This is a genomic window from Dactylosporangium sp. NPDC049525 (assembly GCF_040676755.1).
Classification (GTDB): Bacteria; Actinomycetota; Actinomycetes; order Mycobacteriales; family Micromonosporaceae; genus Dactylosporangium.
The window spans coordinates 1-164,360 of sequence record NZ_JBFAPO010000021.1 but is presented as its reverse complement, the minus strand read 5'-3'; the positions used below and the strand labels follow the sequence as shown (position 1 = coordinate 164,360).

Here is a 164,360-nt window from a genome sequence, read left to right as displayed (position 1 = left end):
CGGCGGCCGGCCGCGAGGACCCCCGCCGAGTGGATCGTCATCGGCGGCCCGCCGGAGACGTACGACCGCAGCGCACCGCGGACCAACGTGTCGTCCATCGCTACTCCTCCATCGACGGCGTCGACTGCAACGGCTGCGTCGACGCTGGCGTGCCGAGCGCCCGGCGCAGCGCGTCCACACCCCGGGCCGTCTGGCTCTTGACCGTGCCCTCGGCCATGCCGAGCAGCTCGGCGACCTCGGCGATCGACATGTCCTCGAGGTGCCGGAGTACCACCGCGGCCCGCTGGCGGGCGGGCAGGCGTTGCAGCGCCCGGCCGAGCTCCTGGTCACCGCCCGGTTCGGCGGCGGTGGCGGCCGCGTCCGGCGGGTCGGCGACCAGGGTCTCCCGCCGCCGGTCCCGCCGGTGCGACAGGAAGGTGTTGACCAGGATCCGACGCGTATACGCGTCCAGCGACTCCGGCTGCGTGCGGCGCCAGTGCTGGTACAGCTTGACGAACGTCGCCTGCACCAGATCGTCGGCGGTGTGCCAGTCCCCGCACAGCGCGAACGCGAAGCGGCGCAACGGCACCGCCCGCGCGGCGAAGTACTCCGTGAAGTCGGCGTCGGTCCGGACCACCATCCACCTCCTGGGTCGACCCAGTTACTCCCGGCGGCCGGGAAAGGTTCAAGCGGGCCGGACTCAAAAATCGCGTGCCGGGCCGGTGCCGGCTCGGTTACGGTGCTGCGATGACCACGACCATGACGCATGCCCTCCTCGCGCGGGCGGCGATGCCGGCCGCGCGCCTGCGCACCCGGCGTCGCGCCCTGGTCCGCTAGGTCCTAGGTCCGACGCACGCCCGTCCCGCCGTGAGCGGGCGGGCCCGTCACCACCCGAGCCGCGCCAGGGCCCTCCGAGTCCATCTTCGGAAACGGACGGGCCGCGATGCCGCCTGTCCGTGTTTCGCCGCCGCACCGCGGCGGCAGACGGGACCACGGTCATGGCGCCATCCGCTCGCAGCCACCACAACACCCCAGCCCGAAGCCGCCGCGTGTACGGGCAGAACCTGCTCACCGCACCCGACGCCGTCCGGCGGCTCGTCGACGCCGCCGCCCTCGACCCCGGCGACGTCGTCGTCGAGGTCGGCGCGGGCCGCGGACACCTCACCGCCGCGCTCGCCCAGCGGTGCCGGCGGGTCATCGCCTACGAGGTCGACCCGGCGCTTGCCGCCGCGGTGCCCGCCCACGCCGGCGTCACCGTCCGGGTCGCGGACTTCCTCGCCGCGGCACCCCCGGCGGAGCCGTTCACGGTCGTCGGCAACATCCCGTACGCCCTCACGTCCGCCGTCGTCGACTGGTGCCTGCACGCACCCGGGCTGACCGCGGCGACGCTGCTCACCCAGCTCGAGTACGCGCGGAAACGCACCGGCGACTACGGCCGCTGGAGCCGGCTCACGATCGCCACCTGGCCGTGGTGGCAGTGGCGGCTCGCCGGGCGGGTACCGCGGCAGGCGTTCCGGCCGGTGCCCCGCGTCGACGGCGGCATCCTGCGGCTGACCCGCCGGCCGGTGCCGCTCGCCCCGGGCCGCGGCTACGAGGCGTTCGTGGACCTCGGGTTCAGCGGCGTCGGCGGGTCGTTGCACGCGTCACTGTGCCGCCGGTTCGACCCGCGGCGCGTCACCGCGGCGTTCCGGGCGATGCGGCTCGCCCCGGACACCCCGGTGGGGCTGGTCTGGCCGGAGCAGTGGCTGACCCTGTTCCGGCTGCTCCACGCCAGAGCCCGGTAGGAGATGGCTCCTACCCGTCAGAGCCCGGTAGGAGGTGAGCGGCGGCGAACCCGCCCGCGGCGGCGGCGAGGCCCAGCAGCAGGCTCGCCGCCACGTAGAGCACCGCCCTGCGGCCCCGGCCCTCCTCGACCAGGCGCAGCGTCTCCAGGCTGAACGTGCTGTACGTCGTCAGCGCACCGCAGAACCCGGTCCCCACCAGGGTCTTCACGGCGGCGGGCAGGGCGTCGTCGGCGCCGATCAGCACGCCCAGCAGCGCGCTGCCGAAGACGTTGACCGCCAGCGTCCCCAGCGGCGACCGGTCCCGCAGCACCCGGTCGGTGAGATACCTGGCCGGCGCGCCGACCGCCCCGCCGAGCAGCACCAGCAGCAGCGTCACACCGTCGGCCTCTCGTCAGCGGCGGCGCGGACGTCGCCGAGGGCCGGCCGCGGGGTCCGCACCGCGGGGCTCACCGTGCGACCCGGCGCCACCAGGCGCCGGGTCCCGAACACCCCGAGGGACACGGCCGCGAGGGCGGCGACCAGGGTGCCGGCGACATAGGCGGCCGCGGTCCACGCCGCGCCCCGGTCGGCGAGCACGACGGCGTCGACGGCATAGGTGGAGAACGTCGTGAACCCGCCCAGCACCCCGACCCCGAGCAGCGGCCGCAGCAACGGGTGCCGCCCCTCGACCAGGACCACGAGGACCCCGATGAGCAGGCACCCGAGCGCGTTCACGGCAAGGGTCGCCCACGGCACCCCGGCTCCCGCGTCGTGCGGCAGGAGCAGCGCCACCCCGTATCGGGCGGCGCTGCCCGCCGACCCGCCCACCGCGACAGCGGCGAGGACAACGCCCGGGCGGACGGGTTGATCAGGCACCGGCCAAGGGTAGCGGGTTCCCCCGATACCCCTGCCGGGACTTTCGTCAGCCGACCTCCGGCATCCTCGTGACGATGGTGAACCCACCGGCCGGCACCAGCGCCCGGATACGGCCGGCCGACGTCGTGTAATGCTCCAGCTCCTCGCCGGCGGGGTCGTTGACCGTCACCGTGGCGGTGCCCTCACCGGGGCCGGCGTTGGCCAGGTCGACGTCGCAGATCCGGGTGCTCGTCGCGACGCTGCGCAGCAGGGTCGCCTGCGCCCCGGTGCGCGGGTCCCGCAGCGTCAGGCAGCGCACCTCACCGTCCTTGCGGCAGTCGCTGGTGTCGGTGTTGCCGTCGGGTTCGGCGATCCGCGCGACCGCCGCCGCGTGCGGGTCCCCGTCCAGGGCGAGCATGGCGAGCAGGCCGTGGATCGTGGACTCCGCGCCCGCGTCACGGTGCACGACCCCCCGCGGGCCCAGCTGCTGCGGCGGCGCGTCGGGAATGTCGACGCCGTCGTAGGTGCGGCCGGTCGCCGGGTCGTACATCGGCGCTCCGGCCGGGTTGTTGCCGAAGAACCACGAACCGGCGATCCCCGCCAAGGTCGACAGCGCCGGCCGTCCCGTCACCCTCGCCGCGGTCAGCAGCGACTCGACCCGCGACTGGGCACCGTAGGACAGCTGCACCCCGTCGATCGTCAGCGCCTCCCGCGCGCCCGGCACCGCGACCCGCAAATTGTCCGGTCCGCCCTCGACCAGCAGGTGCGGGGTGAACGACGCGGCGTCGGCCAGCGCCGCGTCCCGGGCCGCCAGGTCACCGGCCACCTCGTAGACGCGGGCCAGCGCGGCCGGTGCCAGCCCGGCCCATGCGTGCCAGGCGCTGCGCGACAGGGCGCACGGCAGCACCGCGCCGAACGGCCACGTCCACGGCGTGCCCGTCCGCATGGCGGTCACGCCCTCGGCGAGTTGCTCGAGGAGCTTCCGCGCGTCGTCGTCGCCGCTGCATCCGGTGTACGCACACAGCCCCAGCAGGGCCTCGCCGGTCAGGTCGGCACCGTCACCGATCAGCCACGCGGGGGTGGCGGACTCCTCGACGACGCGCCACTGGCCGTACCGTGGCAGCACCTGCCGACGGATCGCGCTCATCGCGAGGCGCAGCCGGCGCCGCAGGAACGCGGCGAAGTCCGGATCGCCCTGAAACGCCGCGTAGCCCTCGCCGAGCGCCCACACGGTGCGGGCCAGCCACGCCGACTCGCCGCTGTCGGACGGGTCGGGGTTCTCCGCGGGGATGCCGCTGCGGTTGAGGGTGCCGTCCGGCTGCTGCCACAGCACCACGTTGCCGTGGGCGGGGTCGTCGGGGTCGTCGTCGTGCACGGTCTGCAGGTAGCACAGCCCGCGCAGCAGCTGCCGCGCCGCGAGCCGGCTCGTGTCCGCGCCCGTGGCTCGCCAGTGCCGCAGGTAGACCACCGCGGCCCGGGCGATGTCGTCGGCGTTGAACGCCCCCTGGGTGTAGTGACCGGTGTCAGGGTCGACGGGCCCGCCGCCGACCGGGAGGTAACTGCCGTCCGGGAGCCGCGCCGCATAGGTCCACACGACCTCGACCGAGGGCTCCTCCAGCAGCCGGAACGTGGTGTGCCCCGGCTGCGGCGGCGGGGTGACACGGACCCGCAACGAGTCCAGATGCGCAAGGTTCGTCAGCACGGCGCCCGACCTACCCGACAAATCCGCCCTTAAGCTCCCAATGTCAGGCGGGCCCGGCGGCTCGGCTCCAGCACCATCACCTTGTACGGGCAGACCCGGTCCGTGATCGCCGCATACGCGTCGATGGCGCGGCGGGCGGCGTCCCACGCCTGCTCCGCCGGGGTGACACCCTTGCCCTTGTTGCGGAACAACGCGCCGTAGAACGCCGAGCAGAACACGGTGCTCTCATGCCAGCCGACCAGGGCGGACGCGCCGATGTAGACGATCTCGCCGTGCAGGCAGTTGCGCAGCGCCCGCTGCCAGGCGCCGATGCCCGTCTTGCACCCGTCGGCGAGCACGGTGCTCGCGTTGAGGCCGTGCCCGCGGTCGCTGGAGTAGTCGCCGATCTCCTCCAGCGTGATGGCGGTCTTGCCGTCGGTGCTGCTGAACATGGGGGTCTCGCCGTGGTCGCCGTGCGCCATCACGTGCAGGACGTCACACTGCGCGGTGAACGCGGCCAGGACCGTGTCGAGGTCGCGGGAGCGCACGAAGTCGATGTCCACGATCGGCTCCGGCAGGCCGGCGTTGATGCTCTGCAACGTCGACTGCACGAACGCCATCGACGCGTCGAACGACTGGTCCAACCCGATGTCGAGCAGGCTCACCCGCCGGTTGCGCATCTCGCAGCCCCCTATCCGCCGAAACGCTGCGCTGATCCTTCCCGGCGGCGTCCCCAGGGTCAAACGGGTTGATCAGTCCGGCAGGAGCGGCTTCTCCCACACCGACACGTGCTGGGCGCTGTCGCTGGTGAACGGCTCCCGCTGCCAGCCGGACCAGCGGTGCTGCAGGTGCAGGCCGGCCATCTGCGCCATCAGGTCCAGCTCGGCCGGCCACACGTAGCGGAACGGGATGGAACGGAAGCCGCCGCGGCCGCCCGAGACCTCGACGTAGTTGGAGCTCATCGACTGGGTGGCGACGTCGTACAGGTCGTAGGCCCAGCGGGTCGCGCTCACGTGGAACGGCACCACGTCCTGCCCCGGCGGCAGCCGCCGCAGGTCCGGCATCATCACCTCGACGACGAACCGCCCGCCCGGCTGCAGGTGCGCCGCGACGTTGCGGAAACAGGCGACCTGCGCCGCCTGGGTCGTCAGGTTCATGATCGTGTTGAAGACCAGGTACGCCACCGAGAACGCCGCGTCGACCCGGGCCGTGGCGAAGTCGCCGATCGTGACGCCGATCGCGTCGCCGCCGGGCTTCTCCCGCAGCCGGGCCACCATCGCCCGGGACAGGTCGATGCCATGCACGGGCACGCCACGGGCGGCAAGCGGCAGCGCGATGCGCCCCGTGCCGATGCCCAGCTCCAGCGCCTTGCCCCCGTCGGCGAGCTCGACCAGCGTGTCGACGGCCGGCGTCACCACCGTGGGGTCCGCCATCTCCCTCGACGACTCGTCGTAGCGGGCGGCGACCCGCTCCCCGAAATAGCCGTCCTCATCGATCATCGCCGGACCCTATCGTGGCCGTCCGTTTTCGGTCCTTGCGGGGCGCGTTTCCGGTTCCTGCCACGTTCGGCGGGGCCGGCCGCACCGGTGTGGTGGACGCCGGGCGAGCGGGGCGTCGATAGGCTGCGGCGGTGACGTCCATCGCTCCCGGTCTCGCCCTCGACTTCGGTACGTCGCACACGGTGGCGGTCCTCGCGCGGAACGACGGCCGGGTCGAGCCGCTGCTGTTCGACGCCTCGCCGCTGCTGTCCTCCGCGGTGTTCGCCGGCGCCGACGGCAGGCTGCTGGTCGGCCGGGACGCGGACCGCTCCGCGAGAGCCGACCCCGCCAGGTACGAACCCAACCCGAAACGCCGCTTCGACGACGGCACCCTGCTGCTCGGCGACGTCGAGGTCGGCGTGGTCGACGCGTGCGCGGCCGTGCTCCGCCGGGTCCGCGAGGAGGCCGCCCGCACCCTCGGCGGGACCGCACCCGAGCGGACCGTGCTCACCTGCCCCGCCGGCTGGGGAGCGCACCGGCGTGGCCTGCTGTCCGCAGCCGCGGACGCGGCCGGCCTCACCGGCGTCGAACTGGTCAGCGAACCCGTCGCCGCGGCGGCCTACTTCACCACCGTCCTCGGCCACCAGGTGCGCCACGGCGACGCGATCGTCGTGTACGACTTCGGCGGCGGCACGTTCGACGTCAGCGTGGTCCGCCGCACCGGCGAGGACACCTGGGAGGTCGCCGCCGCCGACGGCCTCGACGACGTCGGGGGGATCGACCTCGACGCAGCCGTCGTCGACTGGGCGCAACGCACCGTCCAGCCCGACGACCCCGCGTGGCAGCGGCTGCGGGCACCGCAGAGCCCGGCCGACCGCCGCCACCGCCGCCACCTGTGGGACGACGCCCGGGCCGCGAAGGAGCAGCTGTCGCGCGGCACCACGGCGGACCTCGCGGTGCCGGTCCTCGACGTCGACGCGCATCTCACCCGCGACGAGTACGAGACGATCGCCCGGCCGTGGCTGGACCGCACCGTGCGCCTGACCCGCGACACGATCGCCGCCAGCAAGGTCCCCGCCGACCGGCTCACCGGCGTGTTCCTGGTCGGCGGCGCGAGCAGGACCCCGCTGGTGGCCACCATGCTGCACCGGGCGCTGCGGGTGGCACCGGTCGTGATCGAGCAGCCTGAGCTGGTGGTCGCGCACGGCGGCCTGGTCACCCTCGCCGGCCCACCGACCCCCGCCCCGCCACTCACCGCACCCTCGACCCCGCCGCCTGCCTCCCCGCTCACCTCCCCGCTCACCTCGCCACTGACCGCGCCCTTGACCCCGCCGCTTGCCTCGCCGCCTTCCTCGCCGGCGGATGCGCCGACGACTCGGACGCCGACTGCACCGTCGACCCCGCCGTCGACCTCGACGCCGACCTCGACTGCGCCGTCGACCTCGGCCGCGCCGTCGGCCCGGACGCCGACCCCGCCGCCTACCGCACCGCCAACCGCGCCGCCGGCCCGGGCGACCGCCGCACCGCCGGACTCGCCGGCCGCGGCGTCGGAGCCGACGGCCGCGTCTGGGTCGGCGCCTGGACCGTCGGAGCCGGCGGCGCCGGAGGCGTTCGGGGCGGGCGGGTTCGCGGACCTCCTCGAGACGTTCTTCAAACCCGGGCCGAGCGAGCCCCCGCGCCGCCCGGGCCGCAACCACGAGACCGACGTCGTGCTCACCAAGGCCCAGGCCCGCGACGGCGTCGTCGTGCTGAACATGAACTGGCCCACCCTCTGCGCCCCCTGCAAGGGCACCGGCGTCGCCGCCGGCGCGGCCCGCGGCGCCACCTGCGCCGCCTGCGGGGGCTCAGGGCTGACCGGCGAGCTGGGCAAGCGGTCCCTGAAGGTGCGCCTGCCGGCCGGGATCAGCGACGGCCAGCGCGTCAAACTGTCCGGCCGGGCACACCCGAGCCCCGATCCCGGCGGCCCGGGCGGCGACCTGTTCGTCCGCGTCCTCATCGACCCGCACGAACGCTTCGAACGCCGGGGCGACGACTTCCTGTACACCCTCGACGTCACCAAGGAACAGGCCCGCTCCGGCGCCGTCGTCACCGTCCCGACCACCACCGGCACGGTCGAGGTCCGCCTGCCGCAGAACATGCCCGACGGCCGGACGATGCGCATCCCCGGCCGCGGCGCCCGCCCCACCGGCGCCCTCCTCGTCACCATCCGGATCCGCTGACCGCCCCACCCCCAAACACCTGGCGCAGGTCCGGCCCCTGCCTCGACGCAGTGCACGAACGTGCCCGCCCGAGCCTCCGCGACGCCCCGCACCGGGCCCGCGATCTGATCCAGCGCGAGCCGCGCGTCGCGGACATTCCGCGCCCTACGCTCGTTGCCGGATGACGGCGGAGGCGCGGGCCTGGTGGCCCGCGCCTCCGGTGTGCTGCTGCCCTGGTCAGCGGCGGTCGAGGAGGACCTCGGCCGCGCCGCCGTCGACGCGCAGGGTGTAGCGGTCGGCGGCCTGCTGCCAGCCCGGCAGGGCGAGGACCGCGCCACCGGACAGGTTCTGCTTCGCGGAAGCGTCCAGGGTGGCCTTGCCGACGGTGCTGCCCGCGCCGAGGGTCAGCTGGGCCGGCGGGCCGGCGGGGGCGTGCACGAGCAGCTTGCCGACGCCGCCGACCCGGATCGGCAGCTCGCCCTCCGGTTTCGGCACGGTGACGTCGAGCTCCTGCACGCCGGCGACCACGTCGACGCCGGCGAGGCGGCCGGAGGCGAAGTCGACGACCTGCCGCAGGCCGCCGCCGGCGAGCTTGAGCTGCCAGCGGACGGTCGAGTTCAGGTACACGTGGATGGTGGCCTGGCCGGCGACCTCGGTGCCGTTGAGGCTGAGCCGGACCACGTCGCCGTCCACTGCGGCGGCCGGTTCGACCCGGCTGCCGGGCAGCGTCGAGGCGCGGTACAGGTAGCCGTCCATCGGCTCGCTGTGGATGATCACCGACTCGGCGCCGCTGACCACCTCGAGCGTGGCCGCCTGCCGCCCGTCGAGGGTGCCGGTGACGGTGTGCACCGGCTCCTTCTCGGCGGGTGCCTCCGGCTTGCCCGTCCGGGTGGTGGCGATGACGAGGCCTACGAGTACCAACGCCACCGCCGCCACACCGGTCAGCAGTCGGAGCAACGGGGACTTGATCATGGGCTGGTGCAGCTCAGCGTCGGAGCGGTCGCCGGGGCGGTGCCGGTTGCGTTGAACCCGAACGATGTCGTGGCACCGGCGGCCAGGACCCTGTTCCAGTCGACGTTGCTCACGGCGGCGTTCGGGGGTTGCCCGACCAGGGTGCCGTTCCACGGCGATCCTTCGAAGCCCTGCCCGTTCTGGTACTGCCACCGCACCGTCCACCCGTTGAGGCTGCCGGATCCGCTGTTGCGGACGGTGACCTCCGCCTGGAAGTGCCCGGCCCACGAGCTGGGGACGGTTCTCCAGGTCGCGGTGCACGCGGACGCGCCGCCGGACGGGGCCGGCGAGGAGGACGCGGACCGGGACGGGGAGCGCGACACGGACGCCGACGCCGACGGCGAGGTGGACCGCGACGGCGACGTGGACACCGGCGGTGACGCGGACGGTGACGTGGGCGTGCCGCCGATGCCGGTGACCTCGCCGTTGCCGCCGTCGAAGACGATGTCGGAGCAGCTGAAGAAGTTCTCCTGGCTGTCGGAGCGCACCCATTGGATGAACAGCATGTGCCGGCCGCTCTTGCCCGACGGCAGGGTGGTGTTGAACGAGTAGTAGTTCAGCGAGCCGGGCGGGCCGGACTGCGGCGGGTCGGTCGCGCTCCAGAACGGTTCGAGGTCACCCCAGGCGAGCGGGGTGGTGGGGCTCCAGCCGTTGCGGGTGATGTACAGGTGGAACGTGCCGGGGTGGGCGGCCCAGTTGCTGTAGCGCAGCTGGATCGTCGACCCGGCGGTCAGGTGGGTGAGCGGCCAGTCGGTGCGGGCGGCGTTGTACGCGGCGTACTTCGTCGTGCCCGCCCCGCAGATCTGGCCGTCGGGGATGTAGCCGGTGGTGCGGCCACCGGCGTCGGAGCGCAGCACGCCGAACCAGTCGTACAGCGGCTGCTGCCCGCCCTGCGCGACGGCGTCGGCGCAGGCGGGGTTGGTCGGGACGATCTGGCCGGTGGACCGCAGACCGTCCACATAGCACAGATAGGTGCGGCTGCCGGGGACCATCGCGACACCGTGGGCTTCCGCCGGGGCGGGCACCACGAGGACCGCGACGGCGCCGACGGCAATGGCCGCGACGACGCTCCATACAGGGCGCAATGTGCTCCTCCTCACATGAGGTGAGCGCAGTGTTCCCACGGGTTTCGCGCATTGGCAAGCATCGACGTCACCGGTACGGCGGGACAAGCCAGGGACCGTGAAAGTTCCACGTCATGCCGCTCCGGCCGCCCGGGCCGCGGCGACCGCGTCGGCCGGGGCGCCGTCGAACGGCGCGCCGTGTCCGGGCAGCACGAGGGTCGCGTCGAGGCCGGCGAGGGCGTCCAGGGAGCGCAGCGCCGCGGCGGAGTCGGCGGTGAACGCCCGGCACACGATCCGCGGGCCGCGCCGGCCGATGATCGAGTCGTCGGTGACGAGTGCGTCGCCGGTGCACAGCACCCCGTGTTCCGGGAAGTGGAACGCGACGCTGCCGGCGGTGTGCCCGGGGACGGCCACGGCGGTGGGGCGGCCCGGGACGCTCAGCGTCCCGTTTGCGGTGATGGGGACGGGTGCCGGCACCGGCGGGGTGCGCCAGAACGCGCCGTGCGTGGCCAGGTGCAGCGGCGCGCGCAGCGCGGCCGGGCGGCGCAGCGCATAGGGCAGCAGCGACCGCTCCGCCTTCCAGCGGCCGTTGGCGGCGACGGGCCGGGCGAGCATCGCCGCGTCGCCGGCGTGGACGTGCACGGCGGCACCGACCTCGCGGTGCAGGCGCCCGGCGAGGCCGATGTGGTCGATGTGGGCGTGGGTGAGCAGGACCGCGCGGATGTCGGCGATCCTCGGCCCGAGCAGCGCGGTGAGCTGCTTGTAGTGCGCCGGCAGGCCGGCGTCGACGAGCGTCAGCCCGTCCTTGCCGTCGATCAGGCCTTCGAGCAGGAAGAAGTTGACGGCGTCGTCGCCCAGGCGGTGCACACCGGTCGCGATCTCGGGCATGGTCCCTCCAAGTTTCAGTACAGTCGACTGTATCGAAAGACGGGGGAGAATGGCACCCGTGACCGGCAGGACCTACGACACAGCGGGGCGGCGCGCCGCGGCCGCGGGCAACCGCCGCGCCGTGCTGGACGCGGGGCTTGAGCTCGTGCTGCGCGACGGCTATCAGGCGACCACCATCCGGGCCGTCGCCGAGCGCGCGGGGGTGTCGCCGGAGCTGATCTACAAGACCTTCCGGAACAAGCAGGGGCTCATGAAGGCGGTGTACGACCGCAGCATCGCCGGCGACGACCTGCAGGTGCCGCTCGGCGCGCGGCCCGAGGTCGCGGCGATCCTGGCACTGCGCGATCCGCGGGAGAAGCTGCTGGCGTATGCCGCGTTCGTCGCCGGGATCATGCACCGGCTGGGCGGCCTGCTCGCGGTGCTGACCGAGGCGGACCCGGAGATCGCCGAGCTGCGGGCGACCACCGATGCGGAGCGGCTCACCGGGGTCGGCGCGTTCGTGGCGCACCTGGCCGAGCAGGGCATCCTGCGTGCGGGGCTGCCGGTGCAACGGGCGGCCGACGCGTGCTGGGCGTTGACCTCGCCGCAGGTGTACGCCCAGCTGACCGGCGCCCGCGGCTGGCCGCAGGACGTCTACGTCGCCTGGCTGGCCGGCGTGCTCGGGAGCAGCCTGTTGGAGGGGTAGCGCTGGTCGTACACCGGCGGAAACGACTATCCGGCCAGCGACAGCCGGGCCGTGGTGCCCGCTCCACTTGAGCTGAGCGTCACGTTGCCGCCGTGTGCGGACGCGGCCTGCCGGGCGATGTGCAGGCCCAGGCCGACGCCGGGCACGGCCTGCTGGCGGGCGTGCCGGCCGCGGTAGAAGCGCTGGAAGACGTAGGGCAGCTCGTCGGCGGGCACGCCCACGCCGGTGTCGGCGACCTCGACGGTCGGCACCGGGCCCGCCACGACGGACACGGTGACGTCGCCGCCGGGCGGGGTGAACAGCACCGCGTTGCGCACCAGCTGCTGGACCGCGTGGGTCAACTGGGTCACGTCGGCCCGCACCACGACCTGGACCGGCGCGGGCACCACCGTCAGCGCCACCGCGCGCTGCTCGGCGAGGGTGCGGCAGGCCCGCCAGGCGGCCTCGACGACCATCGCCAGGTCGACCTGGGTGCGGTGCAGTTCACTCGGCGCGTGCGCCGGCCGGGTGCCGGTGAGCAGGTGGTCGACCATGCGGATGAGCCGCTCGCCGTTGCGCTGGATCGGTTCCACGAGCCGGGTGTACGCGGTGAGCTGCTCCTCCTCGGCCAGGAGTTCCAGGTAGCCCTGGATCGCGGCGACCGGGGTGCGCAGCTCGTGCGAGACGGTCGCGATGAGGTCCTCCTCGCGCTGGGTGGCGCGGGCCAGCTCGTCGCCGAGCTCGGTGAGCAGGATCCGGTTGCGCAGCAGGGAGAGGTGGCCCACGGCCTGCGCGGCGAGGGTGTCCAGGGCCTCGCGCTGGCGCGGGCCGAGGTCGCCGGGGCGGTCGTCGATGACGCACAGGGCGCCGAGGGCGTGGCCGTCCTCGTCGATGAGCGGGGAGCCGGCGTAGAAGCGGATGTGCGGTTCGCCGGTGACGTTGCGGTACGAGTGGAAGTGCGGGTCGGTGCGGGCATCGGGCACGACGAGCTGCCGCCGGTCGGTGACGGTGCGCGCGCAGAAGGAGACGTCCAGCGGGGTCTCGGCGTCGCCGAGGCCGGTGTTGCCGGCGAACCACTGCCGGTCCCGGTCGACGAGGGAGACCGCCGCCATGGGGGCGTCGAAGATCGAGCTCGCCAGCCGGGTCAGCTCGTCTAGGGCTGAGGGGCGGGGGCCGTCGAGGACGCCGTAACTGTGCAGCGCGGCGAGGCGGGCGTCCTCGTCGTGAGCATGTGTCGTCATCTCGTCCCCCCGGCTCGGCTGTGCTCCATCAGGTTGGGGATACCCAGGTGCCTGCCGCGATCACGGTCGGTTGCCGTGTGGTAGCGGACGGCCGGAAGTGTCGGTGGGTGTGCTTAGGGTGTGGTTCTCGTCTCTTTGGAAATTCACTTGTACGAGTGAGTGCTCGCTCATTAAGGTGGCCTTCGTGAACCAGCAGCCCGTGCAGACCCGCCGCCGGCGCGTGCCCGCGCTGTCGCCGGACGAGCGGCGGGCGGCGATCATCGCCGCGACCATCCCGTTGTTGTGCACGCACGGCGCGGCGGTCACCACGAAGCAGATCGCCGAGGCCGCGGGTGTCGCCGAGGGCACCATCTTCGGCGTCTTCCCCGACAAGGCTTCGCTGATCCTCGCCGCCCTCGGCACCGCCTTCGACCAGGAGTCGGTGCAGCGCCAGCTGAGCGCCATCGACCCGCAGGCACCCCTGCGGGAGCGCATGCGTGACGCCGCGGCGATCCTGATGCGCCGCTTCGAAGCCAATGCCCAGCTGATGATGGTCGCCCGCACGCTGCCGATGGAGGTCGGCAGGCGGCAGGTCGAGCAGCTGATGGAGGGCCGGCGACGGCTGACCGAGACGGTCGCGGCCATCATCGAGCCGGACCGGGCGCTGCTGCGGCGCAGCCCCGGCAGCACCGCCGGCCTGCTCGTGCTGCTTTCCATCGCGTCGGTCCGGGCCGAGCTGGCCGAGCCCGAAGTCCTCGACGCCGACGGCGTGGTCGCCGTCCTGCTCGACGGCCTGCTGGTCCACCCGACCGACACCACCGGGGGAGACGCCTGACGATGCTCATCCAACTGCTCAAAACCTACCTAGGGCCCTACAAACGGCCGATCGCGCTGGTGGTGCTGCTGCAACTGGTGCAGACCCTCGCGACGCTGTATCTGCCGACCCTCAACGCCGACATCATCGACGGCGGCGTCATCACCGGCGACACCGGCTACATCATGCGCATCGGCGGCTGGATGCTCGCCGTCACGGCCGTGCAGATCGTGTGCTCCGCCGCCGCGGTCTACTTCGGCGCCCGCACCGCGATGGCGCTCGGCCGTGACGTGCGCGCGGGCATCTTCGACAAGGTGCAGGAGCTCTCGGCGCGGGAGGTCGGGCAGTTCGGCGCGCCGTCGCTGATCACCCGCACCACCAACGACATCCAGCAGGTCCAGATGCTGGTGCTGATGACCTTCACGCTGATGGTGTCCGCGCCGATCATGTGCGTCGGCGGCATCATCCTCGCGCTGGTGCAGGACGTGCCGCTCTCGGCGCTGCTGCTGGTCGTCGTGCCGATCCTGATCGGCGTCATCTCCCTCATCGTGGTGCGGATGCGGCCGCTGTTCCGCACCATGCAGGTGCGTATCGACCTCGTCAACCGCGTCATCCGCGAGCAGATCACCGGCATCCGGGTCATCCGCGCCTTCGTCCGCGACGAGCACGAGCGGGTCCGCTTCGCCAAGACCAACGGCGACCTGCGCGACGTGTCCCTCGCCGTCGGCCGGCTGATGTCGCTGATGTTCCCGACGGTGATGCTGGTCGTCAACGCCTCCAGCATTCTCGTGCTCTGGTTCGGCGCGCACCGCATCGACAGCGGCGGCATGCAGGTCGGGGCGCTGACCGCGTTCCTGAGCTACCTCATGCAGATCCTGATGTCGGTCATGATGGCGACGTTCATGTTCGTCATGATCCCCCGGGCCGAGGTGTGCGCCGAGCGCATCCAGGAGGTCCTCACCACCAAGTCCAGCGTCGTGCCGCCGGCGAAGGCGGTCACGACCCTCCCCCGCCGCGGCGACCTGGAGCTGCGCGGCGTCGAGTTCCGCTATCCGGGCGCGGAGTCGCCCGTCATCAGCGGCATCGACCTCACCGCCCGCCCCGGCGAGACGACCGCGATCATCGGCAGCACCGGCGCCGGCAAGACCACCCTGCTCAACCTGGTCCCCCGGCTGATGGACGCGACCGGCGGCGCCATCCTGGTCGACGGCGTCGACGTGCGGGACATCGACCCGGCGCTGCTGGCGGCGACGGTGAGCATGGTGCCGCAGAAGCCCTACCTGTTCTCCGGCACCGTCGCGTCCAACCTGCGCTACGGCCGGCCCGACGCGACCGACGCCGAGCTGTGGCGGGCCCTGGAGGTCGCGCAGGCCGCCGACTTCGTGCGGGCCATGCCCGAGGCCCTCGACGCGCCGATCGCGCAGGGCGGCACCAACGTCTCCGGCGGGCAGCGGCAGCGCCTGGCGATCGCCCGGACGCTCGTCGCCCGGCCGGAGGTCTTCCTCTTCGACGACTCGTTCTCCGCCCTGGACTATGCGACCGACGCCGCGCTGCGCGACGCGCTGCGCACCGAGATCGGCGACGCGACGGTCGTCATCGTCGCGCAGCGGGTCAGCACGATCCGCGACGCGCAGACCATCGTCGTGCTCGACGAGGGCCGCGTGGTCGGCACCGGCACCCACACCGAGCTGATGGACGACAACGCGACCTACCGCGAGATCGTCCTGTCCCAGCTGACCGAGCAGGAGGCAGCGGCATGACGGGTCCTGGACGTCCCGGCGGGCCCGGCGGCGGATCGCGGCCCTCGCCGCCCGCGTTCGGCCCCGGCCGGATGATGATGGGAGCCGGCGGGCCGCCGGTGAAGCTCGAGGACTTCAAGGGGTCCTCCAAGCGGCTGCTGCGGATGCTCGCCCCTGACCGGCTGCTGATCGCCGCGGTGCTGGTGTTCGGCATCGGCAGCGTCGTGCTGTCCGTCATCGGGCCGCGGCTGCTCGGCAAGGCCACCGACGTCATCTTCGAGGGCATCGTCGGCCGGGACCTGCCGGCCGGCATCACCAAGGCCGAGGCGGTCGCCGCGGCCCGGTCACGTGGCCAGGACCGCTACGCCGACATGCTCGCCGCGATGGACCACGTCGTGCCCGGCCGCGGCATCGACTTCGCCCGGCTCGAGCGGGTCCTGCTGTGGGTCGCCGTCATCTACCTCGGCGCCTGGATTCTCGGCCTGCTCCAGGCCCGCCTCACGACGGTCGTCGTGCAGCGCACCGTGTACCGGCTCCGCGAGCAGGTCTCGGCCAAGCTGTCCCGGCTGCCGCTGAGCTACTTCGACCAGCAGCCCCGCGGCGAGGTGCTCAGCCGCGCCACCAACGACACCGACAACATCGCGATGACCCTGCAGCAGTCGCTGAGCATGCTGCTCACGTCGCTGCTGACCATCATCGGTGTCCTCGGCATGATGTTCTGGATCTCGCCGCTGCTCGCGACCATCGCCCTGGTCACGGTGCCGGTGTCGGTGCTGGTCACGATGCGCATCGGCAAGCGGTCCCAGCCACAGTTCGTGAAGCAGTGGGCCAGCACCGGCAAGCTCAACGGCCACATCGAGGAGATGTTCACCGGGCACGCCGTGGTGAAGATCTTCGGCCGGCAGGCCGAGGCGGCGAAGACGTTCGAGGAGCACAACGAGGCGCTGTACACCGCGGCGTTCCGGGCCCAGTTCATCTCCGGGCTCATCCAGCCGGCGATGATGTTCATCGGCAACCTCAACTACGTCCTCGTCGCCGTGGTCGGCGGGCTGCGGGTCGCGTCGGGGTCGCTGTCCCTCGGTGACGTGCAGGCGTTCATCCAGTACTCCCGCCAGTTCAGCCAGCCCCTGACCCAGGTCGCGAGCATGGCCAACCTGGTGCAGTCCGGGGTCGCCTCCGCGGAGCGGGTGTTCCAGCTCCTCGACGCGGCCGAGCAGTCTCCGGACCCGGCCAAGCCGTCCCGGCCCACCCAGGTGCGGGGCAAGGTCACGTTCGAGGGCGTGTCGTTCCGGTACAAGCCGGACGAGCCCCTCATCGAGGACCTCACCCTCACCGTCGAGCCCGGCCAGACGGTCGCGATCGTCGGCCCCACCGGCGCCGGCAAGACCACCCTCGTCAACCTCGTCATGCGCTTCTACGACCTGACCGCCGGGCGCATCCTCCTCGACGACGTCGACATCGCCACGATGACCCGCGACGACCTGCGCGAACAGATCGGCATGGTCCTGCAGGACACGTGGCTCTTCCAGGGCACCATCGCGGAGAACCTCGCCTACGGCGCCGACCACCCGACCCAGGACAAGATCGTCGCCGCGGCCGAGACGGCCCACGCCGACCGGTTCGTCCGCACCCTCCCCGACGGCTACGACACCGTCATCGACGAGGAGGGCGCCGGCGTCTCGGCGGGCGAGAAGCAGCTCATCACGATCGCCCGGGCCTTCCTCGCCGAGCCGACGATCCTCATCCTCGACGAGGCGACCAGCTCCGTCGACACCCGCACCGAGGTCCTCATCCAGCGCGCGATGAGCACCCTGCGCGCGGGCCGGACGAGCTTCGTCATCGCCCACCGCCTGTCCACCATCCGCGACGCCGACCTGATCCTCGTCATGGAGCACGGCACGATCGTCGAGCAGGGCACCCACGAGTCACTGCTCGCCTCGGCCGGCGCCTACGCGAGGCTGTACTCCGCCCAGTTCGCCGCCGCGGCCGTCGAGGTCGACTGACCCACCCGCGATCCACCCCCAGTTCGAGCTCACCCTGGGGGTGGATCGCCCGTGTGTCCGGGCGGTCGGATTCTGCCGGTGCGCTCGTTGCCGACGTTGCGGCCCGCAGGCATGGGCGGCACATGAAGGCACTGTGTGATCTCCCCGGACTTTGCAGGTCCGCGGCTTGCGCACTTCACGCTCGGCGCGCGACCCGGTGTTGGCGTCCGCGGGCGGTTCGTCCCGGCCGGCGTTCGGTGGTCGCGTGTTTGACGTGTAGAAGTGCGAGCGCGGTGCCGTCGAGGTTGACGTGGGAGTGTCCAGCCAGCTTCGCCGCCAGCAGCACCGAGTGCAGCGAGGGTTGACGGGCGGCGAGGGCCTCGATGCCCTCGTGGAGATATCGGTATGGACCACCTTCATGCCGGGTTCTGCGTCTTCTTGTTGCAACACAAGACCTTCGGCGTGTCGCTGTCGGCCGACAGGCGCGTGCACAAGCGCGTAGCGGCGAACGTGCCCTGAGTGAATCCGAACGGTGAGGCTCGGCGGTCCAGCCGCTTCGCTGCGCGCAGCTCGGCTCAGCCCGCCAAGCCGCATGGTGAACCCCCTCTTGTGTCAAATACGGTGGCGGCCGGGGTGGCCTGCCCGTGAGGATCGACCCGTGATCGACCGGATTCAGCGCCTGACGCTCGACGAGCTCCCTGACTGCCTCGCTCTGGCCCAGGACCGCGAGTGGCTGCCCGAGGAGCACAAGTGGCGTCTGCTGTTCGACGTCGGTGCCGTGTACGGCCTTCGCAACGATGCCGGCGACCTGGTCGGCACCGCGATCCTCACCCGGTACGGCGCCCAGCTCGCGGCGATCAGCATGGTGCTCGTCGCGGCCCGCTACGGCGGCCGGGGTCTCGGTCGACAGCTGATGCAACATGCGCTGGCCGAAGCGGGAGACGCGACGGTGTTCCTCAACGCGACCGAGCACGGCCGCCCGCTCTACGAGAAGCTCGGCTTCATCTCGGTCGGCACGACCTACACGCATGTGGGTCGGTTTGAGCCGTCGGCGGATCCAGCCGGGTCGCGACCGGCGGTTCCGGGCGACCTCCCCGCAATCCTCAAGCTCGACGCAGAGGTCAACGGTGCCGACCGCAGCCACCTTGTGGAGCGGCTGCCGAGCTTCGCCGAGCAGCTACGCGTTGTCGAGCGGGGAGAGGTGGTCAGCGGATACGCCGGCGCGTGGCGAAACATCGACAACGTCCTCATCGGTCCCGTCCTCGCAGAGACCGTCAACGACGCGAAGACGTTGATCGCCGATCTCGCCGCGACGATCAGCGGACAGGTGCGACTCGACCTCGACGACCGGCATCCGCAGCTGCGCGAATGGGCGACGCAGCATGCAGTCCCGGTACGGAACTCCACCACCGTGATGGTGCACGGCGCCCGACCGTTACCAGGTGATCGCGGCCGCTGGTTCATCCCGGTGATGCAGGCGCTCGGCTGAACACGAGTTCGCACCAGGCGCCCTTCGGCACGTCGTGGATGCCGCGATGCCCACAGCGCCGACGGCCTGTTCAGTCGTGGCCATGAACGATGTCAACGAATCCGGCCTGTTCGACCACCTATCCGCAGCGTTGACTACGGAGGAGCCGACGCCATATCACCACCAAACGGCGCTGTCCTCACCGTCCACGCCCGCGACCAGGCCCTGGACAACCCGGCGATGCCGGGCTTCTCCACCCGCCGGGTCGACACCCCCAGCAGATACGCCGTCGCGACCACGCTGATCAGGGCCTGATCAGCGCGACGGCGGTGCTGCAGCAACCAGTCCGGGAAGGAGGAGCCCTGCCGCAACTTCGGGATCGCCGGTTCCACCGTGCCCGCGCGGATGTCCCCGTCACGAATGTCCTGCGTGCGGTGCCCGGATACGTGAGCGGAGATCGGCGGAAAAACTTCTTCGGGGGAGCTGTCGATCGGCGGCTGCGCCGTTCGACCTTGGGGTGAGAGGGTCGAGGGGCGACCCCGAAAAGGCAAGGAGCAACGACGATGACGAAGTACATGCTGATCATGCGCGGCACCGATGAGTCCATGGCGAAGATGATGGAGACGCCGTTCGAGGAGATGCTCGAGACGATGGGTCGCTTCAACGAGGAGCTGATCCGCGCCGGCGTGCTCGTCGCCGCCGAGGGCCTCGACGACCCGTCGGCCGGGGTGGTGGTGCACTTCGACGGCGAGACGCCGGTGGTCACCGACGGGCCGTACGGGGAGACGAAGGAGCTGTTCGGCGGCTTCTACCTGCTCGACGTGGCGACCAAGGAAGAGGCCGTCGAGTGGGCCAAGCGGCTCCCGGCGGGCGCGGGCTCGAAGTGTGAGATCCGGCGGGTGCCGAGCATCGAGGAGTTCCCGCAGGACAACGAGTGGATCGTCAAGGAGCGGGCGTGGCGCGAGCGGACCGGCCAGCTCTGATGTCGACCGGCACCGGCGGGCCGCCCAGCGGCGGCCCGCCCGCGGGCCCGGAAACCGGCGCAGCAGCCGTCCCGGAGACCGGCGTAGCAGCCGTCCCGGAGACCGGCGCGGAGGCCGGCCCGGACACCGGCGCGGAGGCCGGTCTGGACGCGCCGCCGATCAGCGAGCCGGCGCGGCGGGCGGTGGAGGCGGTCTGGCGGATCGAGTCGGCGCGGATCGTGGGGGCGCTCGCCCGGTACACCGGCGACTTCGAGCTGGCCGAGGACGTCGCGCAGGAAGCGCTCGCCGAGGCCCTCGTGAGCTGGTCCAGGGACGGCGCGCCGGACAACCCGGTGGGGTGGCTGCTGGCAACCGCTCGGCGGCGGGCCATCGACAGCTTCCGGCGCAGGTCGGCGCGCGACGACCGGTACGCCAGCCTCGCCGGGCAACTCACCGAGGGTGAGGCTGCCACGGGCGCGGTGACACCGGCGGGGCGCGCGGATGACCTGCCGTGGGACCCGGACCGCATCGACGACGACATCCTCGCCCTCATGTTCGTGGCGTGCCACCCGGTGCTGGCGCCCGAGGCCAGGGTCGCCCTGACGCTGCGCACCGTCGGCGGGCTGACCAGCGAGGAGATCGCCCGGGCGTTCCTGGTGCCGGTGCCGACCGTGCAGGCGCGGATCACCCGGGCGAAGAAGACGATCGCCGCGGCGAAGGTGCCGTTCGAGCTGCCGCCGGCGGGGGAGCGGCGGGAGCGGCTCGGCGGGGTGCTCAGCGTGCTCTACGTGATCTTCACGGAGGGTTCGACCGCGACGGCCGGCGACAACCTGCTGCGGCCCGACCTCGCGTACGAGGCGATCCGCCTGGCCCGGATGCTGGCCGCGGTGCTGCCCGGCGAGCCGGAGGTGTACGGGCTGCAGGCCCTGTTCGAGCTCACGGCGGCCCGTTTCCCGGCGCGTACGGGGCCCGACGGGGAGGCGGTGCTCCTGGAGGACCAGGACCGGCGGCTGTGGGACCGCTCGGCGATCCGACGGGGGATCGCCGCGCTCGGCACGGCGTCGGACCTCGGGCGGGGTCTCGGCCCGTACGGGCTGCAGGCCGGCATCGCCGCCTGCCACGCGACGGCGGCGTCGGTGGGGGAGACCGACTGGGATCACGTCGTGCTGCTGTACGAGGCGCTCGGGCGGATCGCGCCCTCGCCCGTCGTCGAACTCAACCGGGCCGTCGCCGTCGCCATGGCGAGCGGGCCGCAGCGGGCGCTGTCGATCGTGGACGAGCTCGTGGCCACCGACCGGCTGCCAGGGTCGCACCTGCTGCCCGGCGTCCGCGGTGAGCTGCTCATCCGGCTCGGCCGCACCGCCGAGGCCCGCAAAGAGCTGGAACTGGCCGCCCGGCTGTGCCACAACGCCCGGGAACGCGCGGTGCTGCTGCGCAAAGCGGCCGCGCTGCCGTGACGGCCGCGCGGCCGCTAGGGCAGCGCTGCCCTAGCGGCCGCGCGATCGGCATCGTCACAGCGGTCGCCGGGAATACCCTTGCCAGGTGGCCATTCCCGGTCGGCGGCGCGGCGTTCGTCACGCTGCGGCCGGTGCCCGCTCAGTCCTACGGTCGGGCGTATGAAGATCGTATTGACTGGTGGGACCGGGTACATCGGGTCCGTGGTGCTGCAGCAGCTCGTCGCCGCCGGGCACGCCGTCACGGCGCTGGTGCGCAGCGACGAGGCCGCGGCGAAGGTCCGCAAGGCGGGGGCCGAGCCGGCCGTCGGCGACCTGTACGACATCGCCTGGACGGCCAGGCTGTTCTCGGCCGCCGACGGTGTGGTGCACGCCGCGGCCCCCGGCGACGGGACCAGCGAGCAGTTCGACCGCGCGGTCGTGGCGGCGGCGGTGGAGGCACTGTCCGGGACCGGCAAGCCGTATGTGCACACCAGCGGGATCTGGGTGTACGGCGACAACGCCGACATCACCGAGGACGCGCCGTTCGCGCCGCCGGCGTTGACCGCGTGGCGGCAGGCGGTCGAGCGGTCGGTGCTCGACGCGGACCTGGTGGCCACGATCGTGACGCCCGGGATCGTCTACGGCCACGGCGGCGGCATCCCTGCCGGGGTCCTCGCACCGGGGCGGGACGAGCAGGGCCGGGTCCGGCTCGTCGGCGACGGCAGCCAGCACTGGACCACCATCCACGTCGAGGACGTGGCCGCCCTGTACGTCACCGTGGTCGAGCGGCGGGAGCGCCTCGGCTACGTGGTCGCCGCGTCCGGGGTGAACCCGACGGTCCGCGAGGTCGCCGAGGCCGCGGCCGGCGGCGCCGGAGTGGCGCCGGAGAGCGTCGCGGCGTCCCGGGAGCGTTTCGGTGCCCCGTTCGCCGACGCGCTGCTGCTGGACCAGCAGGCCACCGGCGCGAAGGCGCGCTCGCTCGGCTGGGCGCCGACCCGGGCGACCCTGGTGGAAGAGCTGCGCGCCGGCTGAACGCTCAAGCGACACAGAACTCGTTGCCCTCCGGGTCGAGCATGATGATGTTGCCGAGCTGGTCGTCGTAGGACACCTCGCGCACGAGCGTGGCACCCGCGGCGACCAGCTCAGCGGCCCGCGACCGGATCAGCCGGGCCCGCTCGGCCAGGTCCCACGGCGGTTCGCCGGCCACCCGGATGTCGATGTGCATCTTGTTCTTGGCGGTCTTTCCCTCCGGTACGCGCAGGAAGCCGATCGCCGGGCCGGAGCCGTCCGGGTCGACGATCGAGGCGCCGTCCGGTTCGTCGTAGCCCGGCTCGGCCACGTAGCCGAGCGCGGCCGCCCAGAACGCGGCGAGCGCGTGCGGCTCGTGCGCGTCGCAGCCGAGGGTCCAGTGGGTCGCCATACCGGCACCGTAGCTAACGACGACAGCTAACGACGGCGGCGGCGGGGTGGCACGCCGAACAGCGGCATGCGCCGCAGCGGCAGGTCGATGACCGTCTGGCCGGCCAGGGTCAGCAGGCGGCGCATGCTGAGGCGGATCAGGGCGTGCGCGGTGTAGAACAGCCAGCCGGCCAGCGGCAGCTCGATCAGCAGCGCGGTGCCGAGGCTGACCCAGCGGTCCGGGCCCGCCGCGGTCATGATGTCGAACCACGCGTCACTGGCCAGGAGGGTGGCGCTGACGATCGCGGTCAGCACGACGATCTGGCGGCGGCGCACCGCCGCCCACGCGGTGAGGGCGAGGGCGGCGGCGAGGACCAGGTCGAAGCCCACCCAGGTGGCCCGCCAGTGCCCGGCGAGGTACCGCGGCGGCAGCGTCCACGCCAGGGCCGCCACCCACGGGATCATGAGCAGGCTGGCGGTGGCGACCACGACGACGAACCGGCGTCGGGCGCGCTCGGCGTCGGCCCCCGACGGGATCGGCGGCGGCGCCAGGCGGGTGAGGCGCCGGGCTAGGTCGGCCCGCTCGGATGGGGACATCCGAGCGAGCTCGTCGTCGGTGAACGGCACTCAGCGGCCGCGTTGCGCCCGGTAGCGGGCGACCAGGGCCGCGGTCGAGGAGTCCAGCGCGGACAGGTCTGCGCCGGCGCCGGTGAGGGCGGGTTCGATCCGCTTGGCGAGGACCTTGCCCAGTTCGACGCCCCACTGGTCGAACGAGTCGATGTCCCAGATGGCACCCTGGACGAAGACTTTGTGCTCGTACAGGGCGATGAGCTGCCCCAGCACCCCCGGGGTGAGCTGGTCGGCGAGGATCGTGGTGGTCGGCCGGTCACCGCGGAACGTGCGGTGCGGGACCTCCTCGGCGGCCACACCCTCCGCCGCGACCTCCTCGGACGTCTTGCCGAAGGCGAGCGCCTGGCCCTGCGCGAACAGGTTGGCCATCAGCAGGTCGTGCTGGTCGGCGAAGCGGCCGAGGCCGGGCGCCGGTTGCGTGAAGCCGATGAGGTCCGCCGGGATGAGCATCGTGCCCTGGTGGATCAGTTGGTAGTAGGCGTGCTGGCCGTTGGTGCCGGGGGTGCCCCACACGACCGGGCCCGTCTGCCACTCGACCGGGTGACCGTCGTGGTCGACGGACTTGCCGTTGGACTCCATGTCCAGCTGCTGCAGGTACGCGGTGAACCGGGACAGGTAGTGGCTGTAGGGCAGCACGGCGTGGGTCTGCGCGTCGTGGAAGTTGCGGTACCAGATGCCGAGCAGCCCCAGCAGCAGCGGCGCGTTGCGCTCCGGCGGGGCGGTGCGGAAGTGCTCGTCCATCGCGTGGAACCCGTCGAGCATCTGCCGGAAGCCGTCCGGGCCCAGCGCGATCATCAGCGACAGGCCGATCGCGCTGTCGTAGGAATACCGGCCGCCGACCCAGTCCCAGAACTCGAACATGTTGGTCGTGTCGATGCCGAACTTCGCGACCTCACCCGCGTTGGTCGACACGGCGACGAAGTGCTTCGCGACCGCGGCGTCGTCGCCGAACGCGTCGAGGATCCACTGCCGGGCGGCGGTCGCGTTGGTGATCGTCTCGATCGTGGTGAACGTCTTCGACGACACGATGAACAGGGTCTTGGCCGGGTCCGCGGCGCGGACCGCCTCGTAGAGGTCGGCACCGTCGACGTTGGAGACGAAGTGCATCTCCAGGTTGCGGTCGGTGTACGCGCGCAGCGCCTCATACGCCATCGCGGGGCCCAGGTCGGAGCCGCCGATGCCGATGTTGACGATCGTGGTGATCCGCTCGCCGGTGAACCCGGTCCACTCGCCGGAGCGGATCCGCTCGGCGAAGGCCGCCATCCGGTCCAGCACGGCGTGCACCTTCGGCACCACGTTCTCGCCGTCGACCTCGACGACCGCGTCGCGGGGCGCGCGCAGCGCGGTGTGCAGCACCGCCCGGTGCTCGGTGAAGTTGATCCGGTCGCCGTGGAACATGGCGTCGCGCAGCTGCGCGACCCCGCGCGCCGCCGCCAGGTCACGCAGCAGGCCGAGGGTCTCGTCGGTGACCAGGTGCTTGCCGTAGTCGAGGTACAGGTCGCCGACCTGCAGGGAGTACTTCTCGCCGCGCTGTGGGTCGTCGGCGAACAGGTCCCGCAGGTGCACCTCACCCAGCTCGGCGCGGTGTTTCGCCAGCGCAGCCCATTCGGGCAGTTGGTTGAGTCGGCCGTGAGACATCAAGCACTCCTTCAGCGAGGTCACACTCTCACTGGGATTGTGCCCCTTTCGCGTCCGTCTCGTCCTCCGTGCGCCGATCTTGCGGTTGGTCCCACCCCGCGATGGCGAGCGCGTCGACCGGTTCGGCCGGCGCTGCCGGTACCCCCGCCGAAAACGCCGGACGTCGGCGCGTCGCGATCACGATCGCCGCGACCGTGGTGACCGCGACCACGACGCCGACCGCGGCTGTGGGCACCTCGAACAGCTTCAGCGCGCTGGCGATCAGCACGATGACCAGCGCGGCGCGGACCACGCCGGCCGGCGCCCGCGAGGACAGCCGGGCGCCGATGAGCACACCGGGCACGGAACCCACCAGGACCGCGGCGGCGAGGTCGAGCTGCAGGTCGCCGAAGATGGCATGGCCCAGGGCCGCGGCGGCGACCAGGGGGATGGCCTGGACGAGGTCGGTGCCGACGAGGTCGTTCGGGCGCAGCATGGGGTACAGCGCGAGCAGGATCACAATGATGAGCGAGCCCGACCCGACGGAGGTCATCCCGACCACCACCCCGCCGAGGGCGCCGAGCAGCACGGTGGGGACGGGGCGCACTGTCAGCGCTTTGTCGGACTTTTCACCTTTTCCGCTTTTGTACGCCTTGAGCAGTAGCCCGGCGACGGCGAGCAGGAGCGCGACGCCGAGCGCCAGGCGGACGATGTCCTGCACCGACTCGCCGTCGCCGAGCGCCCGCATGAGCAGCACGCCGAGGAACGCCGACGGGACGCTGCCCAGGCACAGCCACCGCACCAGCGCCCAGTTGACCGTGCCGCGGCGGGCGTGCACCCAGCCGCCGAAGGGCTTCATCACCGCGCTCGCCGCCAGGTCGCTGGAGACCGCCGCGAGGGGAGGGATCCCGAAGAACAGCACCAGGATCGGTGTCATCAGGGCGCCGCCGCCCATGCCGGTGAGGCCGACGACGACGCCGACACCGAGCCCGGCCAGGGCCATCACAGGATCCACCGCAGAATTGTGCACTATGCCGGTCGTCTTGGTCGGCTCGAAACCGGGCTGCGGGGGTGGACACCACCCCGATAGCGTGTGGCGATGCAGGTTGGTACCCAGGTCCGGGTGGTGTTCTGGTCCGTCGCGGCGACCGCCGCGCTGCTCGCCCTCGACGCCGGCGTGACGGCTGTCGTGCAGCGCGACCTGGCGGCGATGGACAGCGTGCTCATGTCACCGCGGCAGCTGCAGCAGGTCGAGGCCGACTACCACAACAACCTGCTCGTCGCCTCCGTCGGTGCCGTCATCATGCTGGTGCTGGTGCTGGTCGTCCGCCGGCACAACCCCAAGATCAGGGCGGCGGTCTGGGTCATCGGCCCGCTGCTCGCCCTCGCCCTGCTGTGCGGGCTCGTCGGCGGGCCCGAGTGGGCGGTCGCGCCGACCGGCGAGGAGCCGGAGCTGCTGCGGCAGGAGTATGCGCGGGCGGTGCCGGAGTGGTATCTGTGGGTGCACGGCACCGCCGGGCTTTTCGCGGCGGGCTTGCTGTTCTTCCTCGCCGGGTTCATGACCCGCAGCGACCTGCGTGAGTACTACCTGGAGTCGCACGGCACCGGGGGCGACTACCGTTCGTGGATCGACCGCACGAGCGCCTGACCGTATCCTGCTCGCGTGACCGCACCGAGGCCGCCGTCCTGGCGTGGCGCGCCGCCGGCGCCCCAGAAACGGATTCCTGACGACCTGCCCTTCGTTGTGCGGCGCAGCGCCGCCCGGGTGGCGGTGTTCCTCGGCGCCGTCTTCCTGGCCGTCTGGGCGCCGCTGACCGGCCTGCTGGCGTTCGGCCTGCTCGCCGGCGAGTCCCCGGACCGCACCGGCGGCGACGCCGTCGCGGTCGTGGCGTTCGGGTGCTGCGCGCTGCTGATGTTCGCCGCGGCGGTGGCCGTCGGGGTCCGCCTGATCGTCGCGGCCGGCCCGGTGCTCGCCCTCGACCACGCCGGTCTCTGGGTCAGGAACTCGCGGGCGCTGTGGGCCCGCGCGGTGTGGGTCCCGTGGGAGTCCGTCGAGCGGGCCGGCCCGCGCCGGGTCCTGCTCGCCCGCACGCTCGTCGTCGGCGTGGGCGGTCGGGTGCGTTATCTGGTACCGCTGCGGCTCAACGACCGCACCGAGGCGGAGATCATCGCGGCGGTCGCGAGCTTCCGCGGCTCGATCAGTACCTGAACCGTGACACCAGGCCGCGCAGCTCGTCGGACAGCGACGCCAGCTCCGCGGCGGCCTGCCGGCTCTCCCCGGTGCTCTGCGCCGTGGCCTGCGCGGCCGTCGCGACCCCGCTGATGTGCGCGGCGATCTCCGCGCCGAGGTTGGCGGCCTCACCGACGTTGCGGTTCATCTCGTTCGTCGTCGCGGTCTGCTCCTCCACGGCGCTGGCGATCGTCGTCTGATAATCGTTGATCCGGGCGATGATGTCGCCGATCTCGCTGATCGCCTCGACCGCGCGGCCGGTGTCGGCCTGGATCGCCTCCACCCGGCGGGAGATGTCCTCGGTCGCCTTCGCCGTCTCCTGCGCCAGGTCCTTCACCTCGCCGGCGACGACGGCGAAGCCCTTGCCGGACTCGCCGGCCCGGGCGGCCTCGATGGTGGCGTTGAGGGCGAGCAGGTTCGTCTGCTCGGCGATCGACGTGATCGCCTTGATGACCGAGCTGATCTGCGCCGAGGACTCGCCGAGGTTCGCGATCGTCGCGTTCGTCGACTGTGCCACCGCCACGGCCTGCGCGGCCACCCGGGCGCCCTCGTTGGCGCTGGCGGAGATCTCGCGGATCGACGAGCCCATCTCGTCGGCGCCGGTGGAGACCGTCTGCATGTTGCGCGACACCTGGTCCGCGCTGTGCGCGGCGGAGCTGGCCTGGGTGCTGGCCGAGTCGGCGTTCACCGCGATGCGGTCGCTGAGCGACGTGAGCTGCGAGGAGTTGGACGAGAGCGTGTCGGCGCTGGTACGCAATGCCCGCACCGTCTCCCGCACCGACTCGGTCGCCTGGTTGAGCGACGCCGCCATCTGCCCGACCTCGTCGCGGGACGTGACGGGGACGGTGTGGGTGAGGTCGCCGGACGCCACCTTCGCCAGGGACTCCGACACCTCCCGCAGCGGCCGCACGATCCGCCGGGTGATGGCCGTGGCCAGCAGCACCGCCAGCAGCAGCCCCACGACGATCACGGCGACGATCAGGCGTACCGCCGCGTGAAATGTGTCCGCGGTCGCCTTGACCTGCGCGTTGGCGTCGGCGACCTCGGCGTCGACCAGCGCCTGCAACGCGTCGTCCATCCGCGTCTGACCGTCGTCGAACGCCTTGATCAGCGCCTGGAGCTCCGTCGGGATCGTCATCCCGGCCGGCGGCGGCTGCTGGAACGCCACTGTGTCGCGCAGGCCGCGGTACTGTGTGGATGCCTTCTCGAACGCCTGGACTGCGCTCTCGTTCTTGCCGTGCTTCACTGAACGGTAGTCCGCGATCGCATTGTCGACGATCTTGTCGTCGGCGTGGGTCATCTGCACGAACTCCGCGAGGCTGGGGCCCTGCCCGCCACCGCCCGTGGTGGCGAAGAAGAACGCCAGGTCCGAGTACATCTTCTCGATGCCGCCGCGGGCCGCGTCCACGTGGCGCAGACCGTCGACGTTCTGCTCCTTGATCGTGGTGAGCCGGTCGTTGAGCGTGTTCATCCGCGCGATCGACAGGCCGCCGACCCCGATCGCCACGAGGATGACGATGACGACGGCCAGGTAGATCTTGCCGCCGACCCGCATGTCGTGGAAGGCGCGCAGCGGACCGGAGCGCGACGGAGCGTCGGAAGCGGTCACGGAGGTGCACCTCATTCGGGCGTACGGCATGGAAACAGCGTCTGACCGGGACATCGGCGTGACCTGACCGCACCTGAGAAGCAACCTGTCAGTTGGTTTTCCGGGTCCGGGGCTGCTGTTCCTGGCGTGCCGGGTTTGGTTTTCCCGACGCGTCGGGCACCACATCCGGCGAGGGTGCCACGGAAATGTCAGACCCTGCGGCTACGCTCGCGGGCAGCAGCGCACCAGGATCATTGGAGAGCATCGAGTTGACCGCACAACCCGAGACCATGTACGGGGCTGACGACCTCACGCTCCTCGAAGGGCTGGACGCTGTCCGCAAGCGGCCCGGCATGTACATCGGCTCGACCGACAGCCGCGGCGTCGCTCACCTGTTCAACGAGATCGTCGACAACTCCACCGACGAGGGCATCGCGGGGCACGCGACCCGCGTCGAGGTGACCCTGCACGCCGACGGTTCCGTCCAGGTCGACGACGACGGCCGCGGTATTCCCGTCGACGTGCACGCGAAGTCGGGCATGTCCGGGGTCGAGCTGGTGCTGACCCGGCTGCACGCCGGCGGCAAGTTCGGCGGCTCCGGCTACAAGACCTCCGGCGGCCTGCACGGCGTCGGCGCGTCCGCGGTCAACGCGCTGTCGCACCGCTTCGACGTGACCGTGCGCCACAGCGGCAAGGTCCACCACATGGCCTTCCAGCACGGCGTCCCCGGCGACTTCGACGGCCCAGGCCCGGCCGCGCCGTTCACCCGCCGCTCGGGCCTCAGCGTCACCGGCCGGATGAAGCGGGGCCAGTCCACCGGCACCTCGATCCGTTACTGGCATGACGCCCGCTATTTCGAGACCGGCGCCACGCTCGACATCGAGACGGTCCGCACCAAGCTGCGCAACACCGCGTTCCTCGTGCCCGGCGTCGTCTATGTGCTCAAGGACGCGACCGGCGGGCAGATCGCCACCGAGACATTCCAGTATCCCAACGGCCTCGCCGACATGGTGGAGTTCCTGGCGCCGTCCGGCGACCGGGCCGTCTGCGGCATGCTGCACATCACCGGCGAGGGCACCTACAAGGAGAATGCCGCCGACGAGAACGGCGTCATGAAGGCCAATGTCGAACGCCGCGCCGAGATCGAGATCGCGCTGCGCTGGGGCACCGGCTATGAGCGGATCGTGGAGTCGTTCACCAACACGATCCGCAACGTGCACGGCGGCACGCACCGGCGCGGCTTCGAGCGCGGCGCGCTGCGGGCACTCGCCGACGCGATCCGCAACACCCGCGGCCTGCTGCGGCCGAAGGAGGACCTGCCGACCCTCGACGACGTGCTCGAGGGCATGACGGCGGTCATCCACGTGCGCATCCCGGAGCCGCAGTTCACCTCGCAGACCAAGGACGAGCTGTCCACGGCGCCGGTCACCCGGGTCGTGCAGGCGATCGTCGAGCAGCAGGTGAAGGCGTGGGTCGAGGCCCGCAAGACCAAGGTCGAGGCCCGCACCGTCCTGCAGAAGATCGTCGACGCGGCGCGGGTGCGCCTCACCCAGAAGCAGCAGAAGGACGCCGCCCGGCGCAAGACCGCCCTGGAGGGCGCGTCGATGCCGGCGAAGCTCGTCGACTGCCGCTCCACCGGCGTGCAGCGCAGCGAGCTGTTCATCGTCGAGGGCGACAGCGCCCTCGGCACCGCCCGGATGGCCCGCTCCTCGGAATATCAGGCGCTGCTGCCGATCCGCGGCAAGATCCTCAACGTGCAGAAGGCCAACATCCAGCAGGTCCTGGACAACGCCGAGTGTTCCGCGATCGTGCAGGTGCTCGGCTCCGGCTCGGGCCGCACGTTCGACCTCGAGGCGATGCGCTACGGGCGGATTCTGATCATGGCCGACGCCGACGTCGACGGCTCGCACATCCGCACGCTGCTCATCACGCTGTTCGCCAAGTACATGCGCCCGGCGATCGCCGACGGCCGGCTCTATGCCGCCGTCCCGCCCCTGCACAAGATCGTCACCAAGGGCCGCAACCCGGAGACGATCTACACGTACACGCAGGCGGAGATGGTCAGCACCGTCACCCGGCTGGAGAAGGCCGGCAAGCAGGTCGTCACGCCGATCCCGCGGTTCAAGGGTCTCGGCGAGATGGACGCCGACGAGCTGTGGGACACCACGATGAATCCGGCGACCCGGGCCGTGCGACGGATCACCCTCGACGACGTCGAGAAGGCCGAGGAGGTCCTCGAGCTGCTCATGGGTGAGCGGGTCGAGCCCCGGCGCAACTGGCTCATCGACGCCGCGCCGCGGGTCGACCAAGAGAACATCGACGCCTGAGTCAGGAAGGGTAGTTCGCCGACATGGCACGCAAGGCCACACCAGTGAAGGCCGACCTGTCCGCTTTCGATCAGGCGGGTGCGCGGGTCCTCAACAACCCGCTCATCACCGAGGTCGAGGACTCCTACCTGGAGTATGCGTATTCGGTCATCCACTCCCGCGCGCTGCCCGACGCGCGGGACGGCCTCAAGCCGGTGCACCGCCGGATCCTGTTCTCGATGAGCGAGCAGGGGCACCGCCCCGACCGCGGTCACGTCAAGTCCTCCCGCGTCGTCGGTGACGTCATGGGTAAGTACCACCCCCACGGCGACAGCGCGATCTATGACGCCATGGTCCGCATGGCGCAGGACTTCTCGCTCAACGTGCCGCTCATCGACGGCCACGGCAACTTCGGCTCCCCGGACGACGGCCCGGCCGCCTCCCGGTATACCGAGGCAAGGATGTCGCGGGAGGCGATGCTGCTCGTCGGCGAGCTCGACGAGGGCACCGTGGACTTCCGGCCCAACTACGACGGCTCCCTCGAAGAGCCGTCGGTGCTGCCGGCCGCGTTCCCCAACCTGCTGGTCAACGGCTCCTCGGGCATCGCCGTCGGCATGGCCACCAACATGATCCCGCACAACCTCGGCGAGGTCGTCGCCGCGGCCCGGTGGCTCATCAACCACCCGGCGGCGACCCTGGACAAGCTCATGGAGTTCGTCCCCGGCCCCGACCTGCCGACCGGCGGGCTGCTGCTCGGCCTCGACGAGGTCCGCCGCGCCTACGAGACCGGCCGCGGCGTCGTGCGGATGCGCGGCCGGATCGAGATCGGCCTGCTCGAAGGCAGCCGCGGCCGCCAGGCGATCACCGTCACCGAGCTGCCCTATGGCATCGGCGCCGAGAAGGTCATCGAGAAGATCACCGACGAGGTCAACAAGACGAAGCGCCTGCAGGGCATCGCCGACGTCAAGGACCTCACCGACCGGGAGAACGGCACCCGCCTCGTCATCGAGTGCAAGGTCGGCGTCAACCCGCAGGCGCTGCTCGCCGACCTGTATCGGCTGACCCCGCTGGAGCAGTCCTTCGGCGTCAACAACCTCGTCCTCGTCGACGGCCAGCCGCAGACCCTCGGCCTCAAGCCGCTGCTCGAGGTCTTCCTGGCGCACCGCTATGAGGTCGTGACCCGGCGCACCGAGTTCCGCCGCAAGAAGCGCCAGGATCGGCTGCACCTCGTCGACGGCCTGCTCGTCGCGCTGCTGGACATCGACCGGGTCGTCGCCCTCATCCGCGCCAGCGAGAACGCGGCCGCCGCCAAGGCGTCGCTCATGAGCGAGTTCGGCCTCAGCGACATCCAAGCCACCTACATCCTCGACACCCCGCTGCGCCGCCTCACCCGCTACGACCGCATCGAGCTGGAGGCCGAGCAGGCCCGCCTCAACGAGGAGATCGCCGCGCTCAGCCAGATCCTCGACGACGAGAAGATCCTCAAGAAGGTCGTCTCCGACGAGCTCGCCGCCGTCGTCAAGGAGTTCGCCCAGCCGCGCCGCACCACCCTCATCGACGGCGACCTCAAGGAGGTCCTCGCCGCGTCCGTCCCCGCCGGCCCGCTCGAGGTGTCCGACGACCCGTGCCAGGTCCTGCTGTCCACGACCGGCCTTGTCGCCCGCACCGCCGCCGAGTCCGAGGAGGCGCCCGAGGGCAGCCGCAAGGCCGGCCGCGACAAGCACGACACCGTCCGCGGCGTCGTGCACACCACGGCCCGCGGCCAGGTCCTGCTCGTCACCAGCCTCGGCCGGGCGTTCAAGGTCGACGTCCTGCCGCTGCCGGTCCTGCCCGAGCAGACCGGCACCGTCTCCCTGCGCGGCGGCATGTCCACCGCCGAGCTGGTCCCGCTCCAGGCCGGCGAGACCGTCGTCGCCCTGGCCCCGCTCGCCGGCCCGGGCGCCGAAGGCTCACCCGGCCTCGCCCTCGGCACCCGCAACGGCATGGTGAAGATCTGCGCCCCCGAGTGGCCCGTCCGCGCCGACGAGTTCGAGGTCATCGGCCTCCGCGACGGCGACGAGGTCATCGGCGCCACCTGGCTCGTCGACGGCGCCGAGACCCTCGCGTTCGTCACCTCCGACGCGTCGCTGCTGCGCTTCCCCGCCAAGCTCGTGCGCCCGCAAGGCCTCAAGGGCGGCGGCATGGCCGGCATCGCCCTCCCCGAAGGCTCCCAGGTCCTCTTCTTCGGCGCCGTCAACACCCACGACCCGCAGCACGGCGAGCCCATGGTCGTCACCGCCACCATCGGCAACGCCAAGATGACCCCGCTGCGCCTCTACCCGGCGAAGGGCCGAGCCACCGGCGGCGTGCGAGCCCAGCGCTTCCTCAAGGGCGAGACCCGCCTGGTCCTCGCCTGGGTCGGCCCCCGCCCAGCCGCCTCCACCACGAAGGGCGAGCCCCGCGACCTGCCCGCCCCCGACCAGCGCCGCGACGGCTCAGGCGCCCAGCTGCGCGCCCCCGAGATCGTCGGCCACCTCGTCGAGCGCGGCTGACCCCGACACAACCAGCGCGGCTGACCCCGCACCACCAGCGCGGATGACCCTGCATCATCAGCGTGGCGGGCCGCCGACTGACGATCCGCGGCGGCTCGCGAGGACGCACCGGTCCGCCCGCACTGCACGGCACCCGCCGTGGTGCGGGCGAGGCGCCTGCCCGGCGGCCCGGACCGCCATGGCAGCGCGCTGGCACCACCGAGCCGCTCCGCTAGCTCGAGCCATCAGCCGCACGGATGCTGCGGGTGCTCGAATCGGCCCGGGACAAGTGCCCCAGCCAGATGCGGCACCGCAACCGCGGATCGGGCTCTGACACCGTTCCAGTCCGCGACGCCGTCGAGCTCACCTGCCGGGGTCACCGGACCGCCCATCCGTCCTGCCGAGCGACAGGACGCCCCCGCGACCGCTGCTGCTCGGCCGCGGGATGCGACGTCGACAGACCCCGCTCGCCATCGGCAGGGCATCGGTGCCACCCGGGCTGATCGACGAGGCGTTCGCCCCGGTATGTGATGGGCGCCGGTGCCGTTTCCACCACCGCGGGCAGCGTGCTCGCCGCCCGGTCGCAGCGGCGTGGCGGGGTGAGCCGGTCGCGTTCTGCGCAGCGGGCCGACGCCGGATCGGAATGAGGCCCGACCGGGTTTGAGGTAGCGCACAGTGTCGGCTGAGACGGACCGTTCTGTCGGTTTGGCAACGCTCCCACGGCGGTGTGGTCGTTACGGTCGCCGCATGTCGACGCCGTCCCTCGCCGAGGACATCATGATGCTCGCCCTGCATCCGGTCGAGCCGCGCAACGTCCTTGTCCATCCCGGGATCCGGTTTGCGCTGCGTACGTCGGAGATTCTCGACGGCATCCTGGCCGGTGCGCCGGTGCCGGCCGGGAAGGAGCTGCGCAAGGGTATCCGCGCCTCGTTCAAGACGCTGCAGCCGTGGCTCGATCGGCTGGTGGCCGAGGGGCGGTCGGCGCCGCAGTACCGTGGGTTCGTTCCGCGGGAGCGCCGGGAGTTGCTGCTTGACCACGCCGGTCGGGAGGCCGCCCAGCGTCGCCTCTATGAGGGGCTGCCGCAGTCGCCCGCCAGCACCCCGCCGGCCCGCAACGCGATGCTCGGCGCGCTGGTCGAGGTCGGTTGCCTCATGTCGTGGGCGGTGCCGCCGGGGCAGGCGAGCGGGCCCTGGACCGCCGCGGCGACGGCCGTCGTCCGTGGGCAGGTCGGGGTCGACGGCCTCCCGCCGGACCTGCTGCCGCCGATCATGCGGGTGATGCACGACGAGATCCAGCGCGACTGGGACTAACGGCTCCGCTGCGGCGGGTGGAACAGCTCGTAGGTTCGCTGGGCCGCGGGGAACATGGCCGCGAGCCGTGGCAGCTGCCTCGGCGGGGGCGGCTGTTGCGGCGACGGGTCGTCCCCTATCGCGGCCGCGACCCGGTCCGCGTGGTCGTGGAGGCCGTCCTCGTCGCCGGTGACCTGGCCGTACGCGTCGGTGGTCGCGTACTGGAAGGTCTCCATCCGCAGGACGTGCTGGTCCACGTCGCCCGTGACGATGCCGCGCACCGCGGGGTGCTCGGCGAGGTTGTCCGGGTCGCGCAGCACGAGGTCGTACCAGTGCCGGCCCAGTCCGACGACACCGGCGCGGAAGTCGCTGAAGCCGTCGTCGCCGCAGCCGTGCGTCATCAGGAACGCGGCGTGGTAGACGTCGTCCCGGTTGAGGTGTCCGCGCAGCGACGACGCCCGCACGTCGAACCCGGCGATCTCGTCGGCGCTCAGCCGGGTGAGGCGCTCGATCAACGCGGTCGCCAGGGCGATGTCGAGGTCGTGTTCGCCCAGACCCTTCCAGTCGACGGCGGCGTCGGCCCGGGCCGCCTCGATGATGTCCCAGCAGCGGTCCATGTCCACGGCTCGCATACTCGCACGCGCCCGCGTCAGGGCGTGTCCAGCACCGCGAGGTGACCCTGGGGGTCGTCACTGTCCTCGAGGGACTCGGCGAGGTCGGCGAAGGCCTCCTCGACCGGCTCCAGCCGGGCGAGCAGGTCCGCGAGGGGGCGCCTGCCGACGAACCGGGCGTGCCCTTTGCCGACGGCCAGCAGCGACAGCAGGGCGTCCTCGTTGCGGGTCGGGAGCGCGCCGGCGGCGTCCTCCCAGAACAGGACGTGATCCTCGGTGTCGTCGTCCTTGAAGGCGGCCGCGCCGGCCAGCATCAGCAGCAGCCGCCGGGCCGGAGCCTCCCAGGCGCCGGAGTAGCCGACCGTCCACAGGTACGCCTCCAGGGCGCCGTCCTGGTACCGCAGGACCGTGAGCGCCTCGGTGTCGTTGACCCGTGCGGTGAGCACGTCGCGGGGCGTCACGCCGGTTGCGACGTCGCTCCAGTCGGCGGGGGAGACGCGGTCCGACCAGTACCAGCCGGAGAACATCGCGGCCGGATTCGAGATGGACGCACCGATGGCGGTGTCGAGCCACGCGTCGAAACCCTTGCGGGGCATGGCGATCCGGGCGGCCGTGATGAACGTGAAGGACATGGGTGCGAAGCGTAGCAGGGCAGCTATTCCCACCGGGTATACCCGCCGGGTATAGTCGGCCGGCATGACGGTGTCGTACGCGTTGCTCGGGTTGCTGCAGGAGGCCGACCGGCACGGCTATGACCTCAAGCAGTCCTACGACCGGCGGTTCGGCGCCGTCCGGCCGGTGCGGTTCGGCCAGGTGTACCGGACGCTTGCGCAACTGCAGCGCGACGGGCTCGTCACGATCGCCGGCGTCGAGTCCGGTGCCGGTCCGGACCGCAAGCGCTACTCGATCACCGCGGAAGGGGTGACGGACTTGGAGCGCTGGTTGTCCGAACCCGAGGAGCCGCAGCCGCAGCTCCAGACGGTGCTGTTCCAGAAGGTCCTGCTGGCGTTGATGGCGGGGCGGCCCGCACTGGACTATCTCGACACGCAACGCGAGGCGCATCTCAAGGTGATGCGCGAGCTCACCTCGGCGCGCCGCACCGCTTCGCTGCGAGCCGGGCTGCTCATCGACTTCCAGCTGTTCCACATCGAGGCGGACCTGCGGTGGATCGACCACGCGTCCGGCCGCCTGGACCATTTCGCCGACGAGATGGAGATCGGGCCATGAGCGTGCTGGTCGGACAGGGGCTGCACAAGACGTTCGGGGTGACGCCGGCCCTGCGCGGCGTGGACATCGCGGTCGCCGCGGGTGAGGTGCTCGCCGTGATGGGGCCGAGCGGCGCGGGGAAGTCCACGCTGCTGCACTGCCTGGCCGGCATTCTCCAGCCGGACTCCGGCGAGGTGATCTTCGAGGGCCGGCCGGTCAACCGGATGCCGGACCGGGAGCGGAGCCGGTTGCGCAGGAGCGTGTTCGGCTACGTGTTCCAGTTCGGCCAGCTGGTGCCGGAGCTGCGGGTGCTGGAGAACATCGCGCTGCCGCTGCTGCTGGCCGGCAAGGGGCGGCGGGCCGCTCTGGCGGCCGCGGAGCAGTGGCTGCCGCGGCTGGGACTGCAGGACGTCGGGCAGCGGCTGGCCGGGGAGGTCTCCGGTGGGCAGGGCCAGCGGGCGGCGATCGCCCGCGCCCTGATCGCCGGGCCGCGCGTGGTGTTCGCCGACGAGCCCACCGGTTCGCTCGACTCGGTCGCCGCCGACGAGGTGATGGAGCTGCTCGTGACGGCGGCGAAGACCGAAGGCGCAGGCGTCGTGGTGGTCACGCACGAGGCACGGGTCGCGGCGTACGCCGACCGCCAGGTCACCGTCCGGGACGGGCGGATCGTGCTGCCGGCGTCCATGTCGAGGGCGTCATGAACCTCATGCTGGGCATCAGGATGGCGTTCGGCGGCGGGCGGGAGGCGGTCGCTCGGATGGCGCTGATGACGATCGGCGTCGCGGTCGGCGTGATGCTGCTCCTGCTGAGCCTGACCGGGCTGCCCATCAGCCAGCGGCACGTGGACCGCCTGGCCTGGCACCGCACCGACTCGGCCAGCCCGGCGACCGCACCCGACCCGGCGCTGTGGCTCGCCGTCACCGACCGGTACGCGGGCAAGGACGTCATCCGGGTGCACGTCGCGGCGCTGGGGGAGCGGCCGCCGGTGCCGCCCGGCGTCGGCCGGCTGCCGGGCCCGGGCGAGGTGCTGGTGTCGCCGGCGCTCGCCGAGCTGCTCCGGTCCGTGCCCGACGACCAGCTGCGCGACCGGTTCCCCGGGAGGATCGTCGGCACGATCGGCGACGCCGGCCTGATCATGCCCGACGAACTGGTCGGCATCGTGGGGCGGACGCCGGAGCAGATGCGCGCCACCGCCGGCACGATCGAGATCCACGGCATCGAGCAGCCGGGGGAGCGCCTCGACCTGTACGCCATCCTCGGCGTCCTCCTCGGGCTGCTCGCCGCGCTCATCATCGGCCCGGTCGCGGTCTTCGTCTCCATGGCCGCCAGGGTCGGCGGGGTGCGGCGCGAGCAGCGCTTCGCCGCGCTCCGGCTGGCCGGCGCGACCCGGCTGCAGACCGCGACGCTCGCCGCGACCGAGACCGCCGGCGCGGCGCTCGTCGGGATCGCGGTCGGCTGCGGGGCTTTCGCCGCGCTGCGGCCGGTCTTCGCGCAGGGCATCACGCTGGGCCACGGCATGCCGATCTTCCCGCAGGACATCCGGGTACCGGTGGTGCCGGCGGTGGTGGCGCTCACCGCGGTGTTCGTCCTCGCCGTCGGCACTGCACTGGTGACGCTCGCCGCGGTGCAGGCGATGCCGCTCGGCGTGTTCCGGCGCGGGCGTCGCCGGGCACCGCGGGCCTGGCGGCTGCTGCCCCTCGCCTTCGGGATCCTCGGTTCGTGGTACGCCGCCGACCTGAGCAACGACCCCGACCAGGAGCCGCCCGTGTACGTGGCGCTGCTCGCCGCCGTCGCTTCGCTGGCCACGCTGGTGGGCTTCTTCCTGGTCGGGGCCTGGGTGTGTCACTGGGCCGCCCGTGGCCTGGCCCGGCTCGGCGCCGGCCCGACCACGCTGATGGTGGCGCGCCGGATCGCCGCCGACCCGTACAGCGCGTTCCGGTCCATCAGCGGCGCCGCCCTTGCCATGTACGTGGCGACCTCCATCGCCCTCGTCGCGGCGCAGGGCAAGCCAGCGGCGGCGGACACCCCGTCGGTGCTGGACGGCGGGGTCGTCGCCGTCCACGTGCAGGGCGTGCCCGAGGAAGTCCTTGCCCCGCTCATGACCGGTGACGTGACGATCGCTCGGCGCGACCCGTCCCGCCAGGTCGTGATCTCCTGCGCCGACCTGGCCAAGGTGACGGACCTGGGCTGCCCGCTGCCGCGGTACGTCGAGGGTCCGACGGGCAACGAGGACTATCTCGCCCTGGAGGACCTGTTCGAGCTGCCGTACCCCGGGGCGAGCGGCGCCGACGGGATCTTCGTCGCCGACGGTTTCGCCGAGCCGGGCCCGGACGCCGGTCAGCTGGCGATCCAGACGCTGTTCATCCGGACCGACGGGACCGTCGCGGCGCAGGAGCGCATCCGCACCGTCGCCGCCGTCGCGGTGCCGCTGTCGCGCAGCAAGACCAGCCAGGACCTGCCGCGCCGCAACGCCGCCGGATCGGTCACCGGCCTGGCGAACGTGCTGCCCTACGCCATGGTGTTCGTCCTGCTGGTCGCCGCGTGCAGCCTGACCGTCTCGGTGATCAACGGCGTGCTGGAGCGCCGGCGCCCGTTCGCGGTGCTGCGCGCGTCCGGCATGCGCCTGGGCCAGCTGCGCGGGGTCGTCATGCTCGAGATCGGGCTGCCGCTGGCGCTCAGCGTGCTCGGCGGCGTCGGGCTGGCGATGCTGGGCACGTCCGTGTCGATACCGTCAGGGCAGTGGAACTGGCCGGACGCCGGCTTCTTCGCCGGGCTCGGCGCCGCGACCCTCGCGGCGTTCGCGGTGTCGCTCATCGCGCTGCCGTTCATGGACATCGCGACCAGGCACGACACGGTCCGCTTCGAGTGACCGTCAGCCGCCGACGTGGATCCCTGGGCGCCGGGCCGGGTCCGGCTCGGCGGAGCGGATGATCTCGCGCACGACCGGGGCGGTGTCGCCGCGGCCGAGGATCAGGTACCGGAAGAGATGGCCGAGCGGGTTGCCCTCGGCCCACGCGAAGTAGGCGTGCGGGCGGACCCCCGTCGCGTTGCGCAGGGCAAGCAGGATGGCGGCCATCGCGTTCGGGGCGGCGGGACTCTCCGTGCGCAGGATGCGGTGGTTGCCGACCTGCACGCCCCGGACGTGCAGGGTGCCGCTGAACGTGGACGGGTCGACGACGGTGACCTCGAGGAAGAGGACGTCGGCGCGGCCGGGCACCGGGTTGACGCCGCGCTGCTCGCGTTCCTTGTCCGCGTACTCCGCCTCGTCGCCGGACTCGCGGTGGGCGATGAGGTTGAGCTCGCCGTCGTAGTCGATGGAGTCGGTGACGAAGCGGCGGGCGGCATCGTCGAACTCGATGGCGTCGGCGCGCAGCTCGGTGGTGCGGGTGACCCGCGAGACGAGTGACACGACGACGATGCCGGCGATGAAGATGCCGGAGATCGTGATGCCGTCGGGTTTCTCGATGACGTTGGCGACCAGGGCGTACAGCAGGATCAGGGTCAGCACGGTGAACATGACCGTGGCGGCGCGCTGGCCGGCGCGGGCGGCGGAGATGGTCACGGCGACCGCACCGGAGACCATCATGGCCAGGATGCCGGTGGCGTAGGCGCCGGCCTGCGCGTTGACGTCGGCGCCGAAGGCGATGGTGATGCCGACGCTGATCGCGGTGTAGACCAGCACGATCGGCCGCACGGCGCGGCCCCACTCGGGCGCCATGCCGTAGGACGGCAGGTAGCGGGGGATGATGTTGATCAGTCCGGCCATCGCCGAGGCGCCCGCGAACCACAGGATGAGGACGCTGGAGACGTCGTAGGCGGTGCCGAACATGTTGCCGAGCTTCTCGTGCGCGAGGTAGGCCAGAGCCCGGCCGTTCGCGGCGCCGCCCGGCTGGAACTCTTTCGCGGGGATGAGGACCGTCGTGATGAAGCTGGTCGCCACGAGGTACACCGACATGATGACGGCGGCCGTGGTCAGCAGCAGCTTCGTGTTGCGCAGCCGGGACGCGCGCCGCTCCTCGTCGGTCGTGCCGTCGGCGGCGATGAGGGGCATCATGCTGACCCCGGTCTCGAAGCCGGACAGGCCGAGGACCAGGGACGGGAACGCGACCAGCGCCGGCAGGACCAGGCCGCCGAAGCCGCTGCCGTGTTCGGTGGTCAGCGCGTGCCGCCAGTCGGCGAGCGCGCCGGCGGTGGTGAAGACGTCGATCGTGCCGACGACCACGATGACGGCGTTGAGCAGCAGGAACACGGCGACGAGGGGGATGGCCACGGCGACGGCCTCGCTGAAGCCGAGCAGGAACACGCCGCCGAGGATGAGCAGCAGCACGACCGTGATGATGACCTCGTGGCCGTGGATGAAGTCCGGGAAGACCGGGTTCTCGCTCATGTGCACCGAGGCGTCGGCGGCTGACAGGGTGATCGTGATGATCCAGGAGGTCGCGACGAAGCCGAGCAGCACCAGGACGAACAGCTTCCCGCGCCAGAACGGCAGCAGGTGCTCCAGCATCGCCACCGAGCCCTGGCCGTGCGGGCTTTCCCGGGCGACCCGCCGGTACATCGGCAGCATCCCCAGCAGGGTCAGCGCGACGATCAGGAGAGTGGCCAGCGGCGACAGGGCACCGGCGGCGAGCGCGGCGATCGCCGGCAGGTAGGACAGCGTGGAGAAGTAGTCGACGCCGGTCAGCGACATGACCTTCCACCAGGCCTGTGGCTCGGCGTGATCCTCCTGCGCCTCCGGGCCGATCGGGGCCACGCGGTGCGCCAGCAGCCAGCGGCTGACCGGGTTGCCCGGCGGGCTCGGCGGCGCCGGGCTGTCGACCTTCGCGGGCAGGAGGTATTCAGGTGCGGTCATCTACAGCCAACCAGATCGTCGGAACAAACGGTGCAGGACCACCGAACCGGCGGCCATGATCAGAATTGTCAGGTAGAAGCCGTACTGCCACTGCAGTCCCGGGATGCGTTCGAAGTTCATGCCGTAGATCCCGGCGATGGCGGTCTGCAGCGCGGCGATCGCGGCCCACGAGGCGATCTTACGCATGTCGTTGTTCTGGTCCAGGCCGACCTGGGCGAGGCGGGCCTGCAGGATCGAGTCGAGCAGCTCGTTGTCCCCGGAGACCCGGTCGACGACCTGGGTGAGCCGGCCGAGCAGGTCGGCGAAGTACTGCCGCAGCTGCGGTGGCATCTCCACGACGGCCGGGTCGTTCATCCGCCGCAGCGGCGCCTGCAGCGGCAGTACCGCCCGCTTGAACTCCACCAGCTCCCGTTTCAGCTGGTAGATCTGCTGGACGTCGCAGCCGCCCACGCGCAGGAACGCGGTCTGCTCCAGCTGCTCGACGTCCTGCTCCACGTCCTGCGCGACCTCGTGGTAGACCTCGACCATCCGGTCGCACACCGCGTACGCGACCGCCCACGGGCCGTGGCCGAGCATCGCCGGGCGCTGCTCGAGGTGGTGGCGCACGTCGGCGAGCGCGCCGGCCCCGCCGTGCCGGACGGACACGACGAAGTGCGCGCCGATGAGCAGCGTCACCGCGCCCGTGTCGACGACCTCGGAGGTGGCGGTGAGCTGGGCGTGCTCGACATACCGGGCGGTGCGGACCACCAGCATCGTCACGTCGCCGCGGCGCTCGACCGCGGGCCGGCGCTCGGCCGCGAGGGCCTTCTCGGTGGTGAGGTCGTCCAGGCCGATCTCCTCGGCGACGGCCGCGAACTGCGCCCACGTCGGCTCGAACAGGCCCAGCCAGACGAACCCGTTGCGCCGCCGGCGGGCCGCCGCGTACGCCTCGTGGAACGTCTGCCCACCGGGCTGGCGGACGCCACGCACGTAGAGCGCGCAGTCGACGACCGCGTCGTCCTGCGAGGCGTCGGCGAGCAGGTGGGGCAGCGGCGCCTCCGGCTGGAGGTGGCGCATCATCCGGCCGATCATCCGGCCGACCGTCCGGCCAACCTTGACCTGCTGCACTGCTGAGCCCCTTTCGCGTCGCGCTCCGCGACACGCTACCGCGTTGATCGTGGCGGGGCCTGGTGTGCCGCGGTCACTCCCGGACAGCGGCCGGGCGCGGCGACGGGCTGCAGTGGGTCAGCTGCCGGGCAGTGCCCGGGAGCGGCGGCGGGGTGCAGTGGGTCAGCTGCCGGGCAGCGCCCTGGCCGGCTCGTCGCTCTCGTCGAGCACGACATAGAAGAGCGTGCCCAGCACGAGCAGCGTGACGGCGAAGACCTGCCAGCCGAGCGCGACCCCGGCGATCGTGACGACCACGCACTGCACGACCAGCGCCACGATCGTCCAGCGCCGGGCCGCGCGCTGCCGCAGCGCCGCGACGAGCAGCCGTCCGCTCAAGGCGACCAGCAGCAGCCCGAGCACGACGGCGGCGACGCGGATCGCGACCTGCGCGTGGCTGGGGTCAGCGCCGTTGAGCGACATCGAATACGCGCCGATCACCCCGCCGACCACGAACAGGGCGGCGCCGACGACCACGCCTTCGACGAGGATCCCGACCGCCGCGATGACCTGTGCCACCATTCGCATCCGGTCAAGTTACTCCCGGGTAGCCCAGGCTTCAAGACCTGTCGATGGGCGGATTCAGCACTCCGGACAGTGCCTCCCGCGGTGCGGCGGAGATCGTGGAGAGAGCGCTCTCTGGAGTGTCGAGATCCTTGATTGAGTTGCGGCAGGGATTCTTCGGGAGTTGATAAAAGTCGCTTTGAGCTGGGATGACTGCTGCAGGAATGGCCTCTGGTGTTGACAGTGATAGCTCTTAACTGTATTAACAATTATCAACGCCTGAGAGCGCTCTCAGCATCACCGGACCGGTTCGCCGATAGCTTGCCCCGCCGGAACGGCGAACCGACACCGGCTCAGTCGTCCGTTGACATCTGCACCCTTCGGAGGGAAGCGATGACAGCACAATCAGACTCGGGCGCCGCCATGCCCGAGACACGGCACCGAACCAGGATCAGAATCCTCGCCGCGGCGGCGGTCGCGGCGGCGGTGGTGGCCGTCCCGGTCGCCACGGCGTTCCACGCGGAGGCGGCCGCACCGCCCACCCCCACCGGTTGGACCCCGAACTTCCTGGACGACTTCACCGGCAACAGCCTCAACGGTGGCAACTGGCAGGTCGATGCGGGCACGTCGTACCCGGGTGGCCCGGCGAACTTCGGCACCGGCGAGGTCGAGACCTCCTCGGCCAGTGCGGTGTCGGTGGCCAACGGAAACCTGCGCATCACCGCCACCGGCGGCGGACTGGGTCCGTGGACGGCAGCCCGGATCGAGACCAACCGGGCCGACTTCCAACCGCCCGCCGGCGGCAAGCTGCGGGTCGAGGCCCGGCTGCAGCTTCCCGAGGCGCCCAACGGAAACTCCGCCGGGTACTGGCCGGCCTTCTGGATGCTGGGCGGCCCATACCGGGGGAACTGGTGGAACTGGCCGGGTGTCGGCGAGTTCGACATCATGGAGTCGGTCAATGGAGCCAACCGGACCTGGCAGACCATGCACTGCGGCACCTCTCCGGGGGGTGTGTGCAACGAGAAGTCCGGCGTCGGCAACGGCGGCCCGTCCGGCTGTACGCCGATGGCGTGCACCAAGGGCATGCACCGCTACACCCTGGACTGGTCCCGGGCCGACAACTCGGCCACCTGGTATGTCGACGGCCGCCAGGTGTGGCGCACGCAGCGCGGGGGCAACATCGACCCGGCCGCGTGGGACGCAGCCACCAACCACGGCTTCATCATCATCCTGAACCTCGCCATGGGCGGTGAGATGCCGTGCAACACCCTCGGTTGTCTCAGCAGCGGCACCGGTGGCGGCGGGCACCTGGACGTCGACTACGTCGCGGCCTACACCGGCCCGGCCAACGCGCCGCCCCCGGCGCTGGGACCCGGCGACGGAACCGGGACATCACCAACCCCCGGGCCGTCGACCTGTGGCCCGCTGATCTCGCAGGGCAGGCCCACCACCTCCTCCGGCAACGAGAACGCGACGCTGGCGCCGCAGTACGCGGTGGACGGCAACCTCGCCACCCGTTGGTCCTCGCTGTTCTCCGACCCGCAGTGGATGCAGGTCGACCTCGGCGGCGCCGTTCCCATCAGCCGCGTCAAGCTCACCTGGGAGGCAGCGTACGCGTCGGCCTACCAGATACAGGTGTCCAACGCGGCGGGCGGCCCATGGACCGTCGCGGTCAACAACCTGTACGGCGCCGGCGGAGTGGAGGACCTGGCCGTCAACGCCACCGCCAGATACGTGCGGATGTACGGCACCGCCCGCGCCACCGGGTACGGGTACTCGCTGTTCGAGTTCCAGGTGTACGGCGCCTGCGGGACCAGTCCTTCGCCTCCGGCTGGCACCTCCAGCCCGCCCGGTGGCACGTCCAGCCCGCCGGGCAGCACCACGCCGCCTCCCGGTCAGTACCCGGCCTGGGCGCCCAGCACCGCCTACCACGTGGGTGACCGGGTCTCGTACTCCGGCCTCAACTACCAGTGCCGGCAGGCACACACGTCGATCGTGACCTGGGAGCCGTCGAACACTCCGGCGCTCTGGTTGCAGATCTAGGGGGAACAATGACGACAACAATGCGGTCACCGCACGCTCTTCCTGGCCAACGGTCCCGAGCCAGGCTCCGGCTGATCGCCACCGGCCTGGCCGTCCTGGGGCTGCTCGTCTCGTGGGCGATCACCCAGGCCACTGCGAACGCGGCTGTCGACTACACCCAGAACGTCACGACGCTCAACGCCACCCAGGCGAAGTTCTCGTTCCACCCGAGCACGCAGTCCGCGCTGGTGGACGTGCACTATCTGGTCAACGGGGTGAACCAGCAGAACTTCCGGATGGCCAACAACGGGGGCACCTGGGAGCAGACGGTCAGCAACCTGAGCAGCGGAACGGTCCTGGAGTACTGGTTCACGTACGAGAAGAACGGGCCGCTCTACGACACCCCGCACTCCACGTACACCCATGGTGGTACGGGCAACGGCGGTACTGTCGCAACGCCGGTGCTGAGCCCGCCCGGCGGCACGTACACCGGCTCGGTGGCGGTCTCGATGAGCTCCGCGACCGCAGGCGCGACCATCCGGTACACGACCAACGGCAGCAACCCGACGGCCACCTCGGCGCAGTACACCGGTCCGATCACGCTGACCGCCAACACCACGCTCAAGGCGATCGCCACCAAGTCGGGCCTGACCGGCTCCGCCACGGCCACCGCGGCGTACACCATCACCCCCGGCTGCACGGGCGGCTGCGGCGGGACGGGGACCTTCCCGATCACGTTCCAGAACAACACCAGGGGCACCTGGTCCAACAGTCAGGTCTACATCACCATGCTGTTCGTCGACGCCGGCGGACAGTGGAACTACCTCAAGCCGAACGGCACCGGCGCGCGCCTCGACCACACCATGGCCGACGCGCCCGGACGCCTGACCAAGAACGGCGTGAACTACCCGAACATGTCCTTCACGATCGCCCAGGCGCCCACCACGTTCAGCCCGACGTACGTCCGGGGCGGCCGGATCTACATCTCGGTCGGCTCGCCGGTCTACATCCCGGTGTCCCCGGACAACATGGGCTGGGGCGGGCCCGACCTGAACAATCCGAACGACCCGAACAAGGACGTCTACTACGACTGGTACGAATACACCTACGTCTACAACCAGGTCTCCTACGGCGGCAACACCACGGCCGTCGACCAGTTCGGCTTCCCGATCACCTCACGCCTGGTGCAGACGTCGAGCGGGTACGACCGGACGCTCGGCATCAGCAAGACCCGGGATCAGGTCATGGCCGGGTACCAGGCGACCGTCGGCGCCGCGTACTCGCCGCTGGCGGGCCAGTACCGGATCGTGGCGCCCCGGTCGGCGACACAGTTCAAGCCGGGCGGAGCCCAGGCCGGCTACCTGCAGTCCTACATCGACCAGGTCTGGAACTACTACACCGCGAACCAGTGGACCGAGGTGCACAACGGAGTCACCTTCACCGGCCGGGTCGTGAACGGCGTGCTGACCGGGACGAAGCAGGACGGCAGCCCGTTCAGCGTGCGCAAGCCGACCACCACCGAGGTGTTCGAGTGCTCCGGCGCACTGGCGCTCGGCAACGATCAGGGCGGCACCGACACGACCCGGGAGGTGGGCCGGGACTTCTGCGCCGCGTTCCACCGGGGAGTCGCGCTGAACACGGCCTACTGGTACGACCCGACGAAGTACTACCTCACCAACCCGAAGGACGACTACTCCGCCTACTTCCACACGATCGGGATCGACCACAAGGCGTACGCGTTCGCCTACGACGACGTGAACGATCAGAGCTCGGTGCAGATCCTCAGCAACCCGAACCCGCCGACCTCGCTGACCCTCGGCATCGGCTGGTAGCACCGCCCACCCCCGGACACGAAGTCGCAGGCCGGTCCATACCATCGGCGCCCCAACGGGTGACGGCGCCGATGGTATGGACCAAATGGTATGTAAGGGGGCTGAAAGCCCATTGCTATATGTACATGTGTGACTACCGTCGCGGAACGTTCCACTGCCAGGGAGGCCGAGTGAAACGATCGATCGCCGCCGCCAGCGTACTGCTGCTCACCGGTGGCATGCTGGCCGCCGTTGCGTCACCAGCGAGCGCGTCGCCCAGCACACCCACCCCGTCGACGTTGCAGGCACACCGCGCCGACATCCGCGCCGCCGACAGTGAGGCCTACGCGGTCCGCAGCAGCAAGAAGGACGCCAACGGCGCCTCGCACACCCGCTACACGCGCACGTATCACGGCCTGCGGGTCTACGGCGGTGACTTCATCGTGCACGCCGCGCCGGACGGCACGTTCGCCGGCACGTCCGTCGGGCTGGACGCCCCGCTCTCCATCGGGACCACCGCCGCGGTGTCCAAGACGGCCGGAGCGGCCAAGGCGAAGTCGGCGTTCTCCGGCACGATCACCGCAGTCGGCAGCCCCGAGCTGTTCGTCGACGCCAGCGGTGGTACCGGCGTCCTTGCCTACGAGACCGTGATCAGCGGCTGGCAGGCCGACGGGCAGACCCCGTCGAGGCTGCATGTCGTCACAGACGCGAACACCAACGCGGTCCGGGGCGCCTTCGACGAGATCGAGACCGTCAACGGGACCGGCAACAGCATCTACTCGGGCGCGGTGACGGTCGACACGACCCTGTCCGGCTCGACCTACTCGATGATCGACCCGTCCCACGGCAACGGCCGGACCTGCGACATGAACAACGGCACCAGCACCTGCACCACGTTCACCGACGCGGACAACGTGTGGGGCACCGGCGCCAACTCCAACCGGCAGTCGGCCGGCGTCGACGCGCACTTCGGCGCGGCGAAGACGTTCGACTACTACAAGAACGTGCACGGCCGTAACGGCATCTTCGGCAACGGCGCCGGCGTGCCTTCGCGCGTGCACTACGGCAACGCGTACGTCAACGCGTTCTGGGACGGCGCGCAGATGACCTACGGCGACGGTTCCGGCAACAGCCGGCCGCTCGTCGCGCTCGACGTCGCCGGCCACGAGATGAGCCACGGCGTCACCGAGGCCCTGGCCGGCCTGGTCTACTCCGGTGAGTCCGGCGGCCTGAACGAGGCCACCAGCGACATCTTCGGCAGCATGGTCGAGTTCTACGCCAACACCGCCAGTGACCCGGGCGACTACCAGATCGGCGAGAAGATCAACATCAACGGCAACAACACGCCGTTGCGCTACATGTACAACCCGACCCTGGACGGCTCGTCGCACGGCTGCTGGTCCACGACCACGAAGAACGTCGACGTGCACTACTCGTCCGGCCCGGCCAACCACTTCTTCTTCAACCTCGCCGAGGGCACCGGCGCCACCAGCTTCGGCACCTCGCCGGTCTGCGGCTCCGCGCCGGCGGTCGTCGGCATCGGCCGGGCCAAGGCCGAGAAGATCTGGTACCGCGCGCTCGACGTGTACTTCACGTCCAACACGACCTACGTGAACACCAGCAACCCGGCCAACACCGCGCGGGCGTACTCGCTGCGCGCCGCGACCGACCTCTACGGCACCTGCTCCGTGGAGTACAAGGCCGTCCAGGCCGCGTGGACCGCGGTGAACGTGGCCGGCAACGACGCCGTCTGCCCGACCGGCAACGACTTCTCCCTCGCCGCCTCGCCGGCGAGCGGCTCGGTCAACCCGGGCAGCTCGGTGACCAGCACGGTCACCGCGACGCTCACCAACGGCTCGGCGCAGACCGTGGCGCTGACCGCGTCCGGCCTGCCGTCGGGTGCGACCGCCAGCTTCAGCCCGGCCTCGATCAACTCGGCCGGCGGCACGTCCACGCTGACGATCGCGACCTCCGCGTCGACCCCGTCCGGCACGTACGCGGTGACCATCACGGGCACGGGCGCCAGCTCGACCCGGACCACCACGTTCAGCCTGACCGTCAACGGCGCGCCCGGCTGCACCGGCACCAACGGCAACGACGTGGCGATCCCGGACAACACCACGGTCACCAGCACGATCGCGATCAACGGCTGCAACCGCAACGCCTCGGCCACCAGCTCGGTGAACGTGACGATCATCCACACCTACAAGGGTGACCTGGTGGTCGACGTGGTCGCGCCGGACGGCTCGGTCTACAACCTGCACAACCGCAGCGGAGGCAGCACCGACAACATCATCCAGACCTACACGGTGAACCTGTCCACCGAAGCCGCCAACGGCACCTGGACCCTGCGGGTCCGCGACGCCGCCAGCCTCGACACCGGCCGTATCGACACTTGGACGCTCACCCTGTGACCGTCGCATAAGACCCACAGCGGCGCAGGCAGGCACCGACCGGTCTGCCTGCGCCAATGTGAGATCTCGCCGTGATGGATTCGATATGACGGCGGGACAGCGCTAACGCTCCGTGGCCTGTAAAAACTTCCGCATGGCATCCCCCTCCACCCCCGTGAGTGCTGGTCGCTCCAAGGTGCTCCGTCTGGTTCTTTCGCTCGTCGTGATCGCGGCCATCGGCGGCGTCGCCTGGTTCCTCAACCGTGACTCGGCTGAGAACGCCAACGTCGGTGACTGTCTGCACGAGGTCAAGGCGAACGACCTGAAGATCGTCAAGTGTGACGCCGCGGACGCCGACGCCAAGGTCGTCGGCAAGGTCGGCGGCAAGACCCAGTCGGAAGCGACGACCGACGGCGAAACCGTGTGCCAGGCGTTCCCCGACGCGACGAGCATCCTGTGGTGGGGCAAGTCGGGCCAGAAGGGCGACGTGCTCTGCCTGCAGGACCTCAAGGCCTCCTGACGCTCACCTGACAGGTTCGCGGTGGCGGTGCTCCGGCACGACGCTGTCAGCGCGAACCTTCGTGCACCATCACCCGGAACCCGAGCCCGCGACGCGTCGGCAGGCGCGTCGCGGGCTCATTGTCCGGCGCAATGCCCCGGCGCAATTCCCCAGCGCAATTCCCCGGCTCAGTAGCCGGGGAAGACCGCGCGGAGGTCGTCGAGGCTGATCGGGCCGGTGATCTTCACGTCCGCCGGGGTGTACGCCGGTCCCAGCCGCCCCGCGGCCAGCCGCAGGAACGACTCCAGGGTCAGGCTCAGCTCGCCGTCCGGCGAGGACGGCGCCTCGGTCAGGGTCACCGGGTCGGCCAGGCGCAGGCCGCGCTGCTCGCCGCGGTCGGTGAGCGTGACGAGCAGGTCGGCGGTGCGGCCGTCGAGGTAGGCCGGCTTCGCGATCCAGCCGAACAGCCCCTCGACCCGGTCGTCGATCAGGACGGCCGCCTCCGGGGCGAGCGTCGCCGACGGGTCGAGGGCGACCCGGACGTCCCAGTCGTGGTAGGCGAACTCGGTCAGCCGCAGCAGCGCCGACGTCGCCACGTCGACGGGCTCGGGCATCCAGCCGACGTCGATGCGGTGCTCGGCCCGCTGGGTGGCGTCGAACGCCTCGTACGTCTCGACGAGCCGCTGGTTGGCGATCGGAAACTCGACAGCCCGCTCGGCCGGCGTCATGCCGTCCCACCGGGCCCAGACACCCTTGTTGAACTCGAACTCCGGGGCGGGCCGCCCCTCCAGGGAGGCGCGCACCGCCTCCAGGTTGATCTCGGCGCCGCTGCCCAGGTGGCTGATCACCTGGGAGAGGTCCCACTCACTGGCCGCTGAAGGGCCGGTGAGCTGCTCAGATGTGAGCCCGCGGACGACAGCGGTGAGGTCCTCGTGCCCCTTGCGCAGGGCGGCGATCGCCTGGTCGGCTCGGCTGGTCATCGTGCTCCCTCAACCCTTGAACATCGACTATTTCCTTGAAGCATAAACAAGTTTGTGACGCAGGACATGGTGGGTCCTGCCCGTTCAGCAATATTGCCGGGTTGGCAACATCAGGTACGTTGTCGATCGTGAACAGGGGACCGGGGTTGCGTGAACGGTATGACGCCGCCACGCAAACCACGTCCCAGAAGCGGGCGCGGGTGCGCCCCCGCGCGTGGGCCGAGCTGCTGCTGGTGGTCGGGCTGTTCCTGGCGTACAAGATGGGGCGGTTGCTCGTCGACGGCCGCGTCGGGCAGGCATACGAGAACGCGAAGCTCGTGTGGCACGCCGAGCGGGCCGTGTGGCTGCCCAACGAGGTGGACCTGCAGCACCTGCTGCTCGCCTCCGAGGTCGTCATCCGCTCCGCCAACGTCTACTACGCGGTCGTGCACTTCCCGGCGACGGTGGCCTTCCTGCTGTTCATGTACATCTTCCGCCCCGCACACTACCTCCGGTTCCGGCGCATCCTCGCGTGGCTGACCGCGGCGGGGCTCGCGATGCACTTCGCGTTCCCCCTCGCACCGCCCAGGATGCTGGCCGGGATCGGGATGATCGACACCGCCGCGAAGTTCGGGCCGTCGGTGTACGGGCCGCCGCAGACCGACACGCTGAGCAACCAGTACGCGGCGATGCCGTCGCTGCACGTCGGCTGGGCACTCGTGGTCGCCTGCGGGCTGATCGTCGCGACCAGCAGCCGGTGGCGCTGGCTGTGGCTGGCCCACCCGATCATCACGACGCTCGTCGTCGTCGGCACCGCCAACCACTACTGGCTCGACGGCATCATCGGCGCCGTCCTGGTCGGCGCGCTCATGCTGGCCGTCGGGCGGACACCGCGGCCCGCCGAGACGCCGCCGCTGACGATCCCGGTGCAGCTGCGGCGCAACCTGGAGTATCTCGCCATCGGTGAGGCGGCCTACCTGGCCACGCTCGGGGACACCATCTCCGACAGCGGCGGACAGCCGCAGAGGGTTGGAAAGCCGACCTGACCGACGCGGCGCTGGCGTGTCTGATGTACCAATAGCGCGTGGACTGGAACCTACGCACCTGCGCACGGCGCGGCCATGTCACCTACGCGCCCGACGAGGCCCCCTTCCGGGAACGGCTGCACGCCACCACCCCCGTCGGCGCCGCGTGGCGCTGCCTGCGCTGCGGTGACTTCGTCATCGGCGAGCCGCAGTCGGCCGGCCCGGCCGAGAACGCCCCGATCGTGCTGCGCGGCAGGGCGCTGCGCGACGCCCTCGTGCTGCGGCTGCTGTCGATCGAGCGGTTCGTCAAGGGCATCGTCGTGCTGCTCGCCGGTTACGGAGTGTTCCGCTTCCGCACCCACCGCGACGGCGTCGAGCGCGCGTTCAACGAGGACCTGCCGCTGCTGCGGCCGTTCGCGGACCGGATCGGCTGGAAGTTCGAGGACTCCGCGATGATCCACACGATCCGGACGGTCATCGAGGCGGAGTCCAAGACCCTGCTGTGGGTCGCCGCCGGCCTGGTCTTCTACGGCGTCCTGCAGATCATCGAGGGCGTCGGCCTGTGGATGCTGAAGCGCTGGGGCGAGTACTTCGCCGTCGTCGCCACGTCCCTCGGCCTGCCGGTGGAGATCTTCGAGCTGTCGGAGAAGGTCACCTGGCTGCGGATCGGCGCGCTCCTGGTCAACATCGTCGCCGTGCTCTACATCCTGCTGTCGAAGCGGCTCTTCGGGCTGCGGGGCGGGCACGCCGCCTACGCCGCCGAGCGGCACGAGACCAGCCTCATCGAGGTCGAGATCGCCGCCAGCGAGCCGACCCTGCCGCACGGGCTGCGCAACCCGAAGGCACCGGCCGGATCGCGGGAGGAGCCTTCCGCCGAAGTGCCCACTGGCGGGAAACGTGTGGGCGTCGTATAGTTGAACGCGAGACCGGCATCTTCCCCCGTGGATGCCGGTCTTCTTAATGTCCGGGCACGTTCACATCCCGGCCAGGTTCCTCCGTGGCCCGGCCGCCTATCCCGCGGCGCCGGCCGACCGGATCGCGCGGATCGTGTTCAGGTTGTGCTCCCGGGCGCACGACTCCAGCCGTGCGGCGTCGTCCTCGCCCCGCTCCAGCAGGTCCAGCAGCGCGTCGTGCTCGTCGACCGCGGCCCGCACCCGCAGCCGCGGATACAGCGACGCCAGGACCCGCGACGCGTCGATGCGGTCCCAGATCCACTCCAGGGCCTCGATCACGTGCCGGTTGCCGCAGCAGCCGTAGATCGTGCGGTGGAACTCCCGGTGCAGCGCCATGACCCGGTCCTGGGTCTGCTCGAGCCGCAACTGCGCGTTGAGCCCCCTGGCGGTCCCGATCCGCTCCGCGGTCATGTGCGGCGCCGCGGCCGCGAACGCGTAACCATCCATCAGCGCCAGCATCTCCACGAGCTGTACCCAGTCGTCGTCGCCGAGCGTGGCCACCCGGGCGCCCACGTTGCGCTCGAAACTGACGAGCCCTTCGGCCTCGAGGCGGCGGATCGCCTCCCGCACCGGCACGGGGCTGACGTCGAGCTCCCGAGCCAGGGCGCTGAGCACCAGCCGGTGCCCGGGCTGATATCGGCCGTCGAGGATGCACTGCCGAATCCGGCGATACGCGAACTCATGCTTCGAGGGCCCGGACGGCCCGTTGCTGCTGTGCTCAGGCTGCACGTGCGAGTTCCAGTCTTGACAGGGGGCGGCGCCCACACAATCATATACGATCGGATGGAGGGCACGGTCATCCTCACATTCCCGCAGCTGGTTCGCCATCGGCGGTGCGGCTGATGCGAACGGGGGCGGCCGCGCCACCGGTGGCGCACTGGGCACCGCCGCAGGGCGCGCCCACTCAGCGTCGCGGCAAACCCGCCGCACTGCGTACGCTGGTCGGGTGGGTGAAGCGGCCTGGTCGATGACCGACGATTCCGAGGTGGGTCGTGACCTCGGCGCGGTCGACTGGGCGGCGACTCCCCTTGGCCCGCCCACGGACTGGCCACAGAGCCTGCGCTCGGTCGTGCGCATCCTGCTCGGCTCGCGGTTCTCGATGTGGCTGGCATGGGGCCCCGACCTGACGTTCTTCTGCAACGACGCCTACCGGCGCGACACCCTCGGCAAGAAGTACCCGTGGGCGCTGGGCAAGCCGGCCCGCGACGTGTGGGCCGAGATCTGGCCCGAGATCGGCCCCCGGATCGACGCGGTCATGGCGACCGGCACCGCCACCTGGGACGTGGCGCTGCGCCTGTTCCTCAGCCGCAGCGGCTACACCGAGGAGACCTACCACACGTTCTCCTACAGCCCGCTCACCGACGACGACGGCGTCATCGCCGGCATGCTCTGCGTGGTCAGCGAGGACACCGACCGGGTCATCGGCGAGCGGCGCATGGCGACCCTGCGCGACCTCGGCGCCGACGCCGAGGGCGGCGACCGGGATGGCGTCACCGAGGACAGCGTCTTCGCCACCGCCGCCCGGCACCTCGCCGGCCGCACCGACGACCTGCCGTTCACCCTCACCTACCTCTTCGACGACGACGGCGACACGGCCCATCTCGCCTGCCGGACCGGCGTGCCGGCCGGGGCCCAGGTGGCGCCCGACGTCCTCGACCCGGACGCCGAGCCGTTCTGGCCCGTCACCGAGCTGGCCCGAGGCGTGCCGCTCACCCTCGGCGGCTACACCGACCTTCCCACCGGCGCGTGGGAGGAGCCACCCACCGAGGTGCGGCTCGTCCCGCTGCCGGCGCCCGGCGGTGGCCGGCCGTATGGGTTCCTCGCCGTCGGCCTCAACCGCTACCGGCCCTTCGACGCCGCGTACGCCGGCTTCGTCGACCTGATCGCCGGGCAGCTCGCGGCGCGGATCGGCACGGCCCGCGCCTACGCGGCCGAGCGCCGCCGCGCGGAGTCCCTCGCCGAGCTCGACCGGGCGAAGACGGCGTTCTTCACCAACGTCAGCCACGAGTTCCGCACGCCGCTCACCCTGCTGCTGGGCCCGGCCGAGGACGCGCTGGCCGACCAGGCCGCGCCGCTGCCGCCGGCGCAGCGCGAACGCGTCGAGGTCGTGCACCGCAACGCCGAGCGGCTGCTGAAGCTGGTCAACACGCTGCTGGACTTCTCGCAGCTGGAGTCCGGCAAGGTCGAGCCCCGGTTCGAGCCGCTCGACCTGGCCGCGGTCACGGCCGAGCTGGCCGACATGTTCGGTGCCGCCGTCCAGCGGGCGGGACTGCAGTTCGTCGTGGACTGCCCGCCGCTGCCCCGGCCCGTCCTCGCCGACCGCGAGATGTGGGCGAAGATCACGCTGAACCTGCTGTCCAACGCGTTGAAGTTCACCTTCGACGGGTCGATCACGGTCCGGGTCGCGGCCGTCGACGGCACCGCCGAGCTCAGCGTCACCGACACCGGCGCCGGGATCGACCCGGCCGACCAGGCCAATCTCTTCGACCGGTTCCACCGCATCATGGGCACCCGGTCCCGCACCCACGAGGGCTCCGGCATCGGCCTGGCGCTCGTCGCCGAGCTGACCGCGCTGCACGGCGGCTCGGTCGGCGTCCGCAGCGCGCCGGGCGTCGGCAGCACGTTCACGGTCCGGCTGCCGTTCGGCAACCAGCAGCAGGCGGCAGGGCACCCGAACGGCGGCGCCGAGCGCGCGGCGGGCGACCCCGACGACCGGCCCGCCGCCGCGGACCGGATCGTGCCCGGCTTCCTGGCCGAGGTCGAGCGGTGGAGCACCCCGACGCCGGCGGCCGTCACGCCGGTGCGGTCCACCGCGCCGACGGTCCTGGTCGTCGACGACAACTCCGACATGCGCGACCACATCCGCACCATCCTGGAGGCCGACTACCAGGTGGTGGAGGCCACCGACGGCGTCACCGCGCTGCGGCTGCTGCACGACACCCAGCCCGACCTCGTCCTCACCGACGTGATGATGCCGGAGCTCGACGGCTTCGGCCTGGTCGCCGCGCTGCGCGCGGACAGCACCGCCGCGCACCTGCCGATCATCATGCTGTCGGCCCGGGCCGGCGACGAGGCGACCGTCGAAGGGCTCGACGCCGGCGCCGACGACTACCTCATCAAGCCGTTCTCACCGCGGGAGCTGCGCGCGAGGGTCCGGGCCAACCTCGAGTTCGACCGGGTCCGTCGCACCCGCGACGAGCTGCAGCGCAGCCGCGAGCTGCTGGACCAGGCGCAGCGCCTCGCCTCCGTCGGCAGCTGGGAGCTGGACCTCGCCACCGGCGACGTGCACGGCTCCGAGGAGTTCCTGCGCCAGATGGGCATGACCGCGGCGGACCTGCTCGACCCGGCCGCCCGCGCCGCCGGCGACGCCCGGCTCCACCCCGACGACCGCGGGCTCGTGGACGCGGCGATGGCCGCCGCGATCGCCGGCGAGCCGCTGGACTACGAGGTCCGGGTGTATCACCCCGACGGGACCCTGCGGGTCTTCCACACCATCGGCGAGCTCGAACGCGACGCCACCGGCGCCCCGGTCCGGCTGCGCGGCTCCAACCAGGACGTCACCGAGCAGCGCCGCGCCGAGCAGGCCCTCGCCGCCGCCAGCGGCCTGCAGGAGGCCGCCGCCCGCGAGCACCGCATCGCCGACGAGCTGCAGCGCAGCCTCATGCCGCCGCTCACGTTCGACCCCGAGCACCTGGAGGTCGCCACCTACTACCGGCCCGGCGTCGCCGGCACCCAGGTCGGCGGCGACTGGTATGACGTCATCGAGCTCGGCGCCGACCGCACCGCCCTCGTCATGGGCGACGTCATGGGCCGCGGTGTCCCCGCCGCCGCCGTCATGGGCCAGCTGCGCGCCGCGGTCCGTGCCTACGCGCGGCTGGACCTGCCGCCCGCCGACGTCCTGGAGTTCCTCGACGGTGTCGTGCGGGACCTGCGCGAGGACCAGATCGTCACCGTGGTCTACGCCGTCTACGACCCGGGCGAGCGCAGCCTCACCTACGCCAACGCCGGGCACCTCCCGCCGCTGCTGCTGCTCCCCGGCGGCACCGTGCGGCACCTCGCCGTCTCCGGCCCGCCGTTGGGCACCGGCCCGCTGACCCTCACCGAGGAGCGCGTCGAGCTGCCCGTGGGGGCGCTGCTCACCCTGTACACCGACGGACTCGTCGAACACCGCGACCGGGACCTCGACACCGGCATCGACGCGCTCGCCGCCCACGTCAGCACCATCACCGGCCCGATCGCCGGGGGCTCGGCCGGTGAGCTCGCCGGCCCGCTCGCGGACGTGCCCGACCGGCTCGTCGCCGCGCTGCTGCCCGACGGCCCCGACGACGACATCACCGTCCTGCTCGCCCGGGTCGTCGCCGAGCCCGGCGAGGAGCAGTCCGTCATCCACGACATCCCCGCCGAGGAGCGGGCCGTGCGGACCGCCCGCCAGCTCGTCAGCACCACGCTGCGCCGGTGGAACGTCCCGTCCCGGGTCATCGACGACCTGGTCCTCGTGGTGAGCGAGCTGGCCGCCAACGCCGTCCTGCACGGCCGCCCGCCGATCCAGCTGCGGCTGCGCAACGGCGGCACCCACGTCGTGCTGGAGCTGCACGACACCGCGACGTACCTGCCCCGCAAGCAGCGCCCGACCCCCGACGACGAGCACGGCCGCGGGCTGCAGCTGGTGTCCTCGCTGTGCGACCGGTGGGGCACCCGCCCCACGGTCGACGGCAAGGCCGTGTGGTGCATGCGCTCGATCTGAGCTACCGCCGCGTCAGGTGCAGGGCGAGCCGCGGACAGTGCTGGACGGCCCGCCGGGCATGGGGGAGCAGGCCGGGCGGAACCTCGGGCTCCTTGCTGCCGTCGGTGCTGCGGGGGTACCCCCACTCGTCCGGCGTGAGCAGCTCGGGCAGGAGTTCGGTGCAGTGCCCCCGCCCGTCGCAGGCGGTCCAGTCGACGTGCAGCGCGGTCATCGCCGACTTCCTTCCGGGCGGGTGCCGTGCAGGCCGGTCATCGCTGGGCTCCTTCCAGGCAGGTGCCGTGCGGGGCGGTCATCGCCGGGCTCCTTCCAGGCAGGTGCCGTGCAGGTGGGCGGTCACGTCGTCGGCGAACACCGTCATCGCGGACCGGATGAGGCGGACCGTGCCGTCGGGGTGGCCGCAGGCACCGCGGCCGTGCACCAGCGCCGCCAGCCGGGCCACGCCCGCCGGCAGGTCCCGGTCGCCCGCCATCCTCGCCAGGGCCGCCATGCTCGCCGCCAGCCGCGGGAGGCCGTTCAGGCACGGCCCGCACTGCTGCGCGCCCGCCCCGGCGAGGTACCCGACGATCCGCGCGGTCCTGGCGATGCCGCATTGGCCGGCGGCTAAGGGGATGACGGCCCCGGCGCCGGGCGATGCCCCGTACGGTGCCAGCCCTTCCCGGCTCATCGGCACGCCGGCGAGGGGAGCGGGCACCCAGGCGCCGTGGAAGCCACCGACGAGCACCGCCCGCAGCGGCGCGACCGGCCCGCCGGCTGCCGCGAGCAGCTCCCCGAGGGCAACCCCGTGCGGCACCTCGTGGACGCCGGGCGCCGCCACCGGGCCCGACACCGTCGCCAGGAACGTCCCCGGCTCCCGCGCCGTGCCCACGTGCCGGAACCATCCCGCGCCGTGCCGGGCGACGAGGGCCAGGTGCGCCAGGGTCTCCACGTTCTGCACCAGCGTCGGCGCACCGCCCACCCCGGACTCCGTGACCCGGCGCAGCTTGTCCCGAGGCACCGCCCGCCCGCCGCTCAGGGCCGACACCACCGCCGACTCCTCACCGGACAGGAATGCCTCCTGCGCATGGTGTACGACCACCGCCGCCCGATCCCATCCCGCCGCCCGCCGCTCCTGGACGGCCCGCACCAGCTGCCCGGCCGTCGCCTGCCGCACATACAGGTATGCCTTCGCCGCCCCGACCGCCGCCGCGGCCAGTTGCAGCCCGTCCAGCACCAGGTGCGGTGCGCGCTCCAGCAGCGTGCGGTCCTTGGCGCTGGCCGGTTCGCCCTCGGCACCGTTGCCGACGACCACCGGCGTCCGCCGCCCGCCGGCGTGCCCGCGCACCGCGGCCAGCTTCAGGTGCGTCGGGAACCCCGCGCCGCCGTGCCCGGTGAGCCCGGCGTCCCGGACGGCGCCGATCAGCACCTCGGGCGGCAGCCCCGGCAGCGGGCCGTGCGCGCCGGCGTGCGCCCGCAGGCCGGCGTGGCCGGCGCCGAGCAGCCGCCCGGCGGCCAGGACCGTGGTCATCGGGAACCTCCACTGAGGACGGTACGGCGCTCGCTTGTGGACAGTCGCCAGGCGACAGCGGCGAGGACCGCGGCCAGGCAGGCGCCGGCGACGCTCCGCAGCCACCACGTGCCGACGTCCGAGCCGGCGCCGAGGGCGTGCGCGAACGCGACCGGCCAGCACGCATAGGCCAGCCAATGCGTCACCCGCCACGCCCGCAGCCCCAGCCGGTGCCGCAGGAGGCTCGTCCCGACCAGCGCGATCAGCAGGTCCACGGCGACGGTCCCGAGTCCCGTCCACATCGGACTGTAGGTCGCGCCGAACGGCACGATCAGGTCGAAGAGCTCCAGCTGCGCGTACACGTCGAAGAACAGGCTGACCACGTGCACCAGGACGAACCCGACCGCCAGCAGCGCGGCGTCGCGGTGTACGAGCGCGACACCGAAACGCGGCAGCCCGAACGCCGGCCGGCCGACCCGGTTCGCGATCCCCAACGCGACCACCACCGTCAGCAGCACCAGCGACGTGACGCCGGTGCCGCGCGCGAGGTACCACAGGGCGTCGTTCACGCCGGCCACCCCGCAGTGGCGTACACCTGGCGCCGTTGCGACACGAGTCGCGCCGGCGCTCCCTGCCGGGCCAGCCACCCGTGCGCCGCCCGCCCCCGCACGATCGCGGCGGTGCTGAGGGTGTTGGCGTGCACGCAGCTGCGGGCGGCGACGGACACGGTCCGCCACTCCCGTGACGCCGGCATCCCGGTCCGTGGGTCCAGGATGTGGTGCAGCAACCCGTCCGGGCCGGGCCACTGCCGGCTGATCGTGCTCGACGTGGCGAGGGCGGCGCCGCCCGGCAGGCGCACCGTGCACCCGGGCTCGCCCGGCCGGTCCTGGACGAGGACCCGCCACCCGCCGGCGGGAGCCGGTCCGGCGGTCGCGATGTCGCCGCCGAGCGAGACCAGCACGCCGACGCCTGTGTCTGTGATTTTCCTTGTGGCCGCGCTGTTCCTTGTGGCCGCCGCGGCGAGCCGCGCGCACCGGTCCGCGGTCCACGCCTTCGCGGTCGCGCCGAGGTCGAGGGTCACGCCGGGTGGCACGGTGAGCCGCCGCTGCCGAAGCTTCACGTGGCGCCAGTCTGCGGTCGGGTACACGATGAGCCGCGCCGGTCCGACGTGGACCTCCGGCCCGATCGCGGCGAAGTCCCGGTCGTAGCCGAGCCCGGACATCGCCGCGCCGACGGTCGGGTCGACGTCCCCGCCGGTGTCCCGCGCGGCCCGCAGCGCGACCGCGACGAGCTCGGCGAGCAGCTCGCTGACCTCGACGGGCCGGCCTTCCGCGCGATGGACCTGGTGCAGCTCGGCGTCGGCACGGAACCGGCTGCACGCCAGGTCGACGGCGGCGAGCTCGGCGCGTACCACATCCTCGGCCTCCGGCAGCGCCGCAGGATCGGTGACGACGATGCGGGCGGTGGTGCCCCAGGTTTCCCATTGGGCGGCACCGTCGACGAGGGGGAGATGCTCGACGGCGGGCATGTCAGGATCCGCCGGACGTGGCGTCGCCACCGCCACCGCTGGCGCCGGTGCCGCTGTCGCTGCCCCCGTCGTCGCTGCCCAGCTGCGGCCACGCCGAGCCGTTGTCGCTGCTGCTGCTTGCGCCGCCGTCGATGGTGGTTGTCGTGTCGCCGCCGGTGCTCTGGTCGTTGTTGCGGGCGGCGTACGCGACCGTCGCCACCGCGAGCGACCCCGCCACCCCGAACGCGGCGAGCAGGCCGGTGAGCCCTGTCGCACGTCGTAGCCCCTGTGCCCGATCCACGGTGTGCTCCCTCCACTGGCGACGTTCTTGCTGTCCCGAGTGTTGAAGCGCCGCCTGGGTTCCACGTGGCAGGTGGCTGTGTTCTACCTGTGCAGGCCCACCCGCGCGTGCTCGAGCCCCTGCTCGTTCTCCGCGGCGCCGGCGATGCCCGTCAGGTCGTTGGTCGCGAGCCGCCGCGCGAAGTAGTCCGCCTGCACCGCGAAGCGGAACCGCAGCAGCACCGGCAGTGCGCTGCGCAGCTCCTCTTCGGCGACGATGCCGGCTTCCAGATACGTGGCGAGGAACGTCTCCCCGTCGCCGCCGAGGTACATGAGGGTGGAGGCGACGTCGTACAAGAGCGGCCCCCGCATGGCAACGCCCCAGTCGATGAGCCCGCCGCCGATGAACGCCTCCGGTGCCGGGTCGGCGTGCAGGAGGCCGCTGGTGAGCGGTCCGGCCTCCGCGAGGTCGCGCACTGCTGTGGTGACCGCGCCGCGCAGCCAGGGCCGCAGCCCGAGGTGCGCGGCGTCGGGGTCGACCCAGTCCATCGCGACCTCGCCCTCGACGGTGACGTCGCGCAGCAAGCGGTGGACCTCGGCGAGGGTGACGCCGATCGCGTGCTGGTCGGCCGCGGTCAACGGCTCCCCGGCAACGAAGGTGAGCAGCGCGAGGTGTTCGTCCCCGTCGATCTGGACCGTCAGCCGCCCGTCCGTGGTGCGCACCGGCGCGCCGCTGGGGAACCCGCACCGGGCCAGGGCGTCGGCAACGGCGATGCCGCCGGGGAACCAGCCGCTGGCCGCCTTCGCGACGTACCGTCGCCGGTCAGCACTGACGAACCAGGTCGCGGAGTTCATCCCGCCGTGGTGCGGGCGCACGTCAGCGCCTTGCAACCCCCAGTGCTCGGCGAGAGCGTCATCGGGGAACGCCACTAGCGCTGGATCGGCCGGCGCAGGGAGTAGGTGATGGCATGCAACCGGTGCGGCTGCCCGATGACCAACGCGGCGCGGTCGTATGCCTGCCAGCCCTCAGCACCGGCGCGGTTGAGATGCCGCAGGTCGTTGAACCGCTCATCGGTGCCCCACCGCTGCACCCCACCCGGGTAGTGGAACACCGCGTCCCAGTCCTCGAACTTGTCCGTGCCCAGCGTCCCGGCGGCCCGGTACTCCAGTCGTGCATACTCCCATTGCGTCACGCCGTACATCATGCCGGACATCGAACAGGAACAGTGGGCCTGGTACTACGTTGGAGACGTGGAACGGGACCGCGACACCACTGGCAGGGCACGCAACGCCCGCCCGCGCGACGGCTTGGGCCGCCCACTGCCGTACGGCGCCCCCGGCGTACCGACAATGCCCGACGACCTGGAGGTCACCCCGTCCTCTGCCCTCACCCAGGCGCAGTCACTGCTCGACGAGGGCCGCCCCTTCCACGCTCACGAGGTCCTGGAGGCGGCGTGGAAGAGTGCCCCACCTGAGGAGCGCGAGCTTTGGCGGGGTCTGGCGCAGCTCGCCGTCGGTCTGACCCACCTGCACCGCGGCAACGCCACCGGAGCGCAACGCCTCCTGGAGCGCGCCGCCGACCGCATCGCGGCCCAGCACCCGGTCCCGCACGGGATCGATGCCGATGGTCTGGTCACCTGGGCCCGCACCGCCGCAACCCAACCTCATCCCCCAGTCCCGCGCCTCCGCCGGCCGCAGGCGGACTGACGTAACGCAATCAGCCGTACCTCAGCTGGGCCCGCCGCCATATCGGTGTTTTTCATTGATAGGCGTTGCTGAATTTTCGGTTTTTGTTCACATATCTGATGCTTGGCGACTTCGCATCCAAGGTGCCTTACCGCAGATTGCACATGGCGATCTAGCGATATTGCCGCCGATACTCCGAGTGACGGCAGGAGCCGTGCCGCCGTTCAAATCCAGCATCGCCCGGTGCCGCCTGGGGGGAGTCCGATGCCGACCTTCTATCGCAGCAATACCGTGTGTATCACCCACCGATCATTTCAGGTGCTGAGTCCGGACCCGGTCATTCACGAGCTGGGCGATCTCACGTCGGTGTGGGTGGTGATACCCGGTGCTTCCCGCGGCCGCGTTCCGGTGCGAATCTTCGGCTGTGGCGCGCCGGCCGCTTTGGCCGCCCTGCTCGCGGCCAGCCCGGATCGCGCAGTCGATTGGGCCTTTCCGCTGCTGGTCGTCGGTGTCACCGCTACGCTGATGGTGCGGTCCAAGATCGGACCATCATTGCCGCTATATGGCCTTATGGCGATGTGCTCCGGGGCAGAGATCTGTTTGTACTTCACGTCCGACCCCGTTGAGTTCGGACAGGTCAGGCGTGCCTTGCAACGCGCGATCGAATGGTATGAGGACACAGCGAGATAGCGGCTCTTGCAAGAGCGTCGTTTCGGTGCCACGCTCAACTGCGGTACGGCAGTTTGCGGTACCGCTGGAGCACCGACATCCGGGGGCGACCCGATCAGATGACGACAGGTGACTCACCGGCCGGAGCGCGGCGACGCCTCCGGCTGGCCATCCGGAGAATCCGGGAGGCGACCGGCCGCACCCAGGGCCAGGTCGCCGAGGAGCTGTCGTGGTCGATCTCGAAGGTCAACCGTATCGAGACCGGCGAAGTCACGATCTCCAGGACAGACCTTCAGGCGCTGCTGCGGTTGCTCGATTTCCGCGACGAGCGCGAGGCTGCCCGCCTGCTTGAAGACGCCCGGCTGTCACGAGTCCGGGGCTGGTGGGACCGGCCCGAGTTTCGTCCGTACCTGGACAGCACGCTGCGGCAACTGGTCCAGCTCGAGAGCGAGGCGACCGCGATCCGGTCGTTCCAGTTCGCTGCGTTTCCCGGCCTACTGCAGATCCGTGAGTACGCGGCGGCCGTCATCGACGCTGCGTTCGCGAGTTCGTCGGCAGAGTCACGGGCGGCAAGGGTCGACCTTCGAATGCTCCGTCAGGAGAATCTGGACAAGCGTTCCTCCCGCCCGATGCACATCGTCATCTTGGATGAATTCCTGTTGCAGCGGATCATCGGCGGTGCCGACGTCACGGCCCGGCAACTCAAGGCGTTGACAGAATCGGCGCGCCGGCCCGATGTGTGCGTGCGGTTGCTGCCGAAGGAAGAATCGGTGTCCCTTTTCTACGGCGCGTTCGTCCTGTATGACGTCGTCGGCGAGACCTCGTTTCTCTACCGCGAGGGTCTCTCCGAGGGCGTCGTCGAGCGTTCCGAGACGGTACAGCAGCACCGGGCGAAGTTCGACCAGATGTGGAAACGCTGCCTGACGGAAGATGCCACACTGAGCGCGGTCGAGGCGCAGCATGCGGCAATCCGCGCGAATTTGGAACGTTACTCATAGGCACACTATGGCCTGGGGACATGAACCTCGCGCCAAATCGGAGCGCGGAAAAGGAAGGAACAGATAGTGCACGAACCCCAGAAGGCGAACTGGCGGAAGAGCTGCCTGTGCGATTCGGTCAATTGTGTCGAGGTTGCAGAAGCCGGTTCGGAGGTATTCATTCGCAACTCACGGAAGCCCGGCGAGGTGCTTCGTGTGTCGCGCGAGGATTGGGATGTCTTTGCCGCGGGGGTTGCGGCGGGAGATTTCCAGTTCACATAAAGGGGTAACGGAGGGTGGCGGCCGCAGCCGGCTCGCCACCCTTCACTGTGCAAGTCGAATTGCTCGCGGTGTCCGGCGATTCATGCGTCCAGCTCCGGAGCTGACAGGTGGAGGACCTCGTAGCGTTCGTCAACTGGTTCGTCGGTCGGCACCTCGGTGCGCCAGAGCGTGAAGCGCACCAGGTGCCAGTCTCTCGGGTCGAAGGCCAGCGCCGCCGTGTGCACCTCGGGGTGGTCGGCGAGGGCGGCCAGATCCGCGAGGGCGTCGTCGATCGACACCGCTGCGTCGCCCTGGGATGGCTGTGGCAGGGCGGTGATCTGTCGCGACGCGGCCATCGGGGGACCACTCGCGCCGCCGCGGACGACCCCGATACCCGTCCACTGGGAGACCGGCGGGCGGCCGAAGTCGCGGACGATGTTCTGGAAGCCGCCGCCGCCGATCAGGAAATGCGTCATCGCGGCGGGGGAGTTCCACAGGTAGAACGGGGCGTACTGGTTGGTCTGGGAGCCGGCCACGCCGCGTTCGCGGATCAGGTATGCCTTCAGGGCCAGGCCGGCGCGGTCGTCGAGGGCGTGGCCGTTGCGGCGGACGCGGGCGCGGATGATGTGCATGTCGTAGTCGGCGGGCAGGGTCAGCGAGTACTGCATCGCGAGCATCAGGCGGCCGCCGTTCGGAGCAGGCCGAGGGCGCCGCGGATCGCGCGGTCGAACGGCTCTCTGGACCCTGCCGCGCGGGCCAGGACGTAGCCGCCCTGCAGGGTGGCGACGATCGTGGCGGCGGTGTCGTCCGGGTCGATGGTTTCCGGCAGTTCGCCGGTGGCTCGGCCTTCGGACAGGACCGCAGACAGGTGGTCGCAGAGCCAGGCGAACGTCTCCGTGACCGGGGTGTGCAGCGTGGGGTCGGCGAGGACGTCGGGGTCCTGGGTGAGGCGGCCGACGGGGCAGCCGCGCAGGACGTCGCGGTCGCGGGTCAGGTACGCGGTGATCCGCTCGACCGCGCTGCCCGGGGCGTCCAGCAGTGTGCCGGCGCGGGTGCGCAGGTCGTCGGCGGTGCGTTGGATGGCGGTCGCGGCGAGGTCCGGCTTGCCGCGGAAGTGGTGATACATGCTTCCCTGGCCCGCGCCGGCGCGTTCCTGGATGGCGCGGGGGCTGGTGCCGGTGTACCCGCGTTCCCACAGCAGCTCGCGGGTGCTCTCGACGAGGCGTTCGGCGGTGTCCATGCTGTACATACTAGTAGGTACAGCATGGACCTAAATGCGAGGGGGAGCGGACTCCCCCTCGTTCAGGGCGTGCATTAGGTCTGGTCGACCCGCAGGGCTTGGAAGGTCGACCGCTCGGAGGCGGCTTGGGAGCGCAGGATCTCGTCGATCACGCGGGTCTCCTCGGCGGTGTGCCGGCCGAGGATCAGGTCGAGCTCCAGGCGCTCGGCCGGCGTCCGGTATGCGGCGATCTCCCGCGCGAGGGTACGCCGTGCGCGACGTGCCTCGACGCGGCTGGTCACAGCGTTGCGAACCCGGCTCGCGGTGGTCTGGGTGGCCATCGGTTGACTCCTTCATCTGGTGTGGTCCTGCGTCTACTGTATCGATTCAGAAAGATCACCGCAGCTGAATGAGTGGTGAGCCTCGACACGCGTCGGATGCCGGTCAACGGTGGGATGCGGCAGGATGCGGGAGTGCGCGACATCGACGTCGACCCCGCCGCCCTCGATCCGGTCGAGACTGCCTCCCGGGACGAGCTGACCAGCCTGCAACTCGGACGCCTGCGCGAGACACTGCGCACGGTGTACGAGCGGGTGCCGCACTACCGTTCCGCGTTCGACGCGGCCGGAGTCCACCCGGACGACCTGCACACGCTGACCGATCTCGCCGCGTTTCCGTGCACCACCAAGGAGGACCTGCGGCGGCAGTACCCGTTCGGCATGTTCGCCGTGCCGCGGGAGCGGGTGGTGCGGGTCCACGCCTCCTCCGGCACCACCGGGCGCCCCACCGTCGCGGGGTACACGGCCCGCGACATCGACACCTGGTCCACGCTCATGGCCCGCTCGATCCGCGCCGCCGGTGGCCGCCCCGGCGACGTGGTGCACGTCGCGTACGGCTACGGCCTCTTCACCGGCGGCCTCGGCGCCCACTACGGCGCCGAGCGGCTCGGCTGCACCGTGGTGCCCGTCTCCGGCGGCATGACCGAACGGCAGGTCATGCTCATCCAGGATTTCCGCCCGGACGTCATCATGGTGACCCCGTCGTACCTGCTCGCGATCGTCGACGAGATGCACCGGCAGGGGATCGACCCGGCCGCGACGTCACTGTCCGTCGGCATCCTCGGCGCCGAGCCGTGGACCGGCGACATGCGCACCGAGATCGAGTCGCGCCTCGACATGCACGCCGTCGACATCTACGGCCTGTCCGAGGTGATGGGTCCCGGCGTCGCCGTGGAGTGCGCCGAGACCAAGGACGGACTGCACCTGTGGGAGGACCACTTCTATCCCGAGATCATCGATCCGGTGACCGGCGCGGTCCTGCCCGACGGTGAGGTCGGCGAGCTGGTGCTCACGTCGCTGACGAAGGAGGCGATGCCGGTCATCCGGTACCGGACCCGCGACCTCACCCGGCTGCTGCCCGGCACCGCCCGCACGATGCGCCGCATGCAGCGGATCACCGGACGCACCGACGACATGATGATCGTCCGTGGTGTGAACGTGTTCCCCACCCAGATCGAGGAGCTGCTCCTGCGCGTGCCGGCCCTGTCCCCGCACTTCCAGTGCGTGCTGACCCGGCCCGACCGCCTCGACACGCTCACGGTGCGGGTCGAACGCCGGCCGGACACCCACGCCGACGACGCCCCGGCGGCCGGGGCGCGCCTGGAGTCCCTGGTGAAGGACGTCGTCGGGGTGACGGTGACGGCCCTCGTGCTGGACCCGGGCGGCGTGGAACGCTCCGCCGGCAAGATGCGCCGCGTGCTCGACGAACGCCCGCACTAGCAGGCTCAGGCGGCGTCCCGGTCCGTGATGCGGGCGGTCGCCTGACCCGGAACGAGCCGCAGCCGCCCCCGCGGGGAAGCACCGCCGTCGCCGCCACCGATGCCGTCACCGCGGGAAGACGGAGACGAAGGCAGGCGCGACGGCGGGCGGCCCGGGTCGAGGGCCGGGCGGGTGAGAGCGACGACGATCGCGTACCCCGCCAGGACGAACCCATGACTGAGCAGCCGCGCCGTCTCGACCCGGCCGGCGAGGACGTCGTTGACGCTGAGCAGGGCGAGCAGGGCGACGAACGCCGTCAGCATGGGCAGCGCGCCGGCCGGGCGGCCGCGGCGGCTGGCGATCCAGCCGAAACCGGCGCCGATGGCGACGTTCCAGGCGGCGGACTCGTGCCACAGGTGTCCCGAGCCGTTGCCGTGCAGCTCGGTGGCGGTGGCGGCGTTGGTGACCTGGGCGATCCCGAGGACGAACTGGGCCGCGCCGAACCCGCCGAGCAGCACCCGCAACCCCACCACCAGCGCCCGCCGCCCCGCGACGCCGGCGAACCACCGGCGCACTGTGCCGGCGAACCGCCGTTGCGCTGGCGGTACCACTGCGGCGGGAAGGACACCGTGGGCGTCGAGTGCGGCGAGGAGGTCGTCCGAGCCGGCCGGCTGGGCGGGCACCTGGCGGACCCGGAACAGCCGGGTGGCCGACGCCGCGTCGGCATGCCACGTGCGGCACCCGGCGCAGCGCAGCAGGTGCGCGTCGGTCAGGGCGGCGTCGATCGGCTCGGCCTCGCCGTCGAGGCGCGCCGACAGCGCCTCGCGGAAGGCCTCGCAACCGGCGGCAGGTGAACGCTCCACCCCCCGATCGTGCCAGACCGAAGCCGTCAGGTCAGCGCGGTGGCCGCGTCGGGGACGGTGTCGTACAGCGTGAAGACGTTGTCCAGGCCGGTGATCCGGAACACCCGGCGGATCTTGTCGTCCGGGCAGACCAGGCCGAGGGCCCCGCCGGTCTCGCGGACCCGGTTGTGGGCGCCGATGAGCACGCCGAGGGTCGTGGAGTCCATGAACGTGACCGCGGTCAGGTCGACGATCAGCTTGCCGCCGCTCTCGTCGAGCGCGGTGGTGATCGTCTGGCGCAGCTGCGGCGCGGTGCTGACGTCGAGTTCGCCGTCCGCCCGGACCACGCTGTGCCCATTGAACGTCGAGATCGAGAACGCCATCCGACTGTCTCCACTTCGTGGGTAGCGGTATGACCGTAGCCGGTCTTGCGCCAGGCGCTATCGTTGGGCCGGGACATGCTGGTGGGAGGATCCTCGATGAGCACCGTGGACGATGCGCCCCATGGCGTGCCGATCGAGATCCTGCTGGTCGAGGACGACCCGGGAGACGTGCTCATCACCCGCGAGGCGTTCGCCGACCACAAGGTGTCCAACCGGCTGTCCGTCTGCACCGACGGCGCCGAGGCGCTGCGGTTCCTGCGCCAGGAGGGCGAGCACGCGGGCGCGCCGCGGCCCGACATCGTGCTGCTGGACCTCAACCTGCCCGGCGTCGACGGTCGCGCGGTCCTCGAGGTGATCCACGCCGACCCGGCGCTCAACGACATCCCGGTGGTCGTGCTCACCAGCTCCAGGGCCGAGGAGGATTTCCTGCGCAGCCACGAGCTGCGGGTCGACACGTACATTGCGAAACCCGTCGACTTCGCCAGCCTGATGCACGTCGTGCGCCGGATCGAGACGTTCTTCGTCAGCGTGCGGCGCCGCGCCACCGCCTGACGGGCGCGCCACCGCCTGACGCGGTGGTGCTGGCACGACGGTGCCGCCTGGTGGCGCCACCCTTCAAGATCCTCCCACCGGCTGGTGAGGTAGGTGCCATGACGACGGTGCGCACGCTGCTGACCCGGTTCCTACGCCCGACGGAGCGCGGCGACCCGGCAGCCCCCGCGGCCCGCGCAGACCCCGCGACGCGGCTGCTGCGGCAGTACCTGTCGCCCGACGTCGCCGCCTCGCTGCTGGAGGACCCGGCCCGCGCCGCGCTAGGCGGCCAGATCGTGCAGGTCACGGCGTTGTTCGCGGACCTGCGTGGCTTCACCGGCTTCGCCGAGGACAGCTCACCGTCGGACCTGGTGGAGATGCTCAACTCCTACCACGCCGTCGCCGTGCCCTGCGTCCTGGACAATGGCGGGACGATCGTGCAGTTCGTCGGCGACGCGCTGCTCGCGCTCTTCAACGCCCCCGTCCGCCAGAGCGACCACGCCACCCGGGCGGTCCGCGCCGCACTGGACATGCGCGACGCGGTCACCGCGGTCGCCGCGCGGGAGCCGCACTGGCCCAGGTTCCGCATCGGCCTCAACACCGGCCACGCCCTCGTCGGCAACATCGGCAGCGAGCTGCTGCGCGGGTTCAACGCCATGGGTGACGCCGTGAACGTCGCCGCCCGGCTGCAGACCGTCGCCGAGCCGGGCCAGGTCGTCATCGGCGCCACCACGCGGGACACCGTCGGCGCCGACCTGGTCGTCTCCCCGCTGGGCGACCTGACGGTCAAAGGTCGCCGGCAGCCCGTCCGCGCCTACGTTGCCGAGGCATTCGTTTCCGCCATGGTACGAAAAGCAGCCTCGGGTTGCTCACGGACAGCGGCACCGACGAGCCACGCGCAAGCACTCACTCGTCCACTCGCGCTGGCCGCCTGAACCCTTACGGAGCGTCGATGGCGTTGCGGGTGATCGCCTCGGCGAGCCAGTGGCCGGAGGACTTCACGGTGCGGGCGAGGGTGTCGTAGTCGACGTGGATGAGGCCGAAGCGGCGGCTGAAGCCGAAGGCCCACTCGAAGTTGTCGAGCAGGGACCAGGCGAAGTAGCCGCGCAGGTCGACGCCGGCGGCGATGGCCTCGTGCACCGCGGCCAGGTGCCCGCGCAGGTATTCGATCCGCTCCGGGTCGTGGATCGAGCCGTCGGGGGTGGGGCGGTCGTCGTAGGCGGCGCCGTTCTCCGTGACGTAGATCGGGCGGTCGCCGTAGTCGCGGCGGATGCGCAGCAGCAGGTCGCGCAGGCCGGTCGGGTCGACGGACCAGCCCATGTGCGTGACGGGCCCCGGGGTCGGGTGGAAGCGGACGTGCTGCGCGGTGGGGTAGGGGGTGCCCTCGTCGAGCGTGCCGTCGGTGGCGGCGCTGACCAGATCCGGCTGGTAGTAGTTCACGCACACCGCGTCGATCGGCTGCGACACGATCTCCAGGTCGCCGGCACGCACATACGACATATCCGTTATGTCGGCAATATCGGCCACCGTGTCAGCGGGGTACGAGCCGCGCAGGATCGGCTCGAAGAAGATCCGGTTCAGCAGGCCGTCGATCCGTCGTGCCGCGTCAAGGTCGCCCGGGGCGTCGGTGAAGGGGCGCACGGCACCGGCGTTCAACGCGACCGACACCTGCCCGGACACCCCCGCGGACCGCAGCGCCGCGACGCCGAGGCCATGGGCGAGCAGCAGGTGGTGGGTGGCGACGAGGGCGTTGAGGTGGCCGCGCCGGCCGGGCGCGTGCCCGCCGCTGCCGTAGCCGAGGAACGCCGAGCACCACGGCTCGTTCAGCGTGTTCCACAACGCGACCCGGTCGCCGAGCCGGGCGGCGACGGCCGCCGCGTACTCCCCGAACCGCAGCGCCGTGTCCCGGTTGGTCCACCCGCCGGCGTCCTCGAGCTCCTGCGGCAGGTCCCAGTGGTACAGCGTCGCGGTGGGCCGTACCCCCGCGGCCAGCAGCTCGTCGACGAGGCGGTCGTAGAAGCCGAGGCCGGCCTCGTTGACCCCGGATCCGCCGGCGGGGCGGACCCGCGGCCACGCGATCGAGAACCGGTATGAGGACAGCCCCAGCTCCCGCATCAGCGCGACGTCGTCGCGGTAGCGCTGGTAGTGCCCGGTGGTGCGGGCGCCGGTGTCGCCGTTGTCGATGCGGCCCGGCTGGGCGGCGAAGGTGTCCCAGATCGACGGGGTGCGGCCGTCGACGTCCACGGAGCCCTCGATCTGGTAGGCCGCGGTCGCCGCGCCCCACCAGAAGTCCGAGGGAAACGTCAGGACGCCTTTCGCGGTCTGCACCGCTGTCGTGCTCACACCCACCACCACTTCCCCGTACGTCAACAGATAGGTGGCTTGGAGAGCGCTCTCCAAGCCGTGTGACCAGACTGCGACGTCGCGTGTCCGAGTGTCAAGGTGCGAGGAAGCACGCTTCTGCGCGTACCGGACAAAATGCCACCAAAGAAATCGAGGACTCTTGACACACGGGAAACCGCGGGGCAACACTGCGACCTATCGGAGAGCGCTCTCCAAAGAGATCCCCCCGCCCGCGCCTCCTCACCCCTCAGCAAGGAGCTCACGTGCATCCGGCACATGCTTCCGCCCCCGCCTGGCGGAGACTGCTCAGTTCGCGATGGCGCATCGCCCTGGTCGTTGCCGTCGTCGCCGCCATTGCTGTCGTGGTCGCGCCGTTCGCGCGCGCCGCCGACAGCCTGATCTCGCAGGGCAAGCCCGTCACGTCGTCGTCGGACCAGGCGCCGGACGTGGCCGCCAGCTTCGTCAACGACGGCAACGCCGGCACCCGCTGGAGCAGCCAGTGGAGCGACCCGCAGTGGATCCGCATCGACCTGGGTGGTCCCGCCACCATCAGCCAGGTCGTGCTGCAGTGGGAAGGCGCCTACGGCAAGTCCTTCAAGATCCAGACGTCGAGCAATGACACGACCTGGACCGACATCTACACCACCACGACGGGCGCCGGCGGCACGCAGACGCTCAACGTCTCCGGCACCGGCCGCTACGTGCGGCTGAGCGGCACCGAGCGCGGCACCGGCTACGGCTACTCGCTGTACGAGTTCAAGGTGTACGGCTCCCTGGACGGCACCACGAACCCGGGCACGTGCAACACCGGGACCAACGCCGCGCAGGGCAAGACCGCCACCGCCTCGAGCGCCGAGGGCGCGGGCACCGCGGCCTCGTTCGCGGTCGACGGCGACGCCGGCACCCGCTGGAGCAGCCAGTTCAGCGACCCGCAGTGGCTGCAGGTCGACCTCGGCAGCAAGCAGAACATCTGCCAGGTCGTGCTGCAGTGGGAGGGCGCCTACGGCAAGGCCTTCCAGATCCAGGTCTCCGACAACGCCACCAGCTGGACCGACGTCTACTCGACCAGCACCGGCACGGGCGGCACGCAGACCATCCCGGTGACGGGCGCCGGCCGGTACATCCGGATGTACGGCACCGCCCGCCCCGGCGGCTACGGCTACTCGCTGTGGGAGTTCAAGGTCGCCCTCGGCAGCGGTGGCACCACGACCACCCCGCCGACCAGCACCAGCCCGTCGGCCAGCGCCTCGCCGTCGCAGGACCCCAACTGGACCCAGGTCTGGACCGACTCGTTCGACGGGCCGGCCAACACCTCCCCGTCGGCGGCCAACTGGCTGCTGCGCACCGGCACCCAGTACCCGGGTGGTGCCGCGAACTGGGGCACCGGCTCGGTCGAGACCGCCAGCGCGTCGACCGCCAACGTCTACCTCGACGGCGCCGGCAAGCTCAACATCAAGGCCATCCGTGACGGCGGCGGCGCGTGGACGTCGGGCCGCATCGAGACCCAGCGGACCGACTTCCAGGCCGCCGCGGGCGAGCAGGTCAAGTTCACCGCCGTGCTCAAGCAGCCGGACGTCGCCAACGGCGATGGCTACTGGCCGGGCTTCCGGGCCACCGGCGCCGCCTACCGCGGCAACTACAACAACTGGCCGGGTGTCGGCGAGACCGACATCATGACCGACGCCAACGGCCGCAGCCAGCTGTCGCAGACCCTGCACTGCGGCACCGCCCCCGACGGGCCGTGCGGCGAGTACAACGGCCGCACCTCCGGCCTGGCCAGCTGCACCGGCTGCCAGACCGGCTACCACGAGTACACCCAGGTGATCGACCGCACGAAGACCGACGAGGAGATCCGCTTCTACCTCGACGGCAAGCAGTCCTGGGTCGTGCGCAAGAGCCAGGTCGGCGTCACCGCGTGGAACGCGGCCGTCCAGCACGGCTTCTACCTGCGCCTCGACCTCGCCATCGGCGGTGCGTGGCCGAACGCGATCGCCGGCTACACCGTCCCGACCCCGGACACCACGTCCGGCGGCGTGCTGTCCGTCGACTCGGTCACGGTGTCCAAGCAGACCGGCACCACGCCGGCCGCGATGACCGACCCGGCGACGCCGGGCGGCCCGAGCGTCGTCAAGGTCACCGGCTCGCAGGGCAACTGGCAGCTGCAGGTCGGCGGCCAGCCCTACGAGATCAAGGGCCTCACCTACGGCCCGCCGCAGGCCGCCGCCGACGGCTACATGCGTGACCTGAAGAATATGGGCGTCAACACGATCCGCACCTGGGGCGTGGACGACGCGAACACCCCGACGCTGCTCAACCGGGCCGCGCAGCAGGGCATCAAGGTGATCGTCGGGCACTGGCTCAACCAGGGCGCCGACTACGTGAACGACACCGCGTACAAGAACGCCACGAAGACCGAGATCGTGAACCGGGTCAACACGCTCAAGAACAACCCGGGCGTGCTGATGTGGGACGTCGGCAACGAGGTCATCCTGACGATGCAGGACCACGGCCTGGACGCCGCGACGGTCGAGGCCCGCCGGGTGGCGTACGCCAAGTTCGTCAACGAGCTGGCGATCGCGATCCACGCCGCCGACCCGAACCACCCAGTCACTTCGACCGACGCGTACACCGGCGCCTGGCCCTACTACAAGAACAACTCCCCGGCGCTGGACCTGCTCGCGGTGAACTCCTACGGCGCGATCAACAACATCAAGCCGGACTGGATCGCCGGCGGTTACACCAAGCCGTACGTGGTCACCGAGGCCGGCCCGTCCGGTGAGTGGGAGGTCCCGAACGACGTCAACGGTGTGCCCACCGAGCCGACCGACCTGCAGAAGCGGGCGGGCTACACGGCCAGCTGGAACGCCATCAAGGCGCACCCCGGCGTGGCGCTCGGCGCGACCGAGTTCCACTACGGCCTGGAGAACGACTTCGGCGGCGTCTGGCTCAACACCTACGGCGGCGGCTGGCGCCGGCTCGGGTACGGCGCGCTGAAGCAGGCCTACACCGGCACGCCCCTGGCGAACACGGCGCCGGAGATCACCAGCATGACGGTCGGCAACCAGACCGCCGTGCCGGCCGGTGGCACCTTTACCGTCAACGTCGCCGCGAACGACCCGAACAACGACACCATCCGGTACAACGTGATGATCAGCGACAAGCACATCACCGGGAACACCGGGTTCCGCAACGTCAAGTTCACCCAGAACGGCTCCACCTTCACGGTGACCGCTCCGGAGACCCTCGGCGTGTGGAAGGTCTACGTCTACGCCTTCGACGGCCAGGGCAACGTCGGCATCGAGACGAAGTCGTTCAAGGTGGTGCCGCCGGTCATCGCCGGCACCAACATCGCCCAGGGCAAGACCGTGACCGCGTCGACCTACCAGCCGACCGGCACCAACGGCCCGCAGCTGCCGTCCTACGCGGTCGACAACAACTACGGCACCCGCTGGGCGTCGGAGTGGGTCGCCACCGCGTGGTGCACGGTCGACCTGGGCAGCAAGCAGACCTTCAACAAGGTCTTCCTGGCCTGGGAGGCGGCGTACGCGACCGGCTACCAGATCCAGACGTCCGACGACAACAACAACTGGACGACGATCTACTCGACGACCACCGGTAACGGCGGCTTCGACGAGCTCAACGTCAACGGCAACGCCCGGTACGTGCGCATGAACGGCACGGGGAAGGCCACGGCCTACGGCTACTCACTCTGGGAGTTCGGTGTGTACCGGTAGGTAAGGCGAGTCGGGCGGGCGGCCTCGGCCGCCCGCCCTTTCGTCTGTATTTTTCAGCGAATTTCGTGCTATGTAGTGGAGAGCGCTCTCCATGCTCCGTGCTATAAAACCGGCCATGAGCGATCCACGTTCGGCCCGCAAACCGACCCTTGAAGACGTCGCGGAAGCCGCCGGCGTCTCCCGGGCCACGGTGTCGCGCGTCATCAACGGTGTTCGCAACGTCGACCCGAAGCTGCACGCCATCGTGTGGCAGGCCGTCGACGCCACCGGCTACGTGCCCAACCGCGCGGCCCGCTCGCTCGTCACCCGCCGCAGCGGGACCGTGGCCCTCGTCGTCTCCGACGCGGTCAGCCACGACGACGACCCGTTCATGCGCCGCTTCTTCGCCGACCCGTTCTTCGGCCGGATCGTCGGCGGCGTCATGTCGGTCCTGCGCCCCAAGGGCATCCAGCTCGCGCTGCAGATCGTCGGCACCGACGAGGCCCGCGGCCGGCTCGTCGGCGACCTCGGCCAGGGCCAGGCCGACGGCGCGGTCGTGCTGTCGCTGCACCCCGACGACACGCTACCCCGCCAGCTGTACGAGGCCGGCATCGCCGCGGCCCTCGTCGGCCGGCCGGCCCAGCCGGTGCCGATCAGCTACGTGGACCTCGCCAACGACGCCGGCGGCGTCCTGGCCGCCGAGCACCTCATCGGCCGCGGCTGCACCCGCTTGGGCATGATCACCGGCCCCGCGCACGTCCCCGCCAGCCAGGACCGGCTCACCGGGTTCCGGCAGGCCCTCGCCCGGCACGGGCACGCCTGGTTCCCGACCGTCGAGGGCGGCTTCACCTACGAGTCGGGGGAGACCGCGCTGCTGGAGCTCCTCGAACGGCAGCCGGAGCTCGACGGCGTCTTCGTCGCCAACGACGTCATGGCCCAGGCCGCCGTGATGGCGCTGCGCGGCCGCGAACTGCGGGTCCCGGACGACGTGGCGGTGGTCGGCTTCGACGACAGCAGCGCCGCGCTGGACGCCCGCCCGCAGCTCACCACCGTCCGGCATCCCCTGGAGGACATGGCGGCGGAGAGCGCCCGCCTGGTCCTGGCCCGCATCGACGACCCGTCGCTGCGGGTCGAGTCGGTCATCTTCGACCCGAAACTCGTAGTCCGTCAGTCCGCGTGACATGAGCGGTACCCCGGCCGCCGAGATCGCGGTCCCTGAGTCGCTGGTTGCATCGCTGGTACGCACGCAGCACCCGTCGTACGTCGCGCCGCTGCGCCTGGTCGCCAACGGCTGGGACAACGCCGTGTTCCGGCTGGGCGAGTCCTGGTCGGTGCGCCTGCCCCGGCGCGCGGTCGCGGTGCCGCTCCTGGTCAACGAGCAGCGCTGGCTGCCCGAACTCGCGGAGCTGCTCCCGGTGCCCGTGCCGGTCCCGCTCGCCGTGGGCGCGCCGGCCGGGGATTACCCGTGGCCGTGGAGCATCAACCCATGGCTGCCCGGCCGCCCCGCGACCGCGGTGCCCGTCGCCGACCGGGTGGCCTTCGCCGAGGACCTGGCCCGCTGCTTCGCCGCCCTGCACGTCCCGGCGCCGCCGGAGGCACCGCCGAACGCGTTCCGTGGGGTACCGCTGACCGACCGGGCCGTGGCGGTGCGCGACCGGCTCACCGCCGGCGGGTTCCCGGCGCCCGGCTTCGGGGCGCTGCTGCGGGTCTGGTCCGAGGTGCTCGCCGCGCCCCCGTGGACGGGCCCGCCGGTGTGGCTGCACGCCGACCCGCACCCGGCGAACCTCCTGATCGGCGCCGACGGCCGGTTGGCGGCGCTCATCGACTTCGGCGACCTGACCTCCGGCGACCCCGCCACCGACCTGGCGGCCGCCTGGACGGTCTTCGACGCGCCGGGCCGGGCCGTGTTCCGCGCGGCCCTGGCGGCGCTGACCCCGGTGCCGGACGCGACCTGGCAACGGGCCCGGGGCTGGGCGCTGAGCATCGGCTCAGCGGTCGCGGCGAGCTCGGCGGACAACCCGGAGATGGCCGCGATCGGCGCGCACACCCTGGCCCAGGTCCTGCTGCCCGCATGACCACCCGGGCCGGCGAACCGGCGCGCGCCGCGACCTGGAGTCAGTGACGCACGCCGGCAGTCTCGCGAAACCGCGCTGGCTGAGGACGCGGGTGAGGTGGTCGACATCTCGGAGAGCGCTCTCCGAGATGCTCAGAGTCTGCCGGTCCGGATGGGGTTCGTCAACCCGCGGGGACGCGGCTGCCTCCTGTTCCGGTAAAGATCAGGATTCGGTCAGGACTGCCTGCGCAGGTGTTGACACCTGCCCGGACCAGGCGGGAAACTTCCTTTACGGAGAGCGCTCTCCAGCCGGGTCGGGTGCCGGCGGGGAGCAGCGCCGAAGGTGGCCGGCCACACGATTCGAACGGATCGACGGGGGTTGGCTGGGTCACCTGACCGACGCCGCAGGACTGGCAGTTCGGGTTGGTCGTCCAGGCGGGGGCTGCTCGAAACGATCGTCCGACGGGTGCCGGGGCTGCTGAGGCCGTATCCACGGCCCGCGGACCGCGCCCACGGTGTCGGCCAGGTGCGGCGTCCGGGCATTTCCGGGGGTCCCATCAGCGTCACGACGGCGACCGGGTTGGGGTCGCCGCCGGCGGGACGGCCGCGCGAGCGAGCGTCCCGTGCACCGATGCCGCAGTTGCGGCGGTCGTTCCGGGCTCTGGGCGCCCTGACCGCCGCAACTGCGGGACCGCGGCAGGCCCTCGGAAGGAGCAGCCGTGCTACCCAGATCCCGCCCCGCCAGGCGGTGCCACCTCGCGACCGCGGCCCTCGCCGCCGCCCTGGCCCTCGGTGCCTGCGCCGGGGAGCCGCCGGCCGCCGATCCGCAGGCCGCCGGTGGGCCCGCCGCGGGTGCCGTCGCGGCGACCGAGTTCGGCGGCACCGACATCGCCTGGGTCCAGCTGATGATCCCGATGGACGAGCAGCTGCTGCCCGTGCTCGACCTGGTGTCGCAGCGCTCCGCCGACCCCGCGATGACCCGGCTCGCCGCCGACCTGCGCGTCCGGTACACCACGGAGCTCCAGCAGCTCAGAGCGCTACGCGTGAAGGCAGGGCTGGACGACAGCAACCCGCACGCGGGGCACCGGATGCCAGGGCTGGTGGACGCCGACACCCTCGCCGCGATCGGCGGGACGGGCGGCGCCGAGTTCGACCGGAAGGTCGCGGAGTGCCTGCGGGGGCACCTGGACCAGCTGGCGAGCCTGGCCCGGTCGGAGCTCGCCAACGGCACCAGCTCGTCCGTGAAGGACCTCGCCCGGCAGGTCGCCGAGTCCAGGTCCGCGGGCCTGGCCACCCTGCCCAGCACCGCCGCTGCTGCCAGCACCGCCGCTGCTGCCAGCACCGCCGCGGCCGCCGGCACCGCAGCAGCCGGCGGCTGACAGCGCCACGGCCGCCAGCGGCTGACGGCGCCGCGGTGGCTAGCGGCGTAGCAGGCGGCGGCTGACGGCGCCGATCACGAGCACGATGGCGGTGGCGAAGCCGAGCAGCGCCACCCTCGCCGGCAGGAACTGTGTCGCCACCCCGAGACCGAGGACGGGGACCGCGAGCCCGAGGTAGCCGCCGAGGAACACCCCGGCCAGGGCCTCACCGCGCGTCGCCGGCGGGGCCAGGTCGACGACCGTGGACACCGCACCCTTGAGCAGCGCGCCCGCGCCGCCGCCGGCCACCACGCCGCCGAGCAGGAACACCGGCAGGCTCGCCGCCCACACGCCCGCGGTCACGGTGAACAGCCCCGCGGTCATGAGGACCAGGCCGCCGGCCACCTGGCGGCGGACCGGCTCGCGGCGCAGCAGGACCTGCGCGGCGGCGCCGCTGGCGAACACCATCGACGCGACCAGCCCGGCGAGGACGCGGGACGGGTGGTGCAGCGTGCCGGCGACGAAGGCCGGCGCCAGCGACGTGAACAGCCCCAGCACCGACAGCGCCGCGAACGCGCCACCGCCGGCGGCGAAGTAGCGGGGCCGGGCGGCGACCGGGACGGCGACCCGCTGCGGCCGGTACCGCTGCCGCACCGAGGGGCGCGCGACGGTCTCGGGCGCCAGGGCGACGGCACCGGCGGCGAGCAGCAGGAGCACCAGGAACACGGCGTACGGCGTGCGCAGCGGCGCCGTCACGTACTGCGCGAGAACCCCGGCGACGAGCGGGCCGAACGCGAACCCGCCGAGGTTCGCCACCGTCGCCACCAGGTCGGCGCGGGCCCGGCCGGCGGTGGGGCGGGCGGTGGCGTGCAGCTCCGACAGGTGCGCCGTCGCGGTCGCGGTGATCATGCCGATGCCGAGGCCGGACAGGACCCGGGCGACGACCACCACGCCGAGCGACGTCGAGGACAGGAACAGCGCCGCGGCGGCCGCCTCCAGCAGGATCGCCGGCAGCAGCACCCGCCGCCGCCCCCAGCGGTCCGACAGATGCCCGGCGAGGAAGAGGCTGACGATGACGCCCACCGCGTACGCGGCGAACGCGACCGTCACCGCGATCGTCGAGTAGCCGTCGTGGCTCTGGTAGATCGCCCACAGCGGGGTCGGCACGACGGTGAACGCCAGCGACACCGCGAACGCGACCGCGATCGCCCAGAACCCCCGCTCGTGCCGCCTGGAGCGGGCAGGGGACATCGAAGGCCGGGTCAGCACGCTGGTCATGCAGCCACTGTGCCGCGGGACATCAGCACCTGCGACGAAGGTTCGTGCTGGACACCATCACGAAATGCGATAGTGCAGCGATGGAGCTGCGGCATCTCGTGTACTTCGTGACCGTCGCCGAGGAGCGCAACTTCTCCCGTGCCGCCGAGCGCCTGCGGGTCGTGCAGTCCGGCGTCTCCGCCGCGATCCGGTCGCTGGAGCGGGAGCTGGGCGCGCAGCTGTTCGACCGCAGCTCGCAGCGCGTCGCGCTGACCGACGCCGGCGCGGCGCTGCTGCCCGCGGCCCGGGCCACGATCGACGCCGCCCAGGCCGCCCGGGACGCCGTCGACGAGGTCCGCGGCGGCCTGCGCGGCACGCTGCGCATCGGCACCCTGATCTCGGTCGGGTTCGTCGACCTGCCGGGCCTGCTCGGCCAGTTCCGTGCCGAGCACCCCGCCGTCGACCTGCGGCTGCGCGCGGCCCCGACCGGATCGGCCGGCCTGGCCCGGTCGCTGCTGGACGGTGAGCTCGATGTGGCGTTCCTGTCCCTGGCGGGCCGGACACCGGCGGGGTTGTCGGTCCGGGTTCTGGTGGCGGAGCCGATCGTCGCGGTCCTGCCGCCCGCGCACCGGCTCGCGGACCGGGCCGCGGTGACGCTCGCCGACCTGGCCGACGAGCCGTTCGTCGACTCGCCACCCGGCTACGGCAACCGCACCGAGGTCGACCGGGGGTTCGCCGCGGCCGGGCTGCGCCGCCGGGTGGCCCTGGAGGTCGCCGACATCGCCACCGTCGCCCAGTACGTGCGCAACGGGCTCGGCGTCGCGCTGCTGCCGCGCTTCTCCATCGGGGCGGGGGACGGCCTGCGGACGCTGCCGGTGACCGGGACGAGGCTGCGTTGGACGTTCGGGGTGGCCACCGGCTCGGCGCGCCGGCCGAGCGCGGCGGTCCGGGCGCTGCTCGACCTGGTCGACACCCACCGGGTGCAGGTCACCGGTTAGCCCGCAGGCCGCACGCGGTCCAGACCCCGTGGCCGGCTTCCGCGCGCAGGTGAGGTCCGGCACATCCATTTGCGTCACCACGGTCCAATGTTTTTAGACTGACTGGTCAGTACAAGTCAGGGGGCTGTTGTGACCACCGTTGTGGAAGCGCGCGGGCTCGGTGCCCGCACCCGGCGCGGCTGGGTGTTCCGGGACGTCGACCTCGACGTCGAGGCGGGGGAGCGGCTCACCGTCACCGGCCCGGCCGGCAGCGGACGCACCTCGCTGCTGCTCGCCCTCGCCGGCTACTTCGCGACCAGCGCCGGCAGCGTCCACCGGCGGGGCGTCATCGCGCTCGGGCACGTCCCCGGCGTCCACGAGCCGGAGCCCGCGCTGACCGTCGCCGAGCACATCGAGGAGCGGCGCATCCTGCTCGGCCGGCGCCGCAAGGGCCGCGTCGACGACCTGCCACTGGAGCCCGGCACGCTCGGCCGCGACCTCGACGCCCTGGACCGGCACCTGCTCGGCCTCACCCTCGCCCGCATCGCCGGCCCGGCCGCGGTCGTCGTCGACGACGTCGACAGTGGACTGTCCACGGTGGAGCGCGCCCGCCTCGACGAGGCCCTCGACGCGCTCACCGACGACGGGATCGCCGTCATCGCCGCCGCCCGGGAGAGCGGGACGGGCCGCGCCTTCGTCCTGGAGGGACACCGATGAGACTCGCGCTGTTCGAGCTGCGGCGCTTCACCCGGGCGCCGATCACCGTGGCCGCGCTCGCCGTGCTGGCGCTGATCCCGCTGCTGTACGGGGCGCTGTACCTGTGGGCGTTCTGGGATCCGTACGGCAACATGCGCCACATCCCGGTCGCCGTGGTCAACGCGGACCGGCCCGCGACCGCCACCGACGGCAGCACCGTGCACGCCGGCGCCGACCTCACCGCGAAGCTCCTGCGCCGCGACGTGTTCGGCTGGCAGCAGACCACCGACGCGGCCGCCCGCAAGGGACTCGCCGACGGGCGGTACCAGCTGATCTTCGAGATTCCGGCGGACTTCTCGGCCGCCCTGGTCACCCCGCCGGACCCGGACCGCGACCCGACCGGCGGGCGGCTGCTCGTCGTCAACGACGACGCCACCAACTACCTCACCGGCCAGCTGTCGCGCAGCGTCTTCACCGAGGTCCGGGCCAGCGCGGCGGCGTCCGTCGCCGGCGGCTACTTCGACCGGATGCTGATCGGCTTCACCGACCTCAAGTCGCAGACCGCGCAGGCCGCCGACGCCGCCGGCCGGCTCTCCGACGGCGCGTCCCAGGCCGGCGCCGGTGCCGGCGACCTCGTCAACGGCCTCGACCGGGCCGGCGGCGGCGCCGGGGACCTCGCCGCCGGGCTCGACGAGGCCACGAAGGGCTCCCGGCAGCTATACGACGGGCTCGTCGCCCTCGACCAGGGCGCCGGGCAGCTCGCCGACGGCACCGCGCAGGCCGCCGCCGGCGGGCGGCTGCTCGCCGGCAAGGTCGACGCCGCCGCCGACACCATCGAGCCGGTGCTGCGCGACAACGCCGCGCTCATCGAGGCCGCCGCGACCAGCATCGCCGACGGCGCCGACCTGCTGCGCGAACACCTCGACGCGCTGCCCGCCCTGGCCACGACCGCCACCCAGCGGGCGACCGCCACCAGGGCGTCGCTGGAGCAGCTCGGCAAGCGGTACCCGCAGATCACCGACAGCGCCGAGTACCGCGCGGCCGTCGCCGCCGCGGATGCCGCCGTCACCGCGGCGCGGGCGGTCCAGACCCGCCTGGAGACCGGCGACCTCGCCGCCGTCCGCGCCGACCTGGACCGCGCGTCGAAGATCGCCCGGCAGGTCGCGGCCGCCGCACCGCACCTCGCCGACGACGTCGTCGCCGCCCGCGCGCAGGTCGACCAGCTCGCCGACGGGCTCAACCGGCTCGCCGACGGCGCCGCCCAGCTGCACGCCGGCACCGGCGACGCCCGTGACGGCGCCCGCGACCTGTCCGGCGGGCTGTTCCGGCTGTCCACCGGTGCCCGGCAGCTCGACGACGGCCTCGGCGCCCTCGCCGACGGCGGGCACCGCCTCGCCGGCGGCCTCGGCGAGCTGTCCGACGGCGCCAGCCGGCTGGCCCGCGGCCTGTCCGACGGCGCGGCGAAGATCCCCGGCTACGACCCCGACACCCGCGCCGAGCGAGCCGGCGTCCTCGGCGACCCGGTCGCCCTCGACCGCGACACCGAACACCCCGCCGCCACCTACGGGGCCGGGTTCGCGCCGTACTTCCTCGGCCTCGCCCTCTGGGTCGGCGCGATGATCAGCTACATGGTGCTGCGCCCGCTGACCCGCCGGCACCTGGTGTCCGGCGCGCCCGCCCACCGCGCGGCGCTCGCCGGGTGGCTGCCGGGCCTTATGGTCGGCGTGGTCCAGGCGACGGCGCTGTTCCTCGTGGTGCGGTTCGCGCTCGGCCTGCACCCGGCGCATCCGCTCGCCATGTACGGGTTCCTGTGCCTGACCGCCGTCGCGTTCACCGCGATCGTGCAGTGGTTCGGCGCCCGCCTCGGCGCGGCCGGCCGGCTCGTCGCCCTCGCGGTGCTGATGCTGCAGCTCACGTCCTCCGGCGGCACGTATCCGATCGAGACCACGCCCGGCTTCCTGCAGGCGGTCCACCCGTTCCTGCCGATGACCTACGTCGTGTCCGGGGTCCGGCACCTCGTCAACGGCGGGCCGGGCGGTACCGTCGTCACCGGGGCACTGGTCCTGGCCGGGTTCGCCGCGCTCGCGTTCGCGCTGACGACCGTGGCCGCGTGGCGGGGGCGCCGGCTGACGCCGTCGAAGCTGCACCCGGACCTGGTGATGTAGGGGGTTGGCACGTGGCGGAGGACGGCCGGACCCGGCGGCGCACCGACACCCGGCAGCGGCTGTATGAGGCGGCGATGGAGCTCATCGCCGAGCACGGGTTCTCCGCCACGACCGTCGAGGACATCGCCCTGCGCGCAGGCGTCGCCAAGGGCACCGTCTACTACAACTTCCCGTCGAAGAACGCGCTGTTCGAGGAGCTGCTGCGGCACGGCGTCGGGCTGCTCACCGCCGACTTCCGGGCCGCGGTCGACGGCGTCGCGCCGCCGGAGGCGGTCCTGGCACTGATCCGGGCGGAGCTGGCGTACATCGAGCGGCATCGCTCATTCGCACAGCTGCTGCTGTCGGAGATGTGGCGCACCAACCGCGAGTGGCACCAGACCCTGCAGCTGCTGCGCAGCGAGGCCGTCGACGTCATCGCCGCGGTGCTGCGCCAGGGCGTCGAGGAGGGCCAGTTCGACGCCGCCCTGGACGTGCGCATGGCCGCGGCGGCCCTGTTCGGGGTGTGCCTGGTCGTCGCCGTCGACTGGCTCGTCTTCGAGCCGGACCGCTCCCTCGCGGACGTCCAGGAGGCCCTCATCACCGTCATCCGCGCCCGCGTCGGCGTCTGAGTCCGCAAGGGGCCCGGGAAGCCTTCGCTTCCCGGGCCCCTTCCCCACCCGACCCCTAGGAGCAGGTCGTGCCGTTGAGCTTGACGGCGCTCGGCGGCGGGGTTGACGGGCCGTTGGCGGTGAAGCCGACCGTCACCGACGCTCCCGCGGCGAGCGACGGTGCCCAGGTCGGCCCGGCCGCGGTGAACGTGGTGCCCGACTGGGTGACGGTGGCGTTCCAGCCGCTGCTCAGGGTCACCCCGGACGGCACGGTCCACGTGATGGAGAACGGGTTCACGGCCGACGAGCCGGTGTTCTTCACCGTGACCGCGGCCTGGTAGCCACCCTGCCACGCGTTGTCGATGCGGACGGTCGCGGTGCAGGAGCCCGTGCCGGGGTTCCCCGACGGCGATGCCGATGCCGACGGCGACGCCGACGTGGACGTGGACCTCGACGGCGACGGCGACGCCGAACCGGTCGGGCCGGTCCCACTGACGGGCGGGATCAGGTACGGCTGAAGGATCGACTGCTTCTGCTGGTTGACCGTCTTCCAGTCGTCGCCGACGATGCCGCCCGTGTCACCGGAGTTCGGGTTCCACGACCAGTAGGTGAAGTCCATGCCGGTGACGCCGGTGCCCATGTACTCCATGAGCTTCTTCAGCCACAGCACGTCCTGCGGGCTCTGCAACGTCGAGCCGAACTCGCCGACGAGCACCGGCGCGATGTTCTGCTTCTCCAGGTATCCCCAGAACTGGTCCCAGATCGCCGGGAGGTTGTTCGGGAACGCCGGGTCGTCGAACCACGCCTGGTGGAACACGGAGTTGCCGTATTCGTGCGCGGAGTAGACGAGCTTGTTGGGCTTGTTGAGCCGGACCGGGAACTGGCCGGCCTTCGACAGGTTCCCACCCCACCAGCCGCACGGCTCGTCCGGGATGTTGTCCCAGGCGTTGGCGTTGCCGCCGCTGGTGCAGCTGACGCCCTCCACGACGATGAGCCAGTTGGGGTTCACCTCGAGGATGGCGTTGCCGGCCCGCTCGGCGGCCAGGCGCCAGTCCCGGTTCACGTCGCCGCAGCCCCAACAGGAGCCGGTGCCGTTGGGATCGGTACCGTCGGCGTGCGGCTCGTTGTGCAGGTCCGCGCCGATGACGGTCGGGTTGTTCGCGTAGTGCTGGGCCAGCGACCGCCAGTTGCTGATCCAGGTGGACTCGGGCGTCGCGGAGACGTACCAGAGGGCGCTCTGCCCGGCACTGGTCGGGCGGTGCCGGTCCAGCAGGATGCGCATGCCCTTGGTGCCGGCGTAGGCGACGACCTTGTCGAGGATCTGCAGCGGCGTCAGGCCCTGCAGGTCGGGGTTGGTGTAGCTGTCGACGCTGTTGGCGGTCGCGCCGGGCTTCAGGGCGTCCTCGGAGAACGGCACCCGCAGCGTGTTGTAGCCGAGGCTGGCCATCTGGTCGATGTGGTCGCGCCACGCCCGGGCCCACAGGCCGTGGAACGTCTTGTTGTCGGTCTCCATGCCGAACCAGTTGAGCCCGGTCAGCCGCACCGGGTTGCCGCCCGCGTCGATGATCTGGTTGCCGCGGGTGCTCAGGTAGCCGGTGCCGGTGCCGCCGACGGCCGCCTCCGCCGTGCTGTTGAGCCCGATCACGGCGACCGCGCCGACGACGGCCATACTGCTGGCCGCGACGGCGGCCCAGAGTCTTCTCACCACACCCTCCTCAGTGGACACTGCCACCGCCGGTGATTTCCCTGGTACCGGCGGCGGGTGCGTGCCGACGCTAGGAGCCGCCCGCTCGGCGGGCCATCGCCGTGGGTGGTGTGGCGCGTTTGCGCAGGTGAACCGTGTTTCGGACGCGAAAGTTACATCGCCGGGAGCTGCCCGAGGAGCTTGCTGTGCGCGGCGAGGACCTGTTCGGCGGCGGCCTTCGTGGCGGGGTCCGCGCCGTTCTTCGCCTCCGAGCCGCACAGCGCCGTCGTGCCGGTCAGGTGCTCGCGGAGCACTTCGAGGGCCTTCGCGGGCTGCTGCGCGGCGGGCAGGGCCCGGATCGCGGCCATGTCCGCCTCGACGACCATCCCCGGCAGGTCGTGCCCGGCGTGGATGCTGGAGTCCTCGATCGCCCCGCCGTCGGTCAGCGCCTTGCGCAGCGCCGCCAGCTCGGCCCGGTGCCCGTCGGCGGCGGACCGGGCGATCGGCACGAGGGCCGGGTCGCCGCCGGCGACGATGAGGTCGAACAGCTGCCCCGCGCTGGTGTCAAGGGAGATCATCAGCTGCAGGTAGGCGATGTCGGTCGGGTTGAGCACCGTGACGGCCGGCGGCGCCGAGCTGCGCTGCGCGACGGGCGGCGCCGGCTCGTGCGCGGGCCGGGCCCAGAGCACGACGACGGCGAACGCGGCGACGATCACGATCACGACCGCCCCGACCCGCCGCCACACGTCGCTGCCACCGGCCTCGCCGGCATCGGCGACCGGCGCGGCGGGCTTCGGCGTCTTCGCGGCCGCCGCCCGGGACGTCTTCGTGGCGCCACCGGACGCCTTCGCGGTGGTCTTCGCGGTGATCCGCGCCGTCTTCGCGGTGGCCTCAGGCGTCTTCGTAGTGGCCTCAGGCGTCTTCGCGGTGGGCTCGGGTGTCTTCGCGGTGGGCTGCGGCGTTTCCGCGGTGGCACCGGTGGGTGCCGGGCTGGTGGCGGTCCGCTGCTTGACGTTGCGGTGCTGCTTGCCGGCCGGTTGCCCGGCGCGCGCCGCCTCCGTGGCGTCCGGGACTTCGGGCTCGGCCGAGTCAGCCGGCCGCGTGTCCCCAGTCTCCCCAGTCTCCCCGGGCTCTCCGGTCTCCGCGGCGACGCCGGCCACCTCGGTGGCCTCAGCCGTCGCTGCGGTCGCGTCCGTCGCGGGCTCCGCGGGCGCGGTGGCCGGCTTGTCGTCGGTCATCGTGACCCACTCCCTCGGGCCGTCGATGCCGCCGCGGTCGGGGTGGCGGCCCCGGCCGACGGCGCCGCGGCGCTGGACACAGCCGCGGGGCGGCTCCCATGGGGCGGTTGACCCCCAGGGGAACCCGTGAACACGGCGCCCCCGCCGCGGCACCCGTGGGCGAGCGGCAGCATGGTGACGGGTGGCGGTCCCGCAACCGTCGGGGCGGTGGTCACGCATCGACGGTAAGCGCCCGGACCTGCGGAGAGCATTAGACGAACTTTAAGATTCGCGCAGGTGGCCCCGACGTTTTCCGGCCCCGCCGATAACAATTTTTCCGCAGACTGGTCTTTGTGGCCCGGCTCGTCCGCATCCCGCTCGTCCTCGCGTTCGCCGTCGCGTGGACGGCCGGGTCCTACGCACTGGGCTTCGCGGTCCTCGCCGACCGGTGGGACGTCGCGGTCGGTGCGGCGTTCATCGGCGGGATCCTCGCCGCGGCCGGGCTGGGCACGCTCACCAGCCGCGGCCTGCCGATCCTGCTCGGTATCCCGCTGGCCATCGGCGCGATGACGACGTCGGTGTACCTGGCCGGCGCCCACCACGTCGAGGACCGGCCCAGGCTGCGGGTGGTGGTGACCACCGCGGGCACGCTGCAGGACCCGTCCGGGCGGCCGCTGCCCTACCGCCTGGACGAGCCGGGGCAGGCACGCGGCCCCGCCGACGTCTACGTCCGCGACCCGGGCAGCGCCGCGCTCTGGCCGGCCGCCGTCCTCGGACCCCGGCACCGGATCGAAGCGGCTGCGACCGTGCTCGTGCCGGCGTTCGCGGGATACGTGGTGCTGCTGGGAGTCGCCGGGGCCGCGTCGAGTCTGGCGTACCGGCGCCGCTTCGAACGGCACATGAGCACCTGAGGCGGGTCAGGTGCCGATGCGGGTCACCGTGCCGTGCGGGGCGTTCTGCCACCACATCGCGTCGACGAGGTAGGCCGCGCTGCCGCCGGCGGAGATGAACTGCACGACGAGCCGGGTCGGCTCCGTCTGCGCCCGCGACACGGAGTAGCCGTCGTTGGGCGTGGCGGTGACGACGGAGACGACGCCGTCGCGGATGCGGATGACCGCGTCGCCGCCCTCGGAGCGGAACGAGCGCAGATACGTGTCGACGCCGTCGCTGCCGGTCGTCACGGTCCAGCCGTCCACGACGCGGGCCGGCGCGCCGGTGGTGACCTTCGCGGTCGGGCTCGTCGCGGCCGCCGAGGTGCGTGGCGCGGCCGGGGTCGGGCTCGCGGCGGGCGAGGACCCGACCGGCGAGGATGGTGGGGGCAGGCCGGGCTGCGGGATGAGGTCGCCCGGGCCGCGGGCCTCGGCGGCCGGCACCGGCAGCCAGTCCGACGGCACGGCGGTGTGCAGCACGGGGCGCAGCGCCAGCGACGCCACGGCGATGCTCGCCGCGGTCGCCAGGCACCACAGCAGCACCGGCACCGCCGTACGTCTGACCCGCACCGGCAGATCTTCTCACCCGCATTGCCTTACGTGGCAAACCCGGCGTTACGGTGTTGCCATGCCGCTGATCCTGCTCGTCGAGGACGACGTCGCCGTCTCCGGCGCCCTTTCCCGGGCGTTGACCGACGCCGGGCACGTCGTGCGTCCCGTCGGCAACGCCGGATCCGCGCTGCGCGTCATCGCCACCGACCCGCCGGACCTGGTCATCCTCGACCTCGGGCTGCCGGACATGGACGGCCTGGACGTGCTGCGGATGCTGCGCGGCATCTCCAACGCGCCCGTCATCGTCGCCACCGCGCGGCGCTCGGAGCGCGACATCATCCGGCTGCTGGACGCCGGCGCCGACGACTACGTGACGAAGCCGTTCTCCAGCGCGCAGATGTCGGCGCGGATCAATGCGGTCCTGCGCCGCGGGCAGGGCACGCCGGGGCCGGCCACGGTGCCGGCCGGCGTGACGATCGGTGCGCTGCACGTCAACCCGCAGCAACGCTTCGCGTCCATCGGCGGGCAGCCGCTGCAGCTGACGAAGAAGGAGTTCGACCTGCTGGCGTATCTGGCGCAACGGGCCGGGCGGGTGGTGAGCCGGCGGGAGCTGCTGACCGAGGTGTGGCAGCGGCCGGACAGCTCCGGCGAGGACCAGACCATCGACGTGCACGTGTCGTGGCTGCGCCGCAAGCTCGGGGAGAGCGCGACGGCCCCACGGTATCTGCGCACGTTCCGCGGTGTCGGGGTCATGCTCGTCGACCCGGAACAGCCCCCCGCGCAGCCATGAGGAACGCGCTGATGCGCCTGTCGTTCGCGATCACGTCGATGATCGCGCTGGCGTTCCTGGTGCCGCTCGCCTACGTCACCAAGGAGATCGCCCACGACCGGGCCCTGGCCGAGGCGCGATACCAGGCCGACGCGATCGTGGCCGCCCTCGCGTCCGCCTCCGGCAACGGATCCGGCGCCCTGGACCGGGCGGTGGCCACGGTGCCCGCCGGGCAGAGCGGGCGGCTGGCCGTGCACCTGCTCGGCGAGTCGACCGTCGGCACCAGCCACGCGCCGGTCGTGGAGGTCGACCGGGCCGCGGCGCAGGGCCGCTCCCTGACCGTCGACGCGCCCGGCGGCGTCGCATACCTGCAGACGGTGGTCCTGGACGGCGACCGGACCGCGGTCGTGGAGGTGTACGTCTCCGACGCCGACCTCAGCCGGGGCGTCGGCGCGGCGTGGCTGGCCCTGGTCGGGCTGGCCGTCGTGCTCATCGGCGGCTCGACGCTGGTCGCGGACCGGCTCGGCGCGCAGATCGTGCAGTCCACGCAGCGCCTCGCCGAGGGCGCGCGGGCGTTCGGCGACGGCGACCTGCACGCGCGGGTCGAGCCGGACGGGCCGCCGGAGCTGCGGGACGCGGCGCGCAGCTTCAACCGGATGGCGGACCAGATGGTCGCCTTCGCCGACGCCGAACGCGAGCTCGCCGCGGACCTGTCGCACCGGCTGCGCACCCCGCTGACCGCGCTGCGCCTCGACGCCGACGCGATGCCGCCGGGCCCGATCGGGGAGCGGATGCGGCAGGCGTTCGACGCCCTCGACGACGAGATCGAGCAGATCATCACGACCGCGCGGCGGTCCGCGGCGGACCGGGTGCCGGAGAGCACCGACCTGGTGGAGGTGGTCGCCGACCGGCTCGCGTTCTGGTCGGTGCTCGCCGAGGACCAGCAGCGCCCGTGGCGGGTCGTCGGCGGGCAGGAGCCGGTGTGGCTGCCGGTCGCCGAGTCCGACCTGGTGTCCGCGGTGGACTGCATGCTCGGCAACGTCTTCCAGCACACGCCGGAGGGCACCGGCTTCGAGGTGCACGTCTCCCCGCGCGGGCTCACCGTCGACGACGCGGGACCCGGCATCGCCGACCCGGCGAAGGCGCTGCGTCGCGGCTCCAGCGGCGCCGGCTCCACCGGTCTCGGGCTGGACATCGTCCGCCGGGTCGCGGAGGCGGCCGGTGGCCAGCTCGTCGTGGAGCGCAGCCCGCTGCGTGGTGCCCGCGTCGCGATCGTCCTCGAGCCGGTCGCGCTCGTTGCCCCGCCGGCCCGCCCGCAGCGCCGCGTGGTGCGGTAAGGCTGGCCGTTCGGCCCTGCCACCGGGGCATCGATGGTGCTTACACTCCCCGCTGATCATCTTCGGGGGAGGAACCTTGTCGTTCAGGCTCACGCGTCGCTCAGCCATGCTCGGCGCCATCGCCGCCGCAACGGCCACCGCCGCCGTGTCGGGGTCGCAGCGCCCCGCCCGCGCGACGCCGCCCGGCGAGCTCGGGAAAATCACGTTCCTGCACCCGTCGGTCGGCGGGATCTGGATCGCCAACGCCGACGGCACCGACGCCCACCCGTTCGACATCCCCAACAGCAGCGCCAACGGCAGCTGGTCGCCGGACGGCAGCCGCTTCGTCTACAGCGGCAACCACACCCCGCTGTCGGTCCGGGCGGACGGCAGCGACTACTTCAAGCTGATCCCGAACACCGCCGACGCCGGCGGCGAGGATCCGGTGTACGCCTACGGCGGCCGGTACGTGATCTACCGGATGTTCGACAACGGCGACAACACGCTGTTCATCACCAGCGCCGGCGGCAACTGGGAGTTCAGCGTGCCGTTCCTCGGCATCCCGAACGACGGCAGGTACGCCCTGGGCACCGCGGTCGCCGCCGACGGCACGATCGTCTTCGAACGGCGCCCGTGGAACGTCTACGAGGGCTCGGAGATCTACCGGTTCGAGAGCTACGGCGTCGTCACCAAGATCATCGACAACGGCTGGGGCGCCGACTTCTCCCCGGACAGCAGCCGGATCGCGTTCGCGCGGGCCGAGCCGGGCGGCGGCAGCCAGATCTGGCTCGCCGACGCCGACGGCGGCAACCAGGTCCAGCTGACCTTCAAGGCGACCGAGGGCAGCTCCATCAACCGCGAGCCCGCCTGGTCCCCGAAGGGCGACGCCATCCTCTTCACCAGCGCGGACGGCAACTCGAAGATCAGGCGTATCGACCTGACCACCCAGCAGTACGTCACGATCGCCCCGAGCGGCAGCCGGCCCAAGTGGCAGCCGGTCACCACCAACGTCGTCGAGCGGGTCTGGGGCCAGACCGCGCTGGACACCGCGGTGGCCACGTCCCGGTACAACTGGGCCGACCACAGCGTCGACGACGGCATCCGCGGCCAGGCGCAGGCCGTCGTGCTGTCCCGCGACGACGTGTACCTCGACGCGCTGGGCGGCTCGGCCCTCGCCGTGCGCCGGCAGGCGCCGCTGCTCATCACCCCGCCCAGCGGCCTGCACGCCTCCACCAAGGCGGAGATGCAGCGCATCCTCGCGCCCGGCGGGAAGGTGTACCTCCTCGGCGGTACCACCGCGCTGTCGGCGAAGGTCGAGAGCCAGGTGAAGGGCCTCGGCTACACGGTCGTGCGGCTGTGGGGGGCCACCGAGTACGACACCGCGATCGCGATCGCGAAGGAGATCGAGCCGAACCCGTCGGCGGTCATCATCGCCACGTCGCTGAAGTACTACGACGCCCTCGCCGCGGGCGCCGCGGCCGGCGCGAACCCGGGCACCGTCATCGTGCTCACCGCCGGCGACACCATGCCGGCCGCGACCGCCGCCTACCTCAACACGCTCCAGCCCGGATACGACTCCGGCACGCGGATGGTCGGCGTCGGCGGCCCCGGCGTGCGGGCTCTGCTCAACGCCGCCCAGAGCGGCAAGCTGCCGTCGTGGCCGAAGAACTTCTCCTACTGGCCCGTCTACGGCGCGACCGAGTTCGAGACCGCGATCGCCGTCGCCGACTTCTTCTTCGACGGCCCCCGGGTCGCGGCCGTGGCCACCGCGACGACCTGGTTCGACGCGCTCACTGGCGGCGCGATGGTCGGCGCCAACTTCGGCCCGCTGCTGCTGTCCGCGCCGGGCGAGCTCAGCCCGCAGACCCGCGACTACTTCACCCGCAACGCCGCGTCGCTGAAGTACGCGACCCTGCTCGGCGGGGTGCTCGCCCTGAAGGACGCGCTCATCGAGCCGCTGGGCGACGCGATCTCGGTGCCCGGCCAGTTCCAGTACATCCAGTACACCGAGAACTCCACGCTGGCGAGCAAGGCCAAGTCGCTGGCCGCCGCTCCCGCCCGGGCGCAGGGCGAGGCGACGCCGACCCCTGGCCTGCGCTACCGCAAGCCCGCTCAGGCCTGACCGGCCCCGCCGCCGCTCAGCCCTGAGCGGCGGCCGGGCCGGCGAGGCCGATCAGGTTGCCCTCCGGGTCGGTGAACTGCGCGACGACGAGGTCCCGGCCCGGTGCCCGCTCGGGACCCATCCGGCGGGTCCCGCCGAGCCGCTCCGCGTCCTGGAGCGCGGCCTCGACGTCGGGCACCCCGACGTAGAACACGACGTGCGGGGCGAAGCCCGGGCCGCCGCCCACGCCGCCCGGGATGCCGTCGGTGGTCGCGAACCCGTAATCACCGGCGGCGGAGACCGACGGCGCGACGGGGCCGCTGGTGTCGAACTGCCAGCCGAACAGCTGTCCGTAGTAGTCCCGCAGCCCGGCGGGGGCGGTCCCGATGATCTCGAAGTGCACCACTGGCTGTGCCATGCTCGCTCCTTCGTTGTAAAAAACAACTACTGAGTTGTACGATACCACCATGCCGACCACTCGCAGCTACGGCGACGCGTGCACGATCGCCAGGGCCCTGGACGTGGTGGGGGAGCGCTGGGCGCTGCTGGTCGTGCGGGAGCTGCTGTTCGGCCCGCGGCGCTTCTCCGACATCCGCCGCGGCCTGCCCGGCGCCAGCTCCAACCTGGTTGCCGACCGGCTGCGCGAGCTGGAGGCCCGCGAGGTCATCCACCGCCGCAGGCTGCCACCGCCCGCGGCGTCCTGGGTCTACGAGCTGACGCCGCGGGGGCGCCGCCTGGAGCCGGTCCTGGACGCGTTGGGGGAGTGGGGCGGCGAGCTGCCCCGGCCGCCGGAGCCGTTCGCCCTGAGTGCGGCATCGGTGCTGCTGTACCTGCGCGGCGCCGCCCGGCCCGACCCTGCCGAGCCGCCGGCCACCTTCCGCGTCGAGCTGCGCACCGGGGGTGACGTTGCCGAGGTCTGGACCGTGCGGACCGGTGACGGGCGGGTCCAGGTCGAGCCGGGCGAGCCGCCCCGGGCCGACGCCGGCATCAGCACCGATCCGCACGGCCTCAACGACCTGCTCGCCGAGCCGTCCACATTGGACGACCACGACGTGACCGGTGACCGTGCGGCGCTGCGGCGGCTGGTGCGCTCCGTTCAGGCGGCGTAGCCGACGACCGCGGGTCAACTACAGTCGGGGAGTGCGGATTCGGCTGGAGGGCAGTGACCTGCCGGGGCGGCGGCCCGGTGCGGCCGCCGACCGCCTGCGGCTGCACAACGTGCACGTCGGGGTGCAGCGCAAGGCCGAGGTGGTCGACCGGATCCCGGCCGACACGGCCGAGGCGCGGTGGACCTTCGAGGTGACCAGCCGCGAGGTGGACGGCCTGCTCGACGTCGGTGGGCCGTGGGTGCACGGCCGGCCCGGGGCGAGGTTTCTCTATCTCAGCTGGGGCGCAGTGGACGGCGACGCGTTTGCCATGTTCCGCCGGGCGAAGCTGATGTTCGGTGACATCCCGACCGACGTGCTGCGGGCCGCGCACGACGGCGCCGGCACCCTGGTCGGCCGGCTCGGGCTGACCGACGCCGCCGGCGAGCCGGCCTGCGCCCGGGTCCGTCCTGTCTGGACGGTGGAGGCGTGAGGCCGGCCCCGGCGAGCCGTCAGACGCGGTAGCGGGCGACCAGGTCGTCCATCACCTTGTCGAGGCGCTCGTCGACGATCTGGCGGGACGGGTCCTCGTCGAACCAGGCGACGATCTCCCGCGCCCCGACGTGGAAGGGGATCGTCGCGACGTAGTCGGGGACGAGGGCACGCAGCTTGCTGTTGTCGAAGACCATCGAGTGGGCCTTGTCGCCGAGGAGCCCCGCGCCCCATTCGGGGTCGGCGGCGGCGATCGCGTCGGAGGGGACGTGCACGAGCTTCGCCTGTACCCCCAACGCCGCCGCCATGTGTTCGGCGATCTGGTTCCAGGTCAGGACGTCGTCGCTGGTGATCTGGAAGACGTCACCGACCGCGCGCGGATGACCGAGCAGCGGCACGAAGCCCTTGGCGAAGTCCTCGTGGTGGGTCAGGGTCCACAGGGACGTGCCGTCGCCGTGGATGACCACCTCGCGGCCCTGGCGCATGCGGGCCATGGCCGTCCAGCCGCCGTCGAACGGCACCAGCGTGCGGTCGTAGGTGTGGGAGGGGCGCACGATCGTGGCGGGGAAACCCTTGTCCCGGTACACCTGGACGAGCAGATCCTCACAGGCGATCTTGTCGCGGCTGTATTGCCAGAACGGGTTGCGCAGCGGTGAGGACTCCACCACGGGCAGCCGGGCCGGCGGGGTCTGGTAGGCCGATGCGGAGCTGATGAACACATACTGACCCGTGCGCCCGCGGAACAGCTCGAAGTCCGTGTGCACGTGCTCGGGCGTGAAGGCGACCCAGTCGACCACCGCGTCGAACGTGTGCCCGGCCAGCGCGGAACGGGCCGACTCGGGATCGCGGATGTCGCCGCGCAGGACGGTGACGCCGTCGGGCAGCGGCCGGGTGGTGCTGGACCCCCGGTTGAGCACGTGCAGGTCGATGCCGCGCTGCACGGCCAGGCTGGTGCAGGCGGAGCTGATGATGCCGCTGCCGCCGATGAACAGGACCTTCAACTCAGCTCTCCACCCATCCGTGCGTGCGCGCGAAGCTCACCAGGTGCTGCCGGGCCTGCGCGATCTGGCTGCCGGTCAGCGACGGGACGTGCTGGATCAGCAGCTCGGTCACCTCTGCGGAGAACTCGCGGCTGCTCAGCACGTCGCAGAGGCCGTCGTCGTCACCCGGCTCGGCCTCGTCGGCGTCGGTGTGCACCGGCCGGGCGGGTCGGGTGTGCTCGCGCCGGGCCGGCGCGTCCAGGATGCGCACGGTGGCGACCTTCAGCCCCCGCTCGCCCTCCTCGACCTCATACTCCACGCGCATGCCGGGATGCACGAGATGCCGCTGCTCACCGAAGTCGTTGGCGTGGACGAACACGTCCTCGCCTCCCGCGTTGGGCGCGATGAACCCGTAACCACGCACCTCGTCGAACCGCAGGATCCTACCTGTCTCCACCACTACCACCACCAGCCATCGAACCGGCCCGCGTCCGCTGGGGTCGGCACTCAGAGCATAGGACTCCCAAGGCGCTTCTTCTGCACCTTGCCCATGGCGTTGCGTGGCAGGGCGTCGACCAGGTGAACGACGCGAGGTCGTTTGTGGATCGACAGGTGGCGGGCGACGAAGTCCTCGAGCTCGCGCTCGGCGACGCCGGCGGACACGACGACATATGCGGTGACGGCCTCGCCGAGGTCCGCGTGCGGGGTGCCGATCACCGCCGCCTCCCGGACCGCCGGGTGGGCCAGGAGCGCGTCCTCGACCTCACCGGCGCCGATGCGGTAGCCGCCGGACTTGATGAGGTCGGTGGACGCCCGCCCGACGATGCGGTGCCAGCCGTCGGGGTCCTTGCGGGCGATGTCGCCGGTGCGGAACCAGCCGTCGGCGAGGTCGGCGGGCTGGTGCACGTATCCCCGCAGCAGCATCGGGCCCTGCACCCACAGCTCACCGATCGTGGTGCCGTCGGCGGGGACCTCCGAGCCGTCGTCGGCGGTGAGCCGGGTCCGCACGCCCTGGACGGGGACGCCGACATGGCCGGCGCGGCGCGGGCCGTCGGCGCGGCTACTGATCGTGATCAGCGTTTCGGTCATCCCGTAGCGCTCGACCGGCCGGTGCCCGGTCAGTGCGTGGAGCCGCTCGAACACGGGCACGGGCAGGGCGGCGCTGCCGGAGACGAGCAGCCGGGCGCGGGCGAGCGCGCGGGCGGCGGCGGGCTGGGCGCAGATCCGCGACCACACGGTCGGCACCCCGAAGTAGAGGGTCCCACCGGCGGCCGCATAACGCTCCGGTTGCGGTTTTCCCGTGTGTACCAGCGGCGAGCCGGCCCGGAGTGCACCGAGCACGCCGAGGACCAGGCCGTGGACGTGGAACAGCGGCAGCCCGTGCACCAGGCGGTCGTCCGGGGTCCAGTCCCAGGCCTCGGCGACCGCGTCGACCCCGGCCTCGACGGACGCGTGCGTGTGCACGACACCCTTGGGCGCGCCGGTGGTGCCGGAGGTGTACATGATGAGCGCCGCGTCGCCCGGTGCCGGTGCGGGATGGCCCGCGGACGAGCGGCGGGTGACGTCGACCGGGGTCCCGCCCGGGCCCAGCACGATCTGGGCGCCCGAGTCGCGCAGGATGTGCTCGCGCTCGGCGGGGCCGGCGTCGGCGGGCACAGGGACCACGGCGGCGCCGGCGAGCAGCCCGCCGAGCACCGCCACGACCGTCTCCAAGGACGGGGTCGCGTCCACGGCAACGGCGGTCGCGCCGCGGACGTCGCCGGCGACGGCGAGCGCGGCGCCGAGCAGGGCCTCGGAGGACAGTGCCCGTCCCGCGACGGACACCGCGTCGGGCCGGTCGATGGATCCCGGGCCGGTGGTGCCGGCGATCAGGCGCATGGCCACCATCGTGCCATTTCGTGATGCGACATCGTCTTGACACCTCCATTTGTGAGCGTTAACACTGTCCCGAGCAACACCCCCGCCACCGGCTTGAAACGTTTCCCTGCGTTCAAGTCGACACATGACCAAGACACCCACAGATTTCTGCCAGTGCCGTTGATACCGCTCACACGAGCAGTCACGGTCGCTGCACCCTGCGCTACAGGTGGAGGACACCCCCATGAAGTTCCCCAGAGCACTGGCCGTCGGCCTCGGCCTCGCCGTGGCGTTGAGCGTCACCGCGTGCGGGTCGGCCGAGAAGACCGCCGACAAGGAGGCCGGAGCGTCCGCGGGCGCCGGCAGCCTCATCGGCGTGACCATGCCGACGAAGTCCTCCGAGCGGTGGATCGCCGACGGCAACAACGTCAAGGCGGCCCTCGAGAAGCTCGGCTACAAGGTCGACTTGCAGTACGCGGAGAACGACATCCCGACGCAGGTGAACCAGATCGAGAACCAGATCACCAAGGGCGCGAAGGTGCTCATCGTCGCCTCGATCGACGGCACCGCGATCACCACGCAGCTGCAGCAGGCGGCGGACAAGAAGATCCCGGTCATCGCCTACGACCGGCTGATCCGCAACTCGCCGAACGTGGACTACTACGCGACCTTCGACAACTACAAGGTCGGCGTGCAGCAGGCCACGTCGCTGCTGGTCGGCCTCGGCCTGAAGAAGGAGGACGGCACCGACGGCACCGCCACCGGCCCGTTCAACATCGAGCTGTTCGCCGGGTCACCGGACGACAACAACGCCACCTTCTTCTTCAACGGCGCGATGGACACGCTCAAGCCGTACATCGACAAGGGCACGCTGGTCGTGAAGTCCACCCAGACCGACTTCAAGACGGTCGCGATCCTGCGGTGGGACCCCGCCACGGCGCAGAAGCGCATGGAGGACATCATCACCAAGACGTACGTCGGCGGCACCAAGGTCCAGGGTGTCCTGTCGCCCTACGACGGCCTGTCGATCGGCATCCTGTCCGCGCTGAAGAGCAGCGGCTACGGCACGGCGGGCCAGCCGTACCCGATCGTCACCGGGCAGGACGCGGAGAAGGCGTCGGTCAAGTCGATCATCGCCGGTGAGCAGTACGCGACGATCTACAAGGACACCCGCAAGCTCGCCGACGTCACCGTCAAGATGGCCGACGCGGTGCTCAAGGGCGGCAAGCCGGAGACCAACAACACCAAGGACTACAACAACGGCGTGAAGGTCGTCCCGTCGTACCTGCTCGACCCGGTGATCGTCTACAAGTCCAACTACAAGACGGTCCTCATCGACTCGGGCTACTACACCGAGAGCGACCTCAAGTAATCATGAACGACGTAATTCTGCGGATGCGCGGCATCACCAAGACCTTTCCCGGCGTTGCCGCGCTGCAGGATGTGAACCTCGAGGTCCGCCGCGGGGAGATCCACGCGATCTGCGGGGAGAACGGCGCCGGGAAGTCGACCCTCATGAAGGTGCTGTCCGGGGTCTACCCGCACGGCTCCTACACCGGTGAGATCGAGTTCGACGGGGAGCCCTGCCACTTCGGCGGGATCCGCGACAGCGAGCGGCGCGGCATCGTCATCATCCACCAGGAGCTGGCGCTCATCCCGCACCTGTCGATCGCGGAGAACATCTTCCTCGGCAACGAGCGGGTCCACCGCGGCCTGATCGACTGGAACCGCACCAACGCCGACGCCGGCGCGCTCCTGCGCCGGGTCGGCCTGCGGGACAACCCGGTCACCCCCGCGATGGACCTCGGCGTCGGCAAGCAGCAGCTGGTCGAGATCGCCAAGGCGCTGTCGAAGGAGGTGTCGCTGCTGATCCTCGACGAGCCGACCGCGGCGCTCAACGAGTCGGACTCCCGGCACCTGCTCGACCTGCTGCTGGAGTTCCGGTCGCGGGGCATCACCTGCGTGATCATCTCGCACAAGCTCAACGAGATCGAGGCGGTCGCCGACACCACCACGATCCTGCGCGACGGGCGCACCATCGAGACCCTCGACATGCGGGGCAAGGACGTGTCCGAGGACCGGATCATCTCCGGGATGGTGGGCCGGGACCTCGAGCACCGGTTCCCGCCGCACGAGTCCTCGATCGGCGCTGAGGCGCTGCGGATCGAGGACTGGACCGTGCGCAGCCCCACCCAGCACGGCCGGGTCGTCGTCGACCGGGCGAACCTGTCCGTGCGCCGCGGCGAGATCGTCGGGCTGGCCGGGCTCATGGGCGCCGGGCGCACCGAGCTGGCGATGAGCGTCTTCGGCCGCAGCTACGGCATCGACATCACCGGCCAGGTGTACAAGGACGGCGTCCCGGTGGAGCTGCGCACCGTCGGCGACGCGATCCGCCACGGCATCGCGTACGCCACCGAGGACCGCAAACGCTACGGCCTGAACCTCATCGAGGACATCCAGCGCAACGTCTCCGGCGCCGCGCTGTCGCGGATCGCCCGGGGCGGCTGGGTCGACGACAACCGCGAGTTCCAGGTCGCCGAGGAGTACCGGCACAGCCTGAACATCAAGGCACCCGGCGTCGGCTCGGTCACCGGCACGCTCAGCGGCGGCAACCAGCAGAAGGTCGTCCTCGCCAAATGGATCTTCACGAACCCTGACGTGCTGATCCTCGACGAGCCCACCCGCGGCATCGACATCGGCGCCAAGTACGAGATCTACACGATCATCAACCGGCTCGCCGACGAGGGCAAGGCGATCCTCGTCATCTCCTCCGAGCTGCCGGAACTGCTCGGCATCTGCGACCGTATCTACGCCCTGTCGGCGGGCCGGGTCACCGGACAGCTGTCCCGCACCGACGCGACCCCCGAGCGGCTCATGCAGCTCATGACGGCTCGTTCAGCTAAGGAGTTCTCATGACGACGATCGTGGAGGTCGAGACCGATCCCGTGGTCGCGGCGCCGACCCGGTTCTCGGTCAACCTGCGCCAGAGCGGCATCTACATCGCGTTCGCCGCGATCGTGATCCTGTTCGAGATCCTGACGTCCGGCTCGCTGCTGGAGCCGCAGAACATCTCGAACATCGTCGTGCAGAACTCCTACATCCTGATCCTCGCCATCGGCATGATCCTGATCATCATCGCCGGGCACATCGACCTGTCCGCCGGGTCCGTCGTCGCCGTCACCGGTGCCGTCTCCGCCGTGCTCATGGTCAACCTCGACGTGCCGTGGCCCCTCGCCATCCTGGCAACCCTCGTCGTGGGGGCGCTGATCGGGGCGTGGCAGGGGTTCTGGGTGGCGTACTTCGGCATCCCCGCCTTCATCGTCACCCTGGCCGGCATGCTGGTCTTCCGGGCCCTCACCATGACCGTCCTGAGCAACCAGGGCATCGGCCCGTTCCCCGACGACGTGCGGACCCTCGCCAACGGCTTCACCCCCGGCTTCCTCAACAACATCGGCCTCGGCGTCCTCGGCGGCGCCGACCTCTTCACCCTGCTCGTCGGCCTCGCCGCGGTCGCCGGCATCGTCGTCGTGCAGTGGCGGGCCCGCCGCGCCCGCATCGGCTACGGCCAGGCCGTCGACACACCGGTCGTGTTCAGCCTGAAGATCGCCGGCGCGTCGCTCGTGCTCATGTTCATCATCGTCCAGCTGGCCCGCTTCAAGAACCTGCCCTGGGTCCTGGTCCTGCTCGCCGCGCTCGTCCTCGCCTACACCCTGCTGTCGCAGCGCACCGTCTTCGGCCGGCACATCTACGCCGTCGGCGGCAACCTGCAGGCCGCGGGCCTGTCCGGGGTCAAGGTCAAGCAGGTCACCTTCTGGATCTTCGTCAACATGGGCGTGCTCGCCTCGGTCGCCGGCATCATCTTCGCCGGCCGCCTCAACCAGGCCGGCCCCACCGCCGGCAACGCCTTCGAGCTCGACGCGATCGCCGCCGCGTTCATCGGCGGCGCCGCGGTGCAGGGCGGCGTCGGCAAGGTCGTCGGCGCCATCACCGGCGGCCTCATCATGGCCGTCATCAACAACGGCATGTCGCTCATCGGCTCACCCACCGAACGCGTCATGCTGGTCAAGGGTCTGGTCCTGCTGGCCGCGGTTGCCTTCGACGTCTGGGCGAAGCGCCGCGCCGGCCGCTCACGCTGAGTGTCAGATGTCCGGTACGTGGCCTGGGCGGGACGCGAACCGGCGGAAGGGTGGAGCCCGGGGAATGCTGGCGGCGCCCGGGCTCCACACCGCTCACACCGGCTCCTGTCGGCTGCTGCCGGCATCGACCGGGGTCGCGGCGACGGCCCGCGCCGCTTAGGGTCGATCGATGATCCGACCCGCATTCCTGGAGTCCGCGGAGCGCGCCGCCGCACTGCTGCGGGAGCCCGCCGTGGACGAGCGCTGGTCCGCGCCGAGCGCGCTGCCCGGCTTCTCCGTCGGCGGGCTGGCCCGTCATCTCGCCAACCAGGTCACCCGCACGGTCACGTCCCTGGCCGCGCCGCCCGGCACGTCCGCGATCCCGGTGCTGGACCACTTCACCGGCGCCGGCTGGGTGAACTCCGGCGTGGACAGTGCCGACAACGCCGCCATCCTGGAGCGCAGCGAGACCGCCGCCGCGCAGACCACCCCCGCCGGCCTCGCCGCCGAGGTCGACGCGGCCCTGGCCGAGCTGCGCACCATGGTGCCGGCGCAGCACGCCGAACGCGTCGTCGACCTCGGCCGGTGGGCGCTGCTCGTCGACGACTTCCTGCTGACCAGGGTGCTCGAACTGGTCGTGCACACCGACGACCTCGCGGTCAGCCTGGGCGTGCCGGCGCCGGAACCGTCCGCCGCCGCGGCCGAGGCGACGGTCCAGCTGCTCGCCCGGCTCGCGGTCTGGCGGCACGGGCCGCTGCCCGTGGTGCGCGCCCTCGCCCGCCGCGAACGCGCCCCCGACTCGATCGCCGCCCTCTGATTCCGGGCGGCGCCACGTCCGGTCGTGTTCTTCCGGGACGGGTCAGCCGCGGTACACCTCGACCGAGGACAGCTGGCCGGCCGGCTGGACCGTGTTCGAGGAGACGACGATGCGGATGTAACGGTGCTGGCCGGAGCTGATGCTGAGAGTGGCGCGCTGGCCGTTGCCGGCGTCGAAGCGGCAGGACGCACTCGTGAGGCTGGTGAAGGTGGCGCCGTCGGCGCTGCCCTGGACCGTGACGTTCTGCGTCCTGGCGGGCCAGGCCCCGGACGGGGGCAGGCGCAGCACGACGCGGCGGACCGGGACCGGGGCGCCGAGGTCGACCTGGACCCACTGCGGCAGGGCGTTGTTGCGGCTCTCCCAGTAGCTCATCGGGTCGCCGTCGGTGACGCGGCCGGCGCCATACACCTCGGTGTGGCTGCTCTCCGACGTCGGGCGGCCGAGCGCGACGTCGGTGGTGGTGTCCAGCGGCAGCGGCGGGGTGCTGGCCACCGTCGACGGGGCGCCCGGGCTGGTCGATGCCGACGCCTGGCCTGAGGCGCTCGGGCGGGCGGAGGCCGAGGTGCTGGGCTTCGGCGACGCGCTGCCGCTCGCCGCCGACGCCGACGGTCCCAGGCTGCCGGGGACGGTGCCGGCGCCGGGGACCGTCGCGGTCTGCGGCTCGGCGCCGCCGGCGAGGCTGGTGCCGTCGCCGCCGCGCGGCCAGAACGCGACCGCCCCGGCGACGGCGAGCAGCAGGACGACCACGGCAGCGGCGGCGAGCAGCGCCAGCCCGTTGCGGGCGTGGCGGGCCGCGGCGGGCGGCTCCGGGGGCGCCGGAGCAGGCGGCATGGCCAGCAGGTCGCAGCGCTGGAAGTCGCGGGCCTGGCCGCTGATCACGCCGCTGCCGGGGTGCCGCTCGGCGAGCTCCCGCTCGGCGGCCTCGCCCCACGCGGACGACTTGCCCTCGACGACCAGGTCGACGGCGGCGGGGAGGTCGGTCAGCAGCGCGGTGAACATCGCCGACAGCGGCGGCCACACCAGGTCGTCGATGACCTCGCCGGCGGTGCCGACGACGACCCGGTAGACACCGGCGCGCTCCTGCGGTCCCGGCACCGTGCCCCCGCCGGCACCGCCCGCTCGCCTGTCGCCACCGGTGCCGGCGCCGACCGCAACGTCCGCGCCGCCGGCACTGCCCGTGTCGCCGGCGGCGGCCGGTGCGTCGGCCGGGTCGGGGACGAGCGCACCCGGCATCGTCACCGTGAACGACAGCGACCGGCCCCCGTCGAGCGGGTCGGGCAGCGACGCGCGGCCCTTCGCCGGTGGCGGGGGAGGGCCGGGGAACGCGTGGATGCCGCCCCCGCTCAGCCGCACCTGCCAGCCCATGTCCATCCCATAGGTGGCGGGGCCGATGGCCCGCAGCGACGCGTGCGGCGGCGAGGACGCGACGACCTCCTCGGCCCCGTCGGGGGTGAGGCGCAGCAGCCAGGCCGGCTCGGACCAGACCGGCCGGCGGTGCGCGTCGAGGGCGAACACCGTGATCGGCCCGGCGGGCGGGTGCAGCGGCACCCCGTTGACCAGGTGGACCGGCTCGCCGAGCCGGCGGGCCGCGGCGGCCGCCGCCGGCCGGCCCGCGCCCTGGCCGGCGCCGAGCGGGACGAGGTCCACGACGCGGCGCACCCGGGTCGGCAGGGCCGCCATCGCGACGGCGAGCTGGTCGCCGGTGAGGGTGGGGTCGAGCAGCAGCCGGGGCCGCTCGGGGTCGACGGCGACGGCGAACTCGACGCCGTCATAGGAGGCCGCGGCGCCGACCGGACCAGGGGACAGCAGCCACCCGGCGGGGACGGGCTGGGCGATGACCTCGGCGGGCCACCGGGTCGCCGGCGGCACCAGCTCCTGCCAGTCGGGGGCGGGCCAGCGCGGGCCGAGCGGCTCGGCCGCGCGGTCCGGGTGGTGCCGCCACCAGCCGCCGGCGATGTCGGTGGTGACGAGGATGCCGCCGGGGGTCTGGATGACCGGGCCGTCGGGCGCGACCACGGGCCGGTTGAGGGCACCGGCCAGGGCCGCGCCGAGCGGGCCGGCGGCGAGCAGCAGGACGCTGTCGCCGCCGAGCCCGGACCGCACCGGCTCGGCGAGGTCGTCGGCGGTCACCTCGAGGTCGGGGGCGACCAGCACGGCCAGCCATCCGTCGGGCACCACGGGCAGGGTCGGCACGTCGCCGGCGAGCAGACAGCGATCCACCCTGCGGGTGAAACCAGAGCGCGCCGACGTCATGCGCAACAACCTACCGCCCCCGAATGACAGTTCCGAGTCCGCAAAGACCCGGCATAAGGGGACCTAGCGGACGTAAATCACCGGTGCGGGCGGGGTCGCCATGCCGCTGCCGATGAAGTACGACGGATGCGGCGGCTGGTTGTAGGCGGTGTTCTGCCAGGCGATCGCGCACCGGTACTGCGGGTCGTGCATCAGCGTGAACAGCCGCGTCGACGTCGGGTCGGGCGTGCTGTAGATGCGCAGCGCGGTGTTGTCCGTCGTCGGCCAGATGACCTCCTCGCGCCAGTCGCCGAGGATGTCGCCGGACAGCGACGGCGTGGACTTGGTGCCGTTGTTGGAGTGCACGCCGGAGGCGGTCAGCAGGCGGGTGTCGCCGGCGGTGCCGTACTTGTCGACGTGGGTGCCGTCCAGCAGTTCCCGGGTGGTGTCGCCGTCCCACCAGGCGAGGAAGTTCGTCGACCCGGGCTTGCGGGAGGACACGACCGTCCCCTTGGGGTTGCGCACGCCGTCGGCGGCCGCGGACCACGACTCGGCACCGGCGCTGCCGGCCCAGATGTCACCGGACACGCCGCGGCCGTTGTCGCCGTTGGCGGGGGTGCTCCACAGGACCTGCCCGGTGCGGGCGTCGGCCATCCACGACGACGGCTTGCTGCCGTCCTCGTCGACCTTGAACTCCTCCAGGCCGGGGCGGGACGGGTCGAGGTCGCCGACGTGCATGGCGTCGCCGTGGCCGTTGCCGGTGTTCCAGAGGCGGGCGCCGTTGTCGTCGACGGCCATCGCGCCGTACACGATCTCGTCGCGGCCGTCGGCGTCGACGTCGGCGACGGAGAGCTGATGGTTGCCCTGCCCGGCGTAGGCGCTGTTGCCGGAGCTGTTGCTGTCGAACGTCCACCGCCGGGTCAGCGCCCCGTTGCGGAAGTCCCAGGCGACGATGACCGACCGGGTGTAGTACCCGCGGGCCATGACGAGGCTCGGGCGCTGGCCGTCGAGGTACGCGGTGCCGGCCAGGAACCGGTCGACCCGGTTGCCGTAGCTGTCGCCCCACGACGACACCGTGCCACGCGGCGGCACGTAGTCCACTGTGGACATCGCCGCGCCGGTGAGGCCGTTGAACATGGTGAGGTACTCCGGGCCGGTGAGCACGTAGCCGGAGCTGTTGCGGTAGTCGGCCGACGCGCTGCCGATGACGCGACCCGTGCCGTCGACCGTGGCGTCCGCGGTCTTCATGGCGACCTCGGCGCGGCCGTCGCCGTCGTAGTCGTACACCTGGAACTGCGTGTAGTGCGCGCCGGCACGGATGTTGCGGCCCAGGTTGATCCGCCACAGCCGGGTGCCGTCGAGGCGGTAGGCGTCCACGTACACCACGCCGGTGACACCTGACTGCGAATTGTCCTTGGCGTCGGCGGGATCCCATTTCAGGACGATCTCGTAGCGGCCGTCGCCGTCCAGGTCACCGACCGAGGCGTCGTTGGCGGTGTACCCCGAGCCGGGCGAGGAGATCGGCACGTCCAGATACCCGCCGCCGGTGAAGCGCAGCGACGCCCCGGACGCGGCCTGCTCCACGCCGCCCACGACGGCCCGCACGGTGTAGGACGCGTCGGCGGCGGCGCCGGAATCCAGATAGTTCGTGCCGGTGGTGACCGTCGCGACGCGGGTGCTGCCGCGGTACAGGTTGAACGCCGTCGCCAGGGCCTCGGTGCCGAGCAGCCGCCAGGAGACGAGGTTGCCGCTGCCGGAGCGCACCGAGATGAGCCCGCGGTCGAGGTCCTCCATCTGCTTGGCGTTGCCCGCCGGAGGAGGCGGGGTGGACGTGGAGGCGGAGGGCGTGGGAGAGGTCGGCGGAGACGAGGACGAGGCGGCGCCGGTACACGTGACGCCGTTGAGCGCGAAGGACGTGGGCGCCGGGTTGCTGCCGCTCCACGATGCGTTGAACCCGAACGACACCGTGGCGCCGGTGCCGATCGGGGCGTTGTAGCCGGCGTCCGTGGCCCGGGTCTGGCCGCCGCTGGTGGTGACGGTCGCGTTCCACGCCTGGGTGACGGTCTGCCCGGCCGGGAACGCCCAGGTGAGGGCCCAGCCGTTGATGGGGTCGCCGAGGTTCGTCACGTCGACGTTGGCGCCGAAGCCGCCCTGCCAGCTGTTGGTCACGGTGTACGCGACGCGACAGCCGGACGCGGCCGCCGATGCGACCGTCACGCCGACCGCGGCGACGGCGACGACGGCGGCCCCGGTCGCGATGGCGGCGACGACCCGCCGCCGATGGTGGATGTAGCGCACGATCCGCTCCTCGCTGTGCGAAAGGCGGTCGGGCAGGTGTCACATTGTCACAATTGCCCGACCCGGGACGGCGAGACCGTAGCCCCGGGCCCCAGGTCGGGCAATGCATCCTTCGGCGTCAATGCGGTGGGTGGCCCGCGGACACCGAAAGTTTCACGCTTGCTGCGCCACGCGGAAGGACTGCGCCGCCGTGCCGTTGCAGGTGTACTGGACCAGCTGCACGCTGTTGGCGGTGGAGGCGGCCGGCACGTCGAGGCACTTGCCGCTCAGGCGGCTGACGAAGTGATACCAGCCGCCGCCCTCGGACACCGGCTGCCACTGCTGGTTGGTGCCGCCACCGTAGGTCCAGGTCTGGATCGGTGCGTTGTCGGCGCTCGACACGTTGGTGATGTCGAGGGCCTGGGCGCTGTTGCCGCGGTTGTTGATCCGCACGAATCCGCCGCTGGTCGGCTGGAACTGGTACTGCTGCGCGTTGGAGGCGTTGCACGTGTACTGCTGGATCGGCGTGCCGTTGCCGGTGCCGGCGGCCCGCGCGTCCACGCACTTCGAGGAGTTCTTGTTGATCACGGTGTACCACGCGGTCGGCGAGATCGGCCCGCTGCTCGGCGGCGGCGACGAGGGCGGCTGCGACGTCGGCGGGGTGGTGCTCTGCCCGGCCAGCCACAGGATGCCGTCGATCAGCCACCGGTTCTGGTCGGCGCTCTCGAACGTGGACGACGTGCGGGTGTTGGTGGAGTAGTTCATGCCGTTGTGGCCGAAGTTCGCGTACAGCATCTTGTAGTTGCGGTTCGTCCACAGGATCGGGTAGTAGCCGCTGTACCACGACTGGTTCGGGTCGGTGCCGACCGGGAAGCTGCTCGGGTCGACCGAGGCGAGGATGTCGATGTTCGGGTTCTGCCGCAGGTCGTTGCTCCACGAGTACCACTCGCTGACCGCCGAGCGGAACGTCGCCGGCAGCCGCAGCGTGGACGGGTGGTTACGGTCCTCGACCTTCAGCGTCACGCGGGTCGGGCCCCACGTGTTGGTCTGGAACGCGCCGGAGCCCAGGAACGTGTTGTAGTACCAGCTCCACGAGTTGGGGTCGGTGGTGAACGCGCTGACGTGGAAGCCCATCCAGGCGCCGCCGTTGTTCATGTACTGCTGGAACGCGGCCCGCTGCCCCGACGGCGGGGCGTCGTCCAGGAACATGATGACCTTGTACTGGGCCAGGTTGCCGGTGTTGAGCCGGCTCCAGTCGGTGGTCGCCTCCCAGGTGAAGCCGTTCTGCGCGGCCTGCGCCGGGAACCAGTCCCTGGCTTCCTTGTCGAAGTCGATGTGCGCCGCGTCCCAGGTGCCGTTGTAGAAGGCGAGCACCTTGAACGGAGTGGCGGCAAGGGCGGGCCTGATGACCAGGCCCACCCCCAGCGCGGTCAGCACGGCGAGCGCGGCGAGCACGAGGCGTCGCGCGCTCAAGGGGAGCTTCTTGAGCACGAGGGGTCCTTCGGTAGGCGGGTGGGAGGGGACGGGCGGATCCGCTCCCCTCGCATCATCAGCTATCGATGACGCCGCCACAAGGTAAAGAACCCTAATAGTTAAAGTAAGTCTCCAATTAAGCCGTCGGCGCAGGCTGAGGCCGCTGTACGGCGATCTCCTCGGCCGCGTCGGCGAACCGCTCGGCGGCCTGGGCCGGGTCGATGCCGGCGGCCACCGCGCGGGCCCGGTCCCGCAGCCCGAGGGCGGTGTCGACCGCGGCGGCCAGCCGCGCGGGGGTGAGCCGCTTCGCCGGCAGGATCACGCCGGTGCCCGCCTGCTGGACCCGCCGCGCGACCTCCGGCTGGTCCCGCCCCCACGGCACGGCGACGACCGGCACCCCGGCCGCAACGGCCTTCGTGACGATGCCCATGCCCGACGGGCACACCACCGCCGCGGCTCGCGCCAGCACCGGCCCGTGCGGGACGAACCGTTCCACCCGCACGTTGCCGGCGGCCGGCAGCCGGTGGGAGGCGTACGCGTCGGCGAGCGTCACCAGGACCCGCACCGGCCTGTCCCGCAAGGCCTCCACGGCCTGCGCGGCGAGGTCCTCGTCGCCCTGGTAGTGGGTGGAGCAGGTGACGAGCACCCACGGGTCGCCGGGCTCCAGCAGCCAGTCCGGCGTCGGCGCGGGCGGGTCCCACACCTGCCCGCCGACCATCCGTACGTGCGCCGGCAGGTCGGTGCGCGGATATTCCAGCGGCGCGCCGGTGAGCACGATCAGCCGGTCGGGCAGCCGGTAGTAGCCCAGTGGGCTGTCCAGCGCCGGCAGCCCGGCGGTGGTCCGCAGCGCGTTGAGGCCCGGCAGCATGCCCTTGGCGAAGGCCCGCTCGACGGCCTTCCACAGGATCGCGTCGCGGAGCGCGCCGAGCGGGCCGGTCCTCGGCGCGAGGCCGATGCCGTAAGGCGGGATGCCCCTGCCCCGCATCGCGAGGATCGAGGGCACCGTGATCGCCCAGGGCAGCCCGGTCGTCTGTGCGGCGGTCGCCGCGCCGTAGGTGTTGGTGTCCACCAGCAGCGCGGTCGGCGCGACGTCCGCAACCGCTCGGCGCAGGTCCTCGGCCTCCCAGGCGCCGCGGGCGAGCAGGTCGCCCATGCCGTCGACGCCATCGGGGCCGCCCGGCCGGCGCACGGACGCGGTGATCCGCTCGTCGACGGGCTCGGCGTCCAGCCCCGCGGCCCGCAGCCGCTCGACCAGGTCGGGGCCGGTCCGGACGTGCACGGCGTGGCCGCGCTCGCGAAGCCGCAGCAGGCCGGGCACGAGCGGGAAGACGTGGCCGGCGGCCGGGGGCGTGTACACCAGATATCTGTTCACGATGATTTTCCTTCTTCGATGACGGATCGGATGAGCAGCGCGACGGTGGCCTCGGCGTCCTCGACGCTGAGACCCTCGTGCTTCGTGAGGACCAGCCAGAGCTCGACGCCGGTGACGCCGACGAGCCGGCCGAAGGTGACGGGATGCCCGCGTAGGTGCGGGAACGCGGCGGCGAGCCAGGCGCGGTGCGCGACCCGCCCGCCTTCCGCGGAGGCCTGCAACGCGGGAGAGCTGTCCTCCTGCGTGAGGGTGCGCTCCAGCATGGGTGCCCAGCGGCTGTAGTGCCGGCGGAAGGCGGCGGCGACGAGCGCGGGATCGGGGCCGGGCGGCTCGCCGAGGTCCGCGGCGACCTGCGGGGCGATCCACGCGCCGACCGCCTCGACCAGGCCGTCCTTGGTGCCGACCCGGCGGATCACCGTCTGCAGGCCGACCGCGGCCCGCTCGGCGACGGCGGCGAGGGTCACCTGCTCGAACGGCCGCTCCACGAACAGCTCGAGCGCCGCGGTGAGGATCCGCTCCGTGTTGCCGGAGGAGGATTCGGCGCGGGCGCGCTGCCGGTACGGCCGGGGTGACGTATTCACGGTATGGACGTTACCGCGAAATGCGGCGGGCCGTCCGTCGGCTTCCCGACGGACGGCCCGAGCCGTCAGCCGCGTCGTCGGCTTCGTCGTTCACCAGCACTGGCAGGTGCCCCCCGTCCTCAGGCGGCGTAGTCGACCAGGTCGCCGCTGTTGAGGACCGACTTGAGCTGGGACAGGTCGATGCCCTTGTCCTGCATGCGCTTGACGACGTCGGTCGCGCTGCTGCCGCGCAGCGACTCGCTGTCGGTCTCCAGCAGGGTGCTGAGCTGGTGCAGTTTCGACTCGTCCGACAGGCCGGCGGCGCCGCCGCGGGGGTCGCCGGGCGGTGGGCCGGGCCGGCCCTTCTGCGCCGCGATCCGTTCGGCGGTCGCATCGCTCTCCTCCTCGGCGGCCGACCCGACGGCGGAGGCGTCGGCGGGCTTGCCCGCCTTGATCGCGGCGATCAGGTCCTCGTGCGAGACGCCCTGCTGCTCGGCGACCTCCGTCAGGCTCTGGCCGCTGCCCAGCTTGCTCTTCAGCTCGTCGCCGGACAGGCCGAGCGCCTTGGAGACCGCCGCCATCGGGTCCTTGCCGTCCTTCGGCGGCGGCGGGGGCCGCAGCGCCGTCTGGGAAGTGGCGAACGAGCCGGAGATGCCGCTGATGCCGCTGATCGAGGTCACGTGTGCTCCATCCGTGGTGCCGTGCTCCCGGGCCGCCGTTCGGCCCGACGGGGTCAACGTCGACCGGCTGCCCGCCGGTCGGAGCGTTTGCCAGGGTTTTGCCAGGCTTCTCAGCAGCGTGGCAGCCGGGCGCCGGCACCGGCGACGTCCGATCGGGTGCCCCCGGGCCGCCGCCGGTTGTCCAACGGCGTCCAGCGGCAGGGCTCAAACCGCATCGCTTCGCGTAAATTCCGGCGGATGGCGGACAACGTCGGCAAAACGATGCCTCACATACGACAGAGTCAATAAATTTTTGCGCTCGGACTGTGATCACCGGCGCATGGACGGTAGATTGCGACCGGCGTATGAGGGTGAGATCTTTCCGTAGAAAGATCAATGTCTTCTTCCTGTTTGTGCTGCTCAACGGCATCTCTGACCCGGGACACCGCCCCGTGGAAAGGAATGTCGAAAACCGGCTGTGGGCGAGGATCCGCCCTATCGAGTGAATAGGAAACAACTCATGAAGATCGGCGTGACCGGGGGGAACGGGTTCATCGGTCGGTATGTCTGTGAAGAGATCGAGGCCAGGGGGCATGAGGCGTTGGTGTTCGATCACCACGCGCACGGCCGCCGCGGGCCGCACGCGGCACCCGGGCGTGAGGTGATGCTCGGTGACATCCGTGACGCGACCGCCATGGTCGAGCTGGCCGCCCACTGCGACGGCATCATCCACCTCGCCGCCGTGCTGGGCACCCAGGAGACCATCCTCAACCCGCGCCCGGCCGCCGAGACGAACCTGGTCGGCGGGCTCAACTTCCTCGAGGCCGTCACCCAGTACCAGCTGCCGGGCGTCTACATCGGCGTCGGGAACCACTGGATGAACAACAGCTACTCCATCTCCAAGACCGCCGTCGAGCGCTTCGTGTCGATGTTCAACGCCGACCGTGGCAGCCGGGTCAACGTCGTGCGCGCCGTCAACGCCTACGGGCCGCGCCAGCTCGCCGCCGCGCCGTTCGGGCCGGGCAAGGTCCGCAAGATCACCCCGGCGGTGGTCTGCCGGGCGCTGTGCGGGATGCCGGTCGAGCTCTACGGCGGCGGCCACCAGATCTCCGACATGGTGTGGGTCGGTGACGTCGCCAGGGCGCTCGTGTCCGCGTTCGAGGCCGCCGAGGCCGGGACCGTGCTGGACCACGTGGTGGAGTGCGGCCCGGTCGCGTCGACCACGATCCGCCGCGTCGCCGAGATCGTCATCGACCAGGTCGAGCGCAAGGGTTACCCGCGGGCGGAGATCGTGGACCTGCCGATGCGCCCCGGCGAGCAGCCCGGCGCCGTGGTCAGCGCCGACGCCGAGACGCTGCGCGACGTCGGCATCGATCCCGCCGACCTCGTGTCCCTGGAGACCGGCCTGGAGCGCACCGTCGACTGGTTCATCGCCACCCGGGGCGAGCACTGGACCGCGCCCGAGCCGCTCGCGCTCGCCGCCCGCTGAGGCACCGCCGAACCATGCACCCGTTTGGCCTCACCGCCGTCGTGCCCTGCTACGACGAGGCGGACAGCGTCGCGCAGACCCACGCCGAGATCGTGGCCGCGCTCGGCGCCTACGACCTGGAGATCCTCTTCGTCGACGACGGCAGCGCCGACGGCACCCTCGCCGAGATCCAGCGGCTCGCCGCCACCGACCCCCGCGTGCAGTACCTGTCGTTCAGCCGCAACTTCGGGTTCGAGGCCGCGTTCTCGGCCGGCTACAAGTACGCCCGGAAGCCCTGGCTCGTGCACCTCGACGCGGACCTGCAGTTCCCGCCCGCCGAGGTGCACCACCTGATCGAGCGGGCACTGGAAGGCTACGACGCCGTGTTCGGGGTGCGGCGCACCCGCCACGACCCGTGGCACCGCCGGTGGGGCGCGGCCGGCTACCACTGGCTCGGCCGCCGGCTGCGCATCCGGATCCCACCGGGCGCGACCACGTTCCGGGTGCTGCGCACCGAGCTCGCCCGGCGGGTCGTCGAGCTGCGCCTCGGCACGCCGTACTTCCTGGCCACCGTGCCGCTGCTCACCTCGAGGATCGCCACCGTGCCGGTCGAGCACCGGCCGCGCACCCGCGGCACGTCGAAGTTCCGGCTCGGCCGGCTCATCGGCCACGCGCTGGAGCTCTACGTCGCCTTCTCCCGCCGCGCCGTGCACGCGGTCGCGTTCGTGCTCCTGCTCGCCGCGCCGGTGACCGCCGGCCTGGCCGTCGCCGCGTTCGCCGGCTGGCTCGCCGTCCCGGCCGCGATCGGCGGCGGGCTCCTGGCGCAGTGCGTCGCCCTCGCCGGGGCGGCGGTCATGCTGCGTTACACGGTGCTGATCGCCGACGCGCAGCCGCGCCCCGCCATGTTCTACATCCGCGAGGCGTCGATCCCGGTGGACCCCGCCGACGAGCTGTTCCCCGGTGCCCGCCCGGCGCCGTTCATTCCCGCCCAGCGTGAGGACGCCGCATGAAGAGCCTGCTCATCCTCGGCGCCGCCGACGGCGCGATGGCCACCTACCGCACCGCCCGGGCGCTGGGCTACCGCACCGTCGCCGTCGACCTGCGCGACACCGCCCCGGCGGTCGCCCTCGCCGACGAGCTGCTGCCCGTCAGCACCCGCGACGTGCCCGCGCTGACCGAGATCCTGCGCGGCCGCTCCGACATCGCCGGGATCCTCGCCCCCAGCAGCGACATCGCGCTGCCGACGCAGCTCGCGCTCACCGAACGGTTCGGGTTGCCGTGCGGGCTGACCGAGCAGACCGTCGAGGCGTCGGTGGACAAGCGGCGCTTCCGCGCGGTCTGCGACGAGCTCGCGCTGCCCGGGTACCGCTGGATCGAAGGCACCGACTGGCGCGGCGCCGGCCTGGAGTTCCCGCTCGTCGTCAAGCCCGTCGACGCGCAGAGCAGTCGAGGCGTGACCCGCTGCCCCGACGAGTCCACAGTGGACGCGGCGATCGCCGCGGCGCTGCTGCACTCCTACAGCGCCGGGATCGTCATCGAGGAGGAGGTACGGGGCCAGCACTGCGGCTGTGAGTGCGTCATCGACGACGGTCGGGTCGTGTTCATGGCCCTCACCGAGCGGCACCTCACCCCGCCACCGCAGGCGACGACGACCGCGCACCTGCTGCCCGCCGCCGTCCCTGACGGTGTCCACGACGAGATCGTGGCCGCCGTCGACGCGCTCTGCGCCCGGCTCGGCTACCGCCGCGGCCCGCTCAACCTCGACCTCGTCGTGGACACCGGCGGCCGGCCCCGCCTCATCGAGATGGGCGCCCGTACCGGCGGCGACCCCCTCGGCGAGCTCGCCCGGCACTGCTACGGCGTCGACCCGATCGAGGCGTCGATCAGCGTCGCGGTCGGTGCGCCGCTGCCGCTGGTCCCGGAGCGGATCGTGCCGCACCCGGTGATGGTGCAGCTGCTCAACGCCGCCGACACCGGCGTGCTCACCGCCGTCCACGGCGTCGAGGAGGCCCGCGGGTGGCCCGAGGTGCTGCGGATCGTCCTGCTCGCGGAGCCCGGCCGCGCAGTCACCTCCACCATCGACCTGACCAGCAAGCTCGGCTACGCCCTGCTGACCGCGGACACCCCGGCGCAGCTGCGCCGGGCGGCCGACCGGCTGCTGTCGACCGTGCGCTTCGAGGTGCGCCCGTGAAACGCTTCTTCGCCCTCGTCCTGGCCACCCTCGTGTCCGGCGTGCTGCTGGTCGCGACCGCCCCCGGCGGCAAACAGCTGGACTCGTTGGGGCTGTTCCTGGCGTACCTGGTGCCGTTCGTTCTCGCCGCCGAGACGATCGCCGCGCTGGACCCGGTGTGGCTGCGCCGCTGGCGGCTGCCGGAGGTGATCGGGGTCCTCACGTTCACGGCGGTGTTCTGCGGCTTCGTCCCGCGCATGTTCGACCGGGTCATCGCCGAGGACTTCGACGGGTTCTACGCCCTGGTGCGGGTCCTCGCGCCGCTGCTCATCCTGGCGTTCGCGCTGCACCAGCGGCTCGGCGGCTCGCCCGCGGCGACGGTGCGCCGGATCAGCTACGCGAGCATCCTCGTCATGCTGTCCGGGCTGGAGGACCTGTCGTTCTGGCTGTGGCGCGGGCAGCCGGTGCCGCAGCGCTGGGACTGGGCCGACCACGTGACGGTCCGTCTCGGGCACGTCGCCAGCCGCACCGAGGCATACCTGTTCATCGCCGCGCACCTGGCGCTCGCCCTGGCGGTGCTGTGCTGGCCGTCCCGATCCCGTCGCGCCGCCACATCGGGCCGGGCCGCGCCGGGCCCGGGTCGCACGCCAGGGCGGGACCCAGACCCGGACCCAGACCCGGACCCGGACCTGGACCTGGACCCGGGGCCGGGCCCAGGCGCCGCGGCGGGGCCATCGTCGGCCGGTCATGACGCTGCTCGCGCCGGAGGCTGAGCCCCGCACCGTCGCGCCCGGTGGCCGGCTGATGCTGATGCTGTTCGCCGGCCGCGGGGCGTTCCGCGCGACCATCCAGCTCGCGCCGCTGGTGCTCGCCGTGCCGTGGGGCGCGGCCCGGTTCGCCGAATACGCCGGCGCGGTCGGCATGTCGATGTGGACGGTGTTCGTCGCCTCCAGCGGGGAGAAGGCGGCCCTCAAGCTGGTGCCCCGCACCCGCCGCCTCGGCGGAGGCATCGCCCGGGTCGTGCTGCGGCTGGCCGCGGCACCGGTGGTCGCCGCCGCCGTCGCGTTCGCCGCCGCCGCCGTCCTGGACCGTGGGCGGGTGCTCGCCGCGGCGCTGCTGTGGTGCGCGGCGCTCGGCCTGCTCCAGGTCGCCGTGGGCCTGCACCGGGTCCGTGGGTACCTTCGCACCGACGCGGTCACCTTCGCCGCGGTGACCGGCGTGCTGCTGACCCTGTCCGCGCTGACGTTCCACTTCGCCTGGCCGCCGCTGTGGCAGCTGAACCTGCTCGCCGCGACGGCGCTGACCGCGTCGGCGGTCCTGCTGTGGCGGCTACCGGCCGGCTGGTCGCTCGCCGGCCGGGCGGGCCGCGTCGCCGGGCCCGCGCGCCGCCGCCGGACGGCGGGCCTGGTCCTGCGCACGTGCGCCCTGCTCGGCCTGCCCGAACTCCTCGCGAGCCTGTGCCTCGCCGTGTGCTACCTCATCCTCGGCCTCGCCGGCCACGGCACCGAGAGCGGCCCGTTCTACATCGCGGTGACGCTGTCCGGGTTCTGCTCCGCGGCGCTGACCTACCTGCTGCGCCTGCGCCAGCCGGCGACGTCGCTGCGGCTGCGCGGACCGGCCGGGCGTGCAGGCCGGGCGAAGGCGCGGCGGATCCTGCGCTTCGCGGTGCTGCTGTGCCTGCCCGGCCTGCCGCTCGTGCTGCTGCTCCCACCCGGCACGCTGCTGCTGGCGCTGCTGACCTGCCTGGAGACGCCGCTCTTCGCGCTGGTCGCCTACGCCGGCTACCTGGTGGAGAACACCGACGGGCGGTCCCCTCGGCTGACCGCCGCATCGGCTACCGTCGGCCTCGTCGTGGTGGTGGCCGCCGCGGCGCTGCTGGTGCCGCACGCGGCATCGTCCGGTGCGATGGCGGCGCTGCTGCTGTCGGCCGGGGTGAGCGCGCTCAGTCTCGACGTCGGCCTCGGCCTCGGCGGACGGTGGCGTCGCCCCGGGCGGACCCGGCCGCCGGGTCCGGGGGACGGTGCGAAGCGGCACGGGGGGACATGATGGTGGAGATGGCTGTGACGACCGAAGGATTGACGGTCCGGCTGCACAACCCGGCCGCCGACCCCGAGCCCGCCGGCTGGGACGCGCTGCGGTGCCGGGCCGGGCTGCGGGCCAACTGGGCCTGGCCGGTGATGCGGGCCGGGGTCCATTCCGGCGCCGACCCGCTGCTGCTCGCCGTGCTGTCCGATGTGGACGGACCGGTCGGGCTGTATGCCGCCTCGGTGGTCCCGTCGCGCCGGCGCGAGGGCGCCACGAAGTGGCCGCGTGTGGGATACCTGCACGTCCAGGCCCCGCAGAGCAGCGCGCTGCCCGGCTGGTGGATGGCACCGTCCACATCGCAGGAGCGGGCAGGGCTGGCGAGGGCGTTGCGGAGGGCGACCCGCCGGGCCCTCGGTCCCGGCATCGGCGGGGTGCTGTGGCGGCAGGTCGGCGAGGCCGACACCGCGTGGCTGCCGCGCCTGCGCTACACCAGGCGCACCGAAGCGCTGGCGGTGCTGGACGCGCCGGAGTCCGTCGACGCGTGGCTGGCCGGGCTGCGCACCAGGCGGCGGGCGGACCTGCGCCGGATCCTGCGGATCGTCGGCACCGACCCGGACCTGGAGGTGCGCACCGGCGCGGTCGGTGACGTGGTCGGCCCCGCCGACCTAGCGCACCTGGCCCGGCTCAACGCCGTCAAGCACGCGACCGGCACCGTCGAGCCGCACAGCGGGCAGCAGTCGGTGCTGTGGCAGGAGGCGACCGCCGGCCGCGACGACGTCTTCGCCGTGGCGTACCGCGACAACACCGGCCGTCTCCTCGCCGCGGCGACCGTCCTGGACGACCCGGCCTGGCCCCTGTGGCTGTCGTGGGGTGCGCTGCCGCTGGACGAGGGCGGCCGCCGGCACCTGTACTTCGACCTGTTCCGGCGGCTGGTCGAGCGGATCGTGGACCGCGGCGCGAGCGGCGTGATCCTGGGCAAGGGCATGCCGGAGCTGAAGTCCGACCTCGGTGCCCGGCTGGTGCCGCAGCAGGCCGCCGTGACCCTGTAGCCGCCGCCCGGTCACCGCCGGAACTCTGACACGACGAAGCGCCCCTTGCCGCCCTTCGTCAGCTCCAGCGTCTCGGCCTGCCGCACGTCGAGGTCGAACGGGCGGCCGGCGCTGTCGTGCAGCCACGCCCGCGCCGCGCGGGCCAGGTCGTCGAAGCCGCGGCCGGCGCGCCCGTCCGGGACGAGCCACACCGTGATGTTGCCGGCCGGGTCCTGGCGGACCATGCACTCCGCGACGCCGGGCGTGCTGATCGCCATGCCGATGAAGGTGCCGGCGTAGATCCGCTCGCCGTCGGGGAGGACCACGTAGTCGTCGGCGCGGCCCTTGGTCAGGTCGAGGCGGGCGAACGTCCTGCCGCATCCGCACCGGTCGGCGTGGCGGGTCGCGCGGTCGCCGAGCCAGTACCGCAGCAGCGGCATCGCCCGCTCCCGCCAGCCGGTCACGACGACGTGGCCCTCGGTGCCGTCGGGCACGGGTGCGCCGCCGGCGTCGACGATCTCGACGTGGACGCGGTCCTCGGCGACGTGCAGCTGGCCCTCGGCGCAGTCGTACGCGATGTGCATGAGCTCATAGGCGGAGTACTCGTTGAAGACCGGCACGCCGAAGCCCTCGGTGAGCTGCCGGCGCACCTCCGGGGTCAGCAGCTCCGACTCGGTGAAGACGGCCCGCAGCGTGCGCCGCAGCGTCACCAGCTCCTCGGGCCGCATGCCGCGCAGCAGGTCGCGGAGCATCACCGGGTAGCCGATCAGCGCGTGCGGCCGCTCCTGCTGCAGCTGCGCGACGCGGGTGCGGACCGGCAGCGCGCTGTGCACGACCGACCTGCGGAAGATGCCGAGCCGCTGGTACCAGGCGGTTTCCAGGGGGAACGGCTTGAAGTGCACGAGCCGCGACCACGGCCGGTACCGCCCGCCGGCGGCGGCGAAGCGGCGAATGTTGCAGGCACGGTCGTGGGCGTAGTTGGCCGGGTCGTGCCACGCCTCGAGGATCTGCCCGCTGGTGCCGCTGGTGGTGTACACGGTGACCCGGCCCCGGGTGAACGCCGGATCGCGGAACCGGTCCTCGCCGGCCGCGAGCACGTCGGCCTTGCGCAGCATCGGCAGCCGGGCGAAGTCCGCCAGGTCGCGCGGGACGCCGACGTCATACCGGTCGTCGGTGTAGGCCGCCACGCGGTCGCGGGCGTGCCCGAGCGCGGTGCGCAGCCCGGCCAGGGTGCGCCGGTCGAGCGCGTCCCGGTCAAGATACTGTGCCCGGAGCACGGATCGCACGGAAAGAAGGCCACCGATACCCGACATGGCAGCAAGTCTTCCAGACGGTGGCAGCGATCGATGTCATGCGCCCGACGCGGCGAGGTGGTCCGTGCGGCGGGTGGCGCCGGTGGCGTGGAACAGATCCCGCAGCAGCCCGATCTCCCCGCCGTGGTGCATCACCTCGCGGTTGACGTGCGTGATCAGTGCCGCCATCGGCTCCGCCGAGAAATAGGCGCCCTTCGGTCCCAAAGGTGTGCGCAGTCCCGCGTCGCCGAGTCGGGAAACGTGTCCGTGCCACTCTCGGTAACTGTCGTCCAGGAACGTCACCGCTTCCGCTGCGGTGTGCGGCAGATCCGCCGGCACGTGCCGCGGGTCGAACATGTCGGCGTCGGCGGGGACACTTCCGTCGCCGAAGAACGTGCTGCTCCGGGTCACGAAACAACCGACCGCGATGTGCATCATGCGCCATGCGACCGTCGTCACCGGTGCCGGGTCGACGCCCGGACCTCCCTCGACGCGGTAATTTCCGGCGGCGTCGGGCCGGACCGACCAACATCCGGAGACCGGTTCCCAGAAGTATTCCTCGTCCGTGAGCCCGTCCAGCCGGGGGCGCAGATGGGCGTCCCAGTAGAACGCCAACTGGCCGATCAGCAGGTCGCCCCAATCGGGTGTGGAAGTGTTCACCATGGGTAGAGTCTCGCCGATGCTCCGATCATGCGCACCCCACCGGCCGCTGGTAATTGAACCGACACGATCGGTGATGGTGCCCATTTGAAACAGAGTGCACTTCAAATCCGCAGAATGGGCGATACTATTTCTCCGATGGCCGGCCGTTCGGTCGCCGCCGTCACCCGTACCGTTGCCGAGGAGGCGCCGTCATGGCCAAGCGCGTCATTCAAGAACTGATCGACGACTTGGACGGCAAGCCGGCCGACGAGAGCGTGCAGTTCGGTCTCGACGGCGTGCAGTATGCGATCGACCTGTCGAAGAAGAACGCCGAGAAACTGCGCGCCGCGTTGAAGCCCTACGTTTCCGCCGGCACGAAGGTCGGGCGTGGTGCGGTCGTCGCGGCGGCCCGATCAGGATCCCGGGGGAGAGGCGCCGCACGCGGTGACCGCGACCAGAACCGGGCCATCCGCGAATGGGCGCAGGGCGCCGGCTACCAGGTCTCCGACCGTGGCCGCATCAAGCAGGAGATCGTCGACCAGTATCACGCAAGCCGTTCCTGAAATCCCCGCGCAGGCGCGGCGCCGCCGCTCGCCGTGATCGAAAAGCGGTTCCGGTCGAGCCCGACCGGAACCGCTTTTTTACACCGTGCAGATGAACGTCAGGCGGCCGCCGGGGTGGGGTTCAGGGTGGTCGCGTCGGCGGTCGCCTCGGACGCGTCGTCGTCCGGGGTGATCAGCGAGTTGGGGCGCACCACGATCAGCAGGGTCAGCGTCGCGGTGAGCATGCCGCCGGCGATCACCACCGCCATCGCCGTCGCGCCGGTGCCCAGGACGCCGACCAGCGGGGCGGCGACCGCGCCGACGCCGAACTGGACCGCGCCGAGCAGCGCCGCCGCCGTCCCGGCCGCCTCACCGTGCCGCGACATCGCCAGGGCCGGGGCGTTGGGCAGGGCCAGGCCGGCCGCGGTCAGGACCGCCCACAGCGCCGCCAGCAGCGCCGGGAGGCCGCCGAGGCCGGTGGCCGCGAGGACGACCAGGAGCGCACCGGCGACGGTGCCGGCGGCCAGCGCCGACGCGAGGATGCGCTGCGGGGTGTAGCGGCGCAGCAGCCGCACGTTGTACTGGGTGCCGCCGATCAGCCCGACCGCTCCGGCGCCGAAGGCCAGACCGAACTGGGCTTCGCTGAGGCCGTACACCTCCTGCAGGACGAACGACGAGCCGCCGACGTAGGCGAACAGCGCCGCCATCGCGAACCCCGCGACCAGGACCAGGCCGACGAACACGCGGTCGCGCAGCAGGGAGCCGTAGACGCGCAGCGTCCCGGTGACGCCGCCGGAGCGGCGGCGGGCGGGTGGCAGCGTCTCGGTCAGGGCGAGCGCGGCGAGGGTGGTGAGCAGGACGCCGAAGGCGGCGAGGACGACGAAGACGCCGCGCCACTCGGTCCAGCGCAGTACGGCGCTGCCGAGGGTGGGCGCGAGGATCGGCGCGGCGCCCATGACCAGCATCAGCCGGGAGAACAGGCGGGCGAACGCGGCGCCGCTGAACAGGTCCCGCACGACCGCCATCGCGACGACCGAGGACGCGGCGACGCCGAGGCCCTGCAGGACGCGCAGCGCGCCGAGCACGGTGACGTCGGGGGCGAACACGCAGGCGACGGACGCGAGGACGTGCAGGACGAGACCGGCGAGCAGCGGCACCCGCCGGCCGACGGCGTCGGACCAGGGGCCGATCGCCAGCTGGCCCAGCGCGAGACCCGCCAGGGTGCCGGTGAGGGTGAGCTGCACCGCCGTCGAACTGGTGTGCAGGTCGTCGGTGATGCTCGGCAGCGCCGGCAGGTACATGTCAATGGTCAGCGGGCCGATGGCGATGAGGGAGCCGAGCACCAACACCAGACGGACGGGATTTGCGGTCACATCTTATGGTCAAGCACCGGACCGCCGTCCGCATTCCCGTTATGGTCCGTCGTTGCCCGCCGTCCGGACAACTGCGCGTGGTCGGCCACCGGCCGGACGCCGCCGTCGATCGCCGGCTGTCCATGGCGCCGCGCCCGGACAAACGCTCAGGTCGGCCGGGCGGCCGCCGATCGGGCGGAGGTGAACCTTGCCGCCGTGCTGATCGTGCGTGACTCGGCCGCCATGCTGTCCCGCTGCCTGACGTCGCTGAGCGGGGTCGTCGACACGATCCACGTCCACGACACCGGCTCCAAGGACGACACCCCGGCCCTGGCCCGCGACCTTGGCGCGGTGGTCAGCCACGGCACCTGGACCGGTGACTTCGCCGCCGCCCGCAACACCGCGCTCGCCGAGGCCGCCGCGGCGCGGGGCACGCCGTGGGCGACCGGGGACTGGGTGCTCAGCATCGACGCCGACGACCGGGCCGTCGCCGCGCCCGGCAAGCTGCGCGAGGTCCTCGCCGCCACCACCACCGACGCGCTGCTGGTCGACATCGACAACGCGCACGACGAGCTGCCGTACACGTTCCGCACGGCCCGGCTGTTCCGCCCTACGCAGCTGCGGTGGCGGGGCCGGGTCCACGAGCACCTGGTCCGCATCGCCGCCGGCGGGACTGCCCCGGACGTGTTCGTCGACCGGGGCCACGGCACGGGGGTCGGCACGGCCCACGGCACCGGGATGGTGCAGGGGATCGGGCTCGCGGAGTGGCCGTCGGCGCCGCGCGAGGCGATCCGCCTGGAGCATCAGGGGTACGCCGATCCCGACGAACGGCGCAGCAAGGCCGAACGCAACGTCGAGCTGGCCCAGGCGGTCCTCGACGGCATCGCCGACGGGTCAGCGGATCCGGGGCAGGTCGCGGACACGCTGCTGGACCTGGGGCGCAGCCTGGTCGGGGCGGGTCGCACCCAGGACGCCGTCGACGCGTTCGAGACGCTGCGGGAGCTGGCACCGGGCACCCGGCAGTGGATCCTCGGCACCGACGCCCTCGCCCGGCTGCTGCTCGGCGCCGGCATGGACGAGGCGGTGCTGGTGCTGACCGCCCAGCTGCGCGGCGCCGGCGTCGCCCGCGACTACTGCGACTGGCTCGACGCGCAAGCCCTCGCCCAGCTCGGCGACGTCGCCGAGGCGTGGCGGCTGCTGCAGCCGGTGCAGCGGGTCGTGGACCCGGCCGGGCGCGTGTACCCCTCGGAACACCTCGCCGAACTCAAGCGCCTGCTCGACCGCCTGCACTCGATGTCCAGCGCGGCGGGAGCGGGATGAAACCGCTGGTCCGCTCCTGCGCGAGGGTGCCCAGGAAACGCCGCCGTCGGGCGCCGCGCGAACAGGCCGCGGGGTCCCTTCGCGCCGGCGACGGTCACGCGATGCTGCGCCGGCCGGGGGAGTGGAACCGCATCGTCGTGGACTTCGTCGCCGGTGTGCTTCTATCGCGCACGGGTGGGTATCAGTGACGGCATGCGAATCGGTTACTTCCTGTCCAGCGAGGAGTACACCCCGGCGGAGCTGATCGAGCAGGCCAAGCTCGCCCAGGACGCCGGCTTCTCCGGGCTGTGGATCTCGGACCACTACCACCCCTGGAACGACGCGCAGGGACAGGCGCCGCTCGTCTGGTCGCTGATCGGGGCGCTGAGCCAGGTGGTCACCATTCCCGTGACGACGGCGGTGACCTGCCCGATCATGCGCATCCACCCGACGATCGTGGCGCAGGCCGCGGCAACCAGCGCGGTCCTGCACGACGGGCGGTTCGTCCTCGGCGTCGGCACCGGCGAGGCGCTCAACGAGCACATCCACGGCGACGCGTGGCCGAGCGCGGGCGAGCGCCTCGAGATGCTCGAGGAGGCCATCCACGTGATGCGGGAGCTGTGGGACGGCGGCTTCGTCAACCACCGCGGCACGCATTTCACCGTCGAGCACGCCCAGGTGTACACGCGCCCGGAGACCCCGCCGAAGGTGTACATGTCGGCGTTCGGGCCGAAGGCCCTGGAGCTCGCCGGGCGGATCGCGGACGGGTTCATGTCCGTGGCGCCCGTCGCCGAGCACGTCGAGGCGTTCCGCAAGGGCGGCGGCGGCGACAAGCCGGCGCAGGGCGGCTTCAAGGCCTGCTACGCGAAGACGGAGGACGCCGCGGTACAGATCGCGCACAAGCTGTGGGCGAACGCGAGCGTCCCCGGCGAACTGTCCCAGGTCCTGCCGTCGCCGAAGCACTTCGAGCAGGCGTCGGAGCTCGTCACGCCGGACATGACCCGGGAGGCGATCGCCTGCGGTCCCGACCCGGCCAAGCAGGCGGCGCAGCTGAAGAAGTACGAGGACGCCGGCTTCGACGAGGTGTACGTGGCGAACATCGGACCCCACTACGCGGACCTGATCGACCTGTACAAGCGTGAGTTCCTGTAGCTAACGGAGGTGGGTCGTGCCGCAGGCGGCATGGAGCAACAAGCGGGAACGGCAGTATGAGCACATCAAGCGCCAGCAGAAGGCGCAGGGCAGGTCCGAGGACGTCGCCGAGGAGATCGCGGCCCGCGTCGTGAACAAGGAACGCGCCCGCGCGGGCGAGTCCCGCACGGCGAGCCGCACCTCGACGCAGGACATCTCCTCCGCCCGCCGCGGCGGGTTGCGCGCCCGTTCGGGCGGTCCGGGCGGTCGCACCCGCGACCAGCTCTACGAGGAGGCCAGGCGCAAGAACATCAAGGGCCGCTCGAAGATGACGAAGGCGCAACTGGAAAAGGCAGTCGGTTAGGTGCCTCCGTAACGTCTTACCGGTATGCGATTCCTTGAGACCGGCGGCGCGCGGCTGTGCGTCGAGACGTTCGGCGACCCCGCCGATCCCACGATCCTGCTCGTCCACGGCGCGTCCGCGTCGATGCTCTGGTGGGACGAGGAGCTGTGCGAGCTGCTCGCGGCGGGCGGCCGGCACGTGGTGCGCTACGACAACCGCGACACCGGCCGCTCCACCGCGTACCCGCCGGGGTCGCCCGGATACACGATGCGGGACATGGCGCTCGACGCGATCGGGATCCTCGACGGGCTCGGCGTCGGCGCCGCGCACCTCGTCGGGCGTTCGATGGCGGGCGGGATCGTCACCGTCGCCGCCGCGGCGCACCCGTCGCGGGTCGCCACGCTGACCCTCGTCACCACCACCCCTGGATTGCCGGGGCTGCCGCCGATGTCGGCCGAATTCGTCGAGTTCACCGGCAGCGGCGGCCCCGACCCCGCGGATCCGGCCGCCGTCGTCGAGTTCATCGTCGGGCTCATGCGGGTGTACGGCGGCGGCTCCCCGTACTTCGACGAGCCCGCGGTGCGCCGGCTCGCTTCGCTGGATGTCGCCCGTACCGCAAACATCGCATCCTGCCTCGTGAACCACTTCGTCATCGACACCGGAGACGCCGGCCCGCAGCTGCTCGCCGGCCTGCGGGCGCCGACCCTGGTCGTGCACGGCGAGCACGACCCCATCTTCCCGCTCGAGCACGGCACCGCCCTGCGCGACGCGATCCCCGGTGCGTCGCTGCTGGTCCTGCCCGAGGCGGGGCACGAACTGCCCCGCCCGCTGTGGCCGCTGTTCACCGCCGCACTGCTCGAACACACCGCCCGGCGGCTACCGTGAGGGGGTGCTGTCGGAATACGTGCGCCGGCCGCCCGGGGCGCGGGTGCGACCGTTCGTGGGCTGGTACTCCGGCTACCGCGAGACCGGCGTCGCGCCCGCCGTGCACCGCGGGCTCCCATCACCGTTCCTGACGCTCATCGTCACCCTCGACGACCCGTTGCAGATCTCGTCGCACCCCGATCCGGCGACGCCGCCCGGGCGGTATGACACGCTCCTCGGCGGACTGCACACCACGCCCGCGACGATCGTGCACGACGGGCGGCAGTCCGGGATCCAGATCGCGCTGTCGCCGCTCGGCGCCCGGACCCTGCTCGGCCTGCCCGCCGGCGAGCTCGCCAACCTCGACGTGACCGCCTCCGACGTGCTGGGCCCGTTCATCGACGCGCTGCGCGACCGGGTCCGTGCCGCGGCGACCTGGTCCGAACGGTTCCGGATCGTCGATGCGATGCTCGCCGACCGCCTCGCCGCGCCGGTCCTGCCGCGCCCCGAGGTCGTGCACGCGTGGCGGCTGCTGCAGGCCGGCGGCACCCTGGCCACCGCCGACCTGGCCCGGGAGGTCGGGTGGAGCGGGCGGTATCTCAGCCGCCAGTTCAACCTGGAGATCGGGCTCTCACCGAAGGCGGCGGCCCGCGTCGCCCGTTTCGACCTCGCCCGCCGCCGGCTGCAGGACGGCGCGGAGTCCCTGGCCGCGCTCGCGGCCTCCTGCGGGTACTACGACCAGGCGCACCTCACCCGCGAGTTCACCGGGTTCGCCGGCAGCCCGCCGGCGCGGTGGCTGGCCGAGGAGAACCTGCCGCCGTTCCGAAACATCCAAGACCCGGACGGGCCCGGGTCGGCAGACTGGGCCGCATGACACCTCCACCGCAGGTGTGGCCGACACTGCGTGCCACCGACGCCCGTGCCCTGATCCGGTTCCTGGTCGACGCGTTCGGCTTCCGGGAGACCGTGGTGCACGGCGAAGGCGACCGCGTCGATCACGCCCAGCTCGCCTGGCCGCCCGGCGGCGGCATCATGCTCGGCAGCGTCCGCGACGACGACGGCCCCGGCTGGCCGCTGCGCGCCGGCACCTTCGGCGCCTACGTGGTGACCGACGAACCCGACGCGCTGTACGCCCGCGCGGTCGCCGCCGGCGCGACCGTCCACAAGGAGCTCACCGACACCGACTACGGCTCGCGGGAGTTCTCCGTCCGCGACCCCGAGGGCAACCTGTGGTCCTTCGGCACCTACCGGGGCGAGCCTGTCTGAGGCCGGGCGCCACGGGGGCGCTGTTCGGCCCAGCTCAGGACGACGGCCCGCGGGCGCGTCCGGCCCGGCTCAGGACGACGGCCCGCGGGCACTGTCAGGCCCGGCTCAGGACGACGGCCCGCGGGCGCGGAGGTAGCGCAGCCCGCGCCGGCAGTACGTGCGCGGGTTGGTGTCCAGGAACCGGGCCCAACCCGGGTCGGCCTCGCCGCGCAGCCACGCGTAGTAGGCCAGGCCGTAGCCGAACATCGGCACGGTCAGGTAACCGAGCCGCGACGTCGTGGTGTACGCGTACTCGCCGCGGACCTCCCGCCCGAACGCGAACGCCGCATTGGCGCTGAAGACCCCGAGCCCGAAGTAGACCGTCAGCAGGTCGGTCAGTGGCTCGTGGTCCTTGCGGTCGGCGGAGATCCGGCCCTCGCCGAGCAGCAGCACGTGCCCGAGCTCGTGCGCGATCGTCGCGACGAGCGCCATCGGGGACTTGGCCTGCTCGTCGTTGATCCCGATGACGGAGCGGCCGCCGACGACCCGGTGATGGCCGGCGGCGCCGCTCCACGCGCTGCGCACCGGCACGTGCGCCGACAGCGCGTCGTCGGTGAACGCGTCGTCGTGGACCAGGTCCACCCGGGCGGGGTCGACGTCCATGTGCGCGCACAACCGGAGGAAGACCGCCCGCACGTCGGCGCGGCTGCCGGTATACGTGCCGGGAAAATACTCGTCCGTCGGCAGCAGCACCTCGCCGCCGATCCGCAACGGATCAAACGTGTCCGCGAGCCAGTCCATCGACGACTCGATCCACTCCTGCTCCACCGGCCTGACCGGGCACCCCGCCTGCCACCACGCCATGCCCGCATTGTGCTACGCCCGGCCGAGGCCCGGGGACCCCTCGTCAGGCGGAGCGGCGGCGGTCGGCGTTCATGGGCCACTGGGCCGTCGCGGTCTGGGCCGCGGCGTCGGCGTCGGTGACGAGGCCGTGCGGGTCGGCGGCGAGAGCGCTTTCCAGGGACCGGTAGGTCTGGATCGTGGCGAGGGTGCCGCCTTCACGCAGCGTGTGGACGACCTGCGGCGTCGGCACTGCCAGGACGAGCGATCCGCCCTGCTCAAGCGCTATACCCGCAGTCACGCGCAACATCATGACGCCGGTGCAGTCGATGGCGGTGACCTTTGCCAGGTCGATGACGATCCTGGGCTCCGGACGGAGCAGGAGCTGTGAGAGCGCGGTCTCCAGCTGCATCGCGCTGGCCGCGACCAGCGCACCGTGACAGGACAGCACCGTCGCGGCAGCGAGTCGGTCCACCGCGAAAGTGAGGGCTGCCATGCTGCGACGATACGTTCAGCCGTGACGGTCCGTGAACCCCTGTCCAGGTGGAGGGACCGTCCGACCGGCCGGTGACCGGACAGCCGGTCGTCGCTACGGGTGATCCGACAAGCGGGCGTGACACTGGTCAGCCGGGTGTTCATGGACGAAGCCGGGTGGGTACGCAACCAGGAGCCCCCGCAGTACGTCAGGCCCCGACGAAAGGTGCTTTTCCGGTGCAACTGGACTCTAGGCCTGCGGTTGTCGACTGCGCGTTGTATGTCGGCGGGGTCCGCCAAACGGACGACCTGCCCCTCGCCGAACTGTACGAGCGGGCCCTCGAACAGCCGGACGCGTTCGTCTGGATCGGGTTGCACGAACCGGATCCGGACCAGTTCATCGATGTCGAGAAGGTGTTCGGGCTGCACCCGCTCGCGGTCGAGGACGCGCTGAAGCCGGCGCCGCAGCGGCCGAAGGTCGAACGGTACGAGGACGTGACGTTCTTCGTCGCCCGCACCGCCCGGTACCTGCCGAACCTGCCGGAAGGGCAGCTGGCCGAGTCGAACGAGGTCATCGACACCGGCTCGATCCGGATGTTCCTCGGTGGCCAGTTCATCGTCACGGTCCGTCACGGCGAGGCCAGTGAACTGCGGTCCGCCCGGCTGGACCTGGAGGCGAACCCGGCGCAGCTCGCGGGCGGCCCGTGGGCGGTGCTGCACGCGATCCTGGACCGGATCGTCGATGCGTATCTGGTCATCGTCACCGCGATCGACTCCGACATCCAGGCCCTGGAGAAGGCCGTGTTCCGCCGGGACAGCGGCACCAGCATCGAACACGTCTACCAGCTGAAGCGGGAGGTGATGGAGTTCCGCACCGCGGCGGTGCCGTTGCAGCGGCCGCTGCTGACGTTGCTGGACAAGCAGACGTTCGCGCTGTCCAAGGAGATCCGCCGCTACTTCCGCGACGTCAACGACCACCAGACCCGGGTCGTGGAGCAGGTCGCCAACCACGACGACATCCTCAACTCGATCCTGCAGGCCCGGCTGGCGCAGGTGACGATCGACCAGAACAACGACATGCGCAAGATCGCGTCCTGGGCGGCGCTCGCCGCGTTGCAGACCGCCATCGCGGGGGTCTACGGCATGAACTTCGTGTTCATGCCGGAGCTGCACTGGCGGTTCGGCTATTTCTACGCACTCGCCCTGATGTTCGGCAGCGGGCTGCTGCTGTACCGGACGCTGCGCCGCAACCGCTGGCTGTGAACCTCCGCGCCCGGCCCTCGCGTGCGGCGCGGCGATCTATGCGGCCGGCTTTCGCGTGCGGCGCGGCGATCTAGGCGGCCAGGCCGAGCGACCGCATGTGGCGGGCCTCGCGGGCGGCCCGGGTGAGGGCCTGCACGGTCCGCGGCCCGGCGATCCCGTCGATGGTGAGGCCGGCCCTGGCCTGGAAGCGGCACAGCACCAGCGGCATCTCGGCCTCGGGCGCCCGCGGGTGTAGCAGCCCGATCTCTGCCAGGAGCGCGTGCACGGCGCGCGGGTCGGCGGGCGGCGCGGCGGCGTCGGGTGCGCTGACGGCCCCGGCGAGCGCGGCGCCGACGGCCTGCAAGGTGCGGCGAACGGTCATGCGCTCAAGTCTGGTCCGCGCACCTGCGCGCCGCGTCAGGGCTTTCCTGCCCGCCGACCCTGAATTTGCCCTGACGGGGTCTTAGGCCCCGGGGATGAGGACGCCGAAGCCGGTGCGGGCGAGCCGCAGCAGGACCTGTCCCGGCGCGGTGAGCGTGGCGAGCTTCGCCGCGGAGGCGTCCTCGAGGTGGCGGACGGCGCCGGCGTACGCCTCGGGCCCCGTCCGACGTGCGGCGTCGAGCACGGCGGTGTTGCGCCAGACCTTCGCCCGGGCCTCGGTGAGCAGCCGCCGGGTCGCGGCCCGGTTCGCCGGCGCGAGGATCCGGTCCAGCAGGCTCGGGCGGTTGACGGTGCGGCCCTCGGCCTCCTCAGCGCCGACCCTGGCGAGCAGGACCGTGTCGATGTGGGTGTGGTCGCGTTCCCGGGCCGCGCGCACGGCGGGGTCGTCGAAGTCGGCCGGGTCGATCACCGCGATCAGCGACTGCGGCAGGTCGTAGTTGATGTGGGCGTTCATGCCGAGCAGGACGTGCCGCAGCGCCGGCAGCTCGGGCCGGTCCCGGGCGGTGTCGAACGCGATCCGCCACGGCCGCGGCACGGTGCCGCCGCTGAGGTCGGCGTCGAACGCGTCCAGGTACAGCTCGGCGAACGCGACGTCCCACCGGTTGAGCCAGGCTGCGTCGAGGAACCCACCGCGGTCGATCTCGTCGGCGACGGCGTGCGTGGTGCGCAGGTAGGTCCCGTGGAAGTGGCGGCGCGCGTCCTCGGGCGCGAGGCGGGCCAGGCCCTCCTCCATCCGGGCGATGATCGCGGCGACGGCGTCGTTCATGCCCGGTCCGCCGGCGGCCTGCCCGCCGGCGGCCGATCGGCCGGCGATGCGGTGAGTGAGGTCACGATCGCAGTGTGCGGCACCCCGGCAAGGTCGACAAGTTGAATCCTAGTCAATCGGTAGGGGAAGTGGGTATAGTGCCGCCACACAACATCCGTCAATGAGGAGCGTCATCGATGCGTCGGCTCTCGGTCGTCCTGACCGGTGTCCTGGTCCTGCTCGGCACCACCCTGGCCGCGGGTTGCGCCGCCGACAAGGAGCCGGCCGCCGCGCAGCCCGGCGCCGCCGAGGAGCCGCTGCGCGTCGGCTACCAGCGCTTCGGTGGGCTCAGCCTGGTCAAGGCGCGCAAGGCCGAGGCCGCCGGCACCACGTGGTCGCTCTTCGAAAGCGGGCCCGCGCTGACCGAGGGCATCAAGGCCAATGCGATCGACATCGGCCAGGTGGGTGAGGCGCCGCCGATCTTCGCCGCTGCCGGGAAGATCGACTTCAAGATCATCGGTACCTCGAAGCCGGTGCCCAAGGGCGAGGCCGTCCTGGTGAAGGCGAGCAAGGGGTACACCAGCTTCAAGGACCTCAAGGGCAAGAAGGTCGCCCTGAACAAGGGCTCCAACGTCAACTGGCTGCTCGTGCGCCTGCTCGACGCGAACGGCATGAGCATCAAGGACATCGACGTGCAGTACCTCAAGCCCGCCGATGCCCGCCCCGCGTTCGACAATGACCAGGTCGACGCGTGGATCATCTGGGACCCGTACTTCTCCCTCGCCGAGACGCCGGGGGTGAAGGTGCTCGTTGACGCGACCGGCCTGGCCAACAACCGCGAGTACCTGCTGGTGTCGCCGCAGGCGCTGAAGGCGAAGCCCGGCAAGATCCGCGAGTTCCTGAAGACCTACCGCGAGGTCACCGACTGGGGCATCGGCAACCCCGAGGAGCGCGTCAAGATCCTCGCACCGGAGCTGAACATCCCCGAGGACGTCGCCCGCCGCGCCCTGGACCGCAGCGCCCAGCCCCTGGCCCCGATCGACGCCGCCATCGGCGACGAGCTGCAGCAGATCGCCGACGGGTTCACCGACCTGCAGCTGATCCCCGGCAGGGTCGACATCAAGGGGCGCATCGACGACCAGTTCTCGGACATCCTGCGATGACGACGCTGCTGGAGCGGCCCGTGCTGCGGAAACCGGCACCGCGCCGGGTCGCCGCCCGGCGCCGCTGGCTGCGGGCCGTGACGCCGCTGGTCCTGCTCGCCGCGTGGGAGGGCGGCGTCCGCGGCGGGCTGCTCGACCCGGACAAGCTGCCCGCCCCGAGCGCGGTGCTGGAGGCCGGCTGGCGGCTCGCCGCCGAGGGCACGCTCGGTGAGTACCTGCTCGACTCCGTCCAGCGGGCCGTGCTCGGGCTGCTCATCGGCGGGCTGCTGGGCCTGGCGCTGGGCACCCTCGCCGGGCTCGTCCGGCTCGGCGACGACCTCGTCGACCCGACCGTGCAGATGGCCCGGATGCTGCCGCACCTCGGCCTGGTGCCGCTGCTCATCATCTGGGTCGGCATCGGCGAGTCGCTGAAGGTCACGCTCGTGGCGCTCGGCGCGTTCTTCCCGATCTACCTCAACACGTACGCCGGGATCCGCAACATCGACGAGCGACTGGTCGAGGCCGCCCGTACCTGTGGACTGACCGCCCTCGAACGGGTCTGGCACGTGGTCGTGCCCGGCGCGCTGCCGTCGCTGTTCCTCGGCGTGCGGCTCGCGTTCGCCGCCGGCTGGCTCAGCCTCGTCGTCGGCGAACAGGTCAACGGGCAGGGCGGGCTCGGGTTCATGATGATGGAGGCCCGCGAGTTCAGCCAGACCGACGTGGTCGTGCTCGGCCTGGTCACGTATGCGCTGCTCGGCCTGCTGTCGGACCTGCTGCTGCGGCTCGGCGAGAGGAGGCTCCTGGCATGGCGGCACGGACTGCGGGCCCGGTGACGGCGGTCGCCTCCGCGAGAGGGGTGCGGCGTTCCTTCGGTGACACCGTGGTCCTGGACGGCGTCGACCTCACCATCGGCGCCGGCGAGGTCGTCGCGCTGCTCGGCGGCAGCGGCTCCGGCAAGAGCACCCTGCTGCGCATCCTCGCGGGCCTCGACAGCGAGGCGACCGGCACGGTGGCCACGACCGGATCGGCGGCCGTGGTCTTCCAGGAGCACCGGCTGCTGCCGTGGAAGCGGGTCGCGGCCAACGTCGCCCTCGGCGTGCGCGGCGGCTCCCTGCGCGAGCGCGTCGACGCCGCCCTCACCGAGGTCGGTCTCGCCGACCGCCGCGACGCCTGGCCGGCCGAGCTGTCCGGCGGGCAGGCGCAGCGGGTCGCGTTCGCCCGGGCGCTGGTACGCCAGCCCGACCTGCTCCTGCTCGACGAGCCGTTCGGTGCCCTCGACGCGCTCACCCGCCTGCGCATGCAGGCCCTGTTCGGCCGGCTGCGCGCCACGCACGGCTTCGCGGCGCTGTTCGTCACCCACGACGTCGACGAGGCGCTGCTGCTCGCCGACCGGATCCTGGTCCTGGACGGCGGCCGGATCGCCGAGGAGCGGCCGGTGCCGCTGCCGCACCCGCGGGCCGTGGACGCCCCGGGCTTCGGCGCCGAACGGCGCGCCCTGCTCGGCCTGCTCAACGTCCCGGCCTCACCCGGCTGACCACCGCACCGCGCCGCCGTGCGCCACGCAACGAAGTCCACGCGTCGCGGGGTGGTCAGCCCACCAGGTACGTCAGATGGGTGGCGTCGGCGGTGTGGTGCGGCTCGAGCGGGGTCAGCGCGACCGGGCCGCCGAGATGGTCGAACAGCGGCGTGCCCGCGCCCAGCAGCAGTGGCGCCACGTGCAGGCTGAGCCGGTCGACCAGACCCGCCCGCAGCGCCTGCTGGACGATGCTGGCCCCGCCCATGATGTGCACCCGGCGCTCGCCGGCGACGGCCGCCGCCGCGCTCACCGCCGCCTCGACCCCGCCGGTGACGAACGTGAACGTCGTCGCGCCCCGCGTCACCGGCTCGTGCGGCCGGTGCGTGACGACGAAGACCGGCATCCCGTAGAAGCCGTCGTCACGCTCCCAGCCGTTGGTGATGTCGTACACGCGCCGGCTCGTCACGACGGCACCGGAGGCCCCGAACGTGTCCGCGAGCAGCGCCTTGCCGTCCTCCGTCCAGACCCAGGTGTGCAGCGCCTCGCCGCCCGCGCCCAGCCCCGGGTGCTCGTCCAGGTCGGGCCCGGTGACGAACCCGTCGACCGACATGGAGATGTTCGCTTCGATCACAGCCATGCTGTCGGTGTACCGACGCAGGGGCTTCGCGAAACCCGCGGCGGTGGATCCGATGAGTCGGGCATCCGCCCGTCGTCAGTATGGGTGTACGTCCCTCGGATCCGTGGAAGGACCTCGCCTTGAACAAGATCATCTTCATGATGTCGGTGTCGCTGGACGGCTACTTCGAGACCGCCGGGCACAGCCTCGCCTGGCAGGACATCTCCGACGAGCTGCACACCCACTTCAACGAGGAGCTGGCCGCGGCCGGCGCCATGCTCAACGGCCGCGTCACGTGGGAGCTCATGGCCGCCGCCTGGCCGACCGCCGACGAGGACCCGGCCGCGCCGAAGCCGGTCGCGGAGTTCGCCCGCATCTGGCGCGACATGCCGAAGGTCGCCTACTCCACCACGCTGCGCGAGGCCGGCTGGAACACCACGATCGTCCGCGACGTCGTGCCCGCCGAGGTCGAGGCGCTCCGGGCGGCCGCCACCGGCGACCTGTTCATCGGCGGCCCCGACCTGCTGACCACCTTCCAGCGCCTCGACCTCGTCGACGAGTACCGCATCTACGTGCACCCCACCGTCATCGGCGCCGGCAACCCGCTCTTCCGCCCCGGCACGTCGCTGCGGCTGACCCTGGCCGAGTCGCGGCCGTTCGCCAACGGCGTGGTGCTGCTGCGGTACCGGCGGGCTCAGGCCGAGTAGCCGCCGCCGGCGTTCGGCGTCGCGCCGGTGACGTAGGCCGACTCCGAGGGCATCGCCGTGCGGGCCGCGTCCGGGACTCGTTGCTCGCCGCGGTCGACCTGACCGCATCCCGCTGCCCTGGTGAGCTCCTGTCGGTTTGCGGACCGACCGACGCCGAACGTATCGACGGTCCCTGACGTGCTCTGGATGTGACCCGCGCCATAGTCCGGTCCGTTGCCGGTCCGCGGGTGCCGAGGAGTAGGCATGAACCCCGTCCAGATTCGCGGTCCAGGACTCGTCGCAGCCGTCGTGCTGGCCATCGTCGGTGCTTCCGGATTGCCGGCCGCCGCCGTGCCGCCGCTGTTGATCCCGATCACCGTCGTCTTCACCGTGACCAACACGGCCGATGCGGGCGCGGGGTCGCTGCGCGACGCCATCACGGCCGCCAACGGCATCGCCCTGCCCAACCGGTCCAAAATCAACTTCAACATCCCGAACGCCGGGCCGCACACCATCACCCCGGTGAACGACCTGCCGGCGCTGACCGGATGGGCCACCGTGGACGGGTACAGCCAGCCCGGCACCGCCCGCGCCACCGCCGTCGCCCCGGCCGTGCTCGACATCGTCGTCAACGCGGTCAACACGACCCGCGGCCTCGAACTCGCCACCTCCGACAGCACCGTGTCCGGCCTCGTCATCCGCGGCTCGAACGCCGCTGCTGCGGCCGGCGCACCGTGCGTCGACGACGGCATCTGCGTGCGCGGCGACCGCAACGTCATCACCGGCAACTACATCGGCCTCGGCGTCGCCGGCCTCAACGCGTTCGGCAACTCCGGCGACGGCATCGACCTGGACGGCACCGGCAACCGGGTCGGTGGCACCCTGCCCGGCGACCGCAACGTCATCTCCTCCAACGGCAACCACGGCATCCGCGCCGTCGGCACCGGCGCCGTCATCCAGGGCAACCTGATCGGCCTGAACGCCAACGGCACCGGCCTGTTCGGCAACGGCGAGACCGGTGTCAGCCTCGTCGGCGACACCGGCACCGTCGGCGGCTCCACGGCCGGCGCCGGCAACGTCATCTCCAACAACGGCCGGCACGGCGTCCTGCTCGACGGCGACACCAACACCGTGCAGGGCAACCTGATCGGCACCAACGCGGCCGGCACCGCCGACCGCGGCAACGGCACCGACGGCGTCTTCGTCGCCGGTGTCGGCAACGTCATCGGCGGCTCTGCCAATGCAGCCGGCAACGTCATCTCAGGCAACGGCGCCAGCGGCGTCTTCACGGACAGCTCCGCCGACGGCACCGTCATCCGGGGCAACACGATCGGCACCGGCATCGGCGGCAACACCGCCATCGGCAACGACGACGGCGTCAAGATCGAGGGCATCAACAACGTCGTCGACGCCAACCTCATCTCCGGCAACCTCCTCGACGGCGTCGAACTGCACGAGCAGTTCGGCAACGTCACCACCGGCAACATCGTGCAGGCCAACCTGATCGGCACCACCCGCAACGGCCTCAACCCCCTCGGCAACGGCGACCACGGCATCGACGTGCGCGTGCTGGCCACCGGCAACCGGATCGCCGGCAACGTCATCGCCGCGAACAACGCCGGCGGCATCTACCTCTTCGGCCCCGGCACCACCGTCGAGAAGAACCTCGTCGGCACCGACCGGACCGGCGCGGCACCTCTGCCGAACACCGGCGCCGGCGTCGAGGTCGACGGCGACGGCAACGTGCTCACCGGCAACACCATCGCCGCGAACACCGGCGACGGCATCGAGATCTCCGCCGACAACACCCTGGTCACCGGCAACTTCATCGGCACCGACCCCACCGGCACCGTCGCCCTCGGCAACCTCGGCAGCGGCGTCACCATCGGCGGCAACGGCAACCAGATCGGTTCGGGCGCCGCCGCCGTCCCGATCAACACCATCGCCAACAACCAGCTGGACGGCGTCACCGTCAGCAGCGGCACCGACAACCCGATCCGCCGCAACGCCATCTACGGCAATGCCGACCTCGGCATCGACCTGGGCAACACCGGCGTCCTGCCCAACGACGCCGGCGACGTCGACGTCGGCGACAACGACCTGCAGAACTACCCGGTGATCGCCGCCGCGACCACCGTCACCGCCACCTGGGCACTGGACGGCCAGCCGGCCACCACGTACCAGATCGAGTTCTTCGTCAACACGGTCTGCTCCGCCAGCGGCCACGGCGAGGGCCGCAAGTTCCTCGGCGCCCTGACCGTGACGACCCCCGCGGCCGCGGGGGCCGCGAGCGGCATCTACACCTTCGCCGTGCCGACCTCACCCGGGCAGCAGGTCACCGCGACGGCGACCGTCCTGCCGGCGGGCGCTGCGGTCGGCCCGACGTCGGAGTTCGCGGCCTGCGTCACGGCCGTCTGACCCGGCTCACAGTGGACGGCCGCTCGCTGGCCGTCCACTGTGGTGCTGTTGTCGCCTTTTGTCGCCGCCGGCCAGCAGGTGCAGCGCGGCGTGGTCGGGGCTGCCCTGCTCCGCCTGGAACGTGACGAACCGCTGCCCGTCGACCGCAGTCAGAATCTCCGACGTCAGCTCGAGCCGCCCCGCCTCCGGGTGCTGAAACGTCCGCCGCGCGCCGCTCTTCACCCGCACGTCGTAGTGCGCCCACAGATCCGCGAACTCGGCGCTGCGCCCACTCAGCTCGTCGACGAGCGCGGCGCGCTCCGGACTGTCGTCGAGCGTACGCAGGTGCGCGACACAGTCCTCCGCCATCCGCCGCCACGACACGAACACCTCCCGAGCCACCGGGTCGGTGAACACGTACCGGACCAGGTTGCCCGGCACGGTCACCCCGACGAGCAGGCCCCGGCCCTCGACGTTGGCGGCGAGGAGGTCGCTGGTCTGGCTCAGCACGTACGCCGGCGTCGGCCGCACCATCTCCAACAGCCGCACCAGCGCCGGCCGGACCACCTGCACCGCTGCGCTTCTGGGCACCTCCGAGTGCGCCAGACGGTGCAGGTGGGCCCGTTCGTCGTCGTCGAGTCGTAGCACCGTCGCCAGCGCGTCGAGGACCGCCCGCCCCGGATTCGTGTCCCTGCCTCGCTCCAGTCGCGTGTAGTAGTCGACGCTCACGCCGGCGAGCGCGGCCAGCTCCTCGCGCCGCAACCCCGGCGTCTGCCGCCGGCCCGTCCCGGCGGGCAGCCCGGCCTCTGCGGGGCTGACCCGGCCGCGACGGTTGCGCAGGAAGTCCCCGAGACTCACCCGACCATTCTGCATCGCGGGCCCGGCCCGAGGGGTGGCCCTGGCAGGACCCCTCCCGCAACACCCCGGCCAGATCCGGTCCTCCCGCCTTGACTGGAACCGGGCGACGCTGTCGGACATGACGAACCAGCACGTGCTCGTAATCGGCGGCAGCTCAGGGATGGGCCTGGCGCTGGCCGCCCGGCTGCTGCGCGGCGGTCACCGGGTGACCGTCGCCGGCCGCTCCGCCACCCGCCTCGCGACCGCGGCCGCCCACCTCACCGCCCCGGCCGCGCACGCCATTGCCCCGGCCGGACACCTCGCCGGCCCAGCCACACACCTCACCGCCTCGGCTGCGCACGTCACCGGCCCGGCCGCGCACCTCGCCGACACGGCTGGACAGCTCACGGCCGCGGATCATGAGGTGGCCGGTCGTCTTGGGACGGCGCAGGTCGACATCGGTGTCGAGGAGCAGGTCGAGGCGCTCGCGGAGCACACCTACGACCACGTGGTCGTGACCGCGGCCGACGCGGTCGGGGCGTACGCGCCGCTGCCCGCCTTCACCGTCGAGGCCGCCACGGCGGTCCTCGCCACGAAGGTGCTCGGGCCGTGGCTCGTCGCAAAACACCTCGGCGGCGCGCTGCCACCGGGTGGCTCTCTGGTCTTCACGTCGGGCATCGCCGCATACCGGCCCGGCCCGGGAGCGAGCATCATCGCCACGGCCAACGGCGCGCTGGAGTCCCTCGCCCGGGCGCTCGCGCTGGAGCTGGCACCGGCTCGGGTCAACGTCGTCTCGCCCGGCTGGGTCGACACGCCCATCTGGGACACCCTGGCCGGCGCCGCGAAAGGCGAACGACTCGCCGCGATGGCCGCCCGCCTGCCCACCGGCCGGGTCGGCACTCCCGACGACATCGCCCGGGCGATCGTCGCGCTGCTGGACAACGGCTTCGTCACCGGCACCGTCCTGCACGTCGACGGCGGCCATCGCCTCGTATGACGGCCGCTGCTGTTGGCCGGGCCGACGCGACCTCGCCCGCGCCGTGTCGAGGCGATGTTCCCCCGGACGACCGGCGGCCGTCCTCGACGGCGCAGATCATGTGCGTGCGGAGTCGGGGGGAGCGTGACCGCCACGACGGCACGGACTACGCAGCAATGGGCGAACCCCGGCACGAAGAAGCGTCACGAACGGGATCACGCCGGGACCGCGTCGCGGACATGCCAGACTGGCCGGGTGACGGGACAGTTCGCCGACGAGGTCATGCACGCCGACGCCTGGCACAGCATCACCGCCGTCGACGGGACCGGTCTCTTCGACGCCGCCGAGCACGGCTTCCCGCCCACAGCCATCAGCACGGCGTGCTACCGCGGCGGGCTCTACAAGTACCGCATCGATGGACGCCGCCTCATGCTGCACGCCGCGGAGATCGGCGCGCCTCCCGGCACGCCGCCGGTCCCGCTGTTCGGCGTCGCACCGGGCCGCTCGGCGTTTCCAAAGGTGTTCCGCGGGAAGCTGTCCTATGTGGACCTGCATGCCCCGGTCGACTTCACGGGACGGCTGCTGGTCGGTGCGGAGCCCATCTCCATCGGCCGGCTCCACATGGGCTTCCGCCCCGCCTACAGCTTCGCGCGCGTCTGGGAACTGGCCTTCGAAAACGGGCGGCTGACCACGGCGGCCGACCGCTCCGCCGACCTCGCCGAGGTGCGCCGCCGCCTCGCCGACACCAGTCCGGGACCGGCGCCGGGGGAGAGCACCACCGACTGGATCGAACGGACCTTCTCGCTGTCCTTCGCCTACAGCTGGCCGGAGCTCTGAGCCGCCGCGCGACGGGGCCGGCCGTTGTGTGTCCACTGTGGACGTACGGCAAGCTGCTGCGGTCGCTGCGAGCCTAGACCGGACCCGGGCGTTCCTCGGCGGCGAGGACGAGTCTGCGCAGCAGGTCGGCGAGGACGCGTCGCTCCTCGGCGGTGAGCGCCTCCAGCAGCGCGGCCTCGCCGTGGTCCTCCCGGCCGGCCTGCTGCTCGAACGCGGCGCTGCCCGCCTCCGTCAGCCGCACGTGGACCCGCCGGCGATCGGCGGTGTCGCTCGCCCGGGTGATCAGCCCCGCCTCCTCCATGGGTGCCAGCCGCGCGGACAGCGCACCGCGGGTCAGCCCGAGCGTGTCGGCGAGCTCCGACGGGCTCGCGGCGTACGGCGGGCCCAGCCTCCGCAGCTTCATCAGAATCTTGTACTGCCAGTGCGGCAGACCATCCGCCGCCAACGTGTCACGGCGCAGCTGCTGGGTGTGCCGTGCGAGCATCGCGAGCCGCATGAAGATCGCCTCCTTCACCGGGTCGAGCCACGGCAGCTCCCGCTCCCAGGCGTCGATGTGCTGCTCGACGTCGTCCTTCATCGCCGCCCCCGCCGCAAAGTAGTTTTCTTGAGGATAGTTTTTCTGATTACTACTGTCACCGTCATGACCGAAATCGCAGTCCCTCGCCAGGCCGTCGCGTCCGCAGCACGCGCTCTCGCCTACGCCGGCCGGTGGCACGATGCGGCGACCCTGCTCGATGCGGCACCCGAAGACCCGCTGCTGGCCCTTGCCTCGGCACAGGTGGCCGTTGAGTCGGACTGGTTCGCCGGTACGTCCAGCGCCGGCCAACGGCTCACCACCGCCACCCGGCTCGCCGCCGGCCTCGACGACGCGGGACGGTGGGATCTGGCGTTCGTCGAGCTGCGCCACGCGTACCGGACGGTGCTGATGCGGGCCCGATCCACGCAGCTGTTCGTCACCGCCGACGCGGTCCAGCAACTCGCCGCCGACCTCGCCATCTCGGCGCCGGATGCGGTGCGTACGGGATGGGCACGGATGTACCAGGGGCTGATCGCCGACAACCTCCTCGCCGAGCGGGATGCCGCTCCCGCCCATTACCGTGCCGCACTCGACGCCGGCGCCGGCGATCCCCTCCTGGCCCGGGAGGCGCTGCGCCACCTCGGCGACCACGACCACGACCACGGCGACCACCAGCTCGCCCTCGACCGGTGGCGCCGCGCGACCGAACTCGGTGCCGCCGCCGGCAACGTCCCCGGCACGCTGTCACAGCTCCTTCTCCTCGCCGTCCTCGCCCGAGACGCGGGCAACGAGGAGGGCGCGGTCACACTCGCCGCCGAGATCGTCCGGTGGGCGACCGCGATCGGCGCGGCGAGCCTCGCCGCTCAGACGGCCGCCTTCATCGCCGGCGCCGACCCGACCGCCCCACCGCAAACGCCGGCGCCTGCGGACCCTGAACCCGCGAATGCCGAACCCACCTCGGTCGCACCCATCTCGGTCGCACCCGCGGCGGCCGGACCTGCGTCGGTCGTGGCATCCGCGCCTGCCGGGCCCGCGCCAGACGCACCTCCGGCAATCGTGGGACCCGTGGCGACGACGTCAACGATGACGGAATCCACCGCGTCTGCGCCCGCCGCGCCCGGATCAGCTGCGACTGCGCACACCGCGATGCCACCCACCGCGTCTGCGCCCGCCGCGACCGGATCGGCCGCGATTGCAGACAAGGCGATGCCACCCACCGCGGCCAGCCTCACCGCGTCTGCGCCCGCCGCGACCGGATCGGCCGCGACTGCAGATATCGCGATGCCACCCACCGCGGCCAGTCTCACTGCGACCGCGCCCACCGTGACGGCACCCACCGCACCTGCCGTCACCGCACCTGCCGTCACCGCACCTGCCGTCACCGCACCTGCCGTCACCGCACCTGCCGTCACCGCACCTGCCGTCACCGCGTCCGGCCTCAGCACGCCCGGGGCGGCCGGGGACCCGCCCGCCAAGCCTGAGCCCGCCAAGCCCGAGCCGGCGTCCGCCGGCGGCGACCTGCCGGTGGTGGTCGTGTCGTTCATGACCGCGCCGCTGGCGACCACGCCGCGCCAGTGACGAGGCCACCGGAACGGCGGGAAACCGGCTCCGCGAAGCAGCGTCCTGCGGCGACCCGTCCAGGTCGCCGCGGGACGTCACCCCGGCACCACTTCGGGCACCCGATGGAGAGGGCGGGCTCGGCTCGTACACCAGGCGAGAACGCGATCAGAAGTCATAGACCGTCACAGCAACGTCGCGATCGCTCAGCGCCGAAACCACGAGTGGCTCGATCCTGTCCCACCGGCCGCCGGCGAGGCCGCAGCCGATTCTCGGCATGTGCACCGACGCGCCGAGCTCGAGTGCCCGGTCGCCGACCGTCGTCAGGGCGCGGCCGATCGCCTCATAGCGGACCGGTGGGCCGGAGCTGCCCGTCTTGATGCCGTGCTGCCCGATCATGTTGGCGACCCACAGCGACGGCTGCACCTCCAGGATCCGGACGGCGCCGAGGGCGAAGTCGTTGCTGGCGCGTTCCCGATGCCACCGCCGGAAGTCGCGCTCGGGCTCGGGCCAGCGCCGGGACACGGCGAGGACGAATCCCGCGCCCCAGTGGCCCTGGTCGTTGCAGACGTGGGCGATGATTTTGGGCCCGGCTGCCTGTGGACTGGTCGCGTCGCCCTTGATGATCCTCAGCGGTGTCATGGCCGACAGCATGCCAGCGAGGTACGACAGAAAACGTCCGACACGGGGCCGCAGGGCTGGCGCCGGCCGGTATCAGACCGGTTTCGTGACGTAGGTTCTCTGGATGACTTCTCGGGTGGCGATCTGGACCGACGGCGCCTGCAGCGGCAATCCGGGTCCCGGCGGCTGGGGTGCGCTGCTGCGGTATGGCGCGGTGGAGAAGGAACTCTGCGGTGGTGAGGCCACGCCGACGACGAACAACCGGATGGAGCTGACGGCGCCGATCCGGGCCCTGGACGCGTTGACCCGCACCTCGGTCGTCGACCTGCACACCGACAGCACGTACGTCCGCAACGGCATCATGTCGTGGATCGCGAAGTGGAAGCGCAACGGTTGGCGGACCGCGGCCGGTCAGCCGGTGAAGAACGAGGACCTGTGGCGGGAGCTCGACGCCGCGGCCGCCCGGCACGAGGTCGTCTGGCACTGGGTCAAGGGCCACGCCGGGCACGAGGAGAACGAGCGCGCCGACCGGCTCGCCGCCCGCGGCCTGCGCGAAGCGCTGTCCGCTTAGCGGCGCAGCCCGCAGAGCGGGGTCAGCGCGGGGTCACGAGCGGCGCGATGACGTCGACGCGGTTGGACCAGATGGCGCCGGTGTAGCCGTCCGGGAGCTCGGCCACGTCGGCGGCGGTGTCGAAGCCGGCCGACCAGTCGCCTTCGCCGCGCACCAGGACGACCCGCGTGTCGACCGAACGCATCCGGGCCACGAACAGGTTGGGCCAGCCCCACAGCCACTTGCCGTAGCGGGTGGGTAGCTGGAGCTCGCGGTGCCGGCAGCTGGCCGGGACGTGGCCGGTCCAGCCGGTCGCGGCGTAGTTGAGCAGGCAGTCCTTGATGATTGCGCGGGACGAGGTCCGCACCTGGGGGAAGCGGCGCTCGACCGTGGCGACCGCGGTGTCGCCGCCGGTCACCGTGACCGTGGCGAGCCGGTCGGCGGGCAGGGTCGCGAGGAAGTCGGCGAGGGCGTCGCCGTCGGCCCGGTCGTCGCGTTTGAGGTCCAGTTTCAGTGCCCGGCCGGGGAGGGCGGCGAACACCTCGGGGACCGTCGGAAGCAGGCCGATCCCGGTGCCGCGCAGGGGGAACGTGGCGCCGCCGTCGGCGGTGTAGCCGTAGCCGACGTCGAGGCGGCGCAGTTCGTCGAGGGTGTGCTCGCCGACGGTGCCGGTGCCGTCCGTGCGGCAGTCGAGGGTGGCGTCGTGGAACACGGCGAGGTGGCCGTCGCGGGTCAGCTGCACGTCAATTTCAGCCTCGTCGGCGCCCGCGTCGAACGCCGCCCGCAGCGATGGCAGGGTGTTCTCCAGGTACGGCAGTTGCGGCGGATGGATGATCCGGGCGGTGCAGGTGTCGGCGGTGACGCCCGCCAGATCGAAGGTCTGCGCGAGACCGCGGTGCGCGAGCAGGAAGGGGCGCTGCCCCGGTTCGGCGCCGGCGATCGTCGAGCTGTTGCGCAGGTACAGGCCGGCGGTGACGACAAGGACGACGGCGAGAGCGACGGCAATGCGGCGCGGCCAGCGGCGGGGGCGCGGCGGATCGGTGGGCACCGGGGCAGCCTGGCAGCGTGCGGCCGGCGGTGGAAGCGGCGAAGGACGTAGCCGGGCGGCACCTTGGTACTACGAAGGGGCGCGACGAAGAAGCGCTACGAGGGTGGCAGGTCGCGGGTCAGCAGCGCCGCCTGGGTGCGGCTGGCCACGTCCAGTTTTGCCAGGACGTTGCTGACGTGGGTCTTCACGGTCCGTTCGGCGAGGGCGAGGGCCGCGGCGATCTCGCGGTTGCCCAGGCCCTGGCCGAGCAGGTCGAGGACCTCCCGCTCGCGCGGTGTGAGCACGGTCAGGTCGGGGGAGGGGCCGGGGCGGGCCGGCCGCCTCGGCCACAGCAGGTCGGCGGCGGACGCGCTGAGCGGGCGTACCCCGGCGTGGGCGCCACGCACCGCCGCGGCCAGTTCGGCGCCGGTGGCGTCCTTGAGGACGAACCCGTCGGCGCCGGCGGTCAGGGCCCGCTGGATGTCGGCGGCGCTGCCCACGGTCGTCAGCATCAGCACCTTGACCTCGGGCCGGCGGGAACGCATCTCGCGCATGGTCGCGACCCCGTCGGCGCCGGGCAGGTACAGGTCCAGCAGGATGATGTCCGCCGGGACCGGGTCGCGCAGGAGGCCGGCGCCGTCGGCGAACTCGGCGACCACCTCGATGTCGGGCTCGGCGCCGAGGATCAGGGCGAGGCCTTCGCGGACGAGGGCCTGGTCGTCGACGATGGCGAGCCGGATCACCCGGCCGATGATATGTCAGGGGGAACGGATGCCGGTCAGCCTTCGCCGGCACTGGCGGATCGTGATCGACGTGGCCCTGTACGTCACGCTGGTCACGCTGTACGTGCTGTCCGGCACGGTGCTCAGCGTCCCGCTGGCCGTCGCGCAGCTGGTCCCGCTGGTGTGGCGGCGCCGGGCGCCCGGGACCGTGCTCGCCGTGATCAGTGTGGCGACGGCGGCGCACTCGTTGCTCGGGATGGGGCGCGCGGTGGGGTACCTGCCGGTGTCGCTGGCGATGTACACGGCGGCGACCCACCGCTCGCCGGCGGTGCGGTGGGGCGTGTGCGCCGCGGCCACGGTGCTCGTCACCGTCACCGGGGCGATCCGGCGCGGGCCGGTCGAGGGCGGGCTGCTCGCGGCCGTGGCGCTGACCGTCACCTGGCTCGCGGGTGTCGAGCGCGGTGAACACCTGCGCGAGCGGGCCACCATCGCCGGGCTGCGCCTGGAGCGCCGCCTCGCCGAGCAGGCGGCGGCCGCGGCCCGCTCCCGGGAACGGCTGGCCCGCCGGCTGCACGACAGCCTCGCCCACACGATGACGGTCATGCTGGTGCAGGGCGAGGCCCTCCGGACGACCGCCCGGCTCGCCCCGGCCGACGAGCATCGCCTCGACACCGTGCTGCGGGCCGGCAGGGACGCCCTCGCCGAGGTGCGCCTCGCGCTGGCGGAGGAGGCCGAGCGGGACACGGCGGCCACGCTGACCGAGCGCCTCGACGCGGTGCGGGAGGCCGGGCTGACGGTGCCGGCGACGCTGGTCGACGAGCTGGCCGTGCTGCCGGCGGGCGTGCGCGAGGTGACGTTCCGGCTGGTGGGCGAGGTGGCGACCAACGCACTGCGGCACGACGGACCGGGCACGGGACTGCGGGCCGAGCTCGACCGGGACGGCGACCGCTGGACCCTACGGCTCACCAGCCAAAGACCATCCGCCGGCCAAAGACCACCTGCCGGCCACCGACCACCCGCCGCAGGCGCGACGACCGGATCGGCCGGCGGTGGTGGGTACGGGCTGCGCAGCCTGGACGCCGATGTGCGCGCCGCGGGCGGGACGCTGCGCTACGGTCCCCGCGACGCGGGCTGGCAGGTGACCGCGGAGTTCCCGGACGGGGCGGTGGGCGTTCACGCGGGAGGGTGAAGCGGGTGCCTCGGCGTCCGGCGGGCACCTACGCTGATGGCCGACACAGGGAGGTGGCGTGCAGGGACGGTTGCGTGCCGTCGCGCAGCTTGCCGTCGCCGTGCTGGTGGCCGCGCTGACCGCGATCGTCGTGAACCACATGCCGCCGCTGACCGGCGCCCGGCTGGTCGTCGTCGCGGTCGCGTCGCCGATCGCGCTGCTCGGCGGGCTGTGGCTGGAGATCTTCGCGGTCACCCGGGACGAGCCGAGCCCCCGTCCGCGCCGCCGGGGACTGCGCCGCCGGGTCCGGCGGTTCCTGCGCACCTGGCGGGGCGTGCTGTCCTCCGTCGCGATCGTCGGCGTCGTGGTCATCGTGCCGCTGCTGTTCGTCCACAGCACCTGAATCCGCCCGCGTACCGGAAAAAGGGGCAGACTGGGCCGCATGGTGAAGGCGCGGCCCGCGGCCGGCGGGGGACGATGGGTCGAGATCTCCCCGGAGCGGCTCAAGGGGTGGCTCGACGGGTTCTACGGCCGGCACGACGGCGCGACCGAGGACGCCCTGACCCTGACCGGGGCCAGCAACGGCGACACCGCGACCCTGCACCCGCCGCCGGGGCTGGACGGGGTCACCGACATCGACGCGCTGCTGCAGGGCGTCGCGAAGCCGCCGAGGATCGGGCTGCTGCTCGTGCGGCGGGGCGCCGCGGCGGTCGGGGTCGCCGACGGCACCACCCTGGAGACGTCGAAGGTCGACCGGTTCTACGTGCAGGGGCGCACGGCCGCGGGCGGGTGGTCGCAGCAGCGGTACGCCCGCCGCCGTGGCAACCAGACCGACGCCGCGATCGAGGACACCGCCGACATCGCCGCCCGCGTCCTGGCCGGGCACCCGGACCTCGCCGCGCTGGTGTGCGGCGGCGACCGCGGCATGATCGACCTGGTCCTGGAGGACCCGCGGCTCGAACGGATCGCCGCGCTGCGGCACCCGCACCTGCTCGAGGTGCCCGAGCCGCGGCTCAACGTCCTGGAGGACGCAGCGGTCACCGCGAGAAAGATCCGCATCCATCTGGTGCCTTGAGATCTGACCGCTACGCTGTCCTGGGTCGCGAGCCTTCCTGCCGAAAGGGTTCGTCGATGGTTGACGTGGTGGATCGGATCGACGTCGCGTTCCGCGGCGAGGGCAGCGGCGTCGCCGAGCTGACCTGGGGCCAGCAGTCGATGCTGCTGACGATGGACCGCGAGCGGTCATGGCTGCCGATGGGCGGACACCAGCCCGTCGCGCCCGGCACCACCGTCGCCGACGTCATCGACGAGTTGCGGTATTCGCTGGGGCGCTACCAGTCGTTCCGGACCCGCCTGCGCCACGACGGCGCACCGGGCCGGGACGGTCGGGCGCTGCAGGAGGTGCATGCCGGCGGGACGCTGACCGTCGAGGTGTACGAGGCCGACGACGACCCGGTCGCGTTCGCCGCCGAGGTGGAGCACGCGTACCGGACCGCCGAGCCCGACCTGGCCGCCGACTGGCCGCTGCGGGCCGCGGTCGTCTGCCGGGACGGCCGGCCAGAGCGGCTCGTCGCGATCATGCCGCACCTGGTGACCGACGCGATCGGCGCCGGGGTCATGGTCGCCGAGGCCACCGCCCGCGTCGCGACGCCGGTCACCGGGCCGCAGCCGCTCGACCTGGCCGCCTGGCAGCGCTCGCCGTCCGGTGAACGGCAGAGCGCCGCCGCCGTCCGGCACTGGGAGCGGCACCTGCCGTCGTTGCCGGTCCTGTCCCCGGCGCTGCGGCCGGAGCGGCAGCGGTTCCCGAAGGCACGGTTCACCTCGCCGGCGATGGCGTCCGCCGCCCCGGCCGTCGCCGCCCGCACCGGCGTCGACCCGGCGACGATCCTGTCGACCGCGTTCATGATGGCCGTCGGGCAGGTCACCGGCACCGACCAGGTCGCGGTCCGGCACCTGGTGGGCAACCGCTTCCGCGCCGGCCTCGCCGAGGTGGTCAGCCCTCTCGCCCAGCTCGGCCTGTGCGTCGCCGACGTGGCCGTCCCGCTGGACGAGGCGCTCGGCCGGGTCGCCCGCGCGTCCCTCGCCGCGCACAAGCACGCCTACTACAACCCGCTGCGGCTCGCAGACCTGCTCGCCCGCGCGGACACCGACGTGACTCGGACCGTGTGCTACAACGACCGCCGCACGTCTCGCGCGGCCGCACCCGACGTGCCCGGCGGCGACGGGGTGTTCGAGTGGGTTGGCGCGTCGACGGGCCCGACGGAGCCGCTGTTCCTGCACATCGACGACGAGCCGGGCGCCCTGGTTTTCACCGTCGACGTGGACACCGCGTTCCTGTCCCGCACGGACGCGGAGACCATCGCCCGCACCATGGAGTCGATCGTCGTTGCGGGCCGCGCTTGAGAGTGGCCGCGGTGGGTACCACAACCTCCGAGCGCACCACCTGGAGGGAGGCGCGACGATCATGATTACGCAGCTCGTCTGGCGCCCCGTTGACGGCGGGAACGTTGCCGTCGTCGCCCGCGCCCGTCACTGGCTGGGTCTGGCCCTGCCGAGGATCATCGGCCGCCGTCCGCGCGGCCACCTGCACGACGACACCGAACTGCTGCTGTGCGAGCTGGTCACGAACGCGGTCGTGCACGCCGGCGGCGTCACCGCCGTCCAGCTGTGCCTCACCGACGAGACACTGCGCGTCACGGTCTGTGACCATGTCGCGGCGCCGCCGGTCGCCCGCAACGCCGCACCCGACGCCGACCACGGCCGGGGCATCGCACTGGTCGAGACGCTCGCCACCCGATGGGGCGTCGACCGTGACCGCCTGGCGGGCAAGTGCGTCTGGCTCGAACTGTCCACCGCCGGCGCCCCTGTCTGAGCCGCCCAGCTGCCACGCCGACTACGGTGACTGTCCATGCCGCTCAGCCCGACCGCCGCCGCCGAACTGGCCGCGCGCTGTGCCCGCCCCGGCGACGCGCTCGTCCGCGTCGACCTGATCGAGCCGGTGCCCAGGGCGTACCGGCCGGGCTCGATCCGCAGGGCGGGCGGCGCCCCGATCGGCGTCGACGAGCAGACCCGCCCCCGCTGGCACGACGGCTACATGGCGCACCTGATCACCGTCGACCTCGACGACGTGCCGCACCTGCGCGCCGTCGCGGACCTCGCCGGCGTCCGCGCCCTCGCGCTGTTCATCTCCTCCGCCGCCGACAACGAAGCGTTCCAGGCAGGCACCCCGCAGACCGCACTCGTCCGGCTCACCGACGCCGACCTCGCCAAGGGCGAGTGGACCGGCCCCGCCGTCGACGACCCGCCCGCCCGCGCCTACCGGCTCCACCCGCTGGACGTGCCTGCCCGCGCGTTCTACGACGTCTTCGACCCGACCTTCGACGAGGACGCCGTCGCACCCGACCTTGACGACCTGCACGACCTGCTCATGTCCGCCGACCGCATCGGCGGCCCGGTCCTGCACTGGTCCGGCGACACGTACACCACCGACTTCCTCTGGCAGTTCAGCGAGGCCGTCGTCGACGTCAACCTCGGCGACGCCGGCACCATGTACGTCCATGCCGCCACCGCCTACTGGAACTGCCACTAGTCTGTGCCGGGTGGGCTACGACTTCGAGAGCGCCGGCACCGGCCACCGCCTCAACGACTGGCAGATGGGGCACGTAAGGCTCGTCCTGCTGGAGGCGGGCGCCATCGCCGGCGGCGGCCTCGAGCGGCTGTTCGGCAACGAACAGTTCGCGCCGTCGGCCGAGACCTTGCCGGCCGGGCACTTCAGCTCCAACGACGGCTGGCAGGTGACCGCGGCGCAGAGCGCCTTCATCGCCGCCCGCCTGCGCGCCGCCCTCACCGCCGACCTGATCGGCGACATGGCCCTGTTCTACTACGACCAGCCGACGCAGCTGCGCGAGTGGGTCGACGAGTTCGCCACCTTCAACGAGCATGCCGCCGCGCACGGAGGCTACAAAGTCCACTGATGCCGGGGCAGTGCATGGCTCCGGTCCGCCGTGGGCGCGGCCCGCTGCTCCCGTCAGCCACCGGTCGGCCGTGAACGGCCTCCCTGCCAGGTCCGCGGACAGTTGCGGTGACACGACCTGCGGTCGTGACAAGAACGCGGCCGTGGCCGGCCGCGACGCGACCTGCGGCCGCGACAAAACCCGCGACCTGCGGCCGCGACAAAACCCGCGACCGGGTGCGACCGGGGGAGTAGGCGGCAGGGGTGAGGTACGCCCCTGGTGGTAGCCGGCGGGGAGTCCCGAGGATGACGACCGGCCGGCGACGCGTCCCTAGGCTGATGTGGTGGAGGGGGTCACGCAGCAGGGCCGGCCGGTTGTCGGCGCCGTCGGGGGGCGGTGGGACAGGTGGTGCCGGCGGCCCTGGCTGCCGGCACTCGTCGGCGCACTGCAGATCGCCACGACCGTCGCCGCCGCGCAACGGGTGACCGAGCGGCGGCCCGTCGACCTCATCGCGGTCGCGTTGCTGGCCGTCGGGCCGCTGCTGCTCTCCGTCTGGCATCGCGCGCCCGGGGCGGTGCTCGCCGGCAACTTCGCCGCGGCGGCCGCGTACTACACGCTGAACTACCGGTTCGGGCCGGCCGCGCTGAGCCTCGGCGTCGCGATGGTGGTCACCGTCGCGGCCGGGCGGCGCCGCACAGCGTGGCTGGTGACGGCGGTCGGCCTGCCGGTCTACCTGCTCGTCAGCGCGGCCGTCGGCCGGCAGGAGCCGCCCGGGCCGGTCGCGGTCGTGGCGATCGCCGCGGTGCTGTGCCTGCTGCTCGCCGCCGGTGAGGCGGTGCGGGTCACGGGGGAGCGCAGCGCCGAGGCCGAGCGGGCCCGGACCGCCGAGCAGCGCCGCCGGGTCAGCGAGGAGCGGCTGCGGGTGGCGCGGGACCTGCACGACGTCCTCGCGCACCACGTGTCGCTGGTCAACGTGCAGGCAAACGTGGCGCTGCGGCTCTTCGACCGCAACCCCGACCAGGCCCGCGCGTCGGTCGCGGCGATCAAGGAGGTCAGCGGCGAGACCCTGGACGACCTGCGGGCGGCGCTCGCCGTGCTGCGCCAGGACACCGAGGCGCCGCGCCGGCCGAGCGCCGGTCTCGGCCAGCTCGACGAGCTGCTCGCCCGGTCGGCCGAGGCCGGGCTGCGGGTGACGAAGACCGTCGACGGCGCGCCGCGGCAGCTGCCGACGGCGGTGGACCTCGCGGCGTACCGGATCGTGCAGGAGGCCGTCACCAACGTGCGACGGCACAGCGGCGCCGACACCGCGACGCTGCGGATCGCCTACGGCGAGGACGCGGTCACGGTCGCGGTGCACGACGACGGACCGCCGAGGACCCGGCAGGGCGAGGGCGACGGGATCGCCGGGATGCGGGAACGGGCCACCGGCCTCGGCGGCACGTTCGAGGCGGGCCGCCGCCCCGGCGGTGGGTTCCGGGTGAGCGCGTGGCTGCCGTACCGGATGCCGGCGTGATCCGGGTCGTGCTCGCCGACGACCAGGCGCTGATGCGCGCCGGGCTCCGCGCGCTGCTGCAGGACGGCGGCGGGATCGACGTGGTCGCGGAGGTCGGCGACGGCGACGCCGCGGTGCGCAAGGCCGCCGAGCTGCGGCCGCACGTGGTGCTGATGGACGTGCGGATGCCGGTGATGGACGGCCTCGAAGCGACCCGGCGCATCGCCGCCGACCCGCGGCTCGATGCGGTGAAGGTCCTCATCCTCACCACCTTCGAGATCGACGAGTACGTCTTCGACGCGTTGCGGGCCGGGGCGAGCGGGTTCGTGCTCAAGGACAACGAGCCCGACGACCTGATCCGGGCCATCGAGGTGGTCGCCGCGGGCGACTCGATGCTCGCGCCCAGCGTCACCCGGCGGCTGGTCAAGGAGTTCGCCTCGCGGGCGAAGGTCGCCCGGCCGGCCGAGGCGCTCGCCGCGCTCACCGACCGGGAGCGGCAGGTCATGGTCCTGGCCGCGCAGGGGCTGACCAACGACGAGATCGCCGCGCGGCTGTTCGTGAGCCTGGCGACCGCCAAGACGCACATCAGCCGCGCGATGACCAAGCTGCACGTCCGCGACCGCGCGCAGCTGGTCATCATGGCGTACGAGACCGGCCTGATCCGCCCGGGCTGGATGACCTGACCGGTTCAGGTGCTCACGTCCCGGCGGGCGAAGACGACGAAGCCGGCCGTGAGCGAGAGCGCGCTGTACACCAGCACACCGGCGAGCCCATGGCTGTATGGGACGCTGCCGGGGACGCCGGTGACTGCCCCGGCGAGCAGACCGGGCAGCACGTGACCGGCGCCGGGCCAGGTGTTGCGGGCGATGTTCTCGACCATGACGAACCAGAACAGGGCGACGCCGACGGCCAGGGGCGTGGAGCGCAGCAGCACCCCGAGCGCCAGCCCGATCGAGCCGTAGCACGCGGCGGCGAGGACGGTGTTGGCGTAGCCGGTGGCCGCGTCCGCCAGCCACGGTCCGGTCGGCGTACCGCGGACACCGGTGACGACCGCGGCGGAGGCCAGGCTCACGGCGAGCGCGACCAGCAGCGCCCCGGCGGTGCACGCGCCTAGGGCGAGGACCTTCCCGGCGAGGAGCCGGTCCCGCAGCGGCCGGCGCAGCAGCAGCGTCCGCAGGGTGCCCAGGCTGTATTCCGTGGTGACGTTGGTGAGGAACATGACGAGGACGACGACGCCGACGAGCCGGGACGCGTTGGTGAACCCCGCGGTGAGCCGGGCCGGCGGTGCCGTGGCGGTGGCGAACGTCAGCACCGTCACCAGGATCGTGCAGCCGAACAGCCCGCCGAGCGCGCCGTACAGCACGCGGGGCCGGCGCAGCTTCATCAGTTCGGACCGGAACGACGCCGTCATGACCGCTCCTCCGTGAACATGGCGAGGTACCGCTCCTCGAGGTCGCCGCCGCCGGCGAGCAGGTCCCGGGTCGGACCCTGGTAACGCCGCCGGCCGTCGCCGATGACGATCAGCCAGTCGCAGACCTGCTCCACCTCGGTGAGCAGGTGCGAGGAGACCAGGACGGTCCGGCCGTCCTGGTGGATGGACCGCACGATCCCGCGCATCTCGCGGATGCCGGCGGGGTCGAGCCCGTTGGTCGGCTCGTCGAGGACGACCAGCGCGGGGTCACCGAGCAGGGCCGCCGCGATGCCGAGGCGTTGCTTCATGCCGAGGGAGTAGCGCTGGACCGCGTCGCGTCCCCGCCCGGCCAGCCCGACGCGGTCCAGCAGCGCCGGGATGCCGGCCGGGTCGATGCCGCCGAGGGCCGCCTGGACGGCGAGGTTCCGCTCGCCGGACAGGCCCGGGTAGAACGCCGGGCCTTCGATCAGCGCACCCACCCGCGGCAGGTACGCGGCCGGCTGGTTGAGTGGCAAGCCGTTCACGCTGCCCGTGCCGCCGTCTGGTCGTACCAGACCCAGCAGCATCCGCAGCGTCGTGGTCTTGCCCGCGCCGTTCGGGCCGACGAACCCGGCAACCACGCCCGCCGGCACGTCAAGGTCGAGGGCGTCCACGACGGTGCGGGTGCCGTACCGTTTCGTCAGCCCGCGGGTAGAGATGGCATGTGTCATGCCTCGCATCGTGGCCCGGATCGCGCGCCGGGTCGTCAGGCCGGGGGACCGCCCCGCCGGTACCGCCGCCGGCGCAGCCCTCGCCGCCCGCGTCCACCCGGCGATGCAGCGGGGCGGACGCGGCGTACCACCGGAGGATGAGTGTCCCGTGTGGACGGCGGGCTGATGTTTGGGCGGCGCGTGGAGACCAGCATGAACGCATGCGAAGACTCGCCAACGGCCGCTGGATCGGCCTGCTCGGCATCGGCTGGTTCGTGCTGTTCCTGCTCGGCGCGGCCGTCCTGCAGGGCGAACCACCACCCGCGGGCGCCCCGGTCGCGCAGGTGCGCGACTTCTTCCACGCCGCCGGCCGGCGCTACCTGATCGGCGACTACGTCGCCGGCTGCGCGTTCATGCTGCTGCTCCTGCCGTTCGGAGTGCTGCTGCCCCGTGCGCTGTCCACTGTGGACCGACCGCCGCCGTGGTGGTCGCGGCTGCCCGCCGTCGGTGTCGTGGCCCTGGTGGCGGCCGGCGGCACGGCCACGTCGTTCCTGGATGCGGTCGCCTTGGCCGGCGCCCAGCTTGACGACTCGACGATCGCGGCGCTGCTGGCCGCCAACAGTGCCGGGATCGCGCTGATCGGGTTGCCGGCGGCGGTGTTCGCCGGGTCTGCGGCGACCCTGGTCCGGCATGCCCATGGACCTCGGATCGTCAGCGCACTCGGGTGGGCCGCCGCGGCACTGCTGGTCGCCGGTGCCGCCTTTCCGATCGAGGGTGCCGCGCACGGTCCACTCTGGACGATCCGGTTCGCGAGCTTCCTGACGCTCGCCGCGTTCGTCCTCGCCACCTCGGCCCACGTGCTGACCCGGGTGCCATCTCCACCGGCGACGACGGATCGGTCCTGATCTGTCCCGACGGCGGGTGCCGGTTGCCGCATTTTCCTGCTCGGCCTCGGCCGTGACCCTAATCGCGCAGCTCACTACCGGCGAATCGAATTCGGATCCGATCCGCCGGTTTGTGCTGTCGGCCGGCTATTGGTCAAATGTCATCAAGCGCTTTCTACGTGCGGAATTGTTGGGTCGCCGTGCCTGCTGCGGTCCTCGCGCGGCAGAGAAGACCGCCGACAACCGCGTGGCTCAGGCAACTGACGTTCGCGTACGCCGGCTGGCTGAACTTCGTCTTCGACGGGTGGCTCCGGTCTTCGCGAGATCCGACAAGGGTGGCACCGACCACTCGGTCACCAGCGGCAAGCGCGTCGACCACGGCAGGTGCCCACGTTCAGGACAGACATCTGAGCTTCGGCCCCGGCGCGCGCCACCGCCCCCTCGTATTAGCCGAGCTCGCGCAGGGAGGCAGCAAGGTTGGCCGCCGCTACGAGCGTGTATCGGTGGTCCTGGCCGAGGCGTTCGAGGTGGGTCTTGAGGATCGCCTGGTCGAGTTCCCTCGGTTCGTCGTACTGGCCGACCTTGCGCAGGTCGGTGGCGAGGTTGAACACCGCTGTGAGCGTGCGCGGATGATGCTCGCTGAACTGCTCTCGGTAGGTCCGGAGGTTGCCTGGTCGAGCTCCCTCGGTTCGTCGTACTGGCCGACCTCGCGCAGGTTGGTGGCGAGGTTGACCGCCGCCGTGAGCGTGCGCGGGTGGTTCGGGCCGAGGTGTTCGAGGTGGGTCTCGGGGTTTGCCTGGTCGAGCTCCGTCGTCCCCTCGTACTCGCCGACCTCGCGCAGGTCGGTGGCGAGGTTGAACGCCGCCGTGAGCGTCCGCGGATGATGCTCGCCGAACTGCTCTCGGTAGGTGGCGAGGTCGCTGCGCGTCGGCTGTGGCGGCAACTCCATCGGCGACGCCGAGCAGCTGCTGTGCATGTTGCTGCCGGCGACCGAGAACGACGCTCCAGCCGGGAAGCCCGATGTTCTCCGGCGGTGGCTACGTCACGATCGATCCCGGGCGAGCCGGCCCAGGACGCCGCCGCGGCAATGCTCCCCGGGCCCGGTGAACTGCACATACGCCGCCCCGAACGGCCGGCGCGTTGCGGCAGATCATCCTGAAGGTGCACCAGCGCTGCAACCTCGCCTGTGACTACTGCTACGGCTACAAGAGGGCCGACCAACGTTGCCGCGGGCCGCGCTGCGTGCGACCGCTGGCACGAGGTGCGCACGGCGGCGACTTCGGCAACCCTTCGGTCTACTGCGACGACCTGGTGTGACGCATCGGATCGCCGTGCGCCAGCTCTGATCGGTGCGCGTGTAGACGTAGCAGTAGTCGCAGGCGAGATGCGGCGCGCGCTCGGCGGAGCCGTACGCGGACTGGCTGGTCAGCGCCTTCGACCGCTGGCACCGTGGCGGCGGGCTTTGACAAAACCTGACGTGCGGCGGCGTCGGCGTTGTCGAAGACGAGCAGCCAGTGTGCGTATGACGTGGGTCGATCAACTGGCTGCGGAGCGGGCCGGGCCAGCGAGGACGCGTGCACGTCGGGTGCTTCGTGGACGATATTTGCGCGAAATGCTGGACAACCGCCCGGGTTGCGCTCAAGATGCTGCAAGCGGGCCGATCCGTCGTGGGCGACGAGTGGCCGCATTACTTGATCGAAACTTCACCACGATCGGTATGCTACGTTCCCGATGAGTTGCAATGGCAGCACGGGACCCGGTGCGATAGCCGGCAGTATTATGAGAATGGCGGTGGGCCGGAAATCCTTCGAGTGTGCACAGCCACTGCGGACGGGCGTCCCGTCCGAAGTCAGCAATGGGGCGTCGTGAACACAAGGTCCACGACGCCCGCATCTCCAACACCCTAGCTCGAGCGACAGCGTCCAAACTTCCGCTCGGGCAGAGAGATAGGACCATCATGCCTGACGAACAAGCGTGCGACGAATCCACACCCGCGCACGTGCCTTTACCTGCGGAAACTCTCGCTGAGCTGGAGAAACTGCGGGCCGCGGTCGAGCGGACGAGCGCGCAGTTGCGCGACGTCCAGCGGGACGCGCTGGCCGCCCGGAAAGCTGCCGCACGGGCGCAGCACGCCGTGCGGCGGGTCCGCCGCGAGCTCGAGGAAGCTCATGCGGCAGCCCGGCAGGACACCGCGAAAAGATGGTGGATGCGAGCGGTGTCGACCCTGATAGGCATCGTGTGCGGTGACATTCCTGATCTGACCTGACCTGATTCTGACCCGACGGAAAAACAATAGAGCCAATATAGCAGGCGGGCGGAGCAATGTGCTCCGCCCGCTCTTTCTTTTCGGGTGAGCCGCCAATGCGTTGGGTAAAACAATCGCCTGCCGTTCATTTGCATTCATGGGCCAGCACAGTGTCCTTTGTGGACAGGAAGGCTGGAGCGGTGGAGAGCCTTGCGGCAGCACAACGGGGCGGGGCGGGTATCCGGCGTTCGGGTGCTCCACGGGGGCTGTTCTGGTCGTGAATGTGACGACAGGGGCGCCGTAACATCGGCTGGGATAGTTTGCCCGACCACAGTGGACAGGAACGACATGACCCTTGAGATGCCGAGGTCCGGCAGCACTGCGATCACCGTTGCGTTCGCCGGTGAGGGGTCGGGCGAGGACGTGCTGTCGTGGGGGCAGCGGGAGATCTGGCAGGCGCTGGTCGAGCAGAAGACCTGGATGCCGATCGGTGGCGCGCAGCCGCTGCCGCCCGGCACCACCGTGCAGGACATGCAAGAGCGGCTTCGATACCTCATGTCGCGATACCAGTCGATGCGCACCCGGCTGCGGTTCGAGCCCGACGGGAAGCCGCGGCAGGTGGTGCACGCGTCCGGCGAGATCACGCTGGAGGTCGTCGACGCGGGTGCGGACGACCCGCAGGCGGTCGCGGACGCGGTGCGCGTGCGCTACGAGCAGACGGACTACGACTTCGCCGAGGAATGGCCGGTGCGGATGGCCGTCATCGTGCAGGACGGCGCGGCGACGCACCTGGTGGCCATCATGACCCACCTCGTCATGGACGGCCGCGGCGCGCTGGTGATGCTGGAGGAGGGGGAGCGTGGGGAGACCGCGCCGGTCCACGGCATGCAGGCCCTGGAGCAGGCGCAGTGGCAGCGTTCGCCGGCCGGGCAGCGGCAGAGCGCGGCGGCGCTGCGATACTGGGAGACGATGCTGCGGACCATCCCGCCGCGCCGGTACGCCGGCGAGGGCGACCCGCACGAGCCCCGCTACTGGCGCGGCGAGCTGACCTCGGCGGCGCTGCCCCTTGCCGTGCGGGCCGTCGCGAGCCGGACCCAGATCGACGCGTCTCAGGTGATGCTGGCCGTCTACGCGGTTGCGATGGCGAGGATCTGCGGCGTCGACCCGGTCGCGACCAGGCTGGTGTCGAGCAACCGGTTCCGCCCCGGCCTCGCCGAGGTCGTCGGTCCGGTGTCGCAGACGGCCCTGTGGTCGGTGGACGTGGCCGGGGTACCGTTCGACGAGCTGCTCGGCCGGGTGCAGCGCGCGGCGATGGTGGCCTACAAGCACGGCTACTACGATCGGGAGCGGCTGGAGGAGATCTCGGCCGCCGTGGCCCTGGAACGTGGTCCCGAGTTCGACCTCAACTGCTTCTACAACGACCGCCGGGCGCCGGTCCAGGCCACCCCTGTGGATCCGGAGCTGGTGCGGGAAGCGTTGCCGCGCACGGTGTTCGAGTGGACGATCCAGCGCGACGAGGTGTACGCGCGGATGTTCCTCAACGTCGACGACGCCTCGCCGGACACGGTGCGGCTGCACATCGAGATCGACACGCATCACGTGCCGCCGTCCGCCGCCGAGGCACTGCTGCGGTGCATGGAGCAGGTCGCAGTCGACGCCGCCACTGGCGCCCTCGCCTGATCCCGGCGCCGGTGCCGGCCGGTCGCTGCCGGACGGCACGGGGCCGGACGGCACGGGGCCAGGGCGCGAGGCGCCGGCGGCACGGGGGCCGGACGACACGGGCGCCGGTCCGTGGGTCAGGACGGCGCCGCGGTTAGGTCCGCCGGCTCAGGTCGGCGGGGCCTGGGTCGCAGCGCGGTCGCGGTGGCGGCGACGAACAGCGACAGCACGACCGGGATGGCGAGGGCGCCCGGCAGCCCGACGACCCTGCTGGCCGCGCCGATGAGGACCGGGCCGAGCAGGAACCCGAGGTAGCCGAGGCCGACGACGCGCGCGAGCGCCCGCCCGGCGGCCTCGGGGTTGCGGTCGCCGGCGGCCGAGTACACCTGCGGCGCGATCAGGGCCATGCCGGCGCCGAGGCACGCGAAGCCGGCCACGCCGGCCGCCGGCGCGCCGATCAGCAGCGCGCCGCCGAGCCCGCCGGCGGCGAGCAGGCCGCTGGCGCGGACCAGCAGGACCGGGCCGAACCTGGCCGTGAGCCGGTCGCCGACGAGCCGGGTGACCGTCATCGCCACGGAGAACGCCGCGAACGCGGCCGCCGCGAACCCGGCCGAGCTGTGCAGGTCGTCGCGCAGGTAGACGGCGCTCCAGTCCGCGGCGGCGCCCTCGCCGACGAGCGCGCAGCACACGAGGACACCGAGGAACAGCACGCCCCGCACCCGGCCGGTGGCCGGCGCCGCGGACACCGGGGACCCCGGCGAGGTCGTCGAGGCAGGCGAGCCCGGTAGCGCCCACCACGCCGACCAGGCGGCGAAGGCCACCATCGTGCCGCCGACGGCCGTGAACGTCGTGCGCGGTCCGGCACCGGAGTGGGCGAACAGGCCGCCGGCGCTCGCGCCGATGAAGCCGCCGATGCTGTACACCGCGTGGAACGACGACATGATCGGCCGTTGCCAGGCCCGTTGGACGTCGATGGCGTTGGCGTTCATGGCGATGTTCAGCGTGCCGTGCACCGCTCCGAACAGGAACAGCGCGACGGCGAGCGTCACCAGGTTCGGCGCATATGCGGGCGGGATCAGCACGAGGCCTTCGGCGAACGCGACCGGCAGCATCACCCGCCGGCTGCCGAAGCGGTCGACCAGCCGCCCCGTCGCCTGCATGCCCGTGATGGCGCCCGCGGCGAACGCGAGCAGCGCGACGCTGAGCGCACCGTCGTCCAGCGACAGCTCGCGCTTGATCGCGGGGATGCGGGCGGTCCAGACCCCGAGGGTGATGCCGAACAACAGGAACAGCAGTGCGGTCGCGACCCGTGCCCGGACGAGGACACTGCGCTGTGGCGCTTCTGACACGGGCGGCCTCCAAGGGCGGGCTGGCACGCCGATTCTCCAACACCGCCGGCCCGCGCGCTGACCGCCGCGGCTAGCATCGTGGCGTGCGTTTCCGCGAAGCCGTCCACGACGACCTGCCCGCCATCGTCGCGTTGCTCGCGGACGACGTCCTCGGCAAGGACCGGGACCTCGCGGTGGTCGACGAGGCCTATGAGCAGGCGTTCGCGGCGGTCACCGAGGACCCGCGCAACCTGCTCATCGTCGCCGACGACGGCGGCGAGGTGGTCGCGGTCCTGCAGGTGACCTACATTCCGGGGCTCGGCCGGCACGGCGCCGAACGCGCGCTCGTCGAGTCGGTCAGGGTCCGCGCCGACCTGCGCGGCCAGGGGGTCGGTGCGCGGCTCATGACGTGGGTCGTGGACCGGGCCCGGGAGCGCGGCTGCGCGCTGGTGCAGCTCACCACCGACAAGCGCCGCCCCGACGCGCACCGGTTCTACGAGCGGCTGGGATTCGTCGCCAGCCACGAGGGGATGAAGCTGCCGCTCACCTGACGGTTCCGCACCACGCTGTGCGGAGCCCGTGGGCTCAGGTCTGGGTGATCCGGCCGCCGTCCACGGTGATGGCGATCTCGGTGAGGCCGCTGGTGGCCGGTCCGCTCATGCGGGCGCCGTCGGCGATGGCGAAGGTCGAGTTGTGCGCGGGGCACGTCGCGACGCCGTCCTTCGGCGGGTTGACCTTGACGCCCTTGTGGGGGCAGGCGGCGTTGTACGCCTTGAACGTGCCGGCGACCGGCTGGACGACCAGGACGCCACCGACGACGGTCCCGCCGCCGACCGGGACGTCCGTGGTGCTCGCCAGGCTGCTCGCCGGGGAGGGCGCGGCCGCGGCGTCCGTCGTCGTGGCCTGTTGCGGTGACGCGGTGCTGGGCGGTGCGGGATCGTCCCCGCACGCCGTGAGCAGCCCGGCGGCGCCGGCACCCACCAGCAGTGCGCGTCTGCCCGCGCACCAACGTATCGACACGATTGAGCTCCTTCCGTCGTGTACCGACCCCGCACGGTACGCAGGAAGGGAATCGATGGCAATAAATTGCACGTTCTTTCATGGCCCGTTAAGGCCCGTTAAGGCAGGCACCGGCCCCCGCGTCGTCGCGGGGACCGGTGCCGGTTCAAAGGGTTACGCCAAGGCGAACAGGGTCACCAGAGGCGAGCATGGTCACGCCAGGGTGAACCGCCACTGCTGGTTGGTGCCGCTGTGGCAGGTCCACTGCAGCAGGCGGGCGCCGTCGGCGGTGGAGCCGCCGTTGACGTCCACGCACAGTCCACTGAGGACACTCTTCACCGTATACACGCCGGTGGTGCCGGTCGGGGTGACGGTGAACTTCTGGTTGCTGCCGTTGTTGCAGGTGAACTGTTGCAGGAACGCACCATTGGCGGTCGAGCTGCCGGTGATGTCGAGGCACTTGCCGCTGTGCACCGCCTTCAGGTACACGGCGCCGCCGCCGGCGTCCACGGCCTGCCACTTCTGGTTATTGCCGCCGGTCGCCGCCCACTGGATGATCTGGGCCGCGTCGGCGGTGGAGGCGCCGTTGACGTCGACGAGCTTGCCGCTGTGCTGGGCCGTGATCGTCCACGTCTTGCCGGCCACGCCGCCGGTGCCCGGGGTGCCGACGCCGGCCCCGCCGAAGGTGAACGAGTCCAGGTCGAAGCCGTTTTCGGCGCTGTTCTTGAACACCATGTACAGCGTGTGCGTGCCGGACAGCGCGGCCGTGTTGACCGTCGCGGTGTTCTGGTAGTTGTCCCAGCCGGTGGTGTTCGGCACGGTCGTCGTCGCCAGCAGGGTGCCCGTCGGCGAGTCGGCGCGCAGCTCGATCGAGCCGCCGCCGGTCGGTGAGGAGACCCGGTAGGTGACGTTGGTGATGTTCTGCAGGCTCATCGGGTTGAACGAGATCCAGTCGTTGTTGGAGATGTCCCCGATGCGTTTGGTACTTTCCGCGCCCGCCTGGTCGATGACCCGGATGCCGCTCTGCGCGGTGAAGTACTCCGCCTGCTTGTGCTTCGGCTGCAGGATCGCCTGGCCGTAGCCGGTCAGCGGGGCCGCGCCGCCCGAGCCGCCGTTGTCGGTGTAGTGGGCGATGAGGGCGTAGAACAGGTTCGCGCCGTCAGGGTGCCCGCCGAGCAGGTCGGTCGAGATCGTGCCGGAGCAGCCCGGGTATTCCGTGGTCTCGTGCAGGTGGTCGTCGTGGCCGAGGGCCGGGTTGACGTACACCTTCGAGCAGTCGATCGCGGCACCGCCCGGGTCGGTGACGCTGACGGTGTAGGAGACCTGGTCGCCGAAGTTGAGCATGCCGCCGTTGACCGGGGTGCTGACCGTGACGGTCGGCGCGATGTTGCCGACGGTGATCTGCACGTTGGCGAAGCCGGTCTTGCCGGTGTTGTCGGTGACCTTCAGCTGGGCGGTGTAGTTGCCGTTGGTGGTGTACGTCTTGGCCGGGTTCGCCGCCGTCGACGTGGTGCCGTCGCCGAACGTCCACAGGTAGCTGATCGTGTTGCCGGGGTCCGGGTCGATCGAGCCGGCGCTGGAGAACTGCACGTTCAACGGCGCGTTGCCGTTGGTCGGCGTGCCGTTGGCCTTGGCGATCGGCGACCGTCCACCTTGGACGTAGTCGATGCGGTAGAGGCCGGAGTCGTTGTTGCCACCGCCGAACGCGGAGCCCCATTCGAGCAGGTACAGCGAGCCGTCAGGGCCGAACTCCATGTCCATCGGCTTGTTGAAGTTGCCGCCGGGCAGGAACGTGTTGGTCCGGGTGACGGCGGTGCTGCTGTCGAAGTGGACCTCCTTGACGAAGTTGCGGGACCACTCGTAGAAGAAGTGGACCCCGTCGTAGTACTGGGGGAACTTCGTCGAGGACGGGTTGGCCGCGTTGTACCGGTAGACGGGCCCGCCCATCGGGGCCGAGCCACCGGAGCCCAGTTCGGGGAAGTTCGGCGAGGCGCCGTAGCCGTACCACATGTTGGGTGCGACGACCGGCTTCAGGTTCACCAGGCCGGTGTTGTTGGGGGAGTTGTTGACCGGCGCGGCGCAGTTGAACTTCGCGCCGACGACGCCCGTGTCGGGGTTGTAGGGCGCGTAGGGCTGGTTGTCGCCGTGGCAGAAGGGCCAGCCGTAGTTGCCGGCCGCCTTGATGACGTTGAGCTCCACGAGCCCCTCGGGGCCGCGGTTGGTGGTCGGCAGGCCACGGTCCGGGCCGTAGTCGGCAAGGTACACCCAGCCGTTGGACGGGTCGATGGAGAAGCGGAACGGGTTGCGGAAGCCCATCGCGTAGACCTCGGCCCGCGTCTGCGCGGTCCCTTGTGGATAGAGGTTGCCGGACGGGATGGTGTAGCCGCCGGTTGCCGCCGGGCGGATGCGCAGCAGCTTGCCGCGCAGGTCGTTCGTGTTGCCGGCGGTCTTCGCGGAGTCGAGGTGGGACTTGCCCGACCGCCAGTCCAGCGGGGCGTAGCCCTGCCAGTTGGGGTCGAGGTTCGGCGCGACGTCGTCGCCGGTGCCGATGTACAGGTTGCCGTCCGGCCCGAAGGCGATGTAACCGCCCGTGTGGCCGGGCTCCGGCGACGTGCGGTCCCGGGTCGCGGGGATGTCGATGATGGTGACCCCGCTGGACATGTTCAGCGTGTCGCCGCTCAGCGTGTACCGGGAGACCCGGTTGATGTCGGTCGTGCTGCTGGCCGGCGAGTGGTACAGGTACACGTAACCGTTGCTGGCGAAGGCGGGATCCAGGGCCAGGCCGGTGAGGCCGTCCTCGCCGCCGGTGTAGACGCTCAGGGTGCCGGCGGTGACCGTGGTGTTGGTGCTGGGCTTGAAGATCTTCAGCTGCCCGGCCCGCTGGACGTAGAGCACCCGCCCGTCAGGTGCGACGGCGAGGGACATCGGGTCGGCGGTGTTGTCGTCCAGGGTGCGCTTCTCGAAGTTGCCCCAGATGGTGCCGCCGCAGTCGCCGGCGAGGTTGCCGGCGGCCCACCGCACACCGCCGAGGACATGGTTGCGGAAGTTGGTCTCGCTGTAGGACTCGATCGCGTGGCCCATGGCGGTGGTCCACACCCGCCCGCCTCCGGTGTTGCGGCACCAGGAGATCGGGTGGTCGCTGCCCATGGCGGAGCCGCCGGGTGTGTAGGTGCGCTCGTCGGCGGTGACGAGCACGTGGACGTCGCCACGCGGGTTCTTGTCGAAGTTGTACCACTCCTCGGAGCGGTTCCACCGGTCCGGCAGGCCCGCCGTGGACGGGTGGCTCTTGTCGGCCACGATGGCCTGGCCGGCCAGGACGCCGGGGGAGTGTGCCGGCATGTGGGCGCCCGCGTTGACCGTCTGGTCCCACCACGGGTATTCGGTGTCGATGCCCATGTCGGTGGCGTTGTGGATCGCGACGATCCCCCGGCCGCTGGCCAGGAATCCCTCGACGGCGGAGCGCTGGGCGGCGGTCGTGAACACCATGCCCGAGGTCTGGAACATGATGAGGACGTCGTAGGTGGCGAGGTTGGCGGCGGTGAACACGGCCGGGTCCTCGGACTGCACCACCTCGAAGTTGTTGGCGGCGGCCTGCTGCTGGAACATCGAGATACCGGCAGGAATCGAGTCATGCCGATATCCGAGGGTACCGGTGAACAGCAGCGCGCGGAACGCGGGCGCGGCCGCGGCGGGCTTGATGAGCGCCATCGACAGGAGCATGCCGACGATGGTGCCCAGGATCAACGTGCTTCTTCGCATGCCGTTTCCTCTCGGCGGGACAACGCGATGCGGGCCATGGGCGCACGACAGCACCCCCCGTGGACAGGGTTGAGTGGCGCGTGAGTGATCCGGTCGATTCGACTGCCGTCCGCCGCGACGGACAGTGACATCGACTGGATGGAGACGCGTCAGCTACCGTGACGAAGAGTCACATCGATGGGATCTTCTGTCATGGCTCGCGGCGCCAAGCCTGCTCCGGCGAACCTTTTGAAGTCAATACGGACAACAGATGGGCAGCTCATAACGCTTTTTTGCAGCTCAGTTCTGCGCTGGAAGAGCACGGTTTCGTAGCTGTTTCGTCTTGATCGGGTTACGTCATTGCCAGTCGACGCTCAGACCTTTAACGTGACGGACACGATCTTTTGTCGCATCCAGCAGAAGTGCTGTGCCGGTTGCCGGAAGATCTAGCAACCTGAAGTTTGCTACTTACTTTGAGTGCTGCATCGAGGCTGCGAACGTCGACGCGGTCGCGCCGAAGGTGACACGGCGTTAGGTAAATCGTCGTGGCATCGCATTCGTTGCTCACGCTCCGAAGTGTTTTCCAAGGTCATCCATGGCAAGAGCTCCCGACACCCCATCCATTGGAGAACCCACGTGAGACGAACCACGTCCGTCGTCGCGACTGCTGCTTCACTGAGCGCCGCGTTGCTGATCCTGTCCGGCTGTGCCACCGACGAGCCCGCCACGACGGCGTCTGGTGCGGCCTCGTCCAGCGCGGCCGCTGGGTCCGGCACTGGCGAGCAGTCGAAGTTTTTCGTGCAGGCCGACTATGACAATGAGCTGTCGTTGCTGCAGGCGACTGCGACCGGTCCTGCTGACAAGCCGTGGGAGCAGGTGCTCAACCCGAAGCTGGTGGACACGGCCAAGTTCAAGAAGGCCGGGCCT

At 71.9% G+C, this 164,360-nt stretch carries 153 protein-coding genes and 4 pseudogenes; 87 read left to right on the top strand and 70 right to left on the bottom strand.

Translation table 11 applies throughout. From position 1 onward, the window contains the following. Window positions 1-100 precede the first annotated feature (100 nt). Entirely contained in the window at window positions 101-619 is a 519-nt protein-coding gene (locus AB0K00_RS28255) for a SigE family RNA polymerase sigma factor (RefSeq protein WP_363525818.1), read from the bottom strand. A gap of 358 nt (window positions 620-977) precedes the next feature. Here AB0K00_RS28255 and erm point away from each other — a divergent pair, with 358 nt between their 5' ends. Continuing rightward, window positions 978-1,763 (top strand): ErmE/ErmH/ErmO/ErmR family 23S rRNA (adenine(2058)-N(6))-methyltransferase, encoded by a 786-nt coding sequence (gene erm / locus AB0K00_RS28250; protein WP_363525816.1) that lies wholly within the window; start codon window positions 978-980, stop codon window positions 1,761-1,763. 10 nt (window positions 1,764-1,773) lie between these two features. Here erm and crcB read toward each other — a convergent pair whose 3' ends face one another. The 5 genes from crcB to AB0K00_RS28225 all read right to left on the bottom strand — a co-directional run bounded on the left by crcB (window position 1,774) and on the right by AB0K00_RS28225 (window position 5,777). Further along, window positions 1,774-2,139 (bottom strand): fluoride efflux transporter CrcB, encoded by a 366-nt coding sequence (gene crcB, locus AB0K00_RS28245; protein WP_363525814.1) that lies wholly within the window; start codon window positions 2,137-2,139, stop codon window positions 1,774-1,776. After that, window positions 2,136-2,618: a CrcB family protein gene (locus AB0K00_RS28240; protein WP_363525811.1), complete on the bottom strand. Its 483-nt coding sequence runs from the start codon at window positions 2,616-2,618 to the stop codon at window positions 2,136-2,138. Before AB0K00_RS28240 ends, crcB begins: the two co-directional genes overlap by 4 nt. A 46-nt stretch (window positions 2,619-2,664) precedes the next feature. After that, complete coding sequence (locus AB0K00_RS28235) at window positions 2,665-4,299, bottom strand: hypothetical protein (RefSeq protein WP_363525808.1); 1,635 nt, start codon at window positions 4,297-4,299, stop codon at window positions 2,665-2,667. 29 nt (window positions 4,300-4,328) lie between these two features. After that, window positions 4,329-4,958, bottom strand: coding sequence for a hypothetical protein (locus AB0K00_RS28230; protein WP_363525806.1), 630 nt, complete (start codon window positions 4,956-4,958; stop codon window positions 4,329-4,331). Between the two features lie 72 nt (window positions 4,959-5,030). Next, window positions 5,031-5,777, bottom strand: coding sequence for a class I SAM-dependent methyltransferase (locus tag AB0K00_RS28225; protein WP_363525803.1), 747 nt, complete (start codon window positions 5,775-5,777; stop codon window positions 5,031-5,033). Window positions 5,778-5,908: 131 nt separating this feature from the next. On the opposite strand from AB0K00_RS28225, the gene AB0K00_RS28220 reads away from it, so the two are divergent. Then, window positions 5,909-7,975: an Hsp70 family protein gene (locus tag AB0K00_RS28220; RefSeq protein ID WP_363525800.1), complete on the top strand. Its 2,067-nt coding sequence runs from the start codon at window positions 5,909-5,911 to the stop codon at window positions 7,973-7,975. Between the two features lie 216 nt (window positions 7,976-8,191). Here AB0K00_RS28220 and AB0K00_RS28215 read toward each other — a convergent pair whose 3' ends face one another. The 3 genes from AB0K00_RS28215 to AB0K00_RS28205 all read right to left on the bottom strand — a co-directional run bounded on the left by AB0K00_RS28215 (window position 8,192) and on the right by AB0K00_RS28205 (window position 10,917). Next, entirely contained in the window at window positions 8,192-8,911 is a 720-nt protein-coding gene (locus AB0K00_RS28215) for a hypothetical protein (protein WP_363525797.1), read from the bottom strand. 11 nt (window positions 8,912-8,922) lie between these two features. After that, window positions 8,923-10,050 (bottom strand): lytic polysaccharide monooxygenase, encoded by a 1,128-nt coding sequence (locus tag AB0K00_RS28210; RefSeq protein WP_363525794.1) that lies wholly within the window; start codon window positions 10,048-10,050, stop codon window positions 8,923-8,925. 111 nt (window positions 10,051-10,161) lie between these two features. Then, window positions 10,162-10,917 carry an MBL fold metallo-hydrolase gene (locus AB0K00_RS28205; protein WP_363525791.1) on the bottom strand — a complete coding sequence of 252 codons (756 nt, stop codon included), beginning with the start codon at window positions 10,915-10,917 and terminating at the stop codon, window positions 10,162-10,164. A gap of 58 nt (window positions 10,918-10,975) precedes the next feature. Here AB0K00_RS28205 and AB0K00_RS28200 point away from each other — a divergent pair, with 58 nt between their 5' ends. Beyond that, window positions 10,976-11,602: a helix-turn-helix domain-containing protein gene (locus tag AB0K00_RS28200; RefSeq protein WP_363525789.1), complete on the top strand. Its 627-nt coding sequence runs from the start codon at window positions 10,976-10,978 to the stop codon at window positions 11,600-11,602. Between the two features lie 26 nt (window positions 11,603-11,628). On the opposite strand, the gene AB0K00_RS28195 is transcribed toward AB0K00_RS28200, so the two are convergent. Further along, window positions 11,629-12,822, bottom strand: coding sequence for a GAF domain-containing sensor histidine kinase (locus AB0K00_RS28195; protein ID WP_363525786.1), 1,194 nt, complete (start codon window positions 12,820-12,822; stop codon window positions 11,629-11,631). A 184-nt stretch (window positions 12,823-13,006) separates the two neighbouring features. Here AB0K00_RS28195 and AB0K00_RS28190 point away from each other — a divergent pair, with 184 nt between their 5' ends. From AB0K00_RS28190 to AB0K00_RS28180, 3 genes are all read left to right on the top strand, one after another. Next, window positions 13,007-13,636 carry a helix-turn-helix domain-containing protein gene (locus tag AB0K00_RS28190; protein ID WP_363525783.1) on the top strand — a complete coding sequence of 210 codons (630 nt, stop codon included), beginning with the start codon at window positions 13,007-13,009 and terminating at the stop codon, window positions 13,634-13,636. A gap of 2 nt (window positions 13,637-13,638) precedes the next feature. Then, complete coding sequence (locus AB0K00_RS28185; RefSeq protein ID WP_363525780.1) at window positions 13,639-15,375, top strand: ABC transporter ATP-binding protein; 1,737 nt, start codon at window positions 13,639-13,641, stop codon at window positions 15,373-15,375. 71 nt (window positions 15,376-15,446) lie between these two features. After that, window positions 15,447-17,357: an ABC transporter ATP-binding protein gene (locus AB0K00_RS28180; RefSeq protein ID WP_363525835.1), complete on the top strand. Its 1,911-nt coding sequence runs from the start codon at window positions 15,447-15,449 to the stop codon at window positions 17,355-17,357. Between the two features lie 265 nt (window positions 17,358-17,622). On the opposite strand, the pseudogene AB0K00_RS28175 reads toward AB0K00_RS28180, so the two are convergent. After that, window positions 17,623-17,742 (bottom strand): annotated as a pseudogene (locus AB0K00_RS28175) (IS5/IS1182 family transposase); the annotation flags it as partial. A gap of 252 nt (window positions 17,743-17,994) precedes the next feature. Here AB0K00_RS28175 and AB0K00_RS28170 point away from each other — a divergent pair. After that, window positions 17,995-18,825, top strand: a complete 831-nt coding sequence (locus AB0K00_RS28170) for a GNAT family N-acetyltransferase (RefSeq protein ID WP_363525778.1) — start codon at window positions 17,995-17,997, stop codon at window positions 18,823-18,825. A gap of 200 nt (window positions 18,826-19,025) precedes the next feature. Here the strand turns inward: AB0K00_RS28170 and AB0K00_RS28165 are convergent. Continuing rightward, a pseudogene (locus AB0K00_RS28165) lies at window positions 19,026-19,247 on the bottom strand (transposase); the annotation flags it as partial. 120 nt (window positions 19,248-19,367) lie between these two features. Here AB0K00_RS28165 and AB0K00_RS28160 point away from each other — a divergent pair. The 3 genes from AB0K00_RS28160 (at window position 19,368) to AB0K00_RS28150 (ending at window position 22,234) form a co-directional block, all read left to right on the top strand. Then, window positions 19,368-19,787 carry a YciI family protein gene (locus AB0K00_RS28160; RefSeq protein WP_363525775.1) on the top strand — a complete coding sequence of 140 codons (420 nt, stop codon included), beginning with the start codon at window positions 19,368-19,370 and terminating at the stop codon, window positions 19,785-19,787. A gap of 158 nt (window positions 19,788-19,945) precedes the next feature. After that, complete coding sequence (locus AB0K00_RS28155; RefSeq protein WP_363525832.1) at window positions 19,946-21,223, top strand: RNA polymerase sigma factor; 1,278 nt, start codon at window positions 19,946-19,948, stop codon at window positions 21,221-21,223. 159 nt (window positions 21,224-21,382) lie between these two features. Then, window positions 21,383-22,234 carry an NAD-dependent epimerase/dehydratase family protein gene (locus AB0K00_RS28150; protein WP_363525772.1) on the top strand — a complete coding sequence of 284 codons (852 nt, stop codon included), beginning with the start codon at window positions 21,383-21,385 and terminating at the stop codon, window positions 22,232-22,234. Between the two features lie 4 nt (window positions 22,235-22,238). Here AB0K00_RS28150 and AB0K00_RS28145 read toward each other — a convergent pair whose 3' ends face one another. From AB0K00_RS28145 to AB0K00_RS28130, 4 genes are read right to left on the bottom strand one after another with little or no spacing between them, the layout of a single operon-like run. Beyond that, window positions 22,239-22,622, bottom strand: a complete 384-nt coding sequence (locus AB0K00_RS28145) for a VOC family protein (RefSeq protein ID WP_363525769.1) — start codon at window positions 22,620-22,622, stop codon at window positions 22,239-22,241. Between the two features lie 26 nt (window positions 22,623-22,648). After that, window positions 22,649-23,197: a hypothetical protein gene (locus tag AB0K00_RS28140; RefSeq protein WP_363525766.1), complete on the bottom strand. Its 549-nt coding sequence runs from the start codon at window positions 23,195-23,197 to the stop codon at window positions 22,649-22,651. A gap of 30 nt (window positions 23,198-23,227) precedes the next feature. Further along, the gene (gene pgi / locus AB0K00_RS28135) at window positions 23,228-24,868 is read right to left on the bottom strand and encodes a glucose-6-phosphate isomerase (protein WP_363525763.1); all 1,641 of its coding nucleotides are present in this window, start codon (window positions 24,866-24,868) and stop codon (window positions 23,228-23,230) included. Between the two features lie 28 nt (window positions 24,869-24,896). Then, window positions 24,897-25,862, bottom strand: a complete 966-nt coding sequence (locus AB0K00_RS28130; protein ID WP_363525761.1) for a sulfite exporter TauE/SafE family protein — start codon at window positions 25,860-25,862, stop codon at window positions 24,897-24,899. Window positions 25,863-25,946: 84 nt separating this feature from the next. On the opposite strand from AB0K00_RS28130, the gene AB0K00_RS28125 reads away from it, so the two are divergent. Both AB0K00_RS28125 and AB0K00_RS28120 read left to right on the top strand, forming a co-directional pair. Continuing rightward, on the top strand, window positions 25,947-26,495 hold the full coding sequence (locus AB0K00_RS28125) for a hypothetical protein (protein WP_363525758.1): 549 nt from the start codon (window positions 25,947-25,949) through the stop codon (window positions 26,493-26,495). Between the two features lie 15 nt (window positions 26,496-26,510). Continuing rightward, the gene (locus AB0K00_RS28120) at window positions 26,511-27,056 is read left to right on the top strand and encodes a hypothetical protein (protein ID WP_363525755.1); all 546 of its coding nucleotides are present in this window, start codon (window positions 26,511-26,513) and stop codon (window positions 27,054-27,056) included. On the opposite strand, the gene AB0K00_RS28115 is transcribed toward AB0K00_RS28120, so the two are convergent. After that, the gene (locus AB0K00_RS28115; RefSeq protein ID WP_363525752.1) at window positions 27,046-28,686 is read right to left on the bottom strand and encodes a methyl-accepting chemotaxis protein; all 1,641 of its coding nucleotides are present in this window, start codon (window positions 28,684-28,686) and stop codon (window positions 27,046-27,048) included. The genes AB0K00_RS28120 and AB0K00_RS28115 overlap by 11 nt on opposite strands. A 185-nt stretch (window positions 28,687-28,871) precedes the next feature. On the opposite strand from AB0K00_RS28115, the gene AB0K00_RS28110 reads away from it, so the two are divergent. From AB0K00_RS28110 to AB0K00_RS28100, 3 genes are all read left to right on the top strand, one after another. Further along, window positions 28,872-30,992, top strand: coding sequence for a DNA topoisomerase IV subunit B (locus AB0K00_RS28110; RefSeq protein WP_363525750.1), 2,121 nt, complete (start codon window positions 28,872-28,874; stop codon window positions 30,990-30,992). A 23-nt stretch (window positions 30,993-31,015) separates the two neighbouring features. Then, a complete protein-coding gene (locus AB0K00_RS28105; RefSeq protein WP_363525747.1) occupies window positions 31,016-33,502 on the top strand; it encodes a DNA topoisomerase IV subunit A in 2,487 nt (828 codons plus the stop codon). Between the two features lie 726 nt (window positions 33,503-34,228). Continuing rightward, a complete protein-coding gene (locus AB0K00_RS28100) occupies window positions 34,229-34,792 on the top strand; it encodes a hypothetical protein (protein ID WP_363525744.1) in 564 nt (187 codons plus the stop codon). Here the strand turns inward: AB0K00_RS28100 and AB0K00_RS28095 are convergent. Next, window positions 34,789-35,403, bottom strand: a complete 615-nt coding sequence (locus AB0K00_RS28095; RefSeq protein WP_363525741.1) for a DUF4240 domain-containing protein — start codon at window positions 35,401-35,403, stop codon at window positions 34,789-34,791. The two genes, AB0K00_RS28100 and AB0K00_RS28095, sit on opposite strands and share 4 nt — an antisense overlap. A 17-nt stretch (window positions 35,404-35,420) precedes the next feature. Beyond that, entirely contained in the window at window positions 35,421-36,014 is a 594-nt protein-coding gene (locus AB0K00_RS28090; protein WP_363525738.1) for a hypothetical protein, read from the bottom strand. Between the two features lie 64 nt (window positions 36,015-36,078). On the opposite strand from AB0K00_RS28090, the gene AB0K00_RS28085 reads away from it, so the two are divergent. The 3 genes from AB0K00_RS28085 to AB0K00_RS28075 are packed head-to-tail and all read left to right on the top strand — an operon-like array spanning window position 36,079 to window position 39,457. Then, entirely contained in the window at window positions 36,079-36,609 is a 531-nt protein-coding gene (locus tag AB0K00_RS28085) for a PadR family transcriptional regulator (protein WP_363525735.1), read from the top strand. Beyond that, complete coding sequence (locus tag AB0K00_RS28080; protein ID WP_363525732.1) at window positions 36,606-37,289, top strand: ABC transporter ATP-binding protein; 684 nt, start codon at window positions 36,606-36,608, stop codon at window positions 37,287-37,289. The genes AB0K00_RS28085 and AB0K00_RS28080 overlap by 4 nt, the downstream gene beginning before the upstream one ends. Then, a complete protein-coding gene (locus AB0K00_RS28075) occupies window positions 37,286-39,457 on the top strand; it encodes an FtsX-like permease family protein (protein ID WP_363525729.1) in 2,172 nt (723 codons plus the stop codon). The genes AB0K00_RS28080 and AB0K00_RS28075 overlap by 4 nt, the downstream gene beginning before the upstream one ends. A gap of 3 nt (window positions 39,458-39,460) precedes the next feature. Here the strand turns inward: AB0K00_RS28075 and AB0K00_RS28070 are convergent, their stop codons facing one another. The 3 genes from AB0K00_RS28070 to AB0K00_RS28060 form a co-directional block, all read right to left on the bottom strand. Then, window positions 39,461-41,440, bottom strand: coding sequence for an amino acid transporter (locus AB0K00_RS28070; RefSeq protein ID WP_363525727.1), 1,980 nt, complete (start codon window positions 41,438-41,440; stop codon window positions 39,461-39,463). Beyond that, window positions 41,441-42,547, bottom strand: coding sequence for a magnesium and cobalt transport protein CorA (locus tag AB0K00_RS28065; protein WP_363525724.1), 1,107 nt, complete (start codon window positions 42,545-42,547; stop codon window positions 41,441-41,443). It lies immediately after the preceding gene. A 162-nt stretch (window positions 42,548-42,709) separates the two neighbouring features. Then, window positions 42,710-43,111: a hypothetical protein gene (locus AB0K00_RS28060; RefSeq protein WP_363525721.1), complete on the bottom strand. Its 402-nt coding sequence runs from the start codon at window positions 43,109-43,111 to the stop codon at window positions 42,710-42,712. Window positions 43,112-43,480: 369 nt separating this feature from the next. Here AB0K00_RS28060 and AB0K00_RS28055 point away from each other — a divergent pair, with 369 nt between their 5' ends. The 4 genes from AB0K00_RS28055 to AB0K00_RS28040 all read left to right on the top strand — a co-directional run bounded on the left by AB0K00_RS28055 (window position 43,481) and on the right by AB0K00_RS28040 (window position 49,833). Beyond that, window positions 43,481-45,130, top strand: a complete 1,650-nt coding sequence (locus AB0K00_RS28055) for a discoidin domain-containing protein (protein WP_363525718.1) — start codon at window positions 43,481-43,483, stop codon at window positions 45,128-45,130. Between the two features lie 8 nt (window positions 45,131-45,138). Beyond that, complete coding sequence (locus AB0K00_RS28050) at window positions 45,139-46,941, top strand: beta-1,3-glucanase family protein (RefSeq protein ID WP_363525715.1); 1,803 nt, start codon at window positions 45,139-45,141, stop codon at window positions 46,939-46,941. A gap of 170 nt (window positions 46,942-47,111) precedes the next feature. Continuing rightward, a complete protein-coding gene (locus AB0K00_RS28045) occupies window positions 47,112-49,334 on the top strand; it encodes a M4 family metallopeptidase (RefSeq protein WP_363525712.1) in 2,223 nt (740 codons plus the stop codon). Between the two features lie 175 nt (window positions 49,335-49,509). Continuing rightward, window positions 49,510-49,833 carry a hypothetical protein gene (locus tag AB0K00_RS28040; RefSeq protein ID WP_363525710.1) on the top strand — a complete coding sequence of 108 codons (324 nt, stop codon included), beginning with the start codon at window positions 49,510-49,512 and terminating at the stop codon, window positions 49,831-49,833. A 167-nt stretch (window positions 49,834-50,000) separates the two neighbouring features. Here AB0K00_RS28040 and AB0K00_RS28035 read toward each other — a convergent pair whose 3' ends face one another. After that, a complete protein-coding gene (locus AB0K00_RS28035; protein WP_363525708.1) occupies window positions 50,001-50,792 on the bottom strand; it encodes a maleylpyruvate isomerase family mycothiol-dependent enzyme in 792 nt (263 codons plus the stop codon). A 128-nt stretch (window positions 50,793-50,920) separates the two neighbouring features. Between AB0K00_RS28035 and AB0K00_RS28030 the strand changes: the two genes are divergently transcribed. Both AB0K00_RS28030 and AB0K00_RS28025 read left to right on the top strand, forming a co-directional pair. Next, a complete protein-coding gene (locus AB0K00_RS28030; protein ID WP_363525705.1) occupies window positions 50,921-51,817 on the top strand; it encodes a phosphatase PAP2 family protein in 897 nt (298 codons plus the stop codon). A 38-nt stretch (window positions 51,818-51,855) separates the two neighbouring features. Continuing rightward, the gene (locus AB0K00_RS28025) at window positions 51,856-52,710 is read left to right on the top strand and encodes a DUF2127 domain-containing protein (protein WP_363525703.1); all 855 of its coding nucleotides are present in this window, start codon (window positions 51,856-51,858) and stop codon (window positions 52,708-52,710) included. Window positions 52,711-52,806: 96 nt separating this feature from the next. On the opposite strand, the gene AB0K00_RS28020 is transcribed toward AB0K00_RS28025, so the two are convergent. After that, complete coding sequence (locus tag AB0K00_RS28020) at window positions 52,807-53,478, bottom strand: GntR family transcriptional regulator (RefSeq protein WP_363525700.1); 672 nt, start codon at window positions 53,476-53,478, stop codon at window positions 52,807-52,809. A gap of 217 nt (window positions 53,479-53,695) precedes the next feature. Between AB0K00_RS28020 and AB0K00_RS28015 the strand changes: the two genes are divergently transcribed. Further along, window positions 53,696-57,493 carry a SpoIIE family protein phosphatase gene (locus AB0K00_RS28015; protein ID WP_363525697.1) on the top strand — a complete coding sequence of 1,266 codons (3,798 nt, stop codon included), beginning with the start codon at window positions 53,696-53,698 and terminating at the stop codon, window positions 57,491-57,493. 1 nt (window position 57,494) lies between these two features. Here AB0K00_RS28015 and AB0K00_RS28010 read toward each other — a convergent pair whose 3' ends face one another. From AB0K00_RS28010 to AB0K00_RS27980, 7 genes are all read right to left on the bottom strand, one after another. Continuing rightward, window positions 57,495-57,704 carry a ferredoxin gene (locus AB0K00_RS28010; RefSeq protein ID WP_363525695.1) on the bottom strand — a complete coding sequence of 70 codons (210 nt, stop codon included), beginning with the start codon at window positions 57,702-57,704 and terminating at the stop codon, window positions 57,495-57,497. 78 nt (window positions 57,705-57,782) lie between these two features. Then, a complete protein-coding gene (locus AB0K00_RS28005) occupies window positions 57,783-58,997 on the bottom strand; it encodes an NADH-ubiquinone oxidoreductase-F iron-sulfur binding region domain-containing protein (protein WP_363525692.1) in 1,215 nt (404 codons plus the stop codon). Beyond that, window positions 58,994-59,545 (bottom strand): ferric reductase-like transmembrane domain-containing protein, encoded by a 552-nt coding sequence (locus AB0K00_RS28000; protein WP_363525690.1) that lies wholly within the window; start codon window positions 59,543-59,545, stop codon window positions 58,994-58,996. Before AB0K00_RS28000 ends, AB0K00_RS28005 begins: the two co-directional genes overlap by 4 nt. Continuing rightward, window positions 59,542-60,504: an FAD:protein FMN transferase gene (locus tag AB0K00_RS27995; RefSeq protein ID WP_363525687.1), complete on the bottom strand. Its 963-nt coding sequence runs from the start codon at window positions 60,502-60,504 to the stop codon at window positions 59,542-59,544. Before AB0K00_RS27995 ends, AB0K00_RS28000 begins: the two co-directional genes overlap by 4 nt. Window position 60,505: 1 nt before the next feature. Further along, entirely contained in the window at window positions 60,506-60,784 is a 279-nt protein-coding gene (locus AB0K00_RS27990; RefSeq protein ID WP_363525684.1) for a hypothetical protein, read from the bottom strand. Between the two features lie 83 nt (window positions 60,785-60,867). Next, window positions 60,868-61,692: a phosphotransferase gene (locus tag AB0K00_RS27985; protein WP_363525681.1), complete on the bottom strand. Its 825-nt coding sequence runs from the start codon at window positions 61,690-61,692 to the stop codon at window positions 60,868-60,870. Beyond that, window positions 61,692-61,955, bottom strand: a complete 264-nt coding sequence (locus tag AB0K00_RS27980; RefSeq protein ID WP_203843977.1) for a hypothetical protein — start codon at window positions 61,953-61,955, stop codon at window positions 61,692-61,694. The genes AB0K00_RS27985 and AB0K00_RS27980 overlap by 1 nt, the downstream gene beginning before the upstream one ends. 10 nt (window positions 61,956-61,965) lie before the next feature. Between AB0K00_RS27980 and AB0K00_RS27975 the strand changes: the two genes are divergently transcribed. From AB0K00_RS27975 to AB0K00_RS27960, 4 genes are all read left to right on the top strand, one after another. Then, the gene (locus tag AB0K00_RS27975; RefSeq protein ID WP_363525678.1) at window positions 61,966-62,469 is read left to right on the top strand and encodes a DUF309 domain-containing protein; all 504 of its coding nucleotides are present in this window, start codon (window positions 61,966-61,968) and stop codon (window positions 62,467-62,469) included. A 243-nt stretch (window positions 62,470-62,712) separates the two neighbouring features. Then, the gene (locus tag AB0K00_RS27970; protein ID WP_363525675.1) at window positions 62,713-63,138 is read left to right on the top strand and encodes a DUF6232 family protein; all 426 of its coding nucleotides are present in this window, start codon (window positions 62,713-62,715) and stop codon (window positions 63,136-63,138) included. A 98-nt stretch (window positions 63,139-63,236) separates the two neighbouring features. Then, window positions 63,237-64,115, top strand: coding sequence for a helix-turn-helix transcriptional regulator (locus AB0K00_RS27965; protein ID WP_363525672.1), 879 nt, complete (start codon window positions 63,237-63,239; stop codon window positions 64,113-64,115). Between the two features lie 66 nt (window positions 64,116-64,181). Further along, entirely contained in the window at window positions 64,182-64,376 is a 195-nt protein-coding gene (locus tag AB0K00_RS27960; protein ID WP_363525669.1) for a DUF397 domain-containing protein, read from the top strand. Window positions 64,377-64,456: 80 nt separating this feature from the next. Here AB0K00_RS27960 and AB0K00_RS27955 read toward each other — a convergent pair whose 3' ends face one another. From AB0K00_RS27955 to AB0K00_RS27945, 3 genes are all read right to left on the bottom strand, one after another. Further along, complete coding sequence (locus AB0K00_RS27955; RefSeq protein WP_363525666.1) at window positions 64,457-65,032, bottom strand: DUF4865 family protein; 576 nt, start codon at window positions 65,030-65,032, stop codon at window positions 64,457-64,459. Then, window positions 65,032-65,595: a TetR/AcrR family transcriptional regulator gene (locus AB0K00_RS27950; RefSeq protein ID WP_363525664.1), complete on the bottom strand. Its 564-nt coding sequence runs from the start codon at window positions 65,593-65,595 to the stop codon at window positions 65,032-65,034. The genes AB0K00_RS27955 and AB0K00_RS27950 overlap by 1 nt, the downstream gene beginning before the upstream one ends. Before the next feature lie 74 nt (window positions 65,596-65,669). Further along, window positions 65,670-65,915: a hypothetical protein gene (locus AB0K00_RS27945; RefSeq protein WP_363525662.1), complete on the bottom strand. Its 246-nt coding sequence runs from the start codon at window positions 65,913-65,915 to the stop codon at window positions 65,670-65,672. Window positions 65,916-66,047: 132 nt separating this feature from the next. On the opposite strand from AB0K00_RS27945, the gene paaK reads away from it, so the two are divergent. Further along, window positions 66,048-67,352, top strand: coding sequence for a phenylacetate--CoA ligase PaaK (gene paaK, locus AB0K00_RS27940; protein WP_363525659.1), 1,305 nt, complete (start codon window positions 66,048-66,050; stop codon window positions 67,350-67,352). A 5-nt stretch (window positions 67,353-67,357) separates the two neighbouring features. Here the strand turns inward: paaK and AB0K00_RS27935 are convergent, their stop codons facing one another. Then, entirely contained in the window at window positions 67,358-68,194 is an 837-nt protein-coding gene (locus AB0K00_RS27935; protein ID WP_363525656.1) for a zf-HC2 domain-containing protein, read from the bottom strand. Window positions 68,195-68,220: 26 nt separating this feature from the next. After that, the gene (locus AB0K00_RS27930) at window positions 68,221-68,556 is read right to left on the bottom strand and encodes an STAS domain-containing protein (RefSeq protein WP_363525653.1); all 336 of its coding nucleotides are present in this window, start codon (window positions 68,554-68,556) and stop codon (window positions 68,221-68,223) included. Window positions 68,557-68,652: 96 nt separating this feature from the next. On the opposite strand from AB0K00_RS27930, the gene AB0K00_RS27925 reads away from it, so the two are divergent. Further along, entirely contained in the window at window positions 68,653-69,108 is a 456-nt protein-coding gene (locus tag AB0K00_RS27925; protein WP_363525650.1) for a response regulator, read from the top strand. A gap of 194 nt (window positions 69,109-69,302) precedes the next feature. Then, window positions 69,303-69,905, top strand: a pseudogene (locus AB0K00_RS27920) (adenylate/guanylate cyclase domain-containing protein); the annotation flags it as partial. A gap of 121 nt (window positions 69,906-70,026) precedes the next feature. On the opposite strand, the gene AB0K00_RS27915 reads toward AB0K00_RS27920, so the two are convergent. Beyond that, window positions 70,027-71,430: a GH1 family beta-glucosidase gene (locus tag AB0K00_RS27915; protein WP_363525647.1), complete on the bottom strand. Its 1,404-nt coding sequence runs from the start codon at window positions 71,428-71,430 to the stop codon at window positions 70,027-70,029. A 263-nt stretch (window positions 71,431-71,693) separates the two neighbouring features. Here AB0K00_RS27915 and AB0K00_RS27910 point away from each other — a divergent pair, with 263 nt between their 5' ends. The 4 genes from AB0K00_RS27910 (at window position 71,694) to AB0K00_RS27895 (ending at window position 78,575) form a co-directional block, all read left to right on the top strand. Next, complete coding sequence (locus AB0K00_RS27910) at window positions 71,694-75,164, top strand: discoidin domain-containing protein (RefSeq protein WP_363525645.1); 3,471 nt, start codon at window positions 71,694-71,696, stop codon at window positions 75,162-75,164. Between the two features lie 115 nt (window positions 75,165-75,279). Continuing rightward, on the top strand, window positions 75,280-76,323 hold the full coding sequence (locus AB0K00_RS27905) for a LacI family DNA-binding transcriptional regulator (protein ID WP_363525642.1): 1,044 nt from the start codon (window positions 75,280-75,282) through the stop codon (window positions 76,321-76,323). A gap of 1 nt (window position 76,324) precedes the next feature. After that, window positions 76,325-77,218 (top strand): aminoglycoside phosphotransferase family protein, encoded by an 894-nt coding sequence (locus tag AB0K00_RS27900; RefSeq protein ID WP_363525639.1) that lies wholly within the window; start codon window positions 76,325-76,327, stop codon window positions 77,216-77,218. A gap of 697 nt (window positions 77,219-77,915) precedes the next feature. Continuing rightward, the gene (locus AB0K00_RS27895; RefSeq protein ID WP_363525636.1) at window positions 77,916-78,575 is read left to right on the top strand and encodes a DUF305 domain-containing protein; all 660 of its coding nucleotides are present in this window, start codon (window positions 77,916-77,918) and stop codon (window positions 78,573-78,575) included. Between the two features lie 39 nt (window positions 78,576-78,614). Here the strand turns inward: AB0K00_RS27895 and AB0K00_RS27890 are convergent, their stop codons facing one another. After that, window positions 78,615-79,832, bottom strand: a complete 1,218-nt coding sequence (locus AB0K00_RS27890) for an MFS transporter (protein ID WP_363525633.1) — start codon at window positions 79,830-79,832, stop codon at window positions 78,615-78,617. Between the two features lie 80 nt (window positions 79,833-79,912). Here AB0K00_RS27890 and AB0K00_RS27885 point away from each other — a divergent pair, with 80 nt between their 5' ends. The 4 genes from AB0K00_RS27885 to AB0K00_RS27870 all read left to right on the top strand — a co-directional run bounded on the left by AB0K00_RS27885 (window position 79,913) and on the right by AB0K00_RS27870 (window position 84,257). Continuing rightward, complete coding sequence (locus tag AB0K00_RS27885) at window positions 79,913-80,809, top strand: LysR family transcriptional regulator (protein WP_363525630.1); 897 nt, start codon at window positions 79,913-79,915, stop codon at window positions 80,807-80,809. Window positions 80,810-80,938: 129 nt separating this feature from the next. Beyond that, window positions 80,939-81,505, top strand: coding sequence for an ABC transporter ATP-binding protein (locus AB0K00_RS27880; protein WP_363525627.1), 567 nt, complete (start codon window positions 80,939-80,941; stop codon window positions 81,503-81,505). Continuing rightward, window positions 81,502-83,649, top strand: a complete 2,148-nt coding sequence (locus tag AB0K00_RS27875) for a YhgE/Pip domain-containing protein (RefSeq protein WP_363525624.1) — start codon at window positions 81,502-81,504, stop codon at window positions 83,647-83,649. Before AB0K00_RS27880 ends, AB0K00_RS27875 begins: the two co-directional genes overlap by 4 nt. 74 nt (window positions 83,650-83,723) lie before the next feature. Further along, window positions 83,724-84,257, top strand: coding sequence for a TetR/AcrR family transcriptional regulator (locus AB0K00_RS27870; RefSeq protein WP_363525829.1), 534 nt, complete (start codon window positions 83,724-83,726; stop codon window positions 84,255-84,257). A gap of 55 nt (window positions 84,258-84,312) precedes the next feature. Here AB0K00_RS27870 and AB0K00_RS27865 read toward each other — a convergent pair whose 3' ends face one another. Both AB0K00_RS27865 and AB0K00_RS27860 read right to left on the bottom strand, forming a co-directional pair. After that, a complete protein-coding gene (locus AB0K00_RS27865) occupies window positions 84,313-85,905 on the bottom strand; it encodes a cellulase family glycosylhydrolase (RefSeq protein WP_363525826.1) in 1,593 nt (530 codons plus the stop codon). A gap of 188 nt (window positions 85,906-86,093) precedes the next feature. Beyond that, a complete protein-coding gene (locus AB0K00_RS27860; RefSeq protein WP_363525621.1) occupies window positions 86,094-87,158 on the bottom strand; it encodes a hypothetical protein in 1,065 nt (354 codons plus the stop codon). A 332-nt stretch (window positions 87,159-87,490) separates the two neighbouring features. On the opposite strand from AB0K00_RS27860, the gene AB0K00_RS27855 reads away from it, so the two are divergent. Continuing rightward, window positions 87,491-88,048, top strand: a complete 558-nt coding sequence (locus AB0K00_RS27855) for a hypothetical protein (RefSeq protein ID WP_363525619.1) — start codon at window positions 87,491-87,493, stop codon at window positions 88,046-88,048. Between the two features lie 6 nt (window positions 88,049-88,054). Here AB0K00_RS27855 and AB0K00_RS27850 read toward each other — a convergent pair whose 3' ends face one another. Further along, on the bottom strand, window positions 88,055-88,636 hold the full coding sequence (locus AB0K00_RS27850) for a DNA mismatch repair protein MutL (protein WP_363525616.1): 582 nt from the start codon (window positions 88,634-88,636) through the stop codon (window positions 88,055-88,057). Window positions 88,637-88,694: 58 nt separating this feature from the next. On the opposite strand from AB0K00_RS27850, the gene AB0K00_RS27845 reads away from it, so the two are divergent. From AB0K00_RS27845 to AB0K00_RS27835, 3 genes are all read left to right on the top strand, one after another. Then, window positions 88,695-89,408, top strand: a complete 714-nt coding sequence (locus tag AB0K00_RS27845; protein WP_363525613.1) for a response regulator transcription factor — start codon at window positions 88,695-88,697, stop codon at window positions 89,406-89,408. Then, window positions 89,405-90,724 (top strand): HAMP domain-containing sensor histidine kinase, encoded by a 1,320-nt coding sequence (locus tag AB0K00_RS27840; protein ID WP_363525610.1) that lies wholly within the window; start codon window positions 89,405-89,407, stop codon window positions 90,722-90,724. Before AB0K00_RS27845 ends, AB0K00_RS27840 begins: the two co-directional genes overlap by 4 nt. A 76-nt stretch (window positions 90,725-90,800) precedes the next feature. After that, window positions 90,801-92,825, top strand: a complete 2,025-nt coding sequence (locus AB0K00_RS27835; protein ID WP_363525607.1) for a cell wall-binding repeat-containing protein — start codon at window positions 90,801-90,803, stop codon at window positions 92,823-92,825. Between the two features lie 16 nt (window positions 92,826-92,841). On the opposite strand, the gene AB0K00_RS27830 is transcribed toward AB0K00_RS27835, so the two are convergent. Beyond that, a complete protein-coding gene (locus AB0K00_RS27830) occupies window positions 92,842-93,222 on the bottom strand; it encodes a VOC family protein (RefSeq protein WP_363525604.1) in 381 nt (126 codons plus the stop codon). 49 nt (window positions 93,223-93,271) lie between these two features. On the opposite strand from AB0K00_RS27830, the gene AB0K00_RS27825 reads away from it, so the two are divergent. Further along, window positions 93,272-93,913, top strand: coding sequence for a helix-turn-helix domain-containing protein (locus tag AB0K00_RS27825; RefSeq protein WP_363525601.1), 642 nt, complete (start codon window positions 93,272-93,274; stop codon window positions 93,911-93,913). Between the two features lie 31 nt (window positions 93,914-93,944). Beyond that, the gene (locus AB0K00_RS27820) at window positions 93,945-94,382 is read left to right on the top strand and encodes a DUF5990 family protein (RefSeq protein ID WP_363525598.1); all 438 of its coding nucleotides are present in this window, start codon (window positions 93,945-93,947) and stop codon (window positions 94,380-94,382) included. 19 nt (window positions 94,383-94,401) lie between these two features. On the opposite strand, the gene AB0K00_RS27815 is transcribed toward AB0K00_RS27820, so the two are convergent. From AB0K00_RS27815 to AB0K00_RS27805, 3 genes are read right to left on the bottom strand one after another with little or no spacing between them, the layout of a single operon-like run. Then, a complete protein-coding gene (locus AB0K00_RS27815) occupies window positions 94,402-95,382 on the bottom strand; it encodes an SDR family oxidoreductase (RefSeq protein WP_363525595.1) in 981 nt (326 codons plus the stop codon). Window position 95,383: 1 nt separating this feature from the next. Continuing rightward, complete coding sequence (locus AB0K00_RS27810; RefSeq protein ID WP_363525591.1) at window positions 95,384-95,818, bottom strand: cold shock domain-containing protein; 435 nt, start codon at window positions 95,816-95,818, stop codon at window positions 95,384-95,386. A 50-nt stretch (window positions 95,819-95,868) separates the two neighbouring features. Next, on the bottom strand, window positions 95,869-97,239 hold the full coding sequence (locus AB0K00_RS27805; protein WP_363525588.1) for an AMP-binding protein: 1,371 nt from the start codon (window positions 97,237-97,239) through the stop codon (window positions 95,869-95,871). 223 nt (window positions 97,240-97,462) lie between these two features. Here AB0K00_RS27805 and chvE point away from each other — a divergent pair, with 223 nt between their 5' ends. From chvE to AB0K00_RS27785, 4 genes are all read left to right on the top strand, one after another. Then, window positions 97,463-98,590, top strand: coding sequence for a multiple monosaccharide ABC transporter substrate-binding protein (gene chvE / locus AB0K00_RS27800; RefSeq protein ID WP_363525585.1), 1,128 nt, complete (start codon window positions 97,463-97,465; stop codon window positions 98,588-98,590). 2 nt (window positions 98,591-98,592) lie between these two features. Next, complete coding sequence (gene mmsA / locus AB0K00_RS27795) at window positions 98,593-100,134, top strand: multiple monosaccharide ABC transporter ATP-binding protein (protein WP_363525582.1); 1,542 nt, start codon at window positions 98,593-98,595, stop codon at window positions 100,132-100,134. Beyond that, a complete protein-coding gene (gene mmsB, locus AB0K00_RS27790; protein WP_363525579.1) occupies window positions 100,131-101,354 on the top strand; it encodes a multiple monosaccharide ABC transporter permease in 1,224 nt (407 codons plus the stop codon). Before mmsA ends, mmsB begins: the two co-directional genes overlap by 4 nt. A 169-nt stretch (window positions 101,355-101,523) precedes the next feature. After that, window positions 101,524-102,150 (top strand): maleylpyruvate isomerase N-terminal domain-containing protein, encoded by a 627-nt coding sequence (locus AB0K00_RS27785; RefSeq protein WP_363525576.1) that lies wholly within the window; start codon window positions 101,524-101,526, stop codon window positions 102,148-102,150. Window positions 102,151-102,192: 42 nt separating this feature from the next. Here AB0K00_RS27785 and AB0K00_RS27780 read toward each other — a convergent pair whose 3' ends face one another. From AB0K00_RS27780 to AB0K00_RS27755, 6 genes are all read right to left on the bottom strand, one after another. Beyond that, window positions 102,193-104,370: a discoidin domain-containing protein gene (locus AB0K00_RS27780; protein WP_363525573.1), complete on the bottom strand. Its 2,178-nt coding sequence runs from the start codon at window positions 104,368-104,370 to the stop codon at window positions 102,193-102,195. Between the two features lie 96 nt (window positions 104,371-104,466). Continuing rightward, window positions 104,467-106,671 carry a cellulose binding domain-containing protein gene (locus tag AB0K00_RS27775; RefSeq protein ID WP_363525824.1) on the bottom strand — a complete coding sequence of 735 codons (2,205 nt, stop codon included), beginning with the start codon at window positions 106,669-106,671 and terminating at the stop codon, window positions 104,467-104,469. 162 nt (window positions 106,672-106,833) lie between these two features. After that, entirely contained in the window at window positions 106,834-108,132 is a 1,299-nt protein-coding gene (locus AB0K00_RS27770; RefSeq protein WP_363525571.1) for a ThuA domain-containing protein, read from the bottom strand. A gap of 136 nt (window positions 108,133-108,268) precedes the next feature. Further along, a complete protein-coding gene (locus AB0K00_RS27765) occupies window positions 108,269-109,504 on the bottom strand; it encodes a nucleotide disphospho-sugar-binding domain-containing protein (protein WP_363525568.1) in 1,236 nt (411 codons plus the stop codon). After that, on the bottom strand, window positions 109,501-110,085 hold the full coding sequence (locus tag AB0K00_RS27760; RefSeq protein ID WP_363525565.1) for a helix-turn-helix domain-containing protein: 585 nt from the start codon (window positions 110,083-110,085) through the stop codon (window positions 109,501-109,503). Before AB0K00_RS27760 ends, AB0K00_RS27765 begins: the two co-directional genes overlap by 4 nt. Before the next feature lie 119 nt (window positions 110,086-110,204). Further along, window positions 110,205-110,744, bottom strand: coding sequence for a hypothetical protein (locus AB0K00_RS27755; protein WP_363525562.1), 540 nt, complete (start codon window positions 110,742-110,744; stop codon window positions 110,205-110,207). Window positions 110,745-111,243: 499 nt separating this feature from the next. On the opposite strand from AB0K00_RS27755, the gene AB0K00_RS27750 reads away from it, so the two are divergent. Genes AB0K00_RS27750 through AB0K00_RS27725 form a run of 6 tightly spaced genes read left to right on the top strand, consistent with a single transcriptional unit; the run spans window position 111,244 to window position 117,435 of the window. Beyond that, the gene (locus AB0K00_RS27750; RefSeq protein WP_363525559.1) at window positions 111,244-112,212 is read left to right on the top strand and encodes an NAD-dependent epimerase/dehydratase family protein; all 969 of its coding nucleotides are present in this window, start codon (window positions 111,244-111,246) and stop codon (window positions 112,210-112,212) included. Window positions 112,213-112,226: 14 nt separating this feature from the next. Continuing rightward, window positions 112,227-113,201 (top strand): glycosyltransferase family 2 protein, encoded by a 975-nt coding sequence (locus AB0K00_RS27745; protein ID WP_363525557.1) that lies wholly within the window; start codon window positions 112,227-112,229, stop codon window positions 113,199-113,201. Continuing rightward, entirely contained in the window at window positions 113,198-114,382 is a 1,185-nt protein-coding gene (locus AB0K00_RS27740) for an ATP-grasp domain-containing protein (protein WP_363525554.1), read from the top strand. The genes AB0K00_RS27745 and AB0K00_RS27740 overlap by 4 nt, the downstream gene beginning before the upstream one ends. Next, entirely contained in the window at window positions 114,379-115,134 is a 756-nt protein-coding gene (locus tag AB0K00_RS27735) for a hypothetical protein (protein ID WP_363525551.1), read from the top strand. The genes AB0K00_RS27740 and AB0K00_RS27735 overlap by 4 nt, the downstream gene beginning before the upstream one ends. Next, a complete protein-coding gene (locus AB0K00_RS27730) occupies window positions 115,109-116,407 on the top strand; it encodes a hypothetical protein (RefSeq protein WP_363525548.1) in 1,299 nt (432 codons plus the stop codon). Before AB0K00_RS27735 ends, AB0K00_RS27730 begins: the two co-directional genes overlap by 26 nt. A gap of 8 nt (window positions 116,408-116,415) precedes the next feature. Next, window positions 116,416-117,435: a hypothetical protein gene (locus AB0K00_RS27725; RefSeq protein ID WP_363525545.1), complete on the top strand. Its 1,020-nt coding sequence runs from the start codon at window positions 116,416-116,418 to the stop codon at window positions 117,433-117,435. A gap of 11 nt (window positions 117,436-117,446) precedes the next feature. Here the strand turns inward: AB0K00_RS27725 and AB0K00_RS27720 are convergent, their stop codons facing one another. Both AB0K00_RS27720 and AB0K00_RS27715 read right to left on the bottom strand, forming a co-directional pair. Next, on the bottom strand, window positions 117,447-118,691 hold the full coding sequence (locus tag AB0K00_RS27720; protein ID WP_363525543.1) for an AMP-binding protein: 1,245 nt from the start codon (window positions 118,689-118,691) through the stop codon (window positions 117,447-117,449). A gap of 72 nt (window positions 118,692-118,763) precedes the next feature. Next, entirely contained in the window at window positions 118,764-119,369 is a 606-nt protein-coding gene (locus AB0K00_RS27715) for a DinB family protein (protein WP_363525821.1), read from the bottom strand. A gap of 191 nt (window positions 119,370-119,560) precedes the next feature. On the opposite strand from AB0K00_RS27715, the gene AB0K00_RS27710 reads away from it, so the two are divergent. Next, window positions 119,561-119,911, top strand: a complete 351-nt coding sequence (locus AB0K00_RS27710) for an Lsr2 family protein (protein WP_363525540.1) — start codon at window positions 119,561-119,563, stop codon at window positions 119,909-119,911. Window positions 119,912-120,009: 98 nt separating this feature from the next. On the opposite strand, the gene AB0K00_RS27705 is transcribed toward AB0K00_RS27710, so the two are convergent. Further along, window positions 120,010-121,263 (bottom strand): multidrug effflux MFS transporter, encoded by a 1,254-nt coding sequence (locus AB0K00_RS27705; RefSeq protein ID WP_363525538.1) that lies wholly within the window; start codon window positions 121,261-121,263, stop codon window positions 120,010-120,012. Window positions 121,264-121,458: 195 nt separating this feature from the next. On the opposite strand from AB0K00_RS27705, the gene AB0K00_RS27700 reads away from it, so the two are divergent. The 6 genes from AB0K00_RS27700 to AB0K00_RS27675 all read left to right on the top strand — a co-directional run bounded on the left by AB0K00_RS27700 (window position 121,459) and on the right by AB0K00_RS27675 (window position 126,145). Further along, on the top strand, window positions 121,459-122,562 hold the full coding sequence (locus AB0K00_RS27700; RefSeq protein WP_363525535.1) for a glycosyltransferase: 1,104 nt from the start codon (window positions 121,459-121,461) through the stop codon (window positions 122,560-122,562). A gap of 192 nt (window positions 122,563-122,754) precedes the next feature. After that, on the top strand, window positions 122,755-123,693 hold the full coding sequence (locus AB0K00_RS27695; RefSeq protein WP_363525532.1) for a TIGR03557 family F420-dependent LLM class oxidoreductase: 939 nt from the start codon (window positions 122,755-122,757) through the stop codon (window positions 123,691-123,693). Between the two features lie 16 nt (window positions 123,694-123,709). Beyond that, window positions 123,710-124,036 carry a plasmid stabilization protein gene (locus AB0K00_RS27690; RefSeq protein WP_363525530.1) on the top strand — a complete coding sequence of 109 codons (327 nt, stop codon included), beginning with the start codon at window positions 123,710-123,712 and terminating at the stop codon, window positions 124,034-124,036. 24 nt (window positions 124,037-124,060) lie between these two features. Then, window positions 124,061-124,900 carry an alpha/beta hydrolase gene (locus AB0K00_RS27685; protein ID WP_363525527.1) on the top strand — a complete coding sequence of 280 codons (840 nt, stop codon included), beginning with the start codon at window positions 124,061-124,063 and terminating at the stop codon, window positions 124,898-124,900. Window positions 124,901-124,904: 4 nt separating this feature from the next. After that, a complete protein-coding gene (locus tag AB0K00_RS27680; protein WP_363525526.1) occupies window positions 124,905-125,753 on the top strand; it encodes an AraC family transcriptional regulator in 849 nt (282 codons plus the stop codon). Continuing rightward, a complete protein-coding gene (locus AB0K00_RS27675; RefSeq protein ID WP_363525523.1) occupies window positions 125,750-126,145 on the top strand; it encodes a VOC family protein in 396 nt (131 codons plus the stop codon). The genes AB0K00_RS27680 and AB0K00_RS27675 overlap by 4 nt, the downstream gene beginning before the upstream one ends. Window positions 126,146-126,250: 105 nt before the next feature. On the opposite strand, the gene AB0K00_RS27670 is transcribed toward AB0K00_RS27675, so the two are convergent. Both AB0K00_RS27670 and AB0K00_RS27665 read right to left on the bottom strand, forming a co-directional pair. Continuing rightward, complete coding sequence (locus AB0K00_RS27670; RefSeq protein ID WP_363525520.1) at window positions 126,251-126,988, bottom strand: hypothetical protein; 738 nt, start codon at window positions 126,986-126,988, stop codon at window positions 126,251-126,253. A 43-nt stretch (window positions 126,989-127,031) separates the two neighbouring features. Then, complete coding sequence (locus AB0K00_RS27665) at window positions 127,032-127,460, bottom strand: STAS domain-containing protein (RefSeq protein ID WP_363525518.1); 429 nt, start codon at window positions 127,458-127,460, stop codon at window positions 127,032-127,034. A gap of 215 nt (window positions 127,461-127,675) precedes the next feature. Here AB0K00_RS27665 and AB0K00_RS27660 point away from each other — a divergent pair, with 215 nt between their 5' ends. Then, a complete protein-coding gene (locus tag AB0K00_RS27660; protein WP_363525515.1) occupies window positions 127,676-128,701 on the top strand; it encodes a magnesium and cobalt transport protein CorA in 1,026 nt (341 codons plus the stop codon). 70 nt (window positions 128,702-128,771) lie between these two features. On the opposite strand, the gene AB0K00_RS27655 is transcribed toward AB0K00_RS27660, so the two are convergent. Next, a complete protein-coding gene (locus tag AB0K00_RS27655; protein WP_363525512.1) occupies window positions 128,772-129,062 on the bottom strand; it encodes a peptidoglycan-binding domain-containing protein in 291 nt (96 codons plus the stop codon). An 81-nt stretch (window positions 129,063-129,143) separates the two neighbouring features. Further along, on the bottom strand, window positions 129,144-129,887 hold the full coding sequence (locus AB0K00_RS27650) for a DUF5995 family protein (protein WP_363525509.1): 744 nt from the start codon (window positions 129,885-129,887) through the stop codon (window positions 129,144-129,146). Between the two features lie 176 nt (window positions 129,888-130,063). On the opposite strand from AB0K00_RS27650, the gene AB0K00_RS27645 reads away from it, so the two are divergent. Genes AB0K00_RS27645 through AB0K00_RS27635 form a run of 3 tightly spaced genes read left to right on the top strand, consistent with a single transcriptional unit; the run spans window position 130,064 to window position 132,542 of the window. After that, window positions 130,064-131,029 (top strand): aliphatic sulfonate ABC transporter substrate-binding protein, encoded by a 966-nt coding sequence (locus AB0K00_RS27645; protein ID WP_363525506.1) that lies wholly within the window; start codon window positions 130,064-130,066, stop codon window positions 131,027-131,029. Further along, on the top strand, window positions 131,026-131,841 hold the full coding sequence (locus AB0K00_RS27640; protein WP_363525503.1) for an ABC transporter permease: 816 nt from the start codon (window positions 131,026-131,028) through the stop codon (window positions 131,839-131,841). Before AB0K00_RS27645 ends, AB0K00_RS27640 begins: the two co-directional genes overlap by 4 nt. Then, window positions 131,814-132,542 carry an ABC transporter ATP-binding protein gene (locus AB0K00_RS27635; protein WP_363525500.1) on the top strand — a complete coding sequence of 243 codons (729 nt, stop codon included), beginning with the start codon at window positions 131,814-131,816 and terminating at the stop codon, window positions 132,540-132,542. Before AB0K00_RS27640 ends, AB0K00_RS27635 begins: the two co-directional genes overlap by 28 nt. 55 nt (window positions 132,543-132,597) lie before the next feature. Here the strand turns inward: AB0K00_RS27635 and AB0K00_RS27630 are convergent, their stop codons facing one another. Next, a complete protein-coding gene (locus AB0K00_RS27630; RefSeq protein WP_363525497.1) occupies window positions 132,598-133,161 on the bottom strand; it encodes a dihydrofolate reductase family protein in 564 nt (187 codons plus the stop codon). A gap of 119 nt (window positions 133,162-133,280) precedes the next feature. On the opposite strand from AB0K00_RS27630, the gene AB0K00_RS27625 reads away from it, so the two are divergent. Together AB0K00_RS27625 and AB0K00_RS27620 are read left to right on the top strand one after the other, a co-directional pair. Beyond that, complete coding sequence (locus AB0K00_RS27625) at window positions 133,281-133,847, top strand: dihydrofolate reductase family protein (RefSeq protein WP_363525494.1); 567 nt, start codon at window positions 133,281-133,283, stop codon at window positions 133,845-133,847. Between the two features lie 243 nt (window positions 133,848-134,090). Next, window positions 134,091-136,244, top strand: a complete 2,154-nt coding sequence (locus AB0K00_RS27620; protein ID WP_363525491.1) for a right-handed parallel beta-helix repeat-containing protein — start codon at window positions 134,091-134,093, stop codon at window positions 136,242-136,244. A gap of 6 nt (window positions 136,245-136,250) precedes the next feature. Here the strand turns inward: AB0K00_RS27620 and AB0K00_RS27615 are convergent, their stop codons facing one another. Then, the gene (locus AB0K00_RS27615) at window positions 136,251-137,081 is read right to left on the bottom strand and encodes a helix-turn-helix transcriptional regulator (RefSeq protein ID WP_363525489.1); all 831 of its coding nucleotides are present in this window, start codon (window positions 137,079-137,081) and stop codon (window positions 136,251-136,253) included. Window positions 137,082-137,199: 118 nt separating this feature from the next. On the opposite strand from AB0K00_RS27615, the gene AB0K00_RS27610 reads away from it, so the two are divergent. Together AB0K00_RS27610 and AB0K00_RS27605 are read left to right on the top strand one after the other, a co-directional pair. Further along, window positions 137,200-138,057: an SDR family oxidoreductase gene (locus AB0K00_RS27610; protein ID WP_363525486.1), complete on the top strand. Its 858-nt coding sequence runs from the start codon at window positions 137,200-137,202 to the stop codon at window positions 138,055-138,057. A 234-nt stretch (window positions 138,058-138,291) separates the two neighbouring features. After that, complete coding sequence (locus AB0K00_RS27605; RefSeq protein WP_363525484.1) at window positions 138,292-138,873, top strand: hypothetical protein; 582 nt, start codon at window positions 138,292-138,294, stop codon at window positions 138,871-138,873. Between the two features lie 73 nt (window positions 138,874-138,946). On the opposite strand, the gene AB0K00_RS27600 is transcribed toward AB0K00_RS27605, so the two are convergent. Beyond that, window positions 138,947-139,450, bottom strand: a complete 504-nt coding sequence (locus AB0K00_RS27600; protein ID WP_363525481.1) for a MarR family transcriptional regulator — start codon at window positions 139,448-139,450, stop codon at window positions 138,947-138,949. A gap of 63 nt (window positions 139,451-139,513) precedes the next feature. On the opposite strand from AB0K00_RS27600, the gene AB0K00_RS27595 reads away from it, so the two are divergent. Then, the gene (locus AB0K00_RS27595) at window positions 139,514-140,968 is read left to right on the top strand and encodes a hypothetical protein (RefSeq protein WP_363525479.1); all 1,455 of its coding nucleotides are present in this window, start codon (window positions 139,514-139,516) and stop codon (window positions 140,966-140,968) included. A gap of 147 nt (window positions 140,969-141,115) precedes the next feature. On the opposite strand, the gene AB0K00_RS27590 is transcribed toward AB0K00_RS27595, so the two are convergent. Next, window positions 141,116-141,589 (bottom strand): macro domain-containing protein, encoded by a 474-nt coding sequence (locus AB0K00_RS27590; protein WP_363525476.1) that lies wholly within the window; start codon window positions 141,587-141,589, stop codon window positions 141,116-141,118. Between the two features lie 103 nt (window positions 141,590-141,692). On the opposite strand from AB0K00_RS27590, the gene rnhA reads away from it, so the two are divergent. Beyond that, a complete protein-coding gene (gene rnhA, locus AB0K00_RS27585) occupies window positions 141,693-142,139 on the top strand; it encodes a ribonuclease HI (protein WP_363525473.1) in 447 nt (148 codons plus the stop codon). A 22-nt stretch (window positions 142,140-142,161) separates the two neighbouring features. On the opposite strand, the gene AB0K00_RS27580 is transcribed toward rnhA, so the two are convergent. Then, complete coding sequence (locus tag AB0K00_RS27580; RefSeq protein ID WP_363525470.1) at window positions 142,162-143,166, bottom strand: glycerophosphodiester phosphodiesterase family protein; 1,005 nt, start codon at window positions 143,164-143,166, stop codon at window positions 142,162-142,164. A gap of 95 nt (window positions 143,167-143,261) precedes the next feature. After that, window positions 143,262-143,888: a response regulator transcription factor gene (locus AB0K00_RS27575; protein ID WP_363525467.1), complete on the bottom strand. Its 627-nt coding sequence runs from the start codon at window positions 143,886-143,888 to the stop codon at window positions 143,262-143,264. A 28-nt stretch (window positions 143,889-143,916) separates the two neighbouring features. On the opposite strand from AB0K00_RS27575, the gene AB0K00_RS27570 reads away from it, so the two are divergent. From AB0K00_RS27570 to AB0K00_RS27530, 9 genes are all read left to right on the top strand, one after another. Beyond that, window positions 143,917-145,056, top strand: a complete 1,140-nt coding sequence (locus AB0K00_RS27570; protein ID WP_363525464.1) for a histidine kinase — start codon at window positions 143,917-143,919, stop codon at window positions 145,054-145,056. 58 nt (window positions 145,057-145,114) lie between these two features. Beyond that, window positions 145,115-145,438: a hypothetical protein gene (locus AB0K00_RS27565; protein ID WP_363525461.1), complete on the top strand. Its 324-nt coding sequence runs from the start codon at window positions 145,115-145,117 to the stop codon at window positions 145,436-145,438. Between the two features lie 39 nt (window positions 145,439-145,477). Beyond that, the gene (locus tag AB0K00_RS27560; RefSeq protein ID WP_363525458.1) at window positions 145,478-146,110 is read left to right on the top strand and encodes an acVLRF1 family peptidyl-tRNA hydrolase; all 633 of its coding nucleotides are present in this window, start codon (window positions 145,478-145,480) and stop codon (window positions 146,108-146,110) included. Window positions 146,111-146,166: 56 nt separating this feature from the next. Continuing rightward, a complete protein-coding gene (locus AB0K00_RS27555; protein WP_363525455.1) occupies window positions 146,167-147,438 on the top strand; it encodes a condensation domain-containing protein in 1,272 nt (423 codons plus the stop codon). A gap of 61 nt (window positions 147,439-147,499) precedes the next feature. Then, window positions 147,500-147,907 (top strand): ATP-binding protein, encoded by a 408-nt coding sequence (locus AB0K00_RS27550; RefSeq protein WP_363525452.1) that lies wholly within the window; start codon window positions 147,500-147,502, stop codon window positions 147,905-147,907. 36 nt (window positions 147,908-147,943) lie between these two features. Continuing rightward, a complete protein-coding gene (locus AB0K00_RS27545; RefSeq protein ID WP_363525449.1) occupies window positions 147,944-148,624 on the top strand; it encodes a hypothetical protein in 681 nt (226 codons plus the stop codon). 10 nt (window positions 148,625-148,634) lie between these two features. Next, window positions 148,635-149,009, top strand: coding sequence for a hypothetical protein (locus tag AB0K00_RS27540; RefSeq protein WP_363525446.1), 375 nt, complete (start codon window positions 148,635-148,637; stop codon window positions 149,007-149,009). A gap of 322 nt (window positions 149,010-149,331) precedes the next feature. Then, a complete protein-coding gene (locus tag AB0K00_RS27535) occupies window positions 149,332-150,501 on the top strand; it encodes a sensor histidine kinase (RefSeq protein ID WP_363525443.1) in 1,170 nt (389 codons plus the stop codon). Next, a complete protein-coding gene (locus tag AB0K00_RS27530; RefSeq protein WP_363525820.1) occupies window positions 150,498-151,163 on the top strand; it encodes a response regulator transcription factor in 666 nt (221 codons plus the stop codon). Before AB0K00_RS27535 ends, AB0K00_RS27530 begins: the two co-directional genes overlap by 4 nt. Before the next feature lie 5 nt (window positions 151,164-151,168). On the opposite strand, the gene AB0K00_RS27525 is transcribed toward AB0K00_RS27530, so the two are convergent. After that, a complete protein-coding gene (locus AB0K00_RS27525) occupies window positions 151,169-151,891 on the bottom strand; it encodes an ABC transporter permease subunit (protein ID WP_363525440.1) in 723 nt (240 codons plus the stop codon). After that, window positions 151,888-152,601, bottom strand: coding sequence for an ATP-binding cassette domain-containing protein (locus tag AB0K00_RS27520; protein ID WP_363525437.1), 714 nt, complete (start codon window positions 152,599-152,601; stop codon window positions 151,888-151,890). The genes AB0K00_RS27525 and AB0K00_RS27520 overlap by 4 nt, the downstream gene beginning before the upstream one ends. Window positions 152,602-152,801: 200 nt before the next feature. On the opposite strand from AB0K00_RS27520, the gene AB0K00_RS27515 reads away from it, so the two are divergent. Beyond that, window positions 152,802-153,485, top strand: a complete 684-nt coding sequence (locus AB0K00_RS27515; protein ID WP_363525435.1) for a hypothetical protein — start codon at window positions 152,802-152,804, stop codon at window positions 153,483-153,485. Between the two features lie 425 nt (window positions 153,486-153,910). On the opposite strand, the gene AB0K00_RS27510 is transcribed toward AB0K00_RS27515, so the two are convergent. Further along, window positions 153,911-154,075, bottom strand: coding sequence for a tetratricopeptide repeat protein (locus AB0K00_RS27510; protein WP_363525432.1), 165 nt, complete (start codon window positions 154,073-154,075; stop codon window positions 153,911-153,913). Window positions 154,076-155,421: 1,346 nt separating this feature from the next. Between AB0K00_RS27510 and AB0K00_RS27505 the strand changes: the two genes are divergently transcribed. Together AB0K00_RS27505 and AB0K00_RS27500 are read left to right on the top strand one after the other, a co-directional pair. Then, window positions 155,422-155,730, top strand: coding sequence for a hypothetical protein (locus tag AB0K00_RS27505; protein ID WP_363525429.1), 309 nt, complete (start codon window positions 155,422-155,424; stop codon window positions 155,728-155,730). Window positions 155,731-156,057: 327 nt separating this feature from the next. Then, window positions 156,058-157,389 carry a condensation domain-containing protein gene (locus AB0K00_RS27500; RefSeq protein WP_363525427.1) on the top strand — a complete coding sequence of 444 codons (1,332 nt, stop codon included), beginning with the start codon at window positions 156,058-156,060 and terminating at the stop codon, window positions 157,387-157,389. A gap of 116 nt (window positions 157,390-157,505) precedes the next feature. On the opposite strand, the gene AB0K00_RS27495 is transcribed toward AB0K00_RS27500, so the two are convergent. Continuing rightward, a complete protein-coding gene (locus AB0K00_RS27495) occupies window positions 157,506-158,717 on the bottom strand; it encodes an MFS transporter (RefSeq protein WP_363525425.1) in 1,212 nt (403 codons plus the stop codon). An 83-nt stretch (window positions 158,718-158,800) separates the two neighbouring features. Here AB0K00_RS27495 and AB0K00_RS27490 point away from each other — a divergent pair, with 83 nt between their 5' ends. Further along, complete coding sequence (locus tag AB0K00_RS27490; RefSeq protein WP_363525422.1) at window positions 158,801-159,247, top strand: GNAT family N-acetyltransferase; 447 nt, start codon at window positions 158,801-158,803, stop codon at window positions 159,245-159,247. Between the two features lie 34 nt (window positions 159,248-159,281). On the opposite strand, the gene AB0K00_RS27485 is transcribed toward AB0K00_RS27490, so the two are convergent. Beyond that, window positions 159,282-159,716 (bottom strand): Rieske (2Fe-2S) protein, encoded by a 435-nt coding sequence (locus AB0K00_RS27485; protein ID WP_363525420.1) that lies wholly within the window; start codon window positions 159,714-159,716, stop codon window positions 159,282-159,284. A 192-nt stretch (window positions 159,717-159,908) separates the two neighbouring features. Then, on the bottom strand, window positions 159,909-163,454 hold the full coding sequence (locus AB0K00_RS27480) for a ThuA domain-containing protein (RefSeq protein WP_363525417.1): 3,546 nt from the start codon (window positions 163,452-163,454) through the stop codon (window positions 159,909-159,911). 615 nt (window positions 163,455-164,069) lie between these two features. Between AB0K00_RS27480 and AB0K00_RS27475 the strand changes: the two are divergent. Continuing rightward, window positions 164,070-164,360 (top strand): annotated as a pseudogene (locus tag AB0K00_RS27475) (hypothetical protein); the annotation flags it as partial.

Bases quoted from the DNA above. Each gene is read 5' to 3' on its own strand.
- AB0K00_RS27675 (WP_363525523.1), top strand. From the start codon at position 125,750: ATGACACCTCCACCGCAGGTGTGGCCGACACTGCGTGCCACCGACGCC.
- AB0K00_RS28230 (WP_363525806.1), bottom strand. From the start codon at position 4,958: ATGCGCAACCGGCGGGTGAGCCTGCTCGACATCGGGTTGGACCAGTCG.
- AB0K00_RS27520 (WP_363525437.1), bottom strand. From the start codon at position 152,601: ATGACACATGCCATCTCTACCCGCGGGCTGACGAAACGGTACGGCACC.
- pgi (WP_363525763.1), bottom strand. From the start codon at position 24,868: ATGTCTCACGGCCGACTCAACCAACTGCCCGAATGGGCTGCGCTGGCG.
- AB0K00_RS27600 (WP_363525481.1), bottom strand. From the start codon at position 139,450: ATGAAGGACGACGTCGAGCAGCACATCGACGCCTGGGAGCGGGAGCTG.
- AB0K00_RS27885 (WP_363525630.1), top strand. From the start codon at position 79,913: ATGGAGCTGCGGCATCTCGTGTACTTCGTGACCGTCGCCGAGGAGCGC.
- AB0K00_RS28185 (WP_363525780.1), top strand. From the start codon at position 13,639: ATGCTCATCCAACTGCTCAAAACCTACCTAGGGCCCTACAAACGGCCG.
- AB0K00_RS27645 (WP_363525506.1), top strand. From the start codon at position 130,064: ATGCGTCGGCTCTCGGTCGTCCTGACCGGTGTCCTGGTCCTGCTCGGC.
- AB0K00_RS28055 (WP_363525718.1), top strand. From the start codon at position 43,481: ATGACAGCACAATCAGACTCGGGCGCCGCCATGCCCGAGACACGGCAC.
- AB0K00_RS28140 (WP_363525766.1), bottom strand. From the start codon at position 23,197: ATGTCCCCATCCGAGCGGGCCGACCTAGCCCGGCGCCTCACCCGCCTG.
- AB0K00_RS27630 (WP_363525497.1), bottom strand. From the start codon at position 133,161: ATGGCTGTGATCGAAGCGAACATCTCCATGTCGGTCGACGGGTTCGTC.
- AB0K00_RS27515 (WP_363525435.1), top strand. From the start codon at position 152,802: ATGCGAAGACTCGCCAACGGCCGCTGGATCGGCCTGCTCGGCATCGGC.
- AB0K00_RS27715 (WP_363525821.1), bottom strand. From the start codon at position 119,369: ATGGTGAACACTTCCACACCCGATTGGGGCGACCTGCTGATCGGCCAG.
- AB0K00_RS28145 (WP_363525769.1), bottom strand. From the start codon at position 22,622: ATGGCGACCCACTGGACCCTCGGCTGCGACGCGCACGAGCCGCACGCG.
- AB0K00_RS27840 (WP_363525610.1), top strand. From the start codon at position 89,405: ATGAGGAACGCGCTGATGCGCCTGTCGTTCGCGATCACGTCGATGATC.
- AB0K00_RS27635 (WP_363525500.1), top strand. From the start codon at position 131,814: ATGGCGGCACGGACTGCGGGCCCGGTGACGGCGGTCGCCTCCGCGAGA.
- AB0K00_RS27975 (WP_363525678.1), top strand. From the start codon at position 61,966: ATGCCGGACATCGAACAGGAACAGTGGGCCTGGTACTACGTTGGAGAC.
- AB0K00_RS27555 (WP_363525455.1), top strand. From the start codon at position 146,167: ATGGTTGACGTGGTGGATCGGATCGACGTCGCGTTCCGCGGCGAGGGC.
- AB0K00_RS27545 (WP_363525449.1), top strand. From the start codon at position 147,944: ATGCCGCTCAGCCCGACCGCCGCCGCCGAACTGGCCGCGCGCTGTGCC.
- AB0K00_RS28050 (WP_363525715.1), top strand. From the start codon at position 45,139: ATGACGACAACAATGCGGTCACCGCACGCTCTTCCTGGCCAACGGTCC.
- AB0K00_RS28100 (WP_363525744.1), top strand. From the start codon at position 34,229: ATGTCGACGCCGTCCCTCGCCGAGGACATCATGATGCTCGCCCTGCAT.
- AB0K00_RS27930 (WP_363525653.1), bottom strand. From the start codon at position 68,556: ATGGCGTTCTCGATCTCGACGTTCAATGGGCACAGCGTGGTCCGGGCG.
- AB0K00_RS27825 (WP_363525601.1), top strand. From the start codon at position 93,272: ATGCCGACCACTCGCAGCTACGGCGACGCGTGCACGATCGCCAGGGCC.
- AB0K00_RS28095 (WP_363525741.1), bottom strand. From the start codon at position 35,403: ATGCGAGCCGTGGACATGGACCGCTGCTGGGACATCATCGAGGCGGCC.
- AB0K00_RS27560 (WP_363525458.1), top strand. From the start codon at position 145,478: ATGGTGAAGGCGCGGCCCGCGGCCGGCGGGGGACGATGGGTCGAGATC.
- AB0K00_RS27905 (WP_363525642.1), top strand. From the start codon at position 75,280: ATGAGCGATCCACGTTCGGCCCGCAAACCGACCCTTGAAGACGTCGCG.
- AB0K00_RS28180 (WP_363525835.1), top strand. From the start codon at position 15,447: ATGATGATGGGAGCCGGCGGGCCGCCGGTGAAGCTCGAGGACTTCAAG.
- AB0K00_RS27655 (WP_363525512.1), bottom strand. From the start codon at position 129,062: ATGACCGTTCGCCGCACCTTGCAGGCCGTCGGCGCCGCGCTCGCCGGG.
- AB0K00_RS28070 (WP_363525727.1), bottom strand. From the start codon at position 41,440: ATGACCGCACCTGAATACCTCCTGCCCGCGAAGGTCGACAGCCCGGCG.
- AB0K00_RS28090 (WP_363525738.1), bottom strand. From the start codon at position 36,014: ATGTCCTTCACGTTCATCACGGCCGCCCGGATCGCCATGCCCCGCAAG.
- AB0K00_RS27860 (WP_363525621.1), bottom strand. From the start codon at position 87,158: ATGACCGACGACAAGCCGGCCACCGCGCCCGCGGAGCCCGCGACGGAC.
- mmsA (WP_363525582.1), top strand. From the start codon at position 98,593: ATGAACGACGTAATTCTGCGGATGCGCGGCATCACCAAGACCTTTCCC.
- AB0K00_RS27945 (WP_363525662.1), bottom strand. From the start codon at position 65,915: ATGGCCACCCAGACCACCGCGAGCCGGGTTCGCAACGCTGTGACCAGC.
- AB0K00_RS27950 (WP_363525664.1), bottom strand. From the start codon at position 65,595: ATGGACACCGCCGAACGCCTCGTCGAGAGCACCCGCGAGCTGCTGTGG.
- AB0K00_RS28150 (WP_363525772.1), top strand. From the start codon at position 21,383: ATGAAGATCGTATTGACTGGTGGGACCGGGTACATCGGGTCCGTGGTG.
- AB0K00_RS27965 (WP_363525672.1), top strand. From the start codon at position 63,237: ATGACGACAGGTGACTCACCGGCCGGAGCGCGGCGACGCCTCCGGCTG.
- AB0K00_RS27745 (WP_363525557.1), top strand. From the start codon at position 112,227: ATGCACCCGTTTGGCCTCACCGCCGTCGTGCCCTGCTACGACGAGGCG.
- AB0K00_RS27665 (WP_363525518.1), bottom strand. From the start codon at position 127,460: ATGGCAGCCCTCACTTTCGCGGTGGACCGACTCGCTGCCGCGACGGTG.
- AB0K00_RS27480 (WP_363525417.1), bottom strand. From the start codon at position 163,454: ATGCGAAGAAGCACGTTGATCCTGGGCACCATCGTCGGCATGCTCCTG.
- erm (WP_363525816.1), top strand. From the start codon at position 978: ATGGCGCCATCCGCTCGCAGCCACCACAACACCCCAGCCCGAAGCCGC.
- AB0K00_RS27640 (WP_363525503.1), top strand. From the start codon at position 131,026: ATGACGACGCTGCTGGAGCGGCCCGTGCTGCGGAAACCGGCACCGCGC.
- AB0K00_RS28160 (WP_363525775.1), top strand. From the start codon at position 19,368: ATGACGAAGTACATGCTGATCATGCGCGGCACCGATGAGTCCATGGCG.
- AB0K00_RS27730 (WP_363525548.1), top strand. From the start codon at position 115,109: ATGACGCTGCTCGCGCCGGAGGCTGAGCCCCGCACCGTCGCGCCCGGT.
- AB0K00_RS27590 (WP_363525476.1), bottom strand. From the start codon at position 141,589: ATGACACCGCTGAGGATCATCAAGGGCGACGCGACCAGTCCACAGGCA.
- AB0K00_RS27670 (WP_363525520.1), bottom strand. From the start codon at position 126,988: ATGGCGTGGTGGCAGGCGGGGTGCCCGGTCAGGCCGGTGGAGCAGGAG.
- AB0K00_RS27710 (WP_363525540.1), top strand. From the start codon at position 119,561: ATGGCCAAGCGCGTCATTCAAGAACTGATCGACGACTTGGACGGCAAG.
- chvE (WP_363525585.1), top strand. From the start codon at position 97,463: ATGAAGTTCCCCAGAGCACTGGCCGTCGGCCTCGGCCTCGCCGTGGCG.
- AB0K00_RS27805 (WP_363525588.1), bottom strand. From the start codon at position 97,239: ATGCGCCTGATCGCCGGCACCACCGGCCCGGGATCCATCGACCGGCCC.
- mmsB (WP_363525579.1), top strand. From the start codon at position 100,131: ATGACGACGATCGTGGAGGTCGAGACCGATCCCGTGGTCGCGGCGCCG.
- AB0K00_RS28085 (WP_363525735.1), top strand. From the start codon at position 36,079: ATGACGGTGTCGTACGCGTTGCTCGGGTTGCTGCAGGAGGCCGACCGG.
- AB0K00_RS28255 (WP_363525818.1), bottom strand. From the start codon at position 619: ATGGTGGTCCGGACCGACGCCGACTTCACGGAGTACTTCGCCGCGCGG.
- AB0K00_RS27995 (WP_363525687.1), bottom strand. From the start codon at position 60,504: ATGCCCGCCGTCGAGCATCTCCCCCTCGTCGACGGTGCCGCCCAATGG.
- rnhA (WP_363525473.1), top strand. From the start codon at position 141,693: ATGACTTCTCGGGTGGCGATCTGGACCGACGGCGCCTGCAGCGGCAAT.
- AB0K00_RS27725 (WP_363525545.1), top strand. From the start codon at position 116,416: ATGGCTGTGACGACCGAAGGATTGACGGTCCGGCTGCACAACCCGGCC.
- AB0K00_RS27970 (WP_363525675.1), top strand. From the start codon at position 62,713: ATGCCGACCTTCTATCGCAGCAATACCGTGTGTATCACCCACCGATCA.
- AB0K00_RS27865 (WP_363525826.1), bottom strand. From the start codon at position 85,905: ATGGCCGTCGTCGGCGCGGTCGCCGTGATCGGGCTCAACAGCACGGCG.
- AB0K00_RS28035 (WP_363525708.1), bottom strand. From the start codon at position 50,792: ATGACCAGCCGAGCCGACCAGGCGATCGCCGCCCTGCGCAAGGGGCAC.
- AB0K00_RS27595 (WP_363525479.1), top strand. From the start codon at position 139,514: ATGACCGAAATCGCAGTCCCTCGCCAGGCCGTCGCGTCCGCAGCACGC.
- AB0K00_RS27650 (WP_363525509.1), bottom strand. From the start codon at position 129,887: ATGAACGACGCCGTCGCCGCGATCATCGCCCGGATGGAGGAGGGCCTG.
- AB0K00_RS27845 (WP_363525613.1), top strand. From the start codon at position 88,695: ATGCCGCTGATCCTGCTCGTCGAGGACGACGTCGCCGTCTCCGGCGCC.
- AB0K00_RS27925 (WP_363525650.1), top strand. From the start codon at position 68,653: ATGAGCACCGTGGACGATGCGCCCCATGGCGTGCCGATCGAGATCCTG.
- AB0K00_RS28195 (WP_363525786.1), bottom strand. From the start codon at position 12,822: ATGACGACACATGCTCACGACGAGGACGCCCGCCTCGCCGCGCTGCAC.
- AB0K00_RS27570 (WP_363525464.1), top strand. From the start codon at position 143,917: ATGCCGGTCAGCCTTCGCCGGCACTGGCGGATCGTGATCGACGTGGCC.
- AB0K00_RS28225 (WP_363525803.1), bottom strand. From the start codon at position 5,777: ATGATCGATGAGGACGGCTATTTCGGGGAGCGGGTCGCCGCCCGCTAC.
- AB0K00_RS28060 (WP_363525721.1), bottom strand. From the start codon at position 43,111: ATGCGAATGGTGGCACAGGTCATCGCGGCGGTCGGGATCCTCGTCGAA.
- AB0K00_RS27875 (WP_363525624.1), top strand. From the start codon at position 81,502: ATGAGACTCGCGCTGTTCGAGCTGCGGCGCTTCACCCGGGCGCCGATC.
- AB0K00_RS27505 (WP_363525429.1), top strand. From the start codon at position 155,422: ATGCCTGACGAACAAGCGTGCGACGAATCCACACCCGCGCACGTGCCT.
- AB0K00_RS28205 (WP_363525791.1), bottom strand. From the start codon at position 10,917: ATGCCCGAGATCGCGACCGGTGTGCACCGCCTGGGCGACGACGCCGTC.
- AB0K00_RS27500 (WP_363525427.1), top strand. From the start codon at position 156,058: ATGACCCTTGAGATGCCGAGGTCCGGCAGCACTGCGATCACCGTTGCG.
- AB0K00_RS28005 (WP_363525692.1), bottom strand. From the start codon at position 58,997: ATGACCACGGTCCTGGCCGCCGGGCGGCTGCTCGGCGCCGGCCACGCC.
- AB0K00_RS27900 (WP_363525639.1), top strand. From the start codon at position 76,325: ATGAGCGGTACCCCGGCCGCCGAGATCGCGGTCCCTGAGTCGCTGGTT.
- AB0K00_RS28105 (WP_363525747.1), top strand. From the start codon at position 31,016: ATGGCACGCAAGGCCACACCAGTGAAGGCCGACCTGTCCGCTTTCGAT.
- AB0K00_RS28125 (WP_363525758.1), top strand. From the start codon at position 25,947: ATGCAGGTTGGTACCCAGGTCCGGGTGGTGTTCTGGTCCGTCGCGGCG.
- AB0K00_RS27785 (WP_363525576.1), top strand. From the start codon at position 101,524: ATGATCCGACCCGCATTCCTGGAGTCCGCGGAGCGCGCCGCCGCACTG.
- AB0K00_RS28010 (WP_363525695.1), bottom strand. From the start codon at position 57,704: ATGACCGCGCTGCACGTCGACTGGACCGCCTGCGACGGGCGGGGGCAC.
- AB0K00_RS28075 (WP_363525729.1), top strand. From the start codon at position 37,286: ATGAACCTCATGCTGGGCATCAGGATGGCGTTCGGCGGCGGGCGGGAG.
- AB0K00_RS27550 (WP_363525452.1), top strand. From the start codon at position 147,500: ATGATTACGCAGCTCGTCTGGCGCCCCGTTGACGGCGGGAACGTTGCC.
- AB0K00_RS28110 (WP_363525750.1), top strand. From the start codon at position 28,872: ATGTCAGACCCTGCGGCTACGCTCGCGGGCAGCAGCGCACCAGGATCA.
- AB0K00_RS27870 (WP_363525829.1), top strand. From the start codon at position 83,724: ATGGAGCTCATCGCCGAGCACGGGTTCTCCGCCACGACCGTCGAGGAC.
- AB0K00_RS27890 (WP_363525633.1), bottom strand. From the start codon at position 79,832: ATGACCAGCGTGCTGACCCGGCCTTCGATGTCCCCTGCCCGCTCCAGG.
- AB0K00_RS27620 (WP_363525491.1), top strand. From the start codon at position 134,091: ATGAACCCCGTCCAGATTCGCGGTCCAGGACTCGTCGCAGCCGTCGTG.
- AB0K00_RS27750 (WP_363525559.1), top strand. From the start codon at position 111,244: ATGAAGATCGGCGTGACCGGGGGGAACGGGTTCATCGGTCGGTATGTC.
- AB0K00_RS27695 (WP_363525532.1), top strand. From the start codon at position 122,755: ATGCGAATCGGTTACTTCCTGTCCAGCGAGGAGTACACCCCGGCGGAG.
- AB0K00_RS27740 (WP_363525554.1), top strand. From the start codon at position 113,198: ATGAAGAGCCTGCTCATCCTCGGCGCCGCCGACGGCGCGATGGCCACC.
- AB0K00_RS27955 (WP_363525666.1), bottom strand. From the start codon at position 65,032: ATGCTCGCGATGCAGTACTCGCTGACCCTGCCCGCCGACTACGACATG.
- AB0K00_RS27525 (WP_363525440.1), bottom strand. From the start codon at position 151,891: ATGACGGCGTCGTTCCGGTCCGAACTGATGAAGCTGCGCCGGCCCCGC.
- AB0K00_RS27610 (WP_363525486.1), top strand. From the start codon at position 137,200: ATGACGAACCAGCACGTGCTCGTAATCGGCGGCAGCTCAGGGATGGGC.
- AB0K00_RS27830 (WP_363525604.1), bottom strand. From the start codon at position 93,222: ATGGCACAGCCAGTGGTGCACTTCGAGATCATCGGGACCGCCCCCGCC.
- AB0K00_RS27685 (WP_363525527.1), top strand. From the start codon at position 124,061: ATGCGATTCCTTGAGACCGGCGGCGCGCGGCTGTGCGTCGAGACGTTC.
- AB0K00_RS28080 (WP_363525732.1), top strand. From the start codon at position 36,606: ATGAGCGTGCTGGTCGGACAGGGGCTGCACAAGACGTTCGGGGTGACG.